This is a genomic window from Acidovorax sp. 100, assembly GCF_003688355.1.
Taxonomy (GTDB): domain Bacteria; phylum Pseudomonadota; class Gammaproteobacteria; order Burkholderiales; family Burkholderiaceae_C; genus Acidovorax; species Acidovorax delafieldii.
The window spans coordinates 3,808,470-4,036,033 of record NZ_REFD01000001.1 but is presented as its reverse complement, the minus strand read 5'-3'; the positions used below and the strand labels follow the sequence as shown (position 1 = coordinate 4,036,033).

At 65.5% G+C, this 227,564-nt stretch carries 198 protein-coding genes, 2 tRNA genes, 1 other RNA gene and 1 riboswitch (2 of these 202 cut by a window edge); of the genes, 97 read left to right on the top strand and 104 right to left on the bottom strand.

All coding sequences use genetic code 11. The features are described from left to right. From C8C96_RS18540 to sixA, 4 genes are all read left to right on the top strand, one after another. On the top strand, positions 1-697 hold the 3' portion of the coding sequence (locus C8C96_RS18540; protein ID WP_121943254.1) for a UDP-2,3-diacylglucosamine diphosphatase. 173 nt of this gene lie to the left of the window's left edge; only the last 697 of its 870 coding nucleotides appear in the window; its start codon lies off the left edge, out of view; the stop codon is at positions 695-697. After that, on the top strand, positions 694-1,785 hold the full coding sequence (locus tag C8C96_RS18535; RefSeq protein ID WP_121943253.1) for a glycosyltransferase family 1 protein: 1,092 nt from the start codon (positions 694-696) through the stop codon (positions 1,783-1,785). The genes C8C96_RS18540 and C8C96_RS18535 overlap by 4 nt, the downstream gene beginning before the upstream one ends. A gap of 174 nt (positions 1,786-1,959) precedes the next feature. After that, positions 1,960-4,020, top strand: coding sequence for a polyphosphate kinase 1 (gene ppk1 / locus C8C96_RS18530; protein WP_121944087.1), 2,061 nt, complete (start codon positions 1,960-1,962; stop codon positions 4,018-4,020). Beyond that, a complete protein-coding gene (sixA, locus tag C8C96_RS18525) occupies positions 4,017-4,481 on the top strand; it encodes a phosphohistidine phosphatase SixA (RefSeq protein ID WP_056067241.1) in 465 nt (154 codons plus the stop codon). The genes ppk1 and sixA overlap by 4 nt, the downstream gene beginning before the upstream one ends. A gap of 64 nt (positions 4,482-4,545) precedes the next feature. On the opposite strand, the gene C8C96_RS18520 is transcribed toward sixA, so the two are convergent. Both C8C96_RS18520 and C8C96_RS18515 read right to left on the bottom strand, forming a co-directional pair. Then, complete coding sequence (locus C8C96_RS18520) at positions 4,546-5,085, bottom strand: hypothetical protein (protein ID WP_121943252.1); 540 nt, start codon at positions 5,083-5,085, stop codon at positions 4,546-4,548. A gap of 52 nt (positions 5,086-5,137) precedes the next feature. Continuing rightward, a complete protein-coding gene (locus C8C96_RS18515) occupies positions 5,138-6,616 on the bottom strand; it encodes a Ppx/GppA phosphatase family protein (protein WP_121943251.1) in 1,479 nt (492 codons plus the stop codon). A gap of 264 nt (positions 6,617-6,880) precedes the next feature. Here C8C96_RS18515 and pstS point away from each other — a divergent pair, with 264 nt between their 5' ends. From pstS to phoR, 7 genes are all read left to right on the top strand, one after another. After that, positions 6,881-7,903, top strand: coding sequence for a phosphate ABC transporter substrate-binding protein PstS (pstS, locus tag C8C96_RS18510; protein ID WP_108499680.1), 1,023 nt, complete (start codon positions 6,881-6,883; stop codon positions 7,901-7,903). A gap of 109 nt (positions 7,904-8,012) precedes the next feature. Next, positions 8,013-9,002 (top strand): phosphate ABC transporter permease subunit PstC, encoded by a 990-nt coding sequence (gene pstC / locus C8C96_RS18505; RefSeq protein ID WP_369817010.1) that lies wholly within the window; start codon positions 8,013-8,015, stop codon positions 9,000-9,002. Positions 9,003-9,043: 41 nt separating this feature from the next. Beyond that, entirely contained in the window at positions 9,044-9,898 is an 855-nt protein-coding gene (gene pstA / locus C8C96_RS18500; RefSeq protein ID WP_056067253.1) for a phosphate ABC transporter permease PstA, read from the top strand. A gap of 61 nt (positions 9,899-9,959) precedes the next feature. After that, positions 9,960-10,742: a phosphate ABC transporter ATP-binding protein PstB gene (gene pstB / locus C8C96_RS18495; protein WP_056067255.1), complete on the top strand. Its 783-nt coding sequence runs from the start codon at positions 9,960-9,962 to the stop codon at positions 10,740-10,742. Positions 10,743-10,753: 11 nt separating this feature from the next. After that, entirely contained in the window at positions 10,754-11,455 is a 702-nt protein-coding gene (gene phoU / locus C8C96_RS18490) for a phosphate signaling complex protein PhoU (protein WP_010457902.1), read from the top strand. Positions 11,456-11,476: 21 nt separating this feature from the next. Then, positions 11,477-12,184, top strand: coding sequence for a phosphate regulon transcriptional regulator PhoB (phoB, locus tag C8C96_RS18485; protein ID WP_015013590.1), 708 nt, complete (start codon positions 11,477-11,479; stop codon positions 12,182-12,184). 165 nt (positions 12,185-12,349) lie between these two features. Further along, positions 12,350-13,693 carry a phosphate regulon sensor histidine kinase PhoR gene (gene phoR, locus C8C96_RS18480; protein WP_121943250.1) on the top strand — a complete coding sequence of 448 codons (1,344 nt, stop codon included), beginning with the start codon at positions 12,350-12,352 and terminating at the stop codon, positions 13,691-13,693. Here the strand turns inward: phoR and C8C96_RS18475 are convergent. The 5 genes from C8C96_RS18475 to trxA all read right to left on the bottom strand — a co-directional run bounded on the left by C8C96_RS18475 (position 13,647) and on the right by trxA (position 19,042). Next, positions 13,647-15,014, bottom strand: a complete 1,368-nt coding sequence (locus C8C96_RS18475; protein WP_121943249.1) for an MATE family efflux transporter — start codon at positions 15,012-15,014, stop codon at positions 13,647-13,649. The genes phoR and C8C96_RS18475 overlap by 47 nt on opposite strands. After that, a complete protein-coding gene (locus tag C8C96_RS18470; protein WP_121943248.1) occupies positions 15,014-16,714 on the bottom strand; it encodes a hypothetical protein in 1,701 nt (566 codons plus the stop codon). The genes C8C96_RS18475 and C8C96_RS18470 overlap by 1 nt, the downstream gene beginning before the upstream one ends. Before the next feature lie 109 nt (positions 16,715-16,823). Beyond that, on the bottom strand, positions 16,824-17,078 hold the full coding sequence (locus C8C96_RS18465) for a type B 50S ribosomal protein L31 (protein WP_015013594.1): 255 nt from the start codon (positions 17,076-17,078) through the stop codon (positions 16,824-16,826). A gap of 92 nt (positions 17,079-17,170) precedes the next feature. Then, positions 17,171-18,433 (bottom strand): transcription termination factor Rho, encoded by a 1,263-nt coding sequence (gene rho / locus C8C96_RS18460; RefSeq protein WP_056067265.1) that lies wholly within the window; start codon positions 18,431-18,433, stop codon positions 17,171-17,173. 276 nt (positions 18,434-18,709) lie between these two features. Further along, positions 18,710-19,042: a thioredoxin TrxA gene (gene trxA / locus C8C96_RS18455; protein ID WP_008906761.1), complete on the bottom strand. Its 333-nt coding sequence runs from the start codon at positions 19,040-19,042 to the stop codon at positions 18,710-18,712. 110 nt (positions 19,043-19,152) lie between these two features. Here trxA and C8C96_RS18450 point away from each other — a divergent pair, with 110 nt between their 5' ends. The 3 genes from C8C96_RS18450 (at position 19,153) to C8C96_RS18440 (ending at position 26,699) form a co-directional block, all read left to right on the top strand. Next, positions 19,153-21,771 (top strand): PD-(D/E)XK nuclease family protein, encoded by a 2,619-nt coding sequence (locus tag C8C96_RS18450; RefSeq protein WP_121943247.1) that lies wholly within the window; start codon positions 19,153-19,155, stop codon positions 21,769-21,771. After that, on the top strand, positions 21,768-25,277 hold the full coding sequence (locus C8C96_RS18445; RefSeq protein ID WP_121943246.1) for an exodeoxyribonuclease V subunit beta: 3,510 nt from the start codon (positions 21,768-21,770) through the stop codon (positions 25,275-25,277). Before C8C96_RS18450 ends, C8C96_RS18445 begins: the two co-directional genes overlap by 4 nt. A 105-nt stretch (positions 25,278-25,382) precedes the next feature. Continuing rightward, a complete protein-coding gene (locus C8C96_RS18440; RefSeq protein ID WP_121943245.1) occupies positions 25,383-26,699 on the top strand; it encodes a TIGR03862 family flavoprotein in 1,317 nt (438 codons plus the stop codon). 82 nt (positions 26,700-26,781) lie between these two features. Here the strand turns inward: C8C96_RS18440 and ffs are convergent. After that, positions 26,782-26,878: signal recognition particle sRNA small type (gene ffs / locus C8C96_RS18435), an RNA gene on the bottom strand. Between the two features lie 102 nt (positions 26,879-26,980). Here ffs and dnaX point away from each other — a divergent pair. The 6 genes from dnaX (at position 26,981) to C8C96_RS18405 (ending at position 32,539) form a co-directional block, all read left to right on the top strand. Next, positions 26,981-29,029 (top strand): DNA polymerase III subunit gamma/tau, encoded by a 2,049-nt coding sequence (dnaX, locus tag C8C96_RS18430; RefSeq protein WP_121943244.1) that lies wholly within the window; start codon positions 26,981-26,983, stop codon positions 29,027-29,029. Positions 29,030-29,258: 229 nt separating this feature from the next. Next, positions 29,259-29,591: a YbaB/EbfC family nucleoid-associated protein gene (locus C8C96_RS18425; protein ID WP_055398201.1), complete on the top strand. Its 333-nt coding sequence runs from the start codon at positions 29,259-29,261 to the stop codon at positions 29,589-29,591. Positions 29,592-29,834: 243 nt separating this feature from the next. Next, the gene (gene recR, locus C8C96_RS18420) at positions 29,835-30,425 is read left to right on the top strand and encodes a recombination mediator RecR (RefSeq protein ID WP_121943243.1); all 591 of its coding nucleotides are present in this window, start codon (positions 29,835-29,837) and stop codon (positions 30,423-30,425) included. Between the two features lie 114 nt (positions 30,426-30,539). After that, on the top strand, positions 30,540-30,965 hold the full coding sequence (locus tag C8C96_RS18415; protein WP_056743563.1) for an MAPEG family protein: 426 nt from the start codon (positions 30,540-30,542) through the stop codon (positions 30,963-30,965). Positions 30,966-31,119: 154 nt separating this feature from the next. Beyond that, positions 31,120-32,175: an ABC transporter substrate-binding protein gene (locus tag C8C96_RS18410; protein WP_121943242.1), complete on the top strand. Its 1,056-nt coding sequence runs from the start codon at positions 31,120-31,122 to the stop codon at positions 32,173-32,175. A 211-nt stretch (positions 32,176-32,386) separates the two neighbouring features. Next, positions 32,387-32,539 (top strand): DUF3096 domain-containing protein, encoded by a 153-nt coding sequence (locus tag C8C96_RS18405; RefSeq protein WP_015013605.1) that lies wholly within the window; start codon positions 32,387-32,389, stop codon positions 32,537-32,539. A 75-nt stretch (positions 32,540-32,614) separates the two neighbouring features. Here C8C96_RS18405 and C8C96_RS18400 read toward each other — a convergent pair whose 3' ends face one another. Next, positions 32,615-34,144: a transglycosylase SLT domain-containing protein gene (locus C8C96_RS18400; protein ID WP_121943241.1), complete on the bottom strand. Its 1,530-nt coding sequence runs from the start codon at positions 34,142-34,144 to the stop codon at positions 32,615-32,617. Beyond that, positions 34,141-34,917 carry a hydroxyacylglutathione hydrolase gene (gloB, locus tag C8C96_RS18395; protein ID WP_121943240.1) on the bottom strand — a complete coding sequence of 259 codons (777 nt, stop codon included), beginning with the start codon at positions 34,915-34,917 and terminating at the stop codon, positions 34,141-34,143. The genes C8C96_RS18400 and gloB overlap by 4 nt, the downstream gene beginning before the upstream one ends. Here gloB and C8C96_RS18390 point away from each other — a divergent pair. From C8C96_RS18390 to C8C96_RS18375, 4 genes are all read left to right on the top strand, one after another. Further along, positions 34,916-35,770 carry a class I SAM-dependent methyltransferase gene (locus tag C8C96_RS18390; protein WP_233584271.1) on the top strand — a complete coding sequence of 285 codons (855 nt, stop codon included), beginning with the start codon at positions 34,916-34,918 and terminating at the stop codon, positions 35,768-35,770. The two genes, gloB and C8C96_RS18390, sit on opposite strands and share 2 nt — an antisense overlap. Before the next feature lie 76 nt (positions 35,771-35,846). Further along, positions 35,847-36,296, top strand: a complete 450-nt coding sequence (gene rnhA / locus C8C96_RS18385) for a ribonuclease HI (RefSeq protein ID WP_121943238.1) — start codon at positions 35,847-35,849, stop codon at positions 36,294-36,296. 193 nt (positions 36,297-36,489) lie between these two features. Next, positions 36,490-37,908: an efflux RND transporter periplasmic adaptor subunit gene (locus tag C8C96_RS18380; protein ID WP_121943237.1), complete on the top strand. Its 1,419-nt coding sequence runs from the start codon at positions 36,490-36,492 to the stop codon at positions 37,906-37,908. 40 nt (positions 37,909-37,948) lie between these two features. Then, entirely contained in the window at positions 37,949-41,104 is a 3,156-nt protein-coding gene (locus C8C96_RS18375; RefSeq protein WP_121943236.1) for an efflux RND transporter permease subunit, read from the top strand. A gap of 144 nt (positions 41,105-41,248) precedes the next feature. On the opposite strand, the gene C8C96_RS18370 is transcribed toward C8C96_RS18375, so the two are convergent. The 6 genes from C8C96_RS18370 to C8C96_RS18345 all read right to left on the bottom strand — a co-directional run bounded on the left by C8C96_RS18370 (position 41,249) and on the right by C8C96_RS18345 (position 46,090). Then, positions 41,249-41,575: a thioredoxin family protein gene (locus tag C8C96_RS18370; RefSeq protein WP_121943235.1), complete on the bottom strand. Its 327-nt coding sequence runs from the start codon at positions 41,573-41,575 to the stop codon at positions 41,249-41,251. Between the two features lie 93 nt (positions 41,576-41,668). Further along, positions 41,669-43,024: a molybdopterin molybdotransferase MoeA gene (locus tag C8C96_RS18365; RefSeq protein ID WP_121943234.1), complete on the bottom strand. Its 1,356-nt coding sequence runs from the start codon at positions 43,022-43,024 to the stop codon at positions 41,669-41,671. Between the two features lie 19 nt (positions 43,025-43,043). Further along, the gene (locus C8C96_RS18360) at positions 43,044-43,589 is read right to left on the bottom strand and encodes a GNAT family N-acetyltransferase (RefSeq protein ID WP_121943233.1); all 546 of its coding nucleotides are present in this window, start codon (positions 43,587-43,589) and stop codon (positions 43,044-43,046) included. 17 nt (positions 43,590-43,606) lie between these two features. After that, positions 43,607-44,245 (bottom strand): molybdenum cofactor guanylyltransferase MobA, encoded by a 639-nt coding sequence (gene mobA, locus C8C96_RS18355; RefSeq protein WP_121943232.1) that lies wholly within the window; start codon positions 44,243-44,245, stop codon positions 43,607-43,609. A 241-nt stretch (positions 44,246-44,486) separates the two neighbouring features. Beyond that, positions 44,487-45,623, bottom strand: coding sequence for a GTP 3',8-cyclase MoaA (gene moaA / locus C8C96_RS18350; protein ID WP_121943231.1), 1,137 nt, complete (start codon positions 45,621-45,623; stop codon positions 44,487-44,489). Positions 45,624-45,670: 47 nt separating this feature from the next. Next, on the bottom strand, positions 45,671-46,090 hold the full coding sequence (locus C8C96_RS18345) for a BLUF domain-containing protein (protein WP_015013617.1): 420 nt from the start codon (positions 46,088-46,090) through the stop codon (positions 45,671-45,673). Between the two features lie 190 nt (positions 46,091-46,280). On the opposite strand from C8C96_RS18345, the gene C8C96_RS18340 reads away from it, so the two are divergent. Beyond that, complete coding sequence (locus C8C96_RS18340) at positions 46,281-47,144, top strand: type IV pili methyl-accepting chemotaxis transducer N-terminal domain-containing protein (RefSeq protein ID WP_233584270.1); 864 nt, start codon at positions 46,281-46,283, stop codon at positions 47,142-47,144. Between the two features lie 28 nt (positions 47,145-47,172). Here the strand turns inward: C8C96_RS18340 and C8C96_RS18335 are convergent, their stop codons facing one another. The 6 genes from C8C96_RS18335 to C8C96_RS18310 form a co-directional block, all read right to left on the bottom strand. Further along, positions 47,173-47,853 (bottom strand): hypothetical protein, encoded by a 681-nt coding sequence (locus C8C96_RS18335; RefSeq protein WP_121943230.1) that lies wholly within the window; start codon positions 47,851-47,853, stop codon positions 47,173-47,175. Next, entirely contained in the window at positions 47,850-48,848 is a 999-nt protein-coding gene (locus C8C96_RS18330) for a hypothetical protein (RefSeq protein ID WP_121943229.1), read from the bottom strand. The genes C8C96_RS18335 and C8C96_RS18330 overlap by 4 nt, the downstream gene beginning before the upstream one ends. Positions 48,849-49,222: 374 nt before the next feature. Beyond that, positions 49,223-49,984 (bottom strand): SDR family oxidoreductase, encoded by a 762-nt coding sequence (locus C8C96_RS18325; protein WP_015013621.1) that lies wholly within the window; start codon positions 49,982-49,984, stop codon positions 49,223-49,225. A gap of 56 nt (positions 49,985-50,040) precedes the next feature. Then, positions 50,041-50,667, bottom strand: a complete 627-nt coding sequence (locus C8C96_RS18320; RefSeq protein WP_121943228.1) for a DUF2889 domain-containing protein — start codon at positions 50,665-50,667, stop codon at positions 50,041-50,043. Between the two features lie 90 nt (positions 50,668-50,757). After that, the gene (locus C8C96_RS18315) at positions 50,758-52,191 is read right to left on the bottom strand and encodes an aldehyde dehydrogenase family protein (RefSeq protein WP_121944085.1); all 1,434 of its coding nucleotides are present in this window, start codon (positions 52,189-52,191) and stop codon (positions 50,758-50,760) included. Between the two features lie 103 nt (positions 52,192-52,294). Continuing rightward, positions 52,295-52,999: a Crp/Fnr family transcriptional regulator gene (locus C8C96_RS18310; RefSeq protein WP_121943227.1), complete on the bottom strand. Its 705-nt coding sequence runs from the start codon at positions 52,997-52,999 to the stop codon at positions 52,295-52,297. A 117-nt stretch (positions 53,000-53,116) separates the two neighbouring features. On the opposite strand from C8C96_RS18310, the gene C8C96_RS18305 reads away from it, so the two are divergent. Then, positions 53,117-53,653 carry a DUF962 domain-containing protein gene (locus tag C8C96_RS18305; RefSeq protein ID WP_121943226.1) on the top strand — a complete coding sequence of 179 codons (537 nt, stop codon included), beginning with the start codon at positions 53,117-53,119 and terminating at the stop codon, positions 53,651-53,653. Here the strand turns inward: C8C96_RS18305 and C8C96_RS18300 are convergent. The 5 genes from C8C96_RS18300 to C8C96_RS18280 all read right to left on the bottom strand — a co-directional run bounded on the left by C8C96_RS18300 (position 53,647) and on the right by C8C96_RS18280 (position 59,374). Continuing rightward, on the bottom strand, positions 53,647-54,855 hold the full coding sequence (locus tag C8C96_RS18300) for an ABC transporter permease (RefSeq protein WP_199737494.1): 1,209 nt from the start codon (positions 54,853-54,855) through the stop codon (positions 53,647-53,649). The two genes, C8C96_RS18305 and C8C96_RS18300, sit on opposite strands and share 7 nt — an antisense overlap. Continuing rightward, positions 54,855-56,027 carry an ABC transporter permease gene (locus C8C96_RS18295; protein ID WP_121943225.1) on the bottom strand — a complete coding sequence of 391 codons (1,173 nt, stop codon included), beginning with the start codon at positions 56,025-56,027 and terminating at the stop codon, positions 54,855-54,857. Before C8C96_RS18295 ends, C8C96_RS18300 begins: the two co-directional genes overlap by 1 nt. Positions 56,028-56,096: 69 nt before the next feature. Then, positions 56,097-57,083: an HlyD family secretion protein gene (locus tag C8C96_RS18290; RefSeq protein ID WP_121943224.1), complete on the bottom strand. Its 987-nt coding sequence runs from the start codon at positions 57,081-57,083 to the stop codon at positions 56,097-56,099. 17 nt (positions 57,084-57,100) lie between these two features. After that, entirely contained in the window at positions 57,101-58,534 is a 1,434-nt protein-coding gene (locus C8C96_RS18285; protein WP_233584269.1) for a TolC family protein, read from the bottom strand. Positions 58,535-58,552: 18 nt separating this feature from the next. After that, positions 58,553-59,374, bottom strand: a complete 822-nt coding sequence (locus tag C8C96_RS18280; RefSeq protein ID WP_121943223.1) for a metal-dependent hydrolase — start codon at positions 59,372-59,374, stop codon at positions 58,553-58,555. 140 nt (positions 59,375-59,514) lie between these two features. On the opposite strand from C8C96_RS18280, the gene C8C96_RS18275 reads away from it, so the two are divergent. Then, the gene (locus tag C8C96_RS18275; protein WP_121944082.1) at positions 59,515-60,138 is read left to right on the top strand and encodes a TetR/AcrR family transcriptional regulator; all 624 of its coding nucleotides are present in this window, start codon (positions 59,515-59,517) and stop codon (positions 60,136-60,138) included. A gap of 43 nt (positions 60,139-60,181) precedes the next feature. Here C8C96_RS18275 and C8C96_RS18270 read toward each other — a convergent pair whose 3' ends face one another. The 6 genes from C8C96_RS18270 to C8C96_RS18245 form a co-directional block, all read right to left on the bottom strand. Continuing rightward, positions 60,182-60,568 (bottom strand): VOC family protein, encoded by a 387-nt coding sequence (locus C8C96_RS18270; protein WP_121943222.1) that lies wholly within the window; start codon positions 60,566-60,568, stop codon positions 60,182-60,184. A 17-nt stretch (positions 60,569-60,585) separates the two neighbouring features. Beyond that, positions 60,586-63,117, bottom strand: coding sequence for a cation-translocating P-type ATPase (locus C8C96_RS18265; RefSeq protein ID WP_121943221.1), 2,532 nt, complete (start codon positions 63,115-63,117; stop codon positions 60,586-60,588). 112 nt (positions 63,118-63,229) lie between these two features. Continuing rightward, positions 63,230-63,394 carry a rubredoxin gene (locus C8C96_RS18260; protein ID WP_056743520.1) on the bottom strand — a complete coding sequence of 55 codons (165 nt, stop codon included), beginning with the start codon at positions 63,392-63,394 and terminating at the stop codon, positions 63,230-63,232. Positions 63,395-63,426: 32 nt separating this feature from the next. After that, complete coding sequence (locus tag C8C96_RS18255) at positions 63,427-64,194, bottom strand: cytochrome b/b6 domain-containing protein (RefSeq protein WP_121943220.1); 768 nt, start codon at positions 64,192-64,194, stop codon at positions 63,427-63,429. Positions 64,195-64,351: 157 nt separating this feature from the next. Further along, positions 64,352-64,876 (bottom strand): diheme cytochrome c, encoded by a 525-nt coding sequence (locus C8C96_RS18250; RefSeq protein ID WP_121944081.1) that lies wholly within the window; start codon positions 64,874-64,876, stop codon positions 64,352-64,354. 10 nt (positions 64,877-64,886) lie between these two features. Then, complete coding sequence (locus C8C96_RS18245; RefSeq protein ID WP_056067786.1) at positions 64,887-65,291, bottom strand: DUF1924 domain-containing protein; 405 nt, start codon at positions 65,289-65,291, stop codon at positions 64,887-64,889. A 115-nt stretch (positions 65,292-65,406) separates the two neighbouring features. Between C8C96_RS18245 and C8C96_RS18240 the strand changes: the two genes are divergently transcribed. From C8C96_RS18240 to C8C96_RS18230, 3 genes are read left to right on the top strand one after another with little or no spacing between them, the layout of a single operon-like run. Beyond that, a complete protein-coding gene (locus C8C96_RS18240; RefSeq protein WP_121944080.1) occupies positions 65,407-65,790 on the top strand; it encodes a PepSY domain-containing protein in 384 nt (127 codons plus the stop codon). 24 nt (positions 65,791-65,814) lie between these two features. Then, the gene (locus C8C96_RS18235; RefSeq protein WP_099729929.1) at positions 65,815-66,507 is read left to right on the top strand and encodes a response regulator transcription factor; all 693 of its coding nucleotides are present in this window, start codon (positions 65,815-65,817) and stop codon (positions 66,505-66,507) included. After that, positions 66,504-67,946: a sensor histidine kinase gene (locus C8C96_RS18230; RefSeq protein ID WP_121943219.1), complete on the top strand. Its 1,443-nt coding sequence runs from the start codon at positions 66,504-66,506 to the stop codon at positions 67,944-67,946. The genes C8C96_RS18235 and C8C96_RS18230 overlap by 4 nt, the downstream gene beginning before the upstream one ends. A 212-nt stretch (positions 67,947-68,158) precedes the next feature. Here the strand turns inward: C8C96_RS18230 and C8C96_RS18225 are convergent, their stop codons facing one another. After that, the gene (locus C8C96_RS18225) at positions 68,159-70,528 is read right to left on the bottom strand and encodes a DUF1631 family protein (RefSeq protein ID WP_121943218.1); all 2,370 of its coding nucleotides are present in this window, start codon (positions 70,526-70,528) and stop codon (positions 68,159-68,161) included. A 97-nt stretch (positions 70,529-70,625) separates the two neighbouring features. Next, positions 70,626-72,707: a sodium-translocating pyrophosphatase gene (locus tag C8C96_RS18220; protein WP_121943217.1), complete on the bottom strand. Its 2,082-nt coding sequence runs from the start codon at positions 72,705-72,707 to the stop codon at positions 70,626-70,628. 256 nt (positions 72,708-72,963) lie between these two features. On the opposite strand from C8C96_RS18220, the gene ppa reads away from it, so the two are divergent. Continuing rightward, the gene (gene ppa / locus C8C96_RS18215) at positions 72,964-73,500 is read left to right on the top strand and encodes an inorganic diphosphatase (protein ID WP_056067328.1); all 537 of its coding nucleotides are present in this window, start codon (positions 72,964-72,966) and stop codon (positions 73,498-73,500) included. Between the two features lie 213 nt (positions 73,501-73,713). After that, positions 73,714-75,561, top strand: a complete 1,848-nt coding sequence (locus C8C96_RS18210; RefSeq protein WP_121943216.1) for a methyl-accepting chemotaxis protein — start codon at positions 73,714-73,716, stop codon at positions 75,559-75,561. Positions 75,562-75,755: 194 nt separating this feature from the next. Here the strand turns inward: C8C96_RS18210 and C8C96_RS18205 are convergent, their stop codons facing one another. After that, the gene (locus C8C96_RS18205; RefSeq protein WP_121943215.1) at positions 75,756-76,565 is read right to left on the bottom strand and encodes an alpha/beta fold hydrolase; all 810 of its coding nucleotides are present in this window, start codon (positions 76,563-76,565) and stop codon (positions 75,756-75,758) included. 274 nt (positions 76,566-76,839) lie between these two features. Here C8C96_RS18205 and C8C96_RS18200 point away from each other — a divergent pair, with 274 nt between their 5' ends. From C8C96_RS18200 to C8C96_RS18185, 4 genes are all read left to right on the top strand, one after another. Further along, on the top strand, positions 76,840-77,379 hold the full coding sequence (locus tag C8C96_RS18200) for a chemotaxis protein CheW (protein WP_056067332.1): 540 nt from the start codon (positions 76,840-76,842) through the stop codon (positions 77,377-77,379). 43 nt (positions 77,380-77,422) lie between these two features. Next, the gene (locus C8C96_RS18195) at positions 77,423-79,222 is read left to right on the top strand and encodes a methyl-accepting chemotaxis protein (protein WP_121943214.1); all 1,800 of its coding nucleotides are present in this window, start codon (positions 77,423-77,425) and stop codon (positions 79,220-79,222) included. Positions 79,223-79,804: 582 nt separating this feature from the next. Beyond that, positions 79,805-81,598 carry a methyl-accepting chemotaxis protein gene (locus tag C8C96_RS18190; RefSeq protein WP_121943213.1) on the top strand — a complete coding sequence of 598 codons (1,794 nt, stop codon included), beginning with the start codon at positions 79,805-79,807 and terminating at the stop codon, positions 81,596-81,598. A gap of 400 nt (positions 81,599-81,998) precedes the next feature. Beyond that, positions 81,999-83,750 carry a methyl-accepting chemotaxis protein gene (locus tag C8C96_RS18185; RefSeq protein WP_121943212.1) on the top strand — a complete coding sequence of 584 codons (1,752 nt, stop codon included), beginning with the start codon at positions 81,999-82,001 and terminating at the stop codon, positions 83,748-83,750. Positions 83,751-83,855: 105 nt separating this feature from the next. Here the strand turns inward: C8C96_RS18185 and C8C96_RS18180 are convergent, their stop codons facing one another. Then, positions 83,856-85,115 (bottom strand): GNAT family N-acetyltransferase, encoded by a 1,260-nt coding sequence (locus C8C96_RS18180; RefSeq protein WP_121943211.1) that lies wholly within the window; start codon positions 85,113-85,115, stop codon positions 83,856-83,858. Positions 85,116-85,195: 80 nt separating this feature from the next. Here C8C96_RS18180 and C8C96_RS18175 point away from each other — a divergent pair, with 80 nt between their 5' ends. Continuing rightward, a complete protein-coding gene (locus C8C96_RS18175) occupies positions 85,196-86,854 on the top strand; it encodes an NAD+ synthase (RefSeq protein ID WP_121943210.1) in 1,659 nt (552 codons plus the stop codon). Between the two features lie 54 nt (positions 86,855-86,908). Next, entirely contained in the window at positions 86,909-87,247 is a 339-nt protein-coding gene (locus C8C96_RS18170; protein WP_015013651.1) for a P-II family nitrogen regulator, read from the top strand. 173 nt (positions 87,248-87,420) lie between these two features. Here the strand turns inward: C8C96_RS18170 and C8C96_RS18165 are convergent, their stop codons facing one another. Genes C8C96_RS18165 through C8C96_RS18140 form a run of 6 tightly spaced genes read right to left on the bottom strand, consistent with a single transcriptional unit; the run spans position 87,421 to position 90,955 of the window. Continuing rightward, positions 87,421-88,014 (bottom strand): TIGR00730 family Rossman fold protein, encoded by a 594-nt coding sequence (locus C8C96_RS18165; RefSeq protein ID WP_108499924.1) that lies wholly within the window; start codon positions 88,012-88,014, stop codon positions 87,421-87,423. Beyond that, entirely contained in the window at positions 88,007-88,420 is a 414-nt protein-coding gene (locus C8C96_RS18160) for a diacylglycerol kinase (protein WP_121943209.1), read from the bottom strand. The genes C8C96_RS18165 and C8C96_RS18160 overlap by 8 nt, the downstream gene beginning before the upstream one ends. Positions 88,421-88,424: 4 nt before the next feature. Beyond that, entirely contained in the window at positions 88,425-88,976 is a 552-nt protein-coding gene (locus C8C96_RS18155; protein WP_121943208.1) for an RDD family protein, read from the bottom strand. A gap of 37 nt (positions 88,977-89,013) precedes the next feature. Beyond that, a complete protein-coding gene (locus C8C96_RS18150; protein ID WP_121943207.1) occupies positions 89,014-89,913 on the bottom strand; it encodes a DUF3106 domain-containing protein in 900 nt (299 codons plus the stop codon). Positions 89,914-89,933: 20 nt separating this feature from the next. After that, entirely contained in the window at positions 89,934-90,389 is a 456-nt protein-coding gene (locus C8C96_RS18145) for a DUF3619 family protein (protein WP_056067352.1), read from the bottom strand. After that, positions 90,386-90,955, bottom strand: coding sequence for an RNA polymerase sigma factor (locus tag C8C96_RS18140; protein WP_056067354.1), 570 nt, complete (start codon positions 90,953-90,955; stop codon positions 90,386-90,388). Before C8C96_RS18140 ends, C8C96_RS18145 begins: the two co-directional genes overlap by 4 nt. Before the next feature lie 292 nt (positions 90,956-91,247). Here C8C96_RS18140 and C8C96_RS18135 point away from each other — a divergent pair, with 292 nt between their 5' ends. The 6 genes from C8C96_RS18135 to pbpG all read left to right on the top strand — a co-directional run bounded on the left by C8C96_RS18135 (position 91,248) and on the right by pbpG (position 98,720). Then, positions 91,248-93,041: an acetolactate synthase 3 catalytic subunit gene (locus tag C8C96_RS18135; protein ID WP_056067357.1), complete on the top strand. Its 1,794-nt coding sequence runs from the start codon at positions 91,248-91,250 to the stop codon at positions 93,039-93,041. Positions 93,042-93,185: 144 nt separating this feature from the next. Further along, on the top strand, positions 93,186-93,677 hold the full coding sequence (ilvN, locus tag C8C96_RS18130) for an acetolactate synthase small subunit (RefSeq protein WP_015013659.1): 492 nt from the start codon (positions 93,186-93,188) through the stop codon (positions 93,675-93,677). A 63-nt stretch (positions 93,678-93,740) separates the two neighbouring features. Beyond that, entirely contained in the window at positions 93,741-94,757 is a 1,017-nt protein-coding gene (gene ilvC, locus C8C96_RS18125) for a ketol-acid reductoisomerase (protein ID WP_056067358.1), read from the top strand. Between the two features lie 192 nt (positions 94,758-94,949). Next, positions 94,950-95,783, top strand: coding sequence for a CDP-diacylglycerol--serine O-phosphatidyltransferase (pssA, locus tag C8C96_RS18120; protein ID WP_056067359.1), 834 nt, complete (start codon positions 94,950-94,952; stop codon positions 95,781-95,783). 206 nt (positions 95,784-95,989) lie between these two features. After that, complete coding sequence (locus tag C8C96_RS18115) at positions 95,990-97,528, top strand: 2-isopropylmalate synthase (RefSeq protein ID WP_121943206.1); 1,539 nt, start codon at positions 95,990-95,992, stop codon at positions 97,526-97,528. Positions 97,529-97,643: 115 nt separating this feature from the next. Beyond that, complete coding sequence (pbpG, locus tag C8C96_RS18110; protein WP_121943205.1) at positions 97,644-98,720, top strand: D-alanyl-D-alanine endopeptidase; 1,077 nt, start codon at positions 97,644-97,646, stop codon at positions 98,718-98,720. A 276-nt stretch (positions 98,721-98,996) separates the two neighbouring features. Here pbpG and C8C96_RS18105 read toward each other — a convergent pair whose 3' ends face one another. The 5 genes from C8C96_RS18105 to C8C96_RS18085 all read right to left on the bottom strand — a co-directional run bounded on the left by C8C96_RS18105 (position 98,997) and on the right by C8C96_RS18085 (position 101,720). After that, positions 98,997-99,824 (bottom strand): IclR family transcriptional regulator, encoded by an 828-nt coding sequence (locus tag C8C96_RS18105; RefSeq protein ID WP_116749561.1) that lies wholly within the window; start codon positions 99,822-99,824, stop codon positions 98,997-98,999. Positions 99,825-99,880: 56 nt separating this feature from the next. Beyond that, positions 99,881-100,639: an arginyltransferase gene (locus C8C96_RS18100; RefSeq protein WP_121943204.1), complete on the bottom strand. Its 759-nt coding sequence runs from the start codon at positions 100,637-100,639 to the stop codon at positions 99,881-99,883. Beyond that, positions 100,636-101,391: a leucyl/phenylalanyl-tRNA--protein transferase gene (gene aat / locus C8C96_RS18095; RefSeq protein WP_121943203.1), complete on the bottom strand. Its 756-nt coding sequence runs from the start codon at positions 101,389-101,391 to the stop codon at positions 100,636-100,638. Before aat ends, C8C96_RS18100 begins: the two co-directional genes overlap by 4 nt. A gap of 110 nt (positions 101,392-101,501) precedes the next feature. Next, positions 101,502-101,577, bottom strand: a tRNA-Asn gene (locus tag C8C96_RS18090). Between the two features lie 67 nt (positions 101,578-101,644). Beyond that, positions 101,645-101,720: transfer RNA gene (locus tag C8C96_RS18085), tRNA-Asn, on the bottom strand. A 164-nt stretch (positions 101,721-101,884) separates the two neighbouring features. Between C8C96_RS18085 and def the strand changes: the two genes are divergently transcribed. Continuing rightward, positions 101,885-102,424 (top strand): peptide deformylase, encoded by a 540-nt coding sequence (gene def, locus C8C96_RS18080; RefSeq protein WP_121943202.1) that lies wholly within the window; start codon positions 101,885-101,887, stop codon positions 102,422-102,424. A 33-nt stretch (positions 102,425-102,457) separates the two neighbouring features. On the opposite strand, the gene C8C96_RS18075 is transcribed toward def, so the two are convergent. Together C8C96_RS18075 and map are read right to left on the bottom strand one after the other, a co-directional pair. Further along, on the bottom strand, positions 102,458-105,058 hold the full coding sequence (locus tag C8C96_RS18075; RefSeq protein ID WP_121943201.1) for a [protein-PII] uridylyltransferase: 2,601 nt from the start codon (positions 105,056-105,058) through the stop codon (positions 102,458-102,460). A gap of 95 nt (positions 105,059-105,153) precedes the next feature. Further along, positions 105,154-105,969, bottom strand: coding sequence for a type I methionyl aminopeptidase (map, locus tag C8C96_RS18070; protein ID WP_056067376.1), 816 nt, complete (start codon positions 105,967-105,969; stop codon positions 105,154-105,156). Between the two features lie 137 nt (positions 105,970-106,106). Between map and purL the strand changes: the two genes are divergently transcribed. Further along, complete coding sequence (purL, locus tag C8C96_RS18065) at positions 106,107-110,114, top strand: phosphoribosylformylglycinamidine synthase (protein WP_121943200.1); 4,008 nt, start codon at positions 106,107-106,109, stop codon at positions 110,112-110,114. Positions 110,115-110,300: 186 nt separating this feature from the next. Here the strand turns inward: purL and C8C96_RS18060 are convergent, their stop codons facing one another. After that, positions 110,301-110,990, bottom strand: a complete 690-nt coding sequence (locus C8C96_RS18060) for a methyltransferase (RefSeq protein ID WP_121943199.1) — start codon at positions 110,988-110,990, stop codon at positions 110,301-110,303. Positions 110,991-111,224: 234 nt separating this feature from the next. Between C8C96_RS18060 and C8C96_RS18055 the strand changes: the two genes are divergently transcribed. The 4 genes from C8C96_RS18055 (at position 111,225) to egtB (ending at position 115,307) form a co-directional block, all read left to right on the top strand. Next, entirely contained in the window at positions 111,225-112,211 is a 987-nt protein-coding gene (locus tag C8C96_RS18055) for a DUF808 domain-containing protein (protein WP_116749567.1), read from the top strand. A 129-nt stretch (positions 112,212-112,340) separates the two neighbouring features. Next, positions 112,341-112,931: an OmpW family protein gene (locus C8C96_RS18050; RefSeq protein ID WP_015013729.1), complete on the top strand. Its 591-nt coding sequence runs from the start codon at positions 112,341-112,343 to the stop codon at positions 112,929-112,931. Positions 112,932-113,171: 240 nt separating this feature from the next. Then, a complete protein-coding gene (gene egtD, locus C8C96_RS18045) occupies positions 113,172-114,089 on the top strand; it encodes an L-histidine N(alpha)-methyltransferase (protein ID WP_121943198.1) in 918 nt (305 codons plus the stop codon). Positions 114,090-114,101: 12 nt separating this feature from the next. Then, entirely contained in the window at positions 114,102-115,307 is a 1,206-nt protein-coding gene (egtB, locus tag C8C96_RS18040) for an ergothioneine biosynthesis protein EgtB (RefSeq protein ID WP_121943197.1), read from the top strand. A gap of 205 nt (positions 115,308-115,512) precedes the next feature. Here the strand turns inward: egtB and C8C96_RS18035 are convergent, their stop codons facing one another. The 3 genes from C8C96_RS18035 to C8C96_RS18025 all read right to left on the bottom strand — a co-directional run bounded on the left by C8C96_RS18035 (position 115,513) and on the right by C8C96_RS18025 (position 121,718). Beyond that, on the bottom strand, positions 115,513-116,796 hold the full coding sequence (locus C8C96_RS18035; protein ID WP_121943196.1) for an O-acetylhomoserine aminocarboxypropyltransferase/cysteine synthase family protein: 1,284 nt from the start codon (positions 116,794-116,796) through the stop codon (positions 115,513-115,515). 169 nt (positions 116,797-116,965) lie between these two features. Continuing rightward, positions 116,966-119,659, bottom strand: a complete 2,694-nt coding sequence (locus C8C96_RS18030) for a cation-translocating P-type ATPase (RefSeq protein WP_121943195.1) — start codon at positions 119,657-119,659, stop codon at positions 116,966-116,968. A 55-nt stretch (positions 119,660-119,714) separates the two neighbouring features. Next, positions 119,715-121,718: a U32 family peptidase gene (locus C8C96_RS18025; RefSeq protein WP_121943194.1), complete on the bottom strand. Its 2,004-nt coding sequence runs from the start codon at positions 121,716-121,718 to the stop codon at positions 119,715-119,717. Positions 121,719-121,914: 196 nt separating this feature from the next. Here C8C96_RS18025 and C8C96_RS18020 point away from each other — a divergent pair, with 196 nt between their 5' ends. The 4 genes from C8C96_RS18020 (at position 121,915) to C8C96_RS18005 (ending at position 125,980) form a co-directional block, all read left to right on the top strand. Next, positions 121,915-123,069, top strand: coding sequence for a branched-chain amino acid ABC transporter substrate-binding protein (locus C8C96_RS18020; RefSeq protein WP_121943193.1), 1,155 nt, complete (start codon positions 121,915-121,917; stop codon positions 123,067-123,069). A 141-nt stretch (positions 123,070-123,210) separates the two neighbouring features. Beyond that, complete coding sequence (locus C8C96_RS18015) at positions 123,211-123,462, top strand: hypothetical protein (protein ID WP_121943192.1); 252 nt, start codon at positions 123,211-123,213, stop codon at positions 123,460-123,462. A gap of 58 nt (positions 123,463-123,520) precedes the next feature. After that, entirely contained in the window at positions 123,521-124,912 is a 1,392-nt protein-coding gene (gene tadA, locus C8C96_RS18010) for a tRNA adenosine(34) deaminase TadA (protein ID WP_121943191.1), read from the top strand. A gap of 84 nt (positions 124,913-124,996) precedes the next feature. Further along, positions 124,997-125,980 carry an LD-carboxypeptidase gene (locus C8C96_RS18005; RefSeq protein WP_056067397.1) on the top strand — a complete coding sequence of 328 codons (984 nt, stop codon included), beginning with the start codon at positions 124,997-124,999 and terminating at the stop codon, positions 125,978-125,980. Positions 125,981-126,071: 91 nt separating this feature from the next. Here the strand turns inward: C8C96_RS18005 and C8C96_RS18000 are convergent, their stop codons facing one another. Next, positions 126,072-126,431: a hypothetical protein gene (locus tag C8C96_RS18000; protein WP_121943190.1), complete on the bottom strand. Its 360-nt coding sequence runs from the start codon at positions 126,429-126,431 to the stop codon at positions 126,072-126,074. A gap of 400 nt (positions 126,432-126,831) precedes the next feature. On the opposite strand from C8C96_RS18000, the gene C8C96_RS17995 reads away from it, so the two are divergent. Together C8C96_RS17995 and C8C96_RS17990 are read left to right on the top strand one after the other, a co-directional pair. Beyond that, the gene (locus C8C96_RS17995; protein WP_056744210.1) at positions 126,832-127,761 is read left to right on the top strand and encodes an adenylate/guanylate cyclase domain-containing protein; all 930 of its coding nucleotides are present in this window, start codon (positions 126,832-126,834) and stop codon (positions 127,759-127,761) included. Between the two features lie 113 nt (positions 127,762-127,874). Continuing rightward, on the top strand, positions 127,875-130,427 hold the full coding sequence (locus C8C96_RS17990; RefSeq protein ID WP_121943189.1) for a penicillin acylase family protein: 2,553 nt from the start codon (positions 127,875-127,877) through the stop codon (positions 130,425-130,427). A gap of 294 nt (positions 130,428-130,721) precedes the next feature. Here C8C96_RS17990 and C8C96_RS17985 read toward each other — a convergent pair whose 3' ends face one another. Continuing rightward, the gene (locus C8C96_RS17985) at positions 130,722-131,339 is read right to left on the bottom strand and encodes a hypothetical protein (protein ID WP_121943188.1); all 618 of its coding nucleotides are present in this window, start codon (positions 131,337-131,339) and stop codon (positions 130,722-130,724) included. 233 nt (positions 131,340-131,572) lie between these two features. Between C8C96_RS17985 and C8C96_RS17980 the strand changes: the two genes are divergently transcribed. Further along, the gene (locus C8C96_RS17980) at positions 131,573-132,301 is read left to right on the top strand and encodes a hypothetical protein (protein WP_121943187.1); all 729 of its coding nucleotides are present in this window, start codon (positions 131,573-131,575) and stop codon (positions 132,299-132,301) included. 36 nt (positions 132,302-132,337) lie between these two features. On the opposite strand, the gene C8C96_RS17975 is transcribed toward C8C96_RS17980, so the two are convergent. From C8C96_RS17975 to C8C96_RS17955, 5 genes are all read right to left on the bottom strand, one after another. Next, positions 132,338-133,612 (bottom strand): acyl-CoA dehydrogenase family protein, encoded by a 1,275-nt coding sequence (locus tag C8C96_RS17975; protein WP_056067410.1) that lies wholly within the window; start codon positions 133,610-133,612, stop codon positions 132,338-132,340. 52 nt (positions 133,613-133,664) lie between these two features. Further along, positions 133,665-134,750, bottom strand: a complete 1,086-nt coding sequence (locus tag C8C96_RS17970) for a phosphotransferase (RefSeq protein ID WP_121943186.1) — start codon at positions 134,748-134,750, stop codon at positions 133,665-133,667. Between the two features lie 44 nt (positions 134,751-134,794). Further along, positions 134,795-135,514 (bottom strand): Crp/Fnr family transcriptional regulator, encoded by a 720-nt coding sequence (locus C8C96_RS17965; RefSeq protein ID WP_015013747.1) that lies wholly within the window; start codon positions 135,512-135,514, stop codon positions 134,795-134,797. Between the two features lie 183 nt (positions 135,515-135,697). Then, positions 135,698-136,477 (bottom strand): oxepin-CoA hydrolase, alternative type, encoded by a 780-nt coding sequence (locus C8C96_RS17960; protein ID WP_121944079.1) that lies wholly within the window; start codon positions 136,475-136,477, stop codon positions 135,698-135,700. A gap of 36 nt (positions 136,478-136,513) precedes the next feature. After that, complete coding sequence (locus C8C96_RS17955; protein ID WP_116749579.1) at positions 136,514-138,037, bottom strand: 3-hydroxyacyl-CoA dehydrogenase; 1,524 nt, start codon at positions 138,035-138,037, stop codon at positions 136,514-136,516. Positions 138,038-138,203: 166 nt separating this feature from the next. Here C8C96_RS17955 and C8C96_RS17950 point away from each other — a divergent pair, with 166 nt between their 5' ends. Next, positions 138,204-140,321 (top strand): hypothetical protein, encoded by a 2,118-nt coding sequence (locus C8C96_RS17950; protein WP_233584267.1) that lies wholly within the window; start codon positions 138,204-138,206, stop codon positions 140,319-140,321. A 102-nt stretch (positions 140,322-140,423) separates the two neighbouring features. Here the strand turns inward: C8C96_RS17950 and C8C96_RS17945 are convergent, their stop codons facing one another. From C8C96_RS17945 to thiO, 4 genes are all read right to left on the bottom strand, one after another. Next, positions 140,424-141,320, bottom strand: coding sequence for a thiamine phosphate synthase (locus C8C96_RS17945; RefSeq protein ID WP_108498155.1), 897 nt, complete (start codon positions 141,318-141,320; stop codon positions 140,424-140,426). After that, complete coding sequence (locus tag C8C96_RS17940) at positions 141,313-142,122, bottom strand: thiazole synthase (protein WP_108498154.1); 810 nt, start codon at positions 142,120-142,122, stop codon at positions 141,313-141,315. The genes C8C96_RS17945 and C8C96_RS17940 overlap by 8 nt, the downstream gene beginning before the upstream one ends. A gap of 78 nt (positions 142,123-142,200) precedes the next feature. Next, positions 142,201-142,398: a sulfur carrier protein ThiS gene (gene thiS / locus C8C96_RS17935; protein WP_056067422.1), complete on the bottom strand. Its 198-nt coding sequence runs from the start codon at positions 142,396-142,398 to the stop codon at positions 142,201-142,203. Beyond that, entirely contained in the window at positions 142,395-143,528 is a 1,134-nt protein-coding gene (gene thiO, locus C8C96_RS17930; protein WP_121943184.1) for a glycine oxidase ThiO, read from the bottom strand. Before thiO ends, thiS begins: the two co-directional genes overlap by 4 nt. 534 nt (positions 143,529-144,062) lie before the next feature. Between thiO and thiD the strand changes: the two genes are divergently transcribed. Then, on the top strand, positions 144,063-144,938 hold the full coding sequence (gene thiD, locus C8C96_RS17920; protein ID WP_121943183.1) for a bifunctional hydroxymethylpyrimidine kinase/phosphomethylpyrimidine kinase: 876 nt from the start codon (positions 144,063-144,065) through the stop codon (positions 144,936-144,938). 80 nt (positions 144,939-145,018) lie between these two features. On the opposite strand, the gene C8C96_RS17915 is transcribed toward thiD, so the two are convergent. From C8C96_RS17915 to C8C96_RS17865, 11 genes are all read right to left on the bottom strand, one after another. Next, entirely contained in the window at positions 145,019-146,299 is a 1,281-nt protein-coding gene (locus C8C96_RS17915) for a cytosine permease (protein WP_121943182.1), read from the bottom strand. A 69-nt stretch (positions 146,300-146,368) separates the two neighbouring features. Further along, positions 146,369-146,473, bottom strand: a riboswitch (TPP riboswitch). 57 nt (positions 146,474-146,530) lie between these two features. Beyond that, positions 146,531-147,577, bottom strand: a complete 1,047-nt coding sequence (locus C8C96_RS17910) for an NAD(P)/FAD-dependent oxidoreductase (protein ID WP_121944078.1) — start codon at positions 147,575-147,577, stop codon at positions 146,531-146,533. 124 nt (positions 147,578-147,701) lie between these two features. Then, positions 147,702-148,031, bottom strand: a complete 330-nt coding sequence (fdxA, locus tag C8C96_RS17905) for a ferredoxin FdxA (protein WP_055393870.1) — start codon at positions 148,029-148,031, stop codon at positions 147,702-147,704. A 114-nt stretch (positions 148,032-148,145) separates the two neighbouring features. Next, a complete protein-coding gene (locus C8C96_RS17900) occupies positions 148,146-149,516 on the bottom strand; it encodes a sulfate adenylyltransferase subunit 1 (RefSeq protein ID WP_121943181.1) in 1,371 nt (456 codons plus the stop codon). Beyond that, on the bottom strand, positions 149,516-150,469 hold the full coding sequence (gene cysD, locus C8C96_RS17895) for a sulfate adenylyltransferase subunit CysD (protein ID WP_121943180.1): 954 nt from the start codon (positions 150,467-150,469) through the stop codon (positions 149,516-149,518). Before cysD ends, C8C96_RS17900 begins: the two co-directional genes overlap by 1 nt. Positions 150,470-150,483: 14 nt before the next feature. Further along, positions 150,484-151,107, bottom strand: a complete 624-nt coding sequence (locus C8C96_RS17890) for a phosphoadenosine phosphosulfate reductase family protein (protein WP_121943179.1) — start codon at positions 151,105-151,107, stop codon at positions 150,484-150,486. Positions 151,108-151,157: 50 nt separating this feature from the next. Next, positions 151,158-151,544, bottom strand: a complete 387-nt coding sequence (locus tag C8C96_RS17885) for a DUF934 domain-containing protein (protein ID WP_121944077.1) — start codon at positions 151,542-151,544, stop codon at positions 151,158-151,160. A 40-nt stretch (positions 151,545-151,584) separates the two neighbouring features. Continuing rightward, entirely contained in the window at positions 151,585-153,369 is a 1,785-nt protein-coding gene (locus C8C96_RS17880) for a nitrite/sulfite reductase (protein WP_121943178.1), read from the bottom strand. Between the two features lie 6 nt (positions 153,370-153,375). Continuing rightward, on the bottom strand, positions 153,376-154,179 hold the full coding sequence (locus C8C96_RS17875) for a sulfite exporter TauE/SafE family protein (protein WP_121943177.1): 804 nt from the start codon (positions 154,177-154,179) through the stop codon (positions 153,376-153,378). 115 nt (positions 154,180-154,294) lie between these two features. Further along, the gene (gene mnmC / locus C8C96_RS17870) at positions 154,295-156,253 is read right to left on the bottom strand and encodes an FAD-dependent 5-carboxymethylaminomethyl-2-thiouridine(34) oxidoreductase MnmC (RefSeq protein WP_121943176.1); all 1,959 of its coding nucleotides are present in this window, start codon (positions 156,251-156,253) and stop codon (positions 154,295-154,297) included. A gap of 297 nt (positions 156,254-156,550) precedes the next feature. Further along, positions 156,551-156,823, bottom strand: coding sequence for an oxidative damage protection protein (locus tag C8C96_RS17865; RefSeq protein ID WP_010461281.1), 273 nt, complete (start codon positions 156,821-156,823; stop codon positions 156,551-156,553). 159 nt (positions 156,824-156,982) lie between these two features. Between C8C96_RS17865 and C8C96_RS17860 the strand changes: the two genes are divergently transcribed. The 16 genes from C8C96_RS17860 to C8C96_RS17795 all read left to right on the top strand — a co-directional run bounded on the left by C8C96_RS17860 (position 156,983) and on the right by C8C96_RS17795 (position 169,743). After that, entirely contained in the window at positions 156,983-158,005 is a 1,023-nt protein-coding gene (locus tag C8C96_RS17860; protein WP_121943175.1) for a sulfate ABC transporter substrate-binding protein, read from the top strand. A gap of 177 nt (positions 158,006-158,182) precedes the next feature. Further along, positions 158,183-158,773: an NADPH-dependent FMN reductase gene (gene ssuE, locus C8C96_RS17855; RefSeq protein WP_056067455.1), complete on the top strand. Its 591-nt coding sequence runs from the start codon at positions 158,183-158,185 to the stop codon at positions 158,771-158,773. 138 nt (positions 158,774-158,911) lie between these two features. Further along, complete coding sequence (locus C8C96_RS24885) at positions 158,912-159,088, top strand: hypothetical protein (RefSeq protein ID WP_158605772.1); 177 nt, start codon at positions 158,912-158,914, stop codon at positions 159,086-159,088. Positions 159,089-159,146: 58 nt separating this feature from the next. Then, a complete protein-coding gene (locus C8C96_RS17850) occupies positions 159,147-160,118 on the top strand; it encodes a sulfonate ABC transporter substrate-binding protein (protein ID WP_116749593.1) in 972 nt (323 codons plus the stop codon). A gap of 41 nt (positions 160,119-160,159) precedes the next feature. Continuing rightward, positions 160,160-160,300 carry a hypothetical protein gene (locus tag C8C96_RS25050; protein ID WP_199737493.1) on the top strand — a complete coding sequence of 47 codons (141 nt, stop codon included), beginning with the start codon at positions 160,160-160,162 and terminating at the stop codon, positions 160,298-160,300. Positions 160,301-160,346: 46 nt separating this feature from the next. After that, positions 160,347-161,510 carry an FMNH2-dependent alkanesulfonate monooxygenase gene (gene ssuD, locus C8C96_RS17845; protein WP_099729974.1) on the top strand — a complete coding sequence of 388 codons (1,164 nt, stop codon included), beginning with the start codon at positions 160,347-160,349 and terminating at the stop codon, positions 161,508-161,510. 23 nt (positions 161,511-161,533) lie between these two features. Further along, a complete protein-coding gene (locus tag C8C96_RS17840) occupies positions 161,534-161,908 on the top strand; it encodes a VOC family protein (RefSeq protein WP_056744268.1) in 375 nt (124 codons plus the stop codon). Further along, entirely contained in the window at positions 161,905-162,771 is an 867-nt protein-coding gene (gene ssuC / locus C8C96_RS17835; protein ID WP_056067463.1) for an aliphatic sulfonate ABC transporter permease SsuC, read from the top strand. The genes C8C96_RS17840 and ssuC overlap by 4 nt, the downstream gene beginning before the upstream one ends. A gap of 48 nt (positions 162,772-162,819) precedes the next feature. Then, entirely contained in the window at positions 162,820-163,782 is a 963-nt protein-coding gene (locus C8C96_RS17830; RefSeq protein ID WP_121943174.1) for an aliphatic sulfonate ABC transporter substrate-binding protein, read from the top strand. Positions 163,783-163,786: 4 nt separating this feature from the next. After that, positions 163,787-164,596, top strand: coding sequence for an ATP-binding cassette domain-containing protein (locus C8C96_RS17825; protein WP_121943173.1), 810 nt, complete (start codon positions 163,787-163,789; stop codon positions 164,594-164,596). A 60-nt stretch (positions 164,597-164,656) separates the two neighbouring features. Next, positions 164,657-164,872 (top strand): molybdopterin-binding protein, encoded by a 216-nt coding sequence (locus C8C96_RS17820; RefSeq protein ID WP_015013774.1) that lies wholly within the window; start codon positions 164,657-164,659, stop codon positions 164,870-164,872. Between the two features lie 340 nt (positions 164,873-165,212). Beyond that, positions 165,213-165,821: a TetR/AcrR family transcriptional regulator gene (locus C8C96_RS17815; protein ID WP_121943172.1), complete on the top strand. Its 609-nt coding sequence runs from the start codon at positions 165,213-165,215 to the stop codon at positions 165,819-165,821. Between the two features lie 205 nt (positions 165,822-166,026). Further along, positions 166,027-167,028, top strand: a complete 1,002-nt coding sequence (locus C8C96_RS17810; RefSeq protein WP_121943171.1) for an NADP-dependent oxidoreductase — start codon at positions 166,027-166,029, stop codon at positions 167,026-167,028. Positions 167,029-167,159: 131 nt separating this feature from the next. Then, positions 167,160-167,867, top strand: coding sequence for an SDR family oxidoreductase (locus C8C96_RS17805; protein WP_056744276.1), 708 nt, complete (start codon positions 167,160-167,162; stop codon positions 167,865-167,867). A gap of 391 nt (positions 167,868-168,258) precedes the next feature. Continuing rightward, on the top strand, positions 168,259-168,663 hold the full coding sequence (locus C8C96_RS17800) for a GreA/GreB family elongation factor (RefSeq protein WP_121943170.1): 405 nt from the start codon (positions 168,259-168,261) through the stop codon (positions 168,661-168,663). A 123-nt stretch (positions 168,664-168,786) separates the two neighbouring features. Further along, positions 168,787-169,743 (top strand): universal stress protein, encoded by a 957-nt coding sequence (locus C8C96_RS17795; RefSeq protein ID WP_121943169.1) that lies wholly within the window; start codon positions 168,787-168,789, stop codon positions 169,741-169,743. A 60-nt stretch (positions 169,744-169,803) separates the two neighbouring features. Here C8C96_RS17795 and C8C96_RS17790 read toward each other — a convergent pair whose 3' ends face one another. Together C8C96_RS17790 and C8C96_RS17785 are read right to left on the bottom strand one after the other, a co-directional pair. Next, a complete protein-coding gene (locus C8C96_RS17790) occupies positions 169,804-171,168 on the bottom strand; it encodes an LLM class flavin-dependent oxidoreductase (protein WP_121943168.1) in 1,365 nt (454 codons plus the stop codon). A gap of 153 nt (positions 171,169-171,321) precedes the next feature. Next, complete coding sequence (locus C8C96_RS17785; protein ID WP_121943167.1) at positions 171,322-172,179, bottom strand: TauD/TfdA family dioxygenase; 858 nt, start codon at positions 172,177-172,179, stop codon at positions 171,322-171,324. Between the two features lie 239 nt (positions 172,180-172,418). Between C8C96_RS17785 and C8C96_RS17780 the strand changes: the two genes are divergently transcribed. From C8C96_RS17780 to C8C96_RS17750, 7 genes are all read left to right on the top strand, one after another. Beyond that, the gene (locus tag C8C96_RS17780; RefSeq protein WP_121943166.1) at positions 172,419-173,519 is read left to right on the top strand and encodes an ABC transporter substrate-binding protein; all 1,101 of its coding nucleotides are present in this window, start codon (positions 172,419-172,421) and stop codon (positions 173,517-173,519) included. Between the two features lie 298 nt (positions 173,520-173,817). Further along, positions 173,818-174,699, top strand: coding sequence for an ABC transporter permease (locus tag C8C96_RS17775; protein WP_233584266.1), 882 nt, complete (start codon positions 173,818-173,820; stop codon positions 174,697-174,699). Positions 174,700-174,712: 13 nt separating this feature from the next. Continuing rightward, complete coding sequence (locus C8C96_RS17770; RefSeq protein ID WP_121943164.1) at positions 174,713-175,516, top strand: ABC transporter permease; 804 nt, start codon at positions 174,713-174,715, stop codon at positions 175,514-175,516. Positions 175,517-175,567: 51 nt separating this feature from the next. Next, positions 175,568-176,401 (top strand): ABC transporter ATP-binding protein, encoded by an 834-nt coding sequence (locus C8C96_RS17765; protein ID WP_116749602.1) that lies wholly within the window; start codon positions 175,568-175,570, stop codon positions 176,399-176,401. Between the two features lie 36 nt (positions 176,402-176,437). Then, positions 176,438-177,532 (top strand): ABC transporter substrate-binding protein, encoded by a 1,095-nt coding sequence (locus tag C8C96_RS17760; protein ID WP_121943163.1) that lies wholly within the window; start codon positions 176,438-176,440, stop codon positions 177,530-177,532. Then, complete coding sequence (locus C8C96_RS17755) at positions 177,529-178,887, top strand: sulfatase (protein WP_121943162.1); 1,359 nt, start codon at positions 177,529-177,531, stop codon at positions 178,885-178,887. Before C8C96_RS17760 ends, C8C96_RS17755 begins: the two co-directional genes overlap by 4 nt. Positions 178,888-179,080: 193 nt before the next feature. Beyond that, entirely contained in the window at positions 179,081-180,049 is a 969-nt protein-coding gene (locus C8C96_RS17750) for a CysB family HTH-type transcriptional regulator (protein WP_121943161.1), read from the top strand. A gap of 58 nt (positions 180,050-180,107) precedes the next feature. On the opposite strand, the gene C8C96_RS17745 is transcribed toward C8C96_RS17750, so the two are convergent. Next, complete coding sequence (locus C8C96_RS17745; RefSeq protein WP_121943160.1) at positions 180,108-181,748, bottom strand: argininosuccinate lyase; 1,641 nt, start codon at positions 181,746-181,748, stop codon at positions 180,108-180,110. A 174-nt stretch (positions 181,749-181,922) separates the two neighbouring features. Between C8C96_RS17745 and C8C96_RS17740 the strand changes: the two genes are divergently transcribed. Further along, on the top strand, positions 181,923-182,879 hold the full coding sequence (locus tag C8C96_RS17740; protein ID WP_121943159.1) for a LysR family transcriptional regulator: 957 nt from the start codon (positions 181,923-181,925) through the stop codon (positions 182,877-182,879). Positions 182,880-182,921: 42 nt separating this feature from the next. Here the strand turns inward: C8C96_RS17740 and C8C96_RS17735 are convergent, their stop codons facing one another. Further along, positions 182,922-183,797, bottom strand: a complete 876-nt coding sequence (locus tag C8C96_RS17735) for a LysR family transcriptional regulator (RefSeq protein ID WP_121943158.1) — start codon at positions 183,795-183,797, stop codon at positions 182,922-182,924. Between the two features lie 109 nt (positions 183,798-183,906). Between C8C96_RS17735 and C8C96_RS17730 the strand changes: the two genes are divergently transcribed. Beyond that, a complete protein-coding gene (locus C8C96_RS17730) occupies positions 183,907-184,917 on the top strand; it encodes a zinc-dependent alcohol dehydrogenase family protein (protein ID WP_121943157.1) in 1,011 nt (336 codons plus the stop codon). Then, positions 184,914-185,345, top strand: a complete 432-nt coding sequence (locus C8C96_RS17725; RefSeq protein WP_233584265.1) for a nuclear transport factor 2 family protein — start codon at positions 184,914-184,916, stop codon at positions 185,343-185,345. Before C8C96_RS17730 ends, C8C96_RS17725 begins: the two co-directional genes overlap by 4 nt. Positions 185,346-185,522: 177 nt before the next feature. Here the strand turns inward: C8C96_RS17725 and C8C96_RS17720 are convergent, their stop codons facing one another. The 4 genes from C8C96_RS17720 to C8C96_RS17705 form a co-directional block, all read right to left on the bottom strand. Beyond that, positions 185,523-186,059, bottom strand: a complete 537-nt coding sequence (locus C8C96_RS17720; RefSeq protein WP_121943156.1) for a hypothetical protein — start codon at positions 186,057-186,059, stop codon at positions 185,523-185,525. A 120-nt stretch (positions 186,060-186,179) separates the two neighbouring features. Further along, positions 186,180-186,923, bottom strand: a complete 744-nt coding sequence (locus C8C96_RS17715; protein WP_121943155.1) for a YkgJ family cysteine cluster protein — start codon at positions 186,921-186,923, stop codon at positions 186,180-186,182. Continuing rightward, complete coding sequence (locus C8C96_RS17710; RefSeq protein WP_121943154.1) at positions 186,920-188,410, bottom strand: sensor histidine kinase; 1,491 nt, start codon at positions 188,408-188,410, stop codon at positions 186,920-186,922. Before C8C96_RS17710 ends, C8C96_RS17715 begins: the two co-directional genes overlap by 4 nt. Continuing rightward, a complete protein-coding gene (locus tag C8C96_RS17705; RefSeq protein WP_056067514.1) occupies positions 188,391-189,089 on the bottom strand; it encodes a response regulator transcription factor in 699 nt (232 codons plus the stop codon). The genes C8C96_RS17710 and C8C96_RS17705 overlap by 20 nt, the downstream gene beginning before the upstream one ends. Positions 189,090-189,241: 152 nt before the next feature. On the opposite strand from C8C96_RS17705, the gene C8C96_RS17700 reads away from it, so the two are divergent. Both C8C96_RS17700 and C8C96_RS17695 read left to right on the top strand, forming a co-directional pair. Further along, entirely contained in the window at positions 189,242-189,664 is a 423-nt protein-coding gene (locus tag C8C96_RS17700) for a tripartite tricarboxylate transporter TctB family protein (RefSeq protein WP_056067517.1), read from the top strand. Between the two features lie 10 nt (positions 189,665-189,674). After that, complete coding sequence (locus tag C8C96_RS17695; protein WP_056744313.1) at positions 189,675-191,189, top strand: tripartite tricarboxylate transporter permease; 1,515 nt, start codon at positions 189,675-189,677, stop codon at positions 191,187-191,189. An 85-nt stretch (positions 191,190-191,274) separates the two neighbouring features. Here the strand turns inward: C8C96_RS17695 and C8C96_RS17690 are convergent, their stop codons facing one another. Further along, a complete protein-coding gene (locus C8C96_RS17690; RefSeq protein ID WP_121943153.1) occupies positions 191,275-193,578 on the bottom strand; it encodes an ATP-dependent DNA helicase in 2,304 nt (767 codons plus the stop codon). Beyond that, entirely contained in the window at positions 193,575-194,468 is an 894-nt protein-coding gene (locus tag C8C96_RS17685) for a hypothetical protein (RefSeq protein ID WP_121943152.1), read from the bottom strand. Before C8C96_RS17685 ends, C8C96_RS17690 begins: the two co-directional genes overlap by 4 nt. A 335-nt stretch (positions 194,469-194,803) precedes the next feature. On the opposite strand from C8C96_RS17685, the gene C8C96_RS25310 reads away from it, so the two are divergent. Beyond that, on the top strand, positions 194,804-194,935 hold the full coding sequence (locus C8C96_RS25310) for a hypothetical protein (RefSeq protein ID WP_255424913.1): 132 nt from the start codon (positions 194,804-194,806) through the stop codon (positions 194,933-194,935). Between the two features lie 373 nt (positions 194,936-195,308). Further along, a complete protein-coding gene (locus C8C96_RS17680) occupies positions 195,309-196,913 on the top strand; it encodes a sensor domain-containing diguanylate cyclase (protein WP_121943151.1) in 1,605 nt (534 codons plus the stop codon). A gap of 359 nt (positions 196,914-197,272) precedes the next feature. Here the strand turns inward: C8C96_RS17680 and dgoD are convergent, their stop codons facing one another. The 13 genes from dgoD to C8C96_RS17615 all read right to left on the bottom strand — a co-directional run bounded on the left by dgoD (position 197,273) and on the right by C8C96_RS17615 (position 213,511). Then, complete coding sequence (gene dgoD, locus C8C96_RS17675) at positions 197,273-198,421, bottom strand: galactonate dehydratase (protein WP_121943150.1); 1,149 nt, start codon at positions 198,419-198,421, stop codon at positions 197,273-197,275. A 58-nt stretch (positions 198,422-198,479) separates the two neighbouring features. After that, positions 198,480-199,139 (bottom strand): 2-dehydro-3-deoxy-6-phosphogalactonate aldolase, encoded by a 660-nt coding sequence (locus C8C96_RS17670; RefSeq protein WP_121943149.1) that lies wholly within the window; start codon positions 199,137-199,139, stop codon positions 198,480-198,482. Beyond that, positions 199,136-200,188, bottom strand: coding sequence for a 2-dehydro-3-deoxygalactonokinase (locus tag C8C96_RS17665; RefSeq protein WP_121943148.1), 1,053 nt, complete (start codon positions 200,186-200,188; stop codon positions 199,136-199,138). Before C8C96_RS17665 ends, C8C96_RS17670 begins: the two co-directional genes overlap by 4 nt. 11 nt (positions 200,189-200,199) lie before the next feature. Continuing rightward, positions 200,200-201,138 (bottom strand): dihydrodipicolinate synthase family protein, encoded by a 939-nt coding sequence (locus C8C96_RS17660; RefSeq protein ID WP_121943147.1) that lies wholly within the window; start codon positions 201,136-201,138, stop codon positions 200,200-200,202. Positions 201,139-201,251: 113 nt separating this feature from the next. Next, positions 201,252-202,985, bottom strand: a complete 1,734-nt coding sequence (locus C8C96_RS17655; RefSeq protein WP_121943146.1) for an IlvD/Edd family dehydratase — start codon at positions 202,983-202,985, stop codon at positions 201,252-201,254. Positions 202,986-203,019: 34 nt separating this feature from the next. Then, positions 203,020-204,057: a galactofuranose ABC transporter, permease protein YjfF gene (yjfF, locus tag C8C96_RS17650; protein ID WP_121943145.1), complete on the bottom strand. Its 1,038-nt coding sequence runs from the start codon at positions 204,055-204,057 to the stop codon at positions 203,020-203,022. Continuing rightward, complete coding sequence (locus C8C96_RS17645) at positions 204,054-205,103, bottom strand: ABC transporter permease (protein ID WP_121943144.1); 1,050 nt, start codon at positions 205,101-205,103, stop codon at positions 204,054-204,056. The genes yjfF and C8C96_RS17645 overlap by 4 nt, the downstream gene beginning before the upstream one ends. 161 nt (positions 205,104-205,264) lie before the next feature. After that, entirely contained in the window at positions 205,265-206,899 is a 1,635-nt protein-coding gene (locus tag C8C96_RS17640; protein WP_199737492.1) for a sugar ABC transporter ATP-binding protein, read from the bottom strand. Beyond that, positions 206,899-208,128, bottom strand: coding sequence for a multiple monosaccharide ABC transporter permease (gene mmsB, locus C8C96_RS17635; RefSeq protein WP_121943143.1), 1,230 nt, complete (start codon positions 208,126-208,128; stop codon positions 206,899-206,901). Before mmsB ends, C8C96_RS17640 begins: the two co-directional genes overlap by 1 nt. Before the next feature lies 1 nt (position 208,129). Continuing rightward, complete coding sequence (mmsA, locus tag C8C96_RS17630; protein ID WP_015013816.1) at positions 208,130-209,647, bottom strand: multiple monosaccharide ABC transporter ATP-binding protein; 1,518 nt, start codon at positions 209,645-209,647, stop codon at positions 208,130-208,132. A 110-nt stretch (positions 209,648-209,757) separates the two neighbouring features. Then, entirely contained in the window at positions 209,758-210,828 is a 1,071-nt protein-coding gene (gene chvE / locus C8C96_RS17625; protein ID WP_056067543.1) for a multiple monosaccharide ABC transporter substrate-binding protein, read from the bottom strand. A gap of 187 nt (positions 210,829-211,015) precedes the next feature. After that, a complete protein-coding gene (locus tag C8C96_RS17620) occupies positions 211,016-211,981 on the bottom strand; it encodes an ABC transporter substrate-binding protein (RefSeq protein WP_056067811.1) in 966 nt (321 codons plus the stop codon). Between the two features lie 78 nt (positions 211,982-212,059). Next, entirely contained in the window at positions 212,060-213,511 is a 1,452-nt protein-coding gene (locus tag C8C96_RS17615) for an aldehyde dehydrogenase family protein (RefSeq protein ID WP_121943142.1), read from the bottom strand. A 138-nt stretch (positions 213,512-213,649) separates the two neighbouring features. Here C8C96_RS17615 and C8C96_RS17610 point away from each other — a divergent pair, with 138 nt between their 5' ends. Beyond that, a complete protein-coding gene (locus tag C8C96_RS17610; RefSeq protein ID WP_121943141.1) occupies positions 213,650-214,612 on the top strand; it encodes a LysR substrate-binding domain-containing protein in 963 nt (320 codons plus the stop codon). 943 nt (positions 214,613-215,555) lie between these two features. On the opposite strand, the gene C8C96_RS17605 is transcribed toward C8C96_RS17610, so the two are convergent. Further along, positions 215,556-216,377 carry an SDR family NAD(P)-dependent oxidoreductase gene (locus C8C96_RS17605; RefSeq protein ID WP_121943140.1) on the bottom strand — a complete coding sequence of 274 codons (822 nt, stop codon included), beginning with the start codon at positions 216,375-216,377 and terminating at the stop codon, positions 215,556-215,558. A gap of 124 nt (positions 216,378-216,501) precedes the next feature. On the opposite strand from C8C96_RS17605, the gene C8C96_RS17600 reads away from it, so the two are divergent. Together C8C96_RS17600 and C8C96_RS17595 are read left to right on the top strand one after the other, a co-directional pair. Next, positions 216,502-217,455 carry an SMP-30/gluconolactonase/LRE family protein gene (locus tag C8C96_RS17600; protein WP_121943139.1) on the top strand — a complete coding sequence of 318 codons (954 nt, stop codon included), beginning with the start codon at positions 216,502-216,504 and terminating at the stop codon, positions 217,453-217,455. 76 nt (positions 217,456-217,531) lie between these two features. After that, positions 217,532-218,461: an aldose 1-epimerase gene (locus tag C8C96_RS17595; protein ID WP_121943138.1), complete on the top strand. Its 930-nt coding sequence runs from the start codon at positions 217,532-217,534 to the stop codon at positions 218,459-218,461. Between the two features lie 93 nt (positions 218,462-218,554). Here C8C96_RS17595 and C8C96_RS17590 read toward each other — a convergent pair whose 3' ends face one another. Then, positions 218,555-220,168: a rhodanese-related sulfurtransferase gene (locus tag C8C96_RS17590; RefSeq protein WP_121943137.1), complete on the bottom strand. Its 1,614-nt coding sequence runs from the start codon at positions 220,166-220,168 to the stop codon at positions 218,555-218,557. A 26-nt stretch (positions 220,169-220,194) separates the two neighbouring features. After that, positions 220,195-220,851, bottom strand: a complete 657-nt coding sequence (locus tag C8C96_RS17585; RefSeq protein WP_199737491.1) for a cysteine dioxygenase — start codon at positions 220,849-220,851, stop codon at positions 220,195-220,197. 204 nt (positions 220,852-221,055) lie between these two features. On the opposite strand from C8C96_RS17585, the gene C8C96_RS17580 reads away from it, so the two are divergent. The 4 genes from C8C96_RS17580 to C8C96_RS17560 all read left to right on the top strand — a co-directional run bounded on the left by C8C96_RS17580 (position 221,056) and on the right by C8C96_RS17560 (position 225,419). Further along, positions 221,056-222,081: an ABC transporter substrate-binding protein gene (locus tag C8C96_RS17580; RefSeq protein ID WP_116749626.1), complete on the top strand. Its 1,026-nt coding sequence runs from the start codon at positions 221,056-221,058 to the stop codon at positions 222,079-222,081. Positions 222,082-222,289: 208 nt separating this feature from the next. Next, on the top strand, positions 222,290-223,405 hold the full coding sequence (locus C8C96_RS17570) for an ABC transporter permease (RefSeq protein ID WP_121943136.1): 1,116 nt from the start codon (positions 222,290-222,292) through the stop codon (positions 223,403-223,405). After that, positions 223,399-224,202: an ABC transporter ATP-binding protein gene (locus tag C8C96_RS17565; RefSeq protein ID WP_121943135.1), complete on the top strand. Its 804-nt coding sequence runs from the start codon at positions 223,399-223,401 to the stop codon at positions 224,200-224,202. The genes C8C96_RS17570 and C8C96_RS17565 overlap by 7 nt, the downstream gene beginning before the upstream one ends. Positions 224,203-224,210: 8 nt before the next feature. Beyond that, on the top strand, positions 224,211-225,419 hold the full coding sequence (locus C8C96_RS17560; RefSeq protein ID WP_233584264.1) for a cytochrome c: 1,209 nt from the start codon (positions 224,211-224,213) through the stop codon (positions 225,417-225,419). Positions 225,420-225,586: 167 nt separating this feature from the next. Here C8C96_RS17560 and C8C96_RS17555 read toward each other — a convergent pair whose 3' ends face one another. Further along, complete coding sequence (locus tag C8C96_RS17555) at positions 225,587-225,979, bottom strand: VOC family protein (RefSeq protein WP_121943134.1); 393 nt, start codon at positions 225,977-225,979, stop codon at positions 225,587-225,589. A gap of 371 nt (positions 225,980-226,350) precedes the next feature. On the opposite strand from C8C96_RS17555, the gene C8C96_RS17550 reads away from it, so the two are divergent. Continuing rightward, positions 226,351-227,466, top strand: a complete 1,116-nt coding sequence (locus tag C8C96_RS17550; protein WP_121943133.1) for an LLM class flavin-dependent oxidoreductase — start codon at positions 226,351-226,353, stop codon at positions 227,464-227,466. 81 nt (positions 227,467-227,547) lie between these two features. On the opposite strand, the gene C8C96_RS17545 is transcribed toward C8C96_RS17550, so the two are convergent. Further along, on the bottom strand, positions 227,548-227,564 hold the end of the coding sequence (locus C8C96_RS17545; protein WP_121943132.1) for an FAD-dependent monooxygenase. It continues 1,624 nt past the right edge of the window; only the last 17 of its 1,641 coding nucleotides appear in the window; its start codon lies beyond the right edge, outside the window; its stop codon occupies positions 227,548-227,550.

Sequence of the window (227,564 nt, the reverse complement as noted above, 5' to 3'; positions counted from 1 at the left end):
TCTGAAGCACCATCCCAGCGACCATCTGTACCTGGTGGGAGACATCGTGGATGGGTGGCAGTTGCGCCGCCGTTGGTTCTGGCCACAGGCGCACAACGATGTGGTGCAAAAGCTGTTGCGCCGCGCGCGCAAGGGGTGTCGCGTGGTGTTTGTTCCTGGTAACCACGACGAATTTGCCCGAGCCTTTGTGGGGCATTCTTTTGGCGGTATCGAGGTGGTGTCCGATGCTGTGCACACCACTGCAGATGGGCGCAGCCTGTGGGTCACGCATGGTGACCACTTTGATGGTGTGATCCAGTGTGCCAAATGGCTCGCCTACGTGGGTGACAACCTCTATGAATTCACGCTCAAGCTGAACCGCCATCTCAACATCCTTCGGGCGCGGATGGGGCTTCCGTATTGGTCTTTGTCAGCTTACCTGAAAGGCAAGGTAAAAAAGGCGCTCAACTACGTCACCGATTTTGAAATGGCGGTGGCCGCAGAGGCCCGTCGCCGCGGGCATGACGGAGTGGTCTGCGGACATATCCACCGCGCGGAGATGCGCGAGATTGGTGGCACCTTGTATTGCAACGATGGCGACTGGGTGGAGAGCCACACAGCACTCGTCGAGCACCTTGATGGTCGGCTGGAGCTGTTGCAATGGCCCGCTGTGCCTGCCGCCAATCTGTCCAGACAGACCACACGGGTGTCCGCATGAAGATTGCGCTGCTAACTGATGCATGGCTGCCACAGGTCAATGGCGTGGTGACCACTTTGGTCGAGTTGGTGCGAGAGCTGGAAGATGCCGGGCACGACGTGCAGGTACTGCATCCTGGTCAGTTTTCTACCCGTCCTTGTCCCGGTTACGCTGGCATTGATCTGGCGGTGCGACCCTACAAGTTACTCACCCAGAAGTTGGACGCCCTGCAGCCCGATGCCATTCATCTGGCGACCGAGGGGCCTTTGGGCTGGGCGGGGCGTCGTTACTGTCTCAAGCGTGGCCTAGCGTTCACCACAGCCTTTCACACAAGGTTTCCCGAGATTCTTCAGGCAGCCTTGCGCATACCACTGGGTTGGGGTTATGCGCTTTTCAGGCATTTTCATCGGCCTTCGTCGGGGGTGATGGTTCCTACGCAGGGTGTCTTGCAAATGCTGCAGCAGCGGGGCTTTCGCCAACTGCGGTTGTGGACGCACGGTGTGGACACCCAGGCGTTTCGCTTTCATGGCGAGGTCTGTCAGAGTCCGCTCACTGGCGTTCTGGCGCATCCTGTGGCGCTGTATGTGGGGCGCATTTCGTATGAAAAGAACATCGATGCCTTTTTGCAGATGGACATGCCGGGCACCAAGGTGGTGTGTGGTGTAGGCCCGCTCGAGGCGCGGCTGAAAGCCAAGTACCCGCAGGTACGCTGGCTTGGCATTTTGGACCGGGAGGCGCTGGCACAGGTCTACGCCTCGGCCGATGTCTTTGTGTTTCCGAGCCGCTCCGAAACCTTTGGGTTGGTCATGCTGGAGGCAATGGCTTGCGGCACGCCGGTCGCTGCCTTTCCTGAAGACGGTCCGCGGGAGGTCCTGGGTGCAGGGGACGGCAGGGTGCCGATGGGCGGCGTGTTACACGCGAGCCTTCTGGCGGCCACGCAGCAGGCCTTGTCCATACCGAGGTCCGAAGCACGAAGCCGGGCGCTGGAGTTCACCTGGGCACATGCGGCCAGGCTGTTTCAACAGTACCTGGTACCAGCCCGCTCCAGCTCGCAGGGAGTTTTCGTGTCTGTCACAAAGTCTGTCACGCAGTTGTCATCTGGGCGTTAAATACTGCAGCGATTCCGCAATTGCTGTACGCGTGTATCCATGCTGCCCCTGCCTCCTGTTGATTCCATCCCTTTGCAGCGCGAGCACCCCGATGCTGTCGGGGACTCCTCGCACGCCGTGTCACATGACAACGATTTTGCGGCTGTGGGGGCTGTCACGGGCGTTGCCCCCCACATGTTTCTGGACCGCGACCACAGCATCCTGGCATTTAACGAACGCGTGTTCGACTGGGCGGTTCGCACAGATGTCCCGCTGCTGGAGCGGCTGCGCTACCTGTGCATCGTGTCATCCAACCTCGACGAGTTTTTTGAAGTACGTGCCGCAGCGCACATCACGGCGGCCAAGAAGGGCGAGACCAAGGGGCTCTACACCGCAGCGTCGTTCGAGGCCCTGTCCGCCCAGGTACACGACTTGGTAGAGCGGCAATACGCGCTGTACAACGACGCACTGGTTCCCGCATTTGCAAAGCATGGGATACGTATCGTGGCGCATGGTGATCGCTCCGCAGAGCAGAGGCGCTGGGTGCACGAGTATTTTGCGCGCGAGGTCCGTCCCTTGTTGATTCCGGTGGGACTCGACCCGGCCCACCCATTTCCGCAGGTGGCTAATAAGTCGTTGAACTTCATAGTGCGTCTCAAGGGGCATGATGCCTTCGGCCGCGAGAACGAAATCGCCATCGTCAAGGTGCCGCGTGCACTGCCCCGTCTGATCCGCATGCCAAAGAAGGTTGCGTCCGACGGGGCGTTGTTCGTTAGCTTGTCCAGCATCGTGCGTGCCCATTTGGAAGACCTCTTTCCTGGCCGCGAAGTGACGGAGTTTTCCCAGTTTCGTGTCACACGCCACTCCGATCTGGCACTGGACGAAGAGGATGTTCGTAACCTGCGCACCGCCTTGCGGCAGGGCCTGCAGCACCGTCATTACGGACAGGCTGTGCGCCTGGAAGTCTCTGCGGGTTGCTCTCGCTTCCTGTCCGACTTCTTGTTGCAGCAATTTGATCTGCCCAACGCGGCCTTGTACCGTGTACATGGTCCTGTGAACTTGGTGCGCCTGAATCAGCTGGTGGACTTGGTGAACGATCCCGCGTTGCTGTTCCCCCCATGGAGTTCCGCTTGGCCACGTCAACTCCAGCCAGGGATGTCCATCATGGGCCAGCTGCGCGAGCGCGACGTGTTGATCCACCAGCCGTTCGAGAGCTTTGATGGTTTGCTTGCGTTCCTGCGGGAGGCTGTGAACGACCCGGACGTGCTGGTCATCAAACAGACCATTTACCGCACGGGCGCCGATTCCGAACTCATGGACCTGCTCAGCGAGGCGGTACGCCGAGGCAAGGAGGTGATGGCGGTGGTGGAGCTGAAAGCACGCTTTGACGAGGAGGCCAACATCAATTGGGCAGAGGCGCTGGAGTCGATTGGGGCGCAGGTGGTCTATGGCGTCGTGGGCCTCAAGACCCACGCGAAGATGCTGCTCGTCACACGCCGAGAAGGGCGGCAGTTACGCCGGTACGGCCATCTCTCCACTGGCAACTACAACGTGCGCACGGCCAAGCTGTACACCGACCTGAGTTACCTCACGGCAGATGAAGAAACCACTGCCGATATGGACGGTGTTTTCAATCACCTGGCCAGCCAGAACCGGCCTCCCAAGCTGCGCAAGCTCATGCTGGCACCGTTCCATTTGCATCGCCGCATGATCGAAAAAATCGAGCGCGTGGGACTGGCCGCCAGCCGCGGGGAAGACGCACGGATCGTTGCCAAGATGAATGCCCTGACCGACGAGGGATTGATGCGGGCGCTGATCCTCGCTGGACAGCGCGGCGCACGCATCGATCTGATTGTGCGCGGGGCCTGCATGCTGGCTCCGCAGGTGCCGGGAGTGACTGACAACATCCGGGTGCGCTCGGTGATTGGTCGGTTCCTGGAGCACACGCGTGTTTTCTATTTCCGCGCGGGGGGCGAAGAAGACCTCTATCTGTCGAGTGCCGATTGGATGAACCGCAACATGATGCGCCGCGTCGAGTTGGCGTGGCCAGTGACTGACCCCAAGCTGCGCCAGCAGATCATTGATGAATGTTTGGTGGCCTACCTGTGTGATGACCGCGATGCCTGGACGTTGAATGCCGCAGGCGTCTACGACCGCGCTGTGCACCCGGTGGACGGTAGTGGTGCCCAAAATGCGTTGATGGTGCGCTATGGGCCACGGCCTGCTCTGGGTCGCGAGGAGCCAGGGGTCGCATGATGGATTTGATCCTTTGGCGTCATGCCGAGGCGGAAGAGGCAGAAGACGGTAGCGATGATCTTGCACGCCCGCTCACGGCCCGGGGCGAGAAGCAGGCGGCGCGCATGGCGGCCTGGCTTGATCGTCAACTGCCGGAAGGCCTGAGGGTGGTGGCAAGTCCAGCGCGGCGGACTGAGCAAACTGCCCACGCTTTGGGCCGCAAATTCAAGATGCGCGCCGAGTTGTTGCCTGGCGGTACACCACAGGATTTGCTAGAGCTCGTGCAATGGCCGCGTGCCAAGGGCGCTGTTCTGGTGGTGGGGCACCAGCCCATGCTGGGCCAGACCGTTGCCCAGCTGTTGCAACTACAGGCCCCCGAGTGCCCTGTGCGCAAGGGCTCCGTGTGGTGGTTGCGCCAGCGCCAGCGCTGGGACCACAGCCAGACCGTGCTCATGGCCGTGCAGTCGCCGGAGTTTCTTTAGCTTGCCCGGCGATGTCCGAGGGCCCGAAGCCGCGCCCCTGGACACGCCGTGTCTCGGGACAGGTTTACTTGCGTCCTGATTTGCCGCTGGACTTGGTCGTTGCCTTGGCAGGGACAGTTGGCGCGGCTTCAGCTGTGTCGGCCTTTGGGCGACCGGTCTTGATGGAAGGCACCGCTTGCAAAGCGCTGCGCAACGCGCTGTCTGACAGACCTGCCAGCACCTTGAGCCCTGCGCGCAACAGCTCGCTTTTCTTGACGGGGTGGGCCAGTGCTGTGGCGCGGTCTTTCAGGGTGTCGAGCACCGCGTACTCGTCTTTGGGGATGGTGAAGCTGTCACGGACCAGCTTGGGCTTTTTACCCTTGGTCTCGGTGGCCTTGCCGGTTTTCACTGCAGCTGCTGCCTTGGCAGGCTTGGTCGCAGCTGCTGGTTTGGAAGTCGGCGCCTTTTCTGCCACGGCCTTTTTGGTGGGCCTGACAGCCTTGGATGCCTTTGGAGCCTTGGGTGCTGTTGCCGGCTTGGTTGACTTGACGGCCTTGGCGGGCTGGGCTGCTGCGGGCGCGGCGGGTGTGACGGAGGGGTGGGGGGTTGTAGTGGCAGTGGTCATGGCAGAGGATTGATAAACGGTATAAACAGTTTATACCGTTTATTGTTTTCCCTCAAGGCATGCCCACAGCCAGCTCCCAGGGGGTTTTTTGCCAGGCTTGAATTTCTTCGCGCAGAAGGTGGGCCGACTGTGGGTAGGCCATGGCCCAGCCCGGGCGAGCGCTGACCTCAAATCGCTGTCTGTCCAGCTGCAACGACAGTCCTTTGGTATCGGGCTCCCGGCGTGCATGGCACAGCGCCACGGCCAAGCGCAAGCACAAGAGCTGCAGCACAAAAATCGGATCGTCGAGTTCCACCCCCAGCTTTCGTACCTTGCCCCGTTGCCCCTGCACCAGCACTCCCAGGCGGTGCAGTTCTGGCACGGCAAAACCAGCGGCATCAGTGTTGTCGAGAATGTAGGCGCCGTGTCGGTGGTAGTCGCTGTGGGAAATGCGGCAGCCAATCTCATGCAGGCGGGCGGCCCAGTCCAGCTTGCGGCTGGCACGTTCGCTCCCGGGTGGGGCAGCCTGCTCAAACAGCGCGCAGGCGGTGCGTGCCACGCGGTCTGCATGCTCCATGTCCACGCCAAACCGCTGCATCAGCCCCTGGACCGTGGTGGTGCGAAGGTCGGTGCCGGGTTGCTCCCGATCCAGAAGGTCATACAATGCGCCCTGGCGTAATGCTCCTTGCGCCACCTGCATCTCGTGGATGTCCAGCAGGTCAAACACGGCGCGCAGCACGCTGATGCCCCCCCCGATGACTGCACGGCGCTCTTCCTTGAGTCCGTCCATGCGCAGCCGGTCGGCACTTTGGGCGCGGAGCAAACGCTCCCGCAGCCAGTTCAGCCCATCGCGGGTGATCTGACCCGGCGAACCTCCTGCAGCGGACAGAATGTCCCCCACGGCGCCCGCCGTACCGGACGATCCATAGGCAACATCCCATGCATCGGGGCGAAAAGTCTCCAGCGCCTCATCGAGTACCGCCTTGGCAGCAATCTCCGCCGCCAGGAAGGCCTGGGCAGAGAACTCTCCCTTGGCAAAGTACCGTTGTGACCAAGCGACGCTGCCAACCCGGAAAGAGGCCACTGCGTGGGGCGTGAACTGCTCGCCGAGGATCAATTCGGTGGACCGACCTCCGATATCCACCACCAGGCGGCGCTCGTCCGACTGAGGCAGCAATCGGGCTACGCCCTGGTAAATCAACCGAGCTTCTTCCGGGCCAGACACCACGTCGATAGGGTATCCCAGCACCTCACTGCCGCGTGACAGGAATTCTTCGCGATTGCGTGCTTCACGCAGTGTTTGAGTGGCCACTGCACGGACCTGCGCGCGGGGAAAGCCCGCCAGGCGCTCGCCAAAGCGCGCCAGACAAGCCCAGCCGCGCTCCATGGCGTCGCGAGTCAGGTTCCGATCTTCATCCAGCCCGTTGCCCTGGCGCACGGTTTCCTTGAGGTATTCCACCCGCTGGACGTGTCCGAACTCATAGCGCCCGATTTCCAGGCGAAAACTGTTGGAGCCGAGATCGACTGCGGCGAGGCGTGTGCCGTTCTGCATGTGTGTTTGGTGGGAGCTGCGTGCGGCATCGTACCGCGATGCGCGTGGCCTGATCCGAAGCGCGGGCCGCCATCCGCTGGGCGGGCAAGTGACCGGGAGATGGCGGGAGTGTGACGAGGTTGTGTGACGCATTCATGACGCCGGCGATGCCGCGTCATGACCGGTGTTGCAATGGTCTGAGGTTGGTTATTTGTGTCACTGAACTGTCACGATAGGCCTCTAGAGTTCGCTCTGTTCCTGTTAACCCCTGCCGAAAGGTACCTCATGAAACGCGTATTTCTCAAAACCGTCGCAGTAACTCTGGCCGCCCTGGCAGTGGGCAACGCCTTTGCGGCAGACATCACCGGCGCCGGCGCTACGTTCCCCTTCCCGATGTATGCCAAGTGGGCTGAAGCCTACAAGAAGGAAACCGGCGTGGGTCTGAACTACCAGTCCATCGGTTCCTCGGGTGGTATTCGCCAGATCCGCGCCAAGACCGTGGCTTTTGGCGCTACCGATGCCCCTCTGTCGGGCGCTGAACTCGAAAAAGACGGCATGGTGCAGTTTCCTGCCATCATCGGTGGCACCGTGCCTGTGGTGAATCTGGACGGTTTCAAGCCAGGCGAACTGCGCGTGACCGGCACCGTCCTGGCCGAAATGTATCTGGGCAAGATCACCAAGTGGAACGATGCCAAGCTGGCAGCCCTGAACCCCGGCAAGACGCTGCCCGACCAGAACATCACCATCGTGCACCGCGCCGATGGCTCTGGCACCACATTCAACTGGACCGACTACCTGAGCTCTGTCAGCAAGGAATGGGCGGATACGGTGGGCAAGGGTGCTGCAGTGAAGTGGCCTGCTCAGTCTTCGGTGGGAGGCAAGGGCAATGAAGGTGTTGCAGCCAACGTGACCCGTGTGAAGGGTGCCCTGGGCTACGTGGAGTACGCCTACGTCAAGAAGAACAACATGACGTTCCTGCAACTGCAGAACGCTGATGGCAAGTATGTGGCGCCCGACGATGCCACCTTTGCAGCGGCGGCTGCGAGCGCTGACTGGTTCAGCGTGCCTGGCATGGGTATTTCGATGGTGAACGCCAAGGGTGCCAACAGCTGGCCCGTGAGCACGGCATCCTTCATCCTCATGTACGCCGACCCCGCAGACAAGGCCCAGTCAGCCGAAGTTCTGAAATTCTTTGACTGGGCCTTCAAGAACGGCAAGACCATGGCTGCTGACCTGGACTACGTGCCGCTGCCTGACGCTCTGACGGCGCAGATCCGTTCCAAGGTCTGGTCGCAAATCAAGAAGTAAGCGGTTTGCCCCAGAATAGTGCCCATCGGCCGGCTGGTCTGACCGATGGGCGCTGGTTTGTGGGGTCTCCAGAAGCCAGATGGGAGTCAACATGAGCGTGGGAACCACCATGAGTTCGCAACCCGTGTCCGTCAAGATGACGGACGCCCCCACACCGTCCATGGTGTCGATTGCCAAGCGGCAGCGCCTGCAGGACATCGTTTTCCATCGGCTGACCCAGAGCCTGTCGCTGCTGGTGCTGGTGGCGCTGCTGGGCATCATCGTTTCGCTGTTCATCTACGCGTGGCCAGCTTTTCACAAGTTCGGCATCCAGTTCATCTGGCGCGCTGAGTGGGACATCATCAATGAAGAATTTGGTGCGGCGATTGCCATCGTCGGCACCCTGGCCAGCGCAGGCATTGCGCTGCTGATCGCCGTTCCGCTGGCGTTCGGCATTGCGCTGTTCCTGACCGAAACCTGCCCTGTTTGGCTGCGCCGCCCGCTCGGCACGGCGGTGGAATTGCTGGCGGCCGTTCCGTCCATCATCTACGGCATGTTCGGCCTGTTCGTGTTTGCGCCATTGTTTGCAGACCATTTCCAGGTACCCGTGCAAAAGCTGCTCGGCTCCATGCCGCTGATCGGCTTCCTGTTTGGCGGCAGTACCAACGGATTTGGCATCCTGGCCGCGGGCATCGTGCTGGCCTTCATGGTGTTGCCTTTTGTGGCTGCCGTGATGCGCGATGTGTTCGAGATTGTTCCCCCCATCCTGCGCGAGTCCGCCTATGGCCTGGGTTGCACGACCTGGGAGGTGGTGCGTCGCGTGGTGCTACCTTACACGCAGAAAGGCGTGATTGGCGGAGTGATGCTGGGCCTGGGCCGGGCCTTGGGCGAGACCATGGCCGTCACTTTTGTGATCGGCAATGCCAACCGCATGCCCACCTCGCTGTTCTCGCCCGGGACGTCCATCGCATCCACGTTGGCCAATGAGTTTGGCGAGGCGGCGGACTTTCATTTGTCCACGCTGTTTGCCCTGGGCTTCCTGCTGTTTGTGATCACGTTTGTGGTGCTGTCGGCCGCCAAGATCATGCTGCTGCGCGCCGAGAAGGCCAAGGGCCTGTAAGCCCTGCAGCCCGCACCCGACCCTCTTCAGAGACGAGCTCCATGGAATTCAATCAACAACTCTACAAAAAGCGCCAGCGCTCCAACGCCATTGGCCTGACCCTGTCACTGGGCGCCATGGCACTGGGCCTGTTCGTGCTGCTCTGGATCCTGAGCGTGCTCCTGTCCAACGGTTTTGCCGCTTTGGACTGGAACATGTTCACGCAGTCCACCCCAGCGCCCGGCTCCGACGGCGGTGGCCTGGCCAACGCCATCGTGGGCAGCCTGCTGATGGTGGGCTTCACCGTGCTGGTGTCCACGCCCATCGGCGTGCTGGCGGGGGTGTACCTGGCCGAATACGGGGACCAGAGCAAGACCGCCGAACTGACCCGCTTTGTGACGGACATCATGCTGTCGGCCCCCTCCATCGTGCTGGGCCTGTTCGTATATGCCATCGCGGTCGCTACCGTGGGCAACTTCTCGGGCTGGGCGGGCAGCCTGGCGCTCTCGCTCATCGCCGTGCCGGTGGTGGTGCGCACCACCGAGAACATGCTGCGCCTGGTGCCCGGCAGCCTGCGCGAAGCGGCTTTTGCCCTCGGTGCACCGCGCTGGAAGGTCTCGACCATGGTCACCCTGCGTGCTGCTCGCAGCGGCGTGATGACTGGCTTGCTGCTGGCTGTGGCCCGCATCAGTGGCGAGACAGCACCCCTGCTGTTCACCGCGCTCAACAACCAGTTCTTCAGCACCAACATGAATGCGCCCATGGCCAACCTGCCGGTCGTGATCTTCCAGTTTGCGCTGAGCCCGTACGAGAACTGGGTTCGCCTGGCCTGGGGCGGTGCGCTGCTCATCACGCTGTCGGTGCTGATCCTCAACGTCGTGGCGCGGGTGTTCCTGCGCGAAAAGAATCGCGTGTGATTCCCTCTGCTGATCCGGCCAACGCCATCGACAAGACTGCCTCCATTTTCAGGAATTGACAATGAACGCCACTGCTACCGCCACTGCCAGCAAGAACGCGCTGGAGCTGCGTAACCTGAGTTTTTTCTACGGCAAGTTCCAGGGCCTGCGCAACGTGAGCCTGGACATCGCCGAGCACAAGGTCACTGCCTTCATCGGCCCCTCGGGCTGTGGCAAGTCCACGCTGCTGCGCACGCTCAACCGCATGTACAGCCTGTATCCCGGCCAGCGCGCCGAGGGCTCCATCAGCTTCTACGGCCAGGACATCCTGGACCCCAAGCAGGACATCAACCTGCTGCGCGCCCGCATCGGCATGGTGTTCCAGAAGCCCACCCCGTTCCCCATGTCCATCTACGACAACATCGCGTTTGGCGTGAAGCTTTACGAGACGCTGAGCAAGAGCGAGATGGACGACCGCGTGGAGTGGGCACTGTCCAAGGCCGCACTGTGGACCGAGGTGAAGGACAAGCTGCACCAGAGCGGCCTGTCGCTCTCCGGCGGCCAGCAGCAGCGCCTGTGCATTGCGCGCAGCGTGGCGGTGAAGCCTTCGGTGCTGTTGCTCGACGAGCCCACCTCGGCGCTGGACCCGTTGTCCACCGCCAAGATCGAAGAGCTGATCGACGAGCTCAAGCACGACTACACCATTGCGATCGTGACCCACAACATGCAGCAGGCCGCCCGCTGCAGCGACTTCACCGCCTACATGTACCTGGGCGAGATGATCGAGTTCGGTGCGACCGAGCAGATCTTCTTCAAGCCCGAGCGCAAAGAAACCGAAGACTACATCACCGGCCGTTTCGGCTAAGGAGACAGCAGATGCCCGATAAACATCTTTCGTCCCAGTTCGACAGCGAACTCAACAGCGTCTCTGCCCGCGTCATGGAAATGGGTGGCTTGGTGGAGTCACAGATTCGCCAGGCGGTGTACGCGCTGTCGCAATTCAGCCTGGAGGCCGTGGAGACGGTGGCCTCGATGGAGACCCGCATCAATGCGATGGAGGTCGAGATCGACCAGGAGCTGTCCTCCATCATCGCCCGCCGCCAGCCCACCGCGCGTGACCTGCGCCTGCTGCTGGCCTTCTCCAAGGCCACGGCCAATCTGGAGCGCATGGGCGACGAAGCCAACAAGATGGCGCGCATGGTGCGCTCCATCATCGAAGGCGGCGCCCCGCGCTCGTTGCCATCGAGCGACCTGCGGGTGGCGGCCGAGCTGGCCTCGGGCCAGCTGCGCAAGACGCTGGATGCGTTTGCTCGGCTGGACGTGAAGGCGGCGGTCGCCATCCTCAAGGAGGACGACCTCATCGACAAGGAGTTCGACGGCTTCGTGCGCAAGCTCATCACCTACATGATGGAAGACCCCCGAACCATCTCGCCTAGCCTGGATCTGCTGTTCCTCGCCAAGGCCATCGAGCGCATTGGCGACCATTCCAAGAACGTGGCCGAGCTCATCATCTATCTGGTCAAGGGCAAGGACGTGCGCCACACAGCCCTCGACGAGATCGAGTCGGCAGTGCTGTAAGTACGGGGCGCTGAAATCACCATGAGAAAGCTTCCCCGTGTCCTCATCGTCGAGGACGAACCCGCGATTGCCGAACTGATTGCAGTCAACCTGCGCCACAACGGTTTCCAGCCCTTCTGGGCGGAAGACGGCGACAGCGCGCAGCGCGAGCTAGATGCCGTGCTGCCCGATGTGATCCTGCTGGACTGGATGCTGCCCGGGCAAAGCGGTTTGTCGCTGGCGCGCAAGTGGCGTGCAGACAGCCGCACCAAGCCCATCCCCATCCTCATGCTCACCGCGCGTGGGGACGAGCCGGACAAGGTGGCCGGGCTGGACGCCGGTGCCGACGACTACATCACCAAGCCCTTTTCCACGCAGGAGCTGCTGGCCCGCATCCGCGCGGTGCTGCGCCGCCGCGCACCCGAGCAGGTGAGCGACAGCGTGAGCATTGGCGAGCTGGTGCTGGACGCCGCGACTTACCGGGTCACCTTCCAGGGTCAGCCCCTGAAGGTCGGGCCCACGGAGTTCAAGCTGCTGCATTTCTTGATGAAGCACGCCGAGCGTGTGCACAGCCGCTCACAGCTGCTCGACAAGGTGTGGGGCGACCATGTCTTCATCGAGGAGCGCACGGTGGACGTGCATGTCAAGCGCCTGCGCGAGGCCCTGGGTGCAGCGTCCGTGATGGTGGAAACGGTGCGCGGCGCGGGCTACCGGCTCACTGCACAACCCCAGGTACCGCTGTCGGCCTGATGGGCAGGCGGCCTGCCGCCTGTGAGTGATGCGACGCGCTCGATGGCTGCTGTGCAGCGGGCCACTGCGGTCGGCGTGCATCGGTGGTGGCGATGGATGGATGTGATGGATCAATGGGCGCGCGTGTCGCGCCCCTGGCGTTTCTGAGAAGGCTTTGCAATCCGCATGCTGTGGCGTATTTCGTTTTTCCTGCTGTGGCAGTTGGCGGGTGGTGGCCTGGGGTGGTGGCAAGGCGGGCCCTGGGGTGCAGCACTGGGGGCCGCCATTGCTGCCTGGGCGTGGTTCGTGTGGGACCTGCTGCGGGGCTTGCGGGTGCTGCGCTGGCTGCGCACGGGCGATCTGGCCTCGGTGCCGTCCATGCGTGGAATCTGGGGCGAGGCGGCGGACCGTGCGCGGCGTCTGCTGCGCAAGCAGGAGGCGCAGATACGAGACAGCCAGGACCGTTTGCAGGAGATACTGGCAGCCCTGCAGGCCTCCCCCAACGGCGTGGTGCTGCTGGATGCGCAGGGCCGCATCGAATGGTGCAACCAGATGGCTGCCAACCAGTTTGGCTTTGACGCGCAGCGCGACGTCATGCAGTCCATCGGCAATCTGCTGCGCAACCCTGAATTCACGGCTTACTTTGCTGCCAAGGACTTCACCAGCGATGTGGTGCTGGAGGGGCGCCTGAGCACGCCGTCGCGGCCCGTACGCATCTCGGTGCACCTGCACCCCTATGGCGATGGCCGCACGCTGCTGCTGTCGCGCGACGTGACGGCGCTGGAGCAGGCCGACGCGATGCGGAGAGACTTCGTGGCCAATGTGTCGCACGAGATCCGCACACCCCTCACGGTGCTCACCGGTTTTGTCGAAACCTTGCAGACCTTGCCGCTGAGCGCCGACGAGCGCTCGCGCTACCTGGGCATGATGGCGCAGCAGGCGCAGCGCATGCAAAGTGTGGTGCAGGACCTGCTCACGCTGTCGCGTCTGGAGGGCAGCCCGCTGCCCGGCATGGCCGAATGGACGCCTGTTCAGTCGCTGATGCAGCGCTGCGAGGAGGAGGGCCGCGCCCTGTCGACGCTGCTCACACAGAACCAGCAGCGTCCCCATACGATGCGCTTTCCGGCGGCCGATTTGCTGCGGGCCGAAGGCGAGATTGCTGGTGTGCCTGCCGAACTGCAAAGTGCCTTGTCCAACCTCGTCAACAACGCGGTGCGCTACACGCCCGGCGGTGGTTCCATCGAAGTGCAGTGGCTGCGCAAGGAGGACGGCAGTGCCGTGTTCTCCGTGCACGACACCGGCCCCGGCATTGCGCCCGAGCATATCCCGCGCCTGACAGAGCGCTTTTACCGGGTGGACCGCAGCCGTTCGCGCGAGACCGGGGGCACTGGCCTGGGCCTGGCCATCGTCAAGCATGTGCTGCAGCGCCATGGCGCCACGCTGGACATCGCGAGCACGCTGGGCAAGGGCTCGGTGTTTTCGGTCACTTTCCCGGCCAACCGTTTGCGGGGTTTTTCCCTGCCGGGCTGATGGCTCGCCAGAGCATGGCGACGAACAGCAGTGCGGTGACTGCGAGCGCCGCCGCGCTGGCCGCCCAGAAGGGAGTGGGCGAAGCCACACCCGACCAAGGCCCGCTGCCCCCATACGCCAGCCAATAGCCGCCCGCCAGGCCAGCCCCCCACAACAGCGCGCAGTACACCACCAGTGGCGCCAGCGTGATGCGATAGCAGCGCAGCACAAACACGCACAGCGTCTGCACCGCATCGGCAGCGTGGTAGGCCGCCACCCAGACCAGCACCGTGCCGGCCACGGCTGCCACGCTGGCGTTGTCGGTGTAGATCTGGCTGATCGAGTGTCTTGCTATCAATAAAATAGCTGCCAAGGCAATACCCACTAGCGCAGCGAGCGAAAAACCCATCAAAACCACCTGACGGGCTCGCTGGGGCTGCTGTGCGCCCAGCCAGTAGCTCACCCGCGCGCTGGTGGCGATGGACAGCGACAGCGGCACCATGTAGAGCACAGCAGCCATGTTGGCGGCGATCTGGTGGGCGGCCGCCGAGGTGGTGCCCTGGCGCGCGATGAACAAGGCCATCAGGGTGAAGGAGGTCACCTCCACCATCACGGCCAGCCCTGCTGGAATGCCGAGCCTGGCAAAGCCTGCAATCGTGGGCCAGTGCGGGGGCTCCATGCGGCGCCACAGCCCCAGGGGGGTATAGATGTCCTGCGTGCGCAGCAGCCACACAGCCAGCGCCAGCATGCTGCAGTTGACGACCAGCGTTGCCCAGGCGCAGCCCACCACCCCCTGCGCGGGCAGGCCCCCGCCGCCAAAGGTGAACCACACCGACAGCGGCAGCTTGATCAGCAGCGAGCCCACCTGCAGCCAGGTGACCAGACGCGGATGCCCCAGGGCCTGGTTGAGGGTGCTGTAGATCCGGAACAGCAGGGCGGGTGGGAGTGCCAGTGCCAGCACAGCCAGGTAGTTTTCTACCTGCGGGCGAAGCGCAGGGGGTACTTCCGTCCAGCGCAGCAGCGCGCCTGGCGATAGCAGCACCGCCATGCCCACCACTGAAGCAGCAGCGCACAGGTACAAGGCCTGTCGCAGTGATCGGCCTACGGCCTCAGGCTGTTGCGCGCCGCGCTGTTCGGCCCACACGGGGAGGAGTGCCTGCAGCACGCCTATCAGCGCGACGTACACACTGATGAAGATGGCCGACCCCACGGACAGCGCGGCCAGCGACGATTCGCTGTAGCGCCCCGCCACGATAGTGTCCGTCACCCCGAAGGCCATGACCGCCAATTGCCCCGCCAGCACGGTCACGGCGTGCCGGGTGATGGTGGACAGCTCCGACATCAGCGGGCCGGGGCCGCACGACGGAACAGCAGCAGGTTCTCGTTCTTGTCGGTGGGGCGGGGCAGAGTGGCCCGGGCTTCCCACAGCTCAGCGCGGACCATGCGCTCGGACGCGGGCCAGGAGGCGCTGTCCACCAGCAGCCACTGGCATTCATCCTGCAGACCCGCGCGCTGCAGCGACAGCTGTCCATGGAACTGCAGAGCCGCCACCTGAGCACGGTTCAGCCCCACGGTCTGAATGCACCCGGGCTCCGGCCCCAGGGCTGCCACCACACTGCGCACCTGCGGACCATAGCTGCGTGCGTAGTCCAGCAGGGGCAGCCAGAGGGTCATCAGCAAAAGCCAGCCCAGGGCAGCACCACCTGCGGGCAGCACCAGGCTCTTCCAGATGGGGGCCCGGTTGCGGGATGCGCGCCACCACGCCAGACCACACCAACCCACAGTGGCCGCCACGGCCACCAGCAAAGCCAGTGCAGAAAACTGCGGCACGAAACCGGGCGCCAGCTTGGCCACGTTGGCGGCAGGTTTGGCAGGCACCCCGGTCTGCATGGCAATCCAGATCACCCAGATCGCGAGGGCCGATGCGGTGAAAAACAGCAGCGTGAACCAGTCGATCAAGGCTCCTACGCTGCGGCGCAGCGTAGGCAGGGCAAAGGCTGCCAGCGCAGCCAGGGCGGGCAGGCCCAGCAGCAATGCCCGGTCGGCCGGTTGGGTGGTGATGGTGGCGCCAATCGACACCAGAGTGAACCACAGGGGCAGCAGCAGGTGTCGTTGGCCGGGGCGGCTGAAGATCTGCTGGCGCCAGCGCCACAAGGTCCACAGTGCCAGTGGCCAGGCCGGCCAGCCAAACCACAGCAGCAGGCGCGCCAGGCTCAGCCAGTCCTTGCCACCACCATCGAACCCCACAACACGCCAGCGCCACAGGTCCAGCCCTTGGGCCAGAGCGGCCGCTGCCAGCGTGGCTGCGGCCAGCACGGCGGCCCAGCGCCAGCGGCGGTCGGTGTTGCCAGCGGGCGCAAACAGTGCCAACAACGCGCCACCCATGCCCAATAAGGCCGTGAGGGCGGGGGCTCCGGACAGCGTGAGCCCGGCCATGCCCAGCACCAGGGCCACGGCGGGTGCCACGGTACGGTGGGGCATGGCGGCCACCGCAAAAAACAGCAAAGCGGTGCAGCCAAGCTGTGCCAGATAGCTCGTGACCTCATGCGATAGCTGCGCCAGTCCCAGGCAGGCGATCAGCGCCAGCAAGGCGCCATCGGCAATCGCGCGCGCATAGTCGAGGGGAGAGGCCTCACCCCCAAAGGCAAATGCGACCGGTTGGGCGCCCGGGCTACGGGCCAGGTAGTACACGCCATACCAGGTGGCCATCAGGGTGATGACCAGGAGCGCGATGAACGGTATGCGGGCCGCCATCTCTGGCGACAGCCAGACCGGTGCCATCTGCACGGCCCAGGCCCCCAGCCAGTAGGGCAGCAGCCCTTCGGTTTCGGGGGGCATGCCACCGAGCAGCGGACTGAGCCAGGGAGTGCGTCCCTGGGCGAGCTCCAGCATGTAGCCAAAGGCGGTGACGTCTGCGTTCTTCCACGGATCCCGGCCCACAAAGCCGGGCACTACGTAGGCAATGCACAGCAGCAGCAGCGCCCAGCGGGGCAGTGGGCTGACGGCGTTCTGGGTAACGATGGCGGGGGTGGGTGGAGTCACGCGGCAGTGGGCGGCTGGGCAAAGGAGCCACCGAGAATAAAGGCAAAACCCATGAAAAAAGGCAGCCCGGTTGCCCGGGCTGCCTTTTTGGCGGGATCGCAGGGGCGAATTACTTCGCTGCGGTCTTGCCGAAACGGTTGCGGAAGCGCTCCACGCGGCCACCCATGTTGTCCACGGACTTTTGCGTGCCGGTGTAGAAGGGGTGCGATTCAGAAGAGGTATCCAGCTTGAACAGCGGGTATTCCTTGCCTTCGTGGGTTTCGGTTTCCTTGGTGTTCACGCACGAGCGGGTCACGAACTTGAAACCGTTGGACAGGTCCACGAACAGAACTTCGCGGTAGTTGGGGTGAATGCCTTCTTTCATGATCTTCCTTTGAGTCAACTGCGGGAGCCGCACCGGCCAGTCCGATGTACTTTCCGCAAGAAAAAGCCCTCTATTATTGCACAGGCTGAGAATTAGCCCCCGCGACGCATCATGTCGAAGAAGTCCACATTGGTCTTGGTGGCCTTCATGTTCTTGATCATGAGCTCCATGGACTCGATCTCGTCCATGTTGTACATGAACTGGCGAAGGATGCGGGTCTTTTGCAGGATCTCGGGGGCCAGCAGCAGTTCTTCGCGGCGTGTGCCGCTCTTGTTGAGCTCGATGGCAGGGAACACGCGCTTTTCGTACAGGCGGCGGTTCAGGTGGATTTCGCAGTTGCCCGTGCCCTTGAATTCTTCAAAGATCACTTCATCCATGCGGCTGCCGGTATCGACCAGCGCCGTGGCGATGATGGTGAGCGAACCACCTTCCTCAACCTTGCGCGCAGCGCCAAAGAAGCGCTTGGGGCGCTGGAGTGCGGCGGCATCCACACCACCGGACAGCACCTTGCCGCTCGACGGCACGACGTTGTTGTAGGCGCGGGCCAGGCGGGTGATGGAGTCGAGCAGGATGACCACGTCCTTCTTGAGCTCGACCAGGCGCTTGGCGCGCTCGATCACCATTTCGGCCACGTGCACGTGGCGTGCGGCGGGCTCGTCGAAGGTGGAGGCGATGATTTCGCCTTTGACCGTGCGCTGCATTTCGGTCACTTCTTCAGGGCGCTCGTCCACCAGCAGCACCATCAGGTGCACGTCGGGGTTGTTGGCCGTAATGGCGTGGGCGATGTGCTGCATCATCACCGTCTTGCCGCTCTTGGGCGGCGCGACGATCAGCGCACGCTGGCCGCGGCCAATGGGCGCGATGATGTCGATGATGCGGCCGGTGATGTTCTCTTCGCTTTTGACGTCGCGCTCCAGTCGCATCTGCTCCTTGGGGAACAGGGGCGTCAGGTTCTCGAACATCACCTTGTGCTTGTTCTGCTCTGGTGGGCCGTCGTTGACCTTGTCGAGCTTGGTCAGTGCAAAGTAGCGCTCGCCGTCCTTGGGCGTGCGCACTTCGCCTTCGATCATGTCGCCGGTGTGCAGGTTGAAGCGACGCACCTGGCTGGGGCTGATGTAAATATCGTCCGTACTGGCGGTGAAGCTGGTGTCCGGGCTGCGCAGAAAGCCGAAGCCATCAGGCAGGATTTCCAGCACGCCGTCTGCAAACACCTGCTCACCCGCCTTGGCGCGCTTCTTGATGATGGCAAACATCAACTCCTGCTTGCGCATGCGGCCCGTGTTTTCGATTTCGAGTTCTTCGGCCTGCTTCAGGACTTCAGACACGTGCAGTGCCTTGAGTTCGTTTAAGTGCATGGATTGACTCCTTGGCGGAGCTGGTGTGAATCTTGGGGGAGGTGGGCTGATGCCGAATGGGCTGCTGTTTGCAGGTCCGGCTCGCCAGGGATCTTGGTCCGGCTGCCAATGCATGCAGCCCGGTGATCTGTGGGAATTATGACAGGAAAAAATGCGGGGGCCTCAGGGGCGCAAGGTGCGGGCTTGCGCAACTGCCAGCGTGTTGTTTCCCCGCAGGTCTATCGCTTAACAAAAAAGCCCCATCGGCATTCGTACCGAGGGGGCTGAGGCAGTGGGTCAGGCCAGTTGTTGGTCGATGAAGGCGGTCAACTGTGCCTTGCTCATCGCGCCGACTTTGGTGGCTGCCAGTTGGCCATCCTTGAACAGCATCAGGGTGGGGATGCCGCGGATGCCGAACTTGGCGGGAATCTCGCGGTTCTCGTCCACGTTCATCTTGGCGATCTGTAGCTTGCCTTGGTAGGTGCCTGCGACTTCGTCCAGGATGGGAGCAATCATCTTGCAGGGGCCGCACCACTCAGCCCAGTAGTCCACCAGCACGGCGGAGCCCGGTTGGAGCACGTCGGCTTCAAAGCTGGCGTCGGAGACATGTTTGATGAGTTCGCTGGCCATGGCGGAATTCCTTGATTTTGGGCGGGTTGCGACCGGTGTACGTTTAAAGTCTGGGCATTGTGACAGAAACCAATCCCACGTTCACCGTTGTGGCCGGGTCTTGCGACGCTATGACAGTCATAGCGAAAAGCGATCAAACCAGTGGATTTGCGGCCGCAAGCACCGCCCTGTGGCAACGCGCACTGGCCCGGGTGGCCGCGCATGCCCAAGCCCATGGTGCCCATTTGGCGCGCACGGTGGTGCTGGTGCCCTACGCCCAGCTTATGCCCTGGGCGCAGCGCCATTGGGTTCAGCAGTTCCCGCAGAGCTTTGCACCACGTTTTGAAACCACCCGCAACTGGGCCCGCCAGCTGCAAGCGTTTGAGCCCACGGGCGACGACCTGGCGGGCGACGTTGCGCGCGACACGCTCACGGCCCGCACTTTACTTGACCGCGTGGGGCAGGGCGGGCAGCGCGAAGTGCTGGCCACGCCACTGCAGGAGGCTGCAGCCCAATTGGCCCCGGTGATTGCTGCCGTGCCCACAGCCCTACGCGCTGCCTGGGGTGACGAGGCTCGGAAGCTGCTGACCACGCCGGAAGAAGGTACCGCCCTGCATTACGAGGCCCTGGTGGCTCGCCTGGCGCTGGAATGGGCACTGGCATCGCGCTACGCGACCGATGTGCTGTTTGAGCCCGGCGTTCGCGGGGCGGTGGATGCGCTGGTGGTGCTGGAGGGATTTCAGTCTGACACGCTGACCCGGGCCCTGCAGGCGCATTGGGGCGAGCAAGGTGTGTGCATTGCGCTCCCCGCGTTGGTCGGTGATGCGGGTTCACCACCGCAGTGGGCCCTGCACGCCGCAACGGACGCCGAAGACGAGGCGCACCGCGCTGCGGCCTGTGTGCTGCGTCATGTCGAGCAGGGGCGGGTGCCCGTGGCCCTCGCGGCCACTGACCGCGCACTGATCCGCCGTGTCCTGGCCCACCTGGACAGCAGTGGCGTATTGGTGCGCGACGAAAGCGGCTGGATTCTGTCCACCACGCGCGCCGCTTCACGGGTCATGGCCGTGCTGCAGGCCGCTGCGTGGAATGCCTCTTCCAACGAGGTGCTGGACTGGGTCAAACACACCCCAGCGCTGATGCCTGGCGAGGTCAATCGCCTGGAGCAATGGCTGCGCAAAGGTGTGGTGCAGCACTGGAGCGCCGCCGCCCAGTGGGGTTTGAAGGGCGACGTGGGTGCGCAGCCCCACCTGGCCCGCACCGTGGCCACCGTAGAAGCATGGCGCAACACCCTGCGCGCTGCACGGCCGCTGGCGCAGTGGCTAACCGACTTGCGCACGGTGCTGGAGCAGGCCGGCCAATGGCAGGGTCTGCAGGCCGACCCTGCTGGCATGCGGGTGCTGGCAGCCCTGCGCCTGCAGGACGGTCAGCAGTCAGAGCTGGACGGCTGGGGCGACAGTGCGGGCCGCCGCATGACACTGGCCGAATTTACCCGTTGGGCCAAAGACGTGCTGGAGTCCGGGCGCTATGTGGCCGCGCAGGCGGCTGGTGCCCCCGTGGTGGTGGTGCCTATGCCGCAACTGCTGGGCCGCCCTTTCGCCGCCGCCGTGTTGCCGGGTTGCGACGAAAAGCGCCTGCAACCTGCTCCCGAACCCGCTGGCGACTGGACACAGGCCCAGCGCGAGGCCTGGGGCCTGCCTACGCGCCAGTCGCTGGAGGCTGCCCAGCGTGCCGCCTGGGCCCATGCCCTGCGCACTCCGGTGGTGGATGTGCTGTGGCGCACCGGTGACGAAGGCGGTGAGCCCCTGCTGGCCAGCGCGCTGGTGCTGGCCCTGCAATTGGATGGTGCCGCCCTGCCGGGAGCCGATGAGCGCGGTGCGCGCGAGGTGGTCGCCACTCCCACGCTACGCCCCTTGCCCGTCGGCCACGCGCTGCCGGTGACCCACCTGTCATCCACGGCGTATTCCGATTTGCGCCACTGTCCTTACCGCTTCTTTGCCCAGCGTCAACTGGGCCTGCGCGAGGCCGACGAGCTGGATGCCGAAGTGGACAAGCGGGACTTTGGCACCTGGCTGCACGCGGTACTGCAGCATTTTCATGAAGCCTTGCTGGCGGAGCCGACCGATGGTCTGGATGAGCGCCGTGTGCGCATGGACGCCGCCGCCGAGGCCGTCACCCGCGAGCAGCGTTTGCAGGACGGCGACTTTCTGCCCTTTGCCGCAGGCTGGACGCAACTGCGCGACGGCTACCTGCAATGGCTGGCAGGGCATGAGCAACAGGGCGCCACCTTCCGCCAGGCCGAGGTCAAGGCCCGCCAGCCGCTGGGCGATCTGGAACTCATCGGCACCATCGACCGCATCGATGGGGTCTCGTCCACCGGCGAGCCTGCGGTACTGGTGATTGACTACAAGACCGAAAGCGACAGCGTGACCCGCCAGCGCATCAAGGCTGGAGCGGAGGACACCCAACTTGCTTTTTACGCGGCCTTGTTGAGCCACGACACCCTGCGTGCGGCTTATGTCAACGTAGGCGAGCGCGGCGAGACACAGCTGCACGAACAGGACGAAGTGGTGCACCTGCGCGATGTGCTCATCGAAGGCATCCAGCACGACATGGCCCGCATCGCCGCCGGCGCGCCGCTGCCCGCGCTGGGCGAGGGATCGGTGTGCGAGTTCTGCGCCGTGCGCGGCCTGTGCCGCAAGGACTACTGGGCGGACGCTGAACAGGCGTTGCCCGCGCAAGAGACGCCATGACCGAGAGCCTTTCCCCACCCGCCCAGGCCGCTTACGAACACAACGGCCGCCCCGTATCGCGCGAGGCCTTCTACGCCATCGCCTGTGACCCCGCGCGCAGCGTGGCGGTGGAGGCCTGCGCCGGTGCGGGCAAGACCTGGATGCTGGTTTCGCGCATGCTGCGGGCGCTGCTCGACGGCTGCGCGCCGCACGAAATCCTGGCCATCACCTTCACCAAGAAGGCGGCCGGGGAGATGCGCCAGCGTTTGCAGGAGTGGCTGGAGCAGTACAGCCACAAGCCGCTCGAAGAACTCACTGCCGAGCTGATTGCAAGGGGAATCAGCCCCCAAGGTGCGCTGGAAAAGCGCGAGGCGCTACAAAACCTATACCGCCAGCTGCTCACTGCAGGCCGCCCGGTGCAGATCCGCACCTTCCACAGCTGGTTTGCCGCGCTGCTGGGCACGGCGCCGCTGGCGCTGCTGCAACAACAAGGCCTGCCCGCGCACTTTGAGCTGCTCGAAGACGATGCCGAGGCGGTGCGCGAGGTCTGGCCCCCGTTTCTGCAGACCGTGGCCGACAGCGCCAGCCTGCGTGCCGACTACGAAGCCGTGGTGGCCCGCCATGGCCGCTCGCAAACGCACAAGGCCCTGGCAGCGGCGCTGGCCAAGCGGGTGGAGTTCGATCTGGCCGACGAGGCGGGCGTGGTGGATGCCTCGGTGCCGCCGTTCCAGCAGGCCTACCCCGAACTGGCCGCGTTGGCCGAGCCCGCCGATGCTTTGCAGACCGACGCTGCTCTTCAGCGCTGGCGCAGCCGTGCCAGCGCGCTGGGCGCAGAGGCCAACAAGACCCCCCAAAAGGCGGCCGACGCCATCATCGACGCGCTGGGCTGCACCGACCTGAACCAGCGCCTGGACCAATTGCGCCGTGCGATGTTCGTGGCCAAGGAAGACCGCCTCTCCAAGAACCTCGAGAAGTTCCCCGCTGCGCAAGAAGCCGAGCCCGAGCTGCAGCGCCTGCTCACGGCACGCCGCCAGCACGAGGCCTGGCAGCACCAGCAGCGCATGGCCCGGCTGGCGCGTTGCCTCATCGCGCAGTTTGTGGCCGTCAAGCAGCAGCACGGCTGGGTGGACATGAACGATGTGGAGCGCACGGCCCTGGTCATGCTGGCGGACCCGGTGCTGTCGGGCTGGGTGCAGGAGCGGCTCGATGCCCGCATTCGCCACCTGCTGGTCGATGAGTTTCAGGACACCAACCCGCTGCAGTGGCAGGCGCTGCACGCCTGGCTGTCGGGCTATGCGGGCTCGGGCGGCGGGTCTACCGCGCCCAGCGTGTTCATCGTGGGCGACCCGAAGCAGAGCATCTACCGCTTTCGCCGCGCCGAACCCCAGGTGTTCATCGCTGCGCAGGCGTTTGTGCGCGATGGGCTGCGCGGCGACCTGCTCAGCTGCGACCACACGCGCCGCAACGCACAGGGCGTGATTGCCGCGGTCAACGCCGTCATGGGCCAGGCCCAGGCGCAGAACGAGGCCACTGGCTTCCGCGACCACACCACCGAATCGAAACACCCCGGCCAGTTGCTGCGCCTGCCCGCCATCACCGATGCGGACGACGACAGCCAAGGCGCAGCCCGCGACGCCTTGGCCTGGCGCGACAGCCTGACCGAACCCCGGCACGAGGCCGAAGAAACCCAGCGCATGCGCGAATGCACCCAGGCCGCCGCCTGGGTGGCCGCGCAGATCGCCAGCGGCACGCCGCCCAAAGAGGTGCTGGTGCTGGCCCGCAAGCGCGACCGCCTGGCCAGCATGCAAGACGCCCTGCGCGCCCTCCACCTGCCCTGTGTGCAGCCCGAAAAGGCCGACCTGTTTGACGCGCCCGAGGTGCAGGACATGGTGGCGCTGCTCGACGTGCTGGTGTCGCCCACACACGACCTGTCTTTGGCCCGCGCGCTCAAGTCACCCCTGTTTGGCCTGGGTGACGACGCGCTGGTCGCGCTGGCGTTGTTGCGCCGCCAGCCGGAACACGCGGGCTGTAGCTGGTTTGATTTGCTATTGAAAAGTGAGCTGATGGCGCATGAATATCAAGCGCTTGGAGCCGTTTTGGCCCAATATCAGACGTGGGTGGGTACTTTGCCGCCCCACGACGCGCTGCACACCATTTACGAACACGGTGACGTGCTGGCCCGCTTTGCTGCCGCAGCACCTGTCACCCAGCGCCAGTCCGTGCAGGCCAATCTGCGCGCACTGCTGGCGGCATCGCTGCAGCACGACGGGGGGCGTTACCTCACGCCCTACGCCTTTGTGCGGGCCATAAAAAAGGGCGGTGTGCGCGCCCCAGGCCGGGCGGATGCGCAGGCCATCCGCTTGCTGACGGTGCATGGTGCCAAAGGGCTGGAGGCCGATTGCGTGCTGCTGCTCGATACCGACACCCGTCCACAAAAGGCCGAGACCATGGGCGTGTTGGTGGACTGGCCTGGCGAGCAGGCCGTGCCGTCTGCCTTCGTCTTTTTGGCCAGCGAATCGACCCCCCCACCCAGCGCAGTGGATGCGATCGCCGCCGAGCAGCAGGCCCGCAGCCGCGAGGAACTGAACATGCTCTACGTGGCCATGACGCGTGCCAAGCATTGCCTGGCCCTGTCGTCCGTGCAGCCCGGTAACTCGGTCCCCGGCAGTTGGTGGAATCGGCTCGCTCCCTTGGTCACTGAAGTGGATACGCAGGCGTTGGCCCCCGCAGAACATGCCGTGGCGGCCGTAGCGCCCGCGCAGACCTTCACCATTCCCTGCCTGCCCGCGCTGCCCGAGGCGCTGCAAAGCGCGCGCGTGCAAACCGATGCGGGATTGCCGGGCGACAGCCCTGTGGCCATGCCGGGTGACGGAGAATCTACCCCCTTGTCGCGCCAGGGCGATGCCATGCACCAGCTGCTGGAGCAAGCCGGCGTGGCTGGTGCACCACTGGCCGACTTGCGCGCCCAGGGTTGGGCTGCCGCGCGCATTGCCCGCCTGGCTCTGGACCACGACATTGCCCCCGCTGCCGCCGAGTTGGCCGCCCGCATGGCGCAGGCCATTCTGGCGGGCGAGGGGGCCTGGGCGTGGGACGCTGCCCTGGTGCAGACCGCCATCAACGAAGCCCCGCTGCACTACCAGGGGCAGAGCCTGCGCATCGACCGCTTGGTGCAGCGCCGCGCGGCACACGCCGGCGATGCAGAGGCCGGCTGGTGGGTGCTGGATTACAAAAGCGCCACCCAACCCCAGCGCCAGCAGGCACTGGTGGCCCAGTTGCAGCGTTATCGCGAAGCCGTACAGGCCCTGATGCCGGGCGAGGTGGTGCATGCCGCGTTTCTCGCGGGCGATGGGCGGTTGGTAATGGTGGGCGATGCGCCGGGCTCAGCAGGGGCATCGGCGGCCCAGGCCCCCGCGGTGGGGCATACTCGCCCGCCCGTTGCCCCCATTGCGCCGGTTGCTCCAGCACAACCAGAGCGCGCGCCCACCTCGCCAGGCCCTGCGGATTCTCCGCAAGGCTCCCTGTTCTGACGTGCCGCCCCTGCGACGCGCTTCTTTATTCAGCAAGGCCCTCACGTGTCCCACCCCCTTCCTCCTTCCGATACATCCCCTGCACTTGCCCAGTCTGCGGAGGCTTTGCAGTGCGACGTGGCCGTCGTCGGCGGTGGCCCGGCGGGTCTCATGGCCGCAGAGGTGTTGGCCCAGGCGGGGGTGGTCGTGCACGTGTTTGACGCCATGCCTTCGGTGGGCCGCAAGTTTTTGCTCGCGGGCAAGGGCGGGCTCAACCTCACGCATTCCGAGCCCCACACGCCTTTTGTGAGTCGCTATGCCGGGCGCGAACCACAGATTGAGCCTCTGATTCAGGCTTTTGGCGGCCCCGAGATGCGCGCTTGGGCGCAAGGGCTGGGGGTGGAGACCTTTGTGGGCACTTCGGGCCGCGTGTTCCCCACCGACATGAAGGCCGCGCCGCTGCTGCGCGCCTGGCTGCAGCGCCTGCGCGGGCAAGGGGTTCTGTTCCACATGCGCCACCGCTGGCTGGGCTGGGCCGAGGAGGGGGCTCTGCGCTTTGCCGCACCGGCAGGCGAGGTGCGGGTGGCCGCCAAGGCGGTGGTGCTGGCGCTGGGCGGCGGCAGCTGGGCACGCCTGGGGTCTGATGGTGCCTGGGTGCCGCTGCTGGCGCAGCGCGGCGTGGTTGTGGCTCCGCTGCGCCCGTCCAACTGCGGCTTTGATGTGCTGCGTGCAGACGCACCTGCGGGCGAGACGCGCCGCGCCTTTCTGCAGGAGCTGCTGGGCCGCACGCCTGCGCCCACCGTGGGCTGGACGCCGCATTTTGCCGAGAAGTTTGTGGGCCAGCCCTTCAAGACCGTGGCGCTCAGCTTTACCGACAGCCGGGGCCACAGCTTCAGCCGCCGGGGCGAGTTCGTGGTCACGGCCACAGGCGTGGAGGGCAGCCTGGTCTATGCCGCCTCGCACCTCTTGCGCGACGAGGTGGAGGCCCATGGCCACGCCACGTTCCACCTCGACCTGCTGCCTGACCATGCGCCTGAGCGCGTGCTGGTGGAAGTGCGCCACCCGCGCGGTTCCCGGTCGCTCTCCAGCCACCTCAAGAGCCGCCTGGGCCTGGATGGCATCAAGGCGGGCATCCTGTACGAACACCTGGGCAAGGACGGCATGAACGACCCCGTGGCCCTGGCCCATGCGATCAAGGCGCTGCCCATCACCGTGGTGGCTGCGCGCCCGCTGGACGAGGCCATCAGTACGGCGGGCGGTGTGGCTTTTGAAGCGATGGACGCACACCTCATGGCGACGGCGTTACCAGGTGTGTTCTGCGCGGGAGAAATGCTGGACTGGGAGGCGCCCACCGGGGGCTATCTGCTGACCGCCAGCATGGCCAGCGGCCGTGTGGCGGGAGAGGGGGCGCTGCGCTGGCTAGGGCAGTCCGCAGGGGCTTGAGCGGCCGCTGAAGCGCACGGCTCGCTGTGGAAATACTGGAGAGAGGGAAGTTTTTGCGCGACCGCGCAAAAAGAAAGAAGAAGTTGACGAGCCTTACCCCCGGCACTGACTCCACAGTTAGGGCTGCTTGGTTCCCCACCTGACCCGGTTGGCCGCTTCACCATGCGAGGAGGCCCGTCACCGCTGATTGTACGTCGGATGGAGGCCCTGATTTTTCAGTGGCTGTTTTGTTTGCCCTGGTGGCGCCAGGGGCGCATGGCCCAGCCCGTAGAATCGACAGCATGTCCTACCTCGTGCTCGCCCGCAAGTACCGTCCCCGCAATTTCACCGAGATGGTGGGGCAGGAACATGTGGTCCAGGCCTTGTCGAATGCGCTGACCCAGCAGCGCCTGCACCACGCCTACCTGTTTACCGGTACGCGCGGCGTGGGCAAGACCACGGTGTCGCGCATCCTGGCCAAGTCGCTCAACTGCCAGGGGGCGGATGGCACTGGCGGCATCACCGCTACGCCCTGCGGCGTGTGCCAGGCCTGCACCGACATCGACAGCGGCCGCTTTGTGGACTACACCGAGCTGGACGCGGCCTCCAACCGGGGCGTGGACGAAGTGCAAAGCCTGCTGGAGCAGGCGGTCTACAAGCCGGTGCAGGGGCGCTTCAAGGTCTTCATGATCGACGAAGTGCACATGCTGACCAACACGGCGTTCAACGCCATGCTCAAGACGCTGGAAGAGCCGCCTGAGTACCTCAAGTTTGTGCTGGCCACGACCGACCCGCAGAAGGTGCCGGTCACGGTGCTGAGCCGCTGCCTGCAGTTCAACCTGCGCCCCATGGCGCCTGAAACCGTCCTCTCGCATCTCACGCAGGTGCTGGCGACCGAGAACGTGCCTGCCGAGCCCCAGGCCTTGCGTCTGCTCTCGCGCGCTGCGCGGGGCTCCATGCGCGACGCACTGTCGCTGACCGACCAGGCCATTGCCTTTGGCAGCGGCCAGCTGCAGGAAGCCGGTGTGCGCCAGATGCTGGGTGCGGTGGACCGCTCCTATGTGTTCCGGCTCATCGAAGCGCTCGCCCAGGGTGACGGGAAAACCGTGGTGGAGACCTCGGACACGCTGCGCATGAACGGGCTGTCTGCCGCCTCCACGCTCGAAGAGATGAGTGCCGTGCTGCAGCGCATGGCCGTGTTCCAGGCCGTGCCCCAGATGGCCGGTGCCGTGGACGCAGACGACCCCGAGGCTGCTGAAACAGCCCGCCTGTCTGCACTGATGCCCGCCGATGAAACGCAGTTGCTCTACAGCCTGTGCCTGCACGGGCGCGGCGAGTTGGGCCTGGCGCCCGACGAGTACGCGGCACTCACCATGGTGCTGCTGCGTCTGCTGGCCTTCAAGCCAGCCAGCGGCGTCGGCGAATCGGCTGAAAAAAAAACTCTGACGCGGGCTGAAACGCCCCCCTCAGGCGCTGTTGCATCAATTGCAGCAGCCCCTGCTGCAGTGGTGGCCACGCCGGGGCCTGTGGGGGGGGCAGCGGTGAAGCCCCCCCAGGCCCTGCCTGTGCCGTCGGCGCCTGCAGCTCCGGTGCGTGCTGCCCCGCCGGCCCCGTCTGCGGCCCCCGCGCCTGCAGTCCCGGCCCCCGTTCCGGCAGTGGCTGCAGGCACCGCATCTTCTGGCGCCGGAGACCATCCATCAGAGTCGTTCAACGATTCTGAGCCACCTCCATGGCCGGGTTCTGACGAGTCCGGTACGGTGACCACTGCGGCTGCGCCCGCTGCCACGGCGTTGCCGGTACGCACCACCGAGAGGTTTGATCAAAATCCCGGTGTAGCGCAATCATTCAAAGCACAGAATGCTCCTGAATATGTAGCAATCCCAGTGCGTGAGTCCCCGGAGCCCGGCGAACGGTTGCAGCCGCTTCCACTGTCTGCCCCGACCCCGGTATCTGCCCGCTACACCCCCACCGAAGAGGGGGACGTCTGGCATGCCACGGTGCAGCAACTGGTGGCAGCAGAGGCCATCACGGCGCTGGTGCGCGAACTGGCCCTGCAGTCACAGCTGGTGGCGCGCGACGGTGGTCACTGGCTGTTGCGCGTCGAGCGCGAGTCGCTCAACCAGCCCACGGCGCGCGAGCGCCTGCGTGCGGCCCTTGAAGCTGCGGGCCATGCGACCCAGATCAGCGTGGAAGTGGGCGTGGTCATCGACAGCCCCGCCCGTCGCAACGCCGCCGCCGCCGCCGAGCGCCAACGCCGCGCGGAAGAAATCGTGCACAACGATCCCTTCGTGCAATCGCTGATGCGTGACTACGGCGCGAGAATCGTGCCGGGCAGTATCAAGCCTGCGTGAGATGAAACACCCCCTGAGTCGCCTTCGGCGCCTTCCCCCTCTCTCGCTTCGCGGGAGGGGAACGCTCCCAGCGCGGCGGGGCGGCCCTTGCGCGGGAGCACTGGTCTGGGCAGCGGCAGTTTCGATGGCCGCTAACGGTGCAAAGCACAATACCGTGAATTTCGGATACTGAATTTCAGTCCCCACGTGGGAATCGATCAACCAGAAAGAAAGCAAAGGAAACCACACCATGTTCAACAAAGGACAACTCGCCGGCCTCATGAAGCAAGCCCAGGCGATGCAGGACAACCTCAAGAAGGCCCAGGACGAACTGGCTTTTATCGAGGTGGAGGGTGAGTCGGGCGCGGGTCTGGTGAAGGTGGTCATGACCTGCAAGCACGACGTCAAGCGCATCACCATCGACCCGAGCCTGCTGGCCGAAGACAAGGACATGCTGGAAGACCTGGTGGCGGCTGCGTTCAATGCGGCGGTGCGCAAGGCGGAGGAGACATCTTCGGAGAAGATGGGCAAGCTGACGCAAGGTATGCCAGGCCTCCCCGGCGGCATGAAATTCCCTTTCTGAGGGTTGGCTACCGAGCGGGCCATCTGCGTCGTTGGGCGGTGCTCGCCATCCTCACGTACTTCAAGTACGTTCCGGTGGCTGTGCTCCGTCCGCCTAGCAGCTGATCCCGCTCGCTACGCCCTTGAGGGCGGGGTGTGAAGGCAAGGACCACATGCCTGTTGTTTTGCTGGCATCCTTTGGGGCTGAGCTTGTCGAAGCCTTGCCCCGCTCGTTCCTCACATCTTTCCTGCATCGCTCGTTTCCATGTCCACCACCAACTCCCTCGACGTTCTGATCCAGGCGCTGCGCCGGTTGCCGGGAGTGGGGGTGAAGTCTGCGCAGCGCATGGCGTTCCATCTGCTGCAGCATGATCGCGAAGGGGCGCAGGCCCTGTCGCGGGCGCTCTCGGAAGCGGTGGGCACGGTGCACCACTGCGCGCGTTGTCATACGTTCACCGAGGCGGAGGTGTGCAGCACCTGTCTGGACCCTGACCGCGATGCCACGCGGCTGTGCGTGGTGGAGACGCCCGCTGACCAGTCTGCGCTGGAGCGCACGGGGGCCTTCAAGGGGTTGTACTTCGTGTTGATGGGGCGGCTCAGCCCGCTCGATGGTGTCGGTCCCAAGGAGATCGGCCTGCACAAGCTCATGGAGCGCGCCACGGATGGCACCGTTCAGGAGGTGATCCTAGCCACCAACTTCAATGCCGAGGGGGAGGCGACTGCGCATGTGATCAGCGAGGCGCTGAAGAGCCGTGGGTTGCATGTCACGCGGCTCGCGCGCGGCGTGCCTGTCGGCAGTGAGCTGGAGTACGTGGACCTGGGAACGATCGCGCATGCGCTGGTGGATCGCCGGTGACGCCAGGGCGCCTGCCAGCCCGTCGTCCCGACAATGTCTGCGGCTAAAATACTCTCAATTTAATAGCTACCAGCGCTTGTATTTGCTGCGCTGTTGCCCTCAAAAGCCTCGAAAATGAATACCACCTTGCACGTCGCGCGGTTCACCGTGGCCTATTGGTGCGTGCTGTTCGCAGCACTGCTGCCCATCGCTTGTGCCTGGTTGGCCAAAAGTGGCAACTTTGGCAAGTCCCGCAAAGAAGGCGGTTTTGACAACCACGATCCGCGCGGCTGGCTCTCGCGGCAGACCGACTGGCGCGGACGTGCCAACGCAGCGCAGGCCAACAGCTTTGAAGCGCTGCCGTTCTTCATCGGCGCGGTCATCATTGCGCACCTGCTGGGCGCTGGGCAGACGTTGCTGGACCTGCTGGCGTTGTTGTATGTCTTCCTGCGCATCTTCTACGTGATGATGTACGTGGCCGACATGCCGATGGCCCGCAGCGCAGTCTGGGCCGGTGGTTTTCTGGTCAATATTGCCATCCTGTTCATCGGGTACCGTTGAGCGCCCCGGGTGCGCGCCATCCGTCTTGCGGTGTGCTGCGGTTGAAGGCTGTCTATCGCGGTACGTAGTAACCCGCAGGGATTCACCCTGATGCGGTTTCGTCTGTGCTGCGGCACGATTGTTGCAATGCAGCATTGTCTTTTTGCCTGATTCCATGTCCCTGCCTCCACTCACCCGCCGCGCCTTTGGCGCTGTATCTGCCTTGTCGGCGGCTGCGGTGTGGGCGCCTGCCATCCGGGTGCGTGCGCAGACCGATGGTGCTGCTCTCGGGCGAGTGACCGTGGCGGTCGGAGGGCAGGGCGTTCTGTACCACCTGCCGCTGGCGCTGGCCGATGCGCTGGGGTACTTCCGCCTCGAAGGCCTGGACGTGGTGGTGCGGGACTATTCGGCGGGAGCGCATGCTTGGCAGGCGGTACAGGACGGTGCGGCAGATGTCTGTTCCGGTGCCTTCGAGCACGTGTTGCGTGCGCAGGCGCGAGGTCATGCGTACCGCGCGCTGGTGCTGCAGGGGCGGGCCCCGCAGCTGGCGCTGGGTGTGTCACTGCGGTCGGTGCCTGCGTACAAGGACCTGGGTGACCTCGCGGGGCGCAAGGTGGGTGTGTCGTCGGTGGGCTCATCCACTCATCTGGCGGCCAGCCTGATGCTGATGCGTGCGGGCGTGCCGTTGCGCGATGTGGGTTTTGTGGGGGTGGGCTCGGGTACCAATGCCATGAACGCGCTGCGTTCCGGCCAGGTGCATGCGCTGTGCCATGCCGATCCCATCATGACCTTGCTGGAGCAGAAGGCAGATACCCGCATCGTGGGCGATCTGCGCTCTCTCAAGGCAGCGCAGGACATGTTCAGTGGCACCATGCCCGCCAGTTGCCTGTATGCCCCGCAGGCCTTCATCCAGAAGCAGCCTGCCCAGGCCCAGGCATTGGTCAATGGCGTTGTGCATGCGCTCAAGTGGCTGCAGACGGCAGCACCGGCAGACCTGGTGAAGGCGGTGCCTCCGGCCTACCTGATGGGCGACCGGGGGCTCTATCTGGCGGCGTTCAGCCGGGTGCGCGAGACCTACTCCACCAACGGACTGATGCCGGACGAAGGTCCGGCTACCGCACTGCGCGTGTTGTCGCGCGTGCTGCCCGAACTGGCCGAGGCCAAGGTCGAACTGGCGCGTACGGCCAGCAACGATCTGGTGCGCAAAGCCCGCCAAAAGTACAGCGTCTGACAAGCCGCTGCGGCGGGAGATCCCAAGAGCCTGCTTACCTCTCCTGCGAGATCGTCAACAGGCTCTGAGGGCCCTGGCATCGACTACAGTGTCAGCCGCCTGCCCACCTGCCACTGCACCGCAATCGCACCGTGCGATACGCATTGCGCAGGCTACACACGCAGCACTTGTGCTGCCCCATTCCCGTGCCATTTTTCAAGGACTATCCACCATGTCGCTGAGCCTCAGCATCGGCCCGCTCGTCTCCCTGATCGCAGGCATCCTCATTCTGGTCATGCCGCGTTTGCTCAGCACCATCGTGGCGCTTTATCTCATCATCATGGGAATCCTGGGGCTGCTGGGCATGCACACGCTCCGGTTCTGATGCATGGGCCCAGCGACCAGCCAAGCAATGCCGGGCTTCGCCGGGCCCAGGTGGCTTTGCTGAGGCGCCTGCGTCTCAGCGGCGCTTGACCTTGGAGGGGGATCCGCCACGCCGCGCAGGCGCTGGAGCCTGGCGTTTGCCCGCGGTGGCGGCCGATGCGCGAGCGCTGCCGCCGCTGCTGCGCGCCTGACTCTGGCGCACCGGCAGGTACACCACAATCTGCTGGCCCACCTTGAATGCAGCATTCGCCCGCACATCGTTCCAGTCCGCCACGTTGGCGGCTGCCAACTTGTAGCGCCGCGCAATGCTGGCCACCGTGTCGCCCTTGCCGGCCCGCACCGTGGTGCGGCGGGTGACGATCTCGGGGGTAAGGCTCAGTTGGCCGTTGTCGGCCAAGTGGGACGACACGTCTTGCCGGGTGGTGGTGGAGCGGGGCACCATCAGCGCCGAGCCTGCTTTGATGAGCATGCGCGGCGGGATGTTGTTCATACTGCGCAGATCCGCCTCGCTCATGCCGGCACGTTGTGCCGCCTCGGCCACCGTCATGGTGGTGGGCACAGACCACACGGTCCAGCTCGCGTACTGGCCTTCACGCTTGGCCTCCAGGTTGCGCTGGAAGACCTTGGCGTTGTCCCAGGGCAGCAGGATTTGCGGCGTCCCGGCGGCGAGGATCACGGGTCGCTTGTACGACGGGTTGAGGGCACGGAAGTCTTCCTCGCGAATACCCGCCAGTGTGGCCACCAGCGACACATCGATGTCGTGCGTGATGTCCACGGTCTGGAAGTAGGGGTGGTTCTCGATCAGTGGCAACTCTGTGCGGAAGGCATCGGGGTTGGCCACGATGTTCTTGACCGCCTGCAGCTTGGGCACATACATGCGGGTCTCCGCAGGCATGTTCAGGTCGGTGTAAGTGGTGCCCAGGCCCAGCTTCTGGTTGCGGGCAATGGCCCGGCTCACGCTGCCTTCACCCCAGTTGTAGGCGGCCAGGGCAAGGTGCCAGTCGCCAAACATGCCGTAGAGTTTTTGCAGGTAGTCGAGTGCCGCCCGGGTGGAGGCGAGCACGTCGCGGCGGTCGTCGCGGAAGGCGTTCTGCTTGAGGTCGAAATAATTGCCCGTAGCGGGCATGAACTGCCACATGCCTGCGGCCTTGGCGCTCGATACCGCTTGGGGGTTGAACGCGCTTTCAATGTAGGGCAGCAGCGCCAGTTCGGTCGGCATCCCCCGGCGTTCCAGCTCTTCAACAATATGGAACAGGTACTTGCTGGAACGCTCCGTCATGCGCTGCATGTAGTCGGGGCGCGTGGCGTACCACTGCTCGCGGTCCTGTACCAGCTCATGCTGCAGGTCGGGCATGGCAAAGCCGCGCCGGATGCGGTCCCACAAGTCGGCGGGGGCCGAGAGCGATGCCACCTCGCCACTCGTGGCTTGCGCGGCAGTGATGGGTTTGAGCGGGCCGTTGGGGATGACAGGGGTGTGGGGCGACGCAGGGCCCTTAGTGCCGGTGGTGTTTCCGCTGGCGGACGCCTGGTCGGGCGTCGAGCCCGTAGTGGCGCAGCCTGTCAGCCACAAAAGGCCGGCCAGGCAGGCAATGTGCAAAATTTTCATCGGAACTCGTTTTTCCATTGACGCAGCGCGGCCAGCACCGCTACGGCGTCGTCAAGGGGCACCTGCGCGTCGTAGCCCTGGGCGGCTTGCGCCACCGGGCCCTGCCGCACGCGCAGAAAGGGGTTGATGTCTCGCTCCAGCGCCATGTGCGAAGGCAGTGTGGGCTGGTTCTGCGCCCGCAGGGCTTCGCATTGGCTGCTGTAGTGGAGCAGGGCTGCGTTGCCAGGTTCCACGGCCCGCGCAAACTTCAGGTTAGACAGTGTGTACTCGTGGGTGCAACACACCCGGGTGTTACCAGGCAGTGCCGCCAGCCGCTCCAGCGAGTCGAGCATTTGCGCAGGTGTGCCTTCAAACAGCCGGCCACAACCGCCTGAGAACAGCGTATCGCCACAAAAAAGCAGGGGCGCTCCGTCCATCTCGCGACAGTAGTAGGCAATGTGGCCCGCCGTGTGCCCTGGCACGTCGATGACCTGGAACTGCAGCCCCAGCGCGTTGACGGTATCGCCTTGCGCCAGCCGCTCCAGCGGCTCGGGCATGCGCTCCCGCGCTGGGCCATACACCTGTGCTCCGGTGGCTTGGCGCAGGGCATCGACTCCGCCGACATGATCGGCATGGTGGTGCGTGACTAGAATGGCTTGCAATGACAGGCCCCAGCGGTGCAAGGCCTGCTCCACCGGCGCGGCTTCTCCCGGGTCCACCACGATGGCCTGGCGGCCGTCGTGCAGCATCCAGATGTAGTTGTCGGTAAAGGCGGGCAGCGGTAGCAAGTTCATGAGCGATCAAATTATAGGTTTGCACCACTGGTTCGACTCCCCCCCTGGCCGCTACCTGCTCGCATGGGAGCAGGCACGCTTTGACGAGGCGGTGGCCGATATTTTTGGCTATCACAGTCTCCAGCTCGGCATGCCGCTGCTGGACGGGCTGCGCGCCAACCGCATGCCCCATCAGTGGCTGGCCATGGGGCAGGAGGCCGTGGAGGGCTCCATCGCCTTTGTGGAGACCGGTGATGACGATGGGCCGCTGCAGCGCCGCGCGGTGGACCTGCTCACCGAGCCTGTGGCCTTGCCCTTCCCCGCAGCGAGCCTGGACCTGCTGGTGTTGCCCCACACGCTGGAGTTGAGCATCGACCCCCATGCCGCGCTGCGCGAGGTGGAGCGGGTGCTGGTCCCTGAAGGGCGTGTGGTCATCAGCGGCCTGAACCCCACCAGCCTGTGGGGCCTGCGGCAGAGGCGCGCGCGGCTGTACCAGCGCCTGGGGCGAGGCACGCTGTACCTGCCCGACGTGGGCGAGTTCATCGGCTATCGCCGCCTGCGCGATTGGCTGCGGCTTTTGAACTTCGAGGTCGAATCTGCCCGGTTTGGCTGTTATCGTCCAGCGGTACGCAGCGCGCAGTGGCTGGAGCGTTTTGGCTGGATGGACCCTCTGGGTGAAAAGTGGTGGCCCATTCTGGGTGCCGCGTATTTTCTGGTCGCCGTCAAACGGGTGCATGGCATGCGTTTGCTGGAGCCCGCCTGGCGCACCCAGCGTCAGCGTGCTGCGGGCACCGTGCCCGTCGCCAACCGGGTGACCCAACGCGTGGACAATCCTTCGCGGGCTGCGCCTGCTGCGGCTCGACACAAGCCTTGAGCATAGCCTTCTGCGGTTGCCACGGGCTTCCATGCCCGGTCGTAGCAACCAATCACCACATTGTCAGGAACAGAGTTTGAACCAGGTAGAGATTTACACCGATGGTGCCTGCAAGGGCAACCCAGGCCCCGGCGGGTGGGGCGTGTTGCTGCGCTCTGGCGCGATCGAAAAAGAGCTGTTTGGCGGCGAACTGGGTACCACCAACAACCGCATGGAGCTGATGGCGGTGATTGAGGCGCTGTCGGCCCTCAAGCGCCCCTGTGCCGTGACGCTGTACCTGGACAGCGAGTACGTGCGCAAGGGCATTACCGAGTGGATCCATGGCTGGAAGGCCAAGGGCTGGCGCACGGCCTCCAAGCAGCCGGTCAAGAACGTGGAGCTGTGGCAGCGGCTGGATGCGCTGGTCAGCACCGGCGGACACCGGATCGAATGGCGCTGGGTAAAAGGGCATTCGGGCGACCCGGGCAATGAGCGGGCCGACGCGCTGGCCAACCGGGGCGTGGACCAGGCCCTGGGCCGCAGGTAGATCCATCGCCAGCTGCTCACCGCATGCAAGCCTCTTCGGAGGCTTTTTTTGTGCCCGCGTCCGATGCGGCCAGTACGGCCATCACACACCAGCGGCGAATGCTCCGGGGATATTGCTGCGGGTGGCTGCGGCTGCACACACCCACTGTTACATTGTGTGACTGCGCATCCCACCTCACTGGATTGATTGACCCATGGCGTCCAAGAGCAAGTACAAGTACCTCGTTTTCGCCGTCATCGGCATCGCTGCCGCATCGGGCGCTGCCTGGTGGCTGCAGAAACCCGTGCAGCCGCAGCAGCGCGCCGAGGCCGGGGCGGGCGGTGCAGGCGCTGGCGCATCGGCTGGTGGCACGACGCCCGTTGGTGCTGGCCGCCCCGTGGCCGTAGAAACGGTGACCGTGCGGCAGATGGCGCTGCGCGACGATGCCGAAGCCGTGGGAAGCCTGCGGTCGCGCCAGAGCGTGATGCTGCGGCCCGAGGTGGGCGGGCGTATCACCCAGCTCAACTTCCGTGACGGCCAGCGTGTGCGGCGCGGGCAAGTGCTGGTGCAGCTGGATGACCAGTTGCCGCGTGCGCAGATCCAGCAAAGCCAGGCCGAGTTGTCGATTGCGCGGGCCAACCACAAGCGCAATCAGGAGCTGGTGGCCCAGGGCTTCATCAGCCAGCGTTCGGTGGACGAGAGTGCGGCCAACCTCGAAGTGGCCCAGGCCAAGCTGGCTTTGGCCCAGGCCACGGCCCAGCGCCTGAAGATCCTGGCCCCGTTCGATGGCATCGCAGGCATTCGGGGCGTGAACGTGGGCGACTACCTCAAGGACGGGGCCGATATCGTCAACATCGAAGACCTTGATGCGGTGTATGTCGATTTCCGCCTGCCCGAGCGGTTGCAGGGCAAGGTGCGCCCGGGGCAGACCGCGCAGGTCACCTTTGATGCACTGCCGGGCGCGCGTTACGCCGCCGTGGTGCAGGCCATCAGCCCACAGATCGATGCGGATGGGCGGGCCATCGCGGTGCGTGGCTGCATCGACAACCGCCGCCTGCAGCTGCGCCCCGGCATGTTCGCGCGGGTGACGACCGTGTTTTCCGAACGCAGCGACGCGCTTGTGGTGCCCGAGGAAGCCATCGTGCCCGACGGCACCAGCCCCTATGTGCTCAAGGTGGTGGAAGGCAAGGAGCCCAGCAGCAAGGTGACGCGCCGCACGCCGGTCAAACTGGGCGTCCGTTCACCTGGGTGGGTGGAGGTGGTGGACGGCTTGAGCGCCGGAGACCTGGTGGTCACGGCGGGCCAGCAGCGCATCCGCAAGGATGGCACCGAGGTGCGCGTGGTGGAGCTGGGCAAGCAGGGCAACGGTGGTGCGGCGGCCGCAGCAACGCGGCCGGCTTCGGCCGCTTCAGGTGCTGCGACTGGGGCGGGCCAAAAGGCATCGCCGGTGGCTGATGCGCCTGCGCCGAGCACCTCTGCGGCATCGGCATCTCCATCTCCTGCTGCCGCCCCCTCGGGAGGCCGCGTGATGGCGGCTCGCAGCGAAACCGATCCGCTGCCCGGCCCCAACCCTTGCCAGCTGGCCGGAACCTCCAGCCGGTCCACGCCCACTGGCAGCCGCCCTCCCGTCTGACGGACTGCCTGTCCTTACCCTCTGATGCCTCTGGACTGCCATGCAACTCGCTGAAATCTCCATCCGCCGGCCGGTGTTTGCCACCGTGCTGTCACTGCTGGTGCTGTTGATTGGCGCGGTGAGCTTCACACGCCTGTCGGTGCGCGAATACCCCAAGATCGACGAACCCGTGGTCACCGTCAGCGTGCGGTATGCGGGCGCGTCGGCCGAGGTCATCGAATCGCAGGTCACCAAGCCGCTGGAAGACTCCATCGCCGGTATCGACGCCGTGGACGTGATCACCTCCATCAGCCGGGCGGAACAAAGCCAGATCAGCGTACGCTTTCGGCTGGAGAAGGATGCCGACAACGCGGCGGCCGAAGTGCGCGACCGCACGGCCCGCGTGCGCAACCGCCTGCCGCTCGCGGTGGATGAGCCCGTGATTGCCAAGGTGGAGGCCGATGCATCGCCCGTGCTGTGGCTCGCCTTCAGCAGCGATACACGCAGCCCGCTGGAGATCAATGACCTGATCAACCGCATCGTCAAGCCCCGGTTGCAGACGGTGACCGGTGTGGCGGATGTGCCGATTTATGGCGAGCGCAAATACGCCATGCGCGTGTGGCTGGACCCCGAGCGCATGGCCGGCTATCGCTTGACCACGCAGGACGTGGAAGACGCCATCCGCCGCAACAACCTGGAACTGCCGGCAGGCCGCATTGAATCGCAGCAGCGCGAGTTCAGCGTGACGTCCCAGACCGACCTGAAAACCCCGGCGCAGTTTTCCGACATCGTGATCCGCACGGTCAACGGGTTTTCGGTGCGCGTGCGTGATGTGGCCCGGGTTGAAGAAGGCCCCGCCAGCGACCGCAGCCGCGTGCGGCTCAATGGCCGCGATGCGATCTCGGTGGGTGTGATCCGCCAGGCCACGGCCAACCCGCTGGAGCTGTCCAAAGGCGTGCGCGCCATGATCCCCTTGCTCAAGGCCGACCTGCCGCCAGACATCGGCATCGACATTGCCAACGACAACTCGCTGTTCATCGACCGCTCCATCAAGAGCGTGTACTCCACCATCATCGAGGCCGTGGTGCTGGTGGCCCTGGTGATTTTTGTGTTCTTGCGTACGTTCCGTGCGTCCATCATCCCCATCATCACCATCCCGGTCAGCCTGGTGGGCAGTTTTGCGCTGATGTCGCTGGCCGGCTTTTCGATCAACACGCTCACGCTGCTGGCGCTGGTGCTGGCCATTGGCCTGGTGGTGGACGACGCCATCGTGATGCTGGAGAACATCTACCGCCACATCGAAGAGGGGCTCGACCCGTTTTCTGCCGCCATCAAGGGCGCACGCGAAATCGGCTTTGCCATCGTGGCCATGACGCTCACGCTGGTGGCGGTGTATGCGCCACTCGCATTCACACCCGGCCGCACGGGGCGCTTGTTCGTGGAGTTTGCGCTGGCGCTGGCCGGGGCCGTGGTGGTGTCGGGCTTTGTGGCGTTGACGCTCTCGCCCATGATGTGCTCGCTGCTGCTCAAGCACAACCCGAATCCCAATTGGTTTGACCGCTCCATGGAGCGTTGGCTCACCGCACTCTCGGATGCCTATGGCCGCCTGCTGCGCTGGATCGTCACGGCCCGCTGGGGTGGTGCGGGCGCCGGGCGCAGTGGCGTGCGGGGTGCGCTGTTCCAGGCCCGCTGGATCGTGCTGGGCGTCATGGCGCTGAGCGGCGCGGCGCTGGTGCTGGTGTTCCCCAGCATGCGGCAGGAGCTGTCGCCGCTGGAAGACCGGGGCACCATTTTGGCCAGCGTGACTGCGCCCGACGGCGCCACGCTGGACTACACCAACCGCTATGCGCTGGAGCTGGAAAAGATCGGCAACACCTACCCCGAATTCGACCGCGTGTTTGCCAACATCGGCAACCCCACGGTGGCGCAAGGCAGCGTGATCTACCGCACCGTCGACTGGGAAAAGCGCGACCGCACCACGCTGGCCCTGGCCAAGGAGCTGCAGCCCAAGGTGGCGGGCCTGCCCGGCGTGAATGCCTTCCTGATCACGCCGCCATCGCTGGGCCAGGGCTTTCGCTCGCGGCCACTCACCTACGTGATCCAGACCTCGGACAGCTACGAAAACCTGAGCAAGGTGGTGGCTGCCTTCATGGCCGAGATTGCGCAGAACCCTGGCATCGTGTCCCCCGACGTGGACCTGCGCCTGAACAAGCCCGAGCTGCGCATCGAGGTCAACCGTGAACGCGCCGCCGACCTGGGTGTGAGCGTGGAAGTGGTGGCCAAGGCCATCGAGACCATGCTGGGCGGCCGCACCGTCACCCGCTACAAGCGCGATGCCGAGCAGTACGACGTGATCGTGCAGACCGAGGCGCGGGGCCGCACCACGCCCGAGAACATCGACACCATCTATGTGCGCGGCCGCAACGACGCGATGATTCCGCTGACCAGTCTGGTCAAAGTGCGGGAGAGCGTGAGCCCTCGCGAGCTGAACCACTTTGGCCAGCGCCGCTCGGCCACCATCACGGCCAACCTGTCGTCCGACTACTCGCTGGGCCAGGCCATCACCTTCATGAACGAGACGGCGGCCAAGGTGCTCAAGCCCGGCTACACCACTGACCTGAACGACACTTCGCGCGAGTTCAAGAACTCGCAGGGTGCCCTGGGCGTGGTGTTTGTGCTGGCGCTGGTGTTTATCTTCCTGGTGCTGGCGGCGCAGTTCGAAAGCTTCATCGACCCGCTCGTCATCATGGTGTCGGTGCCGCTGTCGATGATCGGCGCGCTGCTGGCGCTCAAGTGGAGCGGCGGCTCGCTCAACGTGTATTCGCAGATCGGGCTGATCACGCTCGTGGGGCTGATCACCAAACACGGCATCCTGATCGTGGAGTTCACCAACCAGCTGCGCGAAGAGGGCATGGAGATGGTGGACGCGCTGGTCAAGGCCTCGGCCCAGCGACTGCGCCCCATCCTGATGACCACGGGGGCCATGGTGCTGGGCGCTATTCCCCTGGCTTTGGCCACGGGCGCTGGCGCCGAAACGCGCACCCAGATCGGCTGGGTGATTGTGGGTGGCATGTCGTTGGGCACGCTGCTCACCATTTTTGTGGTGCCCACCATGTACACGCTGTTTGCCCGCAAGGCGGTGCCAGGGGCCAACACAGCCGTGGCCGTGGATCAGCCGGCCCACCCGCTGCACCCGCACGACTATGTGGCCAAGTAGCCTTCAGTGGGAGAGCAAAGCGAGCTGCCAAAACAGCAAAAGCAAAGCAAGACAAGAAAGGGCCCGGCAGGGCCCTTTCTGCTTTCTGATGTGCAGTGCCAGCGTGAGGACGGTCTGGGTCCAGCGGGTTGCAGTGCGGGTGGCTTAGGCCAGCACCGCCTGCACAGCGTCCTGCAATTCCTGGCCGCCTTGCGGGCGCACCAGGCGTGCCACCTCCTTGCCGTCCTTCATAAAGACCAGTGTCGGCCACAGCTTCACGCCGAACGTGCGGCCCAGGCGCTGGCCAGGGCCGTCTTCCACCTTGACGTGGGCAATGTCCGCGCGGTCCTTCAGGGCGGCTTCGATCAATGGCTGGGCGCGCTGGCAGTGGCCGCACCAGGGGGTACCGAACTCGACCACTGTGGCGCCGGGCAGGCGGTCCACATCGTCTCGGGATGGGGGTTGTGCAAGGTGTTGGGCGGCGTAGGGCATGGCGCGATACGTTGTCTGGGATTGTTGTGGAAGGCAGTTTTCAGGTTAATCCGGCGGCGGATGACATGCACCAGCTCGCGGCGCATTGCCGTGTCAGATCACGCCCTCAAACACCATCACATCCACGGCGTCGCCTACCGCCACATTGCCCTGCCCGTGGTGCAGCACGATGAGCCCGTTGGCCTGCACCATGGAGCTGAGCACGCCCGAGCCCTGGTTGCCGGTGGTGCGCACCTGCAGCGTGCCGTCGGCCGCGGTGGTGACCAGGCCACGCTGGTATTCGGTGCGGCCGGGCTTCTTGCGCATGGGCTCGGTGCTGATGGCGCGCAGCAGCGGGGGCGCCGCGCGGGTGCTGCCCATCATGCGCAGCAGGGCGGGGCGCACAAAGGCGAGAAAGGTCACCATCACCGCCACGGGGTTGCCGGGCAGCCCAAACAGCACAGCGCCACCGGTGGGTTCGTTGATATCATTTTGATAGCTTTCGGCGCATGATGCACTAGCGCTTGAGGCCGAAATGGCTTGATTTTCTGCGTTGCCGATGCGCCCCACGGCCATGGGGCGGCCCGGGCGCATGGCGATGCGCCAGAAGGCCACGTCGCCCAGCTTTTTCATCATGGTGCGGGTGTGGTCGGCCTCGCCCACACTCACGCCTCCGCTGGTGATGATGGCGTCGGCCTGCTGGGCCGCCTGGCGAAAGGCAGCTTCGAGCAGTGCAGGCTCGTCACGCACCACGCCCAGGTCAATCACCTCCACCCCCATGCGCGTGAGCAGGCCGAACACGGTGTAGCGGTTGCTGTCATACACGGCGCCTTCGCGGGGAGCCTCGCCCAGGCTCAGGATCTCATCGCCGGTGGAGAAGTACGCCACCCGCAGTCGGCGGACCACCGTGACGGTGGGCAGGCCCAGGCTGGCCACCAGGCCCAGGGCGGCGGGCGTCAGCAGTTCGCCACGGGCCAGGGCCACGCGGCCTTCCATGATGTCTTCGCCCTTGAAGCGGCGGTTGTCTCCGGCGCGCAGCACATCGGCTGCGATGGTGATCTGGCCGTCGGCAGCGGTGGTGGTGAACTCCTGCGGCACCACGGTGTCCAGCCCGGCGGGCATGATGGCGCCGGTCATGATCTTCACGCATTCGCCCGCAGCCACCGTGCCTGCCCAGGCCTTGCCCGCCAGGGCGGTGCCCACCACGCGCAGGGTGAGCGGCTGCCCAGCCACCAGTTGCGCGCCCGCAAAAGCGTAGCCGTCCATGGCCGAGTTGTCGTGGGGCGGCACGCTGACGGGCGAGATCACATCCTGCGCCAGCACGCGGCCCAGCGCGCTGAAAAGCGGCAGCACTTCGGTGGCGGCAACGGGCTCAACCAGCCGGTCCAGAAACTGGTTCACATCGGCGGCGCTCAGGGCCTGCGGGTCGTAGCCTTGCAGCTCGGCGGCAATCTGGGCAATGGTTTTCATGGGTGGGATTCGCTTGAAGTCAGTGGGAGAGCAGCCGCACCATGTGCAGCTTGTCGTAGCCCACGCCATCCACCACGATGGCGTTGGGCAGCAGGCCCCAGGGGCGGAACCCGGCCTGCTCGTACAGGCGCACCACGTGCTGGTTGGACGCGGTGACGGTGAGCACCAGTTGGGTCAGCCCCGGCACCTGGCTGGCGGCCTGCACGCAGGCCTCCACCAGCATTCGGCCAACGCCCCGGCGCTGCGCAGCAGGCGACACCATCATGCCGACCACCACCGCACAGTGGCGCTGTTTGGTGCGTTGCTCGCGCTCGCAGCCCAGGCAGCCAAGCAGTTGGCCCGCCGTGTCGAAGGCGCCCAGGAAAAACTGGCCGGACTCCAGCGCGCCGAAACGCGCCACGTACTCGCTGGCATCGCGGCCCACGGAAGATTCGTAGTCCGAGGTGAAGGCATCCGGCGCTGTGCGCAGTGCCTCGTCCCGCAAAGCCTTGTAGGCCAATGCGTCTGCGGCGACCAGGGGGCGGATCTGCACCGCGCCAGCGTCCACCGGGGGGCGACTGTTCATTGGGGTTGGCGCGCGGGTCAGGCCTGGGGCGCGCTGCTGTTTTCCAGCGCGTGCAGCTCGGCCAGCGTGTTGGCGTTGAAAAAGGCCTGGGGGTCGTCGCCCGGCCGGTCGAACGGCACGATGGCGCAGCGTTGCTGGCCGGTCCACGCGTCGATCTTGCGGCCACCGGCCTGGGTGAAGGCGACCAGGCTTTCCAGCAGGTCCACGCGCAGCAGGCAGAACACCGGCTGCGGGCGCACGGTGATCTGGCCCTTGCCGTCGTCTTCCGGGGCTGCGGCCATGGCAATGTCGGCGCCCTCGGCGTCTGCCGCTGCCGCCAGGCGCTGGGCGAGGTCCAGCGGAAACAGCGGCGTGTCGCAGGGCACCGTGAGCAGCCAGGGGGTTTCGCAGCGCTCCAGCCCGGTCAGAAAGCCTGCCAGGGGCCCGGCGTAGTCGCTCAGCACGTCCGGCCACACCGGCGTGCCAAAGGCCTCGTAGGCCGCCAGATTGCGGTTGGCATTGACCATGGTGGCGCCGGTCTGCATCTGTAGCCGCATCAGCGTGTGCAAGGCCAGTGGCAGGCCGCGAAAGTTCTGCAGGCCTTTGTCCACCCCGCCCATGCGGGAGCCGCGGCCCCCTGCGAGGACCAGGCCGGTGATGTCTTGCTGATTGATCAATTGAATTCCTGTGGGCAATGGGTAGTTTGCTAGATAGCCGGCGCTGTCCATAAGCACAACGCTTTTTCTACAGAGCTGCTAGTGTGCTGTCCCGTAAATAGCTGCACGAAATGAAATCGATGGCATCGCGCCCAGGGCAAGGCGCAAACCGCAGTGATAGCCGTAGCTATCGCGAGGATTTGCAACGCAGCCCTGGGGGTGAGGACGCGATTTCATGTGCAGTTATTTGCGGGACAGCACACTAGCCCCCGATGTAGCTCATCTCAACGCGGCGCGCACCCTGGCCGGTGTCAGCGGGCAGGCTGCTGCGCAACTCGGAGTAGCGGTCGTTGCGCTGCTGCCAGATGGGGGCGATGGCCGCGGCAATCTCTGCATCGCTCGCGCCCCCGCGCAGCAGGCTGCGCAGGTCGTAGCCCTGGCTGGCAAACAGGCACAGGTAGAGCTTGCCTTCGGTGGACAGGCGTGCGCGGTTGCAGTCGTGGCAGAAGGCCTGGGTCACGCTGCTGATCACGCCGACCTCGCCCAGTGCGGGGTCGTGCCGGCCCTGGGCATCGGCATAGCCCCAGCGCTCGGCGGTTTCGCCGGGGCTGCTCGGGTCCAGCGGTACCAGCGGCAGTTCGGCGCGCAGGCGTTCGATGAGTTCGGCCGATGGCAGCACCTCGTCCATGCGCCAGCCGTTGGTGGCGCCCACGTCCATGTATTCGATGAAGCGCAGCGTGGTGCCGGTGCCGCGAAAGTGCCGCGCCATGGGCAAGATCTCGTGGTCGTTGGTGCCGCGCTTGACCACCATGTTGACCTTGATGTGCGACAGGCCTGCCGCGTGTGCGGCCTCGATGCCGGCCAGCACATCGGCCACCGGAAAGTCCACATCGTTCATGCGGCGAAAGATGGTGTCGTCCAGGCCGTCCAGGCTCACCGTCACGCGGTTCAGGCCCGCGTCCTTCAGGGCCTGGGCCTTGCGCGCGAGCAGCGAGCCATTGGTGGTGAGCGTGAGGTCGGGCGCCACGCCGTCCACGGTGCGCAACTGGGCCAGTTGCGCCACCAGGTCTTCGAGGTTCTTGCGCAGCAGGGGTTCGCCGCCCGTCAGGCGGATCTTGCGCACGCCATGCGCCAGAAAAAGCCGCGCCAGCCGCGTGATTTCCTCAAAGCTCAGGAGCGCCCCGTGCGGCAGGTAGGGGTAGTCCTTGTCGAACACTTCCTTGGGCATGCAGTAGTTGCAGCGGAAGTTGCAGCGGTCCGTCACGCTGATGCGCAGGTCGCGCAGCGGGCGGCCCCGGGCATCGGTGAGCAGCCCTGTGGGTTTGACCAGCTGCGCTGGCACTTTGGCCGCCAGCGAGGCCAGCCGCTCATCGACCAGCGGGATCACGCGTTCAGACATGGGTGGGCTCGTTCAGCAGGGCGGGAGGGCGCATGGCCCGCATTTTCTCACTCCAGCCAGCGCACGTTCTGCAGGATCTCGTCGAAGAAGCTGCGCAGCATCAAGGTGCTCATGCTGAAAGGGTCGAAATCCGGGGTGCTGGAGTATTTGAGGAACAGCTGCCGGTTGGCGTCCACCGAGCCCAGAAGCCCCATCGACCAGCTGGTGAAGCGGCGGTGCGGGATCTCGCCAAAGTCCAGCACGGCCGTGTCCTTGTGGCGCGTGTCCTTGAGCAGGCGGTGGTACAGCGCGTTGACGGCAGCGCGGTCGCCTTCGAGCTGCTGCAGGAAGATGCCGTTGTTCAGGCACAGCGCGCCGGTGATGCCCGCGCGGGCATTGTTGCGCTGCGAGGCGCTCAAGATGTCCTTGATGTCCGCAGGGCCGAGCACGCGGGAGGTGCGGCTGGCATAGGTCAGTTGTATCAACATGTTCGTCTCCTGAGCGGCGCAGTGTGTCAGGTTTGGCGGGGAGGTGTGGGCCCTGCTGCGAATGACCTTGAAGGCGGATTTGTTGCTGCAGCGCAAACGATTGCGGCGGATGGCGGGGCGCTTTGATCTGGCGCAGGGCATGGAAATGCTGCGTCGCAACAATGCAGGCATCCGATTTCAAAGGGTTCCCATGCCAGTTCGCGACGTATTGAACAGGTTCTCTGCCGACGCCATGCCCTGCCAGCGCCGTGTGGCGGTTCAGTGGGTGGCGGCAGGCATCCTGCTGCCCACCTGGGCGAGTGGGGCCGGTGGGGCCCAGTCACAGATGGGGTTGTCCGGCGCCATCAACTATGCGGGCTGGTTCCGTGCGTTGTCGCAACGCATGGCCAAGGCCTATTGCCAGCAGTACCTGCAGGTGCTGCCCGGCGCGGCGGTGGACGTGATGGGGCTGGCCCGCAAGATGGCGCAGTCGGGCAGCAACGAGCTGGCCCGGGGCATGCAGACCGGGCGCTGGCCCGCCGATGTGGGGCGCCAGCTGGAAGAGGTGCAAAAGCAGTTTGCGCTGCTCAACCAGCTGACTGCAGCGCCGGCCACCCAGACCGCCCTGGTCGTGGCGGCCTCCGAGCAGGCTGACCGCACGCTGCTGGTGGCCCAGGCTGTGACCGAGTCCATCGAGAAGATGGCGCAGGCGCCCAGCGCTCGCCTGGTCAACCTGGCGGGCCGCCAGCGTATGCTGTCGCAGCGCCTGGCCAAAAACTATTTCTTGAGTGCGGCCAAGGTGGAGTCGAAGGTGGTGCACGCGCAGCTGGCGGCCGATGCGGCCGACTTCCGGCAGGCGCTGCAGACGCTCAAGGCGGCCCCCGTGTCCACGCCCGCCATCCGCAGCGAGCTGGAGCTGGCCGACTCGCAATGGCTGTTCTTCGACGCGGCCCTGCGCCGTCCGGCCGACGACGCCGGGCTCAACGCGGTGGCAACGACCAGCGAGCGCCTGTTGGGTGTGATGGACAAGCTCACCGGCCTGTACGAGGCCGCCCTGCGCGAGGTGCTGGGCTGATCGGCTCCGCGCGGCTCGGCCCATCGGGTCACTGGCCGTTGCAGGCAGCGGGCTGCGTGAAGTCCGCCAAGCGGCAATCGCGCCCCACCAGTACCAGCCGCGTGTCCAGCGCGTCAAAAAATCCTGGCTGTGGGGGCAGTTGCAGGCGCTGCACACGCTTGTTTGCATCGATTCGCACGGCGGCCAGCTCATAGTCGCGCGCCAGGGCCATCCACAGTCCGTGCGCGCCGGCGGACTGTCGCGCCCCGGTCATGAGGCAACGGCCCGAGTCCAGCCACCAGCGGTAGATGGCCGTGGCAATGCCCATGCGACGGTAGCCGTGCGCCACCTTGGTGTGGGGCGCGCGCAGGTGGCGGTCGGTGCGCCGGTCCACCTCCACCAGCCGGTTGAACACGGTGTAAGCCACTATGCGGTTGCGCAGCGGGTCGATGGCATACACAAAATATTCGCCGTCGGCCTCGCGCAGGCGAAACACCAGCCCGCGCAGATGCAGGGGCAGCGGCCGCATGGCGTCGCGCGTGCGGTGATTGGTGCGAATGCGGTCGTACAGTGCATCGAACTCGCGCTGGATGTCACGGCCCGACAGGTCCACGTCGATGCGCAGCTCGGTCAGCCACTGGGCCCAGCGGTCCCGCAGGCCTGGGCTGGACTGCGCTTTGGTGGCGGTGGCATGGCCTGGAAGCTGCAGGCAGAAGGTGCTCGCCGTCATGGCGTGCTCCCCGGGCCGCCAGCCCAGCAGCCGCTCAGCAGGCGCGCGGGTTGTTCGCGGGCGCTGACCTGGGCGCTGTGGGGCCAGTCGGGCAAGGGCACATCCAGGCCCGCATACACGCCATAGGCTTCTCCCGCGGCAATCGTGTCGCCCGCCCACAGGCTTTCGCCCGCGCGTATGGCTCCACCGGCGTGGATATGCCCGCCGGCCCGCACCCCCCAGCCCACCTGCAGGTGGCCCTTGCAGTCCACGTCGCCCATCACCCACAGGCCCCGGGCGGCCTGCAGGGCGGCGTCGGCGTGCAGGTGGCCGCCGACCTTGATGCCGCCCTCGCAGCCCAGGTCGCCTGCCACGCGCAGATCCTGGGCCACCCGGCAGTGGCCGCCGATCTGGGCGGCGGCGCCGCAGTCCAGCTCTCCGCCCACGCGCAGGCTGCCCGTGCATTGCAGCCGCTGCGCCACGGTCAGCGACCAGCCCACGCGGGCGTCGCCCTGCAGCCGTGCGCTGCCCTCGCAGCGCACCGCGCCCGCCACACGCAGGTCTTCGCCCACGCGCAGTGCACCGCCCACCCGCAGGCCGCCCAGCACGCTCAGGCTGCGGCCCGTGCGCAGCACACCTTCTACGTCGGCATGGCCCCGGCAGCGCACGCTGCCGGCAAACACCAGCGCGTCGGCCTCCAGGTGGTCTACCTCCAGCACATCGTTGGTGGGGCCGAACTGGTCCAGCATCCAGCACGCGTCTTCCACGCGGCCTTCGCGCACCAGGTCGTCCAGCAGCGCCTGGTAGTTGCTGGCGCCCTCCTGGCGGCGCAGGTACCAGCGGTAGCCGTCGGCGCAGGGCTGCTTGGCACGGATGAACTGGCGGGTGATGTCTGCGGCGGCTGCGTGGGCCGCGGCCTGATCGACAGGACCCTCGCGCGCGAGCGCAGGGGCAGCAAGTGGGTGCGCGGGCGCGCACGGGGCGAGCGAAATCTCGCCCGAAGGAAACGGGGGCATGGACACTCCTGACGTCCGCGCCCCGGCCGTGGCCAAGGCGCGAACTGGCGCTGGGCGTGGGGCCCGGCGACAGGAGGTGCGCGAAAAGAATGCGGAGGGGAGGGGGTGTCGCCGGGCTCAGGAATCTGCAGCAAGGGTGCAGAGAGCGCGGTCACCGGCCTGAAGCGTGGCCTGCGAGCGCACGCCACGGCGCAGCGGCGCGGTCGCGCTGGCAACGGTGACGAATGGCTGGCTCGCAAACATCGGCGGCACTATAGGCAGCTGGGCCGCCACGGTCAAATCAATCCGCACTGTCCTAGTGCGGATTGGGGCGCTCAAAAAAGGGGCGTAGTGGCTGCTTCAGGGCGTGCCAGGACGCCTGTTGGCGTGCTTGCTTAAACGCAGCGCCCGCCATCCACTTCGATACACACGCCGCTGATGAACGATGCCTCTTCGCTCGCCAGGTACAGCGCCGCATTGGCCACATCCAGCGCGGTGGAGAAGCGGCCCAGCGGAATGGTGGCCAGGAACTTGGCGCGGCGCGCATCGTCCACCGGGCCGCCTGCAAACTCGGCTGCCAGGCCCGTGTCGGGGTTGAACACGGGGTTGATGCAGTTCACGCGGATGTTGTCCGGGCCCAGCTCGGCGGCCATGGACTTGCTGGTGATGATCACGGCGCCCTTTGAGCCGTTGTACCAGGTGAGGCCCGGGCGGGGGCGCAGCCCGGCGGTGGAGGCGATGTTGATGATGCTGCCGCCGCCCGCTTGGCGCAGTGCGGGCACGGCGTGGATGGCCGAGAGGTAGATGCTCTTCATGTTGATGGCATAGACCTTGTCGAACTCTTCCTCGCTCACTTCGAGCATGGGGCGGTTGCGGTGCGTCCAGCCCGCGTTGTTCACCACCACGTCCAGGCGGCCGTACAGGCGCACGGCTTCGTCGACCATGGCCTTCACTTCGGCAGACTTCGTCACGTCGGCCTTGAAGAATGCGGCCGTGCCGCCCGCGGCCGTGATCTCGGCCACCACGCGCTGGCCGCCCGCTTCGTTGATGTCGTTGACGATGACCTTGCCGCCCTCGGCCGCCAGGCGCTTGGCAATGCCTTCGCCAATGCCGTTGCCGGCGCCGGTGACGATGATGGATTTGTTCTGCACACGCATGGGTGTCTCCGATGGGTTGGGGTGATATATCAAAATTGATAGCTACCAGCGCATATTCAACTAGCGCTAGCGCCCGATGGGGCTGAAATTTCAGTGGCCGAACCCGTATCGGCCGTAGAGGGAGCCGGGGCGGGTGCCTTGGGCTGCCGGCCATAGAACTGGGGGAAAAACTCTTTCACGCCTTGGCCGTTGAAGTCCCATCCCGTGCACTGGCCCAGGTGGCGCGGCGGCTCGTCCGGGTTGGCAGACGAAAACACCGCAGGAACCGACTGGAACGCTGCCGTGGCCAGGTTGAACAGCAGCTCGCGCAGGTGCGTGCAGCTTTCCACGCCGCCCAGATGCTTCTGGATGGCCTGGCGCCAGCCGCGCGCCATGCTGCAGCCCACCATGCGCTGCAGCGCTGCCTGGGCCTCGGTGCAGCCTTTGAGCGGATGCGAATCCATGGACACATCCACCGCCTGCACCACCAGCTGGCGGTTCACGGTCACGCGCAGCCACATGTGGTGGATGGCTTCGCCCGCCAGGCGCGTGCGCGTCGGGTCGCGGTGCGAGGGGGCGTCGTAGGCCTTGCTGTCATGCAGCTCGCCTTCGATGTCCCACAGGCCATCGTCGCGTTCAAAGCCCTGGTAGTTCACCCGGCGGACATGCTTCAGGGTGCGGGGGGCGGGGGGGCTCAGGGGCATGGGGAAGAAAAATCGTCGTACAGAAGCAGCTGAGGTTAGCGGGGCCTGCCAGCACCGTCGCGCGCCAGCGGGACACCCTGCAATGCCTCTTCAACCGTACTTGATGGCGACGGTCTTCAAGGTGGTGAAGCCGTACAGCGCCTCAAAGCCCTTTTCGCGCCCATAGCCGCTGGATTTGACGCCGCCAAACGGCAGCTCCACACCGCCGGCCGCGCCGTAGTTGTTGATGAACACCTGGCCGCTGTGCACACGCTTGGCCATGCGGAACTGGCGCGCGCCGTCGCGTGTCCAGATACCGGCCACCAGGCCGAACTGCGTCGCGTTGGCCAGCTCCACCGCATGGTCCTCGTCCTGAAAGGCCATGGCCGACAGCACGGGGCCGAAGACTTCTTCCTGCGCCAGGCGGTGGCCCACGGGCACATCGCGCAGCAGGGTGGGGGCCTGGTAGTAGCCGGTCTCGGGCGCGTCGTCCACCACCACGCCCTGGGCCACCATGGGGATGCCGGCCACTTGCGCGTCCGATAAAAAGTCCCACACGCGCTGCTGCTGCGTCTGGCGGATCAGCGGGCCCACATCCAGGTCCATGGCCGCGGGGCCGACGCGCAGCTTTTCAAACGCCTTGCCAAGGCGCTCCAGCAGCGGCTCATAAATCAGCGAGTCGATCAGCACGCGCGAGCCGGCCGAGCAGGTCTGCCCCGCGTTCTGCACGATGGCGTTGATGACCACGGGGATGGCGGCGTCCAGGTCCGCATCGGCAAAGATGATTTGCGGGCTCTTGCCGCCCAGCTCCAGCGTCACGGGGCAGTGGCGCTCGGCCGCCACCTGCTGGATCAGCGTGCCGATCTTGGGGCTGCCGGTGAAGCTGATGTGGTCGATGCCGGGGTGGCGCGCCAGCGCGTCGCCCACTTCATGGCCGTAGCCGGTGACGATGTTGAGCGCCCCCGAGGGGAAACCCACCTCGGCCGCGAGTTGCGCCACGCGGATCAGCGACAGGCAGGCGTCTTCGGCCGGCTTGACCACACACACATTGCCCGCCGCCAGGGCGCCGCCCACGCTGCGGCCAAAGATCTGCATGGGGTAGTTCCAGGGGATCACATGGCCCGTGACGCCGTGGGGCTCGCGCCAGGTCAGCACGCTGTAGCCGTCGGGGTAGGGGATGGTCTCGCCGTGGAACTTGTCGCACGCACCGGCGTAGAACTCGAAGTAGCGGGCCAGTGCAATGGCGTCGGCGCGTGCTTGTTTGGTGGGCTTGCCGCAGTCGCGTTGCTCCAGCGCCGTCAGCTCGTCCGCATGCTCCAGGATCTTGGCCGAGAGCTTTTGGAGCAGGCGGCCGCGCTCCACCGGGGCCAGCTTCTGCCACACCGCGTGGTAGCACTGGCGGGCCGCATGCACCGCCGCGTCGATGTCGTCGGCGTTGCTGCGCTGGATCTCGTCGAAGGGCTGGCCGTCGGACGGGTCGATCACGGGGATCGTGCGGCCCGAGGACGAGGGCACCGAGGCGTTGGCGATGTAGTTCAGTTGCATGGCCGTCATTTTGCCCGGAAATGGAATGTGTGCTTAGTATTTGTGTGAAAACACGCTGATGTGCTAGTGCAATATGTCTTGGTTGCTATCGATTTAATAGTAATCAGGCGCAGGCATCCCGCAGGCCGGCCAGGTCCAGAATCTCCACCTCGCCGCGCTGCACGCGCACCAGGTGGCGCGACTCCAGGTCCTTGAGGATCTGGTTGGTGGTCTGGCGCGAGATCGCCAGCATCAGCGACAGCTGCTCTTGCGAGATCTCGATCACGCGGCGCGACTGCCCCTCTGCCGTCCACTGGCCGTAGCCCTCGGCCATCATCACCAGGCGCCGCGCCAGGCGCTGCGGGGCGGGCAGCAGGGCCAGCTCTTCCATCGCAACAAAGGCCGAGCGCAGCTTGTCGGTCATCAACAAGGCCAGCGCATGCCAGTGCTGCGGGTGGGCCTGCAGCCAGTGCTGCAGCCGTTCGTGCGGGATGTGCACCAGGGTGGTGGGTTCGGTGGCCTGCGCATCGTGGGTGCGGGCCGAGTTGTCAAACACCGAGATCTCGCCAAACCAGTGCGGCGGCTCCAGGCGGATCAGCAGCGCCGCACGCGCCTCGTCGGCCCGCCCCCCGGTGCCCGAGATGCTGACCGCGCCGCGCACCACCGCATACAGGCCACAGGGCGCATCGCCGCGCCGGAACAGCACCTCGCCCGTAGGCAGATGGCGCAACTGCGCCATGGCAATCAGCGGCTGGGCAAAGTCGGGCGGCAGGTGGGCAAACCAGCGGCCAGACTGGAGGACAGGCAGGTAGGCGGAAGGGGTGGACATGGGATGCGATTGAACGGGGCAGGAGGGCGCGGCGGCTTTTTGTCGTCTGCACGACAGACGCTGGCGCGGCCTGAGAGCGAGTATTGATGCTGCGCAAAACACATGCTGGAGACACCCATGAAAACCCTGATCGAGCACCTCTCCCAATACGCCGACTACCACCGCGACCCGCGCAACATCCACACCCATTTTGTGGGCGTGCCCATGATCATGTTCGCGGTCGTCATCCTTCTGTCGCGCCCGACCTGGATGGTGGGTGCGCTGCCGCTAAGCCCGGCGCTGCTGGCAGCGCTGGTGGCCAGTGTTTTCTACTTCCGGCTGGACATGCGTTTTGGCCTGGCCATGGCCGCGCTGCTGGCCGCCATGCTGGTGGGCGGGCAATGGGTGGCCGCACAGACCCTGGCCGTCTGGCTGGCCACGGGCATCGGCCTGTTTGCCGTGGGCTGGGTGATCCAGTTCGTGGGCCACTACTACGAAGGCCGCAAGCCCGCTTTTGTGGACGACCTGGTGGGCCTGATCGTGGGCCCGCTGTTTGTGGTGGCTGAGTGGGCGTTTGCACTGGGCCTGCGCAAGGAAGTGCAGGCGGCGGTGGAAGAGCGCAGCGGCCCGGTGCGCTTGCGTACCGGGCAACAGGCTGCTGCCCACCCTCAGTAAGCTCTGCGCTCGCGCTCCGCCGCGTTTGTTGATTGAGCGCTAGGGCTTGACGGCCTCGCAAGGGCCAGCACGGCCCCTGCGCACACCGCACCCAGCGCCACCAGCGCACATAGGTAAGGCAGCGCGGCGGACAGCGGCGCGCCCAGCTGGTTAAGCCGCAGCGACGCCTGCACGCCCGAGGTGCTGGGCAGCAGCCAGCGCAGCCACTGCAGCGGCTCGGGCAGCGCCTCCACCGGCCACGAGAAGCCTGCGACGAACGCGATGGGCAGTGTGGTGAACAGCAGCACCTGCAGCGCGCGTTCACGGTTGCCAAACCACAGCCCCAGCAACACACCCAGCGCAGCGATGGCCGGGATGTAGCAGGCCAGCAGCGCCAGTGCGCCCAGCGGGTTGCCGCCGCGCGGGTAGTCGTGCAGCACAAAGATCCAGCCAAAGTAAAACAGGCCACTGGCCCAGCCCAGCGTGCACAGCGCCAGCAGGCGGCCCAGCCAGGTGGTGGCGCGGGCGCGGTGCTGGCCGATTTCCACCCAGGTGCCGGTGAGCATCGCAGCGCCCATCAGCAAGGTCTGCTGCAGGATGAGCAGCGCCACCGCGGGCACCACAAAGCTGCCGTAGCCCTCGGTGGGGTTGAACAGCGCCACCATCTGCAGTTGCACCGGCGCGCGGCTGGCGCGGGCCTGGGGGGCGCTCTGGCCGCTGGCCTGCAACTTGCGGATCTCGACTCCGGCAGACACGGTGCCGACGGCCTCTGCGAAACCGTATTGCACGGCCTTGTTCAGCAGCGCGTAGGCGCCGTTGGCCTCGATGCTGACCACGGCGTTTTCGCCGCGCACCACGCTGCGCTTGAGCCCGGCAGGGATCACCGCGTAGCCTTCGATCTCTCCGCGCCACAGGGCCTCCTGTGCCTCGCGTTCGCTGGCGGCGACGAAACGCACTTCAATGCGGGGGGCGGCGTCGGCAAAGCGGGTGATCTGGCGCGACAGGCTGGTGTGGTCCCTATCCACCACGGCCACAGGCACGCGGGTCAGTACCTCGTCGGCATAGAACCAGGGGTAGAAAAAACCGTAGAGCACAGGCGCTCCTACCAACAGCAGCAGCACGCCCTTGTCGCGCACCACGGTGGCCAGCGCTTGCAACCAGGCGCCCAGCAGGCTCTGGTGGGGTGGCGTGGTCACCGGCATGGGTTGCATCGGTGTGTTCATCAGCGGCCTCCCCAGGTGTCTGGGCGCTTGTGCGCCAGTGTGAGCGCGGTGGCGCCTACAAGCCACAGCGCGGCGGTGGCGATGGTCAGCGCCACCATCGTCGAGACGCTGGTAGCCACCGGTGCGCCCATTTGCAGCTGCTCGATCTGCAGGCGGATGTAGTGGGTGAACGGCATGGCTTCGGCCCACGCGCGTGCGCTGCCGGGCATGCCCGAAAGGGGAAACGCCACGCCGCTGAACGCAAATGCCGGTGCCGCAAAAAAGCCCGCACCCGACAGCGCAGTGCGCAGCGACCGCGTGATGCCCGCCAGCGCAGCGCCTGCGGTGATCGACACCGCTATCAGCAGCGCCAGCGCCGCAGCCACCCACCACAGGTTGCCCGGCGGGTGCCAGCCCCGGCCCCAGGTGATGCCCACCAGCGCCAGCAGGCCCACCAGCGTGAGTGTTACCCAGGGCACGGCGAGCTTGCCGACCAGCGCGCCTGCAGTGCGCACCCAGCCCCCTGCGCCCAGCCACTCGCCCAGCGTGCGGTCGCGCAGCTCGCGGCCCACCGTCCAGGCACCGGCCGTCATGGCCAGGATGTGCAGCAGCGCGGGGATCAGCGCTGCGCCCAGAAACTGCTCGTAGTTGCTGGACACATTGAACAGCGCCACCATCTGAGTGTGGATGGGCTCCATGCTCACGTGTACGGCCTGGGCGCTTTCGCCGCGCTTGTTGCGCGCGGCCATCTCGATACCCGCCGACAAGGTGCCCACGGCCGTGCGCACATCGCGCTGCAGCAGGCCCGAGTGGGTGGACATCTGCGCGTTGTGCAGCAGCGTGACCTGCGCTGCGCGGCCTTCCTTCACGGTGCGCGCGAAGTCGCGCGGGATGGAGACCACGGCGTACACGTCCACCGCGCGCAGCGCGCGTTCGGCCTCGGCCGCGTTGGTGAAGTGCTGGGTGATCTGCACGCCCGGTGTGTCGTCCAGCATGCGCACCAGCTGGCGCGACAGGCTGGAGTGGTCGTCATCCACCACGCCCACCGCCAGGTGGCGCGGCAGGCCGGCCGAGAAGATCCACCACAGCAGCGCCACGCCCAGCAGCGGCACCCAGGTGACCATGGCCAGGTCCCACGGATCGGCCGCCAGGCGGCGGGCTTCGCGGCGAAGGCTGTTTGCTATTGAATTCATAGCTTTGTGCGCATAGTGCACTAGCGCTACCGGTACTTTTGACTCAAATCGCTGTGCATCAGGCGCATGTCACTGCACCAGCACCGTCATGCCGGGGCGTGCGCCTTCGATGGGGGCCGCCGGGCGCGCGCGCACTTCAAACGTGCGGGCGTCAAAGCCCTGGCCTGCGCGTGTGGCGCGCCAGGTGGCAAAGTCGGGCAGCGCAGCCGTGTGGTAGACCTTGAACTTCACGGTTTTGCCGCCCAGCGCGGGCAGGGTGGCGTCGAACTCGTTGCCGATGGCAAAGCGCTGCAGGCGGTCTTCGCGCACATTCAGCACCACCCACTGGTCCTTCAGGTCCACCACCGTGACCACGGCCACGCCCTGGGGCGACAGCTCGCCCGTGCGGGCCAGCACCTTGGCCACTTCGCCGGCGACGGGGCTCTTGAGCTCGGTCTCGGCCTGGGCCGCCTGCACCTCCGCCACTACACCCGCCACCTGGCGCGCCTGGGCGCTGGCGGCGGATCGGTCTTCGCTGCGGGCACCGGCGCGGGCCAGGTCGTACTGGGCCTTGGCCGCCAGTGCCTGGTCGCGCGAGGCCTTGAAGTTGGCCTCGGCCTCGTCGCGTTTTTGCGCCGCCACCAGGCCCTCGCGGGCCAGGCCATCGACGCGCTTGAAGGACGATTCGGCCAGGTCGGCGGCGGCCACGGCGCGCTGCCAGTTCAGGCGGGCCATTTCAATCTCTTGCGGGCGCGGGCCGTGCTGGGCCTTGTCGGCCACGGCCTGGGCAGCCTCTTGCGCCGCCGTGGCCTGGGCCAGCTTGGCTTTCACCTCGGGGCTGTCCATGCGGATCAGCGGGGCGCCCACGGCAATCTGGTCGCCTTCCTTCACAAGGATCTGCGCGATGCGCGCAGTGACCTTGGGGGCGATGTCGGACTCTTGTGCTTCGATCTGGCCCTGGAACACCTCGGGTGCAGGCTGCGAGGCCTTCCACAGGCCAAAGCCCACAAAGCCTGCCACGGCCACAAAGGCCACCGTGCCGATCACGGCCGCTTTTTTGCTGTTGTTCTTGCTCATGTTCGTTCCACCTTTACTCATTCCACCCGCACCGCATCAGCGCGCGCCATGTATTTGCCAAAGTCTTCCGACAGGCCGCAGGCCTCCAGCAGATCGGCCAGCGCCTTCACGTAGTCGTGGGCGGCCTGCGCGCGTTCGGTCTGGGCCTTGGCCTGGTTGACCTGTGCGTCGATCAGGTCCAGCGTGGTGCTGGTGCCCGCCTTCAGGCCGGAGATGCGCAGGCGCAGCACTTCGTCGGCCAGCTCCAGACCCGGCTGCAGCGCAAAGTAGGCGCGGCGCGCCTGCTCCAGGGCCAACCAGCGTTTTTCCACCAGCAGGGCAATGTCGTTCTGCGCCTGTGCGCCGGTGCGCTCAGCCTGCTCGATCTGGCGGTTGGATGACTCGGCCAGTGCGTTGCGGTCAATGGAGTCCCATAGCGTCCAGCGCACGCCCACGCCGGCCACCCAGTCGGCATCGCGGCCGGTCTTGAGCTGGCGCTGGCCAAACGCAAACACCTGGGGCTTGCGCAGTGCCTCCTGTGCGGCATGCAGTTGTGTGGCTTGCTCTTTCTTGGCGGCCACCTTGTCCAGCCCGGGGTGGTGGGCAAAGGCGGTGTCGATGAAGTGGGGCAGGGGCTCGACCGGCTGGCTCAGCACAAACAAGGGGCTGGTGGGTGTGACAGGGTCGGTCGCCTTCAGGGTGCGGGTCAACGCCGTGGCGGCCAGGTCGGCATCGTCGCGGGCCTTGCGCGCGTTGCGGCGGGCCTCTTCCAGCGCGGAGCGGGCCTGCAGGCGTTCGACGCGTGCGATCACGCCAGCGTCCAGCATCTTCTGTGCGGCGGCGTCGTGCTGCTCAATGGTGGCAAGGGCCGATTCGCGCAGCAGGGCAGCGCGCTGCGCCAGCTGGGCGCCAAAGTAGCGCTGCACCAGCAGGGTGGTGGCCTCATGGCCGGTTTTGGCGGCGTCGGCCTGGGCTTCTTGCGCCTGGGCATCCAGCAGGCCCCGGGCCGCATTGCTGGCGCCGCCCATGTAGATCGGCCAGATGGCAGAGACCGAGGCTGTGGTGTCGCTCTTGCTGCGGTTGAGCGTGTAGCTGGACGGCAGATGCGGCAACTGGGCCAGCGAGCCCGCCAGCTGGGGTGGCAGCTGCGACAGCACGCCGGGCAGTGCGCGGTTCAGCGGGTTCAGGTCCACGTCCAGGTTGGCGTTATAGGTGTAGGCGGCGCCGCTCAGGTTGACCACCGGGCCGCCCAGGCGCTGCATGGCGTCGCGGCGCAGCTGGGCGCTTTCGACGGCGCTGCGCGATGCGGCCAGCAGGTCGGAGCGCTGCTGCAGCTGCTGCAGCGCTGCGTCAAACGCCAAAGGGGCGGCGTGGGCCTGCAGGGGCAGCAGGGTCAGGGTGGTAGATGCAAGCAGGCAGAGCAAAGCCGCGCCTGCCCGGCCTGTGTGCCGGGGCGTGGTGGGATGGGTCATGGTGTCAGGTCGTGGTTGTCAGCGCGCACCCACCGGGGTGTAGGCGTTGCTGTGCTCTGCCAGCCAGTGTGCCGACAAGTCGGTGCCGTGCTGGCTGGGGTGAAAGTCGGGGCGCAGGTACTCGCGCCAGGGGCGCCAGGTCTCGCGCACCAGGCCGCCCTTGCCGAACAGCGTGCGTGCGGCGCTGGTCCACGTGCTCCATTTCCACAGCGAGCCATCGCGGCGCAGGTTCAGCACCGTCTGGCGCAGCACATCGCCGAGGAACACCACCGTGATGCGGCGGAACCAGGTGATGCGCCACTCGTGGTTGCCGCCCAGCGCCTGGTAAAGGTCGAAGGCCGTGTTCTTGTGCTCGGACTCTTCGGCGCAATGCCATTGCCACATCGTGGCCAGGCGCGGCTCGGCGCCCTGCAGTACCTCGGGGTGGGCGAGCAGCCATTCGGCGAGCAGGGCGGTGAAGTGCTCGTTGGCAGCGGTCACAGCCAGCGGATGGCGTGGGTCGGCGCCCGCAAACAGCTTCATGCGTTCTTGCGCACGCGGGGCCCATTCATTGGCGAGGCCCTGCTGGTCGAGGTGGCCGTTGAACAGCGCATGGATGCGGCGGTGTGTGGCCTCCTGCCCGATGAAGCCACGCACTTCATCGGCAAACTGCGCTTGCCTGTCGGGGGGCAGGGCCTTGTGGCCGTCACGCACGGCGTCGATAAAGAACTGCTCGCCCACCGGAAAACTCATCGACAGCGCGTTGAACAGCGCAGAGCGAAACGCGTCGCCACCACACCAGTGGCGCGCAAACGGCGTCTCCAGGTCGATCAGCAGGCGGCGGACAACGAGTTCGGTCATGAAGAGGGCTCCTGGCGCAAGGGGGCCGCGCGGTGGCGCATGGATTTGGTACTTTGCAGTACCGGTGGATTTGTATGATGCAGATCAACTATGGTACTGTCAAGTACCTCGTCGAATTTTCTGCATTGCGATCAGCCTCCATGAGTGACGTTACCGCCCCAATTGCCGCGCCCGCTGCACCCGCTGCGGGCACCGAACACCGCGCCCGCCTGCTGGAGGGCATGGCGCGCGCCGTGGCCGCCAAGGGCTATGCCGACACCACCATTGCCGACATCGTGCGCGAAGCCAGCGTGTCGCGCCGCACCTTTTATGAAAATTTTGCCGACAAGGCCGAGTGCCTGACAGCGCTGTACGAGGCGGCCAGCGGCAACGCGATTGCGGTGCTGCGCGCTGCCATCGATCCGCACAGCGACTGGGAAGCCCAGGTGGAGCAGGCCATGGCCGCCTACTTTGGCGTGTTGGCGCGCAACCCCGTGCTGCTGCGCACCTTGTTCATCGACATCCTGGGCCTGGGCCCGACGGGCCTGGCCGCGCGCCGCCGCGCCAACCAGCAACTGGCCGACCTGATGCTGGACGTGGTGAACAACCGCCCGGGTGAGCGCAAACGCAAGACGCCCCTGCAGCCGATGATGGCCATGGCGGTGGTGGGGGGCATCAACGAGATGGTGCTGCACTCCATCGAGCAGGACCGGGCCGGGCAGTTGCAAGAGCTGGTGGAGCCCGCGGCAACTTTGTTGCGGGCGGCGATCTCGGCCGAGTTCTGATCGTTGTGTGGGAGACCGTACCGCGATCGGTGCAGCCAGCGCCTCACACCTCGTTGGCAATCTCGATCAGGTTGTCGTCCGGGTCGTAGATGTAGACCGAGCGCAGCCGGTGGCGGGCGCCCGTTGCGCCCACCGGGCCTTGCACGATGGGGACGCCTTCGGCCTGCAGGTGGGCGATGACGTCGTCCAGCGGCATCTGGGTGAGAAAGCACAGGTCGCCGGAGCCCGCCGTCGCGTGGCGCACATTGGGGTCCACCACCGTGCCCACTTCGTGCAGGTTGATCTTTTGCGCGCCGAAGTGCAGCGCGTACCGCTGGGGCTTGAACTCCCGCGCGGTCATGCCCAGCACACGCTCATAAAACGCAATGGTTTTGTCGATGCTGGCGACGGTGAGCACGACGTGGTCGATGGATTCCAGAACAACGGGCATGGTGTAGGGCGGGAGGATCAGGCGAGAGAAGTATGGCGCGCCGGTGTGGCGGGCTGCAGCCAGCGCTTGTTGGCCGTAAACACCACCGTGAGCAGCAGCCCGGCCAGCAGGGCCATGAACCAGTGCAGGGGCGATAGCGGTACAAACCTGAAAGCGTTGGCCAGCCACGGCACGGTGGTGATGGCCGTCAGCGCGGCCAGCGTGCCGCCCGCCACCCACAGGCTGACCGGGGTGAGTCCCGCCCACAGGCTGCGCCACACCGTCTGGCTGCTGCGGCTGGGCAGGATGAGCGCGGCGTTGGCGGCCACCAGCACCACAAACGCGGCCGTGCTGGCGGTGGCGGCATGTGCGGGCTGGCGCAGCAGCCAGGCATACAGGCCCACCACGGCAGCGGTCACCACGCTGCCCTGCAGCACGCTCAGCAGGATGTGGCGGGCGGACAGCAGGGGTTCGTCGGCCGCGCGCGGCGGCTGCTGCATGAGGTCGGCAGCGCCTTCTTCGGCCTCGAACACGATGGAGCAGGCCGGGTCGATGACCAGCTCCAGAAACGCGATGTGCAGCGGCGCCAGCACCAGCGGCAGCCCGAACAGCACCGGCAGCAGCGCCAGCCCAATGATGGGCACGTGCACCGCCAGCGTGTAGACCATGGCCTGGCGCAGGTTGGCAAAGGTCTGCCGGCCCCGGTGAATCGCCAGCACGATGGCCGCGAAGTCGTCGTGCAGCAGCACCAGGGCAGCGGCCTCACGGGCTACGTCGGTGCCGCGCTGGCCCATGGCGATGCCGATGTGTGCGGCCTTGAGGGCCGGGGCGTCGTTCACGCCGTCACCGGTCATGGCCACCACCTCGCCCTGGGCCTTGAGGGCTTCGACCAGTGCCAGCTTCTGGTGTGGCTTGATGCGCGCAAACACGCTGACCTGCCGGACATCGTCGGCCAGCACCTGCGGCGGCATGTGGACCAACTCGTCGCCGGTGATCACGCGGTCGTTTGCGATGCCCGCCTGGGCTGCAATAGCGCGCGCGGTGCGGGGGTGGTCGCCGGTGATCATCACCACGCGAATGCCCGCCTGGCGGCACTGCGCAACGGCCTGGGGCACCTCGGGGCGCAGCGGGTCGGCCAGGGCCACCAGGCCCAGCCATTCAAAGTCAAAGTCGTGCTGGGCGTCAGGCCAGGTGTCTTGCGTGTGGTGCCGGGCCTTGGCCACGCCCAGCACCCGCAGGCCCCGATCCGCCAGGCGCGCGGCCTGGGCGCTGACGGCAGCGCGCTCGGCGTCGGGCAGGTGGCAGAGGTCGGCCACGGCTTCGGGTGCGCCCTTGGTGGCCACCGTGTCGTGCGCGGAGGTGCCGTCGCGCCACAGGTGGCTCATGGCCAGCAGCTGTGGCGACAGCTCGTACTCGCGCGCCAGCGACCATGCGGTGTGCAGGTGCTCGGTGTCCACCAGGTGGTCCGCCGCCATGCGATGAAAGGCCTGCTCCATGGGGTCGTGGGGTTCTATCTCGCTGGCCAGCACGGCGTATTCGAGCAGTTCGTGGAAGGCATCGGGCAGCGCGCTGCCGTCGGCTGCGGCTGGCAGGTGTTGCACATCCAGCTCCTGGCCCGCAACGCACAGCGCTGCCACTGCCATGCGGTTTTGGGTGAGGGTGCCAGTCTTGTCCACGCACAGCACCGTGGTCTGGCCCAGCGTCTCGATGGCGTTGAGCCGCCGCGTGAGCACCTGCTGCGCCGCCAGCCGCCGCGCGGCCAGGGCCAGGAAGATGATCATGATCACGGGCAGTTCTTGCGGTAGCACCCCCATGGCCAGCGTGATGCCCGCCAGCACGGCCTGCAGCCCATCCCCCCGCAGCGCCCAGAACAGGGCCACCAGCAGCGCGCACAGCGACAGGCCAATGACCACCAGCTTGCGCGTGAGCCGCGCCATTTCCTCGCGCAGCGGCGAGGCCTGCAGAGCAATGGTGTCGAGCGACTGGCCGATGCGGCCCAGTTCGGTGTGGCGTCCCACGCCGGTCACCCGCAGCAGGCCCTGGCCGCTGACCACCAGCGTGCCCGCAAACACCTTGTCGGCAGGTTGTTTGGCCACAGGCTCCGACTCTCCGGTCAGCATCGACTCGTTGGCGGCCAGTTCGTGGGCCTGCAGCAGCGTTCCGTCGGCCGGGATGCGGTCTCCCTCGGCAATCATCAGCAGGTCTTCGCGCACCACGTCGCGGCCGGCAATGTGCACCATGGTGCCGCCGCGCAACGCCAGGGCCCGGGGGCTGGAGAGGTCGCGCAGGGTGTTGAGCGCGTTGTCGGTACGACGCTCCTGCAGCACCGTGATCGCCATGATGATGACCACGAAGCCCAGCAGGATCATTGCCTCGTGCGCGTCGCCCATGGCGAGGTAAATGGCCCCTGCACCCAGCAGGAGCAGGAACATGGGCTCGGTGACCACGTCCCAGGCCATGTCGCGCAGCGTGCGGCGCTGGCTGATGCCCAGTTCGTTGGGGCCTTCTTCACGCAGGCGTTGGGCGGCCAGTGCCGGGTCGAGGCCAGTGGGGGAGTCGGTAGTGGGCATGTGGGGCGTGACGCTGCGTTGCAAGGAGGGTTGCAGCGGTGTAACAGTTATACCGCGCGCTGGTGTCAGCCGCCCTGACGGAGTGCAGTGCGCCGCATCCCATCCGCCTTCTTCACACTTCGCACATCACAAAGTCTGCCTTGCCGACATTGCATTCGGGGCAGCGCCAGTCGTCGGGCACGTTGGCCCAGAGGGTGCCGGGCGCGATACCGTGGTCGGGCAGGCCCGCAGCCTCGTCGTAGATCCAGCCGCAGACGGCACACATGTAGATTTTCATAGGGCGGTTCCTTCGTGTTCGGTGGCTCTGCGTCAGTCGTCATCGTGGTGCCGTTGGCGTTCGGTCGATGTGCCGTTGGCAACCCAGCCGCTGGGCGACTGCTGCCACTGCCAGGCGCCAAAGGCCAGGGTTGCGATCAGCAGCAGGGCTGCGAGCCAGGTGCGGTTCTTCGGAACCAGGTCGGGTCCCTTGCCCTCCACCCGGCCGGTGAGCATGGGCAGGGCTTGGTTCTTGCGGCGCAGCACGCTCAACCCTGCAATCAGCGCGATGTGGGCCAACACCACAAACAGCAGGGCGTTGCCGAAGAACTCATGCACTTCTTCCATCGCTTCTCCCATCCAGTTGCCACCCAGCGCGGCACCCCAGTCGTTGTACGTTGCATATCCGCTGAGGGTGAGGGGCACCACCAGCGCCAGCAGCAACACGATGGCCAGCGCCATCAGCAGGTTCTGGCCCTGACGCCAGTTGATCTGCGTGACCGATGGGGCCTGGGGCAATGTGCGCAGCCATGCGGGCGCCCCCGCCAGCTTGCGCCACAGCAGGCCCAGGCCCGAGGTGCGTGGCCCGAAGATGCCGTACAGCAGTCGAAAGCCCAGCAGCCCCGCCATGGCGTAGCCCAGCGTGACGTGCAGCAGCCGCCAGTGTTCGCCGTCGGCCGTGGCGTAGGCCCCCGCAAAGCACAGTGCAAACAGCCAGTGGAACATGCGCGTGGGCGCATCGGTCACCCGGCGACTGGGGGCCTTCGCGGGGGCGGGTTGCGCCGAGGCATCGGCGGGATGGAGGGTAGGTGTGTTGTTCATCGTATGTTCCTTGACCGGATACAGATCAGATTCAATGCAGATCGAGAGCGGCGAACAGGGCTCAGCGAAGCGGTTCTGGCTAGGCGCTGTGTCGCAGGCAGTACGGTTAGTACGACAAGACACAGCAACGACGCCAGAAGAGTTCTGTTCACCGCTCTCAGTCGTTCCAGGCGCGGCGAGAGCGGACATCGAGCCCCGCCGGCATGCGCAGGTTGTGTTCGTCAAACTGCCCCTGGTCTGCGCCTGTGTGGCAGGCTGCACAGTTGGCAGCGCTTTTCACGCTGGCGAGCTTCCAGGTGGTGGGTTCGATCTTTCGGTGCTTGCGTTCAAACCAGGCCGAGCGGGTGATACGGTCCTCGGGTGGCTCCTCATTCACCCGCTTGTAGGTGCCTGCGTGGGCCTGCAGCCATTGGTTGAGTTGGCGTACGGTGGCGGCGTCCAGCGATGCGTCGGTGCCGTAGTGCTTGTCCAGGCCCGTCATCACGCGGTTCCAGGATGCAGCGGGCAGCAGGCCGGGCGGGTAGGCGGTGTGGCAAGCGGCGCATTCCTGTGTGTAGGCACTGGGCACGTTGCGGGGCATGGCGCGCCCGCTGTCTGCATGGGCGCTGGAGAGTGACAGCAGGGTCAGTGCGCACACAGCGGCGGCCAGGGCCGCAGGGCGCAACGGGGCTGGTTTTTGCATGGTGTCGGTCTCAGGGCTTGAGGGCATTGAGGTAGGCCAGCACGTCGGCTTTTTCCACTGCTGTGCATTCGCGGCTCACCACGTCGTTGCAGTTGCGGCGGAACCACTTGTCCACCTTGGCGGTGTCGGTAAATGCCTTGGGGTTGAAGGCCGGAGCCAGGGGCGCAATCGACTTGCCGGTGCTGGCGTGTTTGCCCTGTGCGGTGGGCGGTGTGCCGTGACAGGATGCGCAAGACCATTCGCCACCATGGCGTGCGTTGAAGAACACCTTGCCTTTGTCGGCATTGCCTGGGCTGCCGGCCTGTGCGCTCCAGTGGGCGAGCTGCTGGGCTGCGGTGGTGTCAGCGGCGTGGCTGATGCTGGTGGCTGCAAGTGCACAGAGCGCCGCCAGAGTCAGGGTGCGAAGGGAAGTCATGCTGTGGTCCTTGTGGGTTTCATCGCTTGTGCAGCCATTGTTGAAATCCCCGCCTGAACGGCGCGTGAAAGGGCTGTTCATCGGCTGTTCAGATATCGCGCAGGACAATGCGCCCATGCTTTTCTCCTTCCACTCTGCTTGTGCGGGCCGCCATGTCCGGCGCATGTGCTTGGCGGCGTGTGTGCTGTGGGCTGCGCTGGCCGTGCCATCTGCCTGGGCCAGCGGCAAGGAAGACCACGACCGCGCCCGGCAGGCCGTGCAGGCGGGCCAGGTGCTGCCACTGCCCGTCGTGCTCGATCGCCTGAAGCGCGAGGTGCCTGGTCAGGTGCTGGAAGTGGAGCTGGAGCAGGAGCGCGAGCGCTGGATCTACGAGATCAAGCTGCTGACGCCTGCCGGGCAGTTGACCAAGGTCAAGCTCGATGCGCGCACGGCGGAGGTGCTGCGTGTGCGATCCCGAGAATCGCGCGAAGATCAGCAGCGAAGCCGTGACAATCGCTGACGCCCCTCCGACCACGACACCTCCATGCGCATCCTCCTGGTAGAAGACGACACGCTGCTGCGCGCCCAGTTGCGCAATGCCCTGCACGGCGCGGGCTACACGGTGGACGAGGCAGACAACGGGCGCGACGCGCAGTTTCTGGGCGACACCGAGGCAGTGGATGCCGTGGTGCTGGACCTGGGCCTGCCGGTGGTGGACGGGCTCACGGTGCTCAAGCGGTGGCGGGCCGAGGGGCGCAACATGCCGGTGCTGATCCTCACCGCGCGCGACAACTGGCACGAAAAAGTCGCAGGCATCGATGCCGGTGCCGACGACTACCTGACCAAGCCCTTTCACCTCGAAGAACTGCTGGCGCGCCTTCGCGCACTCATCCGCCGCGCCAGCGGGCAAGCGTCGGCCGTGCTGCAGTGTGGAGACTGGTCGCTGGACACACGCAGTGGCCGCGTGACCTGTGCGGGCCAGCCGGTGACGTTGACAGCGCATGAATACAAGGTGCTCGACTACCTCATGCACCGGCCTGGCGTGCTGGTGTCACGCGCGGAGCTGACCGAACACATCTATGCGCAGGACTTTGATCGGGACTCCAACACCATCGAGGTCTTTGTGGGGCGCTTGCGCAAGAAGATGTTGCCTCCTGCGGCTTCGTCGGCTGCCCTGGCGGATTCGGCACGCATCGAAACCGTGCGTGGCATGGGCTACCGCCTGGTGCCGCCATGAGCGCGCAGGCTGTGCCACCTGCGCCTGCCGTGCACTGGTCCCGGTCGTTGCGGGTGCGGCTGCTGGCCGTCACGCTGGCGGGGGCGGCCGTAGCCATGGCGCTGGCTGGGCTGGTGCTGAGCGGATTGTTCCGCGAGCATGTGCAGCAGCAGTTTCAGGCTGCGCTGCAGCTGCAGCTGGACCAGATCACGGCGCGGCTGGAGTTTGACGCCCAGGGGCGGCCGGTGATTGCTGCCGAGGCGCTGTCCGACCCGCGCTGGCTCAAGCCTTACTCCGGCCTGTATTGGCAGGTGGACGCCATGGCGCCCGATGGGCGGGAGCGGGCAGGGGTGTTGCGATCGCGCTCGTTGTGGGACACCAGCCTGGCGCTACAGGTGGATGCGTTGGCCGATGGCACCGTGCATGTGCATGAGATAACAGGCCCGCAGGGCGCGCCTTTGCTGGTGCTGGAGCGCACGGTGCGCGCCGGGGGCGTGCATGCAGCGCGCTGGCGCTTGATTGTGGCCGCCGACCTGCAGGCCACGCAGGCAGCCACGGCCCGGTTCACTGGCGTGCTGGGGCTGTCGCTGGCAGTGTTGCTATTGCTGCTGGTCGCCGCCGCCTGGGCGCAGGTGGCGGTGGGGCTTAAGCCCCTGCAGGCGCTACAGCGCGCGGTGCAGGATGTGCAAGAAGCGCGGGCTTCGCAATTGCAAGGCAGCTTCCCTGCGGAAGTGCAGCCGCTGGTCGACGACTTTAATGCCGTGCTGCGCCGGCATGGCGAGGTGGTGGAGCGGGCACGCACCCAGGCGGGCAACCTGGCCCATGCGCTCAAGACGCCCCTCACGGTGCTTGAGAACGCGGCCCGCACACAACCGCCCACTGATGGCCCGGAGCTGGCGGCGCTGGTGCGAGAGCAGGTGGTGGTGGCCCGCAGGCACATCGACTGGCACCTGGCGCGGTCGCGGGTGGCGGCATCTGCGCGCTTGCCCGGGCAGCGCACGCCGCTGCAGCCGGTAGTGGATGGGCTGGTGCGCGTGATGAACAAGGTGCATGCGGACCGGTTACTCGATATCAGTGTCGAGTCTTCAGCGGTGCCGCTTTTCTTTGCGGGCGAGGCGCAGGACCTGCAGGAAATGCTGGGCAACCTGCTGGACAACGCCTGCAAGTGGGCGCAGGCTGCGGTGCGGCTGCAGATGCAACTGCTGCCCGCCGGATCGGGCGCTGCGCAGCCCCAACTGGTGGTTGCGGTGGAAGACGACGGCCCCGGCATTGATGCCGCGCAACGTGATCAGGCGCTGGAACGCGGCGTGCGCCTGGATGAAACCGTGCCCGGCACGGGACTGGGCCTGGCCATCGTGCAGGGCCTGGCAGCTTTGTATGAGGGGCGGCTGGATCTGGAGCCCACAGGCCTTGGCGGCTTGCGGGCGACGCTCACCCTGCCTGCTGCGAGCGCTCACTGAGCCGCAGTGGCTGCGGCTGATCGACACGCCAAAAAGGTCCTGCTGGGCGGGGCGCTTAGAGAAAAACCGCCAAAGCGGAAACCCATTAAAAAAGCCCGCCAAAGCGGGCTAAGGCCCTGACAAATTCCCCTGAATTTTACAAAGCCTTGGAGTGATGGAGACAGGGTATCACCGTCTGCCGTGTTTGACCACTTTTGTTGTGCAAGCGGCGTTCAGTGCCTGCTTTCCACGCTGTTTTGCATGGCTGTCTGAGCGACGGCGTCCAGGGCGTTGTCCACCACGGTGTGCTCGGACAGCACCTGCATCGCTCCCTGTTGCAGAAGCCGGTCCAGCAGCCGCAGGGTCATCGACTGGGTGCGGCCAGCGGCGCTGGTAAAGAGGAACAGGTTGCCGTGCGAGCCGATCCAGGACAGCTGTGTGCGCTCCCACTGGCCCGCCACCTGCAGATTGACCCAGGTGCCCACCGTGATGGTGGCGGCGGGCAGCGGCAGGGGCGCAGCACTGCTGGGGGCAGCCTCGGGGGCCGTGTCTGCGCCCTCGCTCTCGGGCGATTGCGAGATATCGATGTAGCCGGACTCCCTCGCTTCGGAGGGCGCAACCCAGGGGTCGTCGTCGTCAAGGGGCGCCGGTTGTTGCGGCTCTGCCGCGGGCGTTGCAAAAGTCGCTGCGGCTGCAGGGGCTGGCGCAGCCACCCGGGGCCCGGGTTTGAAGGCCTGCTGGTGCAGTTGCATCAGCAGCTCAAAAACAGCCTCCGTGCGGTCTGCAGGGTAGTCGATGGACGCCAGACCTTCGCGCAGTTTGGCCAGCAGCTTGGGCAGCAGGCGAGCCAGCTGGCCCGTGTTGGCGCGCGTCAGTTCGGGTTGTACGCTCCAGATCAGCGCGTCCACCAATTCCTGGTAGCGGCCCGGGTCGGTCGTGCCTGATTTGTCCGAAAGACGCGCCTCCGCCATGACCTGGGCCCAAGCGCCCAGCAAAAAGCGCGAGATGGCGTCCGGCACCTTGCCGATGTCGGGCAGCAGCCAGATTTCGCGCGATATCTGTGCGGCCAGCAGATGGCGCTGCTCTGCGTGCTGCAGGGCCTCGATGGCGCGCAAGCGCTCCTGCTTGAGCGCCTGGTCCTTCTCGGCCCATTTGGCGTGCAGTTGCTGCAGCACTTGTTCAAAGTCATCAGCGCTGTCGATGGTGGCGGTGGCCAGCGGGCCTGCGATGTGCATGAGCGAGCGCATGAAGCTCTGAAAACCAGGGGCTTCGGGGCTGTTGAAGGCCTGGCTGCGGTCGGTGATGTCCTGCAGCAGGCGGCGCGCGGCATGCTCCTTGTGGCTGAAAAAACGGGGGTCGGCCAATGCCAGCTGCATCAGCGCAGGCTCCAGCGCGCGGATGAACTGTTGCACCGGCCACAGCAGCCGGGTGTCGCGCGCGATGTTGTCCACCATCAGCGCCACCACTTCCATGCTCAAGGCCTGGCCCAGGCCCTGCGCCTGCGCTCGCTGCGCGGCAGCAGGGCTGCCGTCTGCATCGTTGCCGGCTGGCGCGCGTGGCGTACCCAGGCGCTCCATCATCTGGCCGACCTGGTTCATCTCTTGCAGCGCCTCAAACGCTGCGGGCACCGTCATCGCGAAATCCGTGGCCGGTGGGTCGATCTGCGGCAAGCCTTGTGACGGGTGTTCAAACTCCCGGTCAAACCGGGCTGCGAAAGATTCCTGGGGGTTGTCGCCGCTGGCGTGCATGTCCGCAGGGGCGGGTGTGTCATTGAACTCGCCCAGCAGCAGGCGGCGCAGGCGGTCCAGCGTCAGCAACGGGTCGCCCGCGCTGGTGGACGACACGTACAAGTCGTTGTCGGCTGCAAAACCGGGGGACGCCCCGGCGTCGGCCGGCGCCACATAGACCACTTCACCCGTGGCCTGCCGCATGGCATAGCCCACAGGCTTCACACCACTTTGCTTGAGCTGGTCGATTTGCGCGAGGTACAGGCTGCGCAGCTCGGCGCCCAATGCCTGTGCCATCAGCCCTACCCAGTCGTGGCGCACCTGGGGTGTGACCTGCATTTGCGACACCACGGACTGCAGAGCCTGCAAGAACACGTCGGGGCGCAGCGGGTTGTGCTCCGGCTGCACCCGGGACAGCCCCTGGGCCGCACACACCAACGCGTCCAGGTCAGCCAGCGGACCTTCCACTGCAGAGATCAGTACCTGACGGGCACGTGCGCGCTCCACGCTGTCGTTGATCTGCGCCTCGTCCATCAGTTCGAGGTCGTCAAAGTGCACGGTGAACAGGGACCGCGTGGGCTTGTCGTCGCCCTTTGCCGTGTCCTGGTCCAGCGCCTTGCGCAGTGCGTCGGGGTAGCGATCTGCCATCACCGATGCCAGCCGCACCAGTTGCTGCCGTGCCTCCTGCATCGCATGGTGCTCGCCGGGGGTGCGGGCACTGTCCAGGCGCGCTTGCAGGGACACGCGCGTGGCCTCAATGACGCGCTCCACCACAGGCCGGGCCTGGGCCAGCGCGATCTGGACGATGCGCTGCTGGGGCGCAGCGGGGCTGTCGGTCGGGGCCGGGGCGGGCAGGGTGGTGTGTGTCAAGGCCATCTTCAGTGGAACGCTATACCAGTGGCTGCTGCAGTGGATGCGATGTTACGCGTCAAAAAGGGGCCAGAGGCCCCTTTTTGACGATGGTGGGGCGGTTTTACCCGCCGTGGAACTTGACCACCAGCGGCACGATGAGCAGTGCCACGATGTTGATGATCTTGATCAGCGGGTTGATGGCCGGGCCGGCCGTGTCCTTGTAGGGGTCGCCCACGGTGTCACCGGTCACGGCGGCCTTGTGCGCCTCGCTGCCCTTGCCGCCGTGGTGGCCGTCTTCGATGTACTTCTTGGCGTTGTCCCACGCGCCACCGCCGGTGCACATGCTGATCGCGACAAACAGACCTGTGACGATGGTGCCCATGAGCAAGCCGCCCAGCGCCTTGGGCCCCAGCAGCAGGCCCACCACAATGGGAACCACCACCGGCAGCAGGCTGGGGATCACCATTTCCTTGATGGCGGCGGTGGTCAGCATGTCCACGGCCTTGCCGTATTCGGGCTTGCCCGTGCCGTCCATGATGCCCTTGATGGTGCTGAACTGGCGGCGCACCTCCACCACCACAGCGCCTGCGGCCCGGCCCACAGCCTCCATGGCCATGGCGCCGAACAGGTACGGAATCAGCCCGCCGATGAACAGGCCCACGATGACCAGCGGGTCCGACAGATCAAAGGTGATGGCCTTGCCGTAGCTCTCCAGCTTGTGGGTGTAGTCGGCAAACAGCACCAGTGCAGCCAGGCCGGCGGAGCCGATGGCGTATCCCTTGGTCACGGCCTTGGTGGTGTTGCCCACGGCGTCCAGCGGGTCGGTGATGTCGCGCACACTGCTGGGCAGCTCGGCCATTTCGGCAATGCCACCCGCGTTGTCGGTGATGGGACCATACGCATCCAGCGCCACCACAATGCCCGCCATGCTCAGCATCGACGTGGCTGCCACCGCAATGCCGTACAGGCCAGCCAGGCCATAGGACACGATGATGGCCGCGCACACAAACACCACGGGCCAGGCCGTGGAACGCATCGAAACGCCCAGGCCCGCAATGATGTTGGTGCCGTGGCCGGTGGTGGAAGCCTGGGCAATGTGCTGCACGGGCGAGTACTGCGTGCCGGTGTAGAACTCGGTGATCCAAACCAGCGCGGCCGTCAGCACGAGGCCGGTGGCGCAGGCGCCAAACAGCCGCAGCTGGGTGCCCGTGGCCGTGACCGCGTTGTCCGGCATGATCCACAGCGTGACGAAGTAGAAAGCGATGAGCGACAGCACGCCCGCGATCGCCAGACCCTTGTACAGCGCAGGCATCACGTTCTTCATGCCGGGCGTTGCCTTGACGAAGAAGCAGCCAATGATGGATGCGACGATGGACACCGCCCCCAGCGCCAGCGGGTACACCACCGCATTGACCTGGGCCGTGGCAACCATCAGGGCGCCCAGCACCATGGTGGCGATCAGTGTCACCGCGTAGGTCTCGAACAGGTCGGCCGCCATGCCCGCGCAGTCGCCCACGTTGTCGCCCACGTTGTCGGCAATCACGGCCGGGTTGCGCGGGTCGTCCTCAGGGATGCCAGCCTCCACCTTGCCCACCAGGTCGGCCCCCACGTCCGCGCCCTTGGTGAAGATGCCACCGCCCAGGCGTGCAAAGATCGAGATCAGCGACGAGCCGAACGCAAAGCCGATCAGCGGGTTGAGCAGCGTGGCCAGATGGGTGGTGGGCGTGTGGTTGCCATTGCCCGCCAGGAACCAGTAAAAGCCCGTGACACCCAGCAGACCCAGCCCCACCACCAGCATGCCGGTGATGGCACCGCCACGGAACGCGACATCGAGCGCCGGGCCAATGCCTTGGGTGGCCGCCTGCGCGGTGCGCACATTGGCGCGCACCGAGACATTCATGCCGATGAAGCCGCAGGCGCCCGAGAGCACGGCGCCCACCACGAAACCGATCGCCGTGGTGCCGTCCAGAAACACGCCGATGAGCACCGCCAGCACCACGCCCACGATGGCAATGGTCTTGTACTGGCGGGCCAGGTAGGCGGCGGCGCCGGCCTGGATGGCGGCGGCAATCTCCTGCATGCGGGCGTTGCCCGGGTCTTTGGAAAGGATCCAGCCCCGGGCCCAGATGCCGTAGGCCACCGCGACGAGCCCGCAAACGAGGGCGAGGATGAGAGGGGATGTCAGTGCTGAACTTGCAGCCATTCAATTCTCCTTGGTGTGTTGCACGGAGGGGGACCAACGCATCGGTGGCTTCCCCGCTGCGTTGCTTCCTCGTGCTACCCATGCGTTTCGCGCAGGAGCCGATTGGCCAACAGACCCAATTTACAGGCAAACGCCGGTTTGCAAGCGGGCAGAAAGGGGCGTGCGCCTAAAATCAGGGTTAATCCCGACGCTTCGTTGCGCTGCATCAGTGCCGAAGGCCTCGCGGGTTATCGTTAACAAACCACTATCCAAAGACATGTCCCTCAACAACGTCCCCCCAGGCAAGAACGTTCCTGACAGCTTCAACGTCGTCATCGAGATTCCGATGAACGCCGATCCGATCAAGTACGAAGTGGACAAGGAATCGGGCGCCATTTTTGTGGACCGTTTCATGACCACCGCCATGCACTACCCCACCAACTACGGGTATGTGCCGCAGACGCTGTCGGGCGATGGCGACCCGGTCGATGTGCTGGTGATCACGCCTTACCCGCTGTTCCCCGGCGTGGTCGTGCCCTGCCGCCCCCTGGGCATCCTGATGATGGAAGACGAGGCCGGTGTGGATGGCAAGGTGATTGCTGTGCCCACGTCCAAGATCCTGCCCATGTATGACCACTGGAAGACCATCGACGATGTGAACGCCATGCGCCGCAACGCCATCGCCCACTTCTTTGAGCACTACAAGGACCTGGAAAAGGGCAAGTGGGTCAAAGTGCTGGGCTGGGAAGGCATCGACGCCGCCAAGAAGGAAATCACCGACGGCATCGACAGCTACAAGAAGTCGCAGGCCTGATAGGTCAGATAGGCCGGTAGCGCTGGTGCCGATTGCGCTAGCTGCTATCAAAATAAAAGCACGCCATCCGCCATGGATGGCGTGCTTTTTTGTGGGCGGTGCCCCGGTGGGGTAGGGAAAAGCCGCGCAATGTGCGGTCAGGCCCGCTGATAGACTGCATTTGGTTACACACCCGGGGTGGTCCCGGTGTCACGAGGTACTTTGAGGTGATTCATGAAAATTTCTGATCTGCGCATCGGCGTGAAGCTGGCGGCGGGTTTCCTGGCGGTGGTGCTGCTGACCGCCTTGCTCGGCGCCATTGCGCTGGTGCAGATGTCCCGCATCCACGCCAACGCCGAGGAGATCGCTACCAACCTGCTGCCCAGCGTCACGCAAACGGGCGAGCTGCGGGTGCTGCTCAACCGCATGCGCCGTGCGGAGGCGGGCATGGTCACGGCGCGCAGCGCGGCCGAGGTCAAGGCGTTTGCCGAGCAGGTCGCGCAGCGCCACAAGGACCTGACCCGAGTTGAGGCGATCTACGAGCCGCTCATCGACATGCCCAAGGAGCGCGAGGTGTTCAACGCCTACAAGGCGCGCAGGGCGGCCTATGTGGCGTTGCAGGACAAGCTGGCGGACATTGCCAAGGGCGTGGACTTCAGCACTGCCGAGACCATGGAACTCACGGCAGATGCGTTGAGCATGCTGTATGCGGGCGAATCGGAGTCAGCCTTTGTGGCCACCGCCGAGACCCTGGGCGAGCTGCAAAAGATCAATGCGGACGCTGCATTGAAGGCCAATGAGGAAGCGATGACAGTGTTCAATGCGGCACGCATCTGGGTGCTGGGCACCCTCGCGCTGTGCGTGGCGTTGGCGGCCGTACTGGGTGTGGCCATCACCCGCGCCGTTACGCGCCCCGCCCATCACGCCGTGTTGGCCGCCCGCGCGATTGCCGATGGCGACCTGGCGACCGAGGTGCCCCCCGGCGGCAAGGATGAAATGGGCCAGCTGCTGAATGCGCTGGGCGACATGCGGGCCAACCTGGCGCGTGTGGTGTCGGGCGTGCGCAGCAACGCCGAAGGCGTAGCGTCAGCCAGCGCACAGATCGCCTCCGGCAACAACGACCTGAGCGCGCGCACAGAACAGCAGGCCAGCGCGCTGGAAGAAACCGCAGCCTCCATGGAAGAACTGGGCTCCACTGTGCGCCAGAACGCCGACAACGCACGCGCCGCCAACCAGCTGGCCGTGAGCGCCAGCACCGTGGCCGTCCAAGGCGGAGACGTGGTGGCCGAAGTCGTCGAGACCATGAAAGGCATCAACGCCAGCAGCAACAAGATTGCAGACATCATCAGCGTCATCGACGGCATCGCCTTCCAGACCAACATCCTGGCACTCAATGCAGCCGTCGAAGCCGCCCGTGCCGGCGAACAAGGCCGGGGCTTTGCCGTGGTGGCCGGAGAAGTACGCAACCTGGCAGGACGCAGCGCAGAAGCCGCCAAGGAAATCAAAGCCCTCATCACCGCCAGCGTGGAACGCGTGGAACAAGGCACCGCCCTGGTCGACAAGGCCGGAGCCACCATGACCGAAGTCGTCAGCGCCATCCGCCGCGTGACCGACATCATGGGAGAGATCAGCGCCGCCAGCAGCGAACAAAGCGCAGGAGTCGGCCAGGTGGGAGAAGCCGTCACCCAGATGGACCAGGCCACCCAGCAAAACGCCGCCCTGGTGGAAGAAATGGCAGCGGCTGCCAGCGCCCTGAACGCCCAGGCCGGCGAACTGGTCAACGCCGTGGCCGTGTTCAAGCTCGACGCCAACAGCACATCAAGTCACAGCCCGGCGCGCAGCAGCGCAGCCCCCGCCCGCGCCCCCATGGCAGCGCCCAGCTACAAAGCCCCGGCCCGCAGCAGCCTGGGCAGCAGCGCCAAGAGCAGCAGCAGCAAACCCGCCGCCAGCCTGGCAGCGCCTAAGACCGGAAGCGCAGCGCCAGCGGCCCCAGCAGCCAGCGCCGCAGCCCCCAAACCGGCAGCGCCCAGCCCGGCACCGGCCAAGGCAGGGGGCAACGACGACGACTGGGAGAGCTTCTGACGAGGGCCAGACAGGCCCCTGGATACAGAGTTCAGGTCAAAACGGCTGCAAGCGCAGGTGGTGCATGCGCTGACAGCTATCAAAACAGAAGTGAAGAAGCACGCAGAGGGGGCGCCTTCTGCGTGCTTTTTTTGCGTGGCACCTTTCAATGTGCCTTCCATTCAGCCCGGCCAGTGGACTGTTCTGTGCCCTCGTCAGCGGTGCGGGTTGGGGTACACCAGATGCAGCCCTGGCAGCTGCGGGCGCTGGAAGGGTTGCCACACCACGCCCGGCCCGTGCGGCTGGCCCAGGCGGTCGGCCACGGCCCACCAGGCGCTCGGGTTCAGGCCGATGCCAAAGTGGCTGGCCACCACTTCGATGTTCTCGGTATGCGGGTTGTGGTCTGCGGGAGCCTGGATGCTGCCGCGCCAGGCCACCACGCCGTCGGTGCGTGAGTAGATGCTGGTGGTGGGCACCGGGGGCGCCTCGGGCAGGTTGTAGTTCTCGGTTTCGCGCTCGATGCTGCGGCCGCTGGCGAACTGGTAGATGCGCCATGCGTTGGTAGAGGTGTGAGGCCCGGCAAAGGGCGTGCCCAGGGTCACCACGCAGCGCACCAGGTCAGGCATTTCCTTGGCCAGCTCGCGGGCGTAGATGCCGCCCAGGCTCCAGCCCACCAGGCTGACCTTGCTGCCGCTGGCATCGGCCGCTTGCTGCAACTGGGCCTTAGCGTTTTCCAGCACGCCCTCGCGGGGCCCCAGGTTCAGGCCCTGGCCCCAGCCCAGCGTGTTGTAGTTGCGCGATTCGAGGTAGCGGCGCAGGGGCAGGGTGGTGGCGTCGCCAGCTGTCAGGCCCGGAAACACGATGACCGTGTGGCCATCGCCCAGTGGAGCGCGCTGCAGAACGGGCCATGCGGGCAGCACGGCGCCAAATTCCCAGGGGGCCCGCAGCTCCAGCGCCAGCAAGGGGAGGCTGGGCGGTGGCATGTGGTCAGGGGCAGCGGATTTGCGGTCGGAGAAGAGAGGCATCAAGTCGTCGTTCCAAAACGGGCGCCTGCCGGGCAAGGCAGGCGGGTCGTGCGACGGTAGCAGTTTTTGCGCACCAAGGCGGGGCGCGAAATGGAGCAAGCTCTCCAATTGCCCCCGCCCGGACCGGGGGAGTCCCCTTCGGATTGCGGGGGGGATTGCCCGCGAATGTCACATTTTGCAACCGTGCGCTGCTATGCTTTGGATAGCTTTTGCGTTCGTCGCGTTCTGGCGCTGTTCGCAACCCTCCCGTTCCAACCGCCTGAAAGCCCGCGCCATGACCGCTATTGCCGACGCCGCTGCGCCTGCCGCCACCCACTCTGCGCACCGCGCGCTGGCCCCAAGCCCTACCGCAGCCCCTCGTGAATTCCTGACCTTTCGCCTGGGTGCGGAGGAGTACGGCATTGACATCCTGCGCGTGCAGGAGATCCGCTCATACGAGAGACCCACGCGCCTGGCGCAATCGCCCGACTTCATCAAGGGCGTGATCGATCTGCGCGGCCGCATCGTGCCCATCCTGGATCTGCGGGTGAAGCTGCAATGCCCTGAAGCCAGCTACACCGACTTCACCGTGGTGATCATTCTGGACATCGGCTCTACCGTGATTGGCGCGGTGGTGGACGCGGTGGCCGATGTGGTCTCGCTCACTCCCGACCTCATCAAGCCCACGCCCCAGTTCGAGCGGCAGGGCCATGTGGACCCGGCCTTTGTCACTGGCATTGCCAGCCTGGGCGAGCGCATGCTGATCGTGATGGACATCGAGGCCCTGCTCAGCAGTGACGAAATAGGACTGGTGAGATCAGCTGTGCACAGGTAATGTGGCAACCCACTACACAAGATCAACACAGAGGAGAAGAAGGATGAATCAGTTAAAGATTTCAACCCGGCTGGCTGTGGCATTCGCCGTCATGGTGCTTCTGTTGGTCGCTTTGGGGGCTGTGGGCCTGGTGCGGTCAGCCAACCAGCGCGAAGAACTCAAGGATGTGATCGATGTCCGAATACCCATCGTCAAAGCGCTGGGTGCCCTCAACGACGGCGTGAACGAGCAGGCGATTCAGCTCCGCAACCTGGCGATCTTCACCTCGGATGCGATCGTGAAATCGGCGACAAGTCAGATAGCGGCTGCAGCGACGGATGTGGACGCGCAGTACAAAACACTGAACACGTTGGTCAGCTCTGAAAAGGGCAAGGAACTGATGGCGCGCATGCAGCAGCGGCGCGGTGATTTCTTGAAGCTGAGAGATCAATACCTGGCGGCACTCCAGCAAGGGCAGCGCGACGAAGCCCTGAAGCTGCTGGAAGAGCAACTGCGCCCTGCGCAGCGGGCCTACATGGCCGCCATAGACGAACAGTTTGAATTTCAATCGCAGAGAACTGTGGACGCCGGCGCGCGCGCCGAAGCTGCCGCCGTGTCGCTGCAGCGCGATGTACTCATCGCGGGTGCGCTGGCCATCGCCATCGCCATCTTTCTGGCCATCACCATCATCCGCTCCATCACCCGCCCCCTGGCGCAGGCGGTGGAAGCAGCCGACCGCGTGGCCGGTGGCGACCTGAGCGGCCAGATCGTCGTGCAGTCCAAGGACGAAACCGGCCACCTGCTCAGCGCCCTGCAGCGCATGCAGCAAAGCCTGGTCAACACCGTCAGCTCGGTGCGCCAGAACGCCGAAGGCGTAGCGTCGGCGAGCGCACAGATCGCCTCAGGCAACAACGACCTGAGCGCACGCACAGAGCAGCAGGCCTCGGCCCTGGAAGAAACAGCCGCCTCGATGGAAGAACTGGGCTCGACCGTGCGCCAGAACGCCGACAACGCACGCGCCGCCAACCAGTTGGCCGTGAGTGCAAGTACCGTGGCCGTACAAGGCGGAGACGTGGTGGCTGAAGTCGTCGAGACCATGAAAGGCATCAACGCCAGCAGCAACAAGATCGCAGACATCATCAGCGTCATCGACGGCATCGCCTTCCAGACCAACATCCTGGCGCTCAACGCAGCCGTCGAAGCCGCCCGCGCCGGCGAACAAGGCCGAGGCTTTGCCGTGGTGGCCGGAGAAGTGCGCAACCTGGCAGGGCGCAGCGCAGAAGCCGCCAAAGAAATCAAAGCCCTCATCACCGCCAGCGTAGAACGCGTGGAACAAGGCACCGCCTTGGTGGACAAAGCCGGAGCCACCATGACCGAAGTCGTCAGCGCCATCCGCCGCGTGACCGACATCATGGGAGAGATCAGCGCCGCCAGCAGCGAACAAAGCGCAGGAGTCGGCCAGGTGGGAGAAGCCGTCACGCAAATGGACCAGGCCACCCAGCAAAACGCCGCCCTGGTGGAAGAAATGGCAGCGGCTGCCAGCGCCCTGAACGCCCAGGCCGGAGAACTGGTCAACGCCGTGGCCGTGTTCAAGCTCGACGCCAGCAGCACGAACAGCAGCTACAGCCAGAACCGCCACACGGCAGCCCCCGCCCGCACCCCCATAGCAGCGCCCAGCTACAAAGCCCCGGCCCGCAGCACCAGCCTGGGCAAAAGCGCCAAGACCGGCAGCAAACCCGCCGCCAGCTTGGCGGCGCCCAAGGCCAGCAGCCCGGCAGCCTCACCTGCCGCCAAGCCTGCAGCGCCCAGCCCGGCCCCGGCACCCAAGGCTGCGGGAAGCGACGACGACTGGGAGAGCTTCTGACCAGGGCCCGCAGGCCCCTGGGTGAAGAAATCGGGTCAAAACGGCTGTAAGCGCAAGTAGAGCATGCGCTGACAGCTATCAAAAACAAAGCAAGAAAGCACGCAGAGGGGGCTACCTTCTGCGTGCTTTTTTGGTGATGGCTGAAGGCATGCGTGGGGCGGGTCTGCCACCCGCTGGCGCGATGCTTGCTGCAGGTGCGTGATGGCGAGTTGCCGTTATGGGCAGCGGCGCGCCAATGTTGGCGGGCGATTTGTACGCAAACGTAACGGAAAGCGCTATGCTGAGCGGGCCCGCCACGGCGCGCGGCTCGTCGGTGGGTGGACATTCCTTTTTTGGCGCCGTTCTCCACAGGAGTTCTGCAATGGACCGAGGTTTCAACGCGTCGCGCACGTGCATGGGTGGCCGCCCCATCATCACCAGCGCGAGTTGCTGTGCGCCTGCCGTGTGGTCTGCGACGCCAACCGTGGCGCCGCCCAGGCCACGCCTGAGTCTGCTGCGCGCTCCCCATATGCCCCTTTCCAACCGCTGGTGCGCTGCCAGCCGGGCGCAGCCTGTTTGCTTGTTTCCCTCAGGAGTGTTGTCATGAACCAGTTCAAGATTTCCACCCGCCTGGCGGGTTTGCTTGCGGCCTTGTGTCTGCTGGTGTTGCTGGTGGGCGTGGCGGGGCTGTATGGCATGGGCAATTCCAATGCCGGGCTCAAGTCGGTATACGACGACCGGGTGGTGCCGCTCAAGCAGATCAAGGTGGTGGCGGACATGTATGCGGTCAACGTGGTGGACACGGCCCACAAGGTGCGTGACGGTACGCTGACACCCGCACAGGGCCTGCAGTCGGTGGCCGATGCGCGCAAGGCCATCGATGCCAACTGGAAGGCCTATCTGGCCACCCAGCTGGTGCCGGAGGAAACGCAGTTGGTCGAGCGCTTCAAGCCGCTGCAGGCCAAGGCAGATGCGGCCACCGATGTACTGGCGGGGCACTTCAAGTCGGGCGATGTGGCGGCCCTGACCGCGTTTGCGGCCAAGGAGATGTACCCCGCCATCGACCCATTGCAGGAGGTGCTGGGCCAGCTGATGCAGGTGCAGCTGGACCGTGCCAAGGCCGAGTACGACAGTGCGGCCGCCAGCTACCAGACCATCCGCGCACTGGCGGTCACGGCCGTGGTGGCGGGCATCGTGCTGGCGGTGCTGATGGGCGGCGCCATGATCCGGCAGATTTCGCGTGCGCTGGGCGATGCGGTGCAGATCACTGACGCGGTGGCGCAGGGCGACCTGACCGTGGCGATCCATGCGCGGGGCAAGGACGAGATCGCCCAGTTGCTCAGCGGCCTCACCGCCATGCGGGACAACCTGGCGCATGTGGTGTCGGGCGTGCGTGGCAATGCCCAGGGCGTGGCGTCGGCCAGTGCCGAGATCGCATCGGGCAACAACGACCTGTCCATCCGCACCGAGCAGCAGGCCAGCGCGCTGCAGGAAACCGCTGCGTCGATGGAGGAGCTGAGTTCCACCGTCAAGCAAAACGCCGACAACGCGCGCCAGGCCAACCAGCTGGCGATGAGCGCATCCACCGTGGCGGGGCAGGGCGGCGATGTGGTGGCCGAGGTGGTGACCACCATGAAGGGCATCAACGACAGCAGCAAAAAGATCGCCGACATCATCAGCGTGATTGACGGCATTGCGTTCCAGACCAACATCCTGGCGCTGAATGCGGCCGTGGAGGCCGCCCGCGCGGGCGAGCAGGGCCGGGGCTTTGCGGTGGTGGCGGGCGAGGTGCGCAATCTGGCCCAGCGCAGTGCCGAGGCGGCCAAAGAGATCAAGTCGCTCATCACTGCCAGCGTGGAGCGGGTCGAGCAGGGCACCCAGCTGGTGGACAAGGCGGGCATCACCATGACCGAGGTGGTGGGCGCCATTCGCCGCGTGACGGACATCATGGGCGAGATCAGCGCCGCCAGCAGCGAGCAGAGCACGGGCGTGTCGCAGGTGGGCGAGGCCGTCACGCAGATGGACCAGGTCACCCAGCAGAACGCGGCGCTGGTCGAGGAAATGGCGGCTGCTGCCAGCAGCCTGAGCCACCAGGCCCAGGCCTTGGTGGGGGCGGTGGCGGTGTTCAAGCTCACGGCCGACCAGGCACGGGCATCGCGGCCTGGCGGCGCTGTGGACCCGGTGCCGCGCCCTGCGCCTGCAGCGGACACGCGCAAGGCGGCGATGGGTGGCCATGCCGCGGGCAGCAAGGCAACCCTTGCTTTGCGCTCTCCCTCTGCTCCTGCCGCCAAAAAGGCACCTGCTGCCAGTGCCACCACCAAGGCCGCGGGCGCCGCACCCAAAGCAGCCCCACAAGCAGTGGCTGCCGGTGCCGAGGACGACTGGGAGAGCTTTTGACCGACGGCAGGCCATGCCTGCACCGTTTGTAAGCGTGACGCCCCGTTTTGGGGCGTAGACTTCCCCAAGTTGGTTCAGTGCTTGGCACTGCGCCGACAGCGCCCGCGATGTAGCACTCCAGCCCGTGCGTGCGCTGCACGCACGGGGCCTTGTGCGCTGTTTTGATATCCCCACGGCTGACACAGGGGGCCGCACCCATGCCCCCACCGGCGCAGCGCTTGCGCAGTGGGCCGTCGACTCTCTTGTGATGATTCAAATTGATAAAATCATATTTATCATAAATATGATATAATTATCACATTCCAGCCGCTGATTCCTTGTTGTCCCGCGCAGGTGCGTGGCACCACATCGGCGCACCCATGGCTGGCAAAAGCCCCCATAAAAACCACGAAAGATTCCCATGAGCAACCTGAAAATCGGAGCGCGTCTGAGCCTGGCCTTTGGCCTTGTGCTGTTGATCACCGCCACCATCGCCGCCACCGGCGTCTGGCGACTGGCGGTACTCAAGGAGGCCAGCAGTCGCATTGCCACTGTCGAAATGGAACGCAACGCCCTGGCGCAGGAGTGGAAGGCGGCCATCGACCTGAATTGGGTGCGGGCGTCGGCGTCGCTCAAGGCCACGGACGCGGGTTACATCCAGTCGCTCACGGCGGACATGGCCACCACGTCCCAACGGGCCAGCGAGGCGCAAAAGAAGCTGGAGGCGCTGGTGGACGACCCCACCGAAAAGGCGCTGATGGAGCGTGTGGCGGTGACCCGCAAGGCCTATGTGGACGCGCGCGCCAAATTGCTGGAGCGCAAGAAGGCCGGGGAAGACGTGTTTGCGCTGGTGGACAGCGACCTCAAGCCCCTGGCCACCGCTTACCTGCAGTCGCTGGCCGATGTGGCGGACAACACGCACAAGCAGCTCGATGAGTTCGAGGGCGCCATCATCCAGGCCGCAGGCACCAGCCAGTGGGTGCTGGCGCTGGGGGCGGTGGTGTCGGTGGTGCTGGGCGCACTGTTTGCGCTGTGGACCACGCGTTCCATCGTGGGGCCGGTGCAGCGTGCGGTGCAGGCGGCCGATGAAATCAGCCACGGCAATCTGTCGGTGCAGATTCCCGACGTGGGCAACGGCCGCAATGAGATGGCCCAGCTGCTGCGCTCGCTGGACGAAATGCAGCAAAACCTGTCGCGCATCGTGGGGCATGTGCGCTCCGGCTCCGAGAACGTGGCCACGGCGTCGTCGGAGATCGCCCAGGGCAACAACGACCTGAGCGCTCGCACCGAGCAGCAGGCCAGCGCCCTGCAGGAGACGGCAGCATCCATGGAGCAGCTCAATTCGACCGTGCGCCAGAACGCCGACAACGCCCGCCAGGCCAACCAGCTTGCGCAGAGCGCATCGACGGTGGCCGTGCATGGCGGAGAGGTGGTGAGCCAGGTGGTGGACACCATGAAGGGCATTCACGACAGCAGCAGCAAGATCGCCGACATCATCGGTGTGATCGATGGCATTGCCTTTCAGACCAACATCCTTGCGCTGAACGCGGCCGTCGAAGCGGCGCGTGCGGGTGAGCAGGGCCGGGGCTTTGCGGTGGTGGCGTCCGAGGTGCGCAGCCTGGCGGGCCGTTCGGCCGACGCGGCCAAGCAGATCAAGACCCTGATCAACGACAGCGTGGAACGCGTGGCCGCAGGCACCACGCTGGTCGATCAGGCGGGTGCAACCATGACCGAGGTGGTGGGCTCCATCAAACGTGTCACGGATTTGATGGGCGAGATCAGTGCCGCGAGCTCTGAACAAAGCCAGGGTGTGGCCCAGGTGGGCGAGGCTGTGACACAGATGGACCAGGTCACCCAGCAAAACGCTGCCCTGGTGGAAGAAATGGCCGCTGCCGCTGCCAGCCTCAACAACCAGGCGCAGGACCTGGTGAGCACGGTGGCGTTCTTCAAGCTGTCGCCAGCGCAGGCTGCGCAGCCGGCTGCGTCTGCCTTTGCGTATGTGCCCAAGGCTGCAGTCCCATCTCCGGCCTTGGCCGGTTCCAGCCGACCAGCCCCCGTGGCCCAGTCCAAGGTGCCGCCCCTGCGTGCGGCCGCCAAGCCCGCACCGGCTCTTGCGTCAACGGCGCCAGCTCGTTCGGGCAGCGGCAATGATGCTGACTGGGAGAGTTTTTGACAGTGACTCGCCGCCCTCGGCAGGCGTGACGGGCCCTGCCTTCGCCATGTGTTGGTTCAAACCTGGCTTTGATCTTGTCCGCGCGTCCTGCCTGACCGTTGCAGGTCAGGCGGCCTTGAAGGGGCTTCGCGCTTGCAGGTCGCCGAGGTAGCTTTCCACGCCAGCGCCTTCGCGGTCCAGAAAGCGCTGCACCGCCTCAGCAAATGCCGGGTGTGCCAGCCAGTGCGCGCTGGTGGCCTGCACGGGCAGCAGCGCGCGGGCCATCTTGTGTTCGCCCTGGGCGCCCCCCTCAAACCGCACGGCACCGTGGGCGATGCACCACTGCAGCGGCTGGTAGTAGCAGGCCTCGAAGTGCAGGCAGTCCACGCGCTCCAGCGCGCCCCAGTAGCGGCCGTAGGCCACCAGCTCGGAGCGTGATTCGGGGCCTGATTCAGCGTCTTTTTGGGCTGATGCGCCAGATGCATATGCGCCGATAGCTATCAAACTGCTAGCAATAGGCCTCCCGTCCCGCTCCCCCACAAACAGCAGCCAGGCCTCGGGCATGTCCGCTGCCATGCGGGCGAAGAAGTCGCGCGTGAGGTAGGGCGGGTTGCCGTGCTCCAGATAGGTGCGCTCGTAGCAGCGGTAGAAAAAATCCCAGTCTGCAGCGCTGATGTCCGCCCCGCGTGACCAGCGGAAGGTGACTCCGGCATCGGCAACGCGGCGGCGCTCCTGGCGGATCTTCTTGCGTTTGTCTTGCGACAGGCTGGCGAGGAACTGGTCAAAGTCCTGGTAGCGCGGGGTTTCGCCGTCGGTGGCGGCTACCCCCTGGGCCGCAGGGAGCGTGGGCCGTTCATTCTTCCAGTGAAACTGCACGGTGTGCCGCAGCATCAGGTCTTGTTGTGCGCTGGTCAGCACATCGTCATCGCTGGCAAACAGCACATGCACGGACGACACGTCTTCTTGCTCACACCACTGGCACACCGCCTGCACCAGCAGGGCGCGCGTGGCGGCATCGCGGGCCAGCAGCCGGCTGCCTGGCACGGGCGTAAAGGGCACGGCAATGACGGCCTTGGGGTAGTAGGGCACACGGTGCTGCTCGTAAGCGCTGGCCCAGGCCCAGTCAAACACATATTCGCCGTACGAATGGCTCTTGAGGTACAGCGGGCAGGCGGCCACCATGGTGTCGCCATCCCACAGCGTCATGAAGCGGGGTGTCCAGCCAGTGCGCGGCGTGGCGCTGCCGCTGCTTTCCAGCGCGGCCAGGTATTCATGCCGCATGAAGGGCGTGGGGTGGCTTTGCTGCGCCAGCAGGTGGTTCCAGGCGGTAGTGTCCACGTCCAGCACGGAGGGGAGCACGCGGGCGATAATGGCAGCTTCAGCCATGCAGGCCCCTGTGATGCACCTTTGATTGCGGGCCTGCAACGGCGGTATTCAACCTGGCCGCAGGGGCCGATTCCAGTTCCATGACGCTCTCCATTTGCACTGCGCAGCTCAACTTTGTTGTGGGCGACATGCCCGGCAACGCCCAAAAGATCATTGCGGCAGCCCGCGAGGCCTATGCCCAGGGCGCTCGCCTGTTGCTGACACCGGAGCTGGCCATCTGCGGCTACGCGGCCGAAGACCTGTTCCTGCGCCCTGCCTTCATTGCGGCCTGCGATGATGCCGTGAAAACCGTGGCCCGCGAGACTGCGGGGTTGAAAGGCCTGGCCATCGTGCTGGGCCACCCGCAGGCCATGGTCCCTGGCGCCCAGGCCTTCAGCGTCTGCTTCAACGCCGCCAGCGTGGTGCGCGACGGCAAGATCGAGCAGACCTACGCCAAGCGCGAGCTGCCCAACTACCAGGTGTTTGACGAGCGGCGCTACTTCGTGCCCGGCAGCAAGCCCTGTGTGTTCGAGGTGGAAGGCGTGAAGGTGGGTGTGCTGGTGTGCGAAGACGCCTGGTTTGCCACCCCCGCGCGCGATACCGCTGCCGCCGGTGCGCAGTTGCTGGCAGTCATCAATGCATCGCCTTTCCACCTGGGCAAGGGCACGGAGCGCGAGGCCACCATGCGCGCCCGTGTGGTCGAGACGGGCCTGCCGCTGGTTTACGCCCACCTGGTGGGCGGGCAGGACGAGGTGGTGTTCGAAGGCCGCTCGTTTGCGCTGGCCGCCGACGGCTCGGTGGCGGCGCGGGCACCTGCTTTTGTGGAAAAACTGGTCTATGCGCTAGTCGAATCTGCCCAGGGTGCTATCAAAATTGCAGCAGAGGTTGCCCCAGAGCGCACGCTGGAGGCCGACCTGTGGGATGCCCTGGTGCTGGGTGTGCGCGACTATGTGGGCAAGAACGGCTTCCCGGGCGCGCTGCTGGGGTTGTCGGGCGGCATCGACTCGGCGCTGGTGCTGGCGATTGCGGTGGACGCGCTCGGTGCCGACAAGGTCCGCACGGTGATGATGCCGTCGCCCTACACCGCCGACATCAGCTGGATCGACGCGCGCGACATGGCCACGCGCATGGGCGTGCGCTACGACGAGATTTCGATCAAGCCGCAGTTCGAGGCCTTCAAGGCCGCGCTGGCCACCGAATTCGCCGGGCTGCCCGAAGACACCACCGAAGAAAACCTGCAGGCGCGCATCCGGGGCACGCTGCTGATGGCGCTGTCCAACAAGTTCGGCGCCATCGTGCTGACCACCGGCAACAAGAGCGAGATGTCCACCGGCTACTGCACGCTGTACGGCGACATGGCCGGCGGCTTTGCCGTGATCAAGGACGTGGCCAAGACCCGGGTGTTTGACCTGGCCCGCTGGCGCAATGCCAACGACCCGTATGGCACCTGCGCCAGCCCCATCCCTGAGCGCATCATCACCCGGCCGCCCAGTGCCGAGCTGCGACCCGACCAGAAGGACCAGGACAGCCTGCCGCCGTATGAGGTGCTGGACGCCATCGTGGCCCGCTACATGGAAAACGATGAGCCCATCGAGTCCATCATCGCCAGCGGTTTCGCCCGGGCCGATGTCGAGCGCGTGACGCGCCTGATCAAGCTCAACGAGTACAAACGCCGCCAGGCGCCAGTAGGGATTCGTGTCACGCGCCGCAGCTTTGGCAAGGACTGGCGTTACCCTATCACCAGCAAATTCAGGGCGTGACGCTTCGGCGCCGTGCCCCCAGCCCGATTTTTTACATCCTCCAGGAGACCCGCCATGAAAATGATCACCGCCGTCATCAAGCCCTTCAAGCTCGAAGAAGTCCGCGAAGCCCTGGCCGAATGCGGAGTGACCGGCCTCACGGTGACCGAAGTGAAGGGTTTTGGCCGCCAGAAAGGCCATACCGAGCTGTACCGCGGCGCGGAATACGTCGTGGACTTTCTGCCCAAGGTGAAGGTCGAGGTCGTCGTCAAGTCCGAGGATGTGGACCGCTGCGTGGACGCGATCGTGAACGTGGCGCGCACCGGCAAGATCGGTGACGGCAAGATCTTTGTGACCGCCGTGGAGCGCACGGTGCGCATTCGCACGGGCGATCTGGACGACGCAGCGGTCTGAGGTGACAACCCTCTGAGTCGCTTCTTACCTTGCCCTTTCTCTTGAACGGCTGCGCCATTGGAGAAAAGGGAGGTAACGCCAGCGCAAGCAAGCGAAGCGCCGCATGCGCAGTCTGTTGGCCCTTGCTCGGTGGCCTTGGCTTGTGGGCCGCTCGAGTTTCGGAGTGCGGGGAGTCAGATCACCGAGCGCAGCGGGACGGGCGCTTGGTCGGGCCCCGCGTCTTGCACCAGCGCGCGCAGCAGGGCTTCTGCATCGGTGGATGCGTGCAACAGGCCCATCTGCCATTCACCCATGAAGCCACTGGCCACGCTGCCCTGCAAGAAACCCAGCAGGCCGTCGTAGTAGCCCGCCACATTCAGCAAGCCCAAGGGCTTGTCGTGGTAGCCCAGCTGGCGCCAGGTCCACACTTCAAACAGTTCTTCAAAGGTGCCGATGCCGCCGGGCAAGGCGAGGAAGGCATCGCTGCGCTCTGCCATCATGGCCTTGCGTTCGTGCATGGTCTGCACGATGTGCAGCTCGTCACATTGGCGGTTGGCCAGCTCCTTGTCCACCAGCGCCTGCGGTATCACCCCCACCACCCGACCGCCCGCCAGACGCGTCGCCTCGGCCACCGTGCCCATCAGGCCACTGCGGCCACCGCCGTATACCAGTTGTCCGTTGTGGGCGCCGATCCATTGGCCCACTGCCTGCGCCGCCTGGGCATAGGCGGGGTTGTCGCCGGGGCGCGATCCGCAATATACGCACACAGAAAAAGTGGGTTCAGCCATGGAAAAACCTCTGAAACAATGCGGCGGCCCAGATGCCGATGCACAGCAGCAAGGCCAGCAGAACCGCTGCGCTGCCCATGTCCTTGGCGCGTTTGGACAGGTCATGCCACTCGGGCCCGATGCGGTCGATGGCGGTCTCGATGCCCGTGTTGAGCAACTCCACAATCATCACGATGACCACGGAGCCCGCCAACAAGGCGACTTCGACCCAACTGCGGCCCAGCCAGAGCGACAGCGGCAGCAGCACCATGGCGGCGATGGCCTCCTGGCGAAAGGCCTTCTCGTTCCAGCCGGCCCGCAGCCCTTCCATGGAATAGCCGGCGGCATGCCAGATGCGGTTGAGACCCGTGCGCGCCTTTTGGGGGTTGGCCGGAGCGTCCGGAGAAGGAGGGGAAGAGGGTTGCATGCGCTTATTTTTTGGGAATTTCGTAGTGCACCAGCCGGGTGCCGGCCAGCGCGTCGTGCCAGAACTGCCGCGTGGGGTGGAACCGGCTGAGCAGCGCCCAGATGGCCACCCAGCCCAGCACGATCACGGCCGACTCACCCCCCGACAGGGAAAATGGTGCGATTGCCGCCAGCGGCGGCAAAAACCATAGCCAGCTCAATACATACCGCAACAAGGCGCGCGGCTGGCTGATGGGTTGCCCTGCAGTGCCCACCACGCGGATGTGCCAGGTTTTCTGTGCGAGGGTCTGGCCTTTGGCCCAGAACCAGGTGAAATAAATACCGAACACCACAAAGAGAAAGGCTTGCAGCGCATGGCGGTTGTCCATCGCATTGCGCGTCTGGCTCAGCGTGCCAAACAGGTACCCGGCGATAAAGACCACGCCGAACATCAGCATGCCTTCGTACAGCCAGCAGGCCATGCGCCGCCACAGGTTGGGCGTGGGGCCGCCCGTGAGGACACCGCTTGATGCGTTGGCCGCAGGCTGGGGCGTGGTGGGAGAGGGAGAAACAGACATTCCAGGTCAGGCCCGTCGGGCCAGGGCAGGTTGAAACCTACTGAGGATACAGGCCGGAGGTGTCAGGTGTTACCGCGGGGGCGCCGGGCGAGCCCGTGCTGTCGGCTCCGCCAGAGCCCAGGGGCGGAAGTACAGCAGGCACCGCACTGGGGATCGCCACGGGCGCTGTTTCCACGCCACCCGTCGAGGTTGCCGGCGCTGAGGATGCGGGGGCGGATGGCATCGCAGGCGCCATCGGTTGAGGCACTGGGGCCGCAACGCGGGGCGAGTGGTCTACCACCGGTGGAATCTTGGGGGCGTTGGGCCGATCAGGGTTGGCTTGCGTTGCTGCGGGCACCTGGGCCAGCTTTTTGGGCGAGACAGGGCGCAGGGCCGTGGCAGCCCCATGGGGATTGGGGGTCGCCTTGGAGGCCAACGCCTTGCGTTCTTCGTCAGACAGTGCCTGGTAGGCCTCCCACTGCGCCCGTTTGTCGTCCCCAGCCAGGCGCTTGGTGACCGCGTAGTTCAAGCGTGCCTGGTTGCGCTGCTGGGCACTCAGATTGGCCCAGTCGGTGATGCGGTCATGGAACTTGCGTTGTTCCTCTTCCGAAAGACTGGGGTAGTTGATGGCCAAGTCCAGCCAGCGGCGTTTTTGGGCTTCGCTGATCAGCGCCCAGCGTTCCGACAGCGGATACAGCGCCAGTTTTTGCGCCGTGGTGAGCGTGCCCCAGCCTGGTCCTGATTCCGTGGCTGGGGGCATGTTCACCGCAGACAGGTCTGTGCGGGCGTTATTGGGGCGGGCCACTGCGGCCTCAGCGCCCGCCTGGAGCACTGTGCTGGGGGCCATGCGCATCTGCACCAACGCCTGCCAGCCACCAGCGGTAAGCGCACCCAGAAGCGCCAATGCCAGCACGAAGGCTGGCAGCGTGGAGGGAGCTTCAGAGGGGCTTGGGTGCATGCAGTCCAGAGTCAGGCAGGTCAGTTTGACTGCGCGGAGGTCTTGAGGAATTGTACGAAGCCCGGGTCCGAATAAGCGGCGGGAGGCAGGTCATCGGTCAGCAGAGCGGCATCTACCTCGGCCACATCGTTGGCACTGCGTTCGTCCTGCGCGATGTTGATGACCACCAGTCCCACGACCAGCGCCAGCAGAGGCACGGCGGACACCAGGGCATTCCACCAGCCACCGCCTTCGCCGCCACGGCCCAGTGTGGCGGTGCTGCCTGCGTTGACCACCACTGCTGCGGGGGCGGTGCGATGCACCGGCGCGGTGACTTTGCGTTTGGCCAACGCCTGCATGCGCGAGGCGCGCAGCCGCTCGGAGATGTCATAGGGCAGGGCGTCGGTGCCGCTGGACAGGCGCGCCGTGACGCGCAGCGCAAAGCGCTCGGCAGCAGCTTCAGCTTGGGTCGGTGGGGTCTGTACAGTGTTCTTCATGGCTCGATTCCTTTGGCCTTCAGTGCCTTGCTGAGGGTTTGTATGGCGCGAAAGCAGTGTGTTTTGACACTGCCTTCGGAGCAGCCCATGGCGGCAGCCGTCTCTGCGACGTCCATTTCCTCCCAATAACGCATCAGGAACGCTTCCCGTTGACGTGGTGGCAACTCTGCAATTTCTTCTTCAATGCCCTGGAATATCTGGGCCCGGCGGGTCAGGTCTTCCGCGCTTTCGGCTTTGTCGCCGTCTTCTGTCCCTGAGTACGCTTCGAGCAGATCAAAATCCGTGCCATCTTCACCTGGGCCTTCGAAGTCGCTCATGCTCGAAAACAGTGCATTGCGCGTCTTCTGGCGGCGAAACCAGTCCAGGGTGCAGTTGGAAAGAATCCGCTGGAAGAGCATGGGCAGTTCGCCCGCCGGTTTGTCCCCGTAATGCTCGGCCAACTTGAGCATGCTGTCTTGCACGATGTCGAGCGCCGCTTCCTCGTTGCGAACGTGGTAGACCGAGCGCTTGAACGCGCGCTTTTCTACGCTTTTGAGGAAATCGGAAAGTTCTTGTTCGGTTGCCAAGACGGGTCAGCCCGGGAGGAGATCGGCGCAGATATCTGCAGTTTCGCAACTCAACGGCGCCGTAAAACCGCAGATTATCGCACCCGCCGGAGTTTTTTTCGGCTGCGGAGCGTTTTGTGAGTGTTGCAGTGCGATAATCGGGTTGCAATTCAAAAGGCAAACGGGTCACGGTCCGGCGCGGCAATCATCCCGCCCATGTCCTTGGCCTCAAGTTCCAAGCTGGCTTCAAAAGAGCGCGTGCGAGGGGCACCCAAGGTTTTTCGTCAGAGAAATTCACAAAGGTTGATCGATCATGGAAATCTCCAAGGCTGAAATCTCTTCAGCAGCTGCTGCTTCGCAGGGCAACACTTCTCCCGCTTCCGGTTCGCAGGACCTCATGGGTTCTGAGATCCTCATCAAGGCCCTCCAGGCAGAGAACGTCCAGTACATCTGGGGCTACCCTGGCGGCGCGGTTCTGTACATATACGACGCGCTCTACAAGCAAGACACCATCCAGCACGTGCTGGTGCGTCACGAACAGGCCGCCGTGCACGCTGCCGACGGCTACGCCCGCGCCACGGGTGAAGTCGGCGTAGCCTTGGTCACTTCGGGTCCCGGCTTGACCAACGCCGTGACCGGCATCGCCACCGCGTACATGGATTCGATTCCCATGGTGATCATTTCTGGTCAGGTGCCCACGCCCGCCATCGGGCTTGATGCCTTCCAGGAGTGCGATACGGTCGGTATCACCCGCCCCATCGTCAAGCACAATTTTCTCGTCAAGGACCCGCGCGACCTGGCCGCGACGATGAAGAAGGCCTTCCATATTGCCCGTACCGGCCGCCCAGGCCCTGTGGTGGTGGATGTGCCCAAAGATGTTTCCTTCAAGAAGGTGCCTTACACCGGCTACCCGCAAACGGTAGAAATGCGCTCGTACAACCCCGTGCGCAAGGGCCATGGCGGACAGATCCGCAAGGCCCTGCAGTTGCTGCTGGCGGCCAAGCGCCCTTATATTTACACGGGCGGCGGCGTGCTGTTGGGCAACGCTACCAACGAGCTGCGCACGCTGGTGGACATGCTGGGCTACCCGGTCACCAACACGCTGATGGGCCTCGGAGCCTACCCCGCATCGGACCGCAAGTTCCTGGGCATGCTGGGCATGCACGGCACCATCGAAGCCAACAACGCAATGCAGAACTGCGACGTGCTGCTGGCAGTGGGTGCGCGCTTTGACGACCGGGTGATCGGCAACCCCAAGCACTTCGCGCAGAACGACCGCAAGATCATCCACGTCGATATCGACCCGTCGAGCATCTCCAAACGCGTGAAAGTCGACATCCCGATCGTCGGTGACGTGAAGGACGTGCTCACCGAGCTGATTTCCATGATCCGCGAGAGCAGCACCCGCCCTGACGCCGGTGCCCTGGCTGCCTGGTGGGACACTATTGAAGGCTGGCGCAAGCGCGAGTGCCTGAAGTACAGCATGGGCAGCGGCGATGTGATCAAGCCACAGTATGTGGTAGAGACGCTGTGGAACATGACGAAGGATGGTGATACATACATCACATCCGACGTGGGGCAGCACCAGATGTGGGCGGCGCAGTACTACCGCTTCGACGAGCCGCGCCGCTGGATCAATTCCGGTGGCCTGGGCACGATGGGTGTGGGCATTCCCTATGCCATGGGGATCAAGCTGGCCAAGCCACAGTCCGAAGTGTTTTGTATTACGGGCGAAGGCTCGGTGCAGATGAACATCCAGGAACTGTCCACCTGCCTGCAATACAACACGCCGATCAAGATCTGCTCGTTGAATAACCGTTATCTGGGCATGGTGCGCCAGTGGCAGGAGATCGAATACTCCGGTCGGTACAGCCACAGCTACATGGACGCGCTGCCCAACTTCGTGAAGCTGGCTGAGGCCTATGGCCACGTAGGGATGCTGATCGAGCACCCCAAGGACGTGGAGCCAGCATTGCGCGAAGCCCGCAAGCTGAAGGACCGCACGGTGTTCATGGACTTCCGTACCGACCCCACCGAGAACGTGTTCCCGATGGTGCAGGCCGGCAAGGGCATCACCGAAATGCTGCTGGGGTCGGAAGACCTTTAAGTCAAATCGGCCTCAGGCGCATGTTTTTCATGCGCTACCAGCTATCGAATAGATAGCATCTAAATTTTTGACGAATCTATTGCCTGCCAAGCCCATGCATTACCGTGCATGGGGGAGGGCAGCAAAAAGAGGAATCTCTTCATCATGAAACACATCATTGCTGTCTTGCTGGAAAACGAGCCTGGTGCTCTTTCCCGCGTCGTGGGTCTGTTCTCGGCCCGTGGCTACAACATCGAGTCGCTCACCGTGGCGCCCACCGAGGATGCATCGCTGTCGCGCATGACCATCCAGACCACGGGCTCCGATGACGTGATCGAGCAGATCACCAAGCACCTGAACCGCCTCATTGAAGTGGTCAAGGTGGTTGACCTCACCGAAGGTGCCTACACCGAGCGTGAGCTCATGATGGTGAAGGTGCGCGCGGTGGGCAAAGAGCGCGAGGAGATGAAGCGCATGGCGGATATCTTCCGTGGCCGCATCATCGACGTGACCGAGAAGAGCTACACCATCGAGCTGACGGGCGACCAGTCCAAGAACGACGCGTTCCTGCAAGCCATCGACCGCACGGCCATCCTGGAAACCGTGCGCACGGGCGCCAGCGGCATCGGCCGGGGCGAGCGCATTTTGCGTGTGTAAGACAATTCACCCCGTTTTTCCCATTTCAATCCCCCCAACAACGCATTTCAACCGGAGCGACCCATGAAAGTTTTCTACGACAAAGACACCGACCTGAGCCTGATCAAGGGCAAGACCGTGGCCATCATCGGCTACGGCTCGCAGGGCCATGCCCACGCACAAAACCTGAACGACAGCGGCGTGAAGGTGGTGGTCGGCCTGCGCAAGGGCGGTGCCTCGTGGGACAAGGTTGGCAAGGCCGGCCTGAATGTGCTGGAAGTCAACGACGCCGTGAAGGCCGCTGACGTGGTCATGATCCTGCTGCCCGATGAAGACATCGCAGCCGTGTACAAGAACAACGTCGAACCCAACATCAAGCAAGGCGCTTCGCTGGCCTTTGCCCACGGTTTCAACGTGCACTACAACCAAGTCGTGCCCCGTGCTGACCTGGACGTGTGGATGGTCGCCCCCAAGGCCCCAGGCCACACTGTGCGCAACACTTACACCCAAGGCGGCGGCGTGCCTCACCTGGTGGCCGTGCACCAAGACAAGTCCGGCAAGGCCCGTGACCTTGCCCTGAGCTACGCAGCAGCCAACGGCGGTGGCAAGGCCGGCATCATCGAGACCAACTTCAAGGAAGAAACCGAAACCGACCTGTTCGGCGAACAAGCCGTGCTGTGTGGCGGTGCCGTCGAGCTGATCAAGATGGGTTACGAAACCCTGGTCGAAGCCGGCTACGCGCCCGAAATGGCCTACTTCGAATGCCTGCACGAGCTCAAGCTCATCGTGGACCTGATCTACGAAGGCGGTATTGCCAACATGAACTACTCGATCTCGAACAACGCCGAATACGGCGAGTATGTGACCGGCCCTGAAGTGATCAATGAGCAGTCGCGCGCTGCCATGCGCAATGCCCTCAAGCGCATCCAGAACGGTGACTACGCCAAGATGTTCATCCAGGAAGGCCGCCTGAACTACCCATCGATGACGGCCCGCCGCCGCAACACGGCCGACCACAGCATCGAAAAGGTGGGCGGCCAGCTGCGCGCCATGATGCCCTGGATCGCCAAGAACAAGCTGGTCGACCAGACCCGCAACTGATGTTTCGTTTCTGAAGCGTCAAAAGGCCACTTCGGTGGCCTTTTTCATTGGCGGGCGGCATGGTGGGCAGGCGCTACACTGCGGCCTTCGCCTTTTGCGCGCTTGGCAGTCGGTATTCCTGCGGGAAATGGTTCAATACTATAAATTTAATAGCTGCTTGTGCAATACTTGCAAGCGCTGGAGGTCTGTTTGATGCATGACGGCAATGAGTCCACCGAGAACCCCGGTGTGATGGTGCGCAAAAGGCGCAAAGGCATCTACATCCTGCCCAATCTGTTCACGCTGGCGGCCCTGTTTGGGGGCTTTTACTCCATCGTCATGGCCATGAATGGCCGTTTTGATCAAGCGGCGGTGGGCGTCTTCTGCGCCATGGTGCTCGACAGCCTGGACGGGCGCGTGGCCCGCATGACCAATACCCAGAGTGCGTTTGGCGAGCAGATGGACTCGTTGTCCGACATGGTGTCCTTTGGTGCTGCGCCTGCCCTGATTGCCTATGAGTGGTCCCTGCAGGGTCTGGGCCGCTGGGGCTGGATTGCTGCGTTTGTGTACTGCGCCTGTGCGGCGCTTCGCCTGGCGCGCTTTAACGTGAATACGGGCGTTGTGGACAAGCGCTATTTCCAGGGGCTGCCTTCGCCAGCCGCTGCGGCCTTGGTGGCAGGGTTTATCTGGTTGATGACCGAGCTGGGCGTGCGTCCCGGCGAAGATCACTGGCTGACATGGAGCCAGGTGACCTGGATCATGTTCTCCTTCACGCTGTATGCAGGGCTCACCATGGTGACCAATGTGCCGTTCTACAGCTTCAAGGATGTGCAGATGAAAAAGAGCGTGCCTTTTGCTGCCATCGTGCTCATCGCGCTGGGCATCGCTGTCATCAACATTCACCCCCCTATCGTGCTGTTTGGTGTGTTCGTGTTCTATGGCCTGAGTGGTTATGGCGTGTACGCCTGGCGCAAGGCCAAAGGGCAGCACAGCAGCGTGATCAGCACCTCTACCGACGAACCCGACGAGCGCGGTCTGCACAAGTGATGGCCGTGATATCCGGCCAGTTGTGCTACATTGCGCCATATGAATTTGTTTGCTTTGGCGCTACTGCTACCTCCCCACGGGCGGAGACAGTAGGCGCACGCGCACACTTTTCCACAAAGGCCCGTTTGCACCTGCGACGGGCCTTTTGTTTTGGGCGCCAGATTTCTACGTTGCGGGGCCCCACCCACTGATACCAGGAGAACAACATGGCTGACAAACTGATCATTTTCGATACCACCTTGCGCGATGGGGAGCAGTCTCCCGGCGCCTCGATGACCAAGGACGAGAAGCTGCGCATTGCCCGCCAGCTCGAGCGTCTGAAGGTGGATGTGATCGAGGCCGGTTTTGCAGCCAGCTCCAATGGCGACTTTGAAGCCGTGCAGGCGATTGCCAACGCCATCAAGGAGTCCACCATCTGTTCCCTGTCTCGGGCCAATGATCGTGATATTTCACGCGCTGCCGAGGCCCTCAAGGGTGCGGCGAGTGCCCGTATTCACACCTTCATTGCCACTTCGGCGCTGCACATGGAGAAAAAGCTGCGGATGACGCCTGACCAGGTGCTGGAGCAGGCCAAACAGTCGGTCCGTTTCGCCCGCAACCTGGTGGGTGACATTGAGTTCAGCCCTGAGGACGGCTACCGCAGCGACCCCGATTTTTTGTGCCGCGTGCTGGAAGCCGTGATTGCAGAAGGTGCCACCACCATCAACGTGCCCGATACCGTGGGCTATGCCGTTCCGGAGTTGTACGGCAACTTCATCAAGACACTGCGCGAGCGCATCCCCAATAGCGACAAGGCGATCTGGTCGGTGCATTGCCACAATGATCTGGGCATGGCGGTGGCCAACTCGCTCGCCGGTGTGAAGATTGGCGGTGCGCGGCAGGTCGAATGCACCATCAACGGTCTGGGTGAGCGCGCCGGTAACTGCTCCCTCGAAGAGGTGGTGATGGCAGTCAAGACCCGCCGTGACTACTTTGGCCTTGAACTGGGGATTGATACCCAGCACATAGTCGCAGCCAGCCGCATGGTCAGCCAGACCACTGGTTTTGTGGTGCAGCCCAACAAGGCCGTGGTGGGTGCCAACGCATTTGCTCATGCCAGCGGTATCCACCAGGATGGCGTGCTCAAGGCACGCGATACCTACGAGATCATGCGGGCGGAAGATGTGGGCTGGAGCGCCAACAAGATCGTGCTGGGTAAGCTCAGTGGTCGTAACGCCTTCAAGCAGCGCCTGCAGGAACTGGGTGTCAGCCTGGACAGCGAAACCGAAGTCAACACCGCTTTCACGCGCTTCAAGGAATTGGCCGATCGCAAGAGCGAGATCTTTGACGAAGATATCTTGGCACTGGTGAGCGACGAGAGCGTGACTGCTGAAAAAGAGCAGTACGGGTTCGTATCGTTGTTCCAGCAAAGCGAAACCGGTGAGCAGCCCCGTGCACGTATTGTGTTCACTGTGGATGGGCATGAAGTGCGCGGCGAGGCCGAGGGCAACGGTCCTGTCGACGCCTCGCTCAAGGCCATCGAATCGCATGTGAAGAGTGGCGCCGAAATGGTGTTGTATTCCGTCAATGCCATCAGTGGCTCTACCGAGAGCCAGGGCGAGGTCACGGTGCGGTTGCAGAACAGCGGGCGTGTGGTGAATGGGGTGGGCGCGGACCCAGACATCGTCGTGGCGTCGGCGAAGGCCTACCTTAGCGCTTTGAACAAGTTACAAAGTAAAGCCGATCGGGTGGCCGCACAAGGCTGAGTGATCAATTTATAATTCACTCACTTTCTCGGAAAGTCGCGCAAGGTATTGATCTTGCGCGACTTTTTTTGATTCTGTACACTGCTCAATAATTCTTACCGTTTGGAGCACTTTGATGCACCATCGCCGCAACGCTGCAGTGAATCGATTTTTCCAGTGGATGGGTTTCGCGCTCGTGAGCGCTGCCCTCATTTCGCCCTCTGTGCATGCGGCAGATGTCAAAAAGCCAGGGGTCAAAAAACAGCAGGTCAGCGCAAGCAACGCCAAGCGTGCCGTGGTAACACGCAAGGTGGCCGCCAGCATCAAGCCCACGCGCGTCGCTGCCCGGACTGCCAAAGCACCTACCAAGGTGGCGTTTGTTCCAGCCAAGCCCTCTTTCGGCCAGATGGCGGGCTTGCACGAGGTCAATGATCCGCTGGACCTCAAGTCCAGCGTAGCGCTGGTGGTGGACCAAGACACCCATGAGGTGTTGCTCCGCAAGAACGATCAGGCTGTGCTTCCCATCGCCTCGCTGACCAAGCTCATGACGGGCATGCTCATTTCGCAGGCCAAGTTGCCCATGGACGAACCTGTCACCATCACGCAGGACGATGTAGATACCGAAAAGGGGAGCCGGTCGCGTCTGACCGTGGGTACCACGCTAACGCGTGGCGAGATGCTGCACTTGGCGCTGATGTCCAGCGAGAACCGGGCAGCCCATGCACTGGGTCGTACTTACCCGGGTGGGTTGGAGGTCTTTGTGACGCAAATGAACGCCAAGGCCAAGTCGCTGGGCATGAACGATACCCACTATGTGGAGCCCACGGGTCTGTCCAGCCGTAACCAGTCCAGTGCCCGCGATCTTGCAACGCTGGTGGGTGTGGCGCATGGAGATCCTTTGTTGCGCGAGCTGTCCACTTCCCCCGGCTATGAAGTGGCGGTGGGGCATAAGACGCTTCAGTACAACAACACCAACGGTCTCGTGAAAAATCCTACCTGGGACATCGGTCTGCAGAAGACCGGTTATATCTCCGAGGCAGGGCGTTGCTTGGTGATGCAAGCCCAGGTGGCGGGACGCAAATTGATCATGGTGTTCCTGGACTCTGCAGGTAAATTCAGTCGACTGGGCGATGCCGAGCGGGTGCGCCGCTGGGTGGAGTCGAATCCTTCGCTGGCCGCACCTTTACAGGCGGTACGGAGCAACAACGGCTGATAGGCAGACATCTCCCCACATGCGCCTGACAGGCTGGTCCTGTCAGGCGTTTTCTTTTGTAGTGCGAGCCCGGCCTTGCAAACGGTCTTGGGTAAATCGGGTCAGCGGGTATCTCTTGTCTTGAATGGGTTGGGATGCGATGAGCTGGCAAGACCATGCCGGAGGCCTGCTGCGCGTGTCCCTCCCACACCGTGCAGCGCCTGCCTCGATGCCTCAATACGCCACTGCGGCCCCCCCCCATGGCGCCATTGGCAAATGGGGTGTGGATGCAGAATATCAGCGCAATTCGGTGCGTTGGTTGGTGATTGGGTTATGACTGGCGTCGGTACTTGGCGTATGGCCCAGGGCCAGTGAAATTTCGTTCGCCGTTGCTTGCAGCTTGGGCAGCCAGCCTTCATCCAGTCTGTCAGCGGGGGCAGAAATGGACAGGCCTGCTACCAGTTTTCCCTGGTCGTCATACACACCGGCTGCCATACAGCGCACGCCCAACTCAAGCTCTTCGTTATCGCGGGCAATGCCGTATTGCCGGGCCTTTGCCAGTTCTCGCTCCAGCACGGGCAGCTGGGTGATGCTGTTGCGGGTGTGACCTGCAAGACCGGTGCGGGTGGCGTAGGCACGAACGCGCTGGGGGTCATCCAGTGCGAGGAAGAGCTTTCCTGTAGAGGTCAGGTGCAGTGGTGCCCTGCCGCCAATGGCTCGCACCACCTGCATACCCGACCGCTCACTGTAGGCGCGCTCCACATACACAATCTCATCGCCCTGGCGCATGCTCAGGTTCACGGGCTGCTGGATCAGCTTGTGCAGACTGCGCATGGGGGTCAGCGCCGCATCACGAACGCTCAGGCGTGCCTTCACCAGGTTGCCCAGCTCCAGCAGTCGCATGCCCAGCCGGTAGCTGCCCGATTCGGGGCGGTCCACAAACCGTCCGATGGTCAGGTCGTTCAGGATGCGGTGAGTCGTAGAGGGGTGCAGCCCTGTCTTTTCGCTGATTTCCTTGAGGGAAATCGCCTCTTCACGAGAAGCCAGAACATCGATCAGAGTGAACATGCGCTCAAGCACCTGAACGCTGGGTTTGAGAGGGATGCTGGAATCGGTTTTTTTCATGAGCGGCTATGGTGCGAAGGCCGCTACATTTTATCTTGTGAAATGTTAACGCGTATTCAGGTGCTCGCGTGGCCGGTGTCTGCTACCCGGTGCCATAGCCCATCGGTACGGATTTCATGGGGCACAAAGCGTGCCTTGTAGTTCATCTTGGGGCTGGTTTCTATCCAGTACCCCAGGTAGACATGGGGGAGGCCTAGTGCATGGGCTTGCGCAATTTGCCACATGACGTTGTAGGTGCCGTAGCTGCAATGGGGCTCGGGTTCGTAAAACGTATACACGGCAGACAGGCCGTCATCGAGCACGTCAAGAATGGAGACCATCTTGAGCGCACCGGGTTCGCCTGATGCGTCTGTCTCGCGGAACTCCACCAGTCTTGAGTTCACCCTGCTTTGCAGCAGAAACTGTGTGTACTGGTCGATGCTGTCATGGTCCATGCCACCGCCTGCATGGCGGCCGTTCTGGTAGCGCAGGTACAGCTGGTAATGTTCGGACACAAAACACAGCCGTAGCACCCGGGCCTGCAGTTTGCCGTGGCGTGTTGCCGCGCGTCTTTGGCTGCGATCAGGCTTGAATTCGTTGACCAGGACCCGCAGCGGTGTACACGCCTGGCATCCGTCGCAATAGGGGCGGTAGGTGAACATGCCACTGCGGCGAAACCCTTTGGTTACGAGGTCGGAATAGAGATCGCTCTGGATCAGATGGCTGGGGGTGGCGACCTGCGATCGTGCCTGACGGTCCGGCAGGTAACTGCAGGGGTAGGGGGCTGTGGCGTAAAACTGCAGGGTCTGCAGTGGAAGGTCATTGAGTTGCGTCATGCCGGATCGATCTTGGTTGGCAGCAGCTCGTTCCAGTATACGGGCTCAAATCTCCAGGGGATGGCAGGCTGTTGTCGCGCTTTGTCCACATGTACCAGGAAATCGGCGCGGGGTATTTCCCGGCCGCCCAGGGAGGTCAGGTGCCGCGTATTCTGCTGGCAGTCAATCAAGGTGATGCCATGGCGGCGGCACAGGCAGACCAAGGCTGCAAGAGCGATCTTGGAGGCGTCGGTCGCATGGGCAAACATGGATTCTCCGAACACCGCACGACCCAGTGCCACGCAGTACAGGCCCCCTATGAGCTGGTCGTCCACCCAGGTTTCCACGCTGTGGGCATGGCCTGCTCGGTGTAAATCAGTGTAGGCGTTCACCATCTCCGGCACGATCCAGGTTCCAGCCTGGCCCTCGCGTTCCTTGGTGGCACAAGCCGTGATGACGTCGTGGAATGCGCTATCGACGCGTATTTCGCAATGCGCCTGTCTGCGAAACGCCTGCAGCCGTTTGTTCAGTGATCGATGCAGCCGAAATTCCGACACTGGCAGCACCATGCGCGGATCGGGTGCCCACCACAGGATGGGTTGCCCAGGGCCATACCAGGGAAAGGTACCCTGCGCATACGCGGCACGGAGGCTGTCCACATCCAGTGCACCACCTGCGGCCAGCAGTCCCGGCGCAGGGTCGCCCTCTCCCCACGCAAGGGTCGGGGCGGGAAGGGGGTCGTCAGGTTCGAGCCAGGGTAGTTGCGGGGGCATGCGGGTGTGTGTCGCAAAGGCACTATTGTCTGGCACGCACTGGCACGCTGCGTGGTGGGGGCGGCCAACAAAAAAGCCCCACACTCACAAAGTGTGGGGCTTTTTCAGATTGGCTCCTCGACCTGGGCTCGAACCAGGGACCTACGGATTAACAGTCCGGCGCTCTACCGACTGAGCTATCGAGGAATGATCGGTATCTATCAACTGACTAATTAAAAGGCCCCGCTTTTTTCATGCAGGGCCTGCAAATTCTTGGCTCCTCGACCTGGGCTCGAACCAGGGACCTACGGATTAACAGTCCGGCGCTCTACCGACTGAGCTATCGAGGAACAAGACTTAGATTATATACACAAAAATTGTGCCGAATCCACAAAACTGACTGCATCGGTTCGCAAACCCACGCGCCAACCTGAAGCCGTATGGCGCGATATGCTGGGCATCCTGCTGCCAATTTGGCAGTCTGTGCCTTGTCTCCAAGCCTGTCTCATATTTCATGACCATCCACACTATTTTGAAAATGGGCGACCCCCGCCTGCTGCGCGTGGCGCAACCTGTCACTGCGTTCGACACTGACGAGTTGCATCAGCTGGTGCGGGATATGTTCGAGACCATGGCCTCCGTGAATGGAGCCGGCCTTGCCGCGCCGCAGATTGGGGTGGATCTGCAACTGGTGATTTTTGGTTCCAACGACCGCAATCCGCGCTATCCGGATCGGCCGCTTGTGCCGCCCACCGTACTGCTCAACCCGGTGATCACGCCCCTGGGGGTGGAAGAAGAGGAAGACTGGGAGGGCTGCCTCTCCGTACCGGGCTTGCGCGGCAAGGTGCCCCGCTGGTGGCGCATCCGCTACACAGGCTTCGATCTGTACGGCGACCCCATTGACCGCACGGTAGATGGCTTCCATGCGCGCGTCGTACAGCACGAATGCGACCACCTGATCGGCAAGCTGTATCCCATGCGGGTGCGTGATTTCACGCAGTTCGGGTTTACCGAGGTGCTGTTCCCGGAGATCAGTGCCACCGAAGACGACTGATAGAGATCCTCTCCTGGGCCTATCCCTGCGCGGTCAGGACGACAGTTCCTGCAGCAGCTCGGTCTCGATCTGGATCTGGCGGGCGTTGTTTTGCAGCTCTGGGCCCTGGATGAGAAAGGTGTCTTCCACCCGCTCGCCCAGGGTACTGACCTTGGCCAGTTGCACGCTCAGGTGGTGCTGCGCCAGGATGCGTGCCACGAGATAGAGCAGACCGGCACGGTCGCTGGCCGAGATCGCCAGCAGCCAGCGCTGCGCCTTTTCGTCGGGGCGCAAGGTCACCCGGGGCGCTACCGGAAAGCTCTTGACCCGGCGTGACACCCGCTTGCGGGTGGGTTCTGGCAAAGGGCCGCCTTCCTCGATCACGCGCATCAGGTCGCTCTCGACCATGTGGGTCAGCTCGCGGTAGTGCCCTGGCTGCTCCGATGCCGAAGAGGCCACGACCTGAAAGGTGTCCAGCGCATAACCGTTGTTGGCGGTGTGCACCCGCGCATCGAGGATGCTGAAACCCACACGGTCGAAGTAGCCGCAGATGCGTGCAAACAGGTCGGCCTGGTCGGCGGCGTAGACCATCACCTGCAGCCCATCACCCGCCAGCGACTGGCGGGCGCGCACCACCGGCTTGGCCGTGCCCACATGGCGCGACAGGTGGCGTGTGTGCCAGGCAATGTCGGCAGCGTCGTGGCGCATGAAATAGCTCACATCCAGCGTGGCCCACAGCGCCTTGTGCGCTTCAAAGGGCAAGGCGTTGAGCGCCAGCAGCACCAGCGCCTCGCGCTTGCGAGCCTCGATCTCGGCGGCTGCGTCGGGTGCGCGGCCACCCAGGGTGCGCAGCGTGGCGCGGTACAAGTCTTCCAGCAGCTTGCCTTTCCAGGCATTCCAGACCTTGGGGCTGGTGCCACGGATGTCCGCCACCGTGAGCAGGTACATGGCCGTGAGGTTGCGTTCATTGCCCACGCGGCGTGCAAAGGCAGCAATCACATCGGGGTCGCTCAGGTCCTGCTTTTGCGCCACGGTGCTCATGGTCAGGTGCTCACGCACCAGAAACTCGATGAGCCGGCCATCTTCGCGGTCCACGCCGTGCTGGCGGCAAAAGCGCCGTACTTCTTCTGCGCCGATTTGCGAGTGGTCGCCACCGCGTCCCTTGCCAATGTCATGGAAAAGCGCCGCCACATACAAAATCCAGGGCTTGTCCCAGCCGCCCGCCAGCTGCGAGCAAAAGGGGTATTCGTGTGCATGCTCCGCCATGAAGAACCGGCGTACGTTGCGCAGCACCATAAGGATGTGCTGGTCCACCGTGTAGACGTGGAACAGGTCATGCTGCATCTGCCCCACGATGCGACGGAACGGCCACAGGTAGCGCCCCAGCACCGAGGTCTGGTTCATCAGCCGCATGGCGTGCGTGATGCCCGAGGGCTGCTGCAGGATGCGCATGAAGGCATCGCGGTTGACCGGGTCTCGACGGAAGGCGCTGTCCATCACGCCGCGTGCGTTGTACAGCGCGCGCAATGTGCGCGCCGACAGGTCCTTGAGTCCGACCGTGGTCTGGTAGAGCAGGAAGGTCTCCAGGATCGCGTGCGGGTCGCGGGTGTAAAGGTCGTCGCTGGCCACCTCGATAAGCCCCGCCTTCTCAAAGAACCGTTCGTTGATCGGACGCGGCTCGTGGGTCGATGGGTTCAGGCGCTCTTCGATGTTGAGCAGCAGGATCTGGCTGAGTTGCGACACGGCCTTCGCTGCCCAGTAGTACCGCCGCATCAGACTTTCGCTGGCCCGCATGGGCAGGCGCGAACCATCGGGTGCTTGCGAGCGGTAGCCGAACGACTCGGCCACGGCAGTCTGCAAGTCGAACACCAGCCGGTCTTCGTGCCGCCCGGCAGCCGCATGCAGACGGGCGCGAATCAGGCACAGCAGTGCCTCGTTGCGCTCGATCTGGCGCACTTCAAAGGCCGTGGCCAGGCCACTGGTGGCCAGTTCCTTCCAGTTGCTGCCCAGCCCGGCAGCCTGCGACACCCACAGGATCATCTGCAGGTCCCGCAGCCCGCCGGGCGACTCCTTGCAGTTGGGCTCCAGCGAATAGGGCGTGTTCTCGTACTTGGTGTGGCGCTGGCGCATCTCCAGGGTCTTGGCGACCAGAAACGCCTGGGGGTTCATCTGCGCGCGGTACTGGCGCTGGAATTCTGCAAACAGCGCGGCGCTGCCGCACACCAGCCGCGATTCGAGCAGCGAGGTCTGCACGGTGACATCGCCCGCGCTTTCGGCAAGGCATTCGGCCACCGTGCGCACGCTCGATCCGATCTCCAGGCCCGTGTCCCAGCAGCTGCCGATGAAGCCTTCCAGCTTCGTGCGCAAGGCACTGCCGGCCTCGGGCGCCGTGCCGTCGGGCAGCAGCAGCAGGACATCGACATCGGAATAGGGGAACAACTGGTCGCGCCCAAATCCACCGACGGCCACCAGGGCCATATCGTCGGGCAGCTCAGCACGCTGCCATAGGGTCTGCAGCAGGTTGCCCGCCAGCGACGACAGCTTGCGCAGCAGCACACGGATGCCGCGTGTCGATGCGCCGGTGGATTGCATGGCCGCCAGCAGCGCGGCCTTGTCGCTGCGGTAGGCGTCGCGCAGGGCATGGAGTTCAGTCATGGTCGGTAAGTATCGTGGGAGGCCATGAAAAAGCCATGCAAGAGTTGTGCAAGCGGCTGCCTTTTTGCGCGGGAACCGGTGGCCCGGCGCTCGCCTCAGGTCTTGGTGGCTGTCACAAAGGACGGCAACGGGGGCGAACCCGCTGACAACGTCATCACCTCGTACCCCGTGGGCGTGACCAGTACCGTGTGCTCCCACTGGGCCGACAGGCTGTGGTCCTTGGTCACGATGGTCCAGCCGTCGTTGCCAAATTCCTTCACTTCGCGGCGGCCGGCATTGATCATGGGCTCGATGGTGAACACCATGCCGGGTACCAGTTCTTCGAGCGTGCCGGGCTTGCCATAGTGCAGCACCTGGGGTTCTTCGTGGAACTTTTGGCCAATGCCGTGGCCGCAGAACTCGCGCACCACCGAGAAGCCGTGCCCTTCGGCAAACTTCTGGATCGCGTGGCCGATATCACCCAGCCGCGCGCCAGGCTTGACCTGCACGATGCCATGCCACATCGCTTCAAACGTCAGCGCTGACAGGCGCTTGGCAGCGATCGAGCATTCGCCGATCAGGAACATGCGGCTGTTGTCACCGTACCAGCCGTCCTTGGTGATCACGGTCACGTCCACATTGACAATGTCGCCCTTCTTGAGCGGCTTGTCGTTGGGGATGCCGTGGCACACCACATGGTTGACCGAGGTGCACAGTGAAGCCGGGTAGGGCGGGTAGCCCGGTGGCTGGTAGCCCACGGTGGCCGAGATGGTGCCCTGCTGGGCCATGCATTCGGCGCCCAGGCGATCGATTTCTTTGGTGGTGATGCCGGGCTTGATGTGCGGTGTGATGTAGTCCAGCACTTCGGAGGCCAGACGGCAGGCCAGGCGCATGCCCTCGATGTCCTCGGCGCTTTTGATGGTGATGCTCATGCCGCAATTATCCCATTGGCCCCCCGGCTGCGCAGGCGGCCCGGCCATGCCCGGTAAAATGGAGGGCTCCGGTGCTGGTTGCACGCTGGCGCCCGGAGCCACCCTCTACCCCTGACACCCCCCAACAGGCCGCTACCGTGACCTTGCACATGACCACGCTGGCGGGCGGCAACGCCCTCAGCTCCTTCCGCGCCCAGCAACTTCAACCCGCCCTGGAGGCGATCCACCCCAAGATCAGTGGCATTGCAGCGCGTTTCGTGCACCTGGTCGCCACCGATGCGGCCCCCACTCCTGCAGAACAAGAACGCCTGGCCGCGCTGCTGACCTACGGCGACCCCTACGCGGGCCCTGAAGACGGCGCCGCGCTCATCGTCACGCCCCGCCTGGGAACGCTGTCGCCCTGGGCCTCCAAGGCCACCGACATTGCGCGCAACTGCGGCATCGCCATCCGCCGTGTTGAGCGCATCACCGAGTACCGCATCAGCCTGAAATCCGGCCTGCTGGGCAAGACACCCGAGCTGACGGCCGAGCAACTGGGCCAGATCGCGGCCCTGCTGCACGACCGCATGACCGAATCGGTGGTGGCCGACCGCAGCGCCGCAGCCGCCCTGTTCACCGAACTGCAGCCCGCCCCCATGGAGCATGTGGATGTGCTGGCCGGTGGTCGCGCGGCACTCGAAGCGGCCAACACCCGCTTCGGCCTGGCCCTCGCCGACGATGAAATCGACTACCTCGTGACCGCCTTCACGGGCCTGAAGCGCAACCCCACCGACGTGGAACTGATGATGTTCGCGCAGGCCAACAGCGAACACTGCCGCCACAAGATCTTCAACGCCGAGTTCACCATTGACGGCGTGGCGCAGAGCAAGAGCCTGTTCGGCATGATCCGCAACACGCACCAGTTGGCGCCTCAGCACACGGTGATCGCGTATTCAGACAACGCCTCGGTCATGGAAGGCCATCAGGTGGAGCGTTTTGTGGCAAAAATGGCCGCAAGTGCCAGTGAATCAAGCGCCAATAGCTATCAAAAAAGTAGCGTTACCCAGCATGTGCTGATGAAGGTGGAAACGCACAACCACCCCACGGCCATCTCGCCCTTCCCAGGCGCATCGACCGGCGCGGGCGGCGAGATCCGCGACGAAGGCGCCACGGGCCGTGGCTCCAAGCCCAAGGCGGGCCTCACGGGTTTCACCGTGTCCAAGCTCTGGGGCAGCACCGTGGGCAAGCCTGAGCACATTGCCAGCCCGCTGCAGATCATGGTCGAAGGCCCCTTGGGCGGCGCGGCGTTCAACAACGAATTCGGCCGTCCCAACCTGAACGGCTACTTCCGCGAGTACGAGCAGAACGTCGGCGGCGTGCAGCGTGGCTACCACAAGCCCATCATGATCGCGGGCGGCGTGGGCGTGATCGATGCAGAGCTGACGAAAAAGATCGAATTCCCTGCAGGCTCGCTGCTGATCCAGCTGGGCGGCCCCGGCATGCGCATCGGCATGGGCGGCAGCGCGGCGAGCTCCATGGCCACCGGCACCAATGCGGCCGAGCTGGACTTTGACTCGGTGCAGCGCGGCAACCCTGAGATCGAGCGCCGTGCACAAGAGGTCATCAACCACTGCTGGGCACAGGGCACGAACAACCCCATCCTGGCCATCCACGACGTGGGCGCGGGCGGTTTGTCCAACGCCTTCCCCGAGCTGACCAATGATGCTGGCCGCGGCGCGCGCTTTGACCTCCGTGCCGTGCAGCTCGAAGAGTCCGGCATGAGCCCGAAGGAAATCTGGAGCAACGAGTCGCAAGAACGCTACGTGCTGGCGATTGCGCCCGAATCGCTGGAGCAGTTCAAAGCCTTCTGCGAACGCGAGCGCTGCCCGTTTGCGGTGATCGGCACAGCCACCGAAGAGCGCCAGCTGGTGTTGCACGACCCCGCTGCCACGGCCGACGACCAGAAGCTCCCCGTGGACATGCCCATGAACGTGCTGCTGGGCAAGCCGCCCAAGATGCATCGCGACGTGAAGACCGTGGTGCGCGAATTTGCACCGATGGACTTGACCGGCGTGCCGCTGCAAAAGGCCGTGATCGATGTGCTGGCCCATCCCACGGTCGCCTCCAAGCGCTTCCTCATCACCATTGGCGACCGCACCGTGGGTGGCCTGTCGCACCGCGACCAGATGGTCGGCCCCTGGCAAGTGCCCGTGGCCGATTGCGCCGTGACGCTGGCCGATTACAAGGGCTTTGCGGGTGAAGCGATGAGCATGGGCGAGCGCACGCCGCTGGCCGCCATCAACGCGCCCGCCTCGGGTCGCATGGCCGTGGCCGAGGCTATTACCAACTTGCTGGCCGCGCCCATTGAGCTGCCGCGCGTGAAGCTGTCGGCCAACTGGATGGCCGCCTGCGGTGAGCCCGGCGAAGACGCTGCGCTCTACGAAACCGTGAAGGCCGTGGGCATGGAACTGTGCCCCGCGCTGGGCGTGTCCATTCCCGTGGGCAAGGACAGTCTGTCCATGCGCACGCAGTGGAATGAAGGTTCCGACAAGAAGAAAGTCACCTCGCCCGTCAGCCTGATCGTGAGCGCCTTTGCTTCGCTGTCCGACGTGCGCGGTACGCTCACTCCCCAGCTCAACGCCACCGAGGCCGATACCACGCTGGTGCTGATCGACCTTGGCAAGGGTCAGAACCGCATGGGCGGCAGCATCCTGGGCCAGACGCTGGAGCAAAGCGGCGACGTGGTGCCCGATGTGGACGACCCCAAAGACCTGGTCAACTTGGTCAACGCCGTGAACGCACTGCGCGCCAAGGGCCAGATCCTGGCATACCACGACCGCAGCGATGGTGGCCTGCTGGCCGCAGCAGCCGAAATGGCCTTTGCAGGCCATGTGGGCGTGGCGCTCAACGTGGACATGCTGGTGACTGAAGGCGACGGCATCAGCGACAGCCGCATGGAAACCGGTGACGCCAAGAACTGGGCGCAGCAGGTCAGTGCCCGCCGTGAAGAACTGACGCTCAAGGCGCTGTTCAACGAAGAGCTGGGTGTGCTGCTGCAAGTGCGCACCGCCGAGCGCAACGATGTGATGCAGGTGCTGCGCGAGAATGGCCTGTCCAAATTCAGCCACTTCGTGGGCAAGACGCGCCCAGTGTCGTCCGAAATCGACGCAGGCAAGGGCGAACTCCAGGTCTGGCGAGATGCCAAGGCCGTGTTCAGCGCCTCGCTGGCCGACCTGCACCAGGTGTGGGATGCGGTGAGCTGGAAGATCTGCCAGCAGCGCGACAACCCCGCCAACGCCGATGCCGAGCACGCTGCAGCGGGCGAGCCCACCGACCCGGGCCTGCACGTGCACCTGACGTTCGACGCGGCCAACAACGTGGCCGCGCCGTACCTCAACCTGGCCAAACCCAAGGTCGCCATCCTGCGCGAGCAGGGCGTGAACTCGCACATCGAGATGGCCTACGCCTTCACCGAGGCGGGCTTCGAGGCCTACGACGTGCACATGACCGACCTGCAGACCGGCCGCGTCCAACTCGAAGACTTCAAGGGCGTGGTGGCCTGCGGCGGCTTCAGCTATGGCGACACGCTGGGCGCTGGCATTGGCTGGGCGCGGTCCATCACCTTCAACCCGGTGCTGGCCGCACAGTTCCAGGGCTTCTTCGGTCGCACCGACACGTTCGGCCTGGGCGTTTGCAACGGCTGCCAGATGTTTGCTGAGCTGGCGGACATCATCCCCGGTGCACAAGACTGGCCACGCTTTACCACCAACCAGAGCGAGCGCTTCGAGGCCCGCCTGTCGCTGGTGGAAGTGCTGGAATCACCCAGCCTGTTCCTGCAAGGCATGGCAGGCAGCCGCCTGCCGATTGCGGTGGCGCACGGCGAGGGCTATGCCAACTTCAAGTACCGGGGCAACGCCGACAAGGCCATTGCTGCGATGCGCTACGTGGACAACCACGGCCGCGCGACGGAGCAGTACCCGTTCAACCCCAACGGCAGCGCGGGTGGCTTGACGGCAGTGACCACGGCCGACGGCCGCTTCACGGCCATGATGCCGCACCCCGAGCGCGTGTTCCGCAACGTGCAGATGAGCTGGACCAGCGAAGACAAGGCGCAGTACAGCGGCTGGATGCGCATCTGGCGCAACGCGCGCAAGTGGGTGGGGTAGCAGGGGGCATCCCCCTGAGCGGCTGCGCCGCTTCCCCCTTCTCTCGATTCGCTGCGCGAATCGGGAAGAGGGACGCAGCCCTCGCTGCGGGGCGGCCCTTGCTCGGCAGCCCTGGCGCTTAGGGTGCGCGGGCTCGGCGGTCTGATGGTGGCGCTATCGCGCCGGGCCAACCCTTCAAAGTCGTGTTCAGGCCGCTGTTAAGGTGCGCTGGTAAATCAGCAGCCGCCCTTTGTACGCCGGCACATCGGCCAGGGCGGGGTGGTCCAGTCGCTCTTCGATCACATCGAAACGGTGCACAGCCATCTGCTTATGGAAGGTGGAGCGATTGCCCCTGTTCGGGTCCACGATCCAGATCTGTGCGCCGTCGCCTGCGTGGTGGTCCAGAAAGGTGGCCAGGGACGCACGAGCGTCGCGTTGGTACAGCACATCGCTGCCGATGATGAGGTCGAACTGGCCTTGCACCGCGTTGGCCGGTGCTGGCGCGTCCGAGCCCCACTGACCCGTGCGGTACTTCACGGGTGACAGGCCGTTCAAGCGCGCGTTTTCCTGCAGAAACTGTTGGGCCAGAGGATGGCAGTCGCTGGCAGTGACATCGATACCGCGCCGGTGGCACACCAGGCTGGCCAGGCCCAGTCCGCAGCCGATCTCCAGCACACGTTCGCCCGCCAGCAGGGGGCGGCTGGCCATGCGCTGGGCCAGCTGCGCGCCCGACGGCCACAACAGGCCGAAGAGGGGCCAGGCGGCTGATGAGATGCCCAGCGCCTCGGCGGCGCCCAGCGGGTCGGCAAACTGCTGCTTGTCCAGCAGCGACTGGATGATCAGGTCTGCCGCGCCGGTGATGGCGATGTCTTCTTGCTTGGTCAGGTAGCCGGGCATGGCGGGGCGGTGAAGCCCGCAGAAGGCCCCATAGCGGGTAGTGGATGAGGGCGCGAGTATGCGCCTTGTGGCTGGGCAGGCATGCCCGCAGGCAATGTGGGGCTATCTGCGAATGGCATGGCCGCTGCACGACGATGGGGGCTTGCGCGGCGGTTGCCTGTGCGTTGCTATAGTGCGGCGCACACCGGCGGCTTGTTCGCCGCATTTTTTTGCGACTCATCCCAAGGACTTCCCATGGCCGCTGGCAGCCTGCTTGCTTTGCTCGACGATATCGCCACCATCCTCGACGATGTGGCCTTGATGACCAAGGTGGCGGCCAAGAAGAGCGCTGCCATGGCCGACGATGTGTCGGTGATGACCAAGGTGGCTGCACAGAAGACGGCGGGCGTGCTGGGGGACGACCTGGCGCTCAACGCCCAGCAGGTGACCGGGGTGCGCGCTGAGCGCGAGATTCCGGTGGTGTGGGCGGTGGCCAAGGGCTCGTTCATCAACAAGGTCATCCTGGTGCCCGCTGCGCTGCTGATCAGCGCCTTTGCGCCGTGGGCCGTGACGCCGCTGCTGATGGTGGGGGGCGCCTTCTTGTGCTTTGAGGGCTTTGAGAAGGTGGCGCACAAGCTGCTGCACGCCCAGCATGAGGATGAGGCCGAGCATGAGAGCCACGCCAAGGCCAATGCCAATCCGGCGGTGGATCTTGTGGCCTTTGAAAAGGACAAGATCAAGGGTGCCGTGCGCACGGACTTCATCCTGTCGGCCGAAATCATTGCGATCACGCTGGGCACGGTGGCTGCTGCGCCCTTCGTGCAGCAGCTCACGGTGCTGTCGGGCATCGCCGTCATCATGACCATCGGTGTCTATGGGCTGGTGGCGGGTATCGTCAAGCTGGACGACCTGGGCCTATGGCTCAACAACAAGGCCAGCAGCGCTGCGCGCGCCCTGGGATCGGGCATCCTGCGCGCAGCACCCTGGCTGATGAAGGGGCTGTCCATTGCGGGCACTGCGGCGATGTTTCTGGTGGGCGGTGGCATTCTGGTGCACGGCGTGCCTGCGTTGCACCATGCGGTTGAGGCTGCAGGCACGGCAGCGGCGCAATGGCCCGTGGGTGGGCTGTGGGCGGTGCTGGTGCCCAACCTGCTGAACGCCGTGGTGGGCATCGTGGCGGGTGGCCTGGTGCTGGCCGGGTGGACGCTGGTTCAGCGCCTGCGGGGCAAATCCACAGCTTGATAGTGGGTATTCCTTGATCTAGGTCTAAGGGTTACTACCGAGGGCTTGAGGTAAGGCAAGGCCGGGTCGTGGCCGCAGCGGTTCAATGCATGCACGGGGGTCGTCCCCGTCCAACCGATGCGAAATACCATGAAAAAGAACCTGCTGGCTGTCGCCGTTCTCTGTGCCCTCTCTTCTGGCGCTGCCCTGGCGCAACAGGCTGAAGGCCCCTGGATGGTCCGTGCACGTGCGGTGCACCTGGACAGCGCCAACAAGGACAGCACACCGCTGGGCCTGTCGGTCAACAATAAGACCATCCCTGAAGTGGATGTCACCTACTTCTTCAACAAGAACATCGCGGCCGAGCTGATCCTGACCGTGCCCCAGAAGCACACGCTCAGCGCTGGCGGCGCAGCCATTGGCACGCTCAAGCACCTGCCCCCCACACTGCTGGCGCAGTACCACTTTGATGCCCCCGGCTTCAAGCCCTACGTGGGCGCGGGCCTGAACTACACGCGTTTCTCGAGCGTGAACCTGCCCGCAGGCGTGAGCATTGACCGCAACAGCTTCGGCCCCGCGCTGCAAGTGGGTGTGGACATCCCGCTGGCCAAGAACCTGTACCTCAACTTCGACGTGAAGAAGGTTTTCATCAAGACCGACGTGAGCGCAGGCGGTGCCAAGCTGGGCACCTTCAAGGTGGACCCCGTTCTGGTGGGCGTGGGTCTGGGCTGGCGCTTCTAAGGGCACAGGGCCCCAGGCGGGCCCTGCGTTCCTGACAATAAAAGTTCTCCAAGGGTCTGAAGGGCTGGCGCCTGCGCCAGCCCTTTTTTTGTGGGTGCGGAAATGGCCTACACACGGCAGTCAGCGAGGCAACGCACAATGGGGCAGGGGAGCGTGTGGGGCGTGCCGCAATGTGGGCGCTCCAGGTGCCTCTGCTTTTGACCACCCGGCGGCGCTGCCGCCCCAACGTCCTGACGATCCATGCTCCTGCCTCGCTATTCCGACATCACCCGCGGTCTGACCCAGCGTCCCGCACGCATCTCCCCCAAGTATTTCTACGACCAGCATGGCTCGCAGCTGTTTGAAGCCATCACACGCCTGCCGGAGTACTACCCCACACGCACCGAAATGGCGCTGATGCAGACACATGCAGACAGCATCGCGGGCGCAGTGGGCGCAGGCCGCACCCTGATCGAACTGGGCGCGGGCAACTGCCAGAAGGCCCGCACCCTGTGCCGCCTGGTGCAGCCGGCCTGTTTTGTGGGCGTGGACATTTCGGCGGATTTTCTGGAACAGGCGGTGCAAGGGCTGCGCGACGACTTCCCGGCGCTGGATGCCCGCGCGCTGGCGGGCGACATGACCCTGGGGGTGTCACTGCCTGACGACATTCCCCGCACCGGGCGCCTCGTGTTCTACCCGGGCTCGTCCATCGGCAACTTCGACCCGCCGCACGCGCTGGAGCTGCTGGCCCACATGCGCGAGCTGATCGACGACGATGGCGGCCTGCTCATCGGCATCGATTTGCCCAAGGATGTGGCGGTGCTCGAAGCCGCCTACGACGATGCAGCGGGGGTCACCGCCGAGTTCAACCGCAATGTGCTGAAGCATGTGAACCGCCTGATCGGCAGCGACTTTGACGTGGCGCAGTGGCGGCACCGTGCGTTCTTCAACACCGAGGCGTCACGCATTGAAATGCACCTGGAGGCTGCCTCTGACACCGAGGTGTGCTGGCCCGGCGGCGGTCGCAGGTTCGACCAGGGCGAGCGCATCCACACCGAGAACAGCTACAAGTACCCGTTGCCCGTGTTCACCGACATGCTTGCGCGCGCCGGTTTTGCGCAGGCACAGGCGTGGACGGACGAGCGGGGCTGGTTCGCGGTGGTCCACGCCCGTCCTTGATCGGTGGCCGCCATGACCGTGACATCCCCCGCATTTGACACGCTGCTGGCGCGCTACACCGCGGTACGCGGCCGCTCGCTGGCCCTGGCGGCTCCGCTGTCGCCGGAGGACTGCGCCGCGCAGTCCATGCCCGACGCCAGTCCCACCAAATGGCACCTGGCCCACACCACCTGGTTCTTTGAGACCTTTGTGCTCGAAGCCCACGAGCCCGGTTTTCAGCCGTTTGCACCTGCGTTCCGGGTGCTGTTCAACTCCTACTACAACGGTGTGGGCGCCAAGCACCCGCGTCCGCAGCGCGGGCTGCTCACACGACCCTCGCTGGATGAGGTGCTCGCCTACCGGGCCGACGTGGACGCCCGCATGGCGTGCCTGTGGCCCACTGTGGCGCACGACACTGCGCCGCGTGGCCTGATCGAGCTGGGCCTGCAGCATGAGCAGCAGCACCAGGAGCTGATGCTCACCGACATCCTGCACCTGCTGTCCTGCAACCCCTTGTTCCCCGCCTATGCCAAGGCTTCAGACGCTGTGGCGCCCGAGGCTGGCCAAGCACTGGCGTGGCACTCCTTTGACGGGGGGCTGGCCGATATCGGCCACGCTGGCAGCGGCTTTGCCTTTGACAACGAGGGCCCGCGCCATCGTGTGTATCTGCATCCCTACGCGCTGGCCTCGCGGTTGGTGACGCAGACCGAGTATCTGGCGTTTGTGGAAGCGGGTGGCTACCGCAACCCGCTGCTCTGGCTGGCCGAAGGCTGGGACTGGCGAGCGGCGCAGGGCCTGGAGCAGCCCCTGTACTGGCATCGCATCGATGGGGCCTGGCACCAGTTCACGCTGGCCGGCCTGCAGCCGCTGCAGGGCAACCAGCCGGTGGTGCATCTGTCGTACTACGAGGCCGATGCCTACGCGCGCTGGGTGGGCGCGCGCCTGCCCACCGAGGCCGAATGGGAGCATGCGGCCGCGCAGGGTGCCGCTGGCATGGCGCAGTGGCACGGCGCTGCCTGGCAGTGGACGCAGTCGAGCTACGCGCCGTACCCCGGCTTCCGGGTGGCCGAAGGCGCCGTGGGTGAGTACAACGGCAAGTTCATGGTCAACCAGTACGTGCTGCGGGGCTCGTCCAGCGCCACGCCGCCGGGGCACGAGCGACTGACCTACCGCAACTTCTTTCCGGCCACGGCGCGCTGGCAGTTCACCGGCATTCGGCTGGCACGCGACCTCGGCTGAAGGCCGCCAGCGCCTGGCGCTGGCCGCCATCGACCCGCCGCGCTGGGGCCAGCATGACGGTGTCGCTGCGTGCCGTGGTCTTTGTTGCTATTAAATATGTAGCTGGCGGCGCATATTCCACTAGCGCTTGGGCGCAAAAAGGCCTCAAAAGTACGGTGACAGGTGCCTGGCCATGCGCTTTTGGGGGCGCATGGCCATTCGCACCTCACACCTTGTCGAGTGCCTGCGCCAGGTCCGCCCGCAGGTCGTCGATGTGCTCGATGCCGACCGACAGGCGCACCATGCCTTCGCTCACGCCCGCCTTGGCCAGCTCTTCGGGATTGAGCTGGCGGTGGGTGGTGGATGCTGGGTGGGTGGCCAGCGACTTTGCATCGCCAATGTTCACGAGGCGCGTGAAGAGCTGCAGCGCATCCAGGAAACGGGCACCGGCCGCACGTGGGTCGGCGTCGCTGTTCTTCACGCCAAAGCTCAAAATGCCTGACGCCTTGCCGCCTGACTGGCGCTGCACCAGCGCGTGGTCCGGGTGGTCGGGCAGACCGGCGTAGCGCACCCATTCGACCTTGGGGTGGCTTTGCAGGTACTGGGCAATGGCCAGCGTGTTGTCGCAGATACGGTCCATGCGCAGCGCCAGGGTTTCGATGCCTTGCAGGATCAGGAAGGCATTGAGCGGCGCCAGCGCCGCACCCGTGTTGCGCAGCGGCACCACGCGTGCACGGCCGATGAAGGCGGCGGGGCCCAGCGCCTCGGTGTAGACCACGCCGTGGTAGCTCACGTCGGGCTCGTTCAGGCGCGGGAAGCGTGCCTTGTGCTCCGCCCACGGGAACTTGCCGCTGTCCACAATCGCGCCGCCCACGCTGTTGCCGTGGCCGCCCAGATACTTGGTGAGCGAGTGCACCACGATGTCGGCGCCATGCTCGATGGGGCGCAGCAGGTAGGGGCTGGGCACCGTGTTGTCCACGATCAGCGGCACGCCGTGGTCATGCGCCACCTTGGCCAGCGCGGCGATGTCGGTCACGTTGCCCAGCGGGTTGCCGATCGACTCGATAAAGATGGCCTTGGTGCGCGCATCGATGTGCTGCGCAAAGCTGGCAGGGTCACGCGGGTCGGCAAAGCGCGTGGTGATGCCTTGCTGCGGCAGCGTGTGGGCAAGCAGGTTGTAGGTTCCGCCGTAGAGCGTGCTGGCCGAGACGATGTTGTCGCCCGCCTCGGCAATGGTCTGGATGGCATACGTGATGGCGGCCATGCCCGAGGCCACGGCCAGCGCGGCGATGCCGCCTTCCAGCGCCGCGACGCGCTTTTCGAGCACGTCGGTGGTGGGGTTCATGATGCGGGTGTAGATGTTGCCCGGCACCTTCAAGTCAAACAGGTCGGCGCCATGCTGGGCGCTGTCAAACGCGTAGGCCACCGTCTGGTAGATGGGCACGGCCACCGCCTTGGTGGTGGGGTCGGGGCTGTAGCCTGCGTGTACGGCCAGGGTTTCGATCTGCATGGGTGCTGTCTCTTTCATTCAAGGGATGGGAGTGGAACAACCGGGCTCGGCCCATGGCTGGACGAGGCCCGATGTGCCGATGGCGCGGGCCATTCTGGCACCCTGGACCCCTGGCGTCATCGAATCGTTGGCTATGTGCTTATGACGTTCTTGTGCGCCCTGGACTCTTTCAGGCCGAGGGCTCGTCCATGGCGCTGTCCATGGGCTCTGGGGTGGTGCGCCGCGCCTGCTGGCTACGGCGCCAGGCCTTCTCGACTTCCACGACCACCAGCACCACCAGCGCGGCGCCGATGCACAGCACCAGCTCGCTCGGGCTCAGCGGCTCGGTGCGGAAGATGGGGTTGAGCCAGGGCACATAGATGGTGGCCATCTGCAGCGCAAAGGTGAGCAGCACGGCACCCAGCAGCGGGCGGTTGCTCAGCAGGCCCAGGCGCCAGATGGGTTCGGATTCGGAGCGGATGGCGATCACATGCGCCATCTGCGCCAGCGTGAGCACGGTGAACACCATGGTCTGCCAGTGCGTGTGGCCGGTGTGCAGGGCCCAGGCCTGCACCGCCAGGCACAGCCCACCAATGAGCAGGCCCACGCCCAGGATGTGCTGCCACATGCCGTGGGCAAACAGGCTTTCGCGCGGCGCGCGGGGCGGGCGCTGCATGATGCCGCGCTCGGCCGGTTCGGCCGCCAGCGCCAGGCCGGGCAGGCCGTCTGTAACGAGGTTGACCCACAGGATGTGGATGGGCAGCAAAGGGATGGGCAACAGCAACAGCGGCGCCAGGAAGATGGTCCAGATCTCGCCTGAGTTGCCCGTCATCGCGTAGCGCACAAACTTGCGGATGTTGTCGTAGATGCGACGGCCCTCGCGCACCGCCGCAACGATGGTGGCGAAGTTGTCGTCCAGCAGCACCAGGCTTGACGCCTCGCGCGCCACGTCGGTACCGCCCTGGCCCATGGCCACGCCGATGTCGGCACGCTTGAGCGCCGGGGCATCGTTCACGCCGTCGCCCGTCATGGCCACAAAGTGGCCCTGGGCCTGCAGCGCCTCGACGATGCGGATCTTCTGCGCCGGGTCCACGCGGGCGTAGACCTGCACTTGCTCCACGTGGGCGCGCAGGGCAGCATCGTCCAGTGTGGCCAGGTCGGCGCCGGTAAGCACCGGGGCATCGCTGCTCTTCACAATGCCCAGGCGGTGCGCAATCGCGCGCGCAGTCGCAGGATGGTCGCCTGTGATCATTACGGGCGTGATGCCCGCGCTGATGCAGTCGCGCACTGCGGCCTGGGCCTCGGCGCGGGGCGGGTCGATGAGGGCGATCAGGCCCAGCAGCTCCAGCTGGTTTTCTACCGCGTCGATGTCGTTGGTGTCCGGCAGGCGGGCGTGGCTGCGGCGGGCGAGGGCCAGCACCCGCAGGCCCTGGGCGGCGAGCTGCTGTGCGGTGGCGAGGACCTTGGCGGTGTCGAGCGCGGCAGCGCCTTCAGGCGTCCAGTGGGCGGTGCAGCGGGGCAGCACGGATTCGGGCGCGCCTTTGGTGTAGGCCACAAAGCCTGCGGCCGCGCGGTGGAAGGTCGTCATGCGCTTGCGGTCGGAGTCAAACGGTTGCTCCTGCACGCGGGGGCTTGCAGCGTCGAGCTGGGCCTTGTCCAGCCCGCCCGCGTGGGCGGCCAGCACCAGCGCGATCTCGGTGGGGTCGCCCAGCCAGTGGATGCCCGACTGGCCCTCTTCGTTGTGGACCTGCAGCGTGGCGTCGTTGCACAGCGCGGCGGCACACAGGGCTTCGGCATGGGCGGGGCCGGGCAGGGGATCGCCGGGCACCCAGCGCACACCGTGGGCCAGCAGCAACTCTGCATGCATGCGGTTCTGGGTCAGGGTGCCGGTCTTGTCCGAGCAGATGGTGGTGACCGAGCCCAGGGTCTCCACCGAGGGCAGGCGCCGCACCAGGGCATGCACCGCCACCATGCGGCGTGCGCCCAGGGCCAGCAGCACCGTGACCACGGCGGGCAGGGCCTCGGGGATGGCGGCCACCGCCAGGCTGATGGCGGTGAGGGCCATGAGCAGCGGCGCCTCGCCGCGCAGCACGCCCACCACAAAGATCACCGCGCAGATGCCCAGCACCGCTATCGCCAGGCGCTTGCCAAACGCCGCGAGGCGCAATTGCAGCGGCGTGCTGCGGTCGCCGGTGTCGAGCAGCGTGGCCACCTTGCCCAGCTCCGTGCGCATGCCGGTGGCCACCACCAGCCCGCGTGCGCGGCCATGGGTGGCGGTGGTGCCCTTGAAAGCCATGTTGGTGCGGTCGCCCAGCGCGCCCACGTCTTCGGCTGCCAGGGCTTCGGTCTGTTTGGCCACCGTGACGGACTCGCCCGTGAGGGCCGATTCATCCACCTGCAACTGCGCGATCTCAATGAGCCGCAGGTCGGCCGGGATCTGGTTGCCCGCCTCCAGCAGCACGATGTCACCGGGCACGAGCACGGTGGCAGGGACCACCTGCACCGCACCGCTGCGCAGCACGGTGGCGTGCGCCGCCGCCAGCTGGCGCAGCGCCGCCATGGCCTGGTCGGCGCGCCAGGCCTGCACAAAGCCGATGACGGCATTGAGCACCACGATGACGAGGATCACCAGCGTGTCGGTGACCTCGCCCACCAGCCCCGAGATGACGGCCGCACCCAGCAGTACCAGCACCATGAAGTCCTTGAACTGGTCGGCCAGCAGGCGCCACCATGGGCGGTCCTGCGATGCGACCAACTCGTTGGCGCCATGGGTGGCGCTGCGGCGCAGCGCTTCGTCGGCATGCAGGCCTGCGTCAGGGTTGACGCCATGGGCCTGGGCCACGGCGTCGGTGGGGTGCAGGTGTGGCGCGGTGGATGGGGACATGCGGCGATCGGTGAAACGGGCCGCACGCCCGCACAAGGACTTCTTCGGCGTTGCCTTAGTGCGCGACTTGCGGCCGGGCTTTGTAGAACTGGAGCGGGGCTTCTGGCACCTGGTTCAGCACCTGGCGCTTGATCTTGCCCACCACATGCATTTCACAGGGCTTGCAGTCAAAGCGCAAGGTCAGCTTTTCCTTGCCATTGATCAACATCAAGGGTTCGGCCTTGATGGTGCCCTGCACACCCGTCACGCCCTTGGCCTGCTTGGGGCACAGGCTCATGGAAAAGCGCACGCAGTGCTTGGTGATCATGAGGCTGACCTCGCCTTCCTCTTCGTGCGCCTCGTAGGCCGCGTCGATCACCTTCACGCCGTGGCGCACGTAGAAGTCGTGGGCCTTGTGGTTGAACACATTGCCCAGGAAAGAAAGCGTGTCCTCTGGGTAGGGCGCAGGCGGCTCCACCGGCGTGGCGCGCGGCAGGCGGGCAAAGTTGTGGGCCCGGTTGGCTTCCAGTTCGGCCACGGCATCGCGGCGCAGGGCGTTGAGCACCGAGGCGGGCACAAACCACGGCTGCGAGAGCTGCAGCGCAATGTCATGCACCGCAAACACCGTGGCGCCAAAGCGGCCGAGCTGCTCGCGCAGGCTGGCCTCGGCCTTGGCTGCGTCAGTGGCTGGCTGGTGGGGTTGCTGCACGGATGCACAGCCCACGTTGCCGTCCTCGTCGGTCAGCATCAGGCTGAAGCCGGTGGGCGTTTCGCTCAGGTGTGCCCACAGGCCGATGCGGCGGTCGCTGGACTTTTTCTCCAGCGTGCGCACCCAGTCCATGTCGCGGTTGCGGTTGACCTCGGTGCCCTTGCGCAGGTCCTTGAAGCCGTCCATCGGGTCCTTGGGGTACACGCGCCACTGGCCCACGCTGCGGGCCGACGCCGGCTCGGCCACGTTGATGGCCATGCCCACCAGCTCCTTGTGCAGGTCGTAGTAGCAAAGCCCGTCGCCGTTGTGCAGCACGGTGGCAGGGTCGCTCAGTTCCAGCTCCACAAAGTCTGGGCCCAGCTTGGTCACCCAGCCGACGGCCTGGCCGGGGTTCTTGGGGGTGTCGAACGCGCCGATGTCTTCCTTGCGGCCCGTCACGAAGTAGTCGGTGAACTCGCGGTTGAAGTTCTGCAGTGGGTCGGGTGTGAAGGTGAAGGTGGTGCGACCGCTGGAAGAGCGGGAGAGCGGCCGGCCTTGGGCCTCGCGCTCTTCGATGATCTCGTCGAGCAAGGTGCGGTAGTGGGCGGTGATGTTCTTCACGTAGCCCATGTCCTTGTAGCGCCCTTCGATCTTGAAGCTGCGCACTCCGGCGTCGATGAGCGCGCGCAGGTTGTCGCTCTGGTTGTTGTCCTTCATGCTCAGCACGTGCTTGTCGTGCGCGATGAAGCGGCCCTGCGCGTCGGTCACCTGGTAGGGCAGGCGGCAGGCCTGGCTGCAGTCGCCGCGGTTGGCGCTACGGCCCGTTTGCGCATGGCTGATGTTGCACTGGCCGCTGTAGGCCACGCACAGCGCGCCGTGGATGAAGAACTCGATGTTGGCGCGGCCCGGCGCATCCACGGGCCCCAGCGCCTTGTGCACGGCGGCGATCTGCTGCACCGTCAGCTCGCGTGCCAGCACGATCTGAGAGAGGCCCGCGTCCTGCAAGAAGCGTGCTTTTTCGGGCGTGCGGATATCGGTCTGGGTGCTGGCGTGCAGCTGGATGGGCGGCAGGTCGATTTCGAGCAGGCCCATGTCCTGGATGATGAGGGCGTCGGCACCGGCTTCGTACACCTGCCAGGCCATCTGGCGCGCGGCTTCGAGCTCGTCGTCGCGCAGGATGGTGTTGAGCGTGATGAAGATGCGGCTGTTGAAGCGGTGCGCGTGCCTGACCAGGCGCTCAATGTCCCGGATGTCGTTGCCCGCGCTGGCCCGCGCGCCAAAGGCCGGACCACCGATGTAGACGGCATCTGCGCCGTGGTTGATGGCTTCGATGCCAATGTCTGCGTCGCGCGCGGGCGAGAGCAGTTCGAGCTGGTGGGGCAGGAGGGACATGGGGCGTGATTATCTCAGCGTGCCTGGCCGGGCGGTAGGCGCCGGACTCATTAGCCCGGTTAATGCCGGAGCAAATTGCTAAGTTTGCTTAGTAATTTTGCGAAAACGAGGGTTGAGGTGGCTACGATGCGGGGTTTGTTGTGTACAAGTTCGGTGCACAACAGGATGCTTTGACCGACCAAGGAGACTTTGTACCGTGCTGCGCCCCGTTTTCGCTTCTTCGCCCCTGTTCCGAATTTCTGCGCTGACCGCCCTTGCGCTGGCGGCCCATCTGGCCTCTGCCCAGGACGTACAGACCGTCAAGATCGCCCATGCGGGCCCGGTGTCGGGCGGCATTGCCCACATCGGCAAAGACACGGAAAACGGTGTGCGTCTGGCCATTGACGACCTGAACGCCCAGAACCTCGTCATCGGCGGCAAAAAGATCAAGTTTGAAATCGCGGCCGAAGACGACGCGGGCGACCCACGCCAGGCCACCGCCGTGGCCCAGAAGCTGTGCGACCAGAAGGTGGCGGGCGTGGTGGGGCACCTGCAATCGGGCACGTCCATTCCCGCCTCGGCGGTCTACGCCAAGTGCGACCTGCCGCACATCACGGCCTCGGCCTCCAACCCCGACCTGACCAAGCCAGGCCACAAGACCACCTTCCGCCTGATCGCCAACGACAACGCGCTGGGTGCTGCCCTGGCCTTGTTTGGTGCAGACCACCTCAAGCTCAAGAGCGTGGCCATCATCGACGACCGCACGGCCTATGGCCAGGGCGTGGCCTCGGTTTTCAAGGCGACGGCGCAACAAAAGGGCCTGAAAGTGGTGGCCGAGGAGTTCACCAACGACAAGGCCACCGACTTCATGGCCATCCTCACCGCCATCAAGAACAAGAAGCCCGACGCGATCTTCTACGGCGGCCTGGACGCCCAAGCTGGCCCCATGCTGCGCCAGATGGAGCAGCTGGGCCTGGGCAACGTGAAGTTCTTTGGCGGTGATGCGCTGTGCACCGAGAAGCTGCCCGAACTGTCGGGCAAGACCCCCGCGCTGAAGAATGTGACCTGCGCGACGGGCGGCGCGTCGGTGGACAAGATGCAGGGCGGCTCGGACTGGAAGAAGCGCTACGACGCCAAGTTCCCCGGCCAGTTCCAGATCTACAGCCCCTACGCCTATGACGCCGCCATGGTGCTGGCTGACGCGATGAAGCGCGCCAACTCGGTGGACCCCAAGGTGTTCGCGCCGTTCCTCGCCAAGACTGAATACAAGGGCGTGACTGCCAACATCGCCTTCACCGCCAAGGGCGAGCTGACCACGCCCGCCGTGACCTTGTACACGTTCAAGGACGGTAGCCGCGTGGCATTGAACTGAGGTCACTCTCCGGCGTTGCTTCAGCGACTCCTGACCCAACGGCCGCTCCCTGCGGCCGTTTTTGCGTGCGGCGTTTGGCTTTACAGTCAGATCCCATCGCAAGAACGCGCGGGCCGCCGGTGCCCGCCAAGGAGCCCAGGTATGCGCGCAATGTTTGGATTGGTCGGACTGGTGGTGGTGCTGGCCATCGTGGGCCTGCTGGCCAAGAAGCAACTGGCGGCCACGCGCGCCCCCGTGCCCGCATTGCAAACCGCCACAGGCGCAGCGGGGCCTGCGTCGGTGCCGACCGGAACGGTGCGTGAGCAGAGCCAGCAGATGCAGCAGCAGGTCAAGCAGCAGGTAGAAGGCCTGATGCAACAGGCACGCCCCATGCCCGAAGACGAGAAAAAATGAGCCAGATCGGCTTCAAGCGCTGATACTTCATGCCTTGGATGCTATTGAAAATATAGTGATGAAAACCGCCGACGATGCGCACTGGATGCGACTGGCCCTGGCCGAGGCGCAAGCCGCAGCCAGCGCGGGCGAGGTGCCCGTGGGCGCCATCGTGGTCAAGGACGGCCAGGTCATCGCCACCGGCCGCAATGCCCCGGTGGAAGGTCACGACCCGACGGCCCATGCCGAGATCGTCGCCCTGCGTGCGGCAGCCCAGCGCCTGGGCAACTACCGGCTGGACGGCTGCAGCCTGTATGTGACGCTGGAGCCTTGCGCCATGTGCAGTGGCGCCATGCTGCATGCCCGCCTGGCACGGGTGGTGTTTGGCGCGATGGAGCCCAAGACGGGTGCGGCAGGCTCGGTGCTCAACCTGTTTGGGCATGCCGAGATCAACCACCAGACCGAGGTGCAGGGCGGGGTGCTGGCCGAGGAGTGCGGCGGCCTGCTGAGCCGCTTTTTTGCGCAGCGGCGCCGCCAGCAACGCGCCGAGGCATTGGCCCGCCACCCCCTGCGTGACGATGCCTTGCGTACACCCGATGCGGCTTTCGCGAACCTGCCCGGCTACCCCTGGGCTCCCCACTACGTCAGCGACCTGCCGAGTCTGGCAGGCCTGCGCCTGCACTACCTGGACGAAGGCCCCCGCGATGCGCGCCGCACCTGGCTTTGCCTGCATGGCAATCCGGCCTGGAGCTACCTCTATCGCCGCATGCTGCCCACCTTTCTGGCTGCAGGTGACCGCGTGGTGGCGTCCGACCTGATCGGCTTTGGCAAAAGCGACAAGCCCAAGAAGGAAGGTGCGCACCAGTTCGAATGGCACCGCCAGGTGCTGCTGGAGCTGATCGAGCGGCTGGACCTGCGCAATGTCGTGCTGGTGGTGCAGGACTGGGGCGGCATCCTGGGCCTCACGCTGCCCATGGCGATGCCTGAGCGGTTTGGCAGCCTGCTGGTGATGAACACGCTGCTGGCCACAGGCGATGCACCGTTGCCCCAGGGCTTTTTGGACTGGCGTGCGATGTGCCGGGACAAGCCGCTGTACGGGGTAGGGCGCCTGTTGGCACGCGGCAACCCGCACCTGCATCCCGACGAATGTGCGGCGTACGATGCGCCCTTTCCGGACAAAGGCTACCGGGCTGCGCTGCGCGCGTTCCCCGAACGTGTGCCTGCCGATCCCGATGACCCCGGCGCGGCGCTGTCGCGTGCAGCCCGCGATTTCTGGCAGCAGCAGTGGCAAGGCCGCAGCCTGATGGTGGTGGGGGCGCAAGACCCCGTGCTGGGGCTGCCCACCATGCGGGCGCTGCAACACAACATCCGTGGATGCCCCGAGCCGGTGGTGCTGCCCCATGCGGGCCACTTTGTTCAGGAGCACGGCGAGGCCATTGCCGCACAGGCTGTGGAATACTTCACGCACTGATGTGCCCGCTCGTGCCCCTTGACTGCATGGGGCAGCGGGCATCCCCCCTGTTTACGGAGCAGGCCCCCCCGGGGCCTGAGCGCTTTGCACGACCACCATCACGATCCCTCGCAGTGCGACCACGACCACGGTCCCAAGCACATCTACATCTACTCGCCTTCCAGTGCAGTGCGCGACAAGGCCGCCTTCAAGCGGGGCATCGCCCGTCTCAAGGCCCAGGGCCATGAGGTGGAGGTGGATGTGGACGCGCTGGCCACACACACACGCTTTGCGGGCGACGACGCCACCCGGTTGGCCGCCATCCACCGTGCGGCGGCCAGTGGTGCCGATGTGGCGCTGATCTCGCGCGGGGGCTATGGCCTCACGCGCATCCTGCCGGGCATCCGCTACAAGGCGGTGGCCAAGGCCATCGAAAAGGGCACCCACTTCGTGGGCGTGAGCGACTTCACCGCCTTCCAGCTCGCCGTGCTGGCCAAAACCGGGGCCACCACCTGGGCGGGGCCGTCGCTGGGGGCCGATTTTGGCGTAGAGGGCGCGCCTGACGACATCATGGAAGCCTGCTTTGACGACCTGCTGACCGGCCATGGTGAAGGCACGGGCTGGCGCATGCACAAGGAAAAGCCCCATGCCACTACCGGCAAGCCTGCTGTGCCCAACGTCTATGTGAAAAGCGCCACCCTGTGGGGCGGCAACCTGGCGGTGCTGGCTTCGCTGGTCGGCACGCCGTACTTCCCGCAGGTCAAGGGTGGGGTGCTGTTTGTGGAGGATGTGCACGAACATCCCTACCGCGTTGAGCGCATGCTGACCCAGCTGCTGCACGCCGGTGTGCTGGCCCAGCAGAAAGCCGTGGTACTGGGGCAGTTCACCAACTTCAAGCTGGCGCCGCACGACAAGGGCTACAAGCTGCAGTCGGTGGTGGACTGGCTGCGCACCCAGATCAAGGCGCCCGTGCTGACCAACCTGCCGTTTGGGCATGTCGAGACCAAGGTGCTGCTGCCCGTGGGTGCAACGGTGTCGTTGTCGGTTGAAGAGCGCGATGCGCTGATCTATTGGGGCCACCAGCACTGAACAGGCGGCGCTAACCCGGGGCCGCTGCGTGGCACGATGCCGGTGCGGCGTGGTGACCGGCCCCGGCCGTCAGGGCTGCAATCTCAGGGTTTCAGAGGTGCGCGCGGGGTGCGTTGGGCATTTGTGGCACCCGCAGCGACAGCGGCAACTGCCCCTGGAACATCGGCGTCACCCGGTCCAGCACCGTCTGTGCGATGGCCTCGCCGCGCAGCAGGGTGAGCGTGTCGAGCAAATCGCTGCGCAGGTACCACAGCGCTTCAATGTCGCCCGCATAGCGCAGGCGCATGTTCATGCGCGCCACTTCGCAGCCGGTCAACCCCATCAGACTTTGCAGCATGGCACGCCGCACCTCTTCCAGACCCTGGTCGCGCACCCAGGCCGTCGATGACGGTTTGTCACGACCGAGCAGGTCGTGCAGGTTGTTGCGGAGATTGGGCTTGTTCCAGCGCATGGACGGTGAGCTGTGCAATTTTTGTAACAGGGTCGATCAAAGTAAGCGGGAGTGAGGATTGACGCAAGGGTGACGCTCCTGTTTTTGCATAAAGACAACACGGCGCCCCCGTTTGTTGCGAACTTTTACGCAATTCATCGCGAAGGCTTGCGGCGGCCTGACGCGAGGCAACCGGGTGAACAGGTGCGCTGCTCGGCGTGGGCTTTGCCGGGTCTTCAGGCACCCAAGGTGCGCGCCCTCTACGCCTACTGCCACCACCAGCGCCTGCAGTGAGGCCGCAAGTACTGGCGTGCGTGGCCCGCAAAGACCTTGGCGAAGGATTGTTGACGCTTTGATAGATGCGTCTTCGTTGAGCTTGCACTAAACTGGTTCACATGATGTTACTAATCGGCCATCGTTCATGAGTGTGTTGTCAACGGTGGTCTTCGCCGACATTTCGGGCAGCACCTCGTTGTATGAAACGCTGGGCAACGAGCGCGCCACCGAGGCAGTGACCCAGGTCACGCAGTGGATCAGTGACACCATCGAGGCGCATGCGGGCCGCGTGGTCAAGAAGCTGGGCGACGGGGTGTTGTGTGTGTTTGGTGATGCGGCCAGTGCCGTGACTGCCACCACCCACATGCTGCGCCAGCACCAGGCGCGTCTGGACCGGTGGCCGCAGCCGCTGCGCATGGACATCCGCGTGGGAGTGGCCAGTGGCGAGGTGGTCGATGTGGATGGCGACTGCTACGGTGATGCCGTCAATGTGGCCTCCCGCCTGTGCGAGCGCGCGGGCCCCGCCGAAATCTGGGCCACCGAGACGACTGTGCTGCTGGCTGGGGCCGCTGCCGATGTGTGGTACCGCAAGCTGGGCCTGATGGAAATCCGCGGCAAGGCCGAGCTGCAGATGCTCTACCAGGTGGAGTGGCGCGAGAACGAAGAGCCCGATTCGCTCACCATGCAGGCGGCGCTGGTCAGCAGTTTTGCTCCGGCCGATTCCATCCTGGGGCAGATCCAGTTTTCCTGGCATGGGGTGGACATGTCGTTCACCTCGTCGGATGCGCCGGTGCATGTGGGGCGCGCCAACCATGCCCAGCTGTGCATCAATGACCCCCGCGTTTCACGGCTGCATGCGCGCATCGACTGGCGCAACAGCGGCTTTGTGCTGACCGACATGAGCAGCTTCGGCACCTGGGTGCGGTTTGACGGCAGCGACTCGCCCGTGCGGCTGCGCCGCGATGCCTGCATCCTGCATGGCACGGGGCAGATTGCGCTGGGGGTTCCCTTTACCGAGTCCAGTGCTCCGATCATGAACTTTCAGGTCGCCGGCACCAGCGTTCATCTGGGCTGAGGCCTTCGGCTGCCGCCGACAGCTGTCACAGCGCGGCGGGCTCCCGGTCGGCGCGCAGCCCTTTCACTTCCGAACCCACACAAACAACCCAGAACAAGCAGGAGACACGAGACATGGCGTGGATGAAACGAACGGCCGTCGGGCTGGTGGTGGCGGCCTTGCTGGCTGGCACGGGGGCCGCCGTGTATGTACAGCGCAGCTTTGCGACACTGGATGGCAAGCTGGTCGTGAAGGGCCTGCGGCAGGCCGTGCAGGTGCAGCGCGATGGCGCAGACGTCACCCACATCCGCGCGCAGAGCCCGCAAGACGCCTGGTTTGCGATGGGTTACGTGCATGCGCAGGAGCGCACCTGGCAGCTGGAGTTCAACCGCCGCGTGATGCACGGCGAGCTGTCCGAAGTGTTTGGGCCGGCCACGCTGGAGACCGACAAGCTCATGCGCACGCTGGACATCATGGGCACGGCCAGGCGGCAGTATGCAGGCCTGCCGTTGTATGCCCAGGAGGCCCTGCAGGCCTACAGCCAGGGCATCCACGCCTTCCACCAGAACCGCCCCCAGGCGCTGCCGCCGGAGTTCCATATCCTGGGCGTTCAGCCCGGCGGGACCACGGGCGCCGTGTGGGAGCCCGAGGACAGCGTGGGCTGGGCGCTGATGATGGCGCTGGACCTGGGCGGCAACTGGGGCAACGAGTTTGCGCGGCTGTCCATTGCGAAAACGCTGGACACCGAGCGCTTGTGGCAACTGATGCCACCGTACCCGGGCGAGCGCCCCGCAGCCTCGGCCGACCTGGCCGCGTTGTACCGGCAGCTGGGGGTGTACCGGGCCACCGATGCCAGCGCTTCTGCTGCACCGGCGGCCGCCGCTGAACCGGTCGACCGGGGAGCTGCATCTGCTGCGATGGGTGACGGGCCTTTGTCCCGCCAGATCAGTGCCGGCATGCTGGCCTGGGCTGACGAACTGACCCGCAATGCGGGTACCAACGAGGGCAAGGGCAGCAACAACTGGGTGCTGGCGGGCACCCGCACCGTCAGTGGCAAACCGCTGCTGGCCAACGACCCGCACCTGGGCCTGTCGGCACCTGCCATCTGGTACTTTGCAGGCTTGCAGGCTCCCGCAGGCCAGGCGTCTGACGGCACCCCCATCGGCGCCATCGACGCGGTGGGCGCCACCTTGCCCGGCATGCCCTTTGTGGTGCTGGGCCGTACGGACAAAGTGGCCTGGGGCTTCACCAACACCGGCCCCGATGTTCAGGACCTGTACCTGGAGCAGATCAACCCCGCTGATGCTTCGCAGTACCGCACGCCCGAAGGCTGGGCACCCTTCACGGTGCGCAACGAAACCATTCGCGTAAAAGGGCAGGCCGACGTCGCCCTGAAAGTGCGCAGCACCCGGCATGGCCCTGTGTTGAGCGACGCGCAGAAGTCGCATGCGGACGTGCTGGACCTCGGCAAATACGTGCTGGCGCTGCGCTGGAGCGCGCTCGATGCCGACAACCAGACGGTGCTGGCGGGCCTCCAGACCAACCAGGCGAAATCGGTGGACGCGTTGTTCGCGGCCCTGTCGCACTACCACTCGCCGATGCAGAACGTGGTGGCGGCCGATGACCAGGGCAACATCCGCTTCAAGGCCGCAGGCCGCGCGCCCGTGCGAGACCCTGCCAACGACATCCGGGGCGTGGCGCCTTCGCCGGGCTGGGACGCCCGGTACGACTGGAAGGGGTGGCTGCCGTACGACCAGACGCCGGAGGACAACGGCGCCCGGGGCTGGATAGCCACCGCCAACCAGCGGGTGACGGCGCCCGACTATCCCCACTACCTGACCCAAGACTGGGCCTTGCCTTACCGCTACGAACGCATTGCGCAGCTGATCGAGGCCACCGACAAGCACGATGCCGCGAGCATGCAGGCCATTCACCGCGATGTGACCTCGCTGGCCACGCGCAGGCTGCTGCCCTACCTGCAGCAGGCCAAGTCATCACACCCCCTGGCCGCAGCTGCGCAGGAGCAGCTCCAAGGCTTTGACGGTGTGATGGATGCGGGCAAGGCTGCGCCCCTGGTGTTTGCCGCATGGACCGACGAGCTGGCGCGGGGCCTGATCGTGCCGCGCATCGGTGACGCGCGGTTTGCCGCCACTTACGGCAAGCGCGACTACCGGGCCGCGCTGGAGGGCATCCTGGAGCGCAACGACACCTGGTGGTGCCAGCCCGCATCGTGTGCAGAGCAGTCGGCCGCAGCCCTGGGACGCGCGCTCGATCGGCTGCAGGCGGCCTACGGCGCAGACCCCGCGCAATGGCGCTGGGGCGCGGCGCACCCGGCACTCAGCGTGCACCGGCCGTTTGGCAATGTGCCTGCACTGGCCCGCTTTTTTGACGTGAGCGAGCCATCGCATGGCGACGCCTATACCGTCAATGTGGGGCAGTACAACGCGGGCGAAGCCAAGGGCCCGTTTGTGAACCGCCACGCCGCATCGCTGCGCGCGGTGTACGACCTGGCCGACCTGGAGCAGTCGCGCTTCATTTACCAGACCGGACAAAGTGGCCTGGTGTTTTCGCCGCGTTACCGCGACATGAGCAGCACCTGGGCGCAGACGGGCTACCGCGCCCTGCAGCGCCAGCCAGCACGCTGGGCCCATGAGCTGACGCTGGCCCCCGCACCGGCTGCACCGTAACCCCGGGGCCGAAGAATCTCAGCGGGTGGGGTCCTGGAGATCGAGCAGATTTGAGGCATGCAGGCCAACTACCGGCATTGGGAAGACGTCACGGTGAATCACTGCACTTCCGGTCTGCGGGCGCAGATGCCTGACCCGTACATGGTCACTTGAATGGGCTTCGTCATCGCGCCTTTTCAGGCCTGACCGGGAGCCGCAACGGATGGAGCCCACTGCATGACCGTGCGGAATGGCCGTTTTATTGTGCAGTGGCTCCTGGGTGCACATTTTTGAGAGAAATGAGCCGGTAGCGCATTACTCATATGTGCTGGCTGCTTCAAAAAATGTAGCAAAAGGCTCGGTGTCCGGCAGCACGTAGATTACCCCTGGCGCTCGCCCGAACCAGGGCGCGATGAATTGGTCGTAGAACGCTGCGGGTGCGTTCACACAGCCATAGCTGATGCGTTTTTCTTGGGTGCTGGAGCTTGCCAGGCGCTGTAGGCGGCGCTCTGCGGCGCTCACGCTGCGCACCCGGTGCAGTGAGACGGCAGCGTCGTAGTCGATCCACACAATGTCTTCACCCTGCAGGTTGCGGCCGGGCTCGGTCACAAAGCGGCCTGCAGGGGTGGTGCGTTCGTGCGGGCGGATGTGGGACAGAGGCTTGGCCCCGATGCCCGGGGCTGAGCGGTCACCCGCAGCGGCCCCCAGCAGCACGGGCGCGCTGCCGAGCCACTGGGCCTGTGCCGAAAACACGTGGATGCGCGCGGCAGGCTTGTCGATCACGGCAAACGGCAAGCCCTGGTGGTCGGCCGTTGCGGTGGACCAGCGCACCAGCTGGCGTGCCCGGGCCGATGCATCGTCGGGCAGCGCCAGGGCGGTCCCCGGAGCGGCGATCGCACCAGCCACGGTGATGAGGGCAAGTCTGCGGTCCATAGAGAAGAGCATGTGGGCTGTTCAGATCGCCAAAAGTGAATGCGGCAGGGGCGCTCCGGCGCGGTGCGGTGCCCATGCGCCTAGGCAGTGGCCGCTCCAGCCGTTCGCCACTTTGCCCTTCCGGTATGGTGAACCAGGTCACAGAAGGCGTTCCGCCGGTTTGCCGCAGCGGCCGATGCCCCCAATAATGCCTGCATCCGTGACTTCCGCGAAGCCTTGGGCTTCGAATCGCCATGTTTGACCGTCTTCGCAAAGCGCTGCATCTGCCCGGTGGCCCGAATGCCGCACGGCCCGTGTCCAACCAGGAGGTGGTGCGTTGGGCGGCCACCCAGCGCCTGGCGGTGGTGCCGCAGGCGGTGGACGGGCATTTTGACCTGGGGGGCGACCTGAATGGCCACCCGTGGCGGCTGGAATGTGGCAATCCCACGCGTGACTATGTGCGCGGCCTGGAGTTGCGGGGGCGCGCCGATCTGGGGGTGGACCCGGACGCGGCGGTGATGGTGCTTAACCGCCCCTTGCAGGAGTCCTTGGAGGGCAATGCCTACAACGCCATCACCGACACCCTGCAGACCACGGTGAATGCCAGCCTGCCCGAGGAAATGCGCTGGCTGGCGATGTTTGAAGAGGTGACCTGGCCGGGCCTGCCCGCCTCGTTTCGCCAGCACTTTGCGGTGGTGGCGGAGCGCATGGAGACAGCGCAGCGCTGGATCCATGCGCCGGTGGTGTCCCAGTTGCTCAACATCGTGGAAGGTGAGGGCGGGGAGGTACGGGCGCAGTCGCCGTTGCTGTTGATGCTAGTACGCGGCAAGGTGTATCTGCGCATGGAGCACACGCAGCGCAGCCTGACGGAGATCGCCCAGGCCACGCAGCTGCTGCTGGCGGCCGCCCAAGGGGCATTGCAGAACCTGCCGCCCCCTGCGGCCGCAGGCGGGGCGACGGGAGACGCTGAAGACCCGCAGTAGAGCGTCTGCGGGTCCTGTGTCCTGTGCCGTGGAGCGTCAGCTACCGCGGGTCACCGGCACGGCGGCGTCCCGGCCGTAGGTGCCGTACTTGCCCAGCTCCCACTTGGCAATGGCGTTGCGGTGCACTTCGTCCGGGCCGTCGGCAAAGCGCAGGGTGCGCGCACCGGCGTAGGCGTAGGCCAGGGGGAAGTCGTCAGACATGCCGCCACCGCCGTGCACCTGCATGGCCCAGTCGATGACCTGGCAGGCCATGCTGGGGGCCACCACCTTGATCATGGCAATCTCTGTCTTGGCGACCTTGTTGCCGGCCACGTCCATCAGCCAGGCAGCCTTCAGGGTGAGCAGGCGGGCCATGTCGATCTTGCAGCGGGCCTCGGCAATGCGCTCCTGTGTCACGGTCTGCTGGGCCACGGTCTTGCCAAAGGCCACGCGTGACGATGCGCGCTTGCACATCAGCTCCAGCGCACGTTCGGCCAGGCCAATGAGGCGCATGCAGTGGTGAATGCGTCCAGGGCCCAGGCGGCCCTGGGCGATCTCGAAGCCACGGCCTTCGCCCAGCAGGATGTTGGAGACGGGCACACGCACGTTTTCGAAGGTCATCTCGACGTGGCCGTGTGGGGCGTCGTCGTAGCCCAGAACATTGAGCGGACGGATGATCTTGATGCCAGGGGCGTCGGCGGGCACCAGCACCATGCTCTGCTGCGAATGGCGCGGGGCTTCGGGGTCGGTCTTGCCCATGGTGATGAACACGGCGCAGCGCGGGTCGGCGGCACCAGAGATCCACCACTTGCGGCCGTTGATCACGTACTCATCGCCCTGGCGCTCGATGCGGGTCTCGATGTTGGTGGCGTCGCTCGATGCCACATCGGGCTCGGTCATGGCGAAGGCCGAGCGGATCTTGCCTTCGAGCAGGGGCTTGAGCCAGCGGGCCTTGTTGGCTTCGTCGCCGTAGCGGGCAATGGTTTCCATGTTGCCGGTGTCGGGCGCGGAGCAGTTGAACACCTCGCTGGCCCATGGCACGCGGCCCATGATTTCGGCCAGCGGTGCGTATTCCTGGTTGGTCAGCCCGGCACCTGCATAGCCGGATGCTGCGGCGCTGTCGACCGGCAGGAACAGGTTCCACAACCCGGCGGCCTGGGCCTTGGGCTTGAGGTTCTCGATGGTGTTCAGCGCGCTCCAGCGCTTGCCTGCGACGGTGTTGGCGGCCAACTCATCCTTGTAGGCAGACTCGTTCGGATAGATGTGGTCATCCATGAACTGGAGCAGCTTGGCCTGCAGTTCCTTGGTTTTGGGCGAGTAGTCAAAGTCCATGGGTTTCTTCTCCGTTGGTAATCGTGGGCGGCGCTGGTGTTGCGTCGTGTGTTCAGCCGCGTTGCGCGAAGGACCAGGCCAGCTGGGCCATGGGTCGCGCGGTGTCGCCCGAGGCCTTGGCCTGGGCGCTGGAGGCCGTGCCAGCCTCTACCCGCTTGGCGATGCCCTGCAAAATGGCGGCGATGCGGAACATGTTGTAGGCGAGGTAGAAGTTCCAGTCGGCACGCAGCGCATCGGGGGTGGTGATGCCGGTGCGCTCGCAGTACAGGCGGATGTAGGTGTCTTCGTCGGGAATGCCCAGCGCGCCCAGGTCCAACCCCGCAATGCCACGCCCCAGCGAGGCAGGAATGTGCCAGCTCATGCAGTGGTAGCTGAAGTCCGCCAGCGGATGGCCCAGTGTGGACAGCTCCCAGTCGAGCACGGCGATCACGCGGGGCTCGGTGGGATGGAACATCAGGTTGTCCAGGCGGTAGTCGCCGTGCACGATGGACACATGGCCCTCGTCGCGTGCGCTGGCGGGCATGTTGGCAGGCAACCATTCCATGAGGCGGTCCATCTCTTCGATGGGCTGCGTGATGGAGGCCACGTATTGCTTGCTCCAGCGGCCGATCTGGCGGTCAAAGTAGTTGCCGGGCTTGCCGTAGTTGGCCAGGCCTCGGTCTGCAAATTTCACCGTGTGCAGCGCCGCGATCACCCGGTTCATCTCGTTGTAGATGTCACCGCGTTCAGCTGGCGTCATGCCGGGCAGGGACTGGTCCCACAGCACGCGGCCCTGCATGCACTCCATCACGTAGAAGGCGCGCCCAATCACCGACTCGTCCTCGCACAGCACAAACATGCGCGGCACGGGAACGTCGGTGCCATACAGGCCGCTCATCACCGCAAACTCGCGCTCGATGGCGTGGGCCGAAGGCAGCAGCTTGGCCACGGGCCCGGGCTTGGCGCGCATCACGTAGCTGGCGCCGGGGGTGATGAGCTTGTAGGTGGGGTTGGACTGCCCGCCCTTGAACATCTCTACCGTCAGCGGGCCCGCAAAGCCCTCCATGTTGCTGGAGAGCCATGCAGTCAGCGTTTCGATGTCAAAGGCGTGCTGATCGGAAACAGGGCGGGTGCCGACGAAATGGTCAAAGTTGCTCATGGAGGCGGATGAAGGTTCTGGCTGTCAGTGATGGGGTAAGTGAGTCAGTTGTCGGCTTCAGCGATGCGCATCAGGGCTTCGCGGTCCCGCACCACCAGGCCGCCCGGCTCGATGCGGATGGCGTCTTCGCGTTCCATGGCCTTGAGTTCCTGGTTCACGCGTTGGCGCGAGGCACCTAGCAGTTGTGCCAGTTCTTCCTGCGCCAATTGCAGGCTGATCCGCATTTCGCTGCCGTCCGACAGGCTGGGCACGCCGTAGCTGCGCACCAAGTGCACCAGCTGCTTGGCCAGGCGCGATCGCAGGGGCAGCGTGTTGAGGTCTTCCACCAGCCCGAACAGCTGGCGAATCCGCCGCGCATGCAGGCGCAGCATCGCTTCGTACAGCTCGGTGTGTACGGCCAGGATCTTGCGAAAATCGGCCTTGGCCACACACAGGATCGTGGTGTCGCCGTGCGCGTAGGCGTCGTGCGTGCGCCGGTCCCCATCGAAGATCGCCACGTCGCCGAACCAGATGCCCGGCTCCACATAGGTCAGCGTGATCTGCTTGCCCGAGATGGATGTGGAGCTCACCCGCACTGCACCGCGCGCGCAGGCAATCCACTCCTCGGGCGGGTCGCCGCGTGCGGCGATGAGGCCGCCGTCCTTGAAGCGTTTGACGTATGCACATCGCAGGATGTCGTGGCGTAGCGAAGGTGAGAGTGATGAAAACCAGCGACCGGAGTTGATCGCTTCACGTTCTTCGATAGTAAGAATCGGGTCGTCCATGGCCTGTCTTTTGGGTGACTAGAAACAGGCCCATTGTCGCGTCAGGGACCTGCGCAATGCGTCAGGGTTGTCACCTGCGTGTCTGCGCGTAGGCCAAAAGAAAACCCCCGGCGCTGGGTGGCAGCGTACCGGGGGTTGCTGGGTCTGCGACGGTGGATGCGTCGAGGCGTTTGTGGTGTAGCGCTACTCGTAGCGGGGAACGCGCTTTTCCAGAAACGCTGAGATGCCTGTGCCGCCATTGGCGTGGTGCAGGTTCTTCACGAAGTGGTCGCGCTCATGGCCCAGGTGGTGCGTGAGCTGGGCATGGGGAGCCTCGTTCAGCAGCTCCTTGATGCTGGCCAGTGCATTGGGTGCACGGGCATTGAGCTGCTCGGCCAGCGCCAGGGCGGTGTCGAGTGCATTGCCTGCTTCGGCAAGGCGGTTGACCAGGCCCAATGCGTGCAGGCGTTCTGCGCCGATGCGGTCCCCGCACATGAGGATCTCGGTGGCAATCTGGCGGGGCAGCGCGTGGGCCAGGCTCCAGCTGGCGCCGCCATCGGGCGACAGGGCCACGTTGCTGTAGGCCATCACAAACACGGCATTGCGGGCCGCCACGATGAAATCGCAGGCCAGTGCCAGCGAAAACCCTGCACCGGCCGCAGCGCCTTCCACGGCCGCAATCACCGGCTTGGGATAGGTGCGGATGGTCTCGATCCAGTTGTGCAGGCCTTCGATGCTCTGTGCCTGCACCTGCGGCGCTTCCTGGCGGTTGGCCAGCAGGCGCTGCAGATTGCCGCCCGAGCAGAACATGCCATCGGCGCCCGTGATGACCACGCTGCGGATGTCAGGGCTGCTTTCGGCCACGCCCAGTGCTTCCACACCCGCGGCATACATTACCGGGTCGATGGCATTGCGCCGCTCGGGGTTGCGAAGGGTCAGGATCAGGGTCTGGCCCTGGCTGGTGCTCTGGAGTTCTGCGGGCATGGTGGTGTTCAGTGAGGTGGCCGTGGTGCTTGGCAATCAGTCTTCTTCGACATGGCTCAGGCTCAGGCCAATTGCACCCCTTCGGCGCAGCCACGGGCTGGGGCGGTAGCGCGTGTCGCCATACACGGTCTGCATGTTGAACAACACTTCCAGAATGTTGGTGGGGCCCCAGCGGTCGCCCATGGCCAGGGGGCCCAGCGGGTAGCCCAGGCCCAGGGTGACGGCGGTCTCAAGATCTTTGGGGGTGCAGATGCCTTGCTGGCAGATGTCGCTGGCGATGTTCACGATGGTGGCCACCACGCGCTGCGTGACGAAACCACCGCTGTCACGGGTCACACTGACAGCCTTGCCGTCGCGCGCAAACAGCGCATGCGCCGCGTTGCGGATGTCAACGCGCGTGGCGGGGTTGGTGGCCAGCACGCGGCGCTTGGTCGCGGCGTCATCGATGAGCATGTCGATGCCGATGGTGCGGGCTGGGTCCAGCCGCTCCACCACGGCGACGGTGGTCACGTCAAAGCCCAGCGGGGCAACCAGCGTGATGGCCTGGGGGGAGGGGGATTGGCCGGTCTCGATGGTGGCCCCCAGGTCCTTGAGCAATTGGTACAGCTCGGCCCGGCGTGCAGCGCGCGGGGACACCCACACGGGCGGAATGTCGTTGACCACGGGGGCAGGCGCCTCGGCAGGCACCTGCGCTGTGCCCTCCACGTAGCGATAGAAGCCTTCGCCCACCTTCTTGCCCACCACGCCCCCCGCCAGACGCTGCGCGGTGATCACGCTGGGGCGGAAACGGGGTTCATCGTAGTACTGGCGGTAGATGGACTCCATGACCGGGTGCGACACGTCCAGCGCCGTCAGGTCCATCAACTCGAAGGGCCCCAGCTTGAAGCCGACCTGGTCGCGAAGGATGCGGTCGATGGTAGCGAAATCGGCCACGCCTTCGCCCGCGATGCGCAGGGCCTCCGTGCCGAAGCCGCGCCCCGCGTGGTTCACGATGAAGCCAGGGGTGTCCTGCGCCTGTACAGGGGTATGGCCCATTTCCTTGGCATACGCGGCCAGCGCATTGCAGATCGCTGGATCTGTCTTGAGGCCCGCGATCACCTCCACCACCTTCATCAAAGGGACGGGGTTGAAGAAGTGGAACCCGGCCAGGCGTTCGGGGCGCTTGAGGACTGCGCCAATGGCCGTCACGGACAGGGAGGACGTGTTCGTGGCCAGCACCGCATCGGCGCGCACCACCCCTTCCAGTTCGACGAAGAGGGCCTGTTTGGCATCCAGCCGCTCCACGATGGCTTCCACCACCAGATCGCAGGCCGCCAGGTCTGCCGCTGTTTTGACGGGGTGCAGCCGCGCGGTCAGTGCTGTGGCTTGGTCCGCTTCGATCCGGCCCTTGGCGACCAGCTTGTTCCATTGCTCCTGCAGGGCGGCCCGTGCGGCGTCGGCGGCTCCGGGGTTGGCGTCCAGCAGAAAAACCTGACTGCCAGCCTGGGCAGCAATTTGTGCGATGCCTCGGCCCATGGCACCGGTACCCACGATGGCGATGTTGGGAAACTGAATTTTCATAGCGGCATTATGGCTCTGGCCTTATCTGGGTCTTATGTGCAAGAATCCTCCGGACCGAAAAACAGAATTGATTGTGAAAATCCGTAACACCGTTTTTGGACCAGGATTGTGGGCGCTTGCAGCCGGTGCTTCGGCGCTGTCCCTGGGCAATGGTAGTGGTACGGTCGTGTTGGGCGCCCCGGTCGATCTCTCGTTCGAGTTGCAGCCCGACCCGGGCACGGATGTCGCATCGTCCTGCGTCACGGCCAAGCTGGTGGCAGGCGACAACGCCATCAGTGACAACAAGGTGCGCGTGGTCCCATTGCCCGAGGTGCGTGGGCGTCCTTCAGGGGTCCGCGTGCTGGCCTCGGTATCGCTGGATGAACCGGTTCTCACCGTGACCCTGACCGCAGGGTGCAACGGAAAAACCACGCGCAGCTACACCTTCCTCTCGGATTTGCCGACCACCGTCACCCGGTCCGCCTCTGCATCCCCGGTGGACTTGGCGCGGCTTCCTGCAGCAACCCCCAGCGCAGCTTCAGAGTCACAGCGTTCGCCTTCACAGGGCAGTGGCAGTGCATCTGCGGCTGCCGCCGGTGCTATGCAGGCCACCAGGCCCCGTGACAAGGCGCCTGCACTGGCAAGGGCCTCGGGCTCGCCCTCCGCTGAGAGCCGCCCTCCCGGCTCTGCAGCTGCCGCACGGCCTTCCGTGCGTGTGGGCACGGCAGCACCTGGCAAGTCGGTGGTGGCCGCTGCACCTGCAGCGCGCTCGCGTTTGGTGGTTGAGCCCCTGGATACCTGGCTGGACAGTCCTGTGGCGTTGCGCTCTACCGCGCAGCTACCCACGGCGCCTTCTGAAGAGATGTCGGCCCTGCGCACCCAGGCCGCTGCGTTGTGGAGGTCGTTGAACGCGCAGCCGGAAGAATTGCAAAAAGACGGCGAACGGTTGAAGGCGCTGGAATCAGACACCGCCGCATTGCGAGCACAGGCCGCCAAGGACCGTGCAGCCGCTGGCCAGTTGCAGCAGCAGCTGGAGGCGATGGAGCAGGAGCGTTTTCCTGCGACGGTGGTATATGCCTTGGGCGGTCTGCTGGCCTTGGCCTTGGCGGGGGTGGCATGGATGTGGTCGCGGATGCGCAGCGCCTCTGACAAGGCAGTGCGTTCGTGGCGCGATTCTGTGGCCTTGGGCGCACGTGGCGATGCAGCATCGGCGCATGAAGAAGCGGTCAGTCTTACCCCCCATCCCGGCGACACCTGGCTGCCGTCTGAAACCCAGCCTCATGCCGTCGCGGCGAATCCCGAGTCCGGTGCCATGCCCCTGCGCAAGGCAGCCCCTGCGGCCGTGGAACCACGCTTCGTAGCGACCAGCCCGGCGGCGAGTGCTCCCGCTCCCTTGCAGGCGAAGTCGGTTTCCGCGCCGGCCGCCGCCTCGGTAGCGCCCCACATCGTCAACCCTGAAGAGCTGTTTGACATCCAGCAGCAGGCTGAATTTTTTGTTTCGGTGGGCGAGCACCAGCAGGCCATCGAGGTGCTGAAGAATCACATTGCCGAGCACCGCCAGACCTCTCCGTTGGCCTACCTGGAGCTATTGCGGCTGTACCACACGCTCAGCCGTGTGGATGAGTTTGCGCAGCTGCGAACGCAGTTCATGCAGTCCTTCAACGCGCAAGTGCCGGAGTTTGCGGGCTTTCACCGCACGGGCCGCATGCTGTACCACTACACCGACGCACTCGCCGAGATCGAGGCCGAGTGGACAACGCCTGCGGTGCTGGGCTTGCTGGAGAAATTCCTGTTCCGCCGCACGGGCGCTGAAGCGGTGGAGCCGTTTGATCTGGCGGCCTATGACGATCTTTTGCTGCTGCTGGCGATTGCACAGACCACGCCCGCCAGTGCGCGCGGTGCAGCGCCCCCGCGCAAGCGGACGACGCCCCTGGCACCGCCCCGGTCCGAGACCCTGGTGGCACCTGCAGCTCCGGAACCGGTGGCGCTGCACGACGACCAGCCGCTTGATTCACTGGCAGCCAGCCTCGAGTTCGAGTTTGCGATGAAGGCCCAGCAGGAGCCCGAGCCCGTGCGCTCTGCAGCCACTCCCTCCAGGCCTGCAGCAGCATTAGGCGAGGATTCGCGGGGCATTCCGCTTGACCTCGATCTGTCGGACCCACCCCACCTCACGCTGAGCGATCTGCCCCCGGTGCCCGTGACGGCGCCGCCGCCAGCGGGCCAGCCGGTCGGCTTTGGCATGGAGAACGATCTCATGGAGCTCCGCCTTGAGCTGGAGCAGATGAAGAAGCCCGACAACAAGTAGCGAGCAGGCGACCAATCGGCCTCCCGGCGACTATCCAGGTGGCGCTGCGATGGTCGTGAGGGATGCGCGATAACCGCCGTGGCAGCTATCGCCACCGAGCCGTCACCGCATCAGCGCCATCAGCTCTGCGGCCGATGCTTCAGGGTCCGGTGCATTGACCAAGGCACGCACCACGGCCACGGAACCCACGCCAGTGGCCAGTACCCTGGGGAACTGCTCGGCGCTGATCCCACCAATCGCCACCTGCGGGTAGTGCCGCATCAGCCGCGCATACACGCCCAGCCTGCCCACGCCCTGGGGAGCGGTGGCCATTTTTTTCAGGGTCGTGGGGAACACTGCACCCATCGCGATATAGCTGGGCCCCACGGCGTCGGCACGCACCATTTCGGCATATCCATGGGTGCTCACGCCCAGGCGCAGGCCCGAGCGATGAAGCGTTTGCAGTTCCTCGGCGGTGAGTGCGTCCAGGTCTTCCTGGCCCAGATGAATGCCGTAGGCGCCAGCTTCGATGGCGTCCCGCCAGTGATCGTTGATGAACAACAGCGCGCCCGTGCCTTGCACCGCCTGGACGGTGGCCTGAACTTCGGTCCGGATGGCCTGGGCGTCGTCCGACTTGAAGCGCAATTGCACCGTGGGCACCCCGGCACGTGCCATGCGGCCCACCCACTGGGCGTCGGGCAGTACGGCATACAAGCCCAGGTGCTCCGGGCACGCGGCGAACTGCTGGGCGCGCGGAAGGCGCTGCAGGCCAAAGTCCTGGGGCTCGTCCGGCCATTGCTCGGGCTGTGCACTGCCAGTGCGCAGCGCGCGCACCTGCCAGGCGCGGGCCAGGCATTCTGCGTCATGGGCGATGAAGCCCAATTGGCTGCAGGCCTGTAGCGCGGCGAGGTAGACAGGGTCCTGCAACGTGGGGGCTGGCACGGGCTCGGGAGCAAACCCCGCAAAGGTGGCCGCGTGGTGGCTCAGGATGGCCTGCGCCAGGGTGGTGGTGTCATGCATGGGCGTGGTGCCAGAAAGGGGTGCCCAGCACGGGGGTGCTGGGCTGGGCGGCGTCTTGTGCGGCCATGGCACCGGCCAGGCGGGCTGCGCGCCCGGCGCTGACGGCATCGGCAAATGCGCCGGCCATGGTCACGGGGTCTTGGGCCAGAGCCACGGCGGTGTTCAGCAGCACGCCGTCGTAGCCCCATTCCATGACCTGGCAGGCGTGCGAAGGCAGGCCCAACCCGGCATCCACCAGCATGGGCACGTTCAGGCGCTCGCGCAGCGTTTGCAGCGCATAGGGGTTGACCGGGCCGCGCCCGGTGCCGATGGGGGCGGCCCAAGGCATCACGGCCTGGCAGCCCACATCGACGAGGCGCTGGCAGAGCACCAGGTCTTCGGTGCAGTAGGGCAGCACCTGAAAACCTTCTTTGATGAGGTGCTCGGCCACGCCCACCAGGTTCAGCGTGTCGGGCTGCAGGGTGTAGTCATCGCCGATCAGCTCCAGTTTGATCCAGGGGGTGTTGAACACCTCACGCGCCATCTGGGCGGTGGTGATGGCCTCTTGCGCGCTGTGGCAGCCAGCGGTGTTGGGCAGCACGGGCACGTTGAGCTTGCGCAGCAGATCCCAGAAGCTGCTGCCGCTTTCGGCCGGGTTGCTGCCCTGGCGGCGCAGGGATGCCGTAACCATGGCGGGCTTGGCGCGTTGCACAGCGGCTTCGAGCACGGCGGGCGATGGGTAGCGCGAGGTGCCCAGCAGCAGGCGGCTGGCGAACGTCTGGCCATACAGCACCAGCGGGTCTTGGGGCGTCGGAGTGGTCATTGGTTTACTATGATTTTTGTAGCTGCTAGTGCATGATTTATAAGCGCTTACAGCTCTTTTGATTGAATTTTGGCTGATTCAGCCGCCCGTGACCGGCGAGATGATCTCCACACGGTCGCCAGGCTGCAGCGCATGGGCGGCGTAGCGGGTGTTGGGCACAAAAGTGGTGTTCACCGCCACGGCAAACGGGGGGCGCGCTTCGATGGCGGCCACAGCATCGGCCACGGTGGCGCCTTCGGGCAGTTCGTGCGGGATTTGGTTGATCGAGATGTTCATGCAAATGCGGGGGCTGCAACGCCGGTCGGGGCGGGTGCGGCTGGCTCCAGTTCCAGCCGGAGGTCAAAACGTTCGGACAGGGTCGATTGTCCCGTGTTCAGCACCTCCAGGGTCACATCCAGCATGGCGGGCGAGATCATGAAGCCGTGGCGGTACAGACCGTTGATCTCCAGCACGCCCGGGCGGGTCTGGCGGATGGCGGGCAGGTTGTCGGGCAGCGTGGGGCGGCACTGCGTGGCCAGCTCGAGGATGCGGCCCTCGCCAAAGCCGGGGTGCACCGCATAGGCGGCGCTCAGCAGTTCCAGGGTGGAGCGAACACTGGCCGGGGAGCGGTCGTCGGACTCGATCTCGGTCGCGCCAATGACAAACAGATGGTCTTCCTTGGGCGCAATGTAGATGGGGTAGCGCGGGTGCACCAGCCGGGTGGGGCGCTGCAACGTGACGTCGGGCGCATGGATGCGCACCACTTCGCCACGCACGCCGCGCAAGGCACTCCACTGGCCCTTGGCGCCCAGGCCCCGGCAGTCCAGCACCCGGTCTGGCTGGCCGGGTGCGCCGGGCGTAAAGGCTTCGGGCGACTGGGGCGTGTGCCAGTGCATGCGCACTCCCAGGCGCTCCATTTCCACCACCAGGGCGGCCAGCAACTGGCGGTTGTCTAGCTGGCCTTCGCCGGGCAGGTACAGGCCCTGGTTGAAGCGGTGCGTAAGGGCGGGCTCCACCTGCTCCAGGGCGCCACTGTCGAGCTTTTGCAGGGCGGGCAGCTCGGGCAGGCCGCGCTGGTTGTTTTCGAGCTGGCGGGTGAAACGCTGGGCTTCGGCCGCGTCCTGGCGGTGCCACACGATCAGCGTGCCGGCTTGCTGAAAAAACACCGCTTCTGACAGGGCTGCCAGCAACTCGGGCCAGCGGGTCAGCGCGTGGTGGCCCATGCGCACCACGCCGGGGTCGGTGATCGCAGACTCTGCCAGCGGGGCCAGCATGGCCGCAGCCACGGTGGCGGCCGAGTTTTCGGCGGCGGGGCTGCCCGCGTCGTAGATGTCTACACGGTGCCCCAGACGCGCAAGCTCCACAGCCAGCAGACGGCCCATGAGCCCTGCGCCCAGGATGGCAAAGGAAGAAGGTGGAAGTGACATAGCTCCGTCAGTGTGTCCATGTAGTGGCAAGCAGCCATGGACAAAACGGGGTCACCGTTGATGGAAACTCCCCACGCCAGCATGACCTGGATCGGGTAGCGGGGCTGCTGCGTGTGCCGCAGTGCACAGGGTTCTGTGCGGGCCCCAGGGTATTTCTCAGTCGCGTGCCAAGAGCCGGTTCCAAGTCTTTTTGGAGTTGCACAAGTACCTTGCCGGGAAGGGGTGCTAGGCGCGGTGCGCAGTTGATAGCTCGGCTATCAACAAGCGCCGCAACGCCGCAGACCGCCCGGCAAGGCACTTGCCCGAAGGGTTGGAGTGAAATCGGGCGATTGGACGCCCCGGCTGCTTGCATGGGCATGAGCCCATGCGGCGCACCCGAAGCATCCACTCATCCCGATTGCACTCCAATGCAGTCTCCAAAAAGACTTGGAACCGGCTCTAGGGTGGGACACCCCTGTTTCGTCCGGAAAATGAATTACAGCACATCCCTTAAGCGCCCCGTTTTGACGTGGCGCATAGGCCATAATTTTTGCCATGATTTCACCGACGACCTCCTTGCCCTCCACGGGCCACCGCTACGCACGCGTGCTCTCCATTGCCGGGTCTGACAGCGGCGGCGGCGCGGGCATCCAGGCCGATCTCAAGACCTTCAGTGCGCTGGGCTGCTACGGTATGACGGCCATCACCGCCATCACGGCCCAGAACACCTGCGGGGTGACGGGCATCCACGGCATTCCGCCCGAGATGCTCAAGGCCCAGATCGATGCGGTGGTGCAGGACATTGGCGTGGACGCCGTCAAGATCGGCATGCTGCACTCACCGGACGTGGTGCACGTGGTGGCAGAAGCCATTCGGACCTATCAGCTGCCGCACGTGGTGCTGGACCCGGTGATGGTGGCCACCAGTGGCGATCGGCTGATTGCCCAGGAGACGGTGGCCGTGCTGGTCCAGGAGCTGTTTCCGCTGGCCGAAGTGGTCACGCCCAACCTCGATGAGGCCGGCTGGCTGCTGGGGCGCAGCATCGAGGGCGTGGAGGCGCTGGAGCTGGCCGCGCAAGACCTGCTGCGACTGGGCGCCCGCGCCGCGCTGCTCAAAGGCGGGCACCTTCCGGGCGACTGGGTGGTGGATGTGCTGGCCGTGCAAGGCGGGGAACACGCACAAGGACAGGGCCACCGGTTGCAGTCACAGCGCATTGCCACCCACAACGGGCATGGCACCGGGTGCACCCTGTCGTCCGCGATTGCCGCGCAGCTGGCACTGGGCCAGCCGCTGCAGCAGGCCGTGGAGCAGGCACGGGCCTACATCCTGGGGGCCATTGCTGCCGGGGCGGATGTCACCACCGGCCACGGCCATGGCCCGCTCAACCACGGCTACGCGCCCGTGGCGCAGCGGGTGTTTCAGGCACTGTAGAGCGATTTTTGGGTGTTTTGAGGCTCAAGCGCTAGTCAATCATGCGCTGAGCGCTCATCTTTTTATAGTGATTGATTGGTTCAGTGTGCCTTGGGCCTCGTGGCCCAGGCGAGCACAAAGCTGAACACCAGCGCGGGCAGCGCAGAGCCCGCATCAGGCAGCACCTTGGGCGCCAGGTGGTACACCGCGATGCCGGCCAGCCAAATGGCTACGGGCGCTGCATTCACCTTGCGCGCCGCCGCCAGCAGGGCGGGCGCATCGGTGCCAAAGGCCAGACGCCCGAGGATCACGCCAAACAGCGGCACGAACACCGAGCTGAGCAGCAGCAGAAACGGTTCCAGGCTGTGCATGGGCAGCACCAGCGCCAGCCCGGTGCACAGCGCGGCCACCAGCAGGCCCCAGGCGCGCACACCCCAGCGCGGCAGCAGGCTATGGGCCGACACGGCGCCTGAATACGCGTCGCCATAGGCGTTGTCCACCTCGTCGATCAGGATCAGCGACAGCGCAATCAGCCCGCCCTGGGCCAGCAGCAGCGCCTGCACCAGGTCTTGGCTGGGCAAGGTCAATGCCACCAGCACACCCAGGCTGTAGCACCAGATGTTGGCCAGCGCATAGCCCAGCCACGTGCCGCGCAGCGCTGAGCCACCGTTCTTGCCATGGCGGGCGTAGTCGGCCACCAGTGGCAGCCACGAGATGGGCATCGCAATCACCAGATCCAGCGCGGGCAGCACGCCCATGCCGCCCGCACCCTGGCGTGTCCACAGCGCTTCAAAACCTTGGGTTTGCGCCAGCGAGAGAAACTGCCACGACAGCCACAGCAGCGACAACACCACCAGCGGCAGGGCAATGCGCGCAATCAGCTTGCGCACCAGCTGCACCATCGATCCGCTGATCAGCAGCATCACCACGCCGCCCCACAGCAGCGTCGCCAGCACCGGCCAGTGGGCACCGGCCATGGCGCCCGACTGCTGGCCGATGGCCACGGTGGCATCGCGCATCACCACCAGCTCGAACGTGCCCCAGCCCACCAGCTGCACGATGTTCAGGATGATCGGCAGGCTGGCAAACGTGCGGCCGTACACGGCATGCATCAGCCCGGCGCTGGCCAGGCCGCTGTCGCATCCCAGCTTGGCCACCCAGCCCAGCAGGCCCGCGCCCACGATGGAACCGGCGACGATGGCGATGAGTGCCTCTTTGGTGCCCAGCGCAGGCATCAGGTAGGCACCCACCTGCATGACCAGCAGGCCCACGCCCAGGCTGAACCAGAGCGAGGCGTGGTCATGCCACAGGAAAACGCGGCGGTCGGGGGAGACGGGAGCCAGCGCTTCGTTGGTGGCGTGCGTGGCAGGCGATGAGGACATGGAATGGCTCCGTAAGCAGATACAGAGCAGGGGCCGCCCACCAGTGCGCCCTGACGTGTTCAGGGCCGTGCCATGGCGGACTTGCTTCCCTGCGCGAGGATGACCTCAATCAGGTTCAAAGGGACTCTCTCAGTCGAAGCGGGCGGGCCCACATCGACACCCCTAGCGGTAGCGCTTGCAAAAGCAGCGCGCTGCGGATTGTAGTGGTGTGTGTGGCCGCTGTGCGCCCGGTCAGGCAGCAGCAGGGGCGAGCGCCACGCCCAGCAACTGGTGCAGGCGCGGACTGGTGGTGGTGTATTGCAGCGCCACCTTATCGCCCTTGAGCACCTCGGCCGCACCAAAGGCCGCCAGCGTGGCTTCGTGGAAGCCGCACAGGATGAGCTTGCGTTTGCCGGGGTAGGTGTTGATGTCGCCCACGGCGTAAATGCCGGGCACGCTGGTGCGGAAGGCTTCCGTGTCCACCACCAGTTGTTTGCGGTCCATGGCCAAACCCCAGTCCGCAATGGGTCCGAGGCGGGGCGAGATGCCCAGCACGGCCACCAGCAGGTCCAGCGCCAGGGCGCGGGTGCTGCCGTCGGCATCCACCACCTGCAGTGCGGTGAGGCGGTCGCCCGCAGTGTCAATGCCGGTTATCTGTGCGGCCTCGACGTGGATACGGCCCGCATCGCGCAATTGCTGCAGGCGTTGCAGCAGGGCTTCAGGCGCCTGGAACACGTCGCGGCGGTGCAGCAGGCTGACGCGTGCGGCCTGGCCTTGTTCGGCCAGATCCACGGCGCGGGCCACGGCGGGCTCGTCGCCGCCGTGCACGACGACGTGGCGCCCGGCCACATCCGCAGTCGCGGGCAGGTGTTGGTAGTGGACCTGGGTGCCCACAAAGCGCTCGATGCCGTCCACCTTGAGCGTGCGCGGCACAAAGGCGCCCACACCTGCGGCAATGAACACGCTGCGGGCCAGCAGTTGCGCACCTTGCGAGGTTTCGACCAGCAGGCGCCCATCGGCCTGCCCGGTGAGCGCCGACACCAGCGTGTTCAGGTGCCACTGGGTCTTGAACGGCGCAATCTGCTGCAGCAGCAGACCCGCCAGCTCACGCCCGGTGCACACCGGGATGCCCGGGATGTCGTAGATGGGTTTGTCGCCGTACAGCTCGACGCACTGGCCGCCGGCATGGGGCAGGGCATCGATGAGGTGGGCGGTGATGCCTTGCAGGCCCAGCTGGAAGACCTGGAACAGCCCCACGGGTCCCGCGCCGATGACGACGGCGTCGGTATCTTGAATCATGCTCAAGCCACGCGCGCAGCGCCCGAAACTGGCGCTGCCAAAGACCTGTGCCACCGTGGAACTGGCTTTGCCAGGCCACTGGTGGCGTCCCCCTTGGGGGATGGCGCGAAGCGACTCAGGGGGGTCACTTGACTAGTTCGTTGACCTTGCCCGGCTTGCCATTCCATTCGTCGGCGTCGGGCAGCGCCGGCTTGCGCTTGGTGATGCTCTTCCAGCCGTCGGCAAAGGCCAGGTCGGCGTTGAGCTTGATGAAGGCGATCTGGTCGGCCGGCAGGTCTTCTTCGGCAAAGATGGCGTTGGCCGGGCACTCGGGGATGCAGACGGCGCAATCGATGCACTCATCGGGATCGATGACGAGCATGTTCGGGCCTTCGCGGAAGCAGTCCACGGGGCACACGTCCACACAATCGGTGTACTTGCACTTGATGCAGTTTTCGGAAACGACGTGGGTCATGACAGGAGTTGTGTGGGTCGGTGAAAACCCTCGATTTTAAAAGCTTTCACCGACCTTTGGTTGCAGGGTCCCTCACCCCGATGGGGTGACTGGGGCTTGGGGCGCTGATCTGGATCAGTTGACGAGCACGGCGCCAGCGGTTTTGTGGCTGGCGGTGTCCACCAGAATCAGCGAGCCCAGCACGCGGGCCTGGCTGAATGCTGCGGCGGGAATCGCCTCCTGCAGCAGCAGGTCCACATGGCCGATGGCATTGGGATCGAGCTGCGTGGCGGCTTCTTCGGCCAGCGTGTTGATGTTGAGCTTGTGCACCACGGCCTTGACCTTGGCCTTGACCCAGCGGTGGCCATGCAGCGCCCAGTACACGCGGCCTGCGACCAGGGGCTCGTCGTCCATCCAGGCGACGGTAGTGCGCAGCTCGCGGCTGGCGGGCCAGGCCGGGGTGGCGGCGGGCGTGTCACCAAAGTCGTCATCGGCTGGGGCTGCAGCGGGTGTGGGCGCTGCCAGAATCCAGTCGCCGCGCGATACGTCCACCTCGCGGTCCAGGATGATGCCCGCGCTGGTGCCTGCGGGCACGTCCTTGGGGCGGCGGGCGTGGTCCAGCACCTGGGCCACGGTGGCGAGCTGGCCGCTGGGGAAGATCTGCACCGCCGTGCCGGGCGCAAAACTGCCGGCGGCCACGCGGCCCCAGAACACGCGGCGGCCCTGGCTGGTGTCCGACGAGGACGAGAACTTCTCGACCCACTGCACCGGGAAGGCCGGTGCCAGTGCGGTGTCTGCCGGGGTGTTGGGCAGTTCTTCCAAGACTTGCAGGAGGGTAGGACCGTCATAGCCGCACCAGCCTGCGTGGGCGTCCACCACGTTCCAGCCCTTGAGGGCGGAGACCGGCACCATGGCGCGCACGGTGATGCCTGCCGCCTGGGCAAAGGCCTGCAGTGCGCCTTGAATATGCTTCCAGGCCAGCGCGGGGTCTTCCACCGCGTCCAGCTTGTTCACGGCAAACACCAGCGAGTGCACGCGCAGCAAATGTGCCAGCAGGCTGTGGCGGCGTGTCTGCGGCAGCAATGCGAGGCCAGGGTTCTTCCAGTCGAGCTTGGTCGCATCGACCAGCACCACGGCGGCGTCGGCGCTGCTGGCGGCCGTCACCATGTTGCGCGTGTACTGCTCGTGGCCGGGCGCATCGCCAATGATGAATTTGCGCTCTTCCGTGGCGAAGTAGCGGTAGGCCACGTCGATGGTGATGCCTTGCTCGCGCTCGGCGGAAAGGCCGTCGGTCAGCAGGGCCAGGTCGGTCTCACCCTGGCGCTGAACGCCGGCCAGGTGGTCTTGCAGCACGGCCTTGCTGTCCACCAGCAGGCGGCCGATCAGCGTGCTCTTGCCGTCATCGACGGAGCCGCAAGTGATGAACTTGAGGGCGGAAATATGGTCGTTTTGGCCGGTAGCGCTAGTGTTGTTTGCGCCAGTAGCTATTGAATTGATAGCGGTCATCAGAAATACCCGTCCTTCTTGCGCTTCTCCATCGAAGCATCCGATGTCTTGTCGTCCATGCGTGTGGCGCCACGCTCGCTCACGTCGGCGGCCAGGGTCTCGATGACGATCTCGGCCGGGGTGGCTGCGGTGCTTTCCACGGGGGCGGTGCAGGTGATGTCGCCCACGGTGCGGAAGCGCACATCGCGCGTTTCCACCACATCGCCCTCACGCGGCGGGGTCAGCTCGGTCACCGGCATCAGCAGGCCCTTCTTGTTCACCACCTGGCGCTTGTGCGTGTAGTAGATGCTGGGCAGGCCGATCTGCTCGCGGTCGATGTACTGCCACACGTCCAGCTCGGTCCAGTTGCTGATGGGGAACACGCGGAAGTGCTCGCCGGGCTGCAGGCGGGTGTTGAACAGGGTCCACAGCTCGGGGCGCTGGGCCTTGGGCTGCCATTGGCCGAAGCTGTCGCGGTGGCTGAAGATGCGCTCCTTGGCGCGCGCCTTTTCCTCGTCGCGGCGGGCACCGCCGATCAGGGCGTCAAAGCGGAACTCTTCAATCGCTTCGAGCAGAGTGACCGACTGGTGCACGTTGCGCGACTCGCCGGGGTGGGCCAGGCGCACGGTGCCACGCGCCATCGAATCTTCCACGCTGCGCACGATGAGTTCGGCGCCCAGTTCCTTGGCCCGGAAGTCGCGGAAGTCCGTCACTTCAGGGAAGTTATGGCCCGTGTCGATCATCAAGAGCGGGTAAGGGATGCGGCCCGCGCCAAAGGCCTTTTCGGCGCACTTGAGCATGACCAGCGAATCCTTGCCGCCCGAGAACAGCAGGGCGGGGCGCTCGAAGGCGGCGGCGACTTCGCGCAGGATGAAGATGGTTTCTTCTTCCAGGGCGTCGAGGTGGGAGTTGTTGAGGTGGTAGCTCATGTTGTTGGTTTTCTCAAGCAGCGCTGAGTCGGTGCGGGCATTCATGGTCGGACCTGGGGTCAGTGGGCAATGTGCAGGCCACACTCGCGGTTGTCTTCGCCCTTGGTGGGGTCCACGTAGTCGAAGTTGTTGGGCAGGCCGTGTTTCACGCAGTACTCGTGCAGGTCTTTGGACGACCAGTGCAGCAGCGGAGCCACTTTGATGAGGCCGTCGGGGTTGATGCTCACCGGGTCCATCTGCGCGCGCACGGCGGTGTCAGTGGCGCGCAGCGCAGTGAACCAGACTTGCGGTGCGGTCTCGCGCAGGGCGCGGGCAAAGGGCTCCAGCTTTACCTCTTCGGTGAAGGCGGCGTGGCGTGGGTCGTCCAGCGCGGGCGTAGGGCCGTCCACCGCTTCGCGGTGGGCGCGCGAGCGCAGGGGCAGGTAGATCTTCAGCTTCAACCCCAGCTGCTGGGTCACTTCGTCGGCAAAGCGGTAGGTGGCTTCGGTGTTGTAGCCGTTGTCCATCCAGACCACGGGCACGTCAGGATTCACCTGCGTGACCATGTGCAGGATCACGGCTTCGAAGGGGCGGAAGTTGGTGGTGACGATGCTGGTCTTGCCCAGGCCCAGGGCCCATTCCACCAGGGCGGGCGCGTTGCGTCCCAGGTCGGTGTTGATGCGTGCGAGATCGATTTGGCTCATGGTGAGGGGGCTCGTGTTTTGGTGCAGCGGGCGCGCGGGCAGTGCGCCTGTCAGGCGGACTGGGCGGCAAACAGGGGTTGGGGGTTCACGGCGTCGCCCTGGTAGAAGCCAGGGAAGCGTTCAAACTGGCGCTGCGCATCGGCAGCGTCCACGCCCTCGCGCAGCACGGCGCTCGAAAAGCCCGTGCGTTGCATCTGCACCAGCTGATCGATCAGCACATCGCCGGTGGCGCGGATCTCGCCCGTAAAGCCACGGCGGCGGCGCAGCAAGAAGGCCTGGCTGAATGCGCGGCCATCGGTGAAGTTGGGGAAGTGCAGATCCACACGGTCCACGCCATCGAGCGGCAGGGCCAGCGCATCGGCATCGTTGGGCAGGGCCACGGCGCGGGCGTCGCCATCGGCAGGCGGCTGGTGGTCTTGGGCGGCGATTAGTTTCAACATCATGTCTGTGGGGCTGTGCTGTACGGCGCTGCGGGGCTCAGGCGGCAGCGGTTTCTGGTTCTTTGTGGCGTGCTTGCTTGGCGGCTTCCTTGAACGGGTCGAGGCCAGTGCGGCGCACGGTGTTCTGGAAGGTCTCGCCGCTTTCGCGCAGGTCGCGGTAGGTGCCGAGCACGGCCTCGATCACATCCGGCACTTCGGCCGCCGAGAACGATGGGCCAATCACCTTGCCGGCCACGGCAGCGCCCGACAGGTCAGAGCCGTCGGAGCCGCCCAGCGTGACCTGGTACCACTCCTTGCCGTCTTTATCGACGCCCAGGATGCCGATATGGCCGCTGTGGTGGTGGCCGCAGCTGTTGATGCAGCCGCTGATGTGCAGGTCGATCTCGCCGATGTCATCCAGCTCGTCCAGGTCCTGGTAGCGCTGGGTGATGGCCTCGGCAATCGGCAGCGAGCGGGCGTTGGCCAGCGCGCAGAAGTCGCCGCCGGGGCAGGCGATCATGTCGGTCAGCAGCTGCACGTTGGCGCTGGCCAGGCCCAGGGCCTTGGCTTCTTGCCACAGGTCGAACAGGCGGCTGGCGTGCACCCAGGGCAGCAGCACGTTCTGGTCGTGCGTCACGCGGGCTTCGCCGGCGGAGTATTTGTCCACCAGGTCGGCCAGTGCGATGAGCTGGTCGCTGGTGGCGTCGCCGGGCGATTGGCCGGGGCGCTTGAACGATAGGGTGACCGCGCGCAGCTGGGCGTTTTGGTGGGCGTGCACATTGCGCTTGAGCCAGCGGCCAAACATCACATGCTCTGCCGCCTGTGCGTCCAGCGATGCCTGCAAGGCTGCAGGGGCCACGTCGGCGATGTCGGCCAGCTTGGGTGGCACAAAGCAGGCGGCCACGCGGTCAAATTCGGCCTGCGGGATGGTGTGGGGGCCGCCGTCGATCTCCAAAATCTGGCGGTATTCGGCTTCCACATCGTCGATGTACTGCTGGCCTTCGGACTTCACCAGAATCTTGATGCGGGCCTTGTACTTGTTGTCGCGACGGCCGTGCTCGTTGTACACGCGCACGATGGCCTCGATGTAATTCATGATCTGGTTCCACGGCAGGAACTCGCGGATCACGGTGCCGATGACTGGCGTGCGGCCCATGCCACCGCCCACGAACACCTTGAAGCCGATCTCACCTGCATCGTTCTTGACCAGGTGCAGGCCCACATCGTGCCAGCCGGTGGCCGCGCGGTCGTCCTTGGCGCCGGTGATGGCGATCTTGAACTTGCGGGGCAAAAACGCGAACTCGGGGTGTAGCGTGGACCACTGGCGGATCAGCTCCGCATAGGGGCGGGGGTCCACGATCTCGTCCACGGCGATGCCTGCCAGCGCGTCGGTGGTGGTGTTGCGGATGCAGTTGCCGCTGGTCTGGATGCCGTGCAGGTTCACGCTGGCGAGCAGGTCCATCACGTCGGCGCTTTTGGACAGCGGAATCCAGTTGAACTGCACATTGGTGCGGGTGGTGAAGTGGGCGCAGTGCGTGGGCAGGAACGTGGTGCCCAGCTTGCCCTGGCCTTCCATGGCGGCCTTGAAGACGGCGGCTTCGGGCTCGTCGTATTCGCGGGCAATCTGCGCCAGCACGCGCAGCTGGCGGCTGGCGATCTCTCCGTAGGGCACGGCCACGCGCAGCATGGGGGCGTAGCGCTGCACGTACCAGCCGTTTTGCAGGCGCAGGGGGCGGAAGTCGTCCTCGCTCAGCTTGCCCGTCTGCCAGCGCGTGAGCTGGTCACGGAACTGTGCGGCACGCTGTTTCACGAACTGGGTGTCGAAAGAGGTGTATTGGTACATAGGGGCTCAGATCAGAATCAGTTTGAAGCCTGCCCAGGCCAGCAGAATGGACAAGGCGGAGCGAATCAGGCGCTCAGGGGTACGGGCGACGAGGCGAGAGCCCAGCCAGATGCCCGGCAGCGAGCCAGCCAGCAATTGTGCAAGCAAAGGCCAGTCCACCGAGCCCAGGGATGCGTGGCCCAGGCCCGCCACCAGGGTCAGCGGCACGGCGTAGGCAATGTCGGCACCGATGATGCGTGGCAGCGGCAGCATGGGGTAGACGAGCAACAGCACCGTGACGCCGATGGCGCCTGCGCCCACCGAGGTAAAGGTCACCAGCGTGCCAATCACGGCGCCCAGCAACACGGGCAGGCTCCAGTGGCGGGGGCGGGTGGGGTCTCCGGTGTGGCTTTTGCGGGCAGCGGCTTCAGCCGCCTGGCGCTGGGCAGAAAACGCCACCACCTTGTAAAGCGTGGCCGCCGCCGTGAGCAGCAAGGCAAAGCCCAGCGTGGTGGTCATGATGGCCTGCGCCGTGCCGCTGGCGGGCCCCAGGACTTTCAGCGCCCACAGCGCCAGCAGCGCCGCCGGAATGCTGCCGGCGCACAACTGGCCCACCACTTTCCAGGGCACCAGCCGTTGGCGGGCCAGGCTCACGGTGCCGCCCATTTTGGTGAAGGCCGCAAACAGCAGGTCGGTGCCGACCGCCATGTGGGGCTTGATGCCGAAGAAGAAGATCAGGATCGGCGTCATGAGCGAGCCGCCGCCCACACCGGTCAGGCCAACGACGAGCCCGACGGCAAAGCCCGCAAAAACAAACGCCAATTCATGCATGGGGGTGAATGTAGGGGACGTGCTTATGGATGCAAACTATTGTTTTGCTCTGCCAATATGCCTATTTGCTTATAAGCAAGTGCTGGTGTGGTTTTCCAAAAGGCTTTTGAACCGCTTACAAACGCTCAGTGCCCAAGGCCCGGGCCAGCTTAGCGTCGAGCGGCAGGGGCTCGCCCTGCACTCGGGCAGCCAGCAGTTCGCCGCACAACAGCGCCAGTGTCAATCCCCGCGCGCCCATGGCCGTGCTGGCCCACAGGCCCGGCAGGTGGACCGCATCCACCGGGCCCACGAGAGGCAGCCGGTCGGGCGCGGTGCAGCGCACGGCGGCCCATGTGCGCAGAGCGGGGGACTCGCCCGGGGCGGGCTGAGGCGCCGACATGGCCAGCGCCTGGGTGAACAAAGGCTCCAGCTGGCGCGCGATGCCGGGCAGCAGGCCCTGCAGCTTGGCCCAGTTGGTGGCATGGGCGGTGTGGATGTCGGCTGCGCTGGGCGGCAGGGCCTGCACATCGCGTTCGAACGTCGAGCCCATCACCCAGCCTTGGCCGTCGTCGGCTTGATCGCCCGTGGGGAAATGGGGCACCAGGTTGCCGTTGCCGTTGGCCGGGAACGGAATCAATGGCAGCAGCGGCGCTGCCGGGTCGGCATGCACGCCCCACGACACCTGGCCGCGCACCGGCTGCAGGGGCCAGCGATGGTTCAGCAGTGCCGGGCTGCCTGCGCCTGCGGCAATGACCACGGTGGGCGCCTCGGCCAGCACCTGGCCCTGGGCATCGAGTGCCTGCCAGGCGGTGATGGCCGGGCTGTGTGCCGTGGCGGGTGTCTCCACGCGCCGCAGCTGGGCCACCGCGCAATTCCCCCGCCATTGGATGCCAGGCTGGCCCAGCAGGGCCCTGGCCAGGCGCGCCGGGCGCACCCAGCCCGCCTGGTGGTGCCAGCAGGCGGTTGCGTCGGGCGGTAACTGGGCAGCAGCCAGGGCTGCCGGGGGCGCAGGCTCGCTCCAGGCGGCACCCGGCCCTTGTGTCCAATCGGGTGACAGGCCAGGGCTGCCGTCAGTGCGATGCTCCAGCGCGCCGCAATGCGCCCAGTCCACCCCCTCGTTCAGCAACCAGCGGGCCTGCTCCAGCGTGGAGCGGATGCCGCTGCGCGACAGGCGCGACAGCACACTGTCGTCGGGCGACACATGGGGCGCGAAGACCCCGACGGGCAGGGCGGACGCGCCTGCGGCGGGCTCGGCGGCCTGGTCCAGTGCCGTGACCTGCCAGCCGCGTCGGGCCAGGCTGGCGGCGGCGGCGGCACCTGCAATGCCGCCACCGATCACGATGCAGGGGCCGGGCAGAGAGGGTTCCGGCGTTGCCCCGGGCTGGCGCGGGGTGCGCGGCTCCCAGCGTGGGTTGTAGGTGGCGTGCAGGTTGTCGCGCTTGGGCGGCACGCCGGGCACGCGGGTCACTTCAAAGCCACATTGCGCCAGGGCATCGCGCACGGCGCGTGCGATGGTCCAGGTGGCGAGCTGTGTACCGCGACGGCAAGAGCGCGCCACGGCTTTCAGCGTGTGCAGGTCCCAGCTTTCGGGGTTGCGCTGGGGGCTGAAGCCGTCGAGGTAGATGGAGTCCACCGTCAGGTTCTGCTGGCGCAGCATGGCCTGGGTGTCGCCCACATACAGGGTGAGCAGCACCCGGCCTTCATCAAACCGCAGGCGGTGCACGCCCGGCAGCAGGCCCCACCACTGGCGATGCAATGCCTCAGCCAGCGGCGCCAGCTCGGGGTGGACCGAGGTGGCGCGCAGCAGGTCGGCTGCACTCACGGGCCAGGCTTCTGTCGATACGAAGTGCAGCAGCGTGGGGCGCTTCGGGTCGGCGCGCCAGGCGGCCCAGGTCACCAGGAAATTCAGGCCAAAGCCAAACCCGGTTTCCAGAATGCGCCACTGCGATTGCCCCGCCCAGGCCGCGGGCAAGCCACAGCCGTGCAGAAACACGCGGCGGGCCTGGGTGAGGCCGCCGTTTTCGCTGTGGTAGCGGTCGCCGAAGCGGGGGCTGTAGGGGGTGCCATCCGGCAGCCACTCGATGGGTTCAGTCATGGAAACGGCAAAAGGCCGGCGTGGCGCCGGCCTGTTGGAAAGAGAAGGCGGTTTTTACCGCGAACCGCTCCGGGGTGTGTTGCGCTGCGTCACGTGCCGGGCGGGACGTATCCCGCCGCGGCGTCTGCGCCGCCGCCAAAGAAATGGTTTTAGCGAAACCACTTTTTGCAGCGCTGCACTTCGCGTCGCTCCGTTACGCGCTGGGCGGGACGTAGCCCGCCGCGGCGTCTGCGCCGCCGCCGAAGAAATGGTTTTAGCGAAACCACTTTTTGCAGCGCTGCACTTCGCGTCGCTCCGTTACGCGCTGGGCGGGACGTAGCCCGCCGCGGCGTCTGCGCCGCCACCAAAAAAGTGGTTTTCCATCTGGCGTGCCAGGTACTGACGGGCCCGCGCATCCGCCAGGTTCAGGCGGTTTTCATTGACCAGCATGGTCTGGTGCTTGAGCCAGCCGGCCCAGGCTTCCTTGCTCACGCTTTCCCAGATGCGCTTGCCCAGCTCGCCAGGGTAGGGCGGAAAGTCGAGGCCTTCGGCTTCTTTGCCGAGCTTGATGCATTGAACGGTGCGTGCCATGGGATGTCCTTGGTGTGGGGCGAGCGAAAAAGGCTTCGCTCAGATGATTTGGATATTAAGAACTGAAATCTCAGTAGTTCCAGTTTTGAAGAGGGCCTTCCAGAATGCGTTCCATCGGTGATTTGCACCGCAACACATTCACAAAAAAGAGGCCCTTCCATGAACTTTCGCCGCGACTTTATCAAGTTTCCCTTCGCCGCTGCCCTGGTGAGCAGTTTGGCCCTGACGGCATTGCCGTCGTTTGCACAGTCTGTGACGCTGCTCAATGTGTCGTACGACCCGACCCGCGAGCTGTACGTTGAGTTCAACCAGGCGTTTGCCAAGCACTGGAAGGCCAAGACCGGCCAGGACGTGACCATCAAGCAAAGCCACGGCGGCTCGGGCAAGCAGGCGCGCTCCATCATCGACGGGCTGGACGCCGACGTGGCCACCCTGGCGCTGGCGGGCGACACCGATGCGCTGCACACCAACGGAGGCTGGATCCCGAAAGACTGGCAAAAGCGCCTGCCGCACAACAGCTCGCCCTACACCTCCACCATCGTGCTGGTGGTGCGCCAGGGCAACCCCAAGGGCATCAAAGACTGGGACGACCTGGTGCGCCCCGATGTGAAAGTGATCACGCCCAACCCCAAGACCTCGGGCGGTGCGCGCTGGAACTACCTGGCAGCGTGGGAATTTGCCAAGCGCAAGTACGGTGGCGACGCCAAGGCCAAGGACTTCGTGGCCAAGCTGTACGGCAACGTGCCCGTGCTCGACACCGGCGCACGCGGCTCCACCATCACGTTTGCGCAGCGCAACCAGGGCGACGTGCTGATTGCGTGGGAGAACGAGGCCTACCTGCTCGAAAAGGAATTCGGCACCAAGTTCGACGTGATCGCGCCGTCCATCTCCATCCTGGCAGAGCCCGCCGTGTCGGTGGTGGACAAGAACGTGGACAAGAAGGGCACGCGTGCCGTGGCCGAGGCCTATCTGCAGTACCTGTACACCGAAGAAGGCCAGAACATTGCGGGCAAACATTTTTACCGCCCCGCAGTCTCTGACAAAGCCAAGGCCAAGTACGCCAAGCAGTTCCCCAAGCTGAACCTGTTCACGATCAACGACGCGTTTGGTGGCTGGGACAAGGCTGCCAAGGACCATTTTGCGGACAACGCGAGTTTCGATCAGATCTACACGCGCAAGTAAGCAGGCCCAACCGCCCCAAAGGTGGCTGGGGCGATGCTCCAGCCTCCATGGAAGAACCCTGGCCCCAACGGGCCGGGCGGGGCGTTGTTTGTCCTTTTTATAAGAAAAACAAGCTCAAGCGCTAGTCCGTTATGCGCTGGTAGCTATCAAAACAGTAGTAACAAAGGAACCAACACCATGTCCGCCTTGCTCATCGCTGGTAGCCCTTCAGAGCGCTCCCGCTCCGCCGCCTTGCTCGACGCCGTGGCCCAGCGCCTGTCGGTGCGCGGCGCGCTGGTGGATCGCGTCCATATCCGCGACCTGTCGCCCCAGGCGCTGTTGCTGGCCGATTTTGGCCATCCCACCGTGGTGAAGGCGATTGACCAGGTGGCAGATGCCAGCGTGCTGGTGGTGGCTACGCCTGTCTACAAGGCGGCGTACAGCGGCGTGCTCAAGGTGTTTCTGGATTTGTTGCCGCAGACAGCACTCAAGGGCAAGACCGTGCTGCCCCTGGCCACGGGCGGCAGCCCGCACCACATGCTGGCGCTGGACTACGCGCTGCGCCCCGTGCTGCAGTCGCTGGGTGCCAAGAGCATCCTGCCCGGCATCTATGCCACCGACGCCCAGGTCACGCTGACGCCTGAGGGCACCTACCACGTGCAGGCCGACATTGCCGCCCGGCTGGATGACGCGGTGAACGTGCTGGTCACCGAAACCCTTCGCCCATCGCCCGCCCAGGCCACACGGTTCGCACCCGTGCATTTCTCGCAAGTGCGATGTAGCGTCTGACGGACCACGCGCCTGCGGCCCTGGCCGCAGGTGCCCACGCTCCGCCCGCCTTCCTCCTTTCCATTGTTTTCCTGGTAATGCCCGCTGAGCGCAGGCAGGGCGGGCTGTTGCCTGCTTGTACAAAAAAAGGTGCTGTTCATGTCCGGTGACGCAATCCCTCTGTCCGCAAAGCCACAGGCTCCATCGGTCCTTGAAGACCGACCCCTGGGTTTGCGCGACGCCCTGCGCTGGCTGGGTGTTGCCTTGCTGGTGGTGGCCTCGCTCGTGGTCATCGGTGCCTTCTTGCTCATGCCGGTGGTGCCTGTCGCGGGCTGAATTCCCGCAGTCTTGGCCTCTTTTTGCCGCCCCATTTTTCTAGAAACAAACCATCACCATGACGACACATTTCTCTCTTCATCGCCGCCAGGCGCTGCTCACCGGTCTGGCCGCCGCCGCTCTCGGCGTCACGGGGGCCCCGGCCCTTGCACAAACGACTGCGCCCGGCCGCGTGCTGCGCGTGGGCCACCAAAAAGGCTGGCTTTCCATCCTCAAGGGCCGTGGCACGCTCGAAAAGCGACTGGCCCCGCTGGGCGTGAAGGTCACCTGGACCGAGTTCAACGCCGGCCCTGTGCAGCTGGAAGCGCTCAACGTCGGGTCCATCGACTTTGGCGATGTGGGCGAAGCCCCGCCCATCTTCGCCCAGGCCGCTGGCGCGCCGCTGGTCTACGCTGGCGCCACGGTGCCGCGCCCCGCGCTGGAGGCCGTGATCGTGCCCAAGGACTCCCCGATCCGCAGCGTGGCCGACCTCAAGGGCAAGCGCGTGGCCTACAACAAGGGCTCCAACGTGCAGTATTTCCTTGTCAAGCTGCTGGAGAAGAACGGCCTGAAATACGGCGACGTGCAGTCTGTCTTCCTGGCCCCAGCCGACGCGCGCGCCGCGTTTGAAAAGGGCGCTGTCGATGCCTGGATCATCTGGGACCCGTTCCTCGCTGCCGCCCAGAAGACGCTGGATGCCCGCCTGCTGGCCGACGCCACGGGTGTGGTCAACAACCGCGCCTATTACTTCACCTCGCGCGACTTCGCGACCAAGAACACCGATGTGTTGCGCATTGCGATTGAAGAGGTCAACGCGATTGACACCTGGGCGTCCAAGAACAAGGCGGCTGCAGCCGCAGAGCTCTCTGCCGTGCTGGGGCTGGACAAGTCCATCACCGAGCTGTACCTGAACCGCGCGCAGTTCGGCACCGCCCCGGTCACGCGCGAGATCCTGGCCGAGCAGCAAGGCATTGCCGACACCTTCTTCGACCTGAAGCTGATCCCCAAAAAGCTCAACCTGCTGCACGCCGCGCCGGTCGATCTGCTGTAACCCCACCACCCAGACCACAAACACGTTCCAAGGAGCTTGCCATGCCTGCGCCCATGCCTTTCCCGTTGCACGCCCAGCTGCGACGCGTTCTGTGCGTCACGGCCACCGCCTGGGGGCTGGACGGTCAGCAGCGGCGCGCGGTCTTGCGCTCGCCCCAGTTCGGCTTTGCCATCTCCTACTGATTTCGTTCGGACCTCGTTGAGATCCCGTTTTGAAAAGACCTGTCCCATGCAAATCTTCTGGTTCATTCCCACCCACGGCGACAGCCGCTACCTTGGCACTGCCAAAGGCGCACGCCAGCTCAGCCATGACTACCTCCAACAGGTGGCGGTTGCCGCTGACAGCCTGGGCTACGAGGGCGTTCTGATCCCCACCGGCCGCTCCTGCGAAGACCCGTGGGTGGTCGCGTCCAGCCTGCTTGCCGTGACCAAGAAGCTCAAGTTCCTGGTGGCTGTGCGCCCCGGCCTGCACCAGCCCGCACTGGCTGCACGCATGGCCGCCACGTTCGACCGGCTCTCGGGCGGGCGACTGCTCATCAACCTGGTGACCGGGGGCGACCAGGCCGAGCTGGAGGGCGACGGCGTGTTTCTGGACCACGCCACGCGCTACGAGCAGTCGGCCGAGTTCATCCGCATCTGGCGAGAAATCCTCACGCGCAGCCACCAGGGCGAAAGCCTCGACTACGAGGGCAAGCACCTCACGGTGAAGGGCGCAAAGCTGCTGTTTCCGCCCTTGCAGCAGCCGCACCCACCGGTGTATTTCGGTGGGTCGTCCGACGCCGCCCACGACCTGGCGGCCGAGCAGGTGGAGACCTACCTGACCTGGGGTGAACCCCCCGCCGAAGTGGCCAAGAAGGTGGCCGACGTGCGCGCCCGCGCTGCAAAGCGGGGCCGCACGGTCAAGTTTGGCATCCGCCTGCACGTCATCGTGCGCGAAACCGAAGACCAGGCCTGGGCCGCTGCAGAAGAACTCATCAGCCATGTGGACGACGTGACCGTGGCGCGTGCCCAGGCGGTGTTCTCACGCATGGATTCCGAAGGCCAGCGCCGCATGGCACAGCTGCATGCGGGTGGCGTCAAGCGCAGCCGCGCCGACCTGGAGATCAGCCCCAACCTGTGGGCTGGTGTGGGCCTGGTGCGCGGTGGTGCGGGCACGGCGCTGGTGGGTGACCCGGAAACGGTGGCGGCGCGCATCGAGGAATACGCGGCGCTGGGGCTGGACACCTTTGTGCTCTCGGGCTACCCGCACCTGGAAGAGGCTTACCGGTTTGCCGAGCTGGTGTTCCCGCTGCTGCCCGTGGGCGTGCGCGAGAAGCTCTCTGGCGGCAACCCGCTGGGGCCGTTTGGCGAGACCGTGGCCAATGACTTTGTGCCCCGTGCGTCGCAAAGCTGAATCGGCACCGCAGGAGATATGCCATGAGCATCCAGTCCATCAACCACGTGCAACTGGCCTTCCCGGCTGGGGCCGAGGCGCCCATCCGGCGCTTTTACGCCAGCCTGCTGGGCCTGCCCGAGGTGCGCCTGCAGGCCGGTAACACGCTGCGGTTTGCTGCGGGCACCCAGCGCATCGATCTGGTGCCTACCGAGCACTGGCAACCGGCGCCTGCGGTGTCGCACCTGGCCTTCGAGGTGCAGGACCTGCCCGCGCTGCGCCACCGCCTGCTGCAGGCCGAGCTGCCACTGGTGGAAAACCGCGCGCTGCCCGGCTACCTGCGCTTTTACGTCAAGGACCCGGCGGGTAACCAGCTGGAGTTCCTGGAGCCCGATAACGAACAGGACATCACACCATGACACAGACCACCCGAGAGCTGCAGATATCGCCTGTGGCGGACTCCGTCGATCTCCCGCTCGAAGGGCCTTTGCTCCCAGCGTCGCTGGTCCGCTTTGTGGCCAACGTGGCGCAGCGTCTGCTGCCCTGGGCCGTGCCTGTAGGGCTCATCGTGTTGTGGCAGATCGCCTCTTCTTCGGGCTGGCTTTCCACCCGCGTGTTGCCTGCACCGCTGGAAGTGGTGAAGGCAGCCTGGACGTTGACCCTGTCCGGCGAGCTGTGGACCCACGTCAAGGTCAGCGCAGGCCGGGCGCTGGCGGGTCTGGCCATCGGGGGCGGGCTGGGATTGCTGCTGGGTCTGCTCACCGGCTCGGTCAAGCTGTTCGAGACGCTGCTCGACTCCACCATCCAGATGGTGCGCAACATCCCTGCGCTGGCGCTGATTCCGCTGGTGATCCTGTGGTTCGGCATCGACGAGTCGGCCAAGCTTTTCCTCATCAGCGTGTCGGTGTTCTTCCCGATCTATCTCAACACCTTCCACGGCATCCGCAATGTGGACCCGGGCTTGATTGAGATGGGCCGCACCTACGGACTGGGGCGCTGGCAGCTGTACCGCCAGATCATTCTGCCCGGCGCCTTGTCGAGCATCCTGGTGGGACTGCGCTTCTCGCTCGGCCTGATGTGGGTGATCCTCATCGTGGCAGAGACCATTTCGGCACAGGCGGGTATTGGCTACCTCACGATGAATGCGCGTGAGTTCCTGCAAACCGACATCGTGCTCGTGGGCATCTTGCTGTACGCGTTGCTGGGCAAGCTGGCTGACGTGTTTGCCAAGGGGCTGGAGCGCTACTGGTTGCGCTGGCACCCCGGCTACCAGACGGCTTGAGCTGCGGGGCCCTGACTCCGACATTCCTACAACGCATTCATCACGACCATGACCCTTCCTTTCCTGATTCATCGGCGCACCGTGCTCGGTGCCCTTGCGGCCCTGGCCAGCGGCCTGGCTGCGGCGCAAGGCAAGCCGGAGACCTTGCGCATTGGTTTGCAGAAATCATCCACGCTCACCACCATCCTGCGAACACGGGGTACGCTGGAGCAATTGCTGGCACCGCTGAACGTCAAGGTCTCGTGGCACGAGTTCACCAGTGGCCTGCCTTTGCTCGAAGCCCTGAACCTGGGCAACATCGATGTCAGTGCCGACGTGGCCGACACCGTGCCCGTCTTCGCCCAGGCAGCCGGCGCCAACCTGACCTTCGTGGCGCAGGAATCGCCATCGCCCGCCGCCCAGGCCATCGTGGTGCGTGCCGATTCGCCCATCAAGACCGTGGCCGACCTCAAGGGCAAGAAGATCGGTTTTGCCAAGGCGGCGGGCGTGCACTTCTTGCTTATTGCAGCGCTGGAGAAGTCCGGCCTGACGTTCAAGGACATCGAGCCCGCCTACCTCACGCCGGCCGACGGCCGTGCAGCCTTCGAGCGTGGCGCCATTGACGCCTGGGTGGTGTGGGACCCGTTCCTGGCCGCCGTGCAAAAGCAGTCGGCGGTACGGGTGCTGGCCGACGGGCGTGAGCTGGCGTCTTACCAGCGCTATTACCTGGCCGGGACTCCCTATGCCAAGGCCCGACCCGATGTACTCGGTGTGTTCTTCCACGAGCTGCAGAAGGCCGGTGCCTGGGTCAAGCAAAGTCCCAAGGACGCAGCCGCGCTGCTGGCACCGGTGTGGGGGCTGGATGCGGGCGTGATCGAGCTGGCCAATAGTCGCCGCAGCTATGAGGTGCGCGCCGTGGTGCCCACGGCCCTTGCCGAGCAACAGCGCATTGCGGACGCCTTTTTGGCCGAAAAGTTGTTGCCCAGGCGCGTGAATGCCCTCGATGTGCCTCTCTTCAAACCCGGAGCCTGATGCCATGAGCCAGAACGATCCCAACACAGCGCAGGGCGTGCGCCTGGAAGTGCGCAGTGTGGACAAGCGCTACGGCACGCGCGATGTCCTCAAGAAGACCGAACTCACGATTGAACCCGGCCAGTTCGTTGCGATTGTGGGCCGCAGTGGCTGCGGCAAGAGCACGCTGCTGCGCCTGGTGGCGGGCCTGGAGTCAGTCTCTGGCGGTGCGATCCGCCTGGACGGCCAGGACATCACAGGCCTGAGCGGTGACACCCGCATCATGTTCCAGGACTCGCGCCTCTTGCCCTGGAAGCGTGTGGCTGACAACGTGGCCCTGGGCCTGCCGCCCGAGCGGCGCGGAGCCGCGGCCGATGTGCTGGCGCGCGTGGGCCTGGGCGACCGGCTGGGCGAATGGCCGGCACGCCTGTCGGGCGGCCAGCGCCAGCGCGTGGCCCTGGCGCGTGCGCTGGTGCACAACCCGCGCCTGCTGCTGCTGGACGAACCCCTTGGTGCGCTCGACGCACTGACCCGCATCGAGATGCACCGCCTCATTGAAGGCCTGTGGCGCACCAGCGGCTTTACGGCATTGCTGGTCACCCACGACGTGCAAGAGGCCGTGGCCCTGGCCGACCGCGTGATCCTGATCGAAGACGGCCAGATCGCGCTGGACCAGCGCATCGACCTGCCACGCCCCCGTTCGCACGGTGACGCCGCGTTTGCTGCCATCGAAAAACGCATCCTGGACCGCGTGCTGCAAAAGCCCGATGGCGACCCCGCACACGAGGCGCCATGGCCAGGTGTGCCAGCGCATGGCCTTCGCTGGGCGGTGTGATTTTTCTGTTTCTCTCACCCACTGTTTTCATTTTTCAACGGACTATTCAAGGAGAACCCCATGTCCATTCAAGCCATCAACGTACGCAACCAGTTCAAGGGCAAAGTGCGCGAGATCATTCGCGGTGATGTCGTCTCTGAGGTCGATGTCGAAACCCCCTGGGGCATCGTCACCTCCGTCATCACCACCCGTTCGGTGGACGACCTGGGCCTGGTCGTGGGTTCCGATGTGGTCGCACTGGTCAAGTCCACGGAGGTGTCCATCGCCAAGCTGTGAGGGAGCACTGCCCGCCGTCATCACTGGTGTTGCGGCTGAATCGCGCACAAAGCGGGCGCTTGAGGCGACCCGCTGCGTGCGGGGGGCTGCGGTGCTCTGGATGAAGACTGCGACAGGCAAATAGCTCGTTTGGAAACGGTCGCATCGCAGGAGGGGAGGGCTGGGGCTCATCAAGACGGCCGCAGCCCGCCTTCTTTTTGACTGCCCATCACGTACCTGTTGATGGCACTGCTCGCATTCCAGGCCCCACAAGGGCCTGTTTTTTTGGGGGGGAACGATGCACGGGCGTGTGTGTAACCCCGTGGACGAAGCGCAGTTGCACTGGATGGTGAATTTATGTATGATGAACATCATGCGAAATAAACAGTCCAATGCTCGAGCCGCCGCCAAAGAAGCGACCCATGAGCGCATCGTGTCGGTGGCGGCGCGGGCGATCCGTCGTCAGGGCTACCATGGCACCGGGGTTGCGGACATCATGAAGGAAGCAGGCCTGACGCATGGCGCCTTCTATGCGCACTTCGAGTCTCGCGAGGCCATGCTGGCCGAAGCGGCAACGCAGGCGTGCGCTCAGTCTGTGGCGACGGTGGCGGGCGCTGTGGCGGGGGAGCCCGCCTCGCAGGCGATGGCAACCGTGCTCAAAGCCTACCTTTCGCGCGAACATGTCGAGAGCATCGAAACGGGTTGCCCTCTGGCCGCGTTGGGCTCCGAAACCTCGCGCCAGTCGCCTGAGGTGCGGCGCGTCTCCACCCGGCACATCAAGGAAATGGTCGATCTGATTGCGCGCCAGTCACCCCAGTGGGGCCAGCCAGAAACCCATGAGCAAGCGCTTGTCACCTTGTCCACCATGGTGGGAGCGCTCGTGCTTGCCCGTGCTGTGGACGACGCCGCGCTGTCCGACAGCCTGCGCGAAGCCGCGCTCAAGCACCTGTTGCCGGCGGAAACGGCATAACGCGGATTCACACCCAGCCTCTTCTTGATCGTGCGATGGCACGCATTTTTTTATCATTACATATGATGTTTATCATGCGAAATTGCGGGCCAAACTCTGCACAGCATCTGGCGCGTCATGGATGGACGGCGTTTTTGGTGGAGCCTCGCCAGTCCGCGTGGCATTGCTGTGCAGCCATGCAATCCCTTGCAGCAAAGGAAACCCCATGAAAGCGTTTGTTCTGGATCGCTATGCCAAAAAGGGCGTACTCCGGCCTGCCGATGTTCCTGCTCCCTCCCTGCGCGACGATGAGGTGCTGGTGGAGGTCCATGCAGCGGGCGTCAACCCGCTCGACGCCAAGATCCGAGATGGTGAGTTCAAGCTCCTCCTGCCTTACAAGATGCCGCTCATCCTCGGGCACGATGTGGCGGGCGTGGTGGTGCGGGTAGGGCCGCGCGTGCGGCAGTTCAAGCCGGGGGACGAGGTCTATGCCCGGGCGGACGACTTTCACATCGGCACCTTTGCGGAGCTGATTGCGGTCAAGGAGTCTTCGCTGGCCTTCAAGCCCCGCAGCCTGACCATGGAAGAGGCAGCGTCGATCCCGCTGGTGGGCTTGACGGCATGGCAGGCGCTGGTGGAGAAGGCCCAGGTCATCAAAGGGCAGAAGGTTTTCATCCAGGCGGGGTCGGGGGGGCTGGGCAGCATCGCCATCCAGCTGGCCAAGCACTTGGGCGCCACCGTGGCCACCACCGCCGGCGCGGGCAGTGCCGCACTGGTCCAAAGCCTGGGCGCGGACGTTGTCATCGACTACCGCCAGCAAGATTTTGAGAACGTGCTGCGCAACTATGACGTGGTGCTGCACAGCCAGGACAGCAAGGCGCTGGCCAAGTCCCTGCGTGTGCTCAAGCGCGGAGGCCAACTTGTCTCCGTCTCGGGCCCGCCCGATCCCGCATTCGGCGAAACCCTTCATGCGTCGGGCTTCTTGCGGATGGTGTTCCGGCTGTTGAGCGCCGGTACCCGGCGCCGTGCCCAAGTGCTGGGCATTGGCTACTCGTTCCTGTTCATGCGTGCACAGGGCAGCCAGCTGCAGGAGATCACGCGTCTGGTGGATGCAGGGGCCATCCGCCCGGTGATCGACAAGGTGTTTCCCTTCGACGCAACCAACGAAGCCATCGCCTACGTGGAAACCGGCCGTGCCAAGGGCAAGGTCGTCGTCAAGGTGCGCTGAGCTGCTCGCTTACTGCTGCCTCGCACCCGTCTCGCGTCCGTCTCGCACCTATCGAGCCCTCACTCCATATCCATCCCTTGCACAGCCCGTGCATATCCCTGTTCAGTCCCACCCCAACCTTGGAGATTCCCATGAAGATCGAAAACGCTGTTGTCCTCGTCACCGGTGCCAATCGCGGCATTGGCCTGGCCTTTGTTCGCGAGTTGCTCGCACGCGGTGCGCGCAAGGTCTACGCCGCCGCGCGCGATCCGTCCACCATCGTCCCGCAACCCGGCGTGCAGGCTTTGCGCCTGGACGTCAACAACCCCGAAGAGGTGGCGGCCGCCGCCGCGCAGGCGTCTGACGTGAGTTTGGTGATCAACAACGCGGGCATCGCCCAGCCCGGCGGGTTTCTGGCGGCCGACAGCGAAGAGGTGATGCGCCGCATCTTTGAGACCAATGTCTTTGGCGTGCTGCGTGTCAGCAAAGCCTTTGCCCCGGTCCTACAGTCCAACGGAGGCGGGGCGCTGCTCAACGTGCTGTCTGTGGCGTCGTGGGTGAATGGCGGCGAGCTGGCTGCTTACTCGGCCAGCAAGTCTGCGGCCTGGTCGCTCACCAATGCACTGCGCCATGAGCTGGCCGCGCAAAACACGCAGGTCCTGGGCCTGCACATGGCATATGTGGATACCGACCTGACGCGCGGCTTTGACGTGCCCAAGACCAGCCCGGTTCAGATCGTTCGGCGCGCGCTGGATGGCCTGGAAGCAGGCGCGGACGAGGTGCTGGCCGATGAGCTCACACAGCATGTCAAGCTCGCGATGACAGCCACGCGACCCAGCTACCTGCCGCAAGTGGCCTGAGTACGCCGCGCAGGGGCCACCCAGCTGGCGTGACGCTCTGGGTGGTCCCTGGTGGCGACAAAGATTGGCCACCCAGCCGCCGGGTATCTGGCAAGAACCCTGGGGCTATTGCCCCCAGAACCGCCCGTGTTGCCTACACTCGGGCCCATGACGACTCTTCTGGTTTGCCCTTTTGCCGCCCTGGCTGTGCTGCCCCGCGCAGCGGCCTGCGCGCGAGCGGTGGCCAAGAAGAACGCGCGTCGTCAGCTGACGCCAGCACATTCCTGAGCCCGGCGGCACCCTCTCTCCTCATCCCCTTGTAGCGCAACCATCCACCGCCGGGCACCAGCCAAGCGCGGTAGCGGCCGTCTTGTCCCCACGGGGCACCGCCGCATTCGATGGAGTGCTTTGTATGCATGCAGTTGTGACCCCTGGCGAGCGCACGCTCACCGACCTGGACTATTCGCGCCTGACCAAGCTGGTCGGCAACCGGCCAGCCCCCTTGCTGGACGACCTGCTGGCCAACGCCGATATCACCAGCCCGCGCACCGTGCGGGCCGACGTGGTCACCATGAATTCACGCGTGGAGCTGGTGGACCAGCACACCCACCGGCGCCAGGTGCTGACCCTGTGCTACCCGCAGGACGCCGAGCCTGCGGCGGGCTTCATCTCGGTGCTGTCGCCGGTCGGCATCAGCCTGCTGGGCTTGCGGGCCGGGGACGTGGCCCGTTGGCAAACGCCCCATGGCGAAGAGTGCTCCGCCACCATCGAGAACATCCAGTACCAGCCCGAGGCCACGGGCGACTACCTCACCTAGTCGCCTTTGCACGCCGGCCCGCTGCGGGCCGTACCACCAGATCACTTCTCACCAGACCGGCGCCAATCGCATTGGCAGCCGTTGGAGGAGTGCGCGTTGTTCACCACAGAAGGACGTACCCCCATGACCCCTCGTTCCATCCTTGCCGTCACCGATTTCTCCGAACAGGGAGGGCACGCGCTGGCGCGTGCGGCGCTGCTGGGCGCAGAGCATCGGGCTGCGTTGCAGCTGGTGTATCTCTCCCAACCCGGCGAAGTGCCGCCACCCGACGTGGCCGTGCGACTGTCGCACCATGCGCTGCAGATTCGGCAGCGCCACCAGATTTCTGTTCATGCCGGAACACGCATGGATTGCTCGGTGGCGGATATCGCCCGCGCGGCAGCGGGTCACGACCTGGTGGTGTGGGGCATGGCCCCGCAGCGCGGGTTGCGGGCCTGGTTCGTCGCGCACCCTGCCATCCAGTTGCTCCGTGCCTGCCAGCGCCCCGTGATCGTGGTGCGTAGCGCAGCGGCACAGCCCTACCAGAGCCTGACGGTGGCGGTAGACTTTTCTCAGGCTTCGCATCGCCTGGTGGAGCTGGGCCTGGCGCTCCACCCCCGCGCACGTGTGGAACTGTTCCATGCCGTCAGCACTGCCAATGAGGGCAAGCTGCGTTATGCCGAAGTGTCGGAACGCGCCATCCAGATCTACCGCGAGCAGTGCAGGCGCCATGCGCAGGACCGCATGTTCACGCTGACCGACTCGTACGATGCGCGGCGCAACCGGCTTTCATCCTCCGTCGGCCGGGGCGACCCGGCGCGGCAGGTGCTGGTAGCGCAGCAAGGGGCCGGGGCCGACCTGATCGTGGTGGGCAAGCATCCCGCGTCCCGGTGGGCAGACTGGCTGTTCGAGAGCGTTGCGCAACGCATCCTGCGTGAAGCCCGCACGGACGTGCTGGTAGTACCGCACGGCTTTCAGTCCGCATCCCGGGGGGCCGCCCTGAAACGCCTGGCGACCGATCTGCCCGTGCGCCGTGTCAAGGCAGGCCAGCCGCGCCTGCCGAGCCATCCCAACCCTGCGGCGCTGCAGGGAGGCGCATGAAGAAGGAGCCCTGTGGACAGCCAGCCCTGCCGAGGTCATTGGGCTCGCCGTGCATGAGGCCTAGGCCGCCTTCGCGAGCAGCGTTGTGTACCGGCTCGCGGGCCGTGCCAAGCCCAGGTTTTCCCGCAGGGTGGTGCCTTCGTAGGCGGTGCGAAACAGGCCGCGCCGCTGCAGTTCAGGCACCACCAGGTCCACAAACTCGTTGAGTGATTGGGGCAACACAGGCGGCATCACGTTGAAGCCGTCCGCCGCCCCGTTCTCAAACCATTCCTGCATGCGGTCGGCAATGGTCTCGGGTGTACCGATCACCACCCAGTGGCCGCGTGCACCGGCGAGGTATTCGTACAGCTGACGCACGGTGTACTTCTCTCGCCGGGCCAGCTCCAGCACCACGTGGGCGCGGCTGTTGATGCCCTTGGGTGGCTCGGGTATGTACGGCGGAGGTGCGTCAAGGTTCCACTTCGACAGGTCCTCTCCGGGCCAGAAGGGTGTGAGAGTGGCCAGGCCCACGCTGGGGTGGATCAAGGCCTGCAGCTCGGCCCACTTGGCCTGGGCTTCTGCCTCGGTGCGGCCAATCACGGGGGAGATGCCGGGAAGCACCAGCAGTTCTTCAGGACTGCGGCCGTACTTGGCCATACGACCCTTCACATCCTTGTAGAAGGCCTGGGCCTCGGCCAGGCTGGTCCAGGCGGTGAAGATGGCCTCGGCCGTCGCGGCGGCCAGTTCCTTGCCGTCTTCCGAAGAGCCGGCTTGCACAATCACTGGGTGGCCTTGCACCGAGCGTTCGATGTTAAGCGGCCCTTGCACCTTGAGGTGTTTGCCCACGTGGTTGAGTGCGTGCAGCTTGTCGGGGTCAAAGTAGATGCCGCTTGCCTGGTCGCGCACCAGGGCGTCGTCGTCAAAGCTGTCCCACAGCCCCTTGACCACGTCCACAAATTCGTGGGCGCGCTCGTACCGCGTGGCGGGGTCCGGGTGCGTGTCCAGGCCAAAGTTGCCGTGCACGTTTTCGGCGCTGGTGGTCACTACGTTCCAGGCGGCCCGGCCCTTGCTGATGTGGTCCAGCGACGCAAACTTGCGCGCCAGCAGGTAGGGGTCTTCGTAGGTGGTGGAGGCTGTGGCCACAAAGCCGATGTGCTTGGTGGCGACCGACAGCGCCGCCCACAGCGTCACGGGCTCGAAGTGCGAGATGCGTCCCTGGCGGCTGAAGGACTCGCGGTCGCCCTTGTGCCACACGCCGGGGCTGTCGGCCACGAACACCTGGTCAAACAGGCCACGTTCGGCGGTTTTGGCGACCTCGATGTAGTGATCGATGTTGACACCCGAATCGACCTGTGAGCCCGGGTGGCGCCAGGCGGCTACGTGGTGGCCCGTGGCCATGATGAAAGCGCCGAGGCGCAGCTTTCTGGATGTGTCGGGTTGGGTCATGTGAGATTCCAAAACTTGTGGAGATGGCTCGCGGCCTTCGACACTGGCGCGGCCCAGGCCAGTGCACCCGTGGAACCGGCTTCGCCGGGCCTCCGGGTGCGTCCCCCCTTGGGGGATGGCGCCGAAGGCGACTCAGGGGGCTATCTCTTGGGGTTACTCCGTGATAGTGATGCGATGCAGCTTGCGGTGCTGCGGGAAGAAGTCGCCCACCGCGTAGTGCTGGGTGGACCGGTTGTCCCACACGGCCAGCGTGCCGGGCTGCCAGCGCAGGCGGGCTTGGAATTCGGGCACCTGGGGCAGGGCGAACAGCTGGGTCAGCAGGGTGTCGCTCTCCACACGCGACAGGCCCTTGATGTGGCTGGTGAAGGTGGAGTTGACGTACAGCACCTTCTTGCCCGTGACAGGGTGCACGCGCACCACGGGGTGCTCTACCGGCGGGTACTTGGCGCGGGCGGCCTTCAGCTCGTCGCCGCTCGCGTCCTTGCGCAGCAGGTACTCGGTCCAGCCGCTGATCTCCCAGGTGTGCACGGCCGTCAGGGTCTCCAGATAGGCCTGGAACGCGGGCGGCAGGCTGGCATAGGCGGCGGTGAGGCTGGCCCAGAGCGTGTCGCCGCCGCTGGCAGGGATCACCTGCGCATACAGGCTGGTGCCCAGCGGTGGCTGCTCGCGCCAGGTGATGTCGGCGTGCCAGTTGCTCGATGCCTTGGGGCGCTCGGCCGTGCTCTCCACGATCTCGATCTCGGGGTGGTTCTCCAGCCGGGGGAAGAACGCCTTGACCTCGGCCACGTTGCCAAAGCCGCGGGTGAAGTCCACCTGCTGCTGCGGCGTGATGTGCTGGTCGCGGAAGAACAGCACCTCGTGCAGGGCCAGGGCCTGGCGCAGCTCGGCCTGCGTGGTGGCATCGAGCGGCTGGCGCAGGTCCAGGTCGTGGACCACGGCGCCGATGGTGGGGGTGTAGGGCTCGACCGCGAAGCGGGTGAAGGTGGGGTGCAGGTCGTTGAGGTTGGACATGGTGCTGCTTTCTGAAACGAGGGTGGATGAAAGAGAACGCCCATGGGATTGGGACAGTGCACGCGCAGCGCATCAACGAAGCAGTTCGTATATGGATAGTCGGAAATCCGCGCTCTGCAGCGGCGTGTGGGGCGCTTGGCGCGCCCAAATTTGCATATCTGTTTTTGGTCGTTGGTGGCGCTGCCTGGCCTGCCTAGAGTGGCTGTCAATCCATGACAACAAGCACGAAAGGTCCACACATGAATAGAACGCTATGGAGCGCAGCGCTGCGCAGGGCGGCAGCGGGAACGGCAATGGCTTTGGGCCTGTGGGTGGGCAGTGCCGCCGCGCAGGCACCCGAGCCGCTGAAGGTCATCCGCATCGGGATTGCCACTGGCGGCGTGGGCAGCGACCCGGTGCGCCACGGTGGCACCTCGGCCGCGCTGGCCTATACCGATGGCGCGCTGGAGGAGGAGTTCAAGAAAGACGGCGTGAAGGTGCAGTGGACCTTCTTCAAGGGTGCAGGCCCCGCCGTGAACGAGGCGCTGGTCAACAAGCAGCTGGACTTTGCCTGGCAGGGCGATCTGCCTTCCATCGTGCACCGGGCTAGCGATGTCAAGACCAAGATCATCCTGGGCAGTGGCGTGCGTGGAGGGTTGTACCTGGCCGTGCCGCCCGACTCGTCCATCCGCCGCCTGGAAGACCTCAAGGGCCGCAAGGTGGCGGTGTTCAAAGGCACCAACCTGCACCTGGCGGCGGTGCGTGCGCTGGCCGACAAGGGGCTGAGCGAGCGCGATGTGAAGCTGGTGAACCTGGACTTCCCCAGCGCCGACGCCGCGCTGGTCAGCAAGGACGTGGATGCGGCATTTGGCTACGTGGGCCTGTTTCGCCTGCGCGATCAGGGCCTGGCCAAGGTGGTGTGGTCGGCGGCGGAAGATTCATTCAAATACACGCGCCAGACGGCGCTCCTGGTGAGCGATGAGTTTGCGGCGCGGCACCCGCAGGTGGTGCACCGGGTGGTGAAAACCGTGGTGCGTTACGCCCACAAGTACTCCGACGAAGACCGCCGCGCCGAACTGTTTGCCCAGTGGGGCAAGGCCGAGTACCCCGAGAAGGTCTGGCGCGAAGACTTCATCGGCCAGCCGCTGCGCGTGCGCCTGTCGCCGCTGCTCGATCCCTTCCTGGTGGCGCGCTACAAGGATGCGGCCGATGAGGCGCACAAGCTCAAGCTCATCCGCAAGAAGCCCGAGATCGACAGCTGGTTTGACCGCCGCTACCTGGACGCCGCGCTCAAGGACCTGAAGCTCGAAGGCTATTGGCCCGTGTATGGCCGCAACGGAGAACTGGCCGCTGCACTCTGAGCGCAGGCCAGCCGCCGTAGGCAACGATTGATAGGTCGTAGGGGGACGGGCCGGCGAAAGCCGCCCTTTGCAGCCCGCCCGCACCTGGTGTGTGGCGGGCTTTTTTGTGCCCTGGCGCGACCCTGCTCATAACGCGTGAGCCGCAGCTCATGCCGCAAACATCTTTGTCATTGCATATGAGTATTAACCATTTATTTTTATAACAAACGTCTTTTACATTCCTTTTGGTTGTTATTGATGGTGTGCAGCTCGCCTTCGTGGGCTGCAGCGCCACCACACAAAAAAGGACATGCAAAAGATGGCGATACCCGCACTGAACGCTGCCGGGCCCGGGGGCCCCGCAGCGCTGCCCGCAGGGGCCCAGGCGGCCCCGGCACCCCGGGCTGCAGCCGCCCCGGCCACCCCCCAGAGCCCGTCACGTGCCTGGGCCTGGCGCTGGCTGTGGGCCTGGCCGTTTCCGCTGGCTGTGCTGGCGTTATGGCAGCTCTCGGCCGTGTGGGGCTGGGTGCCCGAGCAGGTGCTGCCGCCGCCTGCAGCCGTGTTCAAGGTGTTTGCCGAGCTGCTGGCCAGCGGCGAGCTGTGGGACCACCTCACCATCAGCATGGTGCGCGTGGCCGGGGGCTTTGGCATTGGCCTGGTGCTGGGGCTGTTGCTGGGTGGGGCCATGGGCCTGTCGCCCACCTTCCGCGACTACGTGTTTCCGCTGTTCAAGGCCTTCAGCCAGGTGCCGGTGATTGGCTGGCTGCCGCTGCTGATCCTGCTGGTGGGCATTGACGAGGGGCTGAAGTTCTTGCTGATTGCCAAGGCCGCGCTGGTGCCCGTGGCCATCAACACCTGCCAGGGCATTCAGAACGTGCCCAACCGGCTGGTGGAGGTGGCGCGTGTGTATGGCTTCACCCGCTGGCAGATGCTGCGCAAGGTGGTGTTTCCGGCGGCTACGGCACCCATCTGGAACGGCGTGCGCTATGGCCTCACCCATGCCTGGCTGGCGCTGGTGGTGGTGGAGCTGCTGGCGTCATCGGAGGGCATTGGGTTCCTCATCGTCTATGGCCGCCAGCTCTTTCAGCTGGACGTGGTGCTGGCCGCCGTGCTGGCCGTGGGCATCGTTGGGTTTGTGATCGACAAGCTGCTGGCCGTGTCCGAGGCCTGGCTGCTGCGCTGGCGCAAGCCGGGTTTGTGAGCGGGGTGTGCCCATGTCTTCTGTGAACGTACAACGCAACGTGTTCCAAAAAGTGCCCGCACGCCTGCGGGGCTGGGTGCTGCCCGTGCTGATCCTGGCCGCGTGGTGGGCGGTGGTGGCTTCGGGGGCGTCCGATTCGCCCCTGCTGGTATCGCCGTTGGCCGTATGGCGGCGCGGTGTGGGCCAGGTGGTCAGTGGCGAACTGTGGGTGGCCCTGTCGGCCAGCCTGTGGCGCATGGCCTGGGGGTTCGGCATTGGCTCCGGCATCGGGCTGGCGGTGGGTGCGCTGCTGGGCTGGTCGCGCTGGGCCGAGCGGCTGGTGGGGCCCACGTTCCACACGCTCAAGCAGATCTCGCTGTTTGCGTGGATTCCGATGCTGTCGATGTGGTTTGGCCTGGGCGATACCGCCAAGGTAGCGTTTGTGGCCATGGCGGCGTTCTTTCCGGTGGTGCTCAACACGCTGGAGGGCCTGCGCAGCGTGCCGCGTGAGTACCTGGAAGTGGGCCGCGTATACGAGTTCAGCGTGTGGCAAACGCTGCGCCGTGTGGTGGCGCCTGCCGCCGCGCCCTCACTGTTCACCGGTATCCAGCTCTCGCTTATCTACAGCTGGCTGGCCACGCTGGGGGCTGAATACCTGCTGGCCTCGGGCAAGGGCATTGGCAACACGCTGATCGATGGGCGCGAGCATTTCTGGATGGACCTGGTGCTGTTTGGCGTGGTGGTGGTGGGCCTGGTGGGCTTTGTACTGAACGCGCTGCTGGCCGCACTGGAAAAGCGCCTGCTGGCCTGGCGTGATCGCACGATCGCCAGGTACTGATGCCGCTGACGCATCGCATACGCATACGCATACGAACACAAGGAAATCAACATGGCACACGCCGGTACCCTGGCCATTCGCGGCCTGAATAAGCAGTACGAGGTCAAGGGCGAAGCCCTGCCCGTGCTGCAGGACATCCACCTCACCATCGAGCCCGGCGAGTTCGTGAGCATCGTGGGCTCGAGCGGCTGCGGCAAGTCCACGCTGCTCCGGCTGGTGATTGGCCTGGAGGGCGATTACCAGGGCGAGATCCTGCTCAACGGCCAGCGCATTGTGGGCACCAGCCTCAACCGGGGGATCGTGTTCCAGGAGCACCGCTTGTTCCCCTGGCTCACGGTCGAGAAGAACGTGGCGCTGGGCCTGCTCAACTCCAGCCTGACCGAGGGCCAGCAGCGCGCCACCGTGCGCGAGCACATTGCGCTGGTGGGCCTGCAAGGTTTTGAGACTGCCTATCCGCACCAGCTCTCTGGCGGCATGTCGCAGCGCGTGGCCATTGCGCGGGCGCTGGTCAACCGGCCCGACATCCTGCTGCTGGACGAGCCCTTTGGCGCGCTCGACGCCATGACCCGCGCCCACCTGCAGCAGGAGCTGCACCGCATCTGGCAGCAAGAGGGCATCACCATGATTTTGGTGACCCACGACGTGGAAGAGGCCGTGTACCTGGGCGACCGCGTGGTGGTGATGGAGCCGCGTCCCGGCCGCATCCGCCGCACTGTGCCCGTGGGCTTGCCCCATCCGCGCGAGCGGACATCGCACGCGTTCACCGCCATCAAGGACAGCGTGCTGCGCGAGTTCTCCGGCCACCCGGCGGCCGACCTGGCCGAGCCGCCGCTCAAGCGCGGCGAGCAGCTGGCGCCTGCCGCGCAGTGGCAATTTGCCGTTTGATTGTTTGTTCCCCTTTTACCGATCCCCGAGATTCCCATGACACAACAAACCCCCCTCGCTTTTTCCACGCGCCGTTCGCTGCTGGTGGCTGGCGCTGCCGCATTGGCCGCCCCCATGGTGCTGCGCGCACAGTCGCCCGCCAAGGTCATCCGCATCGGCTCGCCTGACCTGGGAACGGCCGGCAAGCCCTCGCCAGGCGGCAGTGTGTTTGCGGTGCTGCAGGCCAACAAGTGGCTGGAAGATGAATTTGCCAAGGACGGCATCAAGATCGAGTGGAACTTCTTTCGCGGCGCAGGACCGGCCGTGCACGAGGCGCTGTCGGCCAAGCAGCTCGACATCGTCTCGCTGGGCGACCTGGCTGCCGTCATTGGCCGCGCGCGCGGTCTGCCCACCCGCTTCGTTGCGGCCACGGGCCGGGGCAGCAATAGCTATCTGGCCACGGCGCCGGGCGTGAGCATCAAGACCGTGGCCGACCTCAAGGGCAAGAAGGTCACGGTGCTCAAGGGCACCGCCTACCAGCGCACCTTCGACAACCTGCTGGCCACGGCGGGCCTGACCGAAAAGGACGTGAAGCTCATCAACATGGACTGGCCCACCTCCAAGGCCGCGGTGGTGGCCGGGCAGATCGACGCCACGTTCGGCGGCTCGGACCTGTTCCTGCTCAAAGCGCAGGGCGCGCAGATTGCGCTGAGCACCAAGGGCCGTGGGCCGGACTACACCATCAACTCCGGCATCCTGGCCACCGAGGATTTCGCTGCACAGAACCCGCAGCTCACCCAGCGCCTGGTGACCCAGCTGGTGCGCGCCGCCCACTGGTCTTCGCAAGAGGGCAACCGCGAGGCGCTGATCAAGCTGTATGCCGACAACAGCGGCAACCCCGAGCTGTCGTTCCGCGAAGAGCTGGCGGGCGACAACCTGAACGCCCGATATTCGCCGCTGCTCGACGAGGGCTTCATCGCCGGTTACCAGGGCGTGCTGGACGACGGCGTCAAGCTGGGGCTGATCCGCCAGACGTTTGACGTGAAGGCCTGGTTCCAGCCCGCCTTCGTGCAGCAGGCCGTCAAGGACCTCAAGCTCGACAAGCAGTGGCGCGAGACCGATGCCGCCGGCAAGGCCAAGGGGTCTGCATGAGCATCACCACCAATGTGGCCGCCTCCGCTTCCACCCAAGCGCCCAACATCGTCTTTATCCTGGCCGACGACCTGGGCTGGGCCGACCTGAGCGTGTACGGCCAGGCCGACTTCACCACGCCGCACCTCGATGCGCTGGCGGGCGAGGGCGTGCGCCTTACCCAGGCCTATGCCAACTCGGCTGTGTGCTCGGCCACGCGGTTTGCGCTGATCACCGGGCGCTACCAGTACCGCCTGCGCGGCGGGCTGGAGGAACCCCTGGTGCGCAAGGCCCATGTGCACGGCCTGCCGCCGGAGCACCCCACGCTGCCATCGTTGCTGCGCGATGCGGGCTATGACACGGCGTTGATTGGCAAGTGGCACCTGGGCAGCCTGCCCACCTTCGGCCCGCTCAAGAGTGGCTACGACCGCTTCTTTGGCAACTATGGCGGTGCCATCGACTACTTCACGCACAAGCCCGGCGTGGGCGATGCCGTGGCGCGCGATTTGTACGAAGGCGAGGTGCCGGTGGAGCGCGTGGGCTACTACACCCAGCTGCTGGCCGATGAGGCCACGCGCTGGATCGGCGAGCGCAGCGCGGCCAAGCCGTTCTTTCTGTCGCTGCACTTCACCGCGCCCCACTGGCCCTGGGTGGGGCCGGAGGACGAAGAAATCTCGCTGGGCCTGAAAGACCTCTTTCACTACGACGGCGGCAACCTCGCCACCTATGCGCGCATGGTGCGCTCGCTCGACAAGGCGGTGGGCCAGGTGCTGGATGCGCTCAAGGCACAAGGCCTGGCCGACAACACCATCGTCGTCTTCACCAGCGACAACGGCGGCGAGCGCTTTTCCAAGACCTGGCCCTTCACCGGCCAGAAGACCGAGCTGCTCGAAGGCGGCATCCGCGTGCCCACGCTGCTGCGCTGGCCTGCGCGCATTGCACCGCAGGTGAGCGACCAGGTCACCGCCACCATGGACTGGTTGCCCACGCTGCTGGCCGCTGCGGGCGTGGCGCCGTCGGCCGACTACCCGCCCGACGGCGAGAGCATCCTGCCCGTGCTGGAGGGCCATGCGCTTGCGCACCCGCGCACGCTGTTCTGGCGTTACAAGTCGCAGCGCCAGCGCGCCGTGCGCGAGGGCCGCTTCAAGTACCTGCGCATCAACGACAACGAGTTTTTGTTCGACGTGGAAGACGACACGCTGGAGCGCGCCAACCTGCGCCACAAGCACCCCGAAGTGTTTGAACGCCTGCGCACGGCGTGGGAGCAGTGGAATGCGCAGTTCCTGCCCATCACCGACGAGGTCATCACCCACGGGCTGTCGCCCGACATCCAGGCCGACCGCTATGTGCCCGACCTGTCCCAGCGGGGCATGTAAGGCCCGTACGGGCAAAAAACCAAAGAAAAGTGACTGATGCGCTAGTGGAATATGCGCTTGATGCTATTAAAAACATAGTATTTACAGGCCCCTGCGCTACGGGCTGTCTGGCTACGGAACGCATGGGGCCGTCGCCAACACGGTCACCGCGCGGTGGCAGTCACATCGACATTGTGAGACCGGCTTTTCATCCATGAACTTTCAGCAACTGCGCTCTGTGCGCGAAACCGTGCGGCGGGGCTTCAACCTGACCGAAGTGGCACACATCCTGCACACCTCGCAGCCCGGGGTGAGCCGCCAGATCCGCGAGCTGGAGGAAGAGCTGGGCGTGGAGATTTTTGTGCGGGCGGGCAAGCGCCTCACGGGTCTGACCCCGCCTGGCGAAGTGCTGTTGCCCACAGTCGAGCGCCTGCTGCTGGAGGCCGACAACCTCAGGCGTGCCGGCCAGGACTTCAGCGACAGCGAGCAGGGGCGCCTGTCGGTGGCGGCTACGCACTCGCAGGCGCGTTATGCGCTGCCCCAGGTGGTGCGCGACTTTCGGGCGTTGTTCCCGCAGGTGTCGCTGCACCTGCACCAGGGCTCGCCCCGCCAGGTGGCGGAGATGCTGTTGTCCGGCGAGGCCGACATCGGCGTGGCCACCGAGGCGCTGGCCGGCTACGACGCCCTGGTCACCCTGCCGTGCTACCGCTGGACGCACAGCATCGTGGTGCCCCCGGGCCACCGCCTGCTCGACCTGCCCGGCCCGGTGACGCTGGAGCAATTGGCGCAATATCCCATCATCACCTACGAGCTGGGCTACACCGGCCGTGCGCACATCGACGAGGCCTTTGCGCGCGAAGGCATTGCGCCCGACATCGTGCTCACCGCCATGGACGCTGACGTGATCAAGACCTATGTGGAGCTGGACATGGGCGTGGGCATCGTCGCGTCCATCGCGGTCGATGAAGAGCGCGACCGCCACCTGCGGCTCATCGACGCGGGCCATCTGTTCGAGGTCAACCTCACCCGCCTGGGCCTGCGGCGCGGCGCCTGGCTGCGCGGCTATGCCTACCGGTTCATTGAAAGCTTTGTGCCGACGCTCACGCGCGAAGCGGTCGAAAAAGCGGTGCAGCAAGGCGGCGATGGCGTGGTGGATGACACCGACGGGCGCAGGCTGGAATGACGCCGGCGACGCCGTCGGTTTCTTGTTCTCCTCAGGCCCGCCCCCGGACATCCCCCGTTCAGGGCAATGACTTCACGCCCTCAAACGCCGCGTTCAGCGCCGCCTCGGCGGCCAGCAGGCGCTGCCGGGCTTCACCCGACCAGGCGCGGTCCTTGGCCAGCGTGTCTTTGGCAGCGGCCACCATGCGCGCGACCTCCTGGGGCTGGGGGCCGCCTGTGCCGGTGCGGGTCTGCACCATCTCGGCGGGGGACAGGGCGCGGCGGAATTCCTTTTCCGTGAGCGGCAGGCGCTGGTCCTTGATGTCGTACTTTTTGCCCGCTTCGCGGTAGATGCGCACGGCTTCGGCATACGGAAAGTCCTTGGGCCGGATGTTGCGTTCCTTGGCATACACCACCACGTCCGACGCAAAGTGGTGGCCCACCCGGAACGGAATGGCATGGGTGCGCTGCAGGGTTTCGGCCAGCTCCATCGATGTGGTCCATTCGGATTCCAGTTCGTCCAGTGCGCGGGCCGGGTCGATGCGCAGCGAGTCCAGCACGTCGGCCAGCTGCTGCAGCATCTCCACGCCCTGGACAAAAGTCTTGGCGCTACCGGGGCTCCAGGTGTTCTTGTAGTCGATCATGCCGGGCGTGACGTTATGGGCGCGCCACAGCGATGCCTGGGCCGACGCCACCACATCGCTGGCCTTGGCGCGGGTGTTCTGGATGATGCCCGGGTTCGCTTTCTGCGGCATGGCGCTGCTGGTGTAGGTCTTGGAGCTCGCCAGCAGCAGCCATGGCCGAGTCTGGTGGTACTGGGTGTGCACATCCTGCATCAACGCGCCCACGCGTATGGCGGTGGAGCTGGCGATGGATGTGGCCTCGATCGGGATGTCATACGTGCTGATCTGTCCGGCATCCAGCGAGTTGACGATGAGCCCGTCAAACCCCAGCAGTTGCGCCAGGCGCTCCCGGTTGATGCCCCAGCTGGAGTTGGCCAGCACCGCCGTGCCCATGGGGCTGAGGTTGATGCGGGCGTAGGCCTCGCGGATGCGTGCCGAGTCGCGGGCGAACGAATCGGCAAACGCCATGAGGTAGTGCCCATAGCTGATGGGCATGGCCTGCACGCCATTGGTGTAGGCGGGCACATAGGTGGCGGTGTGCGCCTGTGCGATGGTAATGAGCCGTGCGCGCACCTGGTCCAGGGCATCGGCAAAGTCCAGCATCTCCAGGCGCAACTGCGCGGCGTTCAAGGTGGAATGGATGTCCTGGCGACTGCGCCCGGTGTGGATCAGCGTGGCCTCGGGGCCCACGGCGTCCGTGATGATCTTCTCGACCTGCAGCACATCGGTGGGGCGCTTGCCACCCGGGGCCGTCGCCTGCGTGATCGACAACTCCACGCCCCGCGCAATGCGGCCCGCCTGGGCTTTGGGGATGATGCCTTGCTCCACGTTGACCACGGTCGATGCCATGTTGATGCGGCCAAACCAGTAGAAGGTGTCCTGCGACTTGGACAAGGCGCTGGTGGCGTCCCCCTTGACCAGCCCCTGGATCTTGGCGACCTGTGCCTGGCATTCGGCGGTGGTCTTGCAGGCGGTGTCCAGGGTGTCTGCGGCCTGTGCTGGGCCCATGGCCAGGAGGGCGCCCACGACCGGAGCGAGCAGGAAGTGGGTGGGGTGCAAGGTGATCGTGCGCAGGGGCTGGCGCTGAGGTGATGGCATGGTGGTTTGTCTCCTGAGATCTCTCGCATCCAGCGGCGGGCTGGTGCGGGAATAAGATTCGTTAATTGAATGCATCTGGCGTGGGTTTGCCCCTTGCCAGCGCGAGATCGTTCCATAGCAGGCTCCACAAGGCCAATGCTTCTTTTTCAAGTGAATTCAATTTTTGAATAAGTCATGCCGGATTTGACGCCTTCCGTCCTGTTCAACCGCATCCTGGGGCGGGTGCGCCTCAAGCACCTGCAGCTGGCCATTGCGATCGCCGACCTGCAGAGCCTGCACCGGGCGGCTTCCTCCATTGGACTGAGCCAGCCCGCCGCGACCCATGCGCTGGTCGAGCTGGAAAGCTCTCTGGGCGGCCCTCTGTTCGAGCGGCACTCCAAGGGCATGCGCTTGACCCGCCTGGGAGAGGCGGTCCTGCCGCTGTTGCGCGCATCGCTGGTTCCGCTCCAGGCCGCCGCAGGCAATGCTGCGCTGTTGCAGCAGGGCGCAGCGTCTGCGCTGATCCGCATCGGCAGCATTGCGGCGGGCATCAACGGCCTGCTCACGGTGGCCATCCCGACCTACGTTGGCGTACATCCGGATGCGGCCATCGATGTCCACGAGGTCACGATCAACAACTTGCTGGAGAGCATCCAGGAGGGGACGCTGGACCTGGCCATCTGCCGCGAACCGACCCCGCTGCCGCAGGGGTTTGCGTTTTGCGCCGCGCTGCAGGATGGGTTTGTGGTGGCCTGTCGTCCGGAGCATCCTCTGACCCGGCAGGCCACTGTCACGGCCGCAGAGCTGCTGGCCCAGCGCTGGCTGGCCCCACCCCTGACCGGGCTGGGACCCCAGCAGGTGGAGAGCCTCTTCGATGAACTGGGTGGTGTGCCCGAGCTGTGCCGCGTGTCGAGCCGTTCGACGGAGATCGCATACGCCATGCTGGCCGACAGCGACATGCTGATGTGCGCGCCCGCCAGCCTGCTGCGGCCGCTGGTTCAGCGTGGAGAGCTGGCGGTGTTGCCGTGGAAGTCACAGGCGGTGGGGCCGCTGGGCATCTTGGTCAAAGCGGTTGTGTTGGAGCACCAGAGCCACCCGTGTCACAGCTTCATCGAGCATGTGTTGGCCGTTGGGGCGGGGCTGGGTCGCTGACCGCCATCAGCCAAGCGCTGCGACGGCGCTCCCAGCGTTTTGTCAGCCGCCCTGGTCGCCTGCATCGCCCTGAGCAGGGCCCAGCGCTTGCATCAGCATTTCCACCAGCGCGCGCAGCCGGGGGACCCGGCGCAGGTCCCGGTGGTAACCCAGCCACACATCGCGCCCTGGCGGCGCTGGGGCGACCTCCACCCTTTGCAGGCCGGGGTGTGAGTCACCCAACGGGCAAGGCAGTACCGCCAGGCCCGCGCCCGATGCGCAGGCCACGGCCTGCACGTGCCGGTTGTTGCTGCGAAACGCGATGCGCGCCGAAGGAAAGGCCTCGCGCAACCAGGCCGCGTCCGGCATCTCGCTGAATCCCAGGTCCATCGTGACGAGGCGGGCGTCAGCACCGTCTGTGGGCATGTCTGCGCCCCGCTGCATGTACAGCGCGTAGGGCACATGCATCAGCCGCCGCTGTATGACGTCGGGCTCGTCAAAAGGAACGATGCGCGCCACCAGGTCCGCCTCGCGGCGCGCCAGGCTGAAGAGGCGCGCATCGGTCAGGAGTTCGATGCTGACGCGGGGGTGGTGGTGGGTGAACGCGGCGCACAGCGGCGCCAGCACATGCAGTCCAAACCAGTCAGAGGTCGATACCCGCAGCGCGCCTTCCAGCTGCTGGTCTGCGCCGTCCAGTTGGCGGGAGAACGACAGCGCCTGCGCTTCCATGCCCTCGGCGTGGCGCAGCACGGCGGCTCCTTCGTCGGTCAAGATGAAGCCCTCGGAGGTCCGCTGGAACAGGGTGTGGCCCAAAGAATGTTCCAGCGCCTTCAGCCTGCGGCCCATGGTGGGCTGGCTTTGTTGGAGGGCGCGGCCTGCCGCACCCAGCGTGCCGTGCCGGGCAATGGCCAAGAACACCTGTACGTCATCCCAGTTCATCGGCTGCATCATACAAAAGTGAATGACAAGGTTTCAATCTTGTGGCTTTCCATTCAAAAGCGAAAGGTGAAAACTGGCGGCACTGTTCAACCCCACGAAGGAAAACGCCATGTCCACCTCTCCCGTCCCCACCATGCAGGCCCTGGTGCTCGCATCCCCCCACGGCGCACTGACCCCCACCTGGCTGCCCCGGCCCCAGCCCGCGGCGGGCCAGGTGCTGGTCCGCATCCACGCCAGCGGCGTGAACCCGCTGGACACCAAGATCCGCGCGGGCGCCGCCGAGCACGCCCAGCAACCACTGCCCGCCGTTTTGGGCATGGACCTCGCCGGCGTGGTGGAGGAGGTGGGGCAGGGCGTCTCTCGCTTCAAGGTGGGGGATGCGGTGTATGGATTTACAGGCGGCATTGGCGGGCTGCAAGGCAGCCTGGCGCAATACGCGGCGGTGGATGCACGCCTGTTGGCCCACAAGCCGGGCCGGCTGACCATGCGCCAGGCAGCGGCCTTGCCGTTGGTCTTCATCACCGCCTGGGAAGGACTGGTGGACCGTGCCAACGTGCGCAGCGGGCACAAGGTGCTGGTGCACGGTGGCGCCGGGGGCGTGGGCCATGTGGCGGTGCAGCTGGCCCGCGCGCGGGGTGCCGAAGTGTTCGCCACGGGCACGGCGGCGCAGGCCGATTACATCCGGTCCCTGGGCGCCACGCCGATTGACCATGAAACGACCTCGGTCGAGGCCTATGTCCACGCGTTTACCGACGGCCAGGGCTTCGATATCGTTTACGACACCGTGGGTGGGCCAGTGCTGGATGCGTCGTTTGTGGCGGTCCGCCGCTACTCGGGCCGTGTGGTGACTTCGCTGGGCTGGGGCACCCACAAGCTGGCGCCGCTGTCGTTCCGGGGTGCTACTTTCTCTGGGGTGTTCACGCTGCTTCCCATCCTCACGGGGGAGTTCCGTGAACACCACGGCGAGATCATGGAGCAGGCCACCTTGCTCGCGGAAGCGGGGCAACTGGAGCCATTGCTCGACCTGACCAGCTTCACGCTGGACACGGCCGAAGCGGCGCACGCCCTGGTCGCCAGCGGCCGCGCCCTTGGCAAGGTGGTGGTGAGCGTGCTGCCATGAGCCAGCCGGGTCAACCTTTGGCAGAAAGCGCCAGCGGGCCAGCCAGCAGGGACGACGCTGCAGGCCTGCGGCATGGTGCGGTGGTCCCCACGCACGAACATCTGCGCCACGTGGCGGATGCGCTGATCGCGGCCACCAACGCATTGGCGGTGGAGCGGGTGCTCGCCCTTTTTGCACACGATGCCGTGATCGACGACCCCTCCACGGGCCACCGTTTTGATGGCCATGCCGGAATACGCCGCTATGTCGAACAGTACTTCGTCGGTTACCAGACGGTGACCCGGTTCCTGTCGATGCAACGCCTGGGGCCGCAGCGCGCGAGGGTGCGGGTGGACTTCACGGGGGATTTTGGTCACGAGATCGGCAACCTCGACATCACCGTGAATGCGCAGGGCCTTATCGCCCGGCTGGATGCCGACCTGGAATGAGCGGTGTGAATGGCTTGGCTGCGCGACGGCCCTCAGGGCCGGCGTGCGGCACCAGGCTGCACGAGGCGGAGGTGGGCGGCGCTGTGCTGTTTTGATGCGGAATTTGATCAAAAACAGCCGGAAGCGCTAGTGAATCATGCGGCAATAGCTATCAAAAAGAGAGCGTGTTGATCCGACTCAACGCGGCAAGCACCCCGCAAACCCCCTGGGCCCTGCTGCCGAGACATCCGCCAGCGCCACGGCCTCCAGCCGGTCGTTCTGCCCCGGTATCTTGGTCAGCCGCTGGCCGTTCTGCCAGCGCCACTGGGTGCCGTCAAAACTGTAGATGAAGGTGTGCGTGCGGTTGGACAGCAGGTGCGCGGGGGTGAGGGTGATGGCCTGGGCGGCGGCTTCGGTGGGTGCGTGGGCCTGGGCCTCGTTGTCCTTGATGACGAGCTTGCCTACGTAGGGTGTCACGGTGGATTCGGTGCGCGTGACTTCGGGCTGGACCAGGGCAGGGCTGTAGCCGGTCAGGGTCCAGTCGCCCGCGGCGCCAGGCAGTACATGGGGTTGCCGTGCGGCCAGGAACTGGGTGCACGCGGTGGTGATGGCATCGAAGTTGGTGGTGGCGGGGCCGGTGGCTTCGGGCTTGCTGCAGCCTGCCAGGCCCGCCACCATGGCGGCAGCGGCTGCCAGGTGGAGGGGGGCACAGGAGCGGAGGGTGGGCTGGGTCATCAGGCGTGAGGCGGGGGGGCGTCGAGAAGTTCGGCCGCACGGCCAGGCGGCTGCGGGGCTGGCTGCATTGTGGGCGGCTGGTTGCGGTGGGTCTTGACGGACATCAAGGCGCGTGGGCTTTCACGGCAATGTGGTGGGCAGGGCCAGCGCGCCTTCGTCACCCCGGTACCAGCGCAGCAGAGCGCTGGGTGCGTGGAGCGGCGTGCCGTCCAGGGCTGCCAGCACGGCGGCGTTGAGTTCGTGGGCGCTGGCGGGCAAGGGCTGGTCGCGGTAGGCCAGGGCGGTGCCGGCCATCAGCGCTTCGGCGTCCACCAGCAGGCGCAGGTTTTGCGGGATGGTGGGCGATTGCTCTGCACAGTGCACAGCCGACAAGGAATGCGCCTTGCGGCAGGCGGCAGGGCGCACGCTGTAGATGGCACACCGATCATTGACGAGAAAGCTGCAGGGCTGGCGCGTGGCGCCCGCGCTTGCCGCCGCGACGTGCTGCTGCAGGCGCAGCAGGGTTGTGGCCTGGTCCGCGCCGGGCAGCGTGTGCAGGTGCTGGGCGATGCGCAGCACCTCGGGCTCCGTCGCCTCCACGCGCAGGTGGCAGCAGTGCGCGCAGCCCGCCTGGCACGCTGGCTGGGGGCCGGTGGCGCGGGCTTGTTCTGCCACGGTATCCAGGCCCTTGTGCAGTTGGGCGATGAAATCGACGGCGGCCTGGGCGGCGGCGTTGGCCTCGGTGCCATGGGCTGCAGCGCCCTGCATGGCGTGGGCCTGCACCGCCCGCAAGGCCCGCCCGGCCGCGCTGCGCACGCGGGCGATGGACTGCAGGAAGGCCGCTTGCTCTGCCTCGGTCAGTGCTGGGTCGGGCGGGCTCGTCATGGGGTTGTGGGGAGCGTGCTGGAGGGGGCAGGCGCATTGGGCGCTAACGGCAGCCACACGCTGGCCGCGAGGCCAGATCCGTCGGTTGTGTCGCTGGCTGCCGCCAGTTCCAGCCGTCCTTCCATCAGCTGCACATACCGCGCCACGATGGCCAGGCCCAGCCCTGCACCCTGGCCCAGGCGCTGGCCCTGGTCGCCCTGCGCCCAGCGCTGTTGCAGCTGCTGCGCCAGCGTGGCGTCCACGCCGGGGCCGTTATCGGTCACGCGCAGCACACCAAAGCCGGGCTCGGTGTGCAGCGCCACGGTGATGCGGGGTGGCGTGCCGCGCCCGTAGCGCAGTGCGTTGTCCAGCAGGTTGTTCAGGATGCCTTCGACCAGCGCTGTGTTGCCCCGCACCACCACGGCCTGGTCCAGCCCCTCGGCGCCCAGGTCCACCCCCAGGGCATCGGCGCGTGGCAGGTAACGCAGCAGCACGTCGCGCACCAGCGTGTGCAAGGCCAAGGGCTGCAACGTCAGCGCGATGCCACCCTCGGCCGCGCGGGCCAGGGCCAGCAGCTGGTCCACGGTGCGGCTGGCGCGCTGTTCGGCTTGGGCGATGCCCTCGATTTCGCTGCGCCAGACGGCCGGGTCGTTGTGGGCCAGCGCGTGGGCGGCCTGCGCGCGGATGCCTGCGAGCGGTGTGCGCAGCTCGTGCGCCACGTTGCCCGCAAATTCGCGCTGCGCATGCAGGCTTTGCTGCACCCGCGCCAGCAAGCCGTCCAGGGCCACGCCCAGGCGTTGCACGTCGCTGGTGCTGGCTTGTTGCGTCAGCGCGGGCGGCAGGGGTTGCAGGTCGGCAGCGTCGCGCTGGTCCATGGCGTCCTGCAGTGCACCCAGCGGATGCAGGTCGCGCTCGATGCCACGCAGCAGCCACGACCCCAGCACCACCAGCAGCCACAGCTGGGCCAGGCCCGAGTACACCAGCAGCCTGCGCAGCAGCTGCGTGCGCTCGGCGGTGGTCTGCGCCATGACGACAGTGAAAGAGGGCGGCCCCGCAATCTGCAAGGTGGCGCGCCGCAGCTCGCGCCCATCTTGCGAAAGCTGCGAAAAGGCGTGGCTGCTGCCCGCCGCCACCACGCCCGGAGCCAAGTGGGGGTCGCCTGCGATGAAGCTGCCATCGGGCGCGTACACCGCAAACCATACGGTTTCGCTCTGGTCAAAACGCAGCAGACCCACCTCGCGCGGCGTGAGGTCCAGCCGCAAAGGGTCGCGCGCAGGATCTGTCGGCTGGCCGCCGCGCACATGGGCGGCCACGGCGTGTGCGTCGTCGAGCAACGCTCGGTCAAATGCCTCGGCCACAAAGTGGTTGCCCACGCCCAGCACCACCGTGCTGCCCAGCCCCCAGATCAGCACCAGTGACAGCAGCACGCGCCGGCCTATGCGCTGGCGCAGGTCGGGCGGCTGCTGGTGCAGCGGTGCGGGGCCGGGTTCAGGACTGGCCAACGTCATCCTCTAGCACGTAACCCAGCCCACGCAGCGTGCGGATGGCCGCGCCGCTGCCCGCAATCTTGCGCCGCAGGCGGGAGAACGAGGCCTCCAGCGCGTTTTCGCCCACCACCTCACTGCCGTCCGACAGGCGCGAGGACAAGTCGCCCTTGCTCAGCACACGGCCGGGCGGGGTCATCAGCTCCCACAGCAAATCGAACTCGCGCGCAGGCAGCTCCAGCGGTTGCCCGGCCACGCTGACGCGGCGCGCCTGGCGGTCGAGCACCAGCTGGCCCACGGTGACGATGTCGGCGGTGCCGCTGGCGCGCCGCAGCAGCGCGCGCAGGCGCGCTTCCACCTCTTTGAGTTCATAGGGCTTGCCCAGATAGTCGTCGGCGCCGGCGTCCAGCCCGGCAATGCGCTCCTCGGTGCTGTCGCGGGCACTGAGCACCAGCACGGGGGTGCGGTCGCCGCGCGCACGGGCGCTGCGCAGGGCGGTGAGGCCGCTGCCCAGGCCGCTGCGCGCGTGGGCAGCGTGGGGCAGGTTCAGGTCCAGCAGCACAGCGTCGAAAGCCTGTACGGCCCACCAGTGCTGGGCTTCTTCGACGGTATGGGCCAGCTCGACACGGTGGCCCGCGTTTTCGAGGCCCTGGGCCATGGTGCGGCTGAGCACCGGGTCGTCTTCCACCAGGAGGAGGCGCATGGAGGTCGGGGTTCTACGTGAAATTACGCATGGCCAAGATCAGCCTGCGATCAGGTTCGATGGAGATAGTCTGCCCGTCAGCATACCCCAGCCCTGCGCGCTGTTTGCACCGCCGGATGGGGTCGTCCAGCCTATCAGGAGACAACCTTTACATGATCAACCGCAATCTACTCAGAGGCTTTGCCCTCATGGCGTTGGCGCTGGGCTTTGGCCTGCCGTCCATGAGCTATTCGCTGGGGACGCTCGGCCGCGCAGGGCCGGGCATGTTCCCGTTCATCGTCAGCTGCATGCTGTTTGTGATCGGGGTCATCACCGTGGTGCGCGCACGCCTGGTGGCACCGGTGCCCATGGACTTCCAGGTGCGCAACATCGCCATCATTCTGGGCAGCCTGTGCGGCTTTGCGGCGCTGTCGCACTTTGTGAACATGATCGCAGGCATCGTGTTTCTGGTGTTCTGCTCGGGGTTTGCGGGTACGTCGTACTCGTGGAAGCGCAACCTGAAGATCGCTGCGGTGCTGGTCGGCATCGCGTTTGCATTCCAAAAGCTGCTGGGCGTGAGCCTGCCGCTGTACTGAGGTCGCCGCCATGGAAGTCTTGAACAACCTCGCGTTTGGCTTCAGCCACGCGCTGACGCTGCAGAACCTGATGTTCTGCGCCCTGGGCTGCACGGTGGGCACCCTGGTGGGCTTGCTGCCGGGCCTGGGCCCGCTGGCCACCATCAGCCTGCTGCTGCCGCTGACCTATTCCATCGACACCACCGGCGCACTCATCATGCTTGCCGGTATTTACTACGGTGCGCAATACGGCGACAGCGTGAGCGCCATCACCATGAAGATCCCGCATGCGAGCAGTATCGTGGCGTGTATCGACGGGTATGCGATGACGCTGAAAGGGAAAACGGGGCTGGCCCTGTTCACCGCCGGGTTCTCCAGCTTCATCGGGGGCACGGTGGCCATTGTGGTGCTGGCGTTCCTTGCGCCCAGCCTGGGCGAGGTGGCCTTTTTGTTCGGCCCTGCCGACTACTGCGCGCTGATGCTGGTGGGTTTTGTGTGCGTGAGCTTCGTGACCACGGGCAGCCTGCTCAATGGCCTGGCCATGTGCATGGTGGGCGTGCTGCTGGGCTCCATCGGTACCGATGTGAACAGCGGCCTGGCCCGCTTCACCTGGGACGCTCCGTTCCTGGCCGACGGCGTGGGCATTGTGAGCATTGCGCTGGGCTGCTTCGGCATTGCAGAGATCGCCAAGAACCTCGACTCGCGTGAAGAGCGCTCGCCCTTCAACGGCAAGATCAAGCTCATGCCCACCTGGCCCGAGTTCAAGCGCATCATCCCCAGCGCGCTGCGTGGCAGCGTGGTGGGCTCCATCCTCGGCATCCTGCCCGGTGGCGGCCCCGTGATCGCCCAGTTTGCGGCCTATGCGCTGGACAAGAAGGTCAGCAAGTACCGCCACGAAATCGGCACCGGCTGCATCGAAGGCGTGGCCGGCCAAGCTGCAGCGGACGAAGCGGCTGCACGCACCAGCTTCATCCCGCTGATGAGCATCGGTATCCCCGAGAACGCCGTGATGGCGCTGATGATGGCCGCGTTCATCATCAAGGGCATCCAGCCCGGCCCCAACATGATTGCCGGCCACCCCGAACTTTTCTGGGGTCTGGTCGCCAGCATGTGGATCGGCAACTGCTTCCTGCTGGTGCTGAACGTGCCGCTGGTGCGCTACTGGCTGTCGGTGTTCAAGATTCCGTACAACGTGTTGTTCCCCGCGATCTTGTTCTTCTGCTGCATTGGCACCTACAGCATCAACAACAACCTGGACGACGTGTTCATCACCGTGGCGTTTGGTGCGCTGGGCTACCTGTTCATGCGGCTGGAGATGGACCCCTCGCCGCTGATGCTGGGCTTCATCCTGGGCCCCATGCTCGAAGAGAACTTCCGCCGCTCCATGCTGCTGTCGCGCGGCAGCTTTGAGGTGTTCATCAACCGTCCTATCAGCGGCACGCTGATCAGCCTGATCGCCGCATTCGTCTTGTGGCAAACGGTGGCGTTTTTCCGCCAGCGTGGCAAGGCCAAGGAGCTGGTGGTGACGGAGCCCGTTGCATCCTGAAGATTGACTCTCTGTGTGCCGCTTTGGCGGCCTTTGCAAGGCCGGTCCCCAACGGGTGACCGGCCTTTTTTTGTGGCTCAGCCTCTCAGTCCACCTGCCACCATGCAGGCAGCAGCGCACGCACCTGGGCCTGTGCAAACCGGTCGTCCATCAGGTGCACCACGCCCTCGTCGCTGGGCGTGCGGATCACGCGGCCTGCGGCCTGCACCACCTTTTGCAGGCCGGGGTAGAGGTAGGTGTAGTCGTAGCCCGCGCCAAACAGCACCTGCATGCGCTCGCGGATCTGCTCGTTGACGGGGTTGACCTGCGGCAGGCCCAGCGTGGCCAGAAAGGCGCCAATCAACCGCTTGCCCGGCAGGTCGATGCCCTCTGCAAACGCGCCGCCCAGCACAGCAAAGGCAATACCCTGGCTGCTGTCGGTAAAGCGCGCCAGAAACTCGCGCTGCTCGCCCTCCAGCATGCGGCGCGACTGGCACCAGTGCGGCACGTCGGGGTGTTGCTGCGCAAACAATGCGGCAGCCTGCTGCAGGTAGTCATAGCTGCTGAAAAACGCCAGGTAGTTGCCGGGCCGCTCGCGAAACTGCTGCGCCATCAGCGTGGCCATGGGCGCGAGGGACGCCGCGCGGTGCGGGTAGCGCGTGGAAATGTGGCGCGCCACCTGCACCTGCAGCTGGTGCGCGGCAAAGGGCGATTCCACGTCCACCCACACATGATCGTCGGGCAGGCCCAGCAGGTCGGCGTAGTAGCGCGCGGGCTGCAGCGTGGCCGAAAACAAGGTGCTGGTGTGCGCGGCTTGCAGCCGGGGCTGCAAGAAGGGCGCTGGCACCACGTTGCGGATGCAGACCACGGAATCGCCGGGTTTGGAGGACCGCTGGTGGTGGGCGGCAGAAGCCTGGGTGATGTCCACCATCGAATGCGCATCGAGCAGGTCGGCCATGCGCTGCAGGTGCAGGGCATCGAAGTAGAACGTTTGCAGTGCGCCGTCCGGCTCGGTGGGGTGATCGGTAAAGTGTTCGGTGAGCGTGGTGGTGCACTGCTGCAGCGCGGCCAGCAGCTTGTCGGGGAAGGTTTCGAGCACCGTGTACGGGGCCGGGTGCGCCTTGTCCAGCGCCACCCAGGCGCGGCGCACCTTGTCCAGCGCCTTCTTCACCGGCGCATGCTGCGCAGCGGTGGGGCTGCTGCGGGCCTGGGCCAAGGAGGCGGGGTGCAGCTCGGCGGTGAACATCTTGCGGCCGCGCTCCACCAGGTTGTGGGCCTCGTCCACCAGCAGCGCCGTGCGCCACTGGTTGGCCTGGGCCAGGCCGTGCAGCAGCCCGCCCAGGTCAAAGTAATAGTTGTAGTCACCCACCACCACATCGGCCCAGCGGGCCAGTTCCTGGCTCAGGTAGTAGGGGCAGACGTCATGCTGCAGGGCTACGTCGCGCACACGGGCTTGTTGCAGGACGGGCGCGGGGTTGCCTGCGCTGGCGGGGGCCACGGCGGCAGCGCGGGCGGCAGGCAGCCGGTCGTAAAAGCCCCGGGCCAGCGGGCAGGATTCGCCGTGGCAGGCCTTGTCTGGGCGTTCGCACGCCTTGTCGCGCGCCACCAGCTCTAGCACACGCAGGGGCAGCGCCGGTGCGCTGTCGGCCAGGCGCGCCAGCGCATCCAGCGCCATCTGCCGCCCCGAGGTTTTGGCGGCCAGAAAGAACACCTTGTCGATGCGCTGCGCAGGCGCAGCCTTGAGCAGCGGGAACAGCGTGCCCATGGTCTTGCCAATGCCCGTGGGCGCCTGGGCCAGCAGGCAGCGGCCCGCCACTGCCGTCTTGTACACGGCCTCGGCCAGCGGGCGCTGGCCGGTGCGAAAGTCGCCAAACGGAAATGCCAAGGTGGTCAGCGCAGCATCGCGTGTCACGCGGTGGGCCACCTGCTGTTCGGCCCAGGCAATGAAGCGCTGGCACTGGGCCTCGAAGTGCTGGCGCAGGTCGTCGGCGTTGCAGCGTTCGGTGAACACCGTCTCTTGTTGCGTGCCCACGTCCAGGTAGACGAGTGCCACGTCGATGTGCGCCAGCTGCTCCTGCTCGCACAGCAGCCAGCCATACACCTTGGCCTGCGCCCAGTGCAGGTGGCGGTGCGATGCGGGTTGGCGGTCCAGCCGCCCTTTGAAGGTCTTGACCTCGTCGATGCGCTGCTGCGCGGGGTCGTAGCCATCGGCCCGGCCGCGCACGCGCAGGCTTTGGTAACTGCCGCTCAGTGCCACCTCGGCGCGGTAGCCTGCGCCCCGGCGCGACGCTGCCACCGCATGGCCTGCCATACCTTCCAGCGCGGTGGGTGCGGGCGTAAAGCGCAGATCCAGGTCGCCTTGCTTGGCGGTGAACTCGCACAGCTCGCGCACCGCCACGGTGTAGGTCATGGCGGGGTGGTCGGGGTGTCAGTGGCGGGAGGAGCAGGCTCGCCCAAATGGGTCTGAGTCATGTCGCCATCGCTGCGCAGCGGCGTGGCCTTGCACAGCGCCATCCACACAGAAAAGGGCAGGGTGCAGCGGTTGTGCCGCGCGGGGCGCAGCAGCTCAAAGCGCCCGTCCTCCACACTGCCATGTAGCACCCAGATGCCGACGTGCTCGGGGATCTCTTCGGGCTCGGCAATGCCCGCCGGGAAGACGTAGTAACACTCCTCGCACAGCCACTGGTAGGCCTGCCGCTTGGCATCGTGCCGCAGGTCCGACAGCAGGTCGGCCCGGCTCGCCTTCACCTCATGCACCATGGGCTGCAGGTAGGCGGGCACCGAGGTGTTGCGCACCGAGAACAGATCGGGCCGGGCCATGCGCCACACGTTGGCGGCGGCGCGGGCAGCGGGGGCGTGGTCATCCTCGGCCCACAGCGGTGCCATGGCGGGCGCGGTGTTGGCGGGTGCATCGGCCGTGGCCGCAGGCGGCACTACATCCCCCATCGGCACGGTGTCGATCACCGCGCGCAGTGACAGTTCGGTCCATACGATTCGCCCCGAAGCCAGCAACTGCGCCGCAAACTTCTGCCCCAGCCGGTCGTGCAGGCTCAGCGCCCGCACGCCACGCTGGCGGGCCTGCGCCAGGGTGCGGATGCCTTCGTCGGTGAGGCGCAGGGTTTCGCAACCATCGGCCGCAATGTGCAGGCGGATGAGGCCCGCAGCCAGCAGGTCAATCTCCAGCCCATCCTTGCACGGCCAGCCTGCCGAGCGCCAGATCTGCATCAGGCGCGCGCGGTGAAAGCGGGTGATCGGGGCGGAGCGTGGGGAGTCCGAAGTGGGGGAAGGCAGCACCGTCATGGCGGGGTGGGTGGGCTGGCGGAATACTGAATTTAATCACAGTATCCTGCTGGGCTGCTCTTCGGATGGGCGGGAGGGGAGCGCAGACGTAATTAGGTCAGATTGGCATCTGGTGCACGATGAATATGCACTGGTAGCTATTCCGGGCTGCCAACCCTGCGGCTTGCACCTGATGACCTCCACGCTGTCCCGCAGGTCGGATTCACCTCAGTCCACAGGCATGCCCGACGGCTCTGTAAAAGACTGGACTTCTTGGCGGGCATCGGTGTGTCGACCTCCTGACTAGGTTTGGGTTGATTTCTCAATTTCTATTCAACCTAAACAGGAACATTCCTATGAAGAACAAACTTTTGAAGTTCAGTGTGGCCGCTCTCTTGCTTTCGATTGCAGGCGTGGCCATGGCCCAAACCGATTGCTGCTCAGAACTCGCTAAGTGCTGCATGGAAATGCTGGGCTGCTGTGATTGATAGGTAAAGCCTGGCTTTCTCAAGAAGGGCTGGCGTCCATGGACACCAGCCCTTTTTTTGTGCTCACAGGGATGCTCAGGCAGCGGCCCGTGAATCCACGCAGGCAATCGACACAGCCGTCGCAAGATAGGTGCGAAACCACTGAAAAAATCCGTGCCAATTGTCTCGACCCGTTGCCTCATATCCACATACGCGGGGCGGAGTTTCAAGTGCCGCGGCCGAACCGGATACCTATAGCTATCTAGCCAGACCCGCCAGTCAGCTTGGCGATACCATACGGTCAGAATGGAGCGCATCCCGCAAACGGCTGCGGGGGACCGACCGAGGCCTGGATGCAGATCTCCAATACGTGCGTAACTACGTAGGACCCGGCATGGCTTTCTCACCTCAGCCCCCCAGTGCGGCGCCTTTGCCTCATCGTTGGCTGAGAATTTCGACCAAGGGCGCTCCCAGTATCCGTGCCACGCTGGCGCTATTGGTGGTTGTTTGTGTCCTCCCAATCTCACTTGTCGCGGGTCTACTGTTCCTCAATTACTACGAGCGAGAACAGATCCAGCTTTCCAAATCTGCGATCAACCGAGCGCAAAGCTTGGTGCTTTCGGTAGACCGGGAGTTTGCAGCAGCCCAATCGGCGCTTCTGGCCCTCAGCACCTCTCACCGCTTGGCGACAGGTGACCTGGAAGGGTTTCACCGTCGCGCACTCGAGGCGCTGGCGAACGTGCGAGCGGACAGCATTCTCGTCCTCGACAGATCCGGTCAGATTCTTCTCTCCACACGCGTTCCATATGGTGACTCACTGCCTAAGGTAGCGGACGCCAAGCTCCTGGAGAGAATTCTGGAAACAGGAAAGCCTGGTGTTTCAGACCTGTTCGTGGGACCGATCACCAACCAGCGGATCTTCACCGTTGGCGTACCGGTGCGGGTCGATGATTCAATTGCCTACTCGCTGAACGCCACCTACACACACCAGCAGTTCATGGCCTTGCTGAAGGCCAACGCTTTTCCCGAGTCATGGCGCGTTGCTATCACCGACGGTAACAATAGGATCGTGGCTCGGTCACATGAGATTGAGAAGTTTCTTGGCAAACCCGTCGCTCCAGCCTTGTTAGCGCGGATGCAGACGTCCGGCGAAGGCAGTCTGGAGTCCGTCACGCTTGACGGCGTCCCCGTACTGACGGCCTACAGCAGATCGCCGACCTCACACTGGGGCGTCGCCGTGGGGATTCCCAAGGCGGAACTGACAGCAGGTCTGCGCCAGACATTGCTTCGATTGGTTCTCGCAACACTGGGAGCGCTCGGCCTGGGTTTGTGGCTGGCCTGGTTCGTGGGCGGAAGGGTGGCAAGGTCGATCACTGCGTTGGCCCAGCCTGCAGTGGATATGGTTTCCGGTGTTCCATTGGATATCCCTCTGTTGCACTTCAAGGAGGCCAACGCCATGCGCCAGGCGCTCTTGGACGCATCCGATTCGCTTCGGAAGTCTCAGTACGACGCACATCACGATAGCCTCACGGGGTTACCCAACCGGACGCTGTTTCGTCTCTCAGTTGCACAGAATTTGGCTCTTTGCGAGCGCAACAACGACGAGCTTTGTGCTCTTTTCATCGACCTGGATGGGTTCAAGGCCGTGAATGACACGCTAGGCCACGCAGCTGGAGATCAACTGCTGCGCGAGGTGTCTCAGCGCATCGCCAAGGCCTGCCGGACATCTGATATCTGTTCGCGACTCGGGGGGGATGAGTTCGCTGTGGCTCTGATCCATTCGAGTCTGGAGCAGTCGCGTGTATTCGCCACCCGGTTGGTGGAGTTGATTTCACAACCCTATTTTCTGGACGGACACCGTGCAGAGGTGTCAGCCAGCATTGGCGTATCTCACTTTCCGGGCACTGCGACAGACGTGGATACGTTGTTGCGCAAAGCCGACCAAGCGATGTATGGCGCCAAGGCCGCCGGCAAGCGGCGCGTACGAACCGCCATTTAGCTTGCAGGAGCTTTCCGTCGCCATCCAGGACCTGGGACGGAACGGACTCCTTCCAAGCTGTCATCTGCTTTGATGCGCACTGGGCTCACGGGGGCAGCCTCACTAAAGGATGAAGATTTCCGCCACCGCCGTAGTTGGAAGCAACAGGAGGAGACCGCAAACGATGCGGCCATCCGCGTCTCCGTCCTTCTGTGAGCAGAGTGGAGGTGTCAACGATTGAGTTCAAAGAACTTCTCTGCGGCGATTTTGAAAGACAACCTTCGCATTGAACGGCTCTTATCTCACGGCGGCATTGAAGGCGGCTTGCACTCTAAAGCAGCCCCTCGCCACCGAATCCGCTGGCGAAGATCCCAACCCGCTCACCACTCCGCAAAGCTCCCATCCCGGTGCCGCCACACCGGGTTCCTCCACCGGTGCCCCTCCTGCGCCCGCTCGCGCACATAGTCTTCGTTCACCTCAATCCCTAGCCCCGGCCCGGTGGGGATGGCGACCATCCCGTCCTGGTACGCAAACACCCCGGGTTTGGACACATAGTCCATCAGGTCGTTGGCCTGGTTGTAGTGGATGCCCAGGCTCTGCTCCTGGATGAAGGCGTTGTAGCAAACCGCATCCAGCTGCAGGTTGGCCGCCAGTGCAATCGGGCCCAGCGGGCAGTGCAGGGCCAGGGCTACGTCGTAGGCCTCGGCCATGCTGGCGATCTTGCGGGTTTCGGTGATGCCCCCTGCGTGCGAGGGGTCGGGCTGGATGATGTCCGCATAGCCGCCTTGCAGCACGCGCTTGAAGTCCCAGCGCGAGTACAGACGCTCGCCCAGGGCAATGGGGGTGGATGAGATGCGGGCGATCTCCTTCAGCGCCTCTTCGTGTTCGCTCAGCACAGGCTCTTCGATGAACATGAGCTTGTAGGGCTCCAGCTCCTTGACCAGCACCTTGGCCATGGGCCGGTGCACGCGGCCGTGGAAGTCCACGCCAATCCCCACATTCGGCCCCACGGCCTCGCGCACGGCGGCCACGTTCTGCAGGCAGCGCTCCACCTTGTCGTAGCTGTCCACGTACTGCACCTCTTCGGTGCCGTTCATCTTCACGGCCGTGAAGCCGCGCGCCACGGCGGCCTGGGCGGCGGCGGCCGTCTCGCTGGGGCGGTCTCCGCCAATCCAGCTGTAGACCTTGATGTGGCTGCGCACATTGCCACCCAGCAGCTCGGACACGGGCACGCCCAACGCCTTGCCCTTGATGTCCCACAGGGCCTGGTCGATCCCGGCCAGTGCGCTCATGTGCACGCCGCCGCCCCGGTAAAAGCCGCCCCTGTACAGCACGGTCCAGTGGTCTTCGATGTGGCGTGGGTCTTTGCCAATGAGGTAGTCGGCCAGTTCATCGACCGCAGCAGCCACGGTGTGCGCGCGGCCTTCCAGCACAGGCTCGCCCCAGCCGGTGATGCCTTCGTCAGTTTCTATTTTGAGGAAGCACCAGCGCGGCGGGACGATGAATGTGGTGAGTCGGGTGATCTTCATGGGGGCTGGGTAGTCGGTTCAGAAATGCTGGGTTGTCCGGAACGAGTAGGGGGGCGGTTCAGGCTGTGGCGGGCGCGGTGCCAAAGGACGCCTGCCACGCCCGCGCAAACGCTGCAGCCTTGTGCGCCACCTCGGGGGCCTGGTCACCGGGCCGGTACAGGGCCGATCCCAGGCCAAAACCGCTGGCGCCAGCGGCGGCATAGGGCGCAATGCTCTCGGGCACGATGCCGCCCACGGGCACCAGTGCCATGGGCGGCGTGATGACGGCGCGCCAGGCCTTGAGCACATGGGGCGGCAGCGCCTCGGCCGGGAACAGCTTGAGCATATTGGCGCCCGCTGCCAGCGCGGCGTAGGCTTCGGTCAGCGTGGCCACGCCGGGCGCGCAGGCCATGCCAGCGGCGCGGGCAGCGCGGATCACATCGGGGTCGCTGTGAGGCATGACGATGATCTGCCCACCGGCTGCGGCCACGTCGGCCACGGCATCGATGGAGAGCACGGTGCCCGCGCCCACCAGGCAGTCGGCGGGCAGCGCATCGCGCAGCGCGCGGATGCTGGCCAGCGGCTCGGGGGAGTTGAGCGGCACTTCGATGATGCGGAACCCTGCGTCGTACAGCGCGTGGCCGATGGCCACCACCTCGTGCGGCTGCACGCCGCGCAGGATGGCGATGAGTCCGCAGCGCTGCAGGATGTGGAACAGGGTTTTGTCGATGGGGTTCATGCGGGCAGGCTCCCGGCGGTGATGGGGGATAGAGAAGTCGAGGATGTGGGCGCAACGACCAGCCCTGCCGCCAGTGCGATCTGCCACAGCCCGGTGGCCGTGGCTTGCGTGGCGATGGTGGGGGCGGCAAAGCCGTAGGTCTGCAGCGCGACGGCGTAGCGGCGGCACAGGTCGGGCTCGCCGCAGAGCACCAGCGCTTGCGGTGTTGGTGCGGTTTGATCCTGTGCGCGTGCAAGGCTCGCCACCTCGTGCCCGATCAGCAGGCCCGAGAGGTAGTCCGCTTGCGCGGTAGGCGCCAGCGCGCCGGTCAGCCCCAGCGTGCGGGTGCTGAAGATGTGCGAGAGCAGTCCCAGCGTGGCATCGCTGCCCCGCGCCACCTCCAGCCCGCGCGCAAAGGCATCGTCGTCGGGTGCCGCTGCAGCCTGCATGGTCTTGCCCAGAATGGTGTGGCTGCGCAGTGCGGCAAACACCTCGCCGGTCATGAAGGTGTAGAACTGCTCGATGCGGCCCCGGCGTGCCAGCACCCATTTGCTGTGGGTGCCGGGCAGGCCGATGAGCACGGGCGCATCCGCAGGCAGTGCAAGGCCTGCCAGCACCCCCAGCACCTGGGTTTCTTCGCCGCGCATCACGTTGGGCAGTGCACCCTGCTGCAACAGGCCCGGCACGATGTGCAGCGGCGGGCCGTCGCGCCGCTCCACCAGTGTCAGGCCCCGCGCCAGTGCATCGAGCGAGGTGGGCGCCGGCAGGTACTTGGCCTCGCGCCAGCCTTGGGCGCTGCCCACCATGCCGCAGGCCAGCAGTGGCAGGCCGGGTGCGGCGGCCAGCCAGTCGCCGCAGGTGTCTTGCAGTGCGCGTTCAAACGCGGCGCCGGGCTCGCCGTCTGCCGCGCTCGCGGTGGCGGGGGGCAGGTTCATGATGCCCCAGGGGCGGTGCCGCGTCTCCAGCACCTCGCCATGCGCGCCCATGCGGAAGGCGCGCAATGCGCTGGTGCCCCAGTCCAGGGCGATCAGGCCCGCCTCGGCGGGCACCAGAAAACGTGCAGGCACCATGTGAGTCCTGCTTAACGTGCCCAGCGCAGCACCAGCGGGTCCAGCCGCCGCGCGATGTCGATCAGGCCGCGTCGCACCTCAGGGTGCATGGTCGGGAAGGGGTGGCGGCCCGCCTCGCAGGCGATCACGCCGCCTTCCTTCATCAGTGCCTTGGCCGTGAGGATGCCGCCCTGGCGGTTTTCGTGGTTGATGAGGGGCAACCAGCGCTGGTAGAGCGCAAACGCCTGGTCCATGTCACCCTGGCGGTGCGCCTCGATGATGGGGCGAATGCCGTCGGGGAAGGCGCCGCCCGTCATCGCACCCGTGGCGCCGGCATCCAGGTCGGCCAGCAGGGTGATGGCTTCTTCGCCGTCCCACGGGCCTTCAATCGCATCGCCGCCCAGGCGGATCAGCTCGCGCAGTTTGCTGGCGGCGCCGGGCACTTCGATCTTGAAGTAGGCCAGGTTCTCGATCTCTTGCGCCATGCGGGCCAGGAAGGGGGCCGACAGCACAGTGCCGCTGGCGGGTGCGTCCTGCACCATGATCGGGATGCGGATCGCATCCGACACACGGGCATAGAACTCGTAGATCTGCGCCTCGGGCACACGGAAGGTGGCACCGTGGTAGGGCGGCATGACCATCACCATGGCCGCGCCCATGTCCTGCGCGGCGCGGCTGCGCTCGGCACACACGCGCGTGCCGTAGTGGGTGGTGGTGACGATGACTGGCACACGGCCTGCCACATGCTCCAGCGATGTGCGGGTGAGGACTTCGCGCTCGGCGTCGGACAGCGAGAACTGCTCGGAGAAGTTGGCCAGGATGCAGACGCCATCCACGCCCGCATCGATCATGAAGTCGAGGCAGCGCTTCTGGCTGTCGAGGTCGAGGCGGCCGTCTTCATGGAACGTGGTGGGCACCACGGGGAAGATGCCGCGGTAGCGAGGGTTCTGGAGGGAATGGGTGGCTGGCATGGCGGGTGCGGGTAAGAATTTGAGTGAAATATGCCTCTGGCGCTAGTTGAATAAGCGCTGGCTGCTATTGGATCTGTAGTAATTGACTGCGACGAGCGCCTCAGTGGGGCACATCAATGCGAGTGGCGGGGCACAGCAGCCCCCCGGCAGCCGACCAAGAAGTCAAAGTCACAGCCATCGTCCGCCTGCAGTACGTGGTCCACATACAGCCGCTGGTAGCCGCCGCGTCCGCCGTTGTCCGTGCCAGCCAATGCGGCCAGGCGTGCTGCCAGTTCCTCGTCGCTGATGTCCAGGTGCAACCGGCCGTTCTCGCAGTCCAGCTCAATGAAGTCGCCATCGCGCACAGCAGCCAGCGGGCCACCGGCTGCCGCCTCGGGCGCCACGTGCAGCACCACGGTGCCGTAGGCGGTGCCGCTCATGCGGGCGTCGGAGATGCGCACCATGTCCTTCACGCCCTGGCGCAGCAGCTTGGGCGGCAGGCCCATGTTGCCCACCTCGGCCATGCCGGGGTAGCCCTTGGGGCCGCAGTTCTTGAGCACCATCACGCAGCTGGCGTCGATGTCCAGGTTTTCATCGACGATGCGCTCCTTGTAGTGCTCCAGGTTCTCGAACACCACGGCGCGGCCCCGGTGCTTGAGCAGTTCGGGCGAGGCGGCGGAGGGCTTGAGCACCGCGCCACGCGGCGCCAGGTTGCCGCGCAGGATGCAGATGCCACCGTCGGCAATCAGCGGGTTGCTGATCGGGCGGATCACCTCGTCGTTGTACTGCGGGGCTTCGCGCACGTTGTCCCACAGGCTCTTGCCGTTGACGGTGAGGGCGTTGGGGTGGGGCAGCAGGCCGTTTTCGCCCAGACGGCGCAGCACGGCAGGCAGGCCGCCCGCGTAGTAGAACTCTTCCATCAGGAAGCGGCCCGAGGGCTGCAGGTCCACCAGCGTGGGCGTGCCACGGCCAATGCGCGTCCAGTCCTCCAGGTCCAGCTGCACGCCGATGCGGCCGGCGATGGCCTTCAGGTGGATGACCGCGTTGGTCGAACCGCCAATCGCCGCGTTGGTGCGGATAGCGTTCTCGAAGGCTTCGCGCGTGAGAATTTTGGAGAGCGTGAGCCCTTCGTGTGCCATCTCCACAATGCGCTTGCCCGACATGTGGGCCAGCACATAGCGGCGCGAGTCCACCGCCGGGATGGCTGCGTTGTGCGGCAGCGATGTGCCCAGCGATTCAGCCATGCAGGCCATGGTGCTGGCCGTGCCCATCGTGTTGCAGGTGCCCGCCGAGCGCGACATGCCGGCCTCGGCCGCGAAGAACTGGTGCTCGTTGATCTCGCCGGCTTTCAGTGACTCGTGCAGGCGCCACACGGCCGTGCCCGAGCCGATGTCCTTGCCGTCGAGCTTGCCGTTGAGCATGGGCCCGCCCGTGACCACGATGGCGGGCACATCGCAGCTGGCCGCGCCCATCAGCAGGGCAGGCGTGGTCTTGTCGCAGCCCACCAGCAGCACCACCGCGTCGATCGGGTTGCCGCGAATGGCCTCTTCCACATCCATGCTGGCCAGGTTGCGCGTGAGCATGGCCGTGGGGCGCAGGTTGGATTCGCCGTTGGAGAACACCGGGAACTCCACCGGAAAGCCGCCCGCCTCGTAGATGCCGCGCTTCACATGCTCGGCGATCTTGCGGAAGTGGGCGTTGCACGGGGTCAGCTCGGACCAGGTGTTGCAGATGCCGATCACGGGGCGGCCGTCGAACGCGTGGTCGGGGATGCCCTGGTTCTTCATCCAGCTGCGGTACATGAAGCCGTTCTTGTCGGCCGTGCCGAACCATTCGGCGGAGCGGAGTTTGCGCTTGGGGGTGGTCATGGTGGGGTGCGAGAGAAAGAGAAGAAATGAAGAGTCAACGGGCCTTGCCCGAGCGGCGCGAAAGCAGCCGCTGCAGCAGACAGAAAGCGAACAGCAGCACACCAACGACGATGCGCGTCCACCAGGAGCTGAGCGTGCCGTCGAAGGAAATCAGGGTCTGGATGATTCCGAGCATGAGCACGCCAAACAGCGTGCCCGCCACATAGCCCACGCCACCGGTGAGCAGCGTGCCGCCAATGACCACGGCGGCAATTGCGTCCAGCTCCATGCCCACGGCGTGCAGGCCATAGCCCGACAGCATGTAGAACGTGAACACCACGCCCGCCAGCGCTGAGCAAAAGCCCGACAGCGTGTAGACGCCAATGAGCGTGCGGCGCACCGGCAGGCCCATGAGCACAGCCGAGTGCTCGCTGCCGCCCACCGCATACACGCTGCGGCCAAACGGCGTGCAGTGCGCCACGAACAGGGCCACCAGCAGCACGGCGATGGCAATGAGCGCGCCCAGCGATAAGGACGCGCCTTCCCACAGCGGCAAGCGCCACTGGGCCAGCTCGGAGTAGCCCTCGTGGGTGATGCTGATGGAATCGATGCTGATCAGGTAGCACAGCCCCCGCGCCAGGAACATGCCTGCCAGCGTGACGATGAAGGGCTGCAGCCGAAAGCGCTCGATGAGGAAACCCATGAACGCGCCAAATGCCGTGCCCATCAGCAGCACCAGCGGGATGGCGACTATCGGGTTCCAACCCCGGTGTTCCACCAGCGCGGCCAGCACCATGGTGGTCAGCGCCACCACCGATCCCACCGAGAGGTCGATGCCGCCCGACAGGATCACGAACGTCATGCCCACCGCCACGATGATGAGGAAGGCGTTGTCGATCAGCAGGTTGAGGAACACCTGGGCCGAGAAGAAACCGGTGTACAGCACCGAGCCCAGCGTGGCCATGGCCACGAACAGCGAGATGGTGGCTGCCAGCGGCAGGTACTTGGGGTTGAACCGCGCGTGCGCAGCGGCGGCCTGTGGGACAGGAGAGCTCACGGTGCCGAAGCCTGCGGTTTTGGGTACGGCGCTCATGGCAAAGCTCCCGCGCCGGGGCGGCGTGCCAGGGCGCCCACTTGCACCCGGAACTCGGGCGACTGCAGCAGCATCACGATGAACACCACCACGGCCTTCACCACCAGGTTGATCTCGGGCGGCACGCCCAGCGAGTAGATGGCGTAGGTCAGCGTCTGAATGATGAGCGCGCCAATCACGCTGCCCACCAGGCTGAAGCGGCCGCCCGTGAGGGCGGTGCCACCCAGCGTGACGGCCAGGATGGCGTCCAGCTCCAGCAGCTGCCCAGCGTTGTTGCCATCCGCGCTCTTCACGTTGGAGCTGATCAGCAGCCCCGCAATGCCCGCGCACACGCCGCAGAACACATAGGCCGCCACGATAAGCCGCCCCGCCTGCACACCCGCCACCCGCGCCGCCGTGGGGTTGATGCCCACTGCCTGGATGAACAGGCCCAGCGCCGTGCGAGTGATGGCGAGGTACAGCACCACGAAGACTGCGGCCACTACGAACACAGAGAACGGCAGCCCTGCCAGGTACCCGCCGCCCATGAAGAAGTAGGGCGTGTAGTAGATGGTGATGATCTGCCCGTCGGTGATGAGCTGGGCAATGCCCCGGCCCGCCACCATGAGGATCAGCGTGGCAATGATGGGCTGCATGCCCACCTTGGCGACCAGCACGCCGTTCCACAGCCCGCACAGCAGCGCCACGCCGATGGCGCCCAGGATGGCGACCGGCAATGGGAACCGGCTTTCAGTGCCCGATACCGATCCGCCGATCATCCAGGCCGCCACCGCCGCTGCAATGGCCACGGTGGCACCCACCGAGATGTCGATGCCGCGTGTGGCAATCACCAGCGTCATGCCCAGCGACACCAGCACCAGCGGTGCGGCGCGGTTCAGGATGTCGATGAGGCTGCCGTAGAGGTGCCCGTCGCGCCATTCGATGTGCAGGAAGCTGCTGTTGAACACCGTGTTCACGATGAGCAGCAGCGCCAGCGTGATCAGGGGCCAGGCCAGACGGTGGCGCAGTAGCGCGGAAACAGGGAAGGTGGTGCTACGTTCAGACATACAGGTCATCCACGGCGCTGCGCCCGATACTGGCGCGGTCCAGGCGAGGGCAGCCAAGCAAGGGCCGCCCCGCAGCGAGGGCTGCGTCCCCCTGCCCGCATCGCGAAGCGATGCGAGAGCGGGGGGAAGCCGCGAAGCGGCTCAGGGGGGTGTTCTTTATTTCAAGCATGTTCGGCAGCAATCAGGTCGTAAACGGCGTCTTCGCTGCTGCCCGCAGGCAGCTCACCCACCTTGTGGCGGTCGCGGAGCACCACGATGCGGTGCGCCACGCGCACCACCTCGCTCATTTCGGAAGAGATGAACAACACGGCCATGCCCGCCTGGGCCAGGCGCAGGATCTGGTCCATGATTTCCTGCTTGGCGGCCACGTCGATGCCGCGTGTGGGTTCGTCCAGGATCAGCAGGCGCGGCTCGATGGCCATCCAGCGCGCAAGGATGGCCTTTTGCTGGTTGCCGCCCGAGAGCAGGCCGATGGGCTTGTCCACGGTCTCGGTCTTGATGCCCAGCAGCTTCACATAGCGTTCGGCCAGCGCCGTCTGCTCGGCACGCGAAAGAAACTTGCCCACGCCCATGCGGGCCTGCAGCGCCAGCGCAATGTTTTCGCGCACTGACAGTTCGGCCACGATGCCGTCGGTCTTGCGCTCTTCAGGGCACAGGGCCAGGCCATGGCGGATCGCATCCATGGGGTTGGCAAACTTCACCACCTGCCCGTCGATGCGCAGCGCGCCCCGGTCGGGCTGCTCCAGGCCAAACAGCAGACGCGCCAGCTCGGTGCGGCCCGAGCCCAGCAGCCCCGCCAGGCCCACCACCTCGCCCGCGCGGATCTGCAGGTCCAGTGGCTGCAGTTGCGTGTCCTGCCCCAGGCCCTCGGTTTGCAGCAGCGTGGTCTGGCGGGTGTCGAACACGGGCGACACCGCTGGCTCGGTCGATACGGCGGCCAGGTCGCGCCCCAGCATGGCAGCGATCAAAGCCTGCGGACCCAGGTCTTGCGCGCGCCACTCGCCCACCCAGCTGCCGTTGCGCAGCACGGTGATGCGGTCGGACACGGCATACACCTGGTTCAGGAAATGCGTCACAAAGACGATGGACAGCCCCTCGCTGCGCAGGCGGCGCAGCACCTCGAAGAGCTTTTGCACCTCGTCGTCGTCCAGGCTGGAGGTGGGCTCATCCAGGATCAGCACGCGCGATTCGATGCTGAGTGCGCGCGCAATCGCCACCAGCTGCTGCACGGCCACGGGGTAGTCCGACAGCAGGCGCGTCACGTCGATCTGCAGGCCGATGCGCGCCACCAGATCGCGGGCGCGCTGGTGCAGCGTGGCCCAGTCGATGCGAAAGCCCTGTGCAATGCCGCAGCGCGGGTAGCGGCCTGCAAAGATGTTCTCGGCCACCGAGAGGTTAGGGCAGAGGTTGACCTCCTGGTACACGGTGCTGATGCCCAGGCGCTGCGCGGCCAGGGGCGAGTCGGGCCACACAGTGATCTGCCCCCACGCTCCGCCGCTGCGCGGGTCGCTGCCCCCCGAGGGGGCGTCGCCTTGCTTGGGGCGGCCCGGCGCTGCGGCGTTCCCTCCCAGCCGCATCTGCCCGCCGCTGGCCTCCAGCACGCCCGTCAGCACCTTGATCAGCGTGGACTTGCCCGCACCGTTCTGCCCCATCAGCGCATGGATCTCGCCAGGGTAGAGGTTGAGCTGCACGTCGCGCAGCACGGGGATGCCCGCAAACTGCTTGTGGATTCCCGAAAGCTGCAGCAGCGGAGCTGCGGCTGGGGCGTGAGCGGTGGACGCGTCCATGGGGGTCATCACGCTTTGTTCTTGTTGTAAACGTCCACGAGCACGGCGGCCAGCAGCACGACGCCCTTGATGACCTGCTGGTAGTCGATGCCGATGCCCAGGATGGACATGCCGTTGTTCATCACGCCCATCACAAAGGCGCCAATGACCGCGCCCATCACCTTGCCCACGCCGCCCGATGCCGATGCGCCGCCGATGAAGCAGGCTGCAATCACGTCCAGCTCAAAACCCAGGCCCGCCTTGGGCGTGGCGGTGTTCAGCCGCGCCGCAAACACCAGCCCGGCCAGGGCGGCCAGCACGCCCATGTTGATGAAGGCATACAGCGTGAGCCGCTCGGTCTTGATGCCCGAGAGCTTGGCCGCCTTCTCGTTGCCGCCCATGGCATAGATGCGGCGGCCGACGGTGGTGCGGCTGGTGACGAAGTCGAACAGCACGATCAGCAGCGCCATCACGATGAGCACATTGGGCTGGCCCTTGTACGAGGCCAGAAGGTAGCTGAAGTACACCAGCAGCCCACCAAACACCACCGTGCGGGCGATGAACAGACCTGCAGGCTCTGTCTGCACGCCGTGGCGCAGCCGGTTGGCGCGCTGGCGCAGGCCAGCCACGGCCAGGGCCGCAGCCACGGCAGTGCCCAGCAGCAGCGAGGTCAGGCGCAGGCCTTCGACACTGAACAGGTCGGGGATAAAACCCGAGCTGAGCATCTGGAACGCCGAGGGGAACGGCCCCACCGACTGACCCGCCAGCAGCGCCAGCGCCAGGCCCTTGAACACCAGCATGCCCGCCAACGTGACGATGAACGAGGGGATGCGCGAGAAGGCCACAAACCCGCCTTGAATGGCGCCGATGAGCCCGCCGCACAGCAGGCACACCAGCGTGGCAGGCACGAAGTGCCAGTTGTATTCGACCATCAGCACCGCTGCCAGCGCGCCGATGAAGCCACACACCGAGCCCACCGACAGGTCGATGTGCCCGGCCACGATGACCAGCAGCATGCCCAGCGCCATGATGACGATGTAGCTGTTCTGCAGCACCAGGTTGGTCAGGTTCAAGGGCTGCATCAGCGTGCCCTCGGTCATGTACTGGAAGAAGCCCATGATGGCCACCAGCGTGATCAACATGCCGTATTCGCGCAGGTTGTGCTGCAGGTGCTGCAACAGCGATTTGTCGTGCCGCGCCGCTGCTGTCGTGCTGCCGTCGGCCAGCGTGCTGGCGGGTGGGTGGGTGGTCTGGCTCATATCAACTGGCTTTCACAATCGCTCGCATGATCTTTTCTTGCGAGGCGTCTGAAGTTGGCATCTCGGCCACAAAGCGGCCTTCGTTCATCACATAGATGCGGTCCGTGATGCCCAGCAGCTCGGGCATTTCGGAGGAGATCACGATCACGCACTTGCCCTCGGCCGCCAGCTGGGCGATGAGGGTGTAGATCTCGTACTTGGCGCCCACGTCGATGCCGCGTGTGGGCTCGTCGAGGATGAGCACTTCGGGGCTGGTGAACAGCCATTTGCTCAACACCACTTTTTGCTGGTTGCCGCCCGACAGGTTCAGCGTTTTCTGGTCCACACCCGAACAGCGGATGCGTAGCTTCTCGCGGTAGTCCTGTGCCACGCGGTGTTCCTGGCCGCTGTCGATCACGCTGGCGAACGAAACGCCCGGCAGGTTGGCCAGCGAGGTGTTGAACTGGATGTCTTCGTTCAGCACCAGGCCATTGCCCTTGCGGTCTTCGGTCACATAGGCCAGTCCGTGGCGCACGGCCTTTTCCACCGTGCTCACGTCGATGGGCTGGCCGTGCAGCCGCACTTCGCCGCTGATGCGCTGGCCCCACGAGCGGCCGAAGATGCTCATGGCCAGCTCGGTGCGGCCTGCGCCCATCAGGCCCGCAATGCCCACTATCTCGCCGCGCCGCACATTCAGGTCGATGCCCTTGAGGTGCTCGCGGTCGCTGCGCTGCGGGTGGTGGGCGCGCCAGTTGCGCACCTCAAAAACAATGTCGCCCACTTGCGGCTGGCGCTGGGGATAGCGGTCGCTCATCTCGCGGCCCACCATGGCCTGGATCACGCGGTCTTCGCTCACCGGGCCCTCGCGGCAGTCCAGCATCTGCACGGTGCTGCCGTCGCGCAGCACGGTGATGGCATCCGCCACGCGCGAGATTTCGTTGAGCTTGTGCGAGATCAGGATGCAGGTGATGCCCTGGGCTTTCAGCTCCAGGAGCAGGTCCAGCAGGGCCTGGCTGTCGTTCTCGTTGAGGCTGGCGGTGGGCTCGTCCAGGATCAGCAGGCGCACCTTGCGCGACAGCGCCTTGGCAATTTCCACCAGCTGCTGCTTGCCCACACCCAGCTGGCCCACCGGTGTGTCGGGCGATTCGCGCAGGCCCACCTTGTGCAGCAGCGCCTGGGCGCGACTGTGCGCAGCCATCCAGTCGATGACGCCGTGCCGCGCGGTTTCGTTGCCAAGAAAGATGTTCTCGGCAATCGACAGCAGCGGCACCAGCGCCAGCTCCTGGTGAATGATGATGATGCCGAGGTGCTCGCTGTCGCGGATGCCCGCAAATTCGCGCTCCTGCCCGTCGAACAGGATCTGGCCGCTGTAGCTGCCGTGTGGGTACACACCCGACAGCACCTTCATCAGCGTGGATTTGCCCGCCCCGTTTTCGCCGACGATGGCATGGATCTCCCCGGCCTGCACCTGCAGGTTGACCTGGTTCAGCGCCACCACGCCGGGGAAGGTTTTGCGGATGTTCCGCATTTCAAGAAGCATGGTCTCTCAGTCTGTTGGTGGGGCCTCTGACCCCATCCCGGTTGCAGGCCGCCTGCGCTGCCCCGGTGGCATTCGCAGGCGGCGGCTTTAGATGCAGAAGCCGCTCGCGCTCACTTGATTTGGGACTCTTTGTAGTACCCGCTGCCCACCAGCACCGTGTTCCAGTTGGATACGTCCACCGACACGGGCTTGAGCAGGTACGAGGGCACCACCTTCACGCCGTTGTTGTAGGTCTTGGTGTCGTTGATCTCGGGCTGCTTGCCCGTCAGCACGGCGTCCACCATGTTGGCGGCCACCTTGGCCAGCTCGCGGGTGTCCTTGAACACGGTGGAAGACTGTTCGCCCTTGAGGATGGACTTGATGGAAGGCACCTCAGCGTCTTGGCCGCTGACCACGGGGCAGGGCTGCTGGGCGGTGCAGTAGCCCACGCCCTTGAGGGAGGACAGGATGCCGATGGAGATGCCGTCATAGGGCGACAGCACCGCATGCACCTTGTCCTTGCCGTAGTAGGCCGACAGCAGGTTGTCCATGCGCGCCTGGGCCACCGAGCCATCCCAGCGCAGCGTGCCCACCTTGTTCATGCCGGTCTGCTTGCTGCGCACCACCAGCTTGCCGCTGTCGATGTAGGGCTGCAGCACGCTCATGGCGCCGTCGTAGAAGAAGAAGGCGTTGTTGTCGTCCGGCGAGCCGCCGAACAGTTCAATGTTGAACGGGCCCTTGCCTTGCTTGAGGCCCAGCTTGTCCACGATGGAGGTGGCCTGCAGCACACCCACCTGGAAGTTGTCGAACGTGGCGTAGTAGTCCACGTTCTTCGAGCCCTTGATGAGACGGTCGTACGCAATGACCTTCACGCCCTTGTCGGCCGCGTTTTGCAGCGCCTTGGACAGCGTGGTGCCGTCAATCGACGCGATCACCAGCACCTTGGCACCCTTGGTGATCATGTTCTCGATCTGCGCGAGCTGGTTGGGGATGTCGTCTTCGGCGTACTGCAGGTCGGTCTTGTAGCCCCGGTCCTTGAGCACCTTGACCATGTTGTCGCCATCGGCAATCCAGCGCGCCGAGGACTTGGTGGGCATCGAGATGCCAATGGTGCCCTTGTCCTGGGCCGATGCCACTGATGTGGCGCCAATCGCCGCCAGTGCCACGGTGGCCAACACGGCCTTGAAAATTGCACGCTTCATTTGAGTCTGTCTCCTGATGTTGTTTTGATTTGATTGCCCCTTGGATGCGTCACGGCCTTACGAAACTGTCGTGGCCCAGTGCCAGAGCCACCGCCCAAGGGCCGCCCCGCCGGGCCGGTGGCGTCCCCCTTCCCGCATCGCGCAGCGATGCGAGAGAAAGGGGGAAGGCGCGCAGCGCCTCAGGGGGTTAATACTTGCGGTTAGGCATTTCCTTCGCCGCCACTTCCATCGGGAAGATGCCTTCTTCCGTCACGATGCGCTTGGGCACCGCCTTGCCAGCCTTGATGTCCTTGACAGCGCTCATCAGCTGCGGGCCCAGCAGGGGGCTGCATTCCACGCTCACATTGAGCTTGCCGGCGATCATGGCTTCGAAGGCGCCCTTCACCGCGTCGATGGAGATGATCACGATGTCCTTGGCGGGCTTCATGCCGGCCTCTTCGATGGCCTGGATGGCGCCGATCGCCATGTCGTCGTTGTGCGCGTACAGCACATTGATCTTCTTGCCCTCGGCCTTCAGGAAGGCTTCCATCACTTCCTTGCCCTTGGCGCGGGTGAAGTCGCCGGTCTGGCTGCGGATGATCTTGAACTTGGAGTCGGCCTTGATGACTTCCTCAAAGCCCTTCTTGCGGTCGATGGCAGGGGCCGAGCCCACGGTGCCTTGCAGCTCGACGATGTTGACCTCGCCCTTCTGGTCCTTCATCTTCTCCACCAGCCAGCGGCCGGCCTTGCGGCCTTCTTCCACAAAGTCCGAGCCCATGAAGGTCACGTACAGCGACGTGTCCTTGGTGTTCACCGCGCGGTCGGTCAGCACCACGGGGATCTTGGCGGCCTTGGCCTCGCGCAACACGGGCTCCCAGCCCGACTCCACCACGGGCGAGAACGCAATCACGTCCACCTTCTGCGCGATGAACGAGCGGATGGCCTTGATCTGGTTCTCCTGCTTTTGCTGCGCGTCCGAGAACTTCAACTCGATGCCGGCCTCCTTGGCGGCCGACTTGATGGACTCGGTGTTGGCGGTGCGCCATTCGCTCTCGGCCCCCACCTGGCTGAAGCCCAGCACGAGGGGCTTTTGCGCCCAGGCGGCGCCGGGCAGCAAGGCGGCCACGGGCACGCTGGCCAAGGCGGCAGCAACGGTGCGGCGGTTCATTTTCATCATCTTGTCTCCTGTCTGTAATGGTTGGTTGACGATGGTTGCGGGATGGAAGGAAGGAACGCTCGAAAAGGGCAGGGCTCAAGCCAGCATGTAGCCGGTCTTGACGGTGGTGTAGAACTCGGCGGCGTAGCGCCCCTGCTCGCGGGCGCCGTAGCTCGATTCCTTGCGGCCGCCAAACGGCACATGGAAGTCCACGCCCGCCGTGGGCAGGTTCACCATGGTCATGCCCACGGCAGCGTGGCGCTTGAAGTGCATGGCGCGCTTGAGCGACGTGGTGCAGATGCCCGCACACAGGCCAAAGGGCGTGTCGTTGGCCAAGGCCAGTGCGTGCTCGTAGTCGTCAGCCCGCAGCACGCAGGCCACGGGGCCAAAGATTTCCTCGCGCGCCACGCGGTGCTCCGGGCGGGCCAGGAAGAGGGCGGGGCTCATGTAATGGCCTGGGGTGGCGCGCTCCAGGCGCTCGCCACCCCAGACATGCTCCGCTCCCTCGCTCTTCGCAATGTCGATGTAATCCAGGTTTTGTGCCAGCTGGTTGTCATCCACCACCGGGCCCATCTCGGTGCCACGCTCCAGCGCGTGGCCCACCTTCAGGCTGACCAGCCGGTTGCGCAGGCGCGCCACAAAGGCGTCGTGCACCTCGGCCTCGACGATGAGACGGCTCGATGCGGTGCAGCGCTGGCCGGTGGAGAAATACGAGCCCTGCAGCGCGCAGTCCACCGCCTGGTCCAGGTCGGCGTCGGCCAGCACGATGAGCGGGTTCTTGCCGCCCATCTCCAGCTGCACCTTGGCGCGCCGTGCTGAGGCCGCGCGCAAGATGCGCTCGCCTGTGGAAACAGAGCCGGTAAAGCTCAGCGCATTGACCAGCGGGTGGTCCACCAGCGTCTGCCCCACCTCGCGGCCGCTGCCCATGACGAGGTTGAAGGCACCGGCGGGCAGGCCGCTGCGGCTGATGATTTCGGCCAGCGCCCAGCCACAGGCGGGCACCAGCTCGGCGGGCTTGAACACCACGGTGTTGCCGTAGGCCAGGGCCGGGGCGATCTTCCAGGCCGGGATGGCGAACGGGAAGTTCCACGGCGCGATGATGCCCACCACGCCCACGGGCTCGCGGGTTACGTCCACCTGCACGCCCTGGCGCACAGAGGCCAGCAGCTCGCCCTGAATGCGCAGCGCCTCGCCCGCAAAAAACTTGAAGATCTGCCCGCTGCGCGCCACTTCGGCGATGCCTTCGGGCAGGGTCTTGCCTTCTTCACGGGCCAGCAGTGCGCCCAGCTCGTCCTTGCGTGCCAGCAGCTCGCTGCCAATCATGTCCAGCACGTCGGCGCGGCGTTGGGGTGTGCTCTGGCTCCAGGTGGGCAGGGCGTCGGCCGCCGCGCGCACGGCCAGCTCGGTCTGGTTGCGGTCGGCGCGGGCGTATTCGGCCACCACCTCGCGGGTGTCCGAGGGGTTGGTGCTGATGCCGGTGGTGGTGCCGATTTCCCACCGGCCGTTGATCAGGTGCCGGGGGCTGAGCTGGAGATCGCCGAGCTTCATGGAGAGAGGCCTTTGTTGCAGTTGCGGCGAAGTCTATGGAAGGTTTAGATATCAATCCAATCGTTTTTTAGACAAAATACATATCGTTCTTTGCATTCTGGAAAACCCCTCCCTTTTTTTTCCCGTCCTTCGCTATCCATGAGCACCTACAACCACTGGTTCATTCGCGCCCGCCTCAAGACGCGCCAGCTTCTGCTGCTGGTGGCTCTGGCCGAAGAGGGCAACATCCACCGCGCCGCCCAGGTGCTCAGCATGACCCAGCCGGCCGCCTCCAAGCTGCTCAAGGACCTGGAGGATGTGCTGGAGGTGTCGCTGTTTGACCGCCTGCCGCGTGGCATGCGCCCCACTTGGTATGGCGAAACCATGATTCGCCACGCCCGCATGGCCCTGGCCAACCTGAACCAGGCGCATGACGAGATTGGTGCGCTCAAGCGTGGGCACTATGGCCAAGTGGGCATCGGCGCCATCACCTCACCCGGCCTGAGCCTCCTGCCCGCCGCCGTGGCGCTGGTCAAACAGGAGCATCCCAGCCAGCGCATTTCGCTCGACATCGAGACCAGCCCGGTGCTGCTGGAGCGGCTGGAGCAGGGCAAGCTCGACATCGTGGTGGGCCGCCTGTACGAAGAGCACGACAAGGAGAACCTGCGTTATGAGTCGCTGACGGAGGAGCTGGTCTGCGCCATGACGCGCCCGGGCCACCCGTTGTCGAGCATGACGGGGCTGACGCTGCGCGATGTGGTGTCGGCCAGCTGGATCGTGCCGCCTGCGGGCAGCGTGTTGCGGCACCGGTTTGACCTGATGTTCCAGCAGGACGGGCTGGCGCCGCCGCTGCACACGGTGGAGACATCGGCGCTGCTGTTCATCACGCGCATGCTGCAGCAGAGCGACATGATTGCGGTGGTGGCGGAGGATGTGGCGCGCTATTACGCGGCGCATGGGATCGTGACGGTGTTGCCGCTGGCGATGCCGTGCCATATGGATGCGTTCGGAATCATCACGCGGTCGGACCGGCTGCTGTCGCCGGCGGCGAAGGTGATGATGAAGGCGTTGAAGCAGACGAGTCTGGTGCAGTATGGGCGGAGGTTGGAGGTGGGGGATTGATGGTTTTGAATTGATATTGGCTGGATGCGCTAGTAGGATATGTGCTGGTAGCTATTGATTTTGTAGTGCTTTTTTGATTGTTGCGTTGGGTATGGGTTGCACATCTCGCTGCGTGTCTGGTTCTAAGGCGGAGGCTGGGAGTCGCCCGGCATGCGAGTAACTTTCTTTTGCTTCGCCAAAAGAAAGTCACCAAAGAAAAGGCGCCCCCCAGTCTGCGACCCCTGCGCTTCGCTCCGGGGCGAACCTGCGTCGTGTCGGTTGCGGGGTGCGCCGTGGAACTCGCTCTGCGCTGGCGCGCGCCGCTCTGACATCCACGGCGAGTCAGTTCACGAAGCATGGGCGCTCCGACGCCCATGCTCACCCCGCAACCGCCCCGCCGCAGGCGCAGCCAGCAGGGGTGGGACAGCCGAACAACCGAACAACCGAACAGCCCTCGGGCCATCGCTGCGCTCGGCCTGGCCTGCGCAGCGCGTGGCGCTTGCGCCCGCGAGACGGGGCCGAGCGTAGCGCAGCGAAGCAATGGCCCGTGTGGATGTCCGCTCCCCGGGTTCCCTTCTGGATGCGCCTGGGGCGCGCAGGGCGCGGGGTGGCATGTGTGCCGAAGGACACACATGCTTCGTGAACTGACTCACCGCAGTTGTTCGAGCGAAGCGCCGCAGGCGCGCAGCGAGTTCTGCGGTGCACCCCGTGACCGAGCACCCCAGGTTGCCCCGTAGCGAAGCGAAGGGGTCGCAGACAGTAGGGTCGCCCTTTCTGTGGTGACTTTCTTGTCGAGCAAGCGAAAGAAAGTTACTCGCACGCCGGGCGACTCCCGGCCTCCGTCCTCAACCCGAGCACGCCGCCAGACCAGCACCCACACTCACACTCACACTCACAAACTACAAAAACAATAGCTGCCAGCGCTTAATGGATAAGCGCCAGAGCCCAAAAAGACTTCAAAAAATCAAACCCACCCAGCATCCACCTTGAACTCCTGCGCCGTACACATCGCCGCATCGTCCGACGCCAAAAACAACACCATCCGCGCAATGTCATGCGGCCGCAGCTTGTCCGGTAAACACTGGTTGCGCGCCAGCTCCTTCTCGCCCTCGGCGTCCAGCCACAGTTTGATCTGCCGCTCCGTCATCACCCACCCCGGCGACACCGTGTTGATGCGGATCCGGTCCTGCCCCAGCGTCTTGGCCAGCCCGCGCGTGAGGCCGTTCACCGACGACTTGGCAATCGCATAGCAGGGGTAGCCCGTGCCCTTGCCCTGCCAGCCCGTGGAGCCCAGGTTGATCACCGAGCCCGCGCCCAGCCTGCGCATGCCCGGCACCACGGCCTGGATGGCGAAGAAGGCGGGGCGCTCGTTGATGGCCATACGCTCGTCGTAGTACTCGGGCGTCACGGACTCCAGCGTGTGCCGGTCATCGCTGGCCACGTTGTTCACCAGCACCGCAAAGTCGCTGCCCAGCTCGGCCGCCGCTTCGGCCACACAGGCTTGCAGTGCGTTCACATCGCGCACATCACACACACGCCACCAGGGGCGGGGCAGGCCTGCGTCGGCAATGTGCTGGGCCAGGGCTTCGCTGGCATTGCGCGCCACGTCCACAAACGCCACGCGGGCACCTTGCTCGGCAAACGCCGCCACGATGGCCGCGCCAATGCCGCTGCCGCCGCCCGTCACAAACACGGCGCGGCCTTGCAGGCTGGGGAATTTCGCCAGGCCCTGGGGGGCGCCGGTGGCGTCGGTCGACGAAGAGGAGGGGATAAAAAGCTGTGTCATATCAATATTGCAATCAATCAATGGCAAAAAAATTCATTTCAAGCATCAATTGGCGTTGATAAGATGCCGCTCGTCAAGTGCCTGGCGGCAGGCCGATGCAAAAAAACGACCGGAGACAACCAACGTGCGCCCTTCGCTGGATACCCCCATCCCACCGTCCAGCGGCGCGTCCGCCTCTGCTCCCACAACAACCGGCGCCGTGCGCTGCGTGGTCGCACTGGGCAACGCACTGGGTGAGGGGGTGATGTGGTCCGTGCGCGAGCAGGCCGTGTACTGGGTGGACATCCTGCAGCGCGAGCTGCACCGCTGGGACCCGGCCACCAGCGCCCACCAGCGTTGGACGTTTGACGAAGAGATTTCTGCCATTGCCGAACGCGCGCACGCCCCGGGCTTCATCGTCACCCTGCGCCGGGGCTTTGCACTGTTCGACCCCGCTGCCGACATCGCCCCGCGCTACCTGCACCAGCCCGAGCCAGAGCGCACAGACAACCGCTTCAACGACGGCAAGTGCGACGCCCAGGGCCGCTTCTGGGGTGGCAGCATGGACTTTGCGTGCGAGGCTCCCACGGGCGCGCTCTACAGCTACACCGCCAGCGGCTACTGCGTGCGGCACGACGATTTTTTTGCCGTCACCAACGGCCCCACCTGGGCCCCTACCGCGCAAGGCACGGCCATGTTTTTCAATGACACGGTGCAGGGCACCACCTACCGCTACCGCTGCGACCCGGCCACCGGCACCGTGAGCGACAAAACGCTGTGGAAGCGTTGGCCCGCGGCTGACGGCGTGCCTGACGGCATGACCACCGATGCGCAGGGCCGCCTGTGGGTGGCGCACTGGGGCGGTAGCTGCGTCACCTGCCACGACGCCGACACGGCCGAGGAGCTGGCCCGCATCCCGCTGCCCGTAAGCCAGGTCACCAACTGCGCCTTTGGCGGTGCGGACCTGTGCACGCTGTACATCACCTCGGCCCGCACCGGTCTCACGCCCGAGCAGCTCGCGACCGAGCCGCTGGCCGGGGCACTGTTTGCCGTGGACATCAGCACGCCCGGCCTGCCCGCGCATCTTTTCGGCGGCTGATGCCGGCCGCGCGCGCAGCAGCGAGGCCCATGGCTCCGCCTCCTTTTTTCTCCATCCCGCAGAAAGCAAACCGCCCATGACCGAGGCCTCTTCATCCCACCCCATCGTCTGGCTGCACCACGCGGGGCAGCACCTGGGCCTGGTGCCCACACTGGGCGGCAGCGTGGCAGCCTGGCAGATCGACGACCCGCAAGAGGCTGATGCGCGCATCGACCTGTGGCGGCCGTGGGACGGCGCCACGCCCGACCTGTACCAGCTTGCATCCTTTGCCATGGTGCCCTGGTCCAACCGCGTCAGCGGCGGCGGGTTTGAGCATGCGGGGCAGTTCCACCCCATGCGTCCCAACCGCGTGGGCGAGCCGTACCCCATCCACGGCGACGGGTGGCTGCAGCCCTGGCAGCTGACCCAGACCGCGCCCGACACGCTGCAGATGCAGCTGCGCTCCGAGCGCTTTGACGGCAACCCTTACGAGTACGAGTGCGTGCAGACCTTCCGGCTGGTGGAGGGCGGCCTGGAACAGTCGGTGCAGGTGCGCCACCTGGGCGCGCAGCCGCTGCCGTACGGCCTGGGCCTGCACCCCTGGTTTCCGCGCACGCCCGGCACGCGCATCGCGGCGCCGGTGCAGGGCGTGTGGCTGTGTGGCGACGACCCTTTGCCCACGGAGCACACGCAGCAGTTTCCGCCTGGCTGGGACTTGAACACCGGCGCCCCCGCCAACGGCGGCCTGATCGACAACGCCTACACCGGCTGGGGCGGCACCGCGCAGATCGACTGGCCCGAGCGCGGTCTGCGCCTTACCGCCCACATGCCAGACTTTGCCAAGGACGGCGGCGCGGCTCACCACTACTGCCTGGTGTACCGCCCGCCACAGGGCCCGGCGTTCTGCTTTGAGCCCATCACCCAGCCCATCGATGCTTTCCACCAACCTGGCCAGCCCGGCCTGCGCACCTTGGCGCAGGGCGAGGTGCTGGCGATGAACGTGTCGTGGCGGTACGGGGCGTTGTGAGCGCCCCTCGGGCGCCCCAGGAGAGGGTTTGCAGCGAAATCAGCCGGTAGCGCTAGTGAATCATGCGCTGGCAGCTATTAAATCGATAGTGGATCAGATCACCCGGAACCCGTGGGTGCCGTCGCGCCCCAGTTGTTCCACCAGCCCGAACTCCCAGTCCAGGTAGGCCTGCATCGCTTCGCGCGGGCTGTCGGTGCCTTCGTACGGGCGGCGGTAGCGGTCGATGCGGGGCGAGGCCAGGCGCGTCTCGCCATGCTCCAGCGGCAGGCCCTGGGCGATCCAGGCCAGCGTGCCACCCTCCAGCACCACCACCTCGGCACCACCCGTCAGGCGGGCCAGGTCCTGCGCGGCATAGCGTGCCAGCAGGCTGCTGCCGCAGGTCAACACATAACGCTGCGCCTTGGGAATGCTGGCCACGGCCTGCGCCAGTTGCGAGCGGATCACGAACCACGCGCCGGGGATGTGGCGCTGCACGTAGTTGGCGCTGGTGGTCAGGTCCAGCACGGCGGTGTGGCCGGGGCGCTCTTTGCTTTCTTCGTTCAGCCAGGCCGCCAGTTGTGCGGGCGTGACCCAGGCAATGGGGCCTTCGGGCTCGGGCACGGTGTTGGCCACGGCGCCGGTCTCGCTGAAGTCGGCGGCGGGCGCGTCGTCCAGCACCCACACGTCCCAGCCCATCTGCGCCAGCCACGATGCACTCATGTTCGCGCGCACGCCGTCGTCATCCACCAGCACGATGCGCGCGCCACGCACGGCGGCGGTGTGGTCGGTCTCCTGCACCAGCTGGCCGCCGGGCGCGTTGCGAAAGCCGGGCAGGTGGCCAGCGGCAAATTCTTCGGGCGTGCGCACGTCCAGCAGGTAGGTGGTGCGCTGCGCCTCGGCCCCAAAGCGCGCCAGGTCGGCGCGGGTGGCGCGCTGCACGCCCGCGCGGTCGGCCACGCTGCGCGCCTGCTGGGGCGCGCGCTCGCGGTCGGCATGCACGGCGGGGTCAAAGCGGCGGGTGGCGCCGCGCTCCAGCGTCTGGCCGGCCAGCAGCCAGCCGATGGTGCCGTTGCGCAAGGCCGCCACCGGGTTGGGGATGCCCGCGTTCACCAGCGACTGCGTGCCGATGATGCTGCGCGTGCGGCCCGCGCAGTTCACGATGATCTGCGTGGCCGGGTTGGGCGCCAGTGCCTGCGCGCGCAGCACCAGCTCCGCGCCGGGCACGCTCACGCCGGTGGGGATGTTCATGGTGTGGTACTCGTCATACCGGCGCGCATCCAGCACCACGACATCGGCCTGGGCGTCGATGAGCGCCTGCACCTCTTCGGCCGCCAGCGAGGGCGTGTGGCGCTCGGCCTCCACCAGCTCGCCAAACGATTTGCTGGGCACGTTCACGTCGATGAACAGCTCGCCGCCCGCATCGCGCCAGCCCTGCAGGCCACCGGCCAGCAGCGTCACCTGCGTGTAGCCCAGCTGCTGCAGCTTGCGCGCGGCGGGCTCGGCCAGGCCTTCGCCGTTGTCGTACACCACGATGAAGGTGTCGCGGCGCGGAATGCGCGTCCACGCCTCCAGCTCGATCTTGCCGGCGGGCAGGTTGGCGGCGAACAGCGGGTGGCTCTGGGCAAACGGGTCTTCCTCGCGCACGTCGAGCAAGGCGATTTCCTGGCGGGCGAGCAGGGCCTCGCGAACCTGGTGGAACGAAGTCTGGGGCAGGGCGGGAGCGGTCATGGTCTTGGTGTTGGGTCGGATCGGCTTCAGGCAGCCGGTGCAGGGTTTTTGGACAGGTCCCAGAGGTTGGGCAGGGTGCTGTTGCTATAGCCCGAGATGAATGGCTTGCGCGTGCCGTCCTCCAGGTACACGCTGCGCTGCACCGCGCCAATGTTGGCGCCGTACACGTGGATGCTGATGGAGGTGTGGCCCTCCCACGCGTTGCTTACGCGGTGCACATCGCCTATTGCGGGGGCGTTGGGCGAGACGGCCTCCACCTGGCCCGGCTGCAGCCGCACGGGCGCGCCCTGCGGTGCCCAGCGGCCGTCGGGCGTGCGGGCATAGGCCTGCGAATCCTCGGCGCCGCGCAGCATGCCGATCAGGCCCCACACGGTGTGGTCATGAATGGGCGTGGCCTGGCCGGGGCCCCACACAAAACTCACGACCGAAAAGCGCCCCAGCGCATCGGCATGCAGCAGGTACTGCTGGTAGCGCTCGGGGTGGGGCTGGGCATAGGTGTCGGGCAGCCAGTCGTCGTGGGCCACCAGCGCGCCCAGCAGCGTGGCGCCCTGGGCCAGGGTGTCGGGCTCGGGCAGGCGCTGCTCCACCAGCGCGGCCAGCTGCTGCACAAAGTGGCGCAGGCGGGCGGTGTGGGGGGCGGAGGGGGACGTGGGTGGGGTCGATGGGTTGGGCAATGCACTCATGCCCGGTATTGCACCAGCGCTCGGGCTGCCCGTGTGTTGCGTGTTTTGCATATGCATCCCTGTTTTTCTTCGTTCTGTTGCGAGGCGTCTTTCAGTTCAATGCCAATCCATCGTAACGGCGGTGCGGACCGACTCGCAGGCATCCACAGGAATTCACGGGCAATCGCAGCGCCGATCAGGATTTGACAACCAAAAGGGCACAACATGAGCAAGCTTCAAAACCAAGGTGGGGTGGGAGGGCGCTGGACGCGCCGGCAGCTGTTGCAGACAGCGGGCGCGGCCAGCGTGGTGGGGGCGTCGAGTGTGGTGGGCAGCCACGTGCTGGCCGCCGGCAAGCTGCGCGAGGTAAAGCTGGCGTGGAACGCCAACGCCATCTGCCTGTCGGCCGCGCCGGTCGCCATCGAGCGCGGCATTTTTGAAAAACATGGCCTCAAGGTCGAGCTGATCAACTTTGCGGGCTCCACTGACCAGCTGCTGGAGACCATCGCCACCTCCAAGGCCGACGCGGGCCTGGGCATGGTGCACCGCTGGATCAAGCCGCTGGAGTCGGGCTTTGACGTGAAGCTGGTGGGCAGCTCGCACGGCGGCTGCTCGCGCCTGGTGGGCTACGAGGCCGCGGGCGTGACCAGCCTGCAAAAGCTCAAGGGCAAGACCATTGCGGTGTCGGACCTCAACAGCCCTGGCAAGAACTTCTTTTCGGTGCTGCTGACCAAGGCCGGGCTGAACCCCGAAAAGGACGTGACCTGGCGCCAGTTCCCTGGCGACATGCTGGGCCTGGCGGTGGAAAAAGGCGAGGCCCAGGCCATTGCCGATGGCGACCCCAACCTGCTGCTGATCCAGCGCCGCACCAAGGGCCTGGTGGACCTGGCGTCCAACCTGTCGGGCGAATATGCGGCCAAGACCTGCTGCGTGCTGGGCGTGAGCGGCGCCATGGTGCGCAACGACAAGGGCACGGCAGCCGCGCTGACCCGCGCCATCATCGAAGCGTCGGACTTCGTGGCCGACAACCCCAACGAAACGGCGCGCATCTTCAGCCCGTATTCCAAGGTGCCGCAGGAGGACCTGCGTGCTGTGCTGGGCACGCTCACGCACCGCAGCCACCCGGTGGGCACGGCGCTGCGGCAGGAGATCGAGTTCTATGCCCGCGACTTCAAGCTGGTGGGCGTGCTCAAGCCCGGCACCGACCCTGCGCGCTTCGCGGCCCACGTCCACGCTGACGTGCTGGTGTAGCAAAGGGCACCCCCCTGAGTCGCTGCGCGCCATCCCCCCGCTCTCGCAGTGCTTCGCATTGCGGGCAGGGGAACGCAGCCCTCGCTGCGGGGCGGCCCTTGCTCGGCAGCCCTCGCATGGGCCGCGCCCACCTCGCGCGGCTATGGCCAAACATTCACCGTGATGAATGAATACCACTGGACCTGAATCGATCTGACTGGACCCGACTATGAGCACTGTTGCCGACAACATCCTGGGCGCCCCGCCGGGCATCAGCCCCAAGCCTTCGCAGCCCCCGCTGCGTGCGCCCAGCCCATCATCCGGTGCGCCCCATGCTGCGGGTGCGCAGCCTGTCACCGCGCCTGACTTCAAGGCGGCCAAAGCGGCCCAGGGGGTCTGGTGGGCGGGGCTGGCCGCCGCCGTGGCTTGGGCGGGGCTGGCTTTGCTCACGGGGCTGTGGCCCAACAAGCCTGCGGGCTTCAGCGAATGGGCGTTTACCGAAGAGTTCGCCTGGGGTGCGGGGGGCGTGTCGGCACTGCTGCTGGCGCTGACCGTGCTGGCCCGTCCGCTGGCTGCCGTGGTGCGCCGCGTGCGTGCGGCTGGACCGTGGCTGGTGGCCATTGCCGTCGGCCTGGCGGTGTGGGAGGTGTTCACCGCCAAGCTGGGCACGCTGCCGCCGCCCTTCTTTGCACCGCCCCAAAGCCTGGTGGAGGTGTACGCCACCGACTGGCCGCGCCTCCTGGAGAGCGCGGGCGCTTCCATCCGCCTGCTGGCGCTGGGCATTGCGATTGGAGCAGCTGCAGGTTTTGTCACGGGCGTGCTGATCGGCTGGTCGCGCCAGGCCAGTTACTGGATCCACCCGGTGCTGCGCATCCTGGGCCCGGTGCCCACCACCGCGCTGCTGCCGGTCAGCTTTTATTTCTTTCCGTCCAGCTGGTCCACCGCGATCTTTTTGATTGCGCTGGGCACGGCCTTCCCGGTGGCCATCCTCACCTGGTCGGGCGTGGCCGGGGTGCACAAGAACTTTTATGACGTGGCCCGCACCATGGGCGCGTCGCCCTGGTTTCTGGTGCTGCGCGTGGCCATCCCTGCGGCGCTGCCGCAGGTGTTTGTGGGCCTGTTCATGGGCCTGGGCGCGGCGTTCTCCACCCTGGTGGTGGCCGAGATGCTGGGCGTGAAGGCGGGCCTGGGCTGGTATCTCACCTGGGCGCAGGGCTGGGCGGCATACCCCAACATGTATGCGGCGCTCATCGTGATGGCGCTGCTGTTCTCAGGCGTGATCACACTGCTGTTTGTGCTGCGCGACAGGGTGCTGTCGTGGCAGAAGGGGGTGGTGAAATGGTGAGTTCCGCGACGGTTCCCGAAATCTCTACGGCGGCCCGTGTGAACGGCGCACGCATTGACGTGCGCAATGTCAGCCACTGGTTTGACCTGCCTGCAGGCCCGCTGCACGTGATCGACGAGCTGGATTTGTCCATTGCACCCGGCGAGTTCGTGGCCCTGCTGGGCCCCAGCGGCTGCGGCAAGAGCACGCTGCTGCGCCTGGTGGCGGGGCTGGAGCCAGCCACCACCGGCGAGCTGCTGCAGAATGGCGCCCCCATCACCCAGCCCGACCCGTCGCGCATCGTGGTGTTTCAGGACCCCACGCTGTTCCCCTGGCGCACCGTGTGGGACAACGTGGCCCTGGGGCTGCAGGCGCGCGGCATCCTCAAATCCCAGCGCCATCGCGTGGACGAAGCGCTGGCCCTGGTCGGGCTGCAGGACTTTGCCAAGGCCTTCCCGCACCAGCTCTCGGGCGGCATGGCGCAGCGCGTGGCGCTGGCGCGTGCGCTGGTCAACGACCCCACCTTGCTGGTGCTGGACGAGCCGCTGGGCAAGCTCGACTCGCTCACGCGCCTGTCCATGCAGACCGAGCTGGTGCAGCTGTGGCAGCGTGCAGGCTTCTCGGCCTTGCTCGTCACGCACGATGTGGAAGAAGCGCTGTTCATGGCGCAGCGTGTGGTGGTGTTCTCTGACCGGCCTGCGCGCGTCAAGCAGGTGCTCGTCAACGACCTGCCATACCCGCGCCACCGGGGCGACCCACGCCTGGCGGCCCTGCGCCACGAGGCGCTGGCGTTGCTGGGGCTGGACGCCAGCTGGTAGCCGCCGCCTTGGCCTGGCTGTCGTTGCCGCCCGAGTGGCTGGCCGCTCTGCTCGAAGGCCTGCAGGCCACCCAGCAGTGCCTGCGCGCGCTGTTGCACGCGGTGGGCCTGGCGCCCGATGTGCACGGCCAGCCCGCCTGGCCGTTTGCGCACCGTGTGGCCGCCGAGATGCTGGTGGTGGATGCCGGCCACGCGCGGCGCGTGCTGCTGTCGCTGCTGTGTGTGGGTGTGGCGCTGCTGGCGCTGGCGGTATCTGTGGCGTGGCGGCGCGGCCGCAGGCCGCTGTGGTGGCTGGCCGCTGCACTGGTGGTGTTTGCGCCCTGGCCCCATCGCCACCTGCTGCTGACGCCCGCCGTGGCCACCAGCCTGCACCAGTCACCCACGGGCTTCACTGCGCAGGGCATCGTGCGCGGCCAGGCGGTGTACCAGCAGCATTGCGTGCGCTGCCATGGCGCCAGTGCCAACGGCGAAGGGCCCGATGCAGCCCGGCTGGCCATGTGGCCGCCCAACCTGAACGGCGCGCTGCTGTGGAAGCGGCTGGACGGCGAACTCTTCTGGCGCGTGCGCCACGGCATGCAGGGCCGCAACGGCGTGCAGACCATGCCCGGCTTTGGCACCACGCAGCTCACCGACGCCCAGGTGTGGGAGGTGCTGGACTACCTGCGAGCCCATGCCGCAGGCCAGATGCTGCGCGAATCGGGCACCTGGGACCGCCCCGTGCGCCTGCCCGACGTGGCCGTGCTGTGCCGCCAGGGGCGCCAGCACACGGCGCGCAGCCTGGTGGGGCAGCGGCTGCGCGTGGTGCTGCCAGGCAGCGGCAGCCCCTTGCCTGCCGATGATCCACGCCTTGTTTCGCTGGTGGTGGCGCACCCCGGGCCCGGCGCGGCGCACACTCCCGATGCTGCTGCTACTGCCGATGCGGAATGCCTGACCACCGATACCGCAGCGCCGTTGGCACTGGCCCTGGTGCTGGGGGTGCCCGCCAGCGACCTGCCCGGCCACCAGCTCATCGCAGACCGCGCGGGCTGGCTGCGCGCACGGGGCCAGCCGGGCAAGGCCGCATGGTCGGAGGACGATCTGGTCTGCCGCACTGCGCCAGCGGCCCAGCTGCCTTCTGTCGACATGACAGCCAACGCTGCGGGCGATGGCCTGCAGGCGCTGATTCGCCGCATGGACGCAGAGCCCGTGCGGCTGGTGCGGGGCGGCTTCCCGCACTGACAGCGCCTGCCACCAGCGTGTTGGCACCGCGCTGCGAGCGAACGCCTGGGTCGCGTTCAGATTGCTCTCAAAAGAATAGCGGCCAGCGCTTTATCGACTAGCGCTTGAGGCCATTTTCCCTAAATATGCAGCGCATGGGGCTTCCGCCCGCCCGGTGCCACCCTGCGCTACGCCTGTTCGTGCGACGCCACACACAGCTTGTTGCCGTCCGGGTCCCGAAAATACGCGCCGTAGTAGTTGGCGTGGTACTCGGGCCGCAGCCCGGGGCGGCCCTCGCACTGGCCGCCCAGGCTCAGCGCCAGCGCATGGGCCGCGTCCACCTGGCTGCGCGTGGCGGCCATGAAGGCCACCATCAGCCCGTTGCCAGGGTGGGGCACCTCGCCGTTGAACGGGCGGGCAATCACAAACAGCGGCCGGGGGCCGGGGGTGGATTCCCAGCCCGCCCAGGGCCGCTCGGCTTCGCAAAAGCGCTCCTGAATGCCCAGCGAGGCCAGCACCGGCCGGTAGAACGCCAGGGCGCGCTCGAAATCTGTGATGCCAACAAAAACGTGCGAGAGCATGGTGGGTGGGGGCCTTTCTGGATGCGAAGTGGGCTGGCCATTGTGAGGAGTGAGGAGCGAGGCGCCAGCGGTCAGAGGTCAGAGGCCAGGGCCAGGCGTTCAGGTCGGCAACGCACTGGCCGACCATGCCGACGCTGACGGCCAGGCGGCGGAGTCTGGATGACAACCCGCCACAGCATAGCGGCGCGCACGGCGGCGGTGTACCCCCTTCGCCTTGCACAGCGGGGCCTATGCGCCGCACAACTTTGCAAACGCGTTTTTCTTCGTTGGCGCGCGCCAGGGGCGGGCAGATCATGGCTGCAGTCCCGCACGCGTGACGTTGCCAACCATTCACCCAACCTTGTTTCACCCCATCGCCACAGGAGCCCGCTATGCCCGTCCAGTTCATCGGCATGATCCAGCCGCACGAAGTCTCTGAAACCATCGCCCGCAAGGGCCCGGCGGTGGACCCCGCCTATGTGCGCGTGTTTGCCCAGGCGCACGAGCACGCGGGGTTTGACCGCATCCTGGTGCCTGCCAGCTCGTCCAGCCCCGACACGCTGCTGACCGTCACGTACGCGGCATCGGTCACCGACAAGATCAAGTTCCTGCTGGCGCACCGCCCCGGCTTTGTTGCGCCCACCCTGGCCGCGCGCCAGCTGGCCACGCTGGACCACTACACCAACGGCCGCCTGGCCGTGCACTACATCAGCGGCGGCTCGGACGAAGACCAGCAGCGCGATGGCGACTTCCTGAACCACGACGAGCGCTATGCGCGCACGGACGAATACCTCACCATCCTGCGCCGCGTGTGGGCCGAAGACAAACCCTTTGACCACGAAGGCACCTACTACCGCGCCAAGGGGGTGGTGTCGGAAGTCAAGCCCCTGCAAGGCCAGCGCGTGCCTATCTACTTTGGTGGCGCCTCTGCACCCGCGCTGCAGGTGGCCGGCAAACATGCCGACGTGTACGCGCTGTGGGGTGAGTCGCTGGCCCAGGCGGGCGACCTGGTGCGCCGTGTGCGCGCCGAGGCCACCTTGCAGGGCCGGCATGTGGACTTCAGCATCTCGTTCCGCCCCATCCTGGGCAAGACCGAGGACGAAGCCTGGGCCAAGGCCGAGCGCATTCTGGAAGACACGCGCCGTTTGCGTGTGAGCCAAGGCTACTCGCGCGGCGTGGGCCCGCAGCAGAGCGAAGGCGCGCAGCGCCTGCTGGCCGACGCCGCCAAGGGCGACCGTGTGGACGAACGCCTGTGGACGGCCATTGCGCGCGAGCTGGGCGGCCGGTCCAACTCCACATCGCTGGTGGGTACGCCCGAGCAGGTGGCCGACGCACTGCTCAAGTACTACGACCTGGGCATCACCACCTTCCTGATCCGTGGCTTTGACCCGCTGGTGGACGCTATCGAGTACGGCCGCGAGCTGCTGCCCCTGGTGCGCGCCAAGGTGGCAGAGCGCGACGGGCATCAGACACCGGTGGCGCCCGCCGCGCTGCGCAAGGCTGCCTGAGCGATTGGCTGCCTGGCGCCCCGGCCTGGATCGCGCCCCGGCTGGGGCGTTGCCGCTAACGCAGCGGCCTCGCCCGTGCGGTTACCCCACCATGCGCG

Coding starts and splice junctions, on each gene's coding strand:
- C8C96_RS18535 (WP_121943253.1), top strand. CDS start 694: ATGAAGATTGCGCTGCTAACTGATGCATGGCTGCCACAGGTCAATGGC.
- ppk1 (WP_121944087.1), top strand. CDS start 1,960: ATGTTTCTGGACCGCGACCACAGCATCCTGGCATTTAACGAACGCGTG.
- sixA (WP_056067241.1), top strand. CDS start 4,017: ATGATGGATTTGATCCTTTGGCGTCATGCCGAGGCGGAAGAGGCAGAA.
- C8C96_RS18520 (WP_121943252.1), bottom strand. CDS start 5,085: ATGACCACTGCCACTACAACCCCCCACCCCTCCGTCACACCCGCCGCG.
- C8C96_RS18515 (WP_121943251.1), bottom strand. CDS start 6,616: ATGCAGAACGGCACACGCCTCGCCGCAGTCGATCTCGGCTCCAACAGT.
- pstS (WP_108499680.1), top strand. CDS start 6,881: ATGAAACGCGTATTTCTCAAAACCGTCGCAGTAACTCTGGCCGCCCTG.
- pstC (WP_369817010.1), top strand. CDS start 8,013: ATGAGTTCGCAACCCGTGTCCGTCAAGATGACGGACGCCCCCACACCG.
- pstA (WP_056067253.1), top strand. CDS start 9,044: ATGGAATTCAATCAACAACTCTACAAAAAGCGCCAGCGCTCCAACGCC.
- pstB (WP_056067255.1), top strand. CDS start 9,960: ATGAACGCCACTGCTACCGCCACTGCCAGCAAGAACGCGCTGGAGCTG.
- phoU (WP_010457902.1), top strand. CDS start 10,754: ATGCCCGATAAACATCTTTCGTCCCAGTTCGACAGCGAACTCAACAGC.
- phoB (WP_015013590.1), top strand. CDS start 11,477: ATGAGAAAGCTTCCCCGTGTCCTCATCGTCGAGGACGAACCCGCGATT.
- phoR (WP_121943250.1), top strand. CDS start 12,350: ATGCTGTGGCGTATTTCGTTTTTCCTGCTGTGGCAGTTGGCGGGTGGT.
- C8C96_RS18475 (WP_121943249.1), bottom strand. CDS start 15,014: ATGTCGGAGCTGTCCACCATCACCCGGCACGCCGTGACCGTGCTGGCG.
- C8C96_RS18465 (WP_015013594.1), bottom strand. CDS start 17,078: ATGAAAGAAGGCATTCACCCCAACTACCGCGAAGTTCTGTTCGTGGAC.
- rho (WP_056067265.1), bottom strand. CDS start 18,433: ATGCACTTAAACGAACTCAAGGCACTGCACGTGTCTGAAGTCCTGAAG.
- trxA (WP_008906761.1), bottom strand. CDS start 19,042: ATGGCCAGCGAACTCATCAAACATGTCTCCGACGCCAGCTTTGAAGCC.
- C8C96_RS18450 (WP_121943247.1), top strand. CDS start 19,153: ATGACAGTCATAGCGAAAAGCGATCAAACCAGTGGATTTGCGGCCGCA.
- C8C96_RS18445 (WP_121943246.1), top strand. CDS start 21,768: ATGACCGAGAGCCTTTCCCCACCCGCCCAGGCCGCTTACGAACACAAC.
- dnaX (WP_121943244.1), top strand. CDS start 26,981: ATGTCCTACCTCGTGCTCGCCCGCAAGTACCGTCCCCGCAATTTCACC.
- C8C96_RS18425 (WP_055398201.1), top strand. CDS start 29,259: ATGTTCAACAAAGGACAACTCGCCGGCCTCATGAAGCAAGCCCAGGCG.
- recR (WP_121943243.1), top strand. CDS start 29,835: ATGTCCACCACCAACTCCCTCGACGTTCTGATCCAGGCGCTGCGCCGG.
- C8C96_RS18415 (WP_056743563.1), top strand. CDS start 30,540: ATGAATACCACCTTGCACGTCGCGCGGTTCACCGTGGCCTATTGGTGC.
- C8C96_RS18410 (WP_121943242.1), top strand. CDS start 31,120: ATGTCCCTGCCTCCACTCACCCGCCGCGCCTTTGGCGCTGTATCTGCC.
- C8C96_RS18405 (WP_015013605.1), top strand. CDS start 32,387: ATGTCGCTGAGCCTCAGCATCGGCCCGCTCGTCTCCCTGATCGCAGGC.
- C8C96_RS18400 (WP_121943241.1), bottom strand. CDS start 34,144: ATGAAAATTTTGCACATTGCCTGCCTGGCCGGCCTTTTGTGGCTGACA.
- C8C96_RS18390 (WP_233584271.1), top strand. CDS start 34,916: ATGAGCGATCAAATTATAGGTTTGCACCACTGGTTCGACTCCCCCCCT.
- gloB (WP_121943240.1), bottom strand. CDS start 34,917: ATGAACTTGCTACCGCTGCCCGCCTTTACCGACAACTACATCTGGATG.
- C8C96_RS18380 (WP_121943237.1), top strand. CDS start 36,490: ATGGCGTCCAAGAGCAAGTACAAGTACCTCGTTTTCGCCGTCATCGGC.
- C8C96_RS18375 (WP_121943236.1), top strand. CDS start 37,949: ATGCAACTCGCTGAAATCTCCATCCGCCGGCCGGTGTTTGCCACCGTG.
- C8C96_RS18370 (WP_121943235.1), bottom strand. CDS start 41,575: ATGCCCTACGCCGCCCAACACCTTGCACAACCCCCATCCCGAGACGAT.
- C8C96_RS18365 (WP_121943234.1), bottom strand. CDS start 43,024: ATGAAAACCATTGCCCAGATTGCCGCCGAGCTGCAAGGCTACGACCCG.
- C8C96_RS18360 (WP_121943233.1), bottom strand. CDS start 43,589: ATGAACAGTCGCCCCCCGGTGGACGCTGGCGCGGTGCAGATCCGCCCC.
- moaA (WP_121943231.1), bottom strand. CDS start 45,623: ATGTCTGAACGCGTGATCCCGCTGGTCGATGAGCGGCTGGCCTCGCTG.
- C8C96_RS18345 (WP_015013617.1), bottom strand. CDS start 46,090: ATGTTGATACAACTGACCTATGCCAGCCGCACCTCCCGCGTGCTCGGC.
- C8C96_RS18340 (WP_233584270.1), top strand. CDS start 46,281: ATGCCAGTTCGCGACGTATTGAACAGGTTCTCTGCCGACGCCATGCCC.
- C8C96_RS18335 (WP_121943230.1), bottom strand. CDS start 47,853: ATGACGGCGAGCACCTTCTGCCTGCAGCTTCCAGGCCATGCCACCGCC.
- C8C96_RS18330 (WP_121943229.1), bottom strand. CDS start 48,848: ATGCCCCCGTTTCCTTCGGGCGAGATTTCGCTCGCCCCGTGCGCGCCC.
- C8C96_RS18325 (WP_015013621.1), bottom strand. CDS start 49,984: ATGCGTGTGCAGAACAAATCCATCATCGTCACCGGCGCCGGCAACGGC.
- C8C96_RS18320 (WP_121943228.1), bottom strand. CDS start 50,667: ATGCCCCTGAGCCCCCCCGCCCCCCGCACCCTGAAGCATGTCCGCCGG.
- C8C96_RS18315 (WP_121944085.1), bottom strand. CDS start 52,191: ATGCAACTGAACTACATCGCCAACGCCTCGGTGCCCTCGTCCTCGGGC.
- C8C96_RS18310 (WP_121943227.1), bottom strand. CDS start 52,999: ATGTCCACCCCTTCCGCCTACCTGCCTGTCCTCCAGTCTGGCCGCTGG.
- C8C96_RS18305 (WP_121943226.1), top strand. CDS start 53,117: ATGAAAACCCTGATCGAGCACCTCTCCCAATACGCCGACTACCACCGC.
- C8C96_RS18300 (WP_199737494.1), bottom strand. CDS start 54,855: ATGAACACACCGATGCAACCCATGCCGGTGACCACGCCACCCCACCAG.
- C8C96_RS18295 (WP_121943225.1), bottom strand. CDS start 56,027: ATGAATTCAATAGCAAACAGCCTTCGCCGCGAAGCCCGCCGCCTGGCG.
- C8C96_RS18290 (WP_121943224.1), bottom strand. CDS start 57,083: ATGAGCAAGAACAACAGCAAAAAAGCGGCCGTGATCGGCACGGTGGCC.
- C8C96_RS18285 (WP_233584269.1), bottom strand. CDS start 58,534: ATGACCCATCCCACCACGCCCCGGCACACAGGCCGGGCAGGCGCGGCT.
- C8C96_RS18280 (WP_121943223.1), bottom strand. CDS start 59,374: ATGACCGAACTCGTTGTCCGCCGCCTGCTGATCGACCTGGAGACGCCG.
- C8C96_RS18275 (WP_121944082.1), top strand. CDS start 59,515: ATGAGTGACGTTACCGCCCCAATTGCCGCGCCCGCTGCACCCGCTGCG.
- C8C96_RS18270 (WP_121943222.1), bottom strand. CDS start 60,568: ATGCCCGTTGTTCTGGAATCCATCGACCACGTCGTGCTCACCGTCGCC.
- C8C96_RS18265 (WP_121943221.1), bottom strand. CDS start 63,117: ATGCCCACTACCGACTCCCCCACTGGCCTCGACCCGGCACTGGCCGCC.
- C8C96_RS18260 (WP_056743520.1), bottom strand. CDS start 63,394: ATGAAAATCTACATGTGTGCCGTCTGCGGCTGGATCTACGACGAGGCT.
- C8C96_RS18255 (WP_121943220.1), bottom strand. CDS start 64,194: ATGAACAACACACCTACCCTCCATCCCGCCGATGCCTCGGCGCAACCC.
- C8C96_RS18250 (WP_121944081.1), bottom strand. CDS start 64,876: ATGCAAAAACCAGCCCCGTTGCGCCCTGCGGCCCTGGCCGCCGCTGTG.
- C8C96_RS18245 (WP_056067786.1), bottom strand. CDS start 65,291: ATGACTTCCCTTCGCACCCTGACTCTGGCGGCGCTCTGTGCACTTGCA.
- C8C96_RS18240 (WP_121944080.1), top strand. CDS start 65,407: ATGCTTTTCTCCTTCCACTCTGCTTGTGCGGGCCGCCATGTCCGGCGC.
- C8C96_RS18235 (WP_099729929.1), top strand. CDS start 65,815: ATGCGCATCCTCCTGGTAGAAGACGACACGCTGCTGCGCGCCCAGTTG.
- C8C96_RS18230 (WP_121943219.1), top strand. CDS start 66,504: ATGAGCGCGCAGGCTGTGCCACCTGCGCCTGCCGTGCACTGGTCCCGG.
- C8C96_RS18225 (WP_121943218.1), bottom strand. CDS start 70,528: ATGGCCTTGACACACACCACCCTGCCCGCCCCGGCCCCGACCGACAGC.
- C8C96_RS18220 (WP_121943217.1), bottom strand. CDS start 72,707: ATGGCTGCAAGTTCAGCACTGACATCCCCTCTCATCCTCGCCCTCGTT.
- ppa (WP_056067328.1), top strand. CDS start 72,964: ATGTCCCTCAACAACGTCCCCCCAGGCAAGAACGTTCCTGACAGCTTC.
- C8C96_RS18210 (WP_121943216.1), top strand. CDS start 73,714: ATGAAAATTTCTGATCTGCGCATCGGCGTGAAGCTGGCGGCGGGTTTC.
- C8C96_RS18205 (WP_121943215.1), bottom strand. CDS start 76,565: ATGCCTCTCTTCTCCGACCGCAAATCCGCTGCCCCTGACCACATGCCA.
- C8C96_RS18200 (WP_056067332.1), top strand. CDS start 76,840: ATGACCGCTATTGCCGACGCCGCTGCGCCTGCCGCCACCCACTCTGCG.
- C8C96_RS18195 (WP_121943214.1), top strand. CDS start 77,423: ATGAATCAGTTAAAGATTTCAACCCGGCTGGCTGTGGCATTCGCCGTC.
- C8C96_RS18190 (WP_121943213.1), top strand. CDS start 79,805: ATGAACCAGTTCAAGATTTCCACCCGCCTGGCGGGTTTGCTTGCGGCC.
- C8C96_RS18185 (WP_121943212.1), top strand. CDS start 81,999: ATGAGCAACCTGAAAATCGGAGCGCGTCTGAGCCTGGCCTTTGGCCTT.
- C8C96_RS18180 (WP_121943211.1), bottom strand. CDS start 85,115: ATGGCTGAAGCTGCCATTATCGCCCGCGTGCTCCCCTCCGTGCTGGAC.
- C8C96_RS18175 (WP_121943210.1), top strand. CDS start 85,196: ATGACGCTCTCCATTTGCACTGCGCAGCTCAACTTTGTTGTGGGCGAC.
- C8C96_RS18170 (WP_015013651.1), top strand. CDS start 86,909: ATGAAAATGATCACCGCCGTCATCAAGCCCTTCAAGCTCGAAGAAGTC.
- C8C96_RS18165 (WP_108499924.1), bottom strand. CDS start 88,014: ATGGCTGAACCCACTTTTTCTGTGTGCGTATATTGCGGATCGCGCCCC.
- C8C96_RS18160 (WP_121943209.1), bottom strand. CDS start 88,420: ATGCAACCCTCTTCCCCTCCTTCTCCGGACGCTCCGGCCAACCCCCAA.
- C8C96_RS18155 (WP_121943208.1), bottom strand. CDS start 88,976: ATGTCTGTTTCTCCCTCTCCCACCACGCCCCAGCCTGCGGCCAACGCA.
- C8C96_RS18150 (WP_121943207.1), bottom strand. CDS start 89,913: ATGCACCCAAGCCCCTCTGAAGCTCCCTCCACGCTGCCAGCCTTCGTG.
- C8C96_RS18145 (WP_056067352.1), bottom strand. CDS start 90,389: ATGAAGAACACTGTACAGACCCCACCGACCCAAGCTGAAGCTGCTGCC.
- C8C96_RS18135 (WP_056067357.1), top strand. CDS start 91,248: ATGGAAATCTCCAAGGCTGAAATCTCTTCAGCAGCTGCTGCTTCGCAG.
- ilvN (WP_015013659.1), top strand. CDS start 93,186: ATGAAACACATCATTGCTGTCTTGCTGGAAAACGAGCCTGGTGCTCTT.
- ilvC (WP_056067358.1), top strand. CDS start 93,741: ATGAAAGTTTTCTACGACAAAGACACCGACCTGAGCCTGATCAAGGGC.
- pssA (WP_056067359.1), top strand. CDS start 94,950: ATGCATGACGGCAATGAGTCCACCGAGAACCCCGGTGTGATGGTGCGC.
- C8C96_RS18115 (WP_121943206.1), top strand. CDS start 95,990: ATGGCTGACAAACTGATCATTTTCGATACCACCTTGCGCGATGGGGAG.
- pbpG (WP_121943205.1), top strand. CDS start 97,644: ATGCACCATCGCCGCAACGCTGCAGTGAATCGATTTTTCCAGTGGATG.
- C8C96_RS18105 (WP_116749561.1), bottom strand. CDS start 99,824: ATGAAAAAAACCGATTCCAGCATCCCTCTCAAACCCAGCGTTCAGGTG.
- C8C96_RS18100 (WP_121943204.1), bottom strand. CDS start 100,639: ATGACGCAACTCAATGACCTTCCACTGCAGACCCTGCAGTTTTACGCC.
- aat (WP_121943203.1), bottom strand. CDS start 101,391: ATGCCCCCGCAACTACCCTGGCTCGAACCTGACGACCCCCTTCCCGCC.
- def (WP_121943202.1), top strand. CDS start 101,885: ATGACCATCCACACTATTTTGAAAATGGGCGACCCCCGCCTGCTGCGC.
- C8C96_RS18075 (WP_121943201.1), bottom strand. CDS start 105,058: ATGACTGAACTCCATGCCCTGCGCGACGCCTACCGCAGCGACAAGGCC.
- map (WP_056067376.1), bottom strand. CDS start 105,969: ATGAGCATCACCATCAAAAGCGCCGAGGACATCGAGGGCATGCGCCTG.
- C8C96_RS18060 (WP_121943199.1), bottom strand. CDS start 110,990: ATGCCCGGCTACCTGACCAAGCAAGAAGACATCGCCATCACCGGCGCG.
- C8C96_RS18055 (WP_116749567.1), top strand. CDS start 111,225: ATGGCCGCTGGCAGCCTGCTTGCTTTGCTCGACGATATCGCCACCATC.
- C8C96_RS18050 (WP_015013729.1), top strand. CDS start 112,341: ATGAAAAAGAACCTGCTGGCTGTCGCCGTTCTCTGTGCCCTCTCTTCT.
- egtD (WP_121943198.1), top strand. CDS start 113,172: ATGCTCCTGCCTCGCTATTCCGACATCACCCGCGGTCTGACCCAGCGT.
- egtB (WP_121943197.1), top strand. CDS start 114,102: ATGACCGTGACATCCCCCGCATTTGACACGCTGCTGGCGCGCTACACC.
- C8C96_RS18035 (WP_121943196.1), bottom strand. CDS start 116,796: ATGCAGATCGAAACCCTGGCCGTACACGCAGGCTACAGCCCCGACCCC.
- C8C96_RS18030 (WP_121943195.1), bottom strand. CDS start 119,659: ATGTCCCCATCCACCGCGCCACACCTGCACCCCACCGACGCCGTGGCC.
- C8C96_RS18025 (WP_121943194.1), bottom strand. CDS start 121,718: ATGTCCCTCCTGCCCCACCAGCTCGAACTGCTCTCGCCCGCGCGCGAC.
- C8C96_RS18015 (WP_121943192.1), top strand. CDS start 123,211: ATGCGCGCAATGTTTGGATTGGTCGGACTGGTGGTGGTGCTGGCCATC.
- tadA (WP_121943191.1), top strand. CDS start 123,521: ATGAAAACCGCCGACGATGCGCACTGGATGCGACTGGCCCTGGCCGAG.
- C8C96_RS18000 (WP_121943190.1), bottom strand. CDS start 126,431: ATGCGCTGGAACAAGCCCAATCTCCGCAACAACCTGCACGACCTGCTC.
- C8C96_RS17995 (WP_056744210.1), top strand. CDS start 126,832: ATGAGTGTGTTGTCAACGGTGGTCTTCGCCGACATTTCGGGCAGCACC.
- C8C96_RS17990 (WP_121943189.1), top strand. CDS start 127,875: ATGGCGTGGATGAAACGAACGGCCGTCGGGCTGGTGGTGGCGGCCTTG.
- C8C96_RS17985 (WP_121943188.1), bottom strand. CDS start 131,339: ATGGACCGCAGACTTGCCCTCATCACCGTGGCTGGTGCGATCGCCGCT.
- C8C96_RS17980 (WP_121943187.1), top strand. CDS start 131,573: ATGTTTGACCGTCTTCGCAAAGCGCTGCATCTGCCCGGTGGCCCGAAT.
- C8C96_RS17975 (WP_056067410.1), bottom strand. CDS start 133,612: ATGGACTTTGACTACTCGCCCAAAACCAAGGAACTGCAGGCCAAGCTG.
- C8C96_RS17970 (WP_121943186.1), bottom strand. CDS start 134,750: ATGAGCAACTTTGACCATTTCGTCGGCACCCGCCCTGTTTCCGATCAG.
- C8C96_RS17965 (WP_015013747.1), bottom strand. CDS start 135,514: ATGGACGACCCGATTCTTACTATCGAAGAACGTGAAGCGATCAACTCC.
- C8C96_RS17960 (WP_121944079.1), bottom strand. CDS start 136,477: ATGCCCGCAGAACTCCAGAGCACCAGCCAGGGCCAGACCCTGATCCTG.
- C8C96_RS17955 (WP_116749579.1), bottom strand. CDS start 138,037: ATGAAAATTCAGTTTCCCAACATCGCCATCGTGGGTACCGGTGCCATG.
- C8C96_RS17945 (WP_108498155.1), bottom strand. CDS start 141,320: ATGCATGACACCACCACCCTGGCGCAGGCCATCCTGAGCCACCACGCG.
- C8C96_RS17940 (WP_108498154.1), bottom strand. CDS start 142,122: ATGACCACTCCGACGCCCCAAGACCCGCTGGTGCTGTATGGCCAGACG.
- thiS (WP_056067422.1), bottom strand. CDS start 142,398: ATGAACATCTCGATCAACCAAATCCCGCACGAACTGCCCGAAGGCGCC.
- thiO (WP_121943184.1), bottom strand. CDS start 143,528: ATGTCACTTCCACCTTCTTCCTTTGCCATCCTGGGCGCAGGGCTCATG.
- thiD (WP_121943183.1), top strand. CDS start 144,063: ATGATTTCACCGACGACCTCCTTGCCCTCCACGGGCCACCGCTACGCA.
- C8C96_RS17915 (WP_121943182.1), bottom strand. CDS start 146,299: ATGTCCTCATCGCCTGCCACGCACGCCACCAACGAAGCGCTGGCTCCC.
- C8C96_RS17910 (WP_121944078.1), bottom strand. CDS start 147,577: ATGATTCAAGATACCGACGCCGTCGTCATCGGCGCGGGACCCGTGGGG.
- fdxA (WP_055393870.1), bottom strand. CDS start 148,031: ATGACCCACGTCGTTTCCGAAAACTGCATCAAGTGCAAGTACACCGAT.
- C8C96_RS17900 (WP_121943181.1), bottom strand. CDS start 149,516: ATGACCGCTATCAATTCAATAGCTACTGGCGCAAACAACACTAGCGCT.
- cysD (WP_121943180.1), bottom strand. CDS start 150,469: ATGAATGCCCGCACCGACTCAGCGCTGCTTGAGAAAACCAACAACATG.
- C8C96_RS17890 (WP_121943179.1), bottom strand. CDS start 151,107: ATGAGCCAAATCGATCTCGCACGCATCAACACCGACCTGGGACGCAAC.
- C8C96_RS17880 (WP_121943178.1), bottom strand. CDS start 153,369: ATGTACCAATACACCTCTTTCGACACCCAGTTCGTGAAACAGCGTGCC.
- C8C96_RS17875 (WP_121943177.1), bottom strand. CDS start 154,179: ATGCATGAATTGGCGTTTGTTTTTGCGGGCTTTGCCGTCGGGCTCGTC.
- mnmC (WP_121943176.1), bottom strand. CDS start 156,253: ATGACTGAACCCATCGAGTGGCTGCCGGATGGCACCCCCTACAGCCCC.
- C8C96_RS17865 (WP_010461281.1), bottom strand. CDS start 156,823: ATGGCACGCACCGTTCAATGCATCAAGCTCGGCAAAGAAGCCGAAGGC.
- C8C96_RS17860 (WP_121943175.1), top strand. CDS start 156,983: ATGAACTTTCGCCGCGACTTTATCAAGTTTCCCTTCGCCGCTGCCCTG.
- ssuE (WP_056067455.1), top strand. CDS start 158,183: ATGTCCGCCTTGCTCATCGCTGGTAGCCCTTCAGAGCGCTCCCGCTCC.
- C8C96_RS24885 (WP_158605772.1), top strand. CDS start 158,912: ATGTCCGGTGACGCAATCCCTCTGTCCGCAAAGCCACAGGCTCCATCG.
- C8C96_RS17850 (WP_116749593.1), top strand. CDS start 159,147: ATGACGACACATTTCTCTCTTCATCGCCGCCAGGCGCTGCTCACCGGT.
- C8C96_RS25050 (WP_199737493.1), top strand. CDS start 160,160: ATGCCTGCGCCCATGCCTTTCCCGTTGCACGCCCAGCTGCGACGCGTT.
- ssuD (WP_099729974.1), top strand. CDS start 160,347: ATGCAAATCTTCTGGTTCATTCCCACCCACGGCGACAGCCGCTACCTT.
- C8C96_RS17840 (WP_056744268.1), top strand. CDS start 161,534: ATGAGCATCCAGTCCATCAACCACGTGCAACTGGCCTTCCCGGCTGGG.
- ssuC (WP_056067463.1), top strand. CDS start 161,905: ATGACACAGACCACCCGAGAGCTGCAGATATCGCCTGTGGCGGACTCC.
- C8C96_RS17830 (WP_121943174.1), top strand. CDS start 162,820: ATGACCCTTCCTTTCCTGATTCATCGGCGCACCGTGCTCGGTGCCCTT.
- C8C96_RS17825 (WP_121943173.1), top strand. CDS start 163,787: ATGAGCCAGAACGATCCCAACACAGCGCAGGGCGTGCGCCTGGAAGTG.
- C8C96_RS17820 (WP_015013774.1), top strand. CDS start 164,657: ATGTCCATTCAAGCCATCAACGTACGCAACCAGTTCAAGGGCAAAGTG.
- C8C96_RS17815 (WP_121943172.1), top strand. CDS start 165,213: ATGATGAACATCATGCGAAATAAACAGTCCAATGCTCGAGCCGCCGCC.
- C8C96_RS17810 (WP_121943171.1), top strand. CDS start 166,027: ATGAAAGCGTTTGTTCTGGATCGCTATGCCAAAAAGGGCGTACTCCGG.
- C8C96_RS17805 (WP_056744276.1), top strand. CDS start 167,160: ATGAAGATCGAAAACGCTGTTGTCCTCGTCACCGGTGCCAATCGCGGC.
- C8C96_RS17800 (WP_121943170.1), top strand. CDS start 168,259: ATGCATGCAGTTGTGACCCCTGGCGAGCGCACGCTCACCGACCTGGAC.
- C8C96_RS17795 (WP_121943169.1), top strand. CDS start 168,787: ATGACCCCTCGTTCCATCCTTGCCGTCACCGATTTCTCCGAACAGGGA.
- C8C96_RS17790 (WP_121943168.1), bottom strand. CDS start 171,168: ATGACCCAACCCGACACATCCAGAAAGCTGCGCCTCGGCGCTTTCATC.
- C8C96_RS17785 (WP_121943167.1), bottom strand. CDS start 172,179: ATGTCCAACCTCAACGACCTGCACCCCACCTTCACCCGCTTCGCGGTC.
- C8C96_RS17780 (WP_121943166.1), top strand. CDS start 172,419: ATGAATAGAACGCTATGGAGCGCAGCGCTGCGCAGGGCGGCAGCGGGA.
- C8C96_RS17775 (WP_233584266.1), top strand. CDS start 173,818: ATGGCGATACCCGCACTGAACGCTGCCGGGCCCGGGGGCCCCGCAGCG.
- C8C96_RS17770 (WP_121943164.1), top strand. CDS start 174,713: ATGTCTTCTGTGAACGTACAACGCAACGTGTTCCAAAAAGTGCCCGCA.
- C8C96_RS17765 (WP_116749602.1), top strand. CDS start 175,568: ATGGCACACGCCGGTACCCTGGCCATTCGCGGCCTGAATAAGCAGTAC.
- C8C96_RS17760 (WP_121943163.1), top strand. CDS start 176,438: ATGACACAACAAACCCCCCTCGCTTTTTCCACGCGCCGTTCGCTGCTG.
- C8C96_RS17755 (WP_121943162.1), top strand. CDS start 177,529: ATGAGCATCACCACCAATGTGGCCGCCTCCGCTTCCACCCAAGCGCCC.
- C8C96_RS17750 (WP_121943161.1), top strand. CDS start 179,081: ATGAACTTTCAGCAACTGCGCTCTGTGCGCGAAACCGTGCGGCGGGGC.
- C8C96_RS17745 (WP_121943160.1), bottom strand. CDS start 181,748: ATGCCATCACCTCAGCGCCAGCCCCTGCGCACGATCACCTTGCACCCC.
- C8C96_RS17740 (WP_121943159.1), top strand. CDS start 181,923: ATGCCGGATTTGACGCCTTCCGTCCTGTTCAACCGCATCCTGGGGCGG.
- C8C96_RS17735 (WP_121943158.1), bottom strand. CDS start 183,797: ATGAACTGGGATGACGTACAGGTGTTCTTGGCCATTGCCCGGCACGGC.
- C8C96_RS17730 (WP_121943157.1), top strand. CDS start 183,907: ATGTCCACCTCTCCCGTCCCCACCATGCAGGCCCTGGTGCTCGCATCC.
- C8C96_RS17725 (WP_233584265.1), top strand. CDS start 184,914: ATGAGCCAGCCGGGTCAACCTTTGGCAGAAAGCGCCAGCGGGCCAGCC.
- C8C96_RS17720 (WP_121943156.1), bottom strand. CDS start 186,059: ATGACCCAGCCCACCCTCCGCTCCTGTGCCCCCCTCCACCTGGCAGCC.
- C8C96_RS17715 (WP_121943155.1), bottom strand. CDS start 186,923: ATGACGAGCCCGCCCGACCCAGCACTGACCGAGGCAGAGCAAGCGGCC.
- C8C96_RS17710 (WP_121943154.1), bottom strand. CDS start 188,410: ATGACGTTGGCCAGTCCTGAACCCGGCCCCGCACCGCTGCACCAGCAG.
- C8C96_RS17705 (WP_056067514.1), bottom strand. CDS start 189,089: ATGCGCCTCCTCCTGGTGGAAGACGACCCGGTGCTCAGCCGCACCATG.
- C8C96_RS17700 (WP_056067517.1), top strand. CDS start 189,242: ATGATCAACCGCAATCTACTCAGAGGCTTTGCCCTCATGGCGTTGGCG.
- C8C96_RS17695 (WP_056744313.1), top strand. CDS start 189,675: ATGGAAGTCTTGAACAACCTCGCGTTTGGCTTCAGCCACGCGCTGACG.
- C8C96_RS17690 (WP_121943153.1), bottom strand. CDS start 193,578: ATGACCTACACCGTGGCGGTGCGCGAGCTGTGCGAGTTCACCGCCAAG.
- C8C96_RS17685 (WP_121943152.1), bottom strand. CDS start 194,468: ATGACGGTGCTGCCTTCCCCCACTTCGGACTCCCCACGCTCCGCCCCG.
- C8C96_RS25310 (WP_255424913.1), top strand. CDS start 194,804: ATGAAGAACAAACTTTTGAAGTTCAGTGTGGCCGCTCTCTTGCTTTCG.
- C8C96_RS17680 (WP_121943151.1), top strand. CDS start 195,309: ATGGCTTTCTCACCTCAGCCCCCCAGTGCGGCGCCTTTGCCTCATCGT.
- dgoD (WP_121943150.1), bottom strand. CDS start 198,421: ATGAAGATCACCCGACTCACCACATTCATCGTCCCGCCGCGCTGGTGC.
- C8C96_RS17670 (WP_121943149.1), bottom strand. CDS start 199,139: ATGAACCCCATCGACAAAACCCTGTTCCACATCCTGCAGCGCTGCGGA.
- C8C96_RS17665 (WP_121943148.1), bottom strand. CDS start 200,188: ATGGTGCCTGCACGTTTTCTGGTGCCCGCCGAGGCGGGCCTGATCGCC.
- C8C96_RS17660 (WP_121943147.1), bottom strand. CDS start 201,138: ATGCCAGCCACCCATTCCCTCCAGAACCCTCGCTACCGCGGCATCTTC.
- C8C96_RS17655 (WP_121943146.1), bottom strand. CDS start 202,985: ATGACCACCCCCAAGCGCAAACTCCGCTCCGCCGAATGGTTCGGCACG.
- yjfF (WP_121943145.1), bottom strand. CDS start 204,057: ATGAGCGCCGTACCCAAAACCGCAGGCTTCGGCACCGTGAGCTCTCCT.
- C8C96_RS17645 (WP_121943144.1), bottom strand. CDS start 205,103: ATGTCTGAACGTAGCACCACCTTCCCTGTTTCCGCGCTACTGCGCCAC.
- C8C96_RS17640 (WP_199737492.1), bottom strand. CDS start 206,899: ATGACCCCCATGGACGCGTCCACCGCTCACGCCCCAGCCGCAGCTCCG.
- mmsB (WP_121943143.1), bottom strand. CDS start 208,128: ATGAGCCAGACCACCCACCCACCCGCCAGCACGCTGGCCGACGGCAGC.
- mmsA (WP_015013816.1), bottom strand. CDS start 209,647: ATGCTTCTTGAAATGCGGAACATCCGCAAAACCTTCCCCGGCGTGGTG.
- chvE (WP_056067543.1), bottom strand. CDS start 210,828: ATGAAGCGTGCAATTTTCAAGGCCGTGTTGGCCACCGTGGCACTGGCG.
- C8C96_RS17620 (WP_056067811.1), bottom strand. CDS start 211,981: ATGAAAATGAACCGCCGCACCGTTGCTGCCGCCTTGGCCAGCGTGCCC.
- C8C96_RS17615 (WP_121943142.1), bottom strand. CDS start 213,511: ATGAAGCTCGGCGATCTCCAGCTCAGCCCCCGGCACCTGATCAACGGC.
- C8C96_RS17610 (WP_121943141.1), top strand. CDS start 213,650: ATGAGCACCTACAACCACTGGTTCATTCGCGCCCGCCTCAAGACGCGC.
- C8C96_RS17605 (WP_121943140.1), bottom strand. CDS start 216,377: ATGACACAGCTTTTTATCCCCTCCTCTTCGTCGACCGACGCCACCGGC.
- C8C96_RS17595 (WP_121943138.1), top strand. CDS start 217,532: ATGACCGAGGCCTCTTCATCCCACCCCATCGTCTGGCTGCACCACGCG.
- C8C96_RS17590 (WP_121943137.1), bottom strand. CDS start 220,168: ATGACCGCTCCCGCCCTGCCCCAGACTTCGTTCCACCAGGTTCGCGAG.
- C8C96_RS17585 (WP_199737491.1), bottom strand. CDS start 220,851: ATGAGTGCATTGCCCAACCCATCGACCCCACCCACGTCCCCCTCCGCC.
- C8C96_RS17580 (WP_116749626.1), top strand. CDS start 221,056: ATGAGCAAGCTTCAAAACCAAGGTGGGGTGGGAGGGCGCTGGACGCGC.
- C8C96_RS17570 (WP_121943136.1), top strand. CDS start 222,290: ATGAGCACTGTTGCCGACAACATCCTGGGCGCCCCGCCGGGCATCAGC.
- C8C96_RS17565 (WP_121943135.1), top strand. CDS start 223,399: ATGGTGAGTTCCGCGACGGTTCCCGAAATCTCTACGGCGGCCCGTGTG.
- C8C96_RS17555 (WP_121943134.1), bottom strand. CDS start 225,979: ATGCTCTCGCACGTTTTTGTTGGCATCACAGATTTCGAGCGCGCCCTG.
- C8C96_RS17550 (WP_121943133.1), top strand. CDS start 226,351: ATGCCCGTCCAGTTCATCGGCATGATCCAGCCGCACGAAGTCTCTGAA.